This window comes from Mesorhizobium loti (assembly GCF_013170705.1).
Taxonomy (GTDB): domain Bacteria; phylum Pseudomonadota; class Alphaproteobacteria; order Rhizobiales; family Rhizobiaceae; genus Mesorhizobium; species Mesorhizobium loti_D.
This window is the reverse complement of the sequence record NZ_CP033334.1, coordinates 4,210,617-4,437,585: the sequence shown is the minus strand read 5'-3', so window position 1 is coordinate 4,437,585 and position 226,969 is coordinate 4,210,617. Positions and strand designations below refer to the sequence as shown.

The following is a 226,969-nucleotide window of genomic DNA, read 5'->3' as shown; positions in this document are numbered from 1 at the left end:
TAGTCGGCCTGGCGGATCGCCAGCGACACGATGGTCAAGGTCGGGTTCTCCGCGGCACCCGTCGTGAACTGGCTGCCGTCCGACACGAACAGGTTCTTGATGTCGTGCGTTTGGCCGTGCTTGTTGACGACACCATCGGCCGCCTTCTCGCTCATCCGGTTGGTGCCAAGATTATGCGTCGAGGGATAGGGCGGTGTCGGGAAGGTGCGCGTTGCGCCGACCGCCGCGTAGAGCGCCGAGGCCTGCTTGTAGGCGTGGTCGCGCATCGCCGTGTCGTTGGGATGGTCATCGAAATGCACGTCGGCGATCGGCATGCCATGCTCGTCTTTTTCGTCGGCATGCAGCGTGATGCGGTTTTCCTCGCGCGGCATGTCTTCGCCGACGATCCACAAGCCGGCCATGTGGTCATAATGGTCGAGCGCCGTGGTGAAGGAGCGTCCCCAGCCGCCTGGGTTGAGGAACGCCGCCATGAACGGCAGGCCGAGCGACAGCGTCTCGAACTCATAGCCGCCGACGAAGCCACGTGACGGATCATGCCGCGCCTCGTCGCGGATGATGCCGGCCATGGTGGTGCCGCGATACATGTGCACCGGTTTGTCGAAGATCGCGTAGACCGAGCCCGTGGTGTGGCGCATGTAGTTCTTGCCCACCTGCCCCGAGGAGTTGGCCAGGCCATGCGGGAATTTGCTCGATTCGGAATTGAGCAGCAGGCGCGGGCTTTCGATCGAGTTACCGGCCACCGCGACGATGCGGGCCTTCTGCTCCTGCAGCTTGCCGTCCTTGTCGGCGTAGACGACGCCGGTCACCTTTCCCGAAGCATCATGGTTGATCTTGATCACCATGGCGTTCGGCCGGACTTCGAGGTGGCCTGTCGCCTCGCCCTTGGGGATTTCGGTGTAGAGCGTCGACCATTTGGCGCCCCATTTGCAGCCCTGGAAGCAGAAGCCGGTCTGCTGGCAGGAATTGCGGTCGTCGCGCTCGACGGAGTTGATCGCCATGTTGCCGGTATGGCATTCCTTGTAGCCGAGCTTGTCGGCGCCCGCCTTGAGAACCTTGAAGTTGTTGTTGCCCGGCAGGCGCGGCCAGTCATTGGTGCCCGTGACGCCCATCTTGGCTTCCGCCTTGGCGTAGTACGGCTCCATTTCGGCCAGCGTCACCGGCCAATCGAGGAGGTTCGCGCCCTTCACCTTGCCGTAGGTGGTCGCCGTCTTGAACTCGTGCTCCTGGAAACGCAGCGAGGCTCCGGCCCAGTGCGTCGTCGAGCCGCCGACCGATTTGACGATCCAGGCCGGCAGGTTGGGAAAATCCTTCGCCACACGCCAGTCGCCCGATGTGGTGCGCTTGTCCTTCCAGGCCAGTTGGGCGAACGAATCCCATTCGTCGTTGATGAAGTCCTCATACTCGTGACGGGCGCCCGCCTCGAGGATGACGACGTCTATGCCCTTCTGGGCCAGTTCGTTGCCGAGCGTGCCGCCCCCGGCGCCAGAGCCGATGATGACGACCACGCCGTCGTTCTTGAGATCAAATTGTGCTGCCATGGTTTCCTCCCATGAGATCGGTCAAAAAGCGGTTGCGGACAGAGTGGCTCAGAGCCACTCGATGTCGTTGAAACCGCGCGCGATGTAGCCGCCCTTGGAGTAGGACTCGCCCTCATAGCCGAAGATCGGCCACACCTCTTTCTGGTTGTAGAGACTGACGACGAGGCCGCCGCGCACCGCCTGGAAGAAAGGCGTCTTCTCTATTTCGGTGAGCAGCGCCACACGCTGCTCTTCCCAGCCGAGCCCACGATAACCGCCCTTGCCGGCCTTCTGGTCGAGTTCGGCAATGCCTTTCTCGATCAGTTCCTTGTGAGCGGGATCCTTGGCGGCTGTCTCGTCATGGCCCTTGACGGCGATGGCGTAATATTTGTCCGGCACCTGGTCGTGCGGATAGATGTCGCGAGCGACCTGGATCAGCGTCGCCATCGTCTCGGGCTTCAGCGCCGAGGTTTCCAGGCCCCAGGCGTGCTCCGGGCTGATGATGGCGCTGCCTGAAATGACAAGCAGCGCACCGACGCCGCCGCGCTTGAGAAGCTCGCGCCGTGACAGGCCGGGCTTCCTCTCATAAATCGTGACCATAGTTTCCTCCCTGCTTGCTGTTCGCACCCCTTGAGGGTGCCGTTGCTGGCGCCGAGCGGTGCGCGCGGCTGGTTGTCCCCCTATTGGAAGCGCCCTCCACGCTGCAGGACCTCGATCTTGTAACCGTCGGGATCCTCGATGAAGAAGAACCGGGCGATGCGCGACCCGTCATGGTTGAACTCGACGATCTTCTTCGGATTGAGGCCGAGCGCGCCGAGCCGATCGTGTTCGCCGTCGAGATCGGCGACCGACACCGCGAGGTGACCATAGCCGTCGCCAAGCGCATAAGGCTCCTGCCGCCCCTTGTTGACGGTCAATTCCACTTCGAAGGGGGTATCGGCATTGCTGAGATAGATCAGCGTGAACGTCTCAAAATCCAGTCGCTGGGCGACCTCAAGGCTGAAGGCCTTGGTGTAGAAATCGATGGACCGGGCCTCGTCGAGAACCCGGATCATGGTGTGGATCGCCTTCGCCAAATCAGACTCCGCAGCTTTCATGCTTTAGAAGTGATTATGCGCGCCGGCGAAGAAAGGTGGTGGCAGCCGATTACCACGTGTAGGATAGGAAAAACGGTAATGTCGCTTCATCTAAGGACGAAAGTCCGATTGCCGTTGTCGGCCGTCCGGTCGAAGATGAAACCGCAGGCAGTGTCAAAAAAGGCGTCGGCCACCGAGTCGGCACCCAAGACCAACAAAAACGGGAGGTAACGATGTGCAGAGTCTTTGCCGCACAGGATCCGGAAGGCTATCGCCAGATCAACCGGTCGATCCGCATTGATGGACATTCGACCAGCATCCAGCTCGAGGCGACGTTCTGGGCCCTGCTTGACGAAATCGCCGAAAGCCAGAACCTGACGACGCCCAAATTCATCTCGAAGTTGTACGACGAAGCCATCGAGATCAACGGCGAAATCCCCAATTTCGCGTCCATGCTGCGCACCACCTGCGCGCTCTATCTGCGCGGCCACCGGCCCGACCTGGACGAGCGGATGGCGCCTAATCGAGAAGCGGCCTAGAGCAATTCCAGGAAACGGTTCTCCGTCCGGAATTGCGCGAAAACAAATAGTTGGAGCAGTTCGCCGTTTCCGTGAAATGGTGAATTGCTTTAGCGGCCCTCCCCAGCGATTTCGAGCGCCAGCCGGGTCATGTCCGTAAAAAGCTGCTGACGTTCTGAATAGTCGGTCAGCTCACCGGTCTCGATATTGTCGACCACCGTGCAGATCGACAGTGCACTGGCCCCGAAATGCCTGGCTATTCGGTAAAGCGCGCTGGTTTCCATATCCACCGCCAGCGCTCCTGCCGCCTGGGCCTCCGCAAATCGGGTGCGCCCGTCCGGGTGGTGGAAGATGTCGCTGCAAAGTGTCAGGCCGGCGTGATGTTCGATGCCGAGTTCGGCCGCCTTGGCCAAGGCACGGGCCAGCAGCGTCGGATCCGGACCGGCAGCGGTTCCGTAAAGGCCGAAGACTTGACCGCTTTGAGCGCTTTCGGGCCGAACCGATTGCGAAATGACAAGACTGCGCAGCTTTGCCTTGGCGCTCAGGCTACCGCAGGTGCCGGTGCGGATCAGCGTTCTGGCGCCATAATAGTCAAGTAATTCCTGAGCATAAATCAGGAATGATGAAACACCGATACCCGTCGCCTGAATGCTGATGGGCTGGCCGCGAAACAGGCCGGTAAAGCCGAGAGCACCCCGCCTGCTATTGACGCAGCGTGGTGCTTCCAGAAATGTCCGCGCCATCCATTCGGCGCGCTGCGGATCACCCGGTAACAGCACCATATCGGCGTAATCGCCTCTGTGTGCTTCGATGTGTGGCGTCAACAGTTGCTCCCCCAAGCCCGCTCGCTCCTTCACCCGCAATCATGGCGTTGTGAGGGCGTCGCACAAGGGCAGAGAAGCGGAAGCGCCTGATGCATGCCGCCTAAAAGCGACCTCCGTTCGGGCGAACGCCATGCACAAAAGCAAAGACCCGAAGCGCGGCGCACGGATCCCTTACAGACGCGTTCTAGGACTCAAGCATGTCCTTGACGATCGTTGCCAGTTGCTTGAGCGAGAACGGCTTCGGCAGGAAGCCGAAATGCGCCTCGGCCGGCAGGTTCCTGGCGAATGCGTCCTCGGCATATCCCGACACGAAGACGAACTTGATGTCGGGCTGGCGCTTGCGCAATTCACCAAGCAGGGTCGGCCCGTCCATTTCGGGCATCACCACGTCCGAGACGACGATGTCGACCTTGCCGCCCAGCGCTTCGAACACTTCCAGCGCCTCGACGCCGGATGATGCCTCGTGCACGGTATAGCCGCGCGAGGTCAGGGCCCGCACGCCGCCCATGCGCACGGCGTCCTCGTCCTCGACCAGCAGCACCGTGGCCGACCCGGACAGGTCCTTGGTGCTGTCGACCGGCTTGACCGGCGCGGCGCTCGGCGCCTCCCCGGGCTCGGCTGCTTTTTTTGCCTCCGCGATGTGACGCGGCAGGAAGATGCGGAAGGTCGACCCCTTGCCGACTTCGGAATCGCAGAAAATGAAGCCGCCGGTCTGCTTGATGATGCCGTAGACCATGGACAAGCCAAGGCCCGTGCCCTTGCCGACCTCCTTGGTGGTGAAGAACGGCTCGAAGATCTTCTTCAGCACATCAGGCGCGATGCCGCTGCCGGTATCCTCGACTTCGACCACGACGTAGTCGGCCGCGGCGAGTTCGCGGTAGGAGAAGGTCTTGCACTCCTCGGCGGTCACGTTGCGGGTGCGCACGGTGAGATCGCCGCCGGCCGGCATCGCGTCGCGCGCATTGACCGCCAAATTGACCACCACCTGCTCGAACTGGCCGATATCGACCTTGACCGGCCACAGGTCGCGGCCGTGGTCGACCTTCAGCTTGATGTCATTGCCGACGAGGCGGGCAAGCAGCATCCTGAGATCGGCAAGCACGTCAGTCAGGTTCAGCACCTCCGGCCGCAGCGTCTGCTTGCGCGAGAAGGCCAGCAACTGCCTGACCAGCGAAGCGGCCCGGTTGGCGTTCTGCTTGATGTTCATGATGTCGGGGAAGGACGGATCCGACGGCCGGTGATTGGTCAGGAGCAGGTCCGACGCCATGATGATGGCGGTCAGCACATTGTTGAAATCGTGGGCGATACCGCCGGCGAGCTGGCCAACCGCCTGCATTTTCTGGCTCTGCGCCATCTGCCCTTCGAGTGCCTTCTGCTCGGTCGTCTCGACGGCGTAGACGATGGCCGATTCCTCAGCGCCCTCGCCACCGGTGCCGTCGGCGACGGCGTTGACGTAAAACCGGATATGCCGCTCTTCGTTGCCGGGCAGCACGGTGTCGATCGGCTCGATGTCGGCCTGCCGCTGGCGGGCTTTCTCGAATGCGGCGGCAAAGGCCGGCCGGTCGCGCTCATGGATCACCGTATCGAGCCGCACGCGGCGATCCACGGCGTCCCGGTCGACGACCGAGGAAAACAGCGACAGGAAGGGCGCATTGGTGCGCAGGATGCGCCCGCTGGCATCGACACCCGCGATGGCCATCGGCGTAGAATTGAAGAAGCGGGTGAAGCGCACTTCCGAAGCGCGCAGATCGGCCGACGCATCCTCGCCTTGCGTGCGGTTAAGCACGATCGTGCGCGTCGGGCCGCCGACACCTTCGCGGCTGGCCGAAACGCGATGCATGAAACGCACCGGGAGCGCCTCTCCCGTCATCGTTGTCAGGTCGAGATCGATGACCGCGTTGCGCGTCGTGCCGGGATCGGCCTTGACCGAGCGCACCAGCGCCATGCCATCACCGGCAACGATATCCGGCAAGGTCACGGCGCCCGGCGTGAAACTGGCGAGATCAATGCCGAGCCACTCCGCGAGCGTGGCGTTGATATAGGTGACGCGGCCGTCCTGGTCGGCGGAAAAGAAGCCGGCCGGGGCATGATCGAGATGGTCGATGGCCTTCTGCAGGTCGAGGAAGAAACGCTCCTGCTCGGCCCGTTCCTGCGAAATATCGGCGAGTTGCCAGGCCAGCATCGGCAGCCGCTGGCCCGGAACGCTGAAGGTTCGGGCGCGCGCCCTGTACCAGCGGGCACCCGGTTCGGCGCCGGGCCGGATCGATTGCGCGAGCCGGAACTCGCCGTCGCCGGGCTGGCCGTCACGCAGGCCGGAGGCCAGCCGGTAAATGGTCACCGAAGCCTCGGGAACATCCGAAAGCAGCCCTTCGACCGTCTTCAGGTCGGCGGCCGAGGAGGCTCCGGTCATGTCGGCATAGGCCCGGTTGGCGTAGACGACGCGGCCCTTGGTGTCCGTCACCAGCAGGCCTTGCGACATGGAATCGACGAAAGCCTTGGACAGCTCATCGCCGGTCGAGCGCGGCGTGACCTGTACGAAGCCGATCGCCGTCGCGAACAGGAAGCCGACGCCGATCATTGCCAGCACGCCCAGCATGCCGAGCAGGAACGGATCGCCTAGGCGCTCGCGGAACAGCCCGAAGACGATCGCCGCCCCCGTCAGAACGACGATGAAGATGATGAGCCGGGTGACCGCGCCCGGTCGCGTGTTCTGGTCGACGATCGGTACCGGATAGAAATCGCCGCGCGCTTCCTTGGCCATATGCCCCCTGCTCGTGAAGTCCGCTGTTCCGACACCCGCCCCTAATGCATGTCGCCCAAAAATGACTTCGGTTTTGGGAAAACGACACGCATGAAACACAAGGACCTGAAGCGCGTCGCATGAATCCGTTTCAGCGCGACGCGCTTTAGCCGGTTGAATCACATTCTCCTAGTCCGGAAAAGGCCCGGGCGGCAAATGTCAGATAAAAATGATGCCTGCCGGCCGTAGAGTGTTTCAAGCTGTTCACGATGCGTGAAAGGCAACTTGCGGTGGCCAGCCGCAACGGTCTAGTGTCGCGTCACTTTCCAAACCGATCAGGGGAAACCAATGCAGTGGCTGGATAGCGTGGCGGGCCCTGGTTATGCGGCGGCACTCCTATGGACTTTCGCGGCGCTCATCCTGCTGGTCATCGTACTCGTCATCATCAGGCTCGTGCGCAACCTGACCTTCGGTACGTTTGTCGCCGGTGGACGGAACCGCAAGACCCGGCTTGCCGTCATGGACGCCACGGCTGTCGACAGCCATCGACGGCTGGTGCTGGTGCGCCGCGACGACATCGAGCATCTGCTGCTGATCGGCGGCCCGACCGATGTCGTCGTCGAACGCGACATCCGCCTGGCTGCGCCTCGCCGCCCGGCGCTGACCGGAGATGGCGGTCTGCAGCCCGTCCCGGCCGCCACGGCCCCGGCAACAAAATCGCATCCGCCTAAGCCGGCTCCCGCACCGGCACGTCCCACACCGCCTCCGCCGCCGATGACTGCCGCACCGCCTGCCCGCCAGCGCCCGGCGGCGCCACCGCCAGCCCAGACGCCCGCACCGAAGCCGGCGGCGCAAACCTATCAGTCGGCCAACGTCACGCCACTGCCTGCCTACGGCTCCGCCAACGCCGTCAGGCACGTGCCACCGCCGCCGCCGCCGCCGCCAAGGCAGGACAGCATCGATGACACGCTGATGAAGGAACTCGAGGTTTCGCTGGACCAGCCCCGCTCCGGCGGCCCGGTGGGCAAACCGGCAGCCAAGGCGCCGCAATCGCTCGACGATGAAATGACCAAGCTTCTGGGCGAACTTTCAAGCCAGAAGAGATGACAAGCGCCTGAGCCGGCCGGCCACCTGGCCGAGTTCGAGTACGCTGTCGCCCGGTTTTGGCCCAGCCAAGCACCAACGAAAAATGGCCGGGAAACCCGGCCATTTTGATTTTCAACTTCGTTGTAACTGCCCGGAACCGCAGCCCCGAAGCAATATGTCAGTCGTCGCGATAGACTTTTTCGCGGCGCTCATGTCGTTCCTGCGCCTCGATCGACAAGGTGGCGATCGGACGCGCATCAAGCCGCTTCAGCGCGATAGGCTCGCCGGTTTCCTCGCAATAGCCGTAAGTGCCTTCATCGATGCGCTGCAGCGCCGAATCGATCTTCGAGATCAACTTGCGCTGGCGATCGCGGGCCCTGAGCTCGATGGCGCGGTCGGTTTCCGAAGAGGCGCGGTCGGCGAGGTCAGGGTGGTTGGCGTTTTCTTGCTGAAGGATTTCGAGAGTTTCGCGCGCTTCGCGCAGTATGTCATTTTTCCAGGTGACGAGCTTTAGGCGGAAGTAGGATTTCTGCCGTTCGTTCATGAACGGCTCGTCTTCGGAGGGTACGTAATCGGCGGTAACGATGTCGTTCATTCGACTCACCCAAACTGCCCCAAATTTGGCGCCTATATATTCGCCGGTCGACGCCTGCACAAGCGCAATCGCCCACCGACTCACGCAATTGTTAAAGTACGCCGGCGGCCTCCGCTGAAGCGAGCCGCAGCCGATTCCATAGCCAAGGCGAACCACCCCTGTGATCCCATCCCATGCAATTCATTGGCGGGAGAACGCGGGACCATTGTGCGAACCGCCCTTCTCGTGGCTAATCGCGATGCGGCTTCGGCTTTCGGCATCATTGGAGGTTGGGTGAGCAGGCTCTATCTGTTGCGACACGCCAAGGCCGGCTGGGCGCTGCCCGGAATGCGCGATTTCGATCGCCCGCTCGACGCATCGGGCCGCGCCGATGCCGAGATCGTAGGCACGGCCATGCGATCACGTGGCTATGTCCCCGACCTGACATTGTGCTCCAACGCCAGGCGCGCCAGGGAAACGCTCGAAGGACTGGCCGGTCAGACAGATACCGGCAAGGTGCTGTTTTTCGACACGCTCTACAGCGAAGACGCGGCCGGCTATCTCCGCCTTATCCGGGAGCATGGCGGGCCGGGTTCCCTGCTGGTCATCGGTCACAACCCGATGATGGAGGATCTTGCCATGGCGGTCTCGGGCGACGGCGAGGAGACGGCACGGGCAATGCTCAATCATGGTTTCCCGACTTCGGGCCTGGCGGTCGTGCGTTTCCTTGACGCTCTGAAGAACGCAGCCCAGGAAGCGGGTTATCTCGAAGCGTTTCTGACACCGGCCGATCTCTAGTGTCGCCTTCCGGCGCCATTTCAAAGCCGGGTTCCAAGGCCTATATCGCAGGGACCGAAGCCCGAGAGAGCACATTTTGGCATCATCGCTAACCACTATCACCGACGAGGCAAGAATTGCCCTCGATACGCTGTCGGGACGCGCCACAGGGCTTTTTTCTCCGTCGTTGAGACTGGGCGTCACAGGCCTTTCCCGCGCGGGCAAGACGGTGTTCATCTCCGCGCTGGTCCACAATCTGATCCACGGCGGGCGCCTGCCATTGTTCGAGGCACAGAAATCCGGGCGCATCGCGCGCGCCTTCCTCGAAGAACAACCTGACGACGCCGTGCCGCGCTTCCAATACGAGGACCACATCGCCGCATTGGTCAACGACCGCGTCTGGCCCGATTCGACACGGGCCATTTCTGAACTGCGGCTGACCATCGAATACGAATCGGCCTCCGGCTGGAGCCGCATGTTCTCTTCCGGCAAATTGTCGGTCGACATCGTCGACTACCCCGGCGAATGGCTGCTCGACCTGCCGCTGCTTGGCAAATCCTTCACCGATTTTTCACGCGAGGCCATAGAGATGGCCGCTTTGCCGGTGCGGGAGGATCTGTCGCGGGCCTGGCGGGCGATCTCGGCGCGGATCGACCCGAATGCCGACGCCGACGAAATGACGGCACGCCGCCTGGCCGAAAGCTTCGCCGCCTATCTCAAGGCCTGCAAACTCGACGAGCGGGCGCTTTCAACCCTGCCGCCTGGCCGTTTCCTGATGCCCGGAGATCTCGAAGGCTCCCCCGCTCTGACTTTCGCCCCGCTGGCAGGCCTCGGCGACAGGCGTCCACCCCCGGGGTCACTGCACGCCATGATGGACAGGCGCTACGAGGCTTACAAGACGCATGTCGTCAAACCTTTCTTCCGCGAACACATTACGCGGCTGGACCGCCAGATCGTGCTGATCGATGCCATGCAGGCGCTGAATGCCGGCCCTGGCGCCATGGCCGATCTCGAGCGCGCGGTGACCGAGATTCTCAGCTGTTTTCGTCCCGGCCGGAGCAACTTCCTCACCGACTTCTTTTCGCGGCGCATCGACCGCATCCTGGTCGCCGCGACGAAGGCCGACCACCTGCACCATGAAAGCCATGACCGGTTGCAGGCAATCGTACGGCGGTTGGCCGACCGCGCCGTGGCACGGGCGAACTTCACCGGCGCCGACGTCGACGTGGCGGCCATGGCGGCGGTGCGTGCGACCCGAGAAGGCACGGTCAAGCAAGGCCGCGAGACGTTGCCGGTCATTATCGGCACGCCGATCGCCGGCGAGAGGATCAACGGCGAGACGTTCGACGGCAAGACCGAAACCGCTATATTTCCCGGTGACTTACCGGAAAAAATTGATGCGCTTTTCGACATCTCCGGGCCCGACCACAGGCAGGATTCCGAGGATCCGGCAATCCGCTTTGTCCGGTTCCGTCCGCCAAAGCTGGAGCGCACGGCCGAGGGCGTCACGCTTTCCTTGCCGCATATCAGGCTCGACCGTGCCTTGCAGTTCCTGATCGGAGACCATCTGGCATGACCGCGCCCCGCAAGCCGGCGGCCTTCCGCATCGAACCGGAAGCCGCGCCAAGACAGGATGCGCCCGAAGCGCGCCAGGCCGAGCCTTCGCGCAAAGCCCGTGCGCTCAAGACAGATGTCGCGCTGGTTATACCGGCGGAGATCGACGTTTTCGACGAGCCAGACATCGTTGCCGCCGAGCCGCCACCGGCGATCGCCCCCAGAAAACGCTCGCTGCTGGGCAGCATCTTCTTCGGCGCCACGGGCGTGCTGGTTTCACTGGCGGTCGGCCTGTGGACCGACCAGCTGATACGCGACCTGTTCGCCCGTGCCGAATGGCTGGGCTGGCTGGCCGCCGGCATGGCTGTTGTTGCCGTGCTCGCGCTCCTGGTGATCCTGATCCGCGAGTTCCTGGCGATCGCCCGCCTTGCCGAGGTCGAAAAACTGCAAAAGCGCGCGCTCGACGCCATCGCGCGCGACGATCCAAAGGCTGCACGATCGGTGGTCGACGAGCTTTCGGCTTTCGTCGCGGCCAAGCCGGAAACCGCGGCCGGCCGGCGCGCGCTGGCCGAACTGCGCGGCGAAATCATCGATGGCGCCAATCTGGTGCGCCTGGCCGAAGCGGAAATTCTCGGCCCCCTCGATGCCCGGGCAAAGGTGATGATCCTCGAGGCCGCCAAACGCGTCTCGCTGGTGACGGCGGTCAGCCCGCGTGCGCTCGTCGATGTCGCCTATGTCGTGTTCGAGGCAGGCCGCCTCATTCGCCGGCTTTCGGAACTCTATGGCGGGCGGCCGGGAACGCTGGGGTTCTTCCGCCTGGCGCGCAGTGTTCTGGCGCATCTGGCGGTTACCGGCTCGATCGCCGTCGGCGACAGTTTCGTCCAGCAGATCGTCGGCCACGGCCTGGCGGCGCGCCTTTCGGCAAAGCTTGGCGAGGGCGTCGTCAACGGCATGATGACGGCACGCATCGGCATCGCGGCCATGGAGACGGCGCGCCCCCTGCCCTTCAGCGCGGCCAAACGTCCAGGACTGGGCGATTTCCTCTCTGCATTGACATCGTTCGCCGCGAAGAAGGACACCGAAACGACGGGCTCCCGCAAATAGCGCCCTGCTCTTCCCGACGACGAGCCGATTGCGGTTTCGACACCCCGCAGTGACGAAGCATTAACCAATTTTCTTCATGGTCAAACCGGTTCCAAACAGCCTCTTTGTTGCCGGGTGTCGTCGATGAAAAGCGTAATTCTGTCCAGCATCTTGCCCCTGGCCGTCGCGATCACAGCAGTCGTCGGTGTCGCCTCGGGGGCTTCCGCCGCGGAGCCGGACAAGCAGTTCTTTCAGTCGGCCGAAGGCAAATGGGTCGGTCCGGGCGAAATCATCGCCGGCAAGTACAAGGGCACGAAGTTCAACTGCAGCTTCACCGGCTCCACGCCCGACGGCAAGATGGGCATGACGCTGGACGGCGGCTGCCGTGTCGGCGTGTTCACCCAGCCAATGTCGGCCAAGATCGAGCGCAAGGGCCGCGACTACAAGGGTTCCTTCATGGGCGGCTCGGCCGGTGCAGGCCTCGATATCATCGGCGGCAATGTTGTCGATGCCCGCAAGGTGGTCTTCACCATCAACCGTAATCAGTTGCGCGGCGTCATGCAGGCTCGCATCCCCGACGACAATTCGATGACCGTGACGGTTGCCGTGCGTGTCCAGGACCAGCTGGTGCCGGTCATCGGCATGAGCCTGAAGCGCGTCGATGCCGTCGAAGTCGGCTCCATCGCACCTAACTGAGCGCGCATCGCGCCGTAATACACCTCAAAAACAAAGAGGCGGCGGCCCATCGCCACCGCCTCCTTTGAAACAGTCGAACCGGGCGTCAGCCCTTGATCGCTGCCGTCACCTCGTCATAGGCCTTGCAGGCGTCGGCAAGTGTCGTGGTGCCCTGGTACTTGGTTGTCACCGCCTGGACCTTGGCGGTCAGGTCAGCTGCCTTGGACGGGTCCTTGGTGATCGCTTCCTGCAGTGCGGCAGCCATGTCCTGCGCCTTCTTGGTGGCAATCTCGGCCGTGCATTCCGGTGCCTTCGAACAGGCCGAACCGGCAAGCACCGCCAGGCCGACGGCAACAAGCAAAAACTTCTTCATGTCAGTCATCTCCTCAAAAGGGCGCGACTTGATCGTCGCTCACCCTCCAATGGCCGAAGCCGAGCGTGCTCTAACCCTCGATTGTGGCAAGATGCAACTCGGCCTCGGCCTCAACTTGTGTAACGCGCCTGCAATATCGTCCGGGCTGGATTCAGGCTGTTCGATCCGCACCGGAACCCCTATCTTTCCGGCCAGGCGCGAGACCTGAAAATCGGAATCGATTTTCGGATCGGATCATGCGCAAAATCAAAGTGCTACGGCGTCCCAGCGCATCCTTCGATCCGCGCGCCGCCAGGGTTTTGACCGCATCGGCTGCGGTCCTTGAACAAACGGAACGGTGGGAATGGCGGTAGAAACATCAGGCAGCGATCTCATTCAGGTGGTGGCGCTGCTTGCCGCGGGGGTCGTCGCCGTCCCGATCTTCAAGCGCATGGGCCTCGGCTCGATCCTTGGCTATCTGGCAGCCGGGGTGGTGATCGGCCCGTTCGGCATCGGCGTCTTTTCCGAATCGGGCGCCATCCTCCACGTCGCCGAACTCGGCGTCGTGATGTTCCTGTTCATCATCGGACTGGAAATGCAGCCGTCACGGCTATGGGGCCTGCGGCGCGAAATCTTCGGCCTCGGCGCGCTCCAGGTCGGGATCTGCGCGGTCCTTTTGACCGGCGTGGGAATGGCCGGAGGTTTTTCGATCGCGCAATCCTTCGTGGCCGGAGCCGGTTTCGTGCTGACCTCGACGGCGATCGTCATGCAGCTTCTGGAGGAACGCGGGGAAATCGCCTCGCCGAAAGGCCAGCGCATCGTCTCCATCCTGCTGCTGGAAGATCTGGCCATCGTGCCGCTGCTGGCCCTGATCGCGTTCCTTGCGCCCGGCGGCGCCGACACCAGCCTGTCGGAAAGACTGACCGAGGTCGGCATCGGCCTTGCGGCGATCGTCGGACTGGTGCTGGCCGGACGCTATCTGCTCAATCCCTTCTTCCGCATCCTGGCGGACGCCCGTGCTCGCGAGGTGATGACGGCGGCCGCCCTTCTGGTCGTGCTCGGATCGGCACTCGCCATGCAGCTCAGCGGCCTGTCGATGGCGATGGGAGCGTTCCTGGCCGGCGTTCTTCTGTCCGAATCGACCTTCCGCCATCAGCTCGAGGCCGACATCGAACCGTTCCGCGGCATCCTGCTCGGCCTGTTCTTCCTTGCCGTCGGCATGTCGCTCGACCTTCATGTCGTGGCCGCGAACTGGAAGCTGATTGCCGTCTACGTCGTCGCCTACATGGTGATGAAGGCGCTTGGCATCTACATCGTCGCCCGCATCCTCAAAACCGGCCATCGCGAAGCGCTCGAACGCGCCGTCTTCATGGCGCAAGGTGGTGAATTCGCTTTCGTCCTCTACTCAGCCGCCGCTGCCGTTGGCATCATCGACGGCCAGGCCAACGCGACCCTGACGGCGATCGTCATCATCTCCATGGTGCTGACGCCGCTGGCGATCATCGCCTTGCGGTATGTCACCCCGCGCGACGAGCAATCGCTCGACGGGGTCGATATCGCCGACGGCCTGACTGGCAGCGTGCTGATCATCGGCTTCGGCCGCTTCGGCCAGATCGCCAGCCAGCCGCTGCTGTTGCGCGGCATAGACGTCTCGATCATCGACAATGACGTCGAGATGATCCAGGCGGCGGCCGACTTCGGCTTCAAGGTCTATTATGGCGACGGCACGCGGCTGGATATCCTGCATGCGGCTGGCGCAGGCCGGGCACGCGCGGTGATGATCTGCGTCGACAAGGCCGATGCGGCTGTTCGCATTGCCGAGCTGATCAAGGCCGAATTTCCGCTGCTCACAGTACTGGCCCGGGCTTTCGACCGCGGCACCGCGCTGCAGCTCATTCGTGCCGGCGTCGACTATCAGCTGCGTGAGACCTTCGAATCGGCCCTGGTTTTCGGTGGCTCGGCCCTGGAATCGCTTGGTGTTGATCCCGAAGACGTGGCTGAAACGATCGAAGACGTCAGGCGCCGCGACAACGACCGCTTCGAAACCCAGCTCGCCGAAGGCATCCGCGCCGGACAACGCTTCTTGCGGGGCAATATCGGCACGCCGATTCCGACGCCGCTCTCCACGCCGCGCCGCGCCGGTCAGGCACTCAATGAAGAGACGGCCGGCGTTCTGCACAAATCCGAAACCGCCGATTGAACAGGGAAGCATGCATGGAATTGGACAGCGGGGCCCTGTCGGTCACCAAATTCTGGCGTGACGCCGGCGAGGATGCATGGTTCGAGAAGAACGATGCCTTCGATGCCGGTTTCCGCGACCGCTTTCTTGATCTGCACTACGCCGCCGCGCGGCGCGAATGCGACGACTGGGCAGAACACGCCGAAGGCTCTCTGGCACTGATGATCCTGCTCGACCAGTTTCCGCGCAATTGTTTTCGCGGTACCGGCCACATGTACGCCACCGACTCGCTGGCCAAGCATTTTGCTCGGAAGGCGGTCGCCGCCGGGCATGATCTGGCGCTGGACCCTGAAGTCCGCGTGTTCCTGTACTTGCCGTTCGAACATGCTGAAAACCTTGCCGACCAGGACATTTCGGTCGAACTGCACACCGCCAGGGCCGAACTCAACCTGAAATACGCGCTGGAGCACCGCGACATCATCCAGCGCTTCGGCCGCTTTCCGCACCGCAACAGGTTGCTTGGCCGCGAAACCACGGCGGAGGAAAAGGCATTCCTGGACGCAGGCGGTTTCTCAGGCTGACGCCCGTCCCCCAGGGAAAGCCGTCTCACACTTCCTGGAATTGTTTCAGGCTAGCCACCAGTCACGGCCGGACGGCAATCGCTCGATGCCGGCGGCGTCCACGGCGCCCAAGCGCTCCGACACGCTTCGCCCGCCTACGGCAAGATCCGGAGCGATCTCGGCCAGCGGGGCCAGCACGAAGGCGCGCTCCAGCATGCGCGGATGTGGCACTTCCAGGCCCGTCTCGTGGATGATGCGGTCGCCGAACACCAAGATGTCGATATCGATCAGGCGCGGCCCCCAGCGCTCCTCACGTACCCGCTTCAGCTTTCGCTCGGCATCGAGGCAGAGATCGAGCAGCGCCCGCGGCGAGAGCCGGGTCGACAGTTCGGCGGCGGCGTTTAGGAAATCCGGCTGATCGAGCTTGCCCCAGGGCGGCGTGCGGTAGAGCGAGGAAACAGCGGCGACGCGCGTGTCCGTATCGGCATCGAGAATACGCAACGCCGCTGCCATCGAGGCAGCAGGGTCGCCCAGATTGCCGCCGAGGCTGAGGTATACGGTGTTACTCCGGCCAGACAACGGTCACCTCGACATAATCGAGCACGCCAGGCACCGGCGCGTTCGGCTTGCGCACGGTGATTTCGGCTCTCTTGATCTGCGGAAACCGCTCCGTCAGCGCCTTTGCCACTTCCATTGCCAGGGCCTCGATCAGGAAGCGCCGCTCGCCGGTGATGATCTTCTCGATCACAGTGAAGGCAATGCCATAGTTGACGGTTTCCCCGATGGCATCGTCGACAAGCGCGCGGCCGGGTTCGACCGACAGCACCGCGTCGACATAAAAACGCTGGCCGAGCGCCTCCTCCTCGTCGAGCACGCCATGCCGGGCAAAGAAGGCGCAATTCTTCAAGCGGATGACATACATGGCTCAGCGTCCCGATCTAGAGCGACGTGCGTCTACTTGGACGAACAAAATACGCTCTAACACTTTTGAATCTACGCATCGTGCTTTCCGAAAATCGATTCCGATTTTCGGGCCGATGCGGCGGTTTCACGCGCCAGCATAGCATCCGCCACGGCGAGCGCGTCCACGTTGATTGCGACATCATGGACGCGAAACAGATGTGCGCCCCTGAGCCTGAGAATGACGCTGGTCGCCGCCGTCCCGGCGGCACGGTCGGCCGCATCGCGGCCGGTGACGGTGCCGATGAAGCGTTTTCGCGAGGTGCCGGCCATCAACGGAAAGCCAAGAGCATGAAGCTCGGCAAAGCGCGCCATCAGGTCGAGATTTTCCTCGGCCGTCTCCTTGGCGAAGCCGAAGCCGGGGTCAAGCACGATGCGCTCGTCCGCAACGCCGTTCCGACGGGCGATTTCCAGCGATTTCTCCAGGAAGGCGAATTGGTCGGCGATCACGTCGGGCAGCTTTTCGCGATCCCGGCCCGTGTGCATGATGATGAGCCCGGCGCCGGTTTCGGCGGCGACCCGCGCAATGTCGGGCTCGCGCTGCAAACCCCAGACATCGTTGACGACATGCGCGCCGGCAGCCACCGCAAGCCGAGCGGTCTCGGCACGATAGGTGTCGACCGAAATCAGCACCTCGCCGGAACGTGCCAGCGCCTCGATCACCGGCAGGACACGCGCCTGTTCCTCGCTGGCCGATATCGCGGCAGCGCCCGGCCGGGTCGATTCTCCACCAACATCGATGATCCGGGCCCCTTCGTCGACCATGCGACGTGCCCGGGCCAGTGCCGCCTCGGGAGCATCAAACAGGCCACCGTCGGAAAAGCTGTCGGGAGTGACGTTGAGGATCCCGACGACCACGGCCTTGCTGTCAAGGTCGAGATGGCGCCCATGGGCCAGCTGCCATCGCCCCGCCGTCATTGCTCATCAACCATGGGTTCATCAATGATGTGTGATCCGCAAAGGATCAATTCCGTTGCGTTGGCAACGGCCGTAAAGCAAGGTGGTCGAAGAGGCAATATGATGAAACGAACCCTGCTCTGCGCGCTGCTGCTTGCTGTGACAACCGCCATCCCGGCGGGCGCGGCAAATGTGGTGAAAACATACAGCTATTTTTCCATTGGCGGCAGCACGCTCGAGGATATCGAGAAGCAGCTCTCCAAACACGGGCCGCAGGTCAAAAGCACGGGCTCGCGCCATCCCGGCGCCACCCAGATGGCCTTCACCACCCGTATCAGCTACGCCCGGCAGGCTGGCTCCTGCCGGATCGCCGACGCGGTCGTGACCCTCAAGGTCAAGGTAATCCTTCCGGAATGGCGCCGCCCGCGCAACGCGGATGCCGATGTCAAGCTGTTCTGGGATACGCTGGCTGCCGACATCAAGCGCCACGAAGAACGCCATGTCGAGATCGCCAAGAATCATGCCCGCGAGCTGGAAGACGCGTTGAAGGCGACCTATCCCCGGAAGGATTGCGATGCGGCCAAGGCCAAGGCGGCCGAGATCACCGCCGCCGTCCTCGCCAGGCACGACCGCGCCCAGGTGCAGTTCGATCGCGTCGAAAGCGTCAATTTCGAAAGCCGTATCCTGCGGCTCATGCGCTATCGCATCGAGCGCATCCAGAATGGCCAGTTGCCGCCGGCCTGAATTTCGCGGGCGCACCGAGTGGCGCCGACGCAGGCCAATCGGGCCGAAGCGTAATGCCAGCTTCGAAAAATTTTCGAACGGCAGTCGAAATCGGCCTATACGGAACGACATATCACGGGTTGGCAGGGCACAACCCTCCAAGCACGGGCATCACGGCCGATCGCGCGGCGCACCCACCAGACAAGCCCAATCGGTGATCCGGACAGCGCGCGAGCACATGGACAAAAGACTATGGACCAGGCTGTCGAAAAGCAGACCATCGCGGCTGCCGCAACACCGCTGACCGAGGCCGAAAAGAACGCCATCATCGGCGGCGTGCTCTTGTCGATGCTGCTGGCGGCGCTCGACCAGACCATCGTCGCGCCGGCAATGCCGACCATCGGGCATGCGCTTGGCCATGCGCAATATCTGCCCTGGATCGTCACCGGCTACCTGCTGACCGCGACCGCCATGGCGCCGCTCTACGGCAAGATCTCGGACGTCCATGGCCGTCGCCCAACGGTCTATGCCGCGATCCTGATCTTTCTTCTGGGATCGCTTGTCAGCGCGATGGCTCCCAACATGTTCGTGCTGGTGGTCGGGCGCGCCATCCAGGGCGCCGGCGGCGGCGGCCTGTTCGCCCTGGCGCAGACCGTGATCGGAGACCTTGTGCCGCCCAGAGAGCGGGCACGGTACGCGGCCTGGATTTCGGGCACCTGGGCGGTCGCCAGCATCGCCGGGCCACTGTTGGGCGGCACCTTCGCCGAACACCTGCACTGGTCGCTGATCTTCTGGATCAACATCCCCCTCGGCATCGCCGCGATGGCCATCATCAACAAGCCGCTGAGGAAGCTGCCGGTCGCGGCAAAGCGGCATCGCATCGACGGACTTGGCGCGCTGCTTCTGATCGCGGCCACCGCCCTGCTGCTTCTTGCCTTGAACTGGGGCGGCAGCGAGTATCCGTGGCTGTCGCGCGAAATCCTCGGGCTGGTGGTAAGTTCGGCCATCATCTGGTGCGCGTTCGCGCTGCGGCTGTTGCGCGCTTCCGAGCCGCTGATCTCGCTCGAAGTGCTCTCCAACCCGATCGTTCTCGGCGGCACGCTTTCCCTGTTCCTCCTGCAGGCCTCCAATATCGGGCTGTCGGTCTATCTGCCGGTCTACCTGCAATCGGTCATCGGCTTGTCTGCAAGCGAATCCGGCACCGCCCTGCTGGGGCTGATGCTGGGCACGGTTGCCGGCGCGACATTCAGCGGGCGCACCATCCCACGCTTCGCCCACTACAAGCGGATCGCCATGATCGGGTTGGCCTTCGCCGCCGTGTGTCTCGCCATCCTCACGCTTGTGGCCGGGCAGGCCTCGCTGCTGGTCGTCGAGATCCTGACGACATGCATCGGCATTGGCAGCGGCACCACCTTTCCGGTCGCCACGGTGTCGGTCCAGAACGCGGTCGACCCCAAGCATCTCGGCGTCGCCACCGGCGTGATGACGTTCCTGCGCTCGCTGGGCAGCGCGCTCGGCGTGGCGATCCTAGGTGCCGTCGCGCTGGGTAACGGCCTGCCGCTGGCTGGCGAAGGCGCCCAGGCGGGCGGAGCCGTGGCTGGGACTTCGGCTTTCTGGGTGATCTTCGCAGCCGCCGTGGTGATGCTGATACTGGCGCTTCTGACGCTCAGCCTGATGCCGGAAAAGCCGCTGCGCGGCCGGCCCGAAGCCCCTGTACTGGCGGACTAGACTGGAGCAATTCCACGAAAGTGCGACACGCCTTCCCTTGCGAATTGCGTTAAATCAAGGAGATAGGGCGTCTTTCTCGTTTCCGCGAAACAGTGAAACGCCCTAGGAAGCGTCCACCACGCCGAGCTTCTTCTGCAGGCTCGTGGACGAGGTCGTGTACTGGAACACGATGCGTTCGCCGGGACTGATGATGCGCTTGGCGGCCTGCGCCATCAGCGCCACTTCATGGAAGCCCGACAGGATCAGCTTCAGCTTGCCCGGATACCAGTTGATGTCGCCGACCGCGAAAATGCCGGGCACCGATGTCTGGAACTTCTCGGTGTCGACCGGAATCAGGTTCTCGTGGAGATTGAGCCCCCATTCCGCGATCGGGCCAAGCTTCATGGTCAAGCCGAAGAAGGGCAGCATGCGCGTGCATGGCACTTCGATATCGCCGTCCGGACCGCCCTTGATGGTGGCCGACGACAGTTGGCCGTCGGCGCCGGCCAGGCCAGTCACCTGGCCGACCCTGAATTCCAGCTGCTTCATCTCCTGCATGGCGTACATCTTGTTGACGCTGTCGGGCGCGGCGCGGAATTCAGGGCGCCGATGGACCAGCGTCACGCTTTTCGCCACGGGCTGCAGGTTCAGTGTCCAGTCCAGCGCCGAATCGCCGCCACCGACGATGACGAGGTCGTGACCGCGAAAATCCTCCATCCGGCGCACCGAATAGAAGACGCTCTTGCCCTCATAGGGCTCGATGCCGGGAATCGGCGGGCGCTTCGGCTGGAACGAGCCGCCGCCAGCGGCGATGACCACCACCTTGGCCTCGAACACCTCGTCCTCGTCCGTGGTCACGCGAAAGCTGCCGTCCTCCAGCTTCTCCAGGCTGGAGACCATGCGATTGTAGGTGAAGTCAGGCTTGAACGGATGGATCTGCTCGAGCAGCTTGTCGACCAGCCCTTGCGCCGAGATCGAAGGCCAGCCGGGGATGTCGTAGATCGGCTTTTCCGGATAAAGCTCAGCGCATTGGCCCCCTGGCTTGTCGAGAATGTCGATCAGGTGGCATTTCATGTCGAACAGGCCGAGCTCGAACACGGCAAACAGCCCGACGGGCCCCGCTCCGACAATGAGGACGTCTGTGCTGATGATCCCGGTCATGCGCTATGCCTCGCTGCTGGATTGGCGTGAGACTGCATGACCACCGCCCCGCTGCCAAGCGGCAGCTGGAAAAATCGGCTTCAGCCCTGCCGTTCAGGCACCCGCACCACCAGACCGTCGAGCGCGTCGCGCACCTTGATCTGGCAGGACAGCCGCGAATTCGGCTGGACGTCATAGGCGAAGTCCAGCATATCCTCCTCCATCGCCTCGGGCTCGCCGACCTCCGCCGTCCATGCCTCGTCGACATAGACATGGCAGGTGGCGCAGGCGCAGGCGCCACCGCACTCGGCCTCGATCCCGGGTACGGCGTTGCGGATGGCGTTTTCCATCACCGTCGAGCCGTTATCGGCATCCACGTCAAAATGTGTGCCGTCATGGGCGATGAAGGTCAGTTTGGTCATTTGTCACCTGAAGGGAGTTTCAGCCGAGATAATCACTCCGGCAAACAAGTCAACTGCCGCGCGAAAGCGGCGCTCGGTGACGTTTTTCCACAAACCGGGTCAGCGATTGATCGCGGCGATGAAATCGCGCACTTCGTCGATCAGCGTGCCGAGCCGCTTGAGCGTCTGGCTGTCTTCCGGCCGCCGCTCGATCTCGGTAGCGCAATCGGCAATGGCGAAGGCGCCGACGCCGCGAGCCGAGCCCTTCAACCCGTGAGCAAGCAAAAGCCGGTCCTTGAGATCGGCGTCGACTATTTTGTCGCGCACGGACAGCGCCTGCTGTACAAACAGCGCCAGCACCTCCTGCTCAAGAGCGCGATCGCCCATCGTCTGCCGGGCAAGGTGTGCCAAATCGACCGGTCGGGACTGCCTGGTTCCCGATACGTCGCCCCCGGGCATTGAGAAGGCAATGCCGCTTTCGCCACGCATGAACTCGAACTCCGTTTTCTTCGGCCGCCTGAAAAACTAGGCGAATCCAATGGACAACGGGTTAATGAATGGCCCGGAAAAATGTTGCGAAAACGGCGCCCAAATCACGCTTCCGTTAACCTTATATTTAAAGTTTTACGTATCCCGCGGAATGCATGTTTTCTTTACCCCCCTGTGTCATTACGATACGAGGGGTCCATTTTCAGCCTCCTGCGCGGGGGTAAGACAAACACAATCATATAAGCCCGCGGCAGCTAGTACAGGGTAGCGAAGGCATGGCGAAGAAACCAACGACGAACACGAGAACTCTCGACAACGACGTAGCCAGGGAACTGGAAAAAGCGCTCGATCTCGACCTCAGCGGCGACATCGGTAGCGGCGATCTCGATATCGCGGCTTCGATGGAAGATCTGGAAGCGCAGATATCCCAGGCCGCCGACGAGCTGGCTCGCGAAGGACGCAACCAGAATCCGGCCCCCGCCGCCCCTCAGGCGCCCGTGGCCAGCCAGCCCCCCGCGACCAATCAGGCCGCGAAGCCCGCGCCAAAGGCCAAGCCCGCTGAACTGCGCCCCGTGGAGACACGCAATGGCAATGGCACGCAGCCCGCGGGCTTTGCGCCGGCCAACGACGATCGTCAGAAGGATTACAAGACCCTCCTGCACAGCCTCAACAGGCGGGCTTCCAACACCGTCTACTGGATCATCGCGTTTGTCTCGCTTGCCTGGATCGCGGGTGCCGGTGCGCTCGCCAACCTGCTGTTCGGACCGAGCATCTGGCGTATCGGCACGCTCGACCAGTTCCTTGCCCGCCCCGAACTGATTGGCCTCGCCGTCGCGGCGATCGTGCCGATCATCCTGTTCTGGGCCTTCGCGGCCATGATTCGCCGCGCCCAGGACATGCGCATTGCCGCACAGTCGATGACGGAAGTCGCCTTCCGCCTGACCGAGCCGGAAAACATGGCGCAGGATCGCGTGATGATGATCGGCCAGGCTGTTCGCCGCGAAGTGGCGGCCATGGGCGAAGGCATCGAACGCACGCTTGCCCGCGCCGTTGAACTGGAAACGCTGGTCCACAGCGAAGTCAACCAGATCGAGCGCTCCTATTCGGAAAACGAAACCCGCATCCGTTCGCTGGTGGACGGGCTCGGCAGCGAGCGCGAGGCGGTCGTCACTCATGCCGAGCGGGTCCGCGCCTCCATTTCGGGTGCGCATGAGACGCTCAGGGATGAAATCGGCGCTGCCAGCGACATCATCCGCGACTCGATCCTCAACGCCTCGACCAAGCTGTCGATGACGATCACCAATTCCGGCGACACGCTGATCGACCGCATCAATGAAAGCTCGATGTCGATTTTCGATTCGGTGGAAGGCCGGCTCGACAGCATCACCGACAGGCTTACGACCTCCGGCGAGGCCTTCGCCAGCCTGCTCGACACGCGCATTGCCAAACTGACGGACACGACGGACGGCCTGACCCGGTCGCTGACCGATCTGCTCGACGATCGAACCACCGGCATGGTGTCGCTGCTTGGCGGCGCCGCGCGCACCCTCAATTCGGAGTTCGAAGCCAGCCTCAACGGCATCGAGCGCACGCTGGCCGAACGCGGCCAGGCGCTGATCAGCGAATTCCAGACCCGCGCCGAAGCACTGGACACGGGCACGCAGAAGCTCAATGCCGCGCTTGAGGCGCGAGCCCGCCAGATCAACGAGACGCTGGTCGAGCGCGCCCGCGAAATCGCCCACACTTTCGCCGAGAGCAGGGATACGCTGAGCGCGATGATCGATCAGGGCAAGACCCAGATCGGCGCCGACATGGCCGACATCGTCACCTCGACATCGAGCATGCTGGAGGCCCGCGCCAGCGACTTCGCCGGGCGCATGGAAGCGGCGCGCCACGTCGTCTCGCGCTCCTTCGACAGCGACATCCAGCGGCTCGCCGATGCTCGCGTCGGCATCGAGGAAGCCGTCGAAAACCACAGCCGCAAGCTTTCCGAAAGCCGCGAACGCATGGCGGCCGCCATGGAGGCGGATCTCGCGAAATTCGCCGAGGGCCGCGCCGGCATCGATGCCGCCGTGACCAACCAGGTGCAGAAGCTGGCCGAAGGCCGCGCCCTCATCGCACGCGCCCTCGAGGAGGACCTGCGCAAGGTCAACGAATCGCGCGCCGCCATCGATGCATCGCTCGGTAGCCACCTCGAGAGGCTGGAAGAAGGCCGCAACCGGCTTTCACTGGCCCTCAACGAAGACTCCGGGAAACTCGTTCAAGCCCGTACGATCATTGATGAAATGGTCGCCGGGCATGTTGGAAAACTGGCTGAAGGCCGCAACATCCTCTCGCGCGCCCTGGAAGCAGATCTCGGCAAGCTGTCTGACAGCCGCGCCAGCATTGACGGGCTGGTCGCCGGCCAGGTCGAGAAGATCGCCGAAGGCCGTGCGGTGCTCGCCAAGGCGCTGGAAAACGACATTCTCGGAATCAAGAACCTGATCGAGACCCATTCGGCAAAGATGGTGGAAGACCGCACCCAGCTCGGTCGTTCGCTCGAAAACGACCTCTCGGGCATCAGGGGCCTGCTTGACGATCATTCCGGAAGGCTTGCCAACGATCGCAGCCTGCTCTCGCAAACGCTCGAAGCCGACCTTGCCAAGCTGGCCGAAAGCCGCTCGAGCATCGACGGCTTGGTCGCCGGCCAGGTCGAGAAGCTGGCCGAAGGCCGCGACATTCTCAAGCGCGCGCTGGAATCGGACCTCAACACCATCAAGGGTGTCATATCCAGCCAGTCGGAAAAGCTGGCGGAGGATCGCGGGCAGCTTTCGCGGGTCCTGGAGGCCGACCTGCAGAATGTGAACAGTGTCATCGCCGACCACATGAACAGGCTGGTTCAGGATCGTTCGACCTTGTCGAAGGCCCTCGAGGACGACCTCGCCAAGCTTGCCGACAGCCGCTCCAGCATCGATGGTCTGGTCGCAGGCCAGGTGGAGAAACTGGCCGAAGGCCGCGACATTCTCAAACGCGCGCTCGAGGCCGACCTCAACACGATCAAGAACACCGTTGCCGACCAGTCGCAGAAACTGGTCGACGACCGCGCCCAGTTCGCCAAGGCGCTCGAAGCCGATCTCGAAAGCGTCAACAGCCTCGTCAACAGCCATTCCGAGCGGCTTGTCCAGGATCGCTCAACCCTGTCGAAGGCGCTGGAAGTCGACCTCGAAAGCGTCAACAGCCTCGTCAACAGCCATGCCGAGCGTCTGGTCCAGGAGCGCTCGACCCTGTCGAAGGCGCTGGAGGCCGATCTCGACAGCGTCAGCGGCCTGGTCGCTGGCCACGCCGACAGGCTTGTCCAGGAGCGCTCCACCCTGTCGAGAGCGCTCGAGGACGATCTTGCCAAGCTGGCCGAAAGCCGCTCCAGCATCGACGGGCTGGTCGCCGGCCAGGTTGAGAAGCTGGCCGAAGGCCGCGACATTCTCAAGCGCGCCCTTGAAGCTGATCTCGCCAAGCTGGCCGAAAGCCGCTCCAGCATCGACGGGCTGGTCGCCGGCCAGGTCGAGAAGCTGGCCGAAGGCCGCGACATTCTCAAGCGCGCGCTGGAATCGGATCTCAACACCATCAAGGGTGTCATATCCAGCCAGTCGGAAAAGCTGGCGGAGGATCGCGGGCAGCTTTCGCGGGTCCTGGAGGCCGACCTGCAGAAGCTGACCGAAAGCCGCGGTGAGATCGATAACATCATCGCCGGCCATGTCGGCAAGCTGGCCGAAGGCCGCGACATGTTGAGCCGCGCGTTGGAAGACGATCTCGGCAAGCTCGCCCAGACCCGCAAGGACGTCGACCGCTCGCTGTCGGGCCATATCGACCAGATCGCGGCCCGGAGCACCGACATTTCGGCCGCGATCGCCGCCGATGTCGACAAGATCGAGCAGGCGTTCAGCCGTCAGACCGGCGTAATCGAGGAACGCGCCGGAACCATGGAGCGTGCGCTTTCGACAGGCGTCGACAACGTCCGCAACGTGCTTGAGAAGAGTGCGGTCTTCGTCGCCGGCGCATTGCGCGAAAAGGTCCTGGAAGTCACCAGCACGCTGCATGAGCAGGCCGGTGCTGCCTTCAGTGACGCCGACCGCAAGATCGCCGAGCGCGCTGAGCAGACATCAGCCGCCCTTTTGGCGCGGGCCGAGGACATCGCCCGCACCTTCGAGGAGGCTGATCGTCGCCTCCACGCCCGTGCGGAAGATACTTCGAACGCACTGCTTGCCCGTGCGGACGACACCTCCAGCACGCTGCTGGCGCGTGCCCATGAAACCGCCGATCAGCTGGCTGCCCGCGCCGGCGAGATCGCCGGCACCTTCGACCTGGCGGACCAGAAGCTCGCCGCTCGCGCCCAGGCAACCACCGACCAGTTGGCCGCCCGGGCACAGGACACCGCGGATCATCTGGCGGCCCGTGCAAGCGAGATCGCCGGCACGTTCGACGCGGCCGACCAGAAACTGGTTGCCCGCGCCGTCGAGACGGCACAGTCGCTGGCCGCCCGCGCCGGCGACATCCTGCGCAACTTCGAAAGCGCCGACCAGCGGCTCGGCATGCGCATTGGCGAATCGGCCGAGGCGCTGGCCGCCCGCGCTTCGGACCTCGGCCGCATCTTCGATGCCGCCGACCAGCAACTGGTCTCGCGCATCGCGGAAGGCTCGGACGCCCTGTCCAGCCGTGCGTCGGAAATCGGCCGCATCTTCGATGAGGCAGACCAGCGCCTGGTCTCGCGTATCGCCGACAGCTCGTCGACGATCGGCGAACATGCGCAGACCATCGTCGGTGCTTTCGCCAACACCGAGCAGAGGGTCGCCGACCGTGCCCGCCAGACCGGCCAGGAACTGGCCGTGCATGCCCGCGAAATCGAGCAGGCGCTTGCCGGCGCCGACGAGCGTCTTGCATCGAGCGCGGCGGCCGCGGCCGCTCGAGTCGAGGAACAGATCGCGAGCGTCGAGAACCGGCTCGCCTTCACCGCCGAGACGATGGGGCAGAGGCTCAACGAACAGGTTTCGACCGCCGAGGCGCAACTCGTTTCGCGCGCCAATGTGATCGCCGAGACCTTCACCGCGGTTGGCCAGCATATCGGCCAGAGCACCAACGACGCCGCCAAGACGATCGGCGCCAACACCCGCGAACTCAACACCATGCTCGCGGCCCGCTCCGCCGAAATGTCGAGGATCCTCGACGAAACCGCCCGGCCGTTGGTCGAGCGCTTCGCCCAGGGTGGCTCGGAACTGCAGAAGAGCATGGAAGAGGTCACCGAACGCGCGACCGAGAAGCTGCGCAGCGAAAATGCCGCCCTTGTCAACGCGCTCGCCAGCCGCACCGCCGAGACCTTGTCGGCGGTCGAAGGCGCTCGCTCGTCGCTGTCAGACAGCGTTGCCGATCTTATCGGCCGCATGACCAACTCCAGCTCGCAGCTCGGTCAGCTGATCGAGCAGGCGGCGGTCAACCTCGGCCAGGTCGACGAACGCCTGACCGGCAGCACACAGAGCTTCGCGGCGACCACCGAAAAGGCGGCACAGACCTTCGCCAGCTCGGCGCGCCTGGTCGATTCGAACACCACAAGGCTGACGGAACTGTCGTCGTCGACCTTGCGCGAAGTGGCCTCGATCGCCACCAAATTCGATGAACACAGCCGTCTGCTGGCCAGTGCCTCGGACCTCTTGAGCTCTGCCCAGAGCAACCTCGAGCACACGCTGGAAAGGCAGTCGTCGCTCGAGGATCTCGCCGTCGGCCTGGTCAAGAAGTCGGAAGATCTCGAAAGGGTCATGCGCTCGTTCGAAAACCTCGTCGGCCAGACGCTGCAGAACGCCGAAGGCAAGACGCTGGAATCGGCCGACAAGATCCGCAACGCCATCACCGATGTCGTGGATTCGGCCACCAAGCGCTTCGCCGATGCGACCGAGGAGATGCGGCGCACCGCGGGCTCGATCAAGAGCGAACTCGACCTCACCCGCGCCGAGCTCAAGAAAGGCGTCATCGAGATGCCGGAAGAGGCAAAGGAATCGACCTCCGCCATCCGCCGCGCCGTTTCAGAGCAGATCAACGCCTTGAAGGAGCTTTCCGACATCGTTGCGAAGTCCGGCCGCGGCGGCGACACCTCGGAGCCGCGCACCTTGCGTCCGGCGCCGCAAGCGCCGGCCACCCGCGCTGCCGAGCCGCGTCGCGCGCCGGCGCCGCAGCAGCCCGAGCTTCGCACGCCTCAGGCGCCGCTGGGCGGCGCCGCACTGCGCGGCACGCTCGACCTCGAGCGTCCGGCTGAGGCGGCACCGCGTCAGCAACGTCCCGACGCCAACACCCGCACGCCGCAGGGCGGCTGGGTTCGTGACCTCCTGACCGCGGCGTCGAACGACGCGGATCTCAGGCCGGCGGCTGCACCCTCGGCGCCCGCGGAAGCGCCGCGCGCGGCCCCTGCGCAGCGCTCGCCACTGCATGTGGTGGAATCGCTGAACTCTCTCTCTGTCGACATTGCACGGGCCATCGACCACGACGCTTCGATCGAGCTGTGGAACCGCTATCGGCGCGGCGAGCGGGACGTGTTCACGCGCCGGCTCTACACGCTGAAGGGTCAGCAGACGTTCGACGAGATCCGCCGCAAATATCAGGGAGAGGCCGAGTTCCGCGCCGCGGTCGACCGCTACTGCGACGACTTCGAGAAACTGCTGAAGGATGTCTCGCGCAACGACCGCGACAACATCATGGCGCAGACCTATCTGACGTCGGACACCGGCAAGGTCTACACCATGCTGGCCCATGCCAGCGGCCGCTTGCACTGAGCCGGAATTGCAGGCGGGCCCCGCCCCGCCTGTAACCGCCTCAAAGCTCCGTCGCTGAAACCGTCTCGCAGCTGCGAGCCGACGCATGCGTTCGATACGCGCGCGGCGCAAAGTCCGGTTTCCCGACGGCGCGAAGAACACGGGCGAAATCCGCTGCCCTGATCCTCGATAAAAGGGGCCGACCGTGAAGACGGCAATCATATTCGACTGCGAGTTTCTCTGCCTTGAGGGTTCGCAACGCAGATTCTGGTGTGCTGCCCACGATCCCGACCCGGTCATCGCGCAGATCGGCGCCGTCAGGCTTGGGCTCGAAGACGATTTTCCGCTGCTCGGTACACACAAGGCCTATATCAGACCGATCGACCGGTTTGGCCGGGAATATGCGCTCGACCCGTTCTTCACCAAACTGACCGGCATCACCGAGGAAAACATCGAGACCGAAGGGGTCGCGCTGGGAGAAGCCCTTGCCGATATCGATCGTTTTTCCGGGGGCGCGCGATTCTGGTCCTGGGGCAAGGACGAACTGAACATGATCGCCATCAGCTGCTATGTCGCAGGCATTCAGTCTTCCATCCCGGCAACCCGGTTTGACAATGCCGTGAAGCTGCTGATCGCGGCCGGGATGCCGATCGAGGATCTGGCAAGGACGCCGAGCAACAAGCTTGCGGATTATTATGGTGTCGAACACCCGCCGTTACAGGGTCACGACGCGCTCGACGATGCGCTGTCGGTAACCTACGCCTTGCAGCACCTGATGAAGACCGGAAAACTGCGGCCGGACGTCTTCGACCGCCTGTAACATGCAGGCGTCGGTCTATCCGGCGCGCCGGGCGCTCAGATCACCGAATCGGTCCAGCGGACGATCTGCTTGGCGGCATCGCCAAACGCGGCGTCCAGCCCACTGACATAGGCGGAATTGCCACTGCCCGAAACCGGTGCGGTCGCGGTGAAGCTCTTGGACGCACGCACCTCGCCGTTGCGGTCGTTGAGGATGCGCACGAACAGGTCGACTTCGGCGTGCTCGCCACCGTCGACGCGCACCTCGAAGGATCGGATCTCTACGATGATCTGATAATCGATCGCCAGGCCCTCGCCCGGTTTGCCGACACCGGCAAAGCTGCCCGAGCGCTGGAATGTCTCGGCGAGCCGCGCCTGCACGATCAGCGGCAGGCGGTCGGCCCATTGCGCGCCCTTCAGATACTGGATCGAGCGGTCGGAGGGCTTGATGACGATGTTCTGGCTGTCCAGCGCCTTGAGTGCCGAGGGCTGGGCGATCAGGATTTGCTTGCGGCTGTGGCCATGCGCGTCGACCGAAGGCGCCGACAACTCAAACGTGTCGAGCGGCGCGGGTCCGCCACCGGGCAACGCCGCGCAGTTGGCGAGGACCAAGGCAAGCAATGCCAGGCCCGATCTGGACACAATCGACTTCACGCGCGACCCCTGCTGTCCCCGTTATGTATCGACCTCAAAATAACCTGCACCCGCAATGACTGTTTCTGAGGCGAGCAGACGTCGAAGTCAACGCCGTGCCCTGCCATCGAATTGCCGAACCTCGCCGTCGCCACCCGAAAGAATGCGCTGCGGATTGCGGCTGAGATCCGTGACCGCTTCCTCGATGCGCGTGATCGATCGGCGGCTGTCCTGCACCAGCGCCTCGACATTCGACAGGCCCTGGCCCGAGAAGCGCGCCAGATTGTCGGTAATGACGCCCAGCCGCGCATTCAGCGTATCGGCAACCTGCTTGAACGACTTCAGCGTATCCCTGGCGTCGGCCATTACGCCGTCGGCCTGCCCCGATCCAAGCAAGGTGTCGACCCTGGCAAGGATGCCGTCGACGCGCACCGAGGCATCGTTGAGCCGCTGTGCCAGTTGCTTGGCGTCCTTGATCGTCTGGTCGATATCGTCGGCGCGGTTGGCGAACTTGTCGGTCACCACGGCAATGTCGGCGGCGGCCTTGTTGGCGTTTTCGCTGGCCTTCTGGATGTTGGCCAGGGCCGCACGCACCTGCGCCGGATCGACACCGTCCAGCACGCCGTCGACCTTGGCCAGCGTTCCCTGCGTCTGCTTGGCGAAGTCATTGACGGATCCGACCGCCGTGTCGACATTCTTGATCACACCGTCGAGCTGCTGCGATGTCTGTTTGAGGTTCGCGGTCACCGTATCGACATTGGCGACGATGCTCTTGATCTTGTCCCTGTCGACGGCATTGAGCAGGCCTTCCGCCGCCTTCAGCGTGCCGTCGAGCTTGCCGGACACGCCCTTGAGTTCGTCGGACAGCGCGCTGACGCTGGACAGGAACTTGTCGATGCCGTCGGAATTCTTGGCCAGCGCATCGGAGAACGTCTGCACGTTCTGGACAGTCTGCGTCAGCGGCCCGCGAACATCCTTGGTGAAGCCCTCGAGTTCGGTCAACACCTTGTCGGCGCGGGTGAAGATGTTCTGCGCCGTCTGCAGCAGATTGGTCACGGCGGACGGATTGGCGACGATCTCGGCGACCTTGCCTTCCTTTTCGGCCTGATCGAGGAGTTTCACTTCCTTGGGGTCGGCGCCCTTGAGCTCGATGTTGGCCTGCCCGGTGAGGCCGGCAAGGCCGATATCGGCCTGCGTCGACTTGGTGATCGGCGTCAGCCGGTCGATCTCGGTGTCGGCGATGGCGACGGTCGGGTTGTCCACGTCGATATAGACGCGCTTGACGTCACCGACCTTGACGCCGTTGAACAGCACGAAGCTGCCGCGGCCGAGGCCGGAGGCCGAACCTGGAATGCGCACCCGCAACAGCGTCGTCTCGCCCCTGTCACCGATCGCCGCCGTCCAGTAGACGAAGGCGAACGCCGCCAGGATCGCAACCAGCGTGAAAATGCCGACAATGACGTAGTTGGCTCTGGTTTCCATTGCTTCACTTATGGCTATGCACGTGCGGCAAGATCAAGCTGGCGGGCGCGTTTTCCGCGGAAATAGGATTTCACCCACGGTTCTTCGCTCTTCAGCATGTCGTCGATAGTGCCTTCGACCAATACTTTCTTCTTGCCGAGCACCGCCACGTGGTCGCAAGCGGTAAACAGCGTGTCGAGGTCGTGCGTGACCATATAGACGGTCAGGTCCATGGTGTCGCGCAGCTTGACGACGAGTTCGTCGAATTCGGCGGCACTGATCGGATCGAGGCCGGACGTCGGCTCGTCGAGAAAGACGATGTCCGGATCGAGCGCCAAGGCGCGCGCAAGGGCCGCGCGCTTGATCATGCCGCCGGAGAGTTCGGAGGGAAATTTCTGCGCCGCGTCCGGCGGCAGCCCGACCAGCTCGATCTTGAGCAGCGCCAGTTCGTCCATCAGCTTCCTTGGCAGGTCTAGATATTCGCGCATCGGCACCTGCACGTTCTCCTGCACGGTCAATGCCGAAAACAGCGCGCCATGCTGGAACAGCACGCCAAGACGCATGTCGATGCGCAGGCGCTCGATATCGCTTGCCTTGTCGACATCGACGCCAAACAGCTTGATCGTTCCCGACTGCTTGGGCATCAAGCCGAGAATGGTTCGCAAAAGGACGGACTTGCCGGCGCCCGAAGCACCGACGAACCCCAGGATCTCGCCGCGCTTGATGTCGAGCGAAAGCTTGTCGAGGATCAGCTTGTCCTCGATGGCAACGGTGACGTCGCGCACCGACAAGACGATTTCACTGTCGTCCGCTTCCTCGACCTCGATGCCATTGCCCTTCGCCATCTCTCAGAACTCGATCGCTGCGTAGAACATGGCGAAAAGGCCATCGAGGATGATGACGACGAAGATCGACTTCACCACCGACGCGGTCACGTGCTGGCCGAGCGATTCGGCACTGCCGCCGACCTTCATGCCTTCGACCGAGGCGATTGTGCCGATGATCATGGCCATGAACGGCGCCTTGATCAGGCCGGCGAAAATCGTGCTGAGATCGATGGCGACACGCAGCCGGTCGATGAATGCGGCGGGGGGGATATCGGAGTAGAGCCAGGCCGCGACGATGCCGCCGCCGAGTGCCGCGAAATTGGCGATGATCGTCAGGCACGGCAACGCAATCACCAGCGCAACCAGACGCGGAAAGACCAGGACGCCGATCGGGTTGAGACCGATGACCTTCAGCGCGTCGACCTCCTCGCGCATCTTCATCGAGCCGATCTCCGCGGTGATCGCGCTGCCGGAGCGGCCGGCGATCATGATTGCCGTCATCAGCACGCCGAGTTCGCGCAGGATGAGCACGCCGACGAGGTCGACGACGAAGATGTCAGCGCCGAAATAGCTGAGCTGGTAGGCGCCTTGCTGGGCAACGATCGCGCCGACGATCGCCGACATCAGCACCACCACCGGGATGGCGCCGACGCCCATGCGGTCGATCTGGTTGAAGATCGCAGCCGGGTTGACGGCGTGGCCGCGGCCAAGCTTCATCTGCGCGCCGCGGATGGTGGCGCCAAGAATATTCATCGAAGCAAAGAAATCGTCCCGCATCTCGTAGACGCGCCGGCCAACCGCCTCAAGCGCCCGGATGACGATGTTGGGCGGCCGCGCCGGCCCGGATTCGGGCTCGCGCCGAACAGCCTCGCCGACCGCGTCGAGCAGGATGGAAGCGATCTCGCTCTGGCCTTGCAGCCGGACCTCGACGTTCTTCTTCTCGAAGACACTGACCAGGCGGTCGATCAGCCAGGCGCCGGCGGTATCGATCTTCTCGATTTTCGAAAGATCCAGCGCCAAAGTCTTGAAACCGTTTCGTTTCTCGATCTTGCGCATGTCGGCGTCGATTGACGCTACCGTTCGTGTCGTCCAGATTCCGGAGAACGCGCAACCCAGAACGCCACCCTCCTCGCCGACCGCCACACGCGGTTGGTGGTCAGCCTCCGAGGCGGTCGTGCCGCTTGCGTCGCGCTTGCCGATGGTCAACATGGCGTCCTGTTTAGCCTGATGGGTCCGACCTTGTCGATTTGCCGACAACCCTTCTGGCACAGCTGGAGCAGAAAAATATGGCGCGTGTCATTTCGGTCGAGGCGGAGCGCTTTCCGATCGCCGGAACCTTCACCATTTCGCGCGGCTCCAAGACCGAGGCCGAGGTCATCACATGCACGATCAGCCAGGACGGTCATAGCGGTCGCGGCGAATGCGTTCCCTACAAGCGCTATGGTGAAACCATGGACGGCGTGCACGCCGCGATAGAGGCGATGCGCGAGCGGATAGCCGGTGGCATCGACCGGACCGCCCTGCTCGACGCAATGCCGGCGGGAGCCGCCCGCAACGCGGTCGACTGCGCCCTCTGGGACCTTGAGGCCAAGATGGGTGACAGCCCGGTTGCACACGCAATCTGGCCAGCTCCGCCGCGTCCATTGGAAACTGCCTACACGCTATCGCTCGGCGAACCCGAGGCGATGGCGGCACAGGCCCGTGCCAACGTCGGGCGGCCGCTGCTGAAGGTCAAGATCGGCGGCGACAACGACATCGCCCGGATCGAGGCAGTGAGACAGGCGGCACCCGGGAGCCGAATCATCCTTGATGCGAATGAAGGCTGGACCGACGACAACATCGTCGCGAACCTCGCCTTTGCCGCAGAGCAGGGCATTGCGCTCATCGAACAGCCCCTGCCCGCCGGCCGGGATGAAATCCTGCGCCACATCGCGCATCCGGTGCCGATCTGCGCCGATGAAAGCGTGCATGAGGCGAATAATTTGGAAGCGCTTGTCGGCCTCTACGACGCCGTCAACATCAAGCTCGACAAGTCCGGCGGGCTGACGGCGGCGCTCGTGCTGCGTGACCGCGCCCGCGAGCTGGGTTTTGGCATCATGGTCGGCTGCATGGTCGGCACATCGCTTGCCATGGCGCCGGCGGTCCTGCTCGCCCAGAACGCCGATTTCGTTGACCTCGATGGTCCGCTGCTGCTCGCGCGCGACCGTGTGCCGGGTCTCGTCTACCAGGGTTCGCTCGTCTCACCCCCGGACCGGGCGCTGTGGGGCTGAGCGCGCGGCAAGCCCGATAAGCACGAGGCCAATGATCGCGATCGGGATCATCACCAGGAAACCATCGACGCCGAGACGATCATAAAGCGGACCGGACGCAAGCGTGACGGCGGCCATGAAGAAGCCGTTGAAGAAATAGGCGATGCCTTGCGCGGCGCCCGTGCGCTCCTCGGAGACCGTCTCGGCGATCATCTTCTGCAGGCCGATCAGCACCATCGCGACGGACACCGAATGCAGTGACTGCACGGCGAAGAAGCCGGCGACGCCGAGGCCGAACGGCCATACCAGTGGGAAGATGATCCAGCGCACGATCGACCCGATGCCGGCGATCACCATCACCCTGACGACGGATATGGAGGCGAAAATGCGATTGAAAAACAAAAACATGCAGACTTCGGACACCACGCCCCAAGCCCACAGCAGGCCGACGACGGAATCGCTTATGCCGATCGATTTCCAGTAGATGGAAACGAAGCCGTAAAGGAAGGCGTGGCTGGCGGTGATGATGCCGACGCCAAAGGTGAAAAAGAGGAAATAGGCATTGAACAGGCTCGGCGCCGCGTGCTGGATTTCCGCGGCCGACAGCGGCGAGGCCTTGCGCGGCCGCCCCATGCGCGGCGCCAGCAGCCCTGCGACGAGTGCCGCGCCAAGGGCAAGGAAAATGATCACCGGAACGGCTTGCGGACCGGTGGCCGCCAGGATGAAGCCGCCCGCGACATTGGCGCAGAGATAGCAGATCGAGCCCCATTTGCGCATGCTTGCGTAGTTCGAACCGAAGCGGCGCACGCCCGAAAGCGCCAGCGAATCGGCGATCGGCGAATGCGGCGTCCAGACAATGGTCAGGGCAAGCGACACCGCCAGCACCATGGCGTAGGTCGGTGTCAGGAAATAACCCGCCGAGAGCAGCAGGGAGGCTGCCACCAGCGCGACATAAACATCGGCGCGGTCCCGCGCCCGGTCGGCGAGCGTCGTCAGCAGCGGCGTCGTCACCACGCGCAGGAACATGGGCGCCGCCAGGATGACGGCGATCTGCTCGGCGTGAAAGCCCTTGGCCTGCAGCCAGAGCGGGAAATAGGGCAGATGGGTACCGAGCGATATGAACAGCGTGCCGAAAATGAGGCTCATGCGCAGTTCGAAATGGCGCGGCTTGACGAGCTGTTCTGGCGAAAGCGGCGGCAGGGACATGAATCGATCCAATTACGCCGCACTTGGCCGGCCGGCCAGCAACGCAGATCGATCCCTTAACATGGCGGAAAACCCGGGGAAACCGGCTGGACTAATCGATTGGCCCGAAAATCGGCGAGAATTCGGCTCAGGCCGCCTGCCCCACCCGATCCTCGATGAGCATGGGGATGAAGGGCTCGTCCGGCGCTTCCGGCAGGATTTGCGCCCAGGTCAGGATTTCCATCCGGCCGTCGAAGTGCTCGACCACGGCCGTGCAGCTTTCCACCCAGTCGCCGGTGTTGATGTAGCGCACATCGTCGAAATTCTCGATCGCGGCATGATGGATATGGCCGCAGATGACGCCGTCGACATGCGAGCGGCGGGCTTCCTCGGTCAGCACGGTCTGGAACGAGCCGATGAAATTGACCGCTTTCTTGACCTTGACCTTGGCCCAGGATGAGAACGACCAGTAAGGCAGGCCGAGCAATTGGCGCAAGCGCGTCACCACGCGGTTGACGATCATCGCCGCGTCATAGGCATGATCGCCGAGATAGGCGAGCCAGCGCTGATTGTGAACGACAGTGTCGAACTGATCGCCATGGATGACAAGAAGGCGCTTGCCGTCGGCTGTTTCATGGATCGCGCGGTCGGCGACGACGATGCCGCCGAAATGCACGCCCTGGAATTGGCGGGCGAACTCGTCGTGATTGCCGGCTATATAGGTGATGCTGGCGCCCTTGCGCGCCTTGCGCAGCAATTTCTGCACGACGTCATTGTGGCTTTGCGGCCAGTGCCAGCTCCGCCGCAGCCGCCAGCCATCGACGATATCGCCAACCAGATAGATGATGTCGGCGTCATGGTATCGAAGGAAATCGATCAGGAACTCGGCCTTGGCCGCCTTCGAGCCGAGATGGACGTCGGAAATGAACATGCTGCGGAAAGTGCGGGGCTCTTGGCCTGACATCGCGATTTCACCCTTGCTTTCGAGCAGCCTATGCCTCGATTCATGCAACAACCGTATGACGGTTGCGATTGGTCCAGTCTAAGGACTAGCTTGCCCGCCAAATCACAGGAGAAATCGTCATGGATCTCGGTATCCGCGGAAAGAAGGCAATCGTCTGCGCTTCGAGCAAGGGACTTGGAAAAGGCTGCGCCATGGCGCTGGCCGAGGCCGGTTGCGACATCGTCGTCAATGGGCGCAATGCCGAACTGGTGGCCAAAACCGCCGCCGAACTGCGCGAGCGCCATGGCGTGACGGTGACGGAGGTCGTCGGCGACGTCTCCAAGCCCGAGGTACAGAAGGCACTGCTTGCAGCCTGCCCCGAGCCCGACATTCTCGTCAACAACAATGGCGGCCCGCCGCTGCGCGATTTCCGCGAGCTCGATCGCGCGAAAATCCTCGAAGGCGTCACCCAGAACATGGTGACCCCGATCGAGCTGGTGCAGGCAGTCCTCGACGGCATGGCGAAGCGCGGCTTCGGCCGCATCGTCAACATCACCTCGCTATCGGTCTATGTCCCCATTCCCGGCCTCGACCTCTCGTCGGGCGCGCGCGCTGGTCTCACCTCTTTCCTAGCCGGCGTGGCGCGAACGGTCATCGATCGCAACGTCACCATCAACAGCCTTCTGCCGGGCAAACTCGACACCGACCGGCTGCGCGGCCCGCACGAGGCCGGCACCGTCGAGGATCCCGCCGCCGCCGCCGCGCGCAAGACTCGCATCAGCGCCGACGTGCCAGCCAAGCGGCTCGGCACGCCGGAGGAATTCGGCCAGATCTGCGCCTTCCTCTGCTCGGTTCATGCCGGCTATCTGACCGGGCAGAACATACCGGTCGACGGCGGTCTCTATGTCAGCGCCTTCTGATCGAAAGGTCGACGACGTGGCCGGATTCATCTGGCATGAAACAGTCGTAAGAATCTGACATCTAATGATTTTTTACGCGCCGCGGTTTAAAGCCGGCGGCGCGTCAATTAGCGTCGCGAAAAACCTTGGCCGCATGCTAAAAGGGGCCTCGGAGCAGGTTTCGAGGGAGCGGCCGCATGGAAGGCGAGAACAAGAAAACGGCACGTTCGGACCTCGACGAAGCCGCCCTTTACTTCCACAAGCACCCGAGACCGGGAAAGCTCGAAATCCAGGCAACCAAGCCGCTTGGCAATCAGCGCGACCTGGCGCTCGCCTACTCGCCCGGCGTCGCCGCCCCTTGCCTGGAGATCCGCGACAATCCGGCAACCGCCGCCGACTATACGGCGCGCGCCAACCTGGTCGGCGTCGTCTCCAACGGTTCGGCCGTGCTTGGTCTCGGCAATATCGGCCCGCTGGCCTCCAAACCCGTGATGGAAGGCAAGGCGGTCCTGTTCAAGAAATTCGCCGGCATCGACGTCTTCGACATCGAGATCGACGCGCCCGAGATCGAGCGCATGGTGGAGACCATCGCCGCTCTAGAACCCACTTTCGGCGGCATCAACCTCGAGGACATCAAGGCGCCGGAATGTTTTGAGGTCGAGGAGCGGCTGAAAGCCCGCATGAGCATACCGGTGTTCCACGATGACCAGCACGGCACCGCCATCATCGTCGCCGCCGCCGTGCTCAACGGGCTGGAATTCGCCGGCAAGACCATTTCGGACATCAAGGTCGTCACCTCCGGCGCGGGCGCGGCCGCCCTTGCCTGCCTCAATCTCCTGGTCTCGCTCGGAGTACGGATCGAAAACATCTGGGTCACCGACCGTTTCGGCGTCGCCTACAAGGGCCGCACCGACGAGATGGACCGCTGGAAAGACCCTTATGTGAAGGACACCGGGGCGCGCACGCTGGCCGATGTCATCCCGGGCGCCGACGTTTTCCTCGGCCTCTCCGCGGCCGGCGTATTGAAGCCTGAACTGCTGCAGCACATGGCGCCGAAGCCGCTGATCCTGGCGCTGGCCAACCCCAATCCCGAGATCATGCCGGAAGTGGCGCGCGCTGCGCGACCCGATGCCATGATCTGCACGGGCCGGTCCGATTTTCCCAATCAAGTCAACAACGTCCTGTGCTTCCCCTATATCTTCCGCGGCGCGCTCGACTGCGGTGCCAGCGCGATCAATGAAGAGATGAAGATGGCCGCGGTGCGGGCCATTGCCGCCCTTGCCCGCGAAGAGCCTTCGGACGTCGCCGCGCGCGCCTATTCGGGCGAGACACCGATCTTCGGGCCTGATTTCCTGATCCCCTCGCCCTTCGATCCCAGGCTCATCCTGCGCATCGCGCCGGCCGTTGCCAAAGCGGCCTGCGACACCGGTGTGGCGACACGGCCGATCACCGACTTCACCGCCTATATCGACAAGCTCAACCGTTTCGTCTTCCGCTCCGGCCTGGTGATGAAGCCGGTGTTCTCATCCGCCAAGGCATCGAGCGCCAAGCGCGTCATCTATGCCGATGGCGAGGATGAGCGCGTGCTGCGCGCCGCCCAGGTGGTGCTGGAGGAAGGCATTGCCGAGCCGATCCTGATCGGCCGTCCGCACGTCATCGAGGTCAGGCTGAAGCGCTACGGGCTGCGCATCAAGCCGGGCGTCGATTTCGGCCTGATCAACCCGGAAGACGATCCGCGCTACCGCAACTATGTCGACCTCCTGATCGAACTTGCCGGCCGGCGCGGCGTGACGACGGAAGCCGCACGTACCATGGTGCGCACCGACAATACGGTGATCGCGGCGCTCGCCCTGAAGCGCGGCGATGCCGACGCCATGGTCTGCGGCCTCGAAGGACGCTTCGAGCGGCACCTGCGCAACGTGACCCTCATCATTGGCCCTCGCGCCGGCATCAGGGACTATGACCTGTCGACCCTGTCCATGCTGATCTCGCAGCGCGGCATCATCTTCCTCACCGATACGCACGTTTCCGTCGACCCGACGGCCGAGGAAATCGCCGAAATGACCGTGCTGGCGGCCGAGGAAATCCAGCGCTTCGGCATCGAGCCGAAGGCGGCGCTGCTGTCGCACTCCGACTTCGGCTCGCGCGATTCGCCAAGCGCTCTGAAAATGCGCCAGGCGGCGGCGATCCTGGCGCGCATCGCGCCGGAACTTCAATGCGACGGCGAAATGCATGCCGATTCAGCCTTGTCGGAGCATCTGCGCCAGCGCGTCTATCCGCATTCGCGACTGAAGGGCGAAGCCAATCTGCTGGTGTTCCCGAACCTCGATTCGGCCAACATCACGCTGACGGCGCTACGCGCCATGATGGATGCTCTGCATGTCGGGCCGATCCTGCTTGGCACCGATATGCCGGCGCACATCCTGACGCCCTCGGTGACATCGCGCGGCGTCGTCAACATGACGGCGCTAGCCGTGGTTGAGGCCGCGCACAAGGCGCAGGCTATCGCGAATCTGGACTAAGCCGCCTCCAGCGGTTCGGCTTGGCCTGGGGACGGCTTCCTTCATGGCTGGCTCGTCGCAAAGCCGGGGTGTTGCCGGTCGGCAACTTGCGATTGCGGAAAGTCCGTGTTGGCGGAGAGCGGATTTCGCAGGGGAAGCCTACCTGATATGGTTTCGCATCTGGTTTGACGGTGAGGACGTCATGAAGGGTTTGATGCTTGCATCCGCATTGCTGTCCCTGATCAGCGGGCAAGCTCTGGCCGCGGACGCTATCAGTGCCGAGCCCGCAACCGTCCACGACTGGTCCGGCGTCTATGTCGGCGGGCAGATTGGCTACGGTTTCGGAAGGACCGATGCGGCTTACAATTTGCCGAACACACCGACAATCCGTGGTTCTCAGAACTACGATACCGATGGTTTCCTGGGCGGCATCCAACTCGGCTACAACTACCAGATCAATTCCACCGTCCTCGGCGTGGAGGCCGATTTTTCCGGGGCCGACATCAAGGGCCACTCCGACGAGATCAATGTCGGCGGAGGCGATACTTACGACACCAAGGTGGATTGGTTTGGAACGCTTCGCGCCAGGGCGGGCTATGCGTTCGATCGTACCCTGATCTACGGGACCGGTGGCCTGGCTTTTGGCAGTGTCGAAAACCAATATCTCAACGGTCCCTTGAGCGGCTTTTCCGAGAAGAACACCAAGGTCGGCTGGACCATTGGCGCCGGACTGGAGCAGGCGATCACGGACCATTGGTCGGCAAAATTCGAATATCAATATATCGATCTGCGGGACCAGACCATCGATTATGGCGCCAACTCCAACACCACCTTCGACAACACGTTCAATACGGTCAGGATCGGCATGAACTACAAGTTCTGACCGGCCGGAGCGGTCTGCCGCTTACCGTTGTTGCCTGGCCGGCTGAACCCGCCTGCTGTCCCGACTTAATGGCTTTCGGCCAACCAGCGAACCGCATCCGAAATAGACGATTAACCGCGAACGGGGTAGCTTGGCGACCATAGGCAAGCGGGATTTGAGGCGGATGACAAGCGCAAGGTTGAAGCGGGCGCATGCTGCCATGCTGCTTGGCCTGCTGCTGTCCGGCGCCACCATCACCGAGCCACAGGCCGCTTCGCGGGTCTGCCGTCAGTTGGAGGCCGATCTTGCCGCGGCTTCGCGTGGCGGCGGCGGCCCGGCAATGATCCGGAAATACGATGCCGCGATCGACCGCCAGCGCGAACAGATTTCCAAGGCCCGTGGCCAGGCGGACAACGCAGGCTGCGGATTTTCTCTGTTTTCCCGCAACGTCAATCAATGTGCCGGGCTCAACGCCACCATCGACCGCATGAACGCCAATCTCGACAGTCTCCAGGCCAAGCGTGCCCAGCTCGCCGGCGGCGGATCGCGTCGCGACAGTGGCCGCATCCTGGCCGCGCTCGACGCCAATGGTTGCCGCGACGAAACGGTTGCGCCGCGCCACGCTCCGCTGCGGGAAGCTGACCGTGGAGAAGACGGCACCGCGAACCTGTTCGACCAGCTTTTCGGCAACGATGGCCAGCGGGGCGACACGCTTGACCAGCCTGACGATCCCGATGGGGAGCGCACTATCCGCAGGGTCTTGAACCAGCCCGAAGCGCCCGATTTCCCGAGCGCCGGCGGCGAGTTCCGCACGATGTGCGTACGCACCTGCGACGGCTACTTCTTCCCGATGTCGAACGCGGCCTCGGTCAGCGATTTCGAGCGCGACCAGAAGAATTGCGAATCGAGCTGCCCCGGCACCGAGATGCAGGTCTTCTATTCGCGCGGCATGGACGACGATTCCGCCGCGATGACGTCATCGGTCACCGGCAGGCCCTATAGCGAACTGCCGACCGCCTATCTCTACAAGCAGTCCAACATGCCACGCCCACCGGCTTGCGGCTGCAATGCCGCGCAGAACTTCCAGATCATTGGCGGCAACCCGCCAAATCCGCGACAGTCGCAGCCCGAAACGGACGCGGCACCGTTCATTCCGGTCCCTGCCTCCAAGCCAGACCCGGGCGCCGACCCGGAAACCCTGGCCAATATGGAAGGCGGGCTCGACCGCGAAGCCATCAAGCGGCTTTCCGCCAAGCCGGTGACATCGCCGGTGTCCGCCTTGCCGCCGGAACAGCGCAAGGTCAGGGTCGTCGGGCCAACGTTCCTTCCCGACCCATCAGCGGCAATAAATCTGCAAGCTCCGGCCCCGAAGACAGTCCGGTAAGCGCAAGTCTGAGCGGCATGAACAGCCCCTTGCCCTTGCGTCCGGTCGCTTCCCTGATCTTGCCGGTCCAATCCTTCCAGACTGTCCCGTTCCATGGCTCTTCCGGCAGGACATCGAAAGCCTGATGAAGAAAATCGCGGTCGTCGGCGGAAAAATCGGGCCGCTCCTGCGGCCCCTCGCGCAGGATGCGCCACCAGCCCGCCGCATCGGCGAGCCGGTCGAGATTGCCGCGCACCGCCAACCAGAAAGGTTCGGCCTGGTCGCCCGAGATGCCGAGCACCATCAGCCTGTCTCGGGCCTCGTCGAAGGGCATGTGGTGCAGCAGCACGCGGTTCAGCACGAACAGCTCTTCCGGATCGAACTTGGCCGATGATTTCGAGGTGGTGGCCGGGTCGAAATGGCCGGCGAGTTCGGCCAGGTCATGCGCGGCCGCGACATTCTCCGAGGTGCCGACCAGCACGGCCAGCGAAGCGACGGCCATCGGCTCGATGCCGTCCTCGCGCAGGCTTTCAATGGAGAGGGCCCCGGTGCGCTTCGACAGTCCCTCGCCCGAGACGGTGGTCAAAAGATTGTGGTGGCCGAAAACCGGCGGCTCGGCGCCCAGCGCCTTGAACAGGGCAATCTGCACGCCGGTATTGGTGACATGGTCGTCACCACGGATGACGTGGCTGATGCCCATCTCGATATCGTCGACGACCGACGGCAACGTGTAGAGATAGGTGCCGTCCTCACGCACCAGCACTGGATCCGAGAGCGAAGCGAGATCGACCGTTTCCTCGCCGCGCACCAGGTCGTTCCAGTGGATGTCGGTGCGTTCGGGCTGCTGCGGATCGTCTGAGAAATTGGGCAGCAGGAAACGCCAGTGCGGCCGGCGCCCGTCGGCCTGGTATTCGGCCACCTGCTCCCTGGTCAGCGCCAGGGCCTCGCGGCCATAGACCGGCGGCAGGCCGCGCGTGCGGCGCACTTTTCGCCGCAGATCGAGTTCCTCCGGCGTTTCGTAGCAGGCATAGAGAACGCCCGCCGCCTTGAGCCGCTCGACGGCCGCGTCGTAGGTCTCGAAGCGCCGCGACTGATATTCGGTGGCGTCCGGGAAAATGCCCAGCCAATGCAGGTCGTAAAGGATGGCGTCGGCGAATTCCTGCTTCGAGCGGGCGATGTCGGTGTCGTCGAAGCGCTGGATGAAGCGGCCCTTGTTGTTCAGGGCAAACAGCCAGTTGAAGAGAGCGGTGCGCGCATTGCCGATATGGATGCGGCCGGTCGGTGACGGAGCGAAACGAACGGTAACTGTCATGGATGGGGCGTACCGGATGCCTTTGTGATTGACAAGATGCGCCCCCGCGCTGTGCCGCAGACATAGAACATGGCGCGCGCAATGAAAAGACCGGGCGGCGCTTGCCACGTTCGAGCGCGGCGGGCGAAGCCGACGCGGTCGAGATAATGATGCCGCTGGGCCTTGCCGCCTTAGGTCGGCTCTTGGTGGGCCGAGACATCCGAACCGCTCGCCGAGGCTGATCAGCGGCCGAAATCATCGGAACTGAGGCGGGTCCAGCGGTCGCCCATCAAGCCACCGATGAAGATGTCGCCGGAGCGGACCGCTTCCGTGACCTCGGCGATCCGCGAGCGGACCATAGTCCCCCCGGCATAGCGGAGGAAGACGTTCTTGTAGCCGAAGAGCTGAGGCAGGAACCTGCCTTGCGTCTGCCCGGCGATGCCCACGCAACCCATATTCCGCGCGTCGGCGATCAGGCCATCCAGCGTCGCGCCCCAGTGAGACCCGGAGGCCTGGATTTGCAGCAGGCTCGCGATGCCGCCGGCTTGACCGTAGAAGGCGTAGCAGCCGAGTATCTTACCTGTTTCGTCGTATGTCCCGCCGAAATGAAGGGGACCGTCGGCCCGCTTCTCGGCCGCCAGAGCGAGCAGCCGTGGCAGCTCGCCATCCAGCCAACGCGGCCGAAGCGAGTAATCGGACATCAGGGTCGGCAAGCGCTCTGCAAATTGCGCGGCATCCATCGCTTCGCGATGGACCCGGTGCGACGCGGAATGCTGGGCGGGCGGCTCGAACCTTTTTCTCGTAAGGGTGTCGAATGCTCTGGCGCAAGGATCAAGTGCGAAGCGAGGCAAGCCCGGCCATTTGCCGCGCGCCATGGCGGCGGCCATCGCGGCCGGCCGGAAAATGCAGGTCCATCCCAGACAATGCACCGGCAGCAGCTGATATTTCATCGGGCGCGCGAAGGCCAGGGATACCCGGTTGGCCGAATCGGTCAGGTGCAGATCGAACGCGCCTTGATGCACGGCGCGCAGCAACTGCGGTCCGGCCGAGCCGTGATCGGTGCCGGGGTCGGCCATGAGCGGCCCGATGATCGCCGCATTCAATGCCGCTCCGTTGAACTCGTAGTGGGCTTTCAGGACCCCGAGGAAGCCACCCAGGCGGCCCTGCGGGTTGATCTGGACAAGAGCGTTGCTGTCACCAGTCTGGCCGGCAGGCCCAAGATAGATCTTTCTCATATACTCGGCCGTCTCCGCGATCGCGCGATCGAGGAGGTGACGTCGCCGCCGAAATTTCGTCAGGAAGAGTGCGGCGACACGCTCGAGATCTCCGGCTGCGAGCGGCCGAACCGAGCCGTGCTGCGTCTCCAGCACCGACGGCGCAGCCACGTTTTTCACACCGATACTCGCGGAAACAGGATGCATCGTGAGGCCTACGGAGGTCGCCTGCCGAAGGGCGAGACCTACATTGATCAATCGAATCCCAGGAGATGCGAACAAGCCCCTCTGGGTTGCTTGAGCAAAGCTATAGCAATCAATGGTTGAGACAAGGTATCTCGATCGACATCACAAACAAATGCTCAAACTCAGGATCCGCAAGACGATCTGGATATCGCTTCGCGTCACGGATTGGCTCGGCCGGCACGGGCTGGGTGACGGGGAGCCCCCGCCGAGTTCTGCCCCGCCCTGCGGTTGCGTGCACCGCTACTCCCGACCGGCCCACAGCGCCTGATAGAGCTGGCCTCCGAACGAAGCCGAAGGCCACCCAGGTCAGATGGCAAGTCCCTTGGTCAGCTCGAGCGCCTGGCGCTCGAACAGGCGTCGGTAGATGCCGCCCTGCAGCCGGATCAGTTCGTCATGCGAGCCTTCCTCGACGATATTGCCGCGATCGAAGACCAGCAGCCTGTCGAGCGCCCGCACCGTCGAAAGCCGGTGCGCGATGACCAGCGTGGTGCGGCCGACCATCAGCCGCTCCATCGCCTGCTGGATCAGCACCTCCGATTCCGAATCGAGGCTCGATGTCGCCTCGTCCAGGATCAGGATGCGCGCATCGGCAAGGAAGGCGCGCGCGATCGCCACGCGCTGCCGCTCGCCGCCCGACAATTTCACGCCGCGCTCGCCGACCAGCGTGCCGTAGCCCTTCGGCAGGTTGGTTATGAAGTCGTGCGCGCTCGCCAGCCTGGCGGCATGTTCGATCTCCGCCTGCGTCGCGCTCGGCCTGCTATAGGCGATGTTTTCGGCGAGCGACCGGTGGAACAGGATCGGCTCCTGCTGGACGATGGCGATCTGCCCGCGCAGCGACGCTTGCGCCACCTGCGAGATATCCTGGCCGTCGATCAGGATCTTGCCCGCATTCACGTCATAGAGCCGCTGGATGAGCTTGACGAACGTCGTCTTGCCCGACCCAGAGTGACCGACGAGCCCGACGCGTTCACCCGGTTCGATATCGACCGAAAAGTCGCGATAGAGCGGTGTCCGGTGATTGCCGTAGTGAAAGGTGACGTTGTCGAAGCTTATGGCCCCTTGCGTGATCTGGATCGCCCCGGCGCCGGGCCGGTCTTCGATGCCGAGCGGTTCGGACTGGAAATCGACCAATTCCTCCATGTCATTGATCGAACGCTGCAAATTCCGGATATGCGTGCCGATATCGCGCAAATAGCCCTGCAGCACGAAGAACGAGGTCAGCACGAAGGCGACGTCGCCGGCGCTCGCCTGCCCCCATGACCACAGCATCAGTGCCAGACCGATCACCGCGGCCCGCATGGCCAGCAGCAGCACTCCTTGGGTGGTGCCGTTGACGGTGCCGCGCACCCAGGTGCGGCGCGTGCGTCCCCGCCATTTGGCGATAACCCTGGCCAGGCGGCGCTCTTCGCGCTCCTCGGCGCCAAAGCCCTTGACCACGGCGTTGCAGCTCACCGCGTCGGCCAGCGAGCCGCCGAGGCGTGTATCCCACGTGTTGGCGAGCCTCGCCGCCGGCGCGACATAGCCAAGCGACAGCATTGCGGTCACCATGATGAACAGCAGCGAGCCGGCGGCAACGACCGCCCCCATCAGCGGCCAGAACCAGCCGAGCAGCAGCGTCGAGCCGACAAGCATGACGACCGACGGCAGCAGCGCGATGAGGATGGTGTCGTTGAGCAGGTCGAGCGCCCACATGCCGCGCGTCACCTTGCGCACGGTCGAGCCGGCGAAGCTGTTGGCGTGCCAGTCGGTGGAAAACCGCTGGACGCGATGGAAGGCGTCGGCGGCGATGTCGGCCATCATCTTGAGCGTCAGTTCGACGATGCCCATGAACGCGAGGTTGCGCAGCACGACGCCGGTCAGCGCCAACGCCATCAGAATCGAGAACGCCGTCATCGCAGCATTCCAGGCAATGGCGTCCGCGCCGGCGCTGCTGGCGACGGCGTCGACCAGCCGGCCGGAATAAAGCGGCGTCAGGACGTCGGCCAGCGTCGACAGCAGGAAACCACCCATGATCAGCGAAAGCCGCCAGGGCTGGCGCCGCCAGTGGGTGAGCGAAAAACCAAGAACGCTGCGAAACGCGCTCGCGCGCAAATCGATCTTAAGACGAGCCATGATGTCATTCGGGCGCGAACGAGCCCGATCCCATAAAGTCGAAAATTGAAGAAGCCGCGCAAAGGGCAGTAATTGCCCGGAAGCGGACTGGCATATTTTGGCGTCACGCCCTTGTCGGGGCGGCGACCGGCATCGGCATAAGCCTGTGCCCGATCCGGCTTCGGCGCGAAGGACAGACCTTCGCGGAGCGCCAGCTGGGACCTAGGCTTCGCGGCCCCGCATTACCATGTGAAATACTGCCATTCGGACCTCCCGCAAATGAATCGCGGAACGGTCTTTATAGAGACGGCCCGATGCATCGCCAAGACCAGCTCCGGACCAAAGTGTATCTGGTCCAAGCACTGAGATTATTTTGCAACAATGGCGGATGGAAGCTTTCGCCGCGTGCCCGTCATTGGGGCGAGCGATCGAGGCGCATGTATCGGCCGTCCGTGGAGGGTTTGAAACCCAGTTTTTCATAGACGCCATGCGCGTCGCTGGTCGACAGGCTCCAGTGCGAGACGGTGCCGAGTTCGGGATGATCGATGAGCCCCCGCACCAGCCGCGAGCCTATGCCCTGCCCCCGATGCCGCGGCCAGACGATGATGTCGGCGAGATAGGCGAACACCGTGCGATCGGTGATCGCCCTGCCGAAGCCGACTTGTTTGCCATCGATGTAAGCAGCGGCGCAGAACGAATTGGCAAAGGCCCGGCGATGAAATTCATCGCTGCGTCCGGCCCCCCAGTAGCTCGTCATCAACAGGTCCGAGGTCGCTCGGAAGTCGATGCGCGCGAGGTCGAAACTGATCTCACAGTCTTGCATGGCCGTGTCCCCGTCTCGCGGCATCGCGTATTTTCGCCCAGTGGGCGAACCGCGGCTTATCCACGATCCCTGAAACGGTTGGTGATGGGATAACGGCGGTCGCGGCCGAAATTCTTCCTGGTGATCTTCACGCCAGGTGCGGCCTGCCGGCGCTTGTATTCGGCGATATAGAGCAGATGCTCGATGCGCGTCACCGTCGCCCGGTCATGGCCGCGCGCCACAATGTCGTCAACGCCCATCTCGTTTTCGACCAGGCATTCGAGAATGTCGTCCAGCACCGGATAGGGCGGCAGCGAATCCTGGTCGGTCTGGTTTTCCCGCAATTCCGCCGACGGCGCCTTGTCGATGATGTTCTTCGGGATGACCTCGCCCGACGGCCCGAGCGCGCCAGGCGGCACATGGCTGTTGCGCCAGCGCGACAGCGCATAGACCTGCATCTTGTAGAGATCCTTGATCGGGTTGAAGCCGCCATTCATGTCGCCATAGAGCGTGGCATAGCCAACCGACATCTCGCTCTTGTTGCCGGTGGTGACCACCATCGAGCCGAATTTGTTGGAGATCGCCATCAGGATGGTGCCGCGCGCGCGGCTCTGCAGGTTCTCCTCGGTGATGCCTTCCTTGGTGCCTTCGAAAAGCTGCGTCAGCGCGTGCATGAAGCCTTCGACGGGCTCGAAGATCGGTACGATATCATAGCGGCAGCCGAGCGCGCGGGCGCAGTCCTCGGCATCCTTCAGCGAATCCTTCGACGTATAGCGGTAAGGCATCATCACCGCGCGCAGCCGCTCCTCGCCGAGCGCATCGACGGCAAGCGCAGCGCAGATCGCCGAATCGATGCCGCCCGACAGGCCCAGCACCACATTCTTGAAGCCATTCTTGTTGACGTAGTCGCGCAGGCCCAGCATGCAGGCGCGATAGTCGGCCTCCTCCCTCTCGGGGATCTTCGACATCGGCCCTTCCGAGCAGACCCAGCCGTCCTCCGTGCGCTTCCACGTGGTGACGTCGACGGCGTCCTCGAACTGGCTCATCTGGAAAGCCAATGTCTTGTCGGCGCCGATGGCGAAGGACGCACCGTCGAAGATCAGTTCGTCCTGGCCGCCGAGCTGGTTGGCATAGATCAACGGCAGGCCGCATTCGATGACCTGCTTGATGACAACCTGATGGCGTACGTCGATCTTGGCGCGATAATAAGGCGAGCCGTTCGGCACCAGCAGGATTTCAGCGCCGCTCTCGGCCAGCGTCTCGCACACCGCGACGTCGCCCCAGATGTCCTCGCAGATCGGGATGCCCAGCCGTACGCCGCGGAAATTGACGGGGCCTTGCAGGTCCGGCCCGGCCTGGAAGACCCGCTTTTCGTCGAACTCGCCATAGTTCGGCAGATCGAGTTTGTAGCGTTCGGCCAGGATCTTGCCGCCATCGGCGACAATGATCGAATTGTGCGTACCGCTCTTGCGTTTCAGCGGTGTGCCGATGATGACGCCGGGGCCGCCATCCAATGTATCGGCGGCGAACTCTTGCGCCGCCTTTTCGCAGGCCTTGAGGAAGGCCGGCTTCAGCACCAGATCCTCCGGCGGATAACCGGCGAGGAAAAGCTCGGTATAGAGCACGAGATCGGCGCCCTGGCGCGCGGCATCCGCCCTTGCCTCGCGGGCTTTGGCGAGGTTGCCGGCGACATCGCCGACTGTCGGGTTGAGCTGGGCGATCGCGATGCGCAGTATGTCGGGCTTCTTGGTCATGCTGCTGACTTAGCGCGGCGGAATTGCCCGAGCAATGGCGTTCGTTTGGACCACCCCGGACCGCGCCGATCCGAACGACCTGAGGCCATTCGCGCCCAGACCGGCGATCAGTCGTCGCCCATGTATTCACGCAACGACTGCGGCGAATGGTTGTCGCCGATCGACATCGCCAGGATGCGCGAAATGTGCCGGCGCGGCAGGCCTGTGTCCGCCACCCATTGATTGATCTGGGCCTGGATCTTGTCGAGGTCCCTCTTCGAAGTCGGGCTTTCGGCGATATCGAGACCTGCGTCGCGAAGGGCCGCCGCCATGTCGGCCGAAATGACGAAGGCGTCCCAGCCCAGCCAGCGCAGGAAATACTGGCCGGTATTGCCGCCGAGCCGGCTGCCGTGCTTGCCGAGATAGGCCAACAGCCCGACCTGATCATCCGCTGGCCAGTCGGCGAGGAAATGGCCGAAGAAGCCGCCATGTTCCTTGGACACGCGTTCGACGAAGGCTGCGTTGTCGCGCACGGATTTGATCTTCTGCGGATTGCGCACGATTCGCTGGTCGGAAGCCAGATCGTGCCAGAAATCGTCAGGCTGGAACAAAAGCCGCTTCGGCTCGAAACGCAGAAACGCCTCCTCGAAACCCGGCCATTTCTGTTCGATGACGCGCCAGACAAAACCGGCGGCAAAGATCCGCTCGGCCATGATCGACAGGATGCGATCGTCCGGGATGTCGGCAACGGCGGCATTGTCGGGCACCGGCCCCAGCAACGACGAAAGCTCCGCCTCGCCACCCTTGCGTTTTGCCGCGCGCAGACGAATTTTCTTGAAATCTGCCATGGGTCCCTCCCTGTTGGCCTGAATGTAACACTTCCCGCGAGGGCCGGCAGCCTCTACGTCTATCTCCACTGACGACGGAGACTGCCATGTACAAGACGATCGACGACCTGGCGAACCGCTGGCTCAAGCGGCGCCCGGATGGCCTCAGCCTATTGGAAAGCCGGGTGCTGCAATCGACGCTCGAACGCACCACGATCTCCAGGGACACCAACAAGGCGGTCGCTTTCCACCAGACCTTTGGCGACCGACTAGCCGACACGATCGCCCGCATCGGTGGTTCCTGGTCCTTCATCCTCGCCTTTCTCGCTTTCCTGATTCTCTGGACCGGCGGCAATGTCTGGCTGTTGACGCGCGATGCCTTCGACCCCTACCCGTTCATCTTCCTCAACCTGGTGTTGTCGATGGTCGCCGCCTTGCAGGCGCCGGTGATCATGATGGCGCAGAACCGCCAGACCGAACGTGACCGCATCGATGCCGCCCACGACTACGAGGTCAATCTGAAGGCCGAAATCGAGATCATGGCGCTCCACGAAAAACTCGATGAACTGCGCCACAGCCAGATCATCGGCATGCGCGACGAGATCGTGCGGCTGGCGGAAGTGGTCAAACGGATCGACGAGAGGCTGGCGCAGCAGCAGTCGGCCTCATGACCGACGCGATCCATCATTTCATCGAACAGTACGGGCTGCTCGCCGTCTTCGTCGGCTGTGTCGCCGAGGGGGAAAGTGCCGCCATCCTCGGCGGCTTCTTCGCCCATCAGCATGTTTTCGTGCTGTGGCATGCCTTTGTAGCGGCCGCCCTTGGCGCTTTCCTCGGCGATACGTGCTTCTTCATCCTCGGCAGAAGTTTCGCCGATCATCGTTATGTCGTCAGATTGCGCAGGCGGCCCGGCTTCCGCCGCGCCTATCGCCTGCTCAACACCCATCCCAATATCTTCGTGCTGTCGAACCGCTATGTCTACGGCATGCGCCTGGTCGGCGGCATCGCCGCGGGTCTTTCGACCATAGCGATGCCGCGCTTCATCATCCTCAATGCCATCTCATCGGTGATCTGGGCGATGCTGTTCAGTTCAATAGGCTACGTTTTCGGCTTGGGCGCCGAGCATTTCGTCGGTCAGGCGTTGCTTCGCCACGAAAGGCTGCTGATCGGGCTTTGCATTGGCCTGACGGTGGCGATCCTTGCCTGGCTCATCGCACGACACATCGCCAAGCGGGAGCGCGCCAAGGACTTTTGACCCGTCAGGCTATACCGAGCGCCCGATCACCTCGATCGAGGATCAAGGGGATGATCAGGTCTTCCTCATCGGCAAGATGCTGGGTCAGCATGGCGATCAGCCTGCTGTTTTCGTCGGCATAGGCATCCGCCGCGAAGCGCTGTTTGTCCTCGCTCTCCTGAAGCGTCTTGATGAAGGCATTGGCCGCCTCGACATTGCGCTCCAATCCTTCATGGATGGTCTGGTGATCTGTATCGAGAATCTCAAAACCGCGCTTCAGCCGCGCCTCCACCTTGGCGAAGACCGGAAAATAATGATGATCCTCGACATTGTGGTGACCGTCGAGATTGCCGAGAAAATGGTTGAGGCGCGGCGCGAACCAGCGCGCGAAATCAGGCGCCGTCAGCCTGCCCTCGCGATAATCGCCAATACCGTTGGTCAGCATGCCGCCGAGTTCGCGGAACATGTCGTGCCGCTGCAGCCACATGTTGGCGATGCCGTGGATGTTGGCGTGGCCCTGCCAGTTTTCACGCGGGTATTTGTCGACCAGCCAGCGCAAATCGTCCGGCAGGGCTTTGCGTTCGAGAAGCAGAAGATTCGCGGCTTCGGACATGACGGTTTCCTTTAGTTACCGTCATATAAGAATGGCAACGCTAGATCGGTAGTCCGGTGATCCGCTCGATGAGCGCGATGCCCCAGACGCCGGCGACGATGAACACCGAGATCAGCACAGCCAGCGAACCGCAATCCTTGGCCAGCTGGATGTCGACGTTGAACTCGCGGCTGAACGCATCGCAGGCGGCCTCGATCCCGGTGTTCAGCACCTCGACCATGATCAGGAGCAGCACCGCCCCGATCAGCAAGGCGTAGCCACGCCACGAGACGGAAACGAACCACCCGGCCGGCAAGGCGAGCAGCAACAGCAGCAATTCCTGCTGGAAAGCCTTCTCGCTGGCGGCCAGCTTGCGAAACGCCCGCACCGAATTGAAAAAAGCGTCGATCAGCCGCTGCATGCCCAAACCTCTTTCCGAATTACCGGCACGAGATAAAGCAACGGCCCGATCAAGGGAATAAGGCGTCTCGTCCAAAATTCATTCGGCGACCGCTATCGAAGGCGTCGACTTTTCAAACTGCGGCAGTCCGTCGTCGATCGAATAATAGTCGCCCTTGTCCCCAACGAAGATATGACAGTCGCCCTTGAGGCCTGTCGGCTTGTCGAACGATCCCGCCATGACCGAAATGTAGCCCTGATCCCTCGGCTTCCAGAAAAGCACCGACCCGCATGTCTTGCAGAAGCCGCGCCTGGCGAAAGCGGATGCTTCATACCAGGTGATGCTTTCGGCGCCTTCGATCACGATGTCTGCGTCGGCAACATTGGTCGCGGCATAGAAATGCCCGCTCTGCTTCCTGCATTGCGAGCAATGGCAGTAGACGACACCACGCAATGCTCCGTGCGTCCGGAAGCGGACCGCTCCGCACAGGCATGATCCCCGGTTACTGTCGCTCATTTTGGCCCCCCTTGAAGAAACCTCGTCCAGCATCATTGCCAGGATTCCAGCTTTGCGGGGATTGCGCGCAAGCAAATACGACATCGATTGGCGTGGCGAATCCGAAACTCAGTTTCATTTCCAGCAGCGCGCCGCACGGATTTCGAATTCAACGCGCCAAATTGGGTCTTGTCTCGCGACAGTGATGCGAAAGTTTATGCTTCTGCAGCCACAGGTAGAGAAAACTTGTGGGAATCGTGCAAATTAAGGAAACTTTAGCGCTACCGCATTTATGGTTACGCCAAGCGAAGGTCATGGGTGGGGACAGATCTCTTCGCAAGATGTTCTGGGCTATCGGTTAGCGCTCCCCAAGGCGGCGATCAATGGAACCCGCAAATTCCGCGCCGGGATCCGAGGGGACGAGTGAATCAGACATGCAGCCGGCATCCGCCCCAACCGAACAAGGCACCGATATCGTATCCGCCGTTGTCGCCACGATGCGCCAGCTCGGCGTGCTTGGCCTGCCGCGCAACTACGAGATCTTCTACGAGGCCCTGAGCGGCACCAATCGCGAGCTCAGCCTTGCCGTGCTCTCGCTGAGCAACCGGCCGACACAGGACGAATTGGACAAGATCGGCCGTTCTTTCTTTGCCCACAGTCACGGCCCAGACATTGTCGAGCATGCGCGGGACGTCATCGCCAGGGAGCTCGAGGAAGTCGCATCGCTGTTGCGGAGCGAGCGCGGCCACATCGAAAAATACGGCAGGATTCTCGATGAGACATCGAGCGGCCTGAGTAACCGAAGCCTGCTTTCGCAGGATCTCCTGCACAAGATCGCCAACGCCATGTCGGTCGCCACCAACTCGACCATTGATCATGGCCGGCAGGTCGCCTCGGCGCTCAACGACAAGACGATCGAACTCGAGAGCGTCAAGTCGAAGCTCGAAGAGTACAAGCGGCTCGCCGACACCGATCCGTTGACCCATATCTGGAACCGGCGCGCCTTCGACAAGGAAATCACCCGGATCTACAACAGCAACAAGGGCATTCTGTTCAATGCCCTGATCCTTGCCGACATCGACCGGTTCAAGGATATTAATGATCGCTATGGTCACCCGGTCGGCGACAAGATCATTCAGATCATCGCCGACATTTTCCAGACCAGCATCCGCGGCGATATGTTCGTTGCCCGCACCGGTGGCGAGGAGTTCGCGCTGATCATCGAGGGCGCCAGCGAAGACGCCACCTACGAGATCGCCGAGCGCATTCGCGCCCTGATCGAACAGACGCCGTTCACCAGCAGCCAGACCGGTATGAATTACGGCGCCGTGACGGTGTCGATGGGCATCTGCATGGCGTCGGAGGCCGAAGGCCCCGAGGACCTTTATACGAAAGCCGACCGTGCGCTCTACCGCTCGAAGGTAAGTGGCCGCAACCGCGTCACCAAACATTCCACCATGGCCGGGCGCGCCGGCAAGAGTTGGCTGCTCTACAAGAAGGATTGATCCCGGCCGGCCCTGCGCCCGCGACGAATGCCCTTGGGCCATGTCGGACCAAAGCGCCAGCGCAATCAAATATAGGCGAAGCCGGCGGCGATCGCGCCCAGGGCTCCAAGAGCCAGCGAGCCGATCCACGGCCAGCGCTTGCCACGGGTGATGATGGAAAGTGTCGCGACGGCGATCGAGATGTGCAGCAACGTCACGGCAAACGTCAGAACATGGTGCCGGTATTCCCGCAGATCGCTGTCACGCAGCTTTTCATCGACCTGCTTTTCAAATTCTGTCGCCTTGGCCTCTATCTCCGCGCCATCGGCTTCATTGCGCTTCGCGTTGGCCTGGAATTGATCGGTGGCCGGGCCACCCATCGCCGCCGCGATCTCATAACTGTTCTTCTTGATGCTCTTTGCCTGGAAGAAGCTCCATTGATCGCTGGCCTTGTTCTGGAGGTAGGCCGCCTCGCTCTTGTCGTTGATCGCCTCAGCGGTTTCGAGCGACTCGAAGCTGCCGACCGTCGCGGCAAGAACCGCCAGCACCGCAATGGTCACAGAGACCGTGGTCAGAAAGGGATTGCCCTCATGCGCGGCATGTTCGGCATGCTCGGCGTTCTCAAGGTGCTCCTGGGTGGAGTCTTCCATTGCCATTCGCCGATTCCTAGCCGGATAACATGATCTCGGCGGCGAACATTCACCTCAATCTTGGTTTTGCAGTGATCGCGCCAGCATAAATTTTCGTAAGGTTTGGCACATCTATCAAATCGACGGCATGGCCCAGCACGAAAAAAGGGCGCCGGATTTCTCCGGCGCCCTCGTGTTTCGATCTGTTGCGGTCTGCCGGATCAGCCGTTCACAGCCTGCTTGTGCTGCACCGGATGGCTTTTCTTCAGGAGGTCCGAGACCAGGAAGGCCAGTTCGATCGCCTGGTCAGCATTGAGGCGCGGATCGCAATGGGTGTGGTAGCGGTCCTGCAATTCCTCGGCCGTTATGGCGCGCGCGCCACCGGTGCATTCGGTGACGTTCTTGCCGGTCATTTCGACATGGATGCCGCCCGGATGCGTGCCTTCCGCGCGGTGCACCTCGAAGAAGGTCTGCACCTCCTTCAGGATGCGGTCGAACGGCCGCGTCTTGTAGCCGGCGGCCTCGATGGTGTTGCCGTGCATCGGGTCGGACGACCAGACCACGCTGCGGCCTTCCTTCTGCACCGCGCGCACAAGTTTCGGCAGATGATCAGCGACCTTGTCCGAACCAAAGCGCGCGATCAGCGTCAACCGGCCGGGCTCGTTCTCGGGGTTGAGCAGGTCGATCAGTTCCAGCAAGCCGTCAGCGGTCAGCGACGGACCGCATTTCAGGCCGAGCGGGTTCTTGATGCCGCGGCAATATTCAACATGGGCATGGTCGGGCTGGCGCGTGCGGTCGCCGATCCAGATCATATGGCCCGACGTGGCGTACCAGTCGCCGGAGGTCGAATCGACGCGGGTCAGCGCCTCTTCGTAGCCGAGCAGCAAAGCCTCGTGGCTGGTGTAGAAATCGGTCTCGCGCAGCGCGTAATTGGTCTCCGAGGTGATGCCGACGGCCTTCATGAAGTCCATCGTCTCGGTGATGCGGTTGGCGAGCGACTCGTACTTCTCGCCCTGCGGGCTGTCGGACACGAAGCCGAGCATCCAGCGATGCACGTTCTCCAGGCTGGCATAGCCGCCCTGCGCGAAGGCGCGCAGAAGGTTGAGCGTCGCCGCCGACTGGCGGTAGGCCATTTCCTGGCGCGCGGGATCGGGAATGCGCGATTTCTGGTCGAATTCGATACCGTTGATGATGTCGCCGCGATAGCTCGGCAACGTCACCTCGCCCTTGGTCTCATTGTCGGACGAACGCGGCTTGGCGAACTGGCCGGCAACGCGGCCGACCTTCACCACAGGCTGCGCGCCGGCGAAGGTGAGCACCACCGACATCTGCAGGAAGACGCGGAAGAAGTCGCGGATGTTGTCGGCGCCATGTTCGGCAAAGCTCTCGGCGCAATCGCCACCCTGGAGCAGGAAGGCTTCGCCGGCTGCGACCGCGGCGAGTTGCTTCTTCAGCTTGCGTGCCTCACCGGCAAAAACCAGAGGCGGAAAGGTCGCGAGCTGGGCTTCCGTGTTTTTCAGCGCGGCAAGATCCGGATAGGCAGGAACCTGCTTGATCGGCTTTGCTCTCCACGAATTCGGCGACCATTTCGTCATCGCTGCACCCAACGCTCTTTCCGGCGAACACCCTCGCCCGCATTTCCACCCCTATATGGGTTGGCGGCTCCATACACGAAGCCGATTTCCTATTCTAGACCGGAATTTCAGCGCTGGCGAATGGGCAGGGTAGGCTATGCCGCCTTCTCCACCAGCCTTGCCAGTTGCGTCATGACCACCGCCGAGCCCGCCAGACGCTTCTCGGCCGTTGGCCAGTCGCGGGTGAAGACGACGCTGTGGTCCGGCCGGATCTTGGCCAGTGAACCCTGCTCGCCGATGAACTTGACGAGGCCGACCGGGTTGGAGAATTCGCGCTTGCGGAAATGGATGACGACGCCCTTCGGCCCGGCATCGAGCTTTTCGACATTGGCCTTGCGGCAAAGTGCCTTGATGAAGACGATCTTCAGGAGATGCTTCACCTCGTCCGGCAGCGGGCCGAACCGGTCGATGAGTTCGGCGCCAAAGGCATCGATCTCCTCGGTGTTTTCGAGGTCGCCGAGACGGCGGTAGAGCGCCAGCCTGAGCTGCAGGTCCGGCACGTAGCTTTCCGGGATCATCACCGCCGTGCCGACGGCGATCTGCGGCGACCAGCCGCCATCCTGCACCTCGCCGGAATCCTTCACCTCGGCGACGGCCTCCTCCAGCATCTGCTGGTAGAGTTCGAAACCGACCTCCTTGATGTGGCCGGACTGTTCTTCACCCAGAAGATTGCCGGCGCCCCTGATATCGAGATCGTGGCTGGCGAGCTGGAAGCCGGCGCCGAGCGTGTCGAGCGACTGCAGCACTTTCAGCCGGCGTTCGGCCGTGTCGGTCAGCTTGCGGTTGGCCGGCAGCGTGAACAGCGCATAGGCGCGCACCTTGGAGCGGCCCACGCGGCCGCGCAACTGGTAGAGCTGCGACAGGCCGAACATGTCGGCGCGGTGGATGATCAGCGTGTTGGCGGTCGGGATGTCGAGACCGGACTCGACGATCGTGGTCGACAAAAGCACATCATATTGCCCGTCGTAGAAGGCATTCATGATGTCGTCGAGTTCGCCCGGCGGCATCTGGCCATGGGCAACCGCCACCTTCAGTTCAGGAACAGATTCCTTCAGGAAATCATGGATTTCCGCGAGATCGCTGATGCGCGGAACGACATAGAAGGAATGCCCGCCACGATAGCGCTCGCGCAGCAGCGTCTCGCGAATGACCAGCGGATCGAAGGGCGAGATGAAAGTGCGCACCGCCATGCGGTCGACCGGCGGCGTGGCGATCAGCGACAGTTCGCGCACGCCCGTCAGCGCGAGTTGCAGCGTACGCGGGATCGGCGTCGCCGACAGCGTCAGCACATGGACATCGGTCTTCAGGTCCTTCAGCCGTTCCTTGTGCTTGACGCCGAAGTGCTGCTCCTCGTCGATGATCAGCAGGCCGAGATTCTTGAACGAGATCGAGGATCCGAGCAGCGCATGGGTGCCGACAACGATGTCGACCTGGCCCTCGGCCAGCGCCTTCTTCGTTTCGGCGAGTTCCTTGGCGCCGACCAGCCGTGAGGCCTGGGCGACACGGATCGGCAGGCCGGAAAACCGCTGCGAAAACGTCTTGAAATGCTGGCGCGACAACAGCGTCGTCGGCACCACCACGGCGACCTGGAACCCTTCCATGGCCGCGATGAAGGCCGCGCGCAGCGCCACTTCGGTCTTGCCGAAGCCGACATCGCCGCAGATCAGCCGGTCCATCGGCTTGCCGGCGCCAAGATCGTCGCGCACCGAATCGATCGCCGTCTGCTGGTCGTCGGTCTCCTCATAGGGGAAACGGGCTGAGAATTCGTCATAGAGGCCTTCAGCCGGCACCAACGCCGGTGCGGCGCGCATCTGCCGCTCGGCGGCGATGCGGATCAGTTGCCCGGCCATGTCGAGCAGGCGCCGCTTCAGCTTTGCCTTGCGCGACTGCCAGGCGCCGCCGCCAAGCTTGTCCAGCGTCGCTTCGGCCGAGTCCGAACCGTAACGCGACAGAAGCTCGATGTTCTCCACCGGCAGGAACAGCCGGTCGTCGCCGGCATAGTGGATTTCCAGGCAATCATGCGGCGCACCGACCGCTTCGATGGTGCGCAAGCCGATGAAACGGCCAATACCGTGGTCGGCGTGGACGACGATATCGCCGGCCGACAAGGCCGAGGCCTCGGCAATGAAGTCGGAGGCGCGCTTCTTTCGCTTCGAACGCCGGATCAGCCGGTCGCCCAGAATGTCCTGTTCGGCGACGACGACCAGTTTTTCGGTCTCGAAGCCGGATTCGAGCGGCAGCACCGCAAGAGCCGCCTGCCCCGGCTCGAGCTGTTCGGCTTCCGCCAGCGTCTCGACCTGCTTGAGATTGCCGAGATGGTGCTCGGCCAGGATCTGCCCAAGCCGGTCGAGCGAGCCCTCGGTCCAGCCGGCGATGACGACACGGCGGCGCGCGGCGCGCTCGTCGGCGATGTGCCTGACGACCACATCGAACACGTTGACGTTCGGCTCGGCGCGCTCCTCGACGAAGCTGCGGCCGTGGCGCGAACCTGCGTGATAGACCTTTTTCGCACCGGCATCCGGAGCATCAAAGGGCGTGAAATCGATCGCTTCACGCGGCCCGAGCGAGGCGATCAGGTTTTCCGGCGACAGGTAGAGCAGATCGGGCGCCACCGGCTTGTAGGGCACCGCATCTTTCAGCGCGGCGTCGGCCTGCTTTTTACGCGCCTCATAGTGGTCGAGGATCAGCGTGTGGCGTTCGGCCAACGCCTCACGCGCCAGATGGTCGAAGACAACCGGCGTGTCCGGCAGATAGTCGAACACGGTCTCCAGCCGCTCGTAGAAGAACGGCAGCCAGTGCTCCATGCCGGCAAACCGCCGCCCTTCGCTGACCGCCGCGTAAAGCCCGTCGTCGCGCTGCGGTGCGCCAAAGGCCTCGATATAGGAGCGGCGGAAGCGGCTGATGGTTTCGGGCGTCAGCGCCACTTCGCTCATCGCCTGCAATGCCATCGACTTGCGCTGGCCGGTAGTGCGCTGCGTGGCGGCGTCGAAGACGCGGATCGATTCCAGCGTGTCGCCGAAGAAGTCGAGCCTCAGCGCCTCGGTCCAACCCGGAGCGAACAGGTCGAGAATGCCGCCGCGCACCGCGAATTCGCCGATGCCGCGCACCGTCGGCACGCGCTCGAAGCCTGACGTCTCCAGCCGCGATACCAGCGCGTTCATGTCGATCTGGTTGCCGGGCCTGGCGTGAAACGTCTGCGCCTCGACAAGATCGGCCGGCGGAATGCGCTGCAGCAGCGCATTGGCGGTGGTGAGGATGACGGCGCGATGCGGCTTCTTGGCCAGCGCGATCATGGCGGTCAGCGCATCGAGGCGCTTGGCGGCGGCATCCGAACCGGGCGAGACTCGGTCGTAGGGCAGGCAATCCCAGGCCGGCAGTTCCAGCACCGGCAGGCCGGGTGCGGCGAAGGCCAGCGCCTCGATGATCGCCGGCAGGCGCTGGCCATCGCGCGCCACGAACAGCACCGGCTTGTCGGGCGCGATTTCCAGGGCCGCCTGCACCAGCGCGAAGGCTTCATAGCCGTCGGCGACGCCATCGACGATGAACTGGCCGGCGCGGCCTTTCGGCAGACCAATGGTGGGAATGAGGCTCATCAAATCACGGTCTTGTTTATCGCAATTCCCATGGGAAAACCGTTTCGCGCTTTTCCTGGAATTGCTTGTTTTCAGTTTGTCGCAATTCCGGACGGAAAACCGCTTCGCACTTTTCCTGGAATTGCTTTTGTTCAGAATGTCATGGTCCGGCGGGACGCCAGGATCTTTTGCAGGACGGCGCAATCGATATCCGCCGGGATCGGCCGTTCGCCGGTGATCAACGGCAGGAATTCGGTGTCGGGAATGTCGAGGAGCCTCTCATATTGGTCGATTTCCTCGTCGGTCAAGGCACCGATCTCCGCGTCGGCGAACGTGCCGAGGATCAGATCCATCTCGCGCATGCCGCGATGCCAGGAACGGAACAAGAGCTTGCGGCGGTGGGCGTCCAGCCCCTCGCTTGATCGTTTCGTTCCGGTCATTGTGCCGCATCCTCGCTTGCTGCGGCGCATATAGCGTGGATAGAAGGTGCTGTCAGCCTTGCGCTGAGGCCGTCGCGACATAAGCTGACATTATGCGTCCTTCCATACTCGATCCGCTGTTCGTCCCGATCACTTCGCTTGCCGGCGTCGGGCCGAAGGTTGGCGCGTTGATCGAGAAGGTCGTCGCCGCTGATCTTGGCGATCGCGCGGCCCGCGCGGGCGACCTTCTGTTCGTGCTGCCGCATACCGTCATCGACCGCCGGAGCCGGCCGGGCATCGCAGGTTCCGCGGAAGGCCAGATCGTCACGCTCGACCTGCGCATCGACCGTCACCAGCCTCCGCCGCGCGGCAACAGGTCCGTGCCCTACAGGGTCTACGCCCATGACGATACCGGCGAAATCGGCCTGACCTTTTTCCATGCGCACGCCGCCTACCTCGAAAAGACGATGCCTATCGGCGAGCATGTCGTGGTCTCGGGCCGCATGGAATGGTTCAACGGCCGCCCGACCATGGTCCACCCCGATCATATCGCGCTGGCCAGCGAGGCGGAAAACCTGCCGCTGGTCGAACCGGTCTATCCGCTGACCGCAGGGCTCTCGGGCAAGGTGCTGCGCCGGGCGATCGGCCAGGCGCTGGCACGCTTGCCCGAATTACCGGAATGGCAGGACGGCGCCTTCATGCGCCGGCATACCTTTCCCACCTTTGCCGACGCGCTCACCCGTATCCACAATCCGGCGGACCCGATCGACGTTTCCATCGACGGCGCTGCCTGGCGGCGTCTTGCCTATGACGAGTTGCTCGCGGGCCAGGTCTCGCTGGCGCTGGTGCGGGCAAAGATCCGCCGTCTGTCCGGCCGTCCCTTGGTCGGCGACGGCCGCATCGTCGAGAAACTGCGTGCGGCCCTTCCCTATTCGCTCACCGCAAGCCAGGAATTCGCCCTCGCCGAAATCAATGCGGACCTAGCCGATCCCGAACGCATGCTGCGGCTTCTGCAAGGCGATGTCGGTTCGGGTAAGACGGTGGTCGCCCTGCTGGCCATGGCGCGCGCCGTCGAGGCGGGCGGCCAGGCGGCACTGATGGCGCCGACCGAAATCCTGGCGCGCCAGCATCTGGCGACGATCGCGCCGCTTGCCGCCAAGGTCGGGCTGCGCATCGCCATCCTCACCGGCCGCGAGAAGGGCCGCGAACGCACCGAAACGCTGGCTGGTCTGGCGAGCGGCGAGATCGATATCGTCGTCGGCACCCACGCCCTGTTCCAGGAGACGGTCACCTTCCACGACCTGGTCCTGGCCGTGATCGACGAACAGCATCGCTTCGGCGTTCACCAACGGCTCGCCATCACCGCCAAGGGCGATGCGCCCGACATGCTGGTGATGACCGCGACGCCTATCCCACGCACGCTGGTGCTGACCGCCTTCGGCGACATGGATGTCTCGAAGCTGACGGAAAAGCCGGCCGGCCGCCAGCCGATCCGCACCGTCACGCTGCCGCTCGAGCGTCTCGACGAACTGGTTGGCCGCATGGAGGACGCGGTCGCCGGAGGCCAGAAGATCTACTGGATCTGCCCGCTGGTGGAAGAATCGGAAGAGATCAAGCTGATGTCGGCCGAGGACCGATTCGCTTCGCTGAAGCCGCTGTTCGGCGACCGCATCGGCCTCGTCCATGGCCGCATGAAGGGCGCCGAGAAGGACGAGGCCATGCGCGCCTTCAAGGAGGGCGAGACCCGCATCCTGATCGCCACCACGGTCATCGAGGTCGGTGTCGACGTACCGGACGCCACCGTCATGGTCATCGAGCATGCCGAACGCTTTGGCCTTGCGCAGTTGCACCAGCTGCGTGGCCGCGTTGGGCGCGGCGACAAGCCCTCCTCCTGCGTGCTGCTCTACAAGGATCCGCTCGGCGAGACAGCAAAACGCCGGCTGTCGGTGATGCGTGAGACCGAGGACGGCTTTTTGATCGCCGAGGAAGACCTCAAACTGCGCGGCGAAGGCGAGCTCTTGGGGACCCGCCAGTCCGGCACGCCGGGGTTCCAGGTCGCGCGCATCGAGGCGCATGCCGATCTGCTGGAAGCCGCCCGCGACGATGCGAGGCTGATCCTGTCGCGCGACCCCGAGCTGCAGTCCGATCGCGGCGAGGCGCTGCGCCTGCTGCTCTACTTGTTCGGCCGCGACGAGGCGGTGCGGCTCTTGCGCGCCGGATGAGGCCCTAGCGGCGGATTGGCGACCGTTCCGTTGATCGGCTCGCCGTTCAGCGTCACCAATTTCGTCTTCACCTCGGGCGCCACCAGCCCGGCCGAGACGATCAGCTTGGCGCCGTCCTCGATCGTCATGTCGAGCAGCACGATGTCCGACTTCGGCACGTACATCAGGAATCCGGTTGTCGGATTCGGCGTGCAAGGCATGAACACGGCGATCAGCGGATCGCCTTCCTGGTCGAGCTTCTCATTGATCTCGGTTTCTTTTTCGCTGGCGACAAAGACCAGCGACCACACGCCCTTGCGCGGATATTCGACCAGCCCGACCTGGCGGAACATGTCGCCCTTGTTCGACAGCACGGTCTCGAAGATCTGCTTCAGCGAGCCATAGATACCGCGCACCAGCGGCATGCGGCCGAGCAGGCGCTCGCCGAAACCGACAATGGCGCGGCCGACAATGTTGGCGGCGAGGAAACCGATCAGCGTGATCAGGATCAGCGCGACGATCAGCCCAAACCCCGGCACCGGAAACGGCAGATAGGTGTCGGGGCTGTAGCGCGCCGGAATATAGGGCTTTACCCAGGAATCGACCCAGCCGATGAACGACCAGGCGATATAGGCGGTGATCGCCAGCGGCGCACAGACGATGAAACCCGTGAGGAAATAGTTCCTCAGCCGGGTCATGCCGGAGGTCTTCGGAGCATCGGACATGGTTCACCGGGGCGCGGGTTGCAGCGCAACATTAGTGAACCGGACGGCCGTTTGGAACTGCGAAGTTTTTAAAGAGCGCCTGTTGCGGCCCCTATTCCACGGTGACCGATTTCGCCAGGTTGCGGGGCTGGTCGACGTCGGTGCCCATGAAGACGGCGGTGAAATAGGCCAGCATCTGGATCGGCAGCGCATAGATGATCGGCGAGATGATTTCGGGAACGTCCGGCAGGATGATGGTCTCCATCGTCTTCACGCTCGCTTGCGCCGCTCCCTTGCCGTCGGTGATCAGGATGATCTTGCCGCCGCGCGCCGCCACTTCCTGCATGTTGGACACGGTCTTCTCGAAGATGCGGTCATGCGGCGCGATCACGATGACCGGCATGTTCTCGTCGATCAGCGCGATCGGCCCGTGCTTCAGTTCGCCCGCCGCATAGCCTTCGGCATGGATGTAGGAGATTTCCTTGAGCTTCAGCGCGCCTTCCATGGCCAGCGGGAAATTGGTGTCGCGGCCGAGATAGAGCACATCGGAATAGCGCGACAGGTCCCGCGCGATGCGCTCGATCTGCTCTTCGAGCTTGAGCACCTGGTTGGCATAGCGCGGCGCTTCCGAAAGCGCCCGCACCAGGGTTTTCTCCTCATCCTTCGAGATCGTGCCGCGCGCCACGCCGGCGCGCACCGCGAGCGAGGCCAGCACCGAGAGCTGGCAGGTGAAGGCCTTGGTCGAGGCGACGCCGATCTCGGGTCCGGCCAGCGTCGGCAGCACGACATCGGATTCGCGCGCCATGGTCGATTCCCGCACATTGACGACGGCGCCGATCTTCATGCCGGCCTTGCGGCAGTAGCGCAGCGAGGCCAGCGTGTCGGCGGTCTCGCCCGACTGCGAGATGAAGAAGGCGGCATCGTTGGCCGACAGCGGCATCTCGCGGTAGCGGAACTCCGAGGCGACATCGATGTCGACCGGCAGCCGCGCATAGCGCTCGAACCAGTATTTGCCGATCAGGCCGGCGAGATAGGCGGTGCCGCAGGCCGAGATCGCCAGCCGGTTGATCCCTGCGAAGTCGAACGGCAGGTCGAGCGGCTTGGAAACGCCGGAGACGAAGTCGACATAATGCGCCAGCGTGTGCGAGATCACCTCGGGCTGCTCATGGATCTCCTTCTCCATGAAATGGCGGCGGTTGCCCTTGTCGACCATGAAGGAGGTCGACAGCGACTGCTGGCGCTTGCGCTCGACTTGTCCGCCGTCGATGTCGAAGATGGCGACGCTGTCGCGGCGCACCACCGCCCAGTCGCCGTCCTCCAGATAGGTGATCGAATTGGTGAAGGGCGCCAGCGCGATGGCGTCGGAGCCCAGAAACATCTCGCCGTCGCCATGGCCGACGGCCAGCGGCGGGCCGTTGCGGGCGCCGACGATCAGGTCTTCGTCACCCTTGAACATGATGGCCAGCGCAAAGGCGCCTTCGAGCCGCTTCAGCGCCTGGTGCGCCGCCTCGACCGGCTTCAGCCCCCTGGCCAGTTCGCGCGCCACCAGATGGGCGACGACCTCGGTGTCGGTCTGCGAGGAGAAGGAATAGCCGTCGCGGGTCAGTTCATCGCGCAGCTCGGCGAAATTCTCGATGATGCCGTTGTGGACGATGGCGACACCGTCGGAAAAATGCGGATGCGCATTGGTCTCGTTGGGCACGCCATGGGTTGCCCAGCGCGTGTGGCCGATGCCGATCGTGCCACCGAGCGGCTCGTCCTTGAGCCGGCGTTCGAGGTTGATCAGCTTGCCCTCGGCGCGCCGGCGGCCAAGCTCGCCCTTCTCGATGGTGGCCACGCCGGCCGAGTCATAGCCGCGATATTCGAGCCGCTTCAGCGCGTCGACGATGAGCGGCGCAACCTGCGAATGGCCGACGATTCCAACGATACCGCACATGCAGACAGTCCCCGATTCCCCATGGAAAACCAGCGCTATTTAGGGATGGCCGGCCTGCCGTGAAAGTCACATTGCATTTCGCCCGGTGTAACGGACGCTTGCGTACGCATGCACCATGCCAGACTGCCCTTGCAATCCGGTTACTGCAATTGTTCGGCTTTTCGATTGCTTCGGGAAGCAACCTACCGACCGACCGCTAATGATCGGCGCCGGCGGCCTTCTTCTTCGCCGCCGCGGCCGAGGCGAAACGCTCGCGCAACTCCTTGCCCTTGCCGGGAATGGTCTTCTGGCGGGCGCGGCCGAAGGCCAGCGCGTCGTCGGGCACGCTTTCAGTGATGACGCTGCCCGACGCAATGTAGCCGCCCTTGCCGATCGACACCGGCGCCACCAGCGAGGAGTTCGAGCCGACAAAGGCGCCCTCGCCGATGTCGGTGAAGAATTTCGAATAGCCATCATAATTGCAGGTGATGGTGCCGGCGCCGATATTGGCGCCCGCGCCGACGCGGGCATCGCCGATATAGGTCAAATGGTTGACCTTGGCGCCCTCCTCGACAACAGCCTGCTTGACCTCGCAGAAATTGCCGACCTTGGCCTTCTGCCTGAGATCGGCGCCCGGCCGCAGCCGAGCGAATGGCCCGACATCGCAATTGGCCGCGATGGTGGCGCCTTCGATATGGCTGAAGGCATGGATCCTGGCGCCGCCGGCGATCTTCACGCCCGGGCCAAACCAGACATTGGGTTCGACCAGCGTGTCGGCGCCGATCTCGGTATCGTGCGAGAAATAGACCGTTTCCGGCGCGATCAGCGTCACGCCCGACAGCATCGCCTCCTGGCGTCGACGCTGCTGCCAGATGCCCTCGGCCTGCGCCAGTTCGGCGCGGTTGTTGATGCCGAGCGCATTCTCGAAACTGGCTTCGGTGGCGACGACATCGAGACCTTGCGCGCCCGCGATCTCGACAATGTCGGTCAGATAATACTCGCCCTTGGCATTCTTGTTGCCGACCGCGTCGAGCAGCTTCAGCGCATGGGCGCCGGCGACCGCCATCATGCCGGCATTGCAGAAGGTGATTTTCTTCTCCGCTTCGGAGCAGTCCTTCTCTTCGCGGATGGCGATCAGCTTGCCGCCTTTTTCGACCAGCCTGCCATAGCCGTTTGGATTGGGCGTTCGGAAGCCGATCACCGCGACGGCCGCGCCTTCGGCGAGCTTCATCCGCGCCAGGGTCAAGGCCTCCGCATCGATCAGCGGCGTGTCGCCGAACATCACCAGGATGTCGTCATAACCCCTTGATATCGCTTCGCGGGCTGCAAGAACGGCATGCGCCGTACCCAAGCGCTCTTCCTGCACGAAGGTCTCGGCCTTGGGTGCGAACTTCGCAACCGCTTTGCGCATCTCTTCCGCGCCATGGCCAATCACGATCGTATCGCTGCTGGCACCGGCGGCGTCGGCCGCCTTCACCACATGGGCGACCATCGGCAGGCCAGCGATCGGATGCAGCACCTTTGGCAGCGCGCTCTTCATGCGCGTGCCTTCGCCGGCGGCGAGGATAACGGACAGGCAGGATCTCTGGCTCATGGATTAGGCAACCATCTGAAAAGGGTTTGGAATCAAACCTATGCTAGCAGCGGCGCCATGCTGCACCAATGCGGTTAAATTCCGGTGAGATAGTCGAGCAACTGACTTTTAACCAGTCGCTCCGCTGTCCGATATTCTACAGCAAATGCCGCAGTTGCGGCCTTACCCCAGCCGCCCCAGCACCGGGAAATTCTCAAGCAGCCAATACGACACCGTCTGCACGCCGCCAGTGAGGAAAAACACCCCGGCGACCACCAGCAGCGCGCCGATGGCCTTTTCGACGCGGCCGAGATGGACGCGGAATTTACCGAGGAAGCGCATGAAGGCGCCGGAAAACAGCGCGGCGATCAGGAAAGGTATGCCGAGCCCCAGCGAATAGGCGGCAAGCAGGAGAGCACCCTCGCCCACTGTTTCTCGCCCGCCGGCCAGCGTCAGGATCGGCCCCAGCACTGGGCCGATGCAGGGCGTCCAGCCAAAGGCGAAGGCCAGCCCCATGACATAGGCGGCGACGGCACTGGCCGGCTTGCCCTGCGACTGGAAACGCGCCTCGCGCGACAGCAGCGGAATGCGCAGGATGCCGAGGAAATTCAAGCCCATCAGGATGATCAGCACGCCGGCGGCCATCGCCAGCGGCTCCTGCCAGACGCGCAGCAGCCGGCCGATGGTCGAGGCGCCGGCGCCGAGCGCCACGAACACGGTCGAGAAGCCGAGCACGAAGGCGATCGAGGAATAAAGCAGCGCGCCGCGCGCGCCCTGCCTTGCCGTCACGCCAGCGTTGCCGCGAAAATCCTCGACCGACACGCCGGCCATGTAGCAGAGATAGGGCGGCACCAGCGGCAGCACGCATGGCGACAGGAACGAGATGGCCCCTGCCCCGACCGCGCTGACATAGCCGATGTCCAATGCCATTCCCTGAGCTCCGACTGTTTGGCGACGATATAGCGACACGCGGGTTTGTCCGCCAATCACCATCATGTGGCAAGTCATCGCGGGGCCGGGAAGAAAGCACCCGCGCACGGCGTTGACACAAGGAGACCGCAATTTCCCGCGCGTCTCCAGATATCAGCCAGGGAGAATTCCATGAAAACCATAACCATAGGACTGGCCGCGCTCCTATTCAGCACTGCCGCATCCTTCGCCGCCGATGCCTGGAAGGAAGCCAACGTCGGAGGCACGAAAATCTACACCGATGCCAAGGGCATGACGCTTTACACCTATGACAAGGACGAGAAGGGCAAGTCGAACTGCTACGACAAATGCGCCGCCAACTGGCCGCCGTTGAAGGCCAAGGCCGGTGCGAAGGCTTCCAAAGGATGGACGATCGTCGACCGTACCGACGGCACCAAGATGTGGGCCTATGATGGCAAGCCGCTCTACACATTCATCAAGGACAAGAAAGCTGGAGATGTGAGCGGCGATGGTGTCGCCGGCGTCTGGCATATCGCCAAAGCCGACTGAGCCTCTATTCCCGTTCCCGCTCGCTGGCGGGACATGGAGCTGGCCGCCGGCGTCCCCCGATGCATCTGGCGGCCAGCTTCTTCTTGCGCAACGTGAGCCAGGCTCCTCGCGCAACGCAATTCGTCGACTCATCGGAAGCGCGCAGTCGTTTTCGCCGACTTGCGGCCCCCAACTCTCCTGATCGAAATTCTGTGATTTTCTCCATACACTCTTAGAGTGTATTGCTGCCGGCGGCCTCGCAATTTGGGCGCTTCCCCTTGACCGGATGCAAAAGCGCGGCCATGTGAGCGACAAACAGAAACGAGATTTCGTCGCGCGCAGCGGAATTCTTCTGGCGCATCACAGCAGATAAGAGACCTCATGGACGTCGTCGTCGTCGAATCGCCGGCCAAGGCTAAGACAATCAACAAATATCTGGGCAGGAACTACAAGGTTCTGGCCTCGTTCGGCCATGTCCGCGATTTGCCGGCCAAGGACGGCTCGGTGCGCCCGGATGAAGATTTCGCCATGTCCTGGGCGGTCGATACGGCGTCGGCCAAGCGGCTCGCCGACATCGCCAAGGCGGTCAAGGACGCAGACGGCCTGATCCTCGCCACCGACCCTGATCGCGAAGGCGAGGCCATCTCCTGGCATGTGCTGGAAGTGCTGAAGCAGAAGCGAGCGCTGAAGGACAAGCCCGTCAGCCGCGTCGTCTTCAACGCCATCACCAAATCATCGGTGCTGGAAGCCATGGCCAATCCGCGCCAGATCGATGGCCCGCTGGTCGATGCCTATCTCGCCCGCCGTGCGCTCGACTATCTCGTCGGCTTCACTCTGTCGCCGGTTCTATGGCGCAAACTGCCTGGCGCCCGTTCCGCCGGCCGCGTCCAGTCGGTCGCGCTGCGTCTGGTCTGCGACCGCGAATCCGAGATCGAACGCTTCATCCGCGAGGAATATTGGCAGATCGCCGCGATCCTCGGCACACCGCGCAACGAGAATTTCGAAGCACGGCTGACCGCCTTCGAACGCAAGAAGCTGCAAAAACTCGACATCGCCAACAAGGCGCAGGCCGACGACATCAAGGCGATGCTCGAGGGCGCGACCTTCAAGGCGCTGTCCGTCGAAGCCAAGCCGACAAAGCGCAATCCCGGCCCGCCCTTCACCACCTCGACGCTGCAGCAGGCCGCCTCGTCGGGCCTCGGTTTCTCGGCCACGCGCACCATGCAGGTGGCACAGCGCCTCTATGAAGGCATGGAGATCGGCGGCGAGACCACCGGCCTGATCACCTATATGCGAACCGACGGTGTGCAGATGGCACCCGAGGCGATCTCTGGTGCCCGGGACGCCATCGCCAAGGAATTCGGCCCAAAGTACCTGCCGGAGAAGCCGCGCCAGTACACCGCCAAGGCCAAGAACGCCCAGGAGGCGCACGAAGCGATCCGCCCGACCGACTTCATGCGCACCCCGGCATCCGTCAGGCAGTATCTCGATTCCGACCAGTTGCGGCTTTATGAGCTGATCTGGAAGCGCGCCATCGCCAGCCAGATGCAGCCGGCCGAGATCGAGCGCACCACCGTCGAGATCGAGGCCGTCAACGGCGCCCGTACCGCCGAGCTTCGCGCCGTCGGTTCGGTCGTCCGCTTCGACGGCTTCATTGCCGCCTACACCGACCAGAAGGACGACGACGCGGAAGACGAGGAAAACCGTCGTCTGCCGGAGATCCGCGCCGGCGAGCAGCTTGCCCGCCAGGCGATCAACGCCACCCAGCACACGACCGAGCCGCCGCCGCGCTATTCCGAGGCCTCGCTCATCAAGAAGCTGGAAGAGCTCGGCATCGGCCGGCCGTCGACCTACACGGCAATTCTCAAGACACTCGAGGACCGCGACTACGTCACGATCGACAAGCGTCGGCTGGTGCCGCAGGCCAAGGGCCGTCTGTTGTCCGCCTTCCTCGAAAGTTTCTTCGAGCGCTATGTCGAATACGACTTCACCGCCTCGCTCGAGGAAAAGCTCGACGAGATCTCCGACGGCAAGCTCGCCTGGAAAGACGTGCTGCGCGATTTCTGGAAGGATTTTTCGGGCGCCGTCGCCGACATCAAGGAACTGCGCGTCACCGACGTGCTCGACGCGCTCAACGAGGAACTGGCGCCGCTGGTGTTTCCCGCCCGCGAGGACGGCTCGAACCCGCGCATTTGCCCGAAATGCGGCACTGGCAATCTGTCGCTGAAGCTCGGCAAGTTCGGCGCCTTCGTCGGCTGCTCGAACTATCCCGAATGCTCATTCACCCGCCAGCTCGGCGACGCCGCCAATCCGAACGGCGAGAATGGCGGCGGCGAGGACGGCACCAAGGTGCTCGGCAAGGATCCTTACACGGCCGAGGAAATCACCCTTCGCTCCGGCCGCTTCGGCCCCTATATCCAGCGCGGCGACGGCAAGGAAGCCAAGCGTTCGAGCCTGCCCAAGGGGTGGACGCCCGACTCCATCGACCATGAGAAGGCGCTCGCGCTTCTGGGTCTGCCGCGCGACGTGGGAAAACATCCCGAGAGCGGCAAGATGATCTCGGCGGGGCTCGGCCGTTACGGCCCGTTCGTCCTTCATGATGGCACCTACGCCAATCTCGACAGCATCGAGGACGTGTTCTCCATCGGCCTCAACCGCGCCGTCACGGTGATTGCCGAGAAGCAATCCAAGGGCAAGGGCGGCCGCAATGGCGGCACGGCCGCGGCCCTGAAGGAACTTGGCGACCATCCGGACGGCGGCGGCAAGATCGTCGTGCGCGACGGCAAGTACGGGCCTTACGTCAATTTCGGCAAGGTTAATGCCACGCTGCCCAAGGGCAAGGATCCGCAATCGGTCACCATTGAAGACGCGCTGGCGCTGATTGCCGAGAAGGAAGCCAAGGGCGGCGGCGGCAAGAAGCCGTTCCGCAAGGCGGCAGCGGCCAAGGCACCGGCGGCCAAGAAGACAGCGGCCCAAAAGCCGGCTGCGAAGAAGCCGGCCGCGAAGAAAAAAGGGTAGGACAGCGTGGCGCGCAGGATCACCGGAAGAAGCCACGGCGATCCGCGCACCGCCGACACGAGGGCCAAGGTCAAGGACGACTACAAGCCATCGCGCGACGAGATCCTGCGCTACATCGCCGAAAATCCCGACCGGGCTGGAAAACGCGACATCGCCAAGGCGTTCGCGCTGCGCGGCGACGACCGCATCTGGCTGAAGGATCTTCTGCGCGACATGCAGGATGAAGGCGTGCTCACCAAGGAGCGCAAGCGGCTGGCCCGCGTCGGCGCGCTGCCCCATGTCGCCGTCCTCGACATTTTTGGCCGCGACGGCGACGGCGTCCTGCTGGCGCATCCGGCCGAGTCCGTGGGCACGGGCGAACCGCCCGTCGTATCGATCCGCGTGTCTCGCGGCGGCAACGGACCGGCACCGGGCATCGGCGACCGCGTCCTGGCCAAGACCTTCCCGACCGATGACCCGTCAGGCCCCGCCTATACCGGACGGGTGATGAAGATCTTCGAGAAGCGCAACGATGCCGTTCTCGGCGTCTTCCGCGTACTGCAGGATGGTACCTTCCGCATCGAACCGGTGGAACGGCGCCAGCCGGAGCTGATCGTCGACAAGGAATTCCAGAACGGCGCCAGGAACGGCGACCTGGTCGAGGTCGAGCCCGCGCGGGCCTCCCGCTACGGGTTGCCCCGTGCCAAGGTGCTCAACGTGCTGGGCTCGCTGACCAGCGAAAAGGCGGTCTCGATGATCGCCATTCATGCCCACGACATTCCGCACATCTTCCCGGCCGACGTCATCGCCGAGGCCGAGGCGGTGAAGCCCGCGACGATGGCCAATCGCGAGGACTGGCGCGACCTGCCGCTGGTCACCATCGATCCGGCGGACGCCAAGGACCATGATGATGCGGTCTTCGCGACGCCTGACCTGGACGAAAAGAATCCGGGCGGCGTGATCGCCACCGTCGCGATCGCCGACGTTGCCGCCTATGTCCGCTACGGCACGGCACTCGACCGCGAGGCGCTGAAGCGTGGCAATTCGGTGTATTTTCCCGATCGTGTCGTGCCGATGCTGCCCGAGCGCATTTCCAACGACCTCTGTTCGCTGCGCGAAGGCCAGGACCGGCCGGCGCTGGCGGTGCGCATGACCTTCTCCGCCGACGGCCACAAGATCAGGCACTCCTTTCACCGCGTGATGATGAAGTCCGCGGCAAAGCTCGCCTACCCCCAGGCCCAGGCGGCGATCGACGGCGCGCCGGACGACAAGACCGGCCCGATCCTCGACACGGTGCTGAAGCCGCTATGGGATGCCTATGCGATCCTCAAGCGAGGTCGCGACGGCCGCCAGCCGCTCGAACTCGACCTGCCGGAACGCAAGATCCTGCTCAAGCCGGATGGCACGGTCGATCGCGTCATCGTGCCGGAACGGCTCGATGCTCACAAGCTGATCGAAGAATTCATGATCCAGGCCAATGTCGCCGCCGCCGAGACGCTGGAGGCGAAGAAGCAGGCGCTGGTCTACCGTGTCCACGACGCGCCTTCGCTCGCCAAGCAGGAATCGCTACGCGAATTCTTGGCAACGCTTGGCCTGTCGCTGGCGCGCGGGGCGCAGATGCGGCCCAGCCAGTTCAACGGCATTCTCGAGCGCGTGCATGGCGCCGACAACGAGGCGCTGGTCAACGAGGTGGTGTTGCGCTCGCAGAGCCAGGCTGAATATTCACCTGGAAATATCGGCCATTTCGGCCTCAACCTCAGGCGCTACGCACATTTCACCTCGCCGATCCGCCGCTACGCCGACCTGATCGTGCATCGCGGACTCATTGCCGCACTCGGCCTCGGCCTTGGCGGGCTGACGCAAGACGAGGAGGCGCGGCTCGAGGATGTCGCTGTGCTGATCTCCGGCACGGAACGGCGCGCCATGGCGGCCGAGCGTGACACGGTCGACCGGCTGATATCGGCCTATCTCGCCGAGCGCATTGACGAGCGCTTCGACGCCCGCATCTCCGGCGTCACCAAATCAGGACTATTTGTCCAATTGCCGCAATATGGCGCCGATGGTTTCATCCCTGTCTCAACCCTGGGCGGCGATTACTATATATACGACGAAACGGCCCGCTCCCTGTTCGGAGAACGCTCGGGAAAAGGCTACCAGCTCGCGGACCGCGTCGAGGTTCGGCTGGTCGAGGTGGCACCCATGGCCGGCGCGATGCGTTTCGAGATGTTGACCGACCCGAAGCCCCTGCCAGGCTCCACCAGGTCGTTTCACAAGGCTAAGGGCCGCGCCCGTGCGTCGCAATCGCGACCGGGGTCGCGCGGCAGGAGACGATGATGGAACAACAGGTTTTCGGCGGCCAACATCAGTCGGGCCGGGTTGCCCGTCCATTGTGGACGGCGATGAAGCGTGGCTTTTTGGGGCGCTGCCCGAACTGCGGCGAAGGCAAGCTGTTTCGCGGCTTCACCAAGACCGTCGAGACCTGCGGCGTCTGCGGCGAGGAGATCCATCACCATCGCGCCGACGACCTGCCGGCCTATCTGGTCATCGTCATCGTCGGCCACATTGTTCTCGGTGCCTTCATGGGCGTGGAAGCGACGTCGACCTTGTCGACCTGGCAGCACATCCTCATCTGGGTGCCCCTGACCATCTTGCTGTCGGTGGCGCTGCTGCAGCCTGTCAAAGGCGCCGTCATCGGATTGCAATGGGCGTTCTATATGCACGGCTTCGGCGGCGAAAAGGATGGGATTGAGCCTCATCCGGGAGCCTAGAGCTCTGGCTGGCGCAACATACCGACCGTGAAAGGCCACTTTCGCTTGCCAGAAGTTTCCGCTAGGTCCCTGCGCATGGAAGCAATGACCAAGGTGGACGTCGACAAGCTCGACAAGGGTCTTGCCGCACATAGCGGCAGGCCCCTGCGCCCGCGTGACGCCGCGACGCTGATCCTGCTCGACCGCAAGGGCGATGAGGTGCTGGTGCTCATGGGCCGGCGTCACGCCGGCCACGCGTTTATGCCCGGCAAGTTCGTGTTTCCCGGCGGCCGCACCGATCCGGCGGACAGCCGCGTCGCCACCGCCACCGCATTGCACCGCGATGAGGAAGCAAAGCTGCTTGCTGGCCCCGGCCGCACCAGTGCCGCGCGAGCCCGGGCTGTCGCATTGTCCGCGATCCGCGAAACCTATGAGGAAGCCGGACTGCTGATAGGCCAGAAGGCCGCCTTTGCCACCGACAAGCGTGACTGGCAGGGTTTTGTCGAACACGGCGTAAGACCGTCACTGGAAACGCTGCGTTTCATCGCTCGCGCCATCACCCCACCCAACCGGATACGCCGCTTCGACACCCGTTTCTTCAGCGCCTGGCGCAACGATGTCGCCGTCGAATTGCCCGGCGGAGGGCCGACCAACGAACTCGAGGAACTGGTCTGGCTGCCGCTCGCCAAGGCCCGGGAAGCCGACATACCCGACATCACCCGAATGATCCTGGACGAGCTGGAAAAGCGCCTCGCCCATGATCCGCTGCTGCGACCGGGCGGTCCCGTCCCCTTCTACCGGCTTGTGCGCAACCGCTTCACCCGCGAACTTCTGTAGGGCAATTCCAGGAAAAGTGAGACGCGGTTTTCCGCCCGGAATTGCGTAAGATCAAAGAGACAGAGTATTCAGCATCCCATGACGGTCGATACCCAACCCAAGGGCGACGAACGCGTACACTGGCTGCCGATGGTGGCGGCGATCTCGTCGATCAGCGTCGTCGGCATAGCCATCGGCCTCGGCATGCCCCTGCTCAGCGTCATCCTGGAAACGCGGGGCCACTCGGCTTCGATGATCGGCCTCAACACCGCCGTCGCCGGCCTGGCCTCGATCGCCGGTGCGCCGTTGGCCACACCGCTCGCCATGCGCTTCGGCGTCGCCTGGACCATGATCGGGATGATTGCCGCCGGCGCCCTCGCCTTCGTCGGCTTCCATTTCGCGCCCGACTTCTGGATGTGGTTTCCGCTGCGTATCGTGCTGCATATCGCATTGACGGTGCTGTTCATCCTGTCGGAATTCTGGATCAGCACGTCGGCACCGCCGCACCGGCGCGGCCTCGTGCTTGGCATCTACGCCACCGTCCTGTCGCTCGGCTTTGCCGCCGGACCGTGGCTGTTCGCGCATCTTGGGAGCTCCGGCTTCAGGCCGTTCGGCGTCATCATCGTACTGGTCACGCTGGCCTCGATACCGGTGCTGGCCGCGCGCAATGAAAGCCCCTCCATCGTTGCCGATGGCGAAACCAGCAACTTCCTTCGCTACATCTGGCTGGTGCCATCGGCGACCGCCGCCGTACTGGTGTTCGGCGCGGTCGAAACCGGCGGCTTCGCGCTGTTTCCGATCTACGGCAACCGCATCGGCTATTCGGAAGCCGACGCAGCATTGCTGCTGACCATGATCGGTCTCGGCAATGTGCTGCTGCAGATCCCGATCGGCATGATCAGCGACCGGGTCAGCGACCGCCGCTATCTGCTGCTCGCCTGCGCCACCGTCGGCCTTGCCGGCACGGTCTTCATGCCCTTCTTCGCCCAGAATTGGCACCTGATGGCCGCCCTTCTCTTCGTCTGGGGCGGCGTTGTCGCCGCCATGTACACGATCGGCCTTGCCCACCTCGGCTCGCAGCTTTCCGGCCATGAACTGGCATCCGCCAACGCCGCCTTCGTGCTCTGCTATGGTGTCGGCATGGTGCTTGGCCCGCAGGCGATCGGCATCGGCATGGACGCGTTCGGTCCGTCCGGTTTCGGCTGGTCGCTCGGCCTGTTCTTTGGCGCCTACATGGCGCTGGTTGGCGTCAGGCTCGTCCGCAAGATTCTCCTTTGACCCTTTGAGACGGCGACCGCTGCTGACAGAACCGTGTCAGCAGCGTCGGGTTAAAAGAGTGTCCCCCAAAAACGGAAGTTGAGGACACTCCCATGATCGACAGCGGCTTTGAAACCACATCATTGCGAATGACGCTCCTGCTGCTTGTGACCTTCCAGGCGCCTGCCGCGGATGTCGACCGCATCATGGACGCGGTCGTGGCGATCGCACCGCTGGCCATGGGCAAATACGACCGCAACGCCTATCAGTCGGGACACGGCATCGAGCACTACAGGCCGCTTGAAGGGGCCGCGGCCGGCGCCGAAATCGAATTGCGCCGCCGCCCGGGCACGGTCGAGGTTTCATTCGAACTGCCTGATGACCAGGCGCTGGCAAGCCGCGTCGTCGAGGCGATTTTCCAGGCCCATTCCTATCAGGAGCCGGTGATCCGCCTCCAGCCGATCCTCGCCAGCCGGTCCAAGGGGCTGGATGACCGCGCCAATCCGAATCGTTGGTGGAACACGACCGGAGACTGGAAGAAGGTTGGCGTGCCGGAGACGGAAAACGTCTGATTTACGCGTAATGGGCTACCCGGACGAGCCACATCAGGTCCGCCGGGCTTGACTTTCCAGGCACGTTCTTTATGTGTCGCGCCAAGTTTCCCGCGTCCGGGTGTTTTCCCCGTGCTCCAGCGGCCAAAACTCCACGAACAAACGGACTGATACCATGGCCAAAGCCGCAAACATCAAGATCAAGCTTCTGTCGACCGCCGACACCGGTTTCTTCTACGTGACCAGCAAGAACAGCCGTACCAAGACCGACAAGCTGTCGTTCCGCAAGTACGATCCGGTCGCCAAGAAGCACGTCGAATTCAAGGAAACCAAGATCAAGTAATCTGGGTTTTCCCCTTGCAAACAAAAACGCCGCCCATCGGGCGGCGTTTTTGTTTGCGAAGGCAGAGGCTCGGGCTCGCTCCCTCAACCCCGCTGAATTTCCTTCAGCCGATGCGGTCGCCGCTTTTCGGATCGAACACATGCAGCGACGCCGGATCGGCCGCCAACCGCACCGTGTCGCCGGGCTTGACGCCGGCGCGGCCCATGGCAAAGACGCAAAGCTGCTGGCCGGCCAGCGCGACGTAGAACTGTGTCGAGAGGCCGAGCGGCTCCACGACCCCCACCTCGCCCTGTAGCGCGCCGTCATCGGCCAACCGGATATGCTCGGGCCGCAGGCCGACGGTAATGGCATCGCCGTCGCCGAGCGGCAGGCCATCCGGCAGTTTCAGCGCCTGGCCATCGGCCAGCACCGCTTCCGATGCCTCGCCCTTGCGCACCGTCGCCGGCAGGAAATTCATGCCTGGCGAGCCGATGAAACCGGCAACGAACATGTTGGCCGGATGGTCATAGAGATCGAGCGGCGCGCCAACCTGCTGGATCAGCCCGTCATGCATGACGACGATACGGTCGGCCATGGTCATGGCCTCGATCTGGTCGTGCGTGACATAGACCGAGGTGGTCTTCAATTGCTGGTGCAGCGCCTTGATCTCGGCCCGCATATGGACGCGCAGCTTGGCATCGAGGTTGGACAGCGGCTCATCGAACAGGAAGACCTTGGGATCACGCACGATGGCGCGGCCCATGGCGACGCGCTGGCGCTGGCCGCCGGACAACTGCCGCGGCAGGCGCTGAAGGTAGGCGTCCAGGCCCAGCCGCTTGGCCGCGCCATCCACCCTGGCATCGATCGCCGGCTTCTCGGCCTTGCGCAGCATCAGGCTGAAGCCCATGTTCTTCGCCACATCCATGTGCGGATAAAGCGCATAGGACTGGAAGACCATGGCGATGTCGCGGTCCTTGGGCGCCACGTCGTTGACCAAACGCTCGCCGATGCGGATCTCGCCACCGGAGGCTTCCTCCAGCCCGGCGATCATGCGCAGCAGCGTCGATTTCCCGCAGCCGGACGGACCGACCAGGACGACGAATTCGCCGTCGGCGATTTGAAGGTCGACCGCATGCAGGACACGGACGGCGCCGTAATCCTTGCGAACCTTTTCGAGCGTGACAGAGGCCATCGGTCTATCCTTTGACGGCGCCGGCGGTCAGGCCGGTGACGAGATAGCGTTGCAGGAAAGCGAAGAAGATGCAGACCGGGATCAGGGCCAGGATCGACGCCGCCATCATCTGCCCCCAGTCGACGGCGAATTTGCCGATGAAGGTGAGCAGGCCGACGGCGAAGGTCTTCTGGTCGTCGCTGGAGATCAGCATGAGCGCGAACAGGAGCTCGCTCCAGGCGGCGGTGAAGACAAAGCCGAGCGTGGCGCCCATGCCGGGCAGCGTCAGCGGCACGATCACCCGGCGCATTGCCTGGGCACGCGTACAACCATCGATCATCGCCGCCTCTTCCAGATCCTTCGGGATGCCGTCGAAGAAGGATTGCATCAGGAAGGTGGCGAAGGCGGTGTTGAAGGCGGTGTAGATGATTATCAGCCCGGTCAGGCTGTTGATCAGGCCGATCTGGCCCATGACGCGGTAGATCGGCGGAATGACCATCACCAGCGGAAAAGTCTGGGTCAAAAGCAGCATCAGCGCCAGCACCGCCTTGCCGCGAAAGGTGAAACGCGACATGGCGTAACCGGCGAGCGTGGCGATCACCGTCACCAATGCCGCCGTCGACACGGAGACGATGACGCTGTTGAGGAAATAGCGCGGGAAATCGGTGGCCTCGAGCACGGTGACGAAATTCTGCAACGTCGTGCGCGACGGCCAGAAGGTGATGCCTTCGGAATAGAGCAGCCGCTCCGGCGTCACCGAGATCTTCAGCGTCCAGTAGATTGGGAACAGGGCGAAGATCACATAGGCGGCGATCGCCGCGTAGAGGCCGATACCGCCTAGGAACCGTTGTGAAGCAGAGCGTCCCGCGATCATCAGACGTGCCTCACAAGGGAGCGGCGGATGGCGATCAGCGCGATCGCATAGGCGATCAACAGCACGAGCAGCAACACGGCCACCGCCGAGGCATAGCCCTTGTCCAGTGACTTGAAGGCGCTGACATAGATATAGACCGGCACCGTATTGGTCGAACCAGCAGGCCCGCCCTCGGTCATGACGAAGATCAGGTCGGCGAAGGTGGCGATCCAGAGGGTGCGCAGCATCACCGTGATGGCGATGGTCGGTGCGAGGAATGGCAGTGTCACCTTGGTGAAGCGCTGCCAGGGCGAAGCGCCGTCGATCGCCGCCGCCTCGTGCATTTCGGACGGGATAGACTTCAGCGCCGCCAGAAGCGTGATGGCGAAGAACGGAATGCCGAACCAGACATTGGCGACGATCGGTCCCCACATCGCCGTGGCGGGATCGGAGAGCACATTGGTCGGCTCAGCCTTTAACCCGAGCGCGTACAACCAGTGCGGCAGCGGCCCGATGATGGGGTTGAACAGCCAGGCCCAGGTCAACCCGGACAGGAAGGACGGAACCGCCCAGGGCAGGAACACCAGAGCCTGCACCACCTTGCGGCCCCAGAACGGTTTGTCGAGCAGCAGCGCCAGGCCAAGGCCGAGGAAGAATTGGAAGAACAGGCTGGCGACCGTCCACCACAGCGTGTTGATCAGGGCTTGCCCCAGAACATGATCCGACAGCATCGCCTGGTACTGGCCGAGCCCGACATATACCGACTTGAAGGCCGAGAATTTGCGGAAGGAGTAGCTGATGCCGATGATCAGCGGCACCAACAGCACCACGACCAGCAGGATGATCGCCGGGCTGAGATAGAGCCATGGCTCGACATTTGCGTAGGTAAGCCGCTTCTTTCGCGACTGGCCCGCGGGTCGCATTTCGGACACGGCATAGGTCATGGGTTGAGGAACGGCTCCCTGGAGCGGCGTTGGTATAGCGTCCTTCTCCCCGTCGCTATACGGGGAGAAGATACCGGCAGGCGGATGAGGTGCAGCGTGAGCCTGTCGAGACAAGGCGCCGCCCCTCATCCGGCCCTTTCGGGCCACCTTCTCCCCGTAAACGGGGAGAAGGAAAGAAGCGCTGCGCTTACTTCTTGTTCTTCGCCAGCCAGTCCTGCTGCTCCTTGGTCAGGAAGGCAGCCCATTGGTCCGCGACGTCCTTGGCGGTCTTCTGGCCAAGCAGCACTTCCTGAAAATTCTTGATCGCGACCTGATCGACGAAGTTGCCGAGATTTTCCAGATGAGTCGGCGGCGTCACCATTTCATATTTGGAGCTGTCGCTCAGTTCCGTGAACCAGCCCTTGAACTGCTCGGTCTTGAAATGGGGATCCTGGTCGGCGCCGTTGTGGATCGGGACGACGCCGACTTCCTTGGCCCATGCCAGATTGTCCTTGGGCGAAAGCAGTGTTGCCATCAGCTTCCAGGCGTCGTCCTTGTGCTGCGAGTTGGCGAACATCGCCCAACCGGCATAGCCGAGCGTCGGATACGACTTGCCGCTCGGGCCGGTCGGCAGGGGCGCGACGGCGAAGTCATCGGCGCTCATCTTGTCGGCGATGCCGAGCAGCGCGTCCGGGTCCTGGTTCAACATGGCGCAGGTGCCGGAATAGAAGCCGGTGACGGTTTCGTTGAAGCCCCAGCTCACCGCATCCTTGGGCGCCAGCCCGTCCTTGTACATGTCGGCCAGCATCTGCAAGCCCTTGACCGAGCCCTCCTCATTGATGGTCGAGGTGCCGTCCTCGTTGAAGTAGCCGCCCTTGCCGGCGGCGATGTTCATGAACATGTGCATGCCGTTGAAGGCGCCCGGCCCGCCGCGCAGGCAGTAGCCATACTTGCCCGGGATGGCGGAGATTTTCTTGGAATCGGCGACGAACTCGTCGAGCGTGGCCGGCGGACCGTCGAGGCCGGCTTCCTTGAACAGCTTCTTGTTCCAGAACAGCGCGTTCACATAGTAGCCGTAGGGGATCATGAACTGCGTGTTGTTGACCGTCGAGCCGAACTGCTTGGCGCGGTCGCCGAGCGTCTTGGCGTCGTCCCATTTGGCCATGTAGGGGCCGAGGTCCTCGAGCTGGGCATTGTTGGCATAGAGACCCATCCAGCGTTCCGGCATCTCGACCACGTCGGGCGTATCGCCGGCCTGCACCATGGTCAGGAATTTTTCGAAGGCCTGCCCCCAGGGCAGCGAGATCAGCTCGACCTTGATGCCGGAATTGGCCGCTTCGAACTCGGCGATCTGCTTTTTCAGGAATTCGGTGCGCGGCGGGCTGGTGATGACTTCGACCATCTTCAGGGTCGAATCGGCCAGCGCGCTCCCGGCGGAAATCGCCAACCCTGCAACGGTGGCAAGCATGATGGTCAGTTTTTTCATGTTCAAGACTCCCATTTTGAACCCGCTTGTTATTTTCTGGCTTTTTCGAAGGCCTGGGCGACGTCGGCCCAGAGGTCTTCGACACTTTCCAATCCGACATTGAAGCGGATGGTTCGGGGGCTGACGCCGAAGCGCGCCATCGAATTCAGTCCCGGCGTCTGCTCCAGCGACGCCTTGGCCGGCACGACAAGGCTTTCATGCCCGCCCCAGCTGACGCCGATGCGGAAAAATTTCAGCGCATCGACGAAGACCGGGATGTCGATATCGTCCGTCACCTCGAAGGAGAACAGACCGGCATAGCCTGCCAGCGTCGCCTTGCCCGGATGGTTCGAATAGACGGGATGGTTGACGCGCTCGACATTGGCATGCGCCTTCAGCCGCTCGGCGATGGTGAGCCCGCTCTTCATATGGTGCGGGAGGCGCAGCGGCAGCGTGCGCAGGCCGCGCAGCAGCAGCCATGCTTCGAACGGCTACAGCTTGCCGCCGAGATAGGAATAGGTCTGTTCGTTGATGTGCTTGATATGCGCCGCGGAACCGGCCACCACGCCGGCAACGGTGTCGCTGTGGCCGCCGAGATATTTCGACGCTGAATGCAGCACCAGGTCGACGCCATGTGTGATCGGCTTCTGGAAAACCGGCGTCGCCCAGGAGTTGTCGATGGTGGTGATTATGCCCTGCTCCTTTGCCAGCCGGGTCAGATGCGGCAGGTCCTGCAGCTCGAACATCATCGAGGTCGGGCTTTCCAGATAGAGCAGCTTGGCGCCGGGAAGTGCCGCCGCCACCGCATCGGGATCGGAGCCGTCGACATAATCGACCTTGATGTTGAGCCGCGGCAAAAGCCGCTCGAACAGCCGATAGGCATCGCCGTAGCAGTTCCGCACGGCCACGATGCGCTCGCCCGCCCCGACAAAGGCAAGCACCGTGGCGCTGATCGCCGCCATGCCGCTGGAAAAGCCGCGCGCGGCCTCGGCGCCCTCGAGGGCAGCGACGCGCGCCTCGAATTCCATTACCGTCGGATTGTCGCCGCGCGAATAGATCGGCTGCCTTCGCTTGCCGGCAAAGGTGTCGGCCATCTCGGCATAATTGGCGAAGGTGAACAGCGAGGTCTGGTAGATCGGCGGCACCACCGCGCCGCCGGGGAACGGTTCGTCATGCGCCAGCAGCGTCGCCGCCTCGGCAAGATAATCGTGGTCGAAACCGCTCGGATGCTCGTTCATGTCTGGCTCGGAAGTTTGAGTTTGGCTGCACCGCGCTTGAGATCGTCCTCGACGGTGGCGATCAGCTTGAGTGCCTCGGCGCGGGCACCCTGCGGGTCGCGCGCGGCGATGCACTCATAGATGGTGCGGTGGTAGGGAAAGCTGGCATGGCCGAAATCGCGCACGCCCAGCGGATGCTCCCAGAAGCGGTGGAACAGCTCGTGCATGGCGGCGATGATCTGTTCGAACAGCGGATTGCCGGAGACGCGGTAGACCGCCTGGTGGAACTCCCAGTCCTCTTCCGACGACATGCCGTCGCGGGTACGGAATGCCTGCTCCATAATATCGAGCTTGCGCTCGATCTCGGCGATGTCGGCCGGGCTCGCCCGCTCGGCACAAAGAGCCGCGGCCTCCGCCTCCAGCGCGCGGCGGATTTCCAGCGTCTGCATCAGGCTGGTGAAATCATTGCCACCCGCCAGCGTCAGTGGCATATGCAACATGTCGGGCGACACAGCCGCCTTGAGATAAGTGCCGCTGCCTTGCCGGCGCTCGACGAGACCGAGCCCTTCCCACCGCGTCAGCGCCTCGCGCACCGTGTTGCGGCTGACCTTCAGCCGCTCGGCCAGGATACGCTCGGTCGGAAGCCGCTCGCCGGGCTGCAAGGCTTCGGCGCGAACAAAGCCCACCAATGCCTTCAGCACGGCGTCATCACGCGCCGTCGTCTGAATGGGTGGCAGGCTGTTCTGGTCCACACATCCTCCCCGAAGCGCAAGTGGTCCAATGGTCCAACCAATTTCTGCACAGACGGAGAGGCGTGTCAACAGCCGAAACGAGAACGGGCCGAACGGCGCCATGGCGCCGTTCGGCCCGTCGGTTCAAGCGTGGCTTCGCGCCGGCGTGGCGGCCTTGGCGCGCCAGCGCGCGAACATGTCCTCGCGAAACCGCCTCGAACCCGCGAGCCTCTCCTTTGCTTCCGCCAGAACGGAAGGCGAAGCCTGTGCGGGCGTGCCCGATTGGAACGGAGGAGCCGGGGCATATTCGAGCGAGAGCTGCACCGTCTCGGCCTCGGCCTGACCGAGGAGCCTGGCGACCAGTACGAGACCGAAGTCGATCCCCGAGGTGACGCCGCCGGCGGTTATCAGCTTTCCATCCTCGACAATTCGCTCGTCGACTGGAATGGCCCCGAACTCGGCGAGGAAATCATGCGCGTACCAATGCGTCGTCGCCCGCTTGCCTTCGAGCAGGCCGGCGGCACCCAGCACCAGGGCACCGCTGCATACCGAGGTGATGTAGCGCGCCTGAGCCGCGCGCTCCCGCACGAAATCGAGCACTGCCTGATCCTCCAGCAGCGTGTTGACGCCGCCTCCACCCGGTATGCACAGCACATCGAGAGGCGGGCAATCGTCGAAGGTCGCCGTCGGGTTGAGCGACAGTCGCGTCGACGACATCACCGGATTGCGATCCTTCCAGATCAATTCCACCTCGGCGCCCTTTGCCGATGCCAGGACTTCATAAGGGCCGGTGAGGTCGAGCTGCTGGACATTGGGGAAGACGAGGATGCCGAAACGAAGGGTCATGGAACTCTCCATAGGTTGACTCCAGCCAATCTAAGGCACCATGCTTTGGCACGATCGCCAATCACCCCTCGTTTCAAGCCAAAGCGTCATGCGCCGTATCGAAATCCTTGCCTATCCCGACGTCCAGCTCCTCGATGTCAGCGGACCGCTTCAGGTCTTCGCCAGCGCCAACGACTTCAGGACGCAGGCCGGCGAACCCGCGCCTTACGAGGTTACGGTGGTCGCCGCCTCGCCGCGGATAAGGACATCGGCCGGTCTCGTGCTGGAGGCAGCGGCGCTGCCGGCGCACGGGCCAGGGATCGACACGCTGATCGTGCCTGGCGGATGGGGCGTCAACGCGGCCTGCGAGGACCCCGAGCTGATCGATTGGGTGACCGGCCGCTCGCGCGACGCCACGCGAACGGCCTCCGTCTGCAGTGGCGCGATGCTGCTGGCGACGGCAGGCCTGCTCGACGGCAGGCGTGTCGTTACCCACTGGGGACGCTGCGCCGAGTTCGCGCGGCGCTTTCCGGCGGTCCGCCTCGAACCCGATCCGATTTTCATCCGTGACGGCGATGTCTGGACTTCGGCGGGCGTGACGGCGGGCATAGATCTCGCCCTCTCCTTCGTCGAGGCCGACCTTGGCCGGCGCGTGGCGCTTGCGGTGGCGCGCGAGCTGGTGGTCTTCCTGAAGCGCCCCGGTGGCCAGGCGCAGTTCAGCCAGACGCTCAAGCTGCAGCTAGGCGACGAGCGCTTCGACCGGCTGCATGGCTGGATCCAGGACAATCTGGACGGCGACCTTTCGCTGCCGAACCTGGCCGAGCGCGCCAATATGAGCCCGCGCAGTTTCTCCAGGCACTATCGGGAGGCAACCGGCCGCACACCTGCGCGCGCGATCGAGGAGATCCGGATCGAGGCGGCGCGACGGATGCTGGAACGGGGCCAGGCCGTTAACCAGACGGCCCGCCGCTGCGGCTTCGGATCGGAAGAGACGATGCGGCGCGGCTTTCTCCGTGTCCTCGGCACAAACCCGCGCGACTATCGCGAACGCTTCTGACGCAGAGGCCTTTGTCGCCGCGATCAGGTGGCCGCCCGCTTTGATCGTGTCGCTAACGCGTGGCAGGCGGCCCGAACCAAGCGGTCAGCGCATCGACCAGCCCCATTTGCGTTCCAGCCCCGACCCAAGCCACATATCCGTCCGGCCGGATCAAGACGGCTTCGGGCGCGGCGACCGTCCCGAGGGCCGGTAGCTCCCAGACGCCTTCATATCCAGCCTCGATCTGGCGGACCCGATCCGCCCAGGGCCTAATGTCCGGCCAGCCTCGTTCGCCGAGGTTGAGGAGCACCGGCCGGGCATCGTGCAGCAGGCTGAAGACCCGTGCCGGACCGCGGGCTGTGACAAGGTCGAGGTCGGGCATCCGCCGCCCAAGCAACGGGTGGCCCTCGCCGAGATCGTAACGGATACCCAGGCCGGACATCTCCGCGGCGATCCGTTTGCGCGGCTCTTCCATGCCGAGCAACTCGGTCATCGTATCGCCCAGGGCCTTGGTGCGGTCGTCCGTGCGGCGAAGCGCGACCTGCGCCATCGTGTTGCGCAACACGCGGGCGGCGACCGGATGGCGCTCGGCGTGATAGCTGTCGAGCAGGCCTTCCGGTGAGATCCGCCTGACCACCTGGGCCAGCTTCCATCCCAGATTGACCGCGTCCTGCACACCGATATTGAGCCCCTGCCCGCCCATCGGAGGATGAATGTGCGCGGCGTCGCCGGCCAGAAGGACACGCCTGTCACGATAAGCGGCAGCCTGACGTGTCATGTCGGTGAAGCGAGAGAGCCAGGTCGGACCGTGGACTCCGAAATCGGTGCCGTAGACAGCCACAAGCGCCTCGCTGAGATCGTTCAGTGTCGGCTCGCCGCCGATGGTCAACTGCCTCTCGGTCAGCACGACACCCACCCTGTCGCCATCCTCGATCTTGCCTATCGCATGAATGCCGTAGGCGTCGTTGCGAAAGCCCAATGCCGGTTCCTCGGCCATCTCGACCTCGGCGATCATCCAGCTCATCGTCGGATCCCCTCCGGCGAACTCAATGCCCGCCGCCTTGCGGATCGTGCTGCGTCCTCCGTCGCAGCCGACGAGGTATTGCGCCCTCAAGAGTTGGCCACCGGACAAATCCAGGTCGACACCGTCATCGTCCTGCGCGAAGTCATTGACTTCCTGCCCGCGATAGATTGGCACTCCCAACTCGTCGATCCAGTCGGCCAATATCCGTTCGATATGGTTTTGGCGCAGCGCCAGCAGATAGTTGTGCCCGCTGGGAAAGTCGCTGATGTCCAAACGGATCATGTGGAAGCCGACGGTCGGGAAGCGCTGCCCCTGTGAAAGAAACCGGTCGGCAATTCCGCGCTGATCGAGAACCTCGATGGTGCGTGCGTGAAGACCACCCCCGCGCAAGCCGGCCAGCTGCTGGGTCGGACGCCGCTCCACAATGGCGACGTCGATGCCTGCCAAAGCGAGTTCGCCGGCCAGCATCAGCCCGGTCGGACCGCCTCCTGCGATCACCACCGCATGATCTCGACGCAAACCGTCCATAGGCGACACAATACCCATTCTCGTTACTCCCGTTTTCCGCTGGTCAATGCATGCCGCCCAAAAGTGACTTCGGTTTCTGGAGAACGGCACGCATGAAAACAGAGACCCCAAGGCGCATCGCATGAATCCGTTTCAACGCGACGCGCTTCAGGCAGCGGTTTACGGGAACAGGCGGGTCTTGCCGCAAGCCCCTTGTGCGCCATATGTACAAAGTGAAGAGAGGTGCTTTCCTTGCTTGGATGACCGCCAAAAGCGGCAGCTAAGGGTCATGGCCGCGCGATTGAAGCTGGTCCCGGTCAGCAAGCGTTCCTCAGATTTTTCCGCACAAGAAAAAAGCCCCTTTCGGGGCTGCTACAGAGGTCTTGGAACAAAGGGGGCCGGTCGGCGGTTGGCAGCGGTACGAGGAGGCCACTATGTGCCAGCGCCGGCCGGCCGACCCCACGGACCCAGGAGATGCGGCGGACCTGAGCATCATGGGGTATTTCAGGATCGAGCCGGCTATCTACCCTCGCGCCGGCTTCGTCTTCCCCTGCACATTTGCGCACGGGCTTAGGAAAATCAACAGTTTCTTAACCAAGGCTCGGGAATCGCTTGGATTAAGGTAAATAGCTAACCTTATTGGATTGACCGGGGAATCGGCCGCGGACGCTTACGCTGCCTTGGCAACGACGCGGTTGCGGCCGCCGCTCTTGGCTTCATAGAGCGCGAGATCGGCGCGCTTCATCAACGCGGCCACCGTATCCACGCCCTTCAGAACCGACGACACGCCGACGCTGACGGTGACCTCGATCGTCTTGCCGTCGGCACCGATGGCGAAAGGTTTCTGGGCGATCTCGGCGCGGATGCGTTCGGCCACTTTCTCGGCCACGGCGCCGTCGGTGTCCGGCATCACCACCACGAACTCCTCGCCACCAAAACGGCAGGCAAGGTCGATACCCCTGACATTCTTGCGCAGCCGCCGAGCGAATTCCCGCAGCACCTCGTCGCCGCCATCATGGCCGTGCGTGTCATTGATCGACTTGAAGCGGTCGAGGTCGGTGATCATCACCGACAGCGGCCGGCGCCGCGTCACGGCGCGGTCGAACAGCGTCTGCAGATGGCTGTCGAGGTAGCGGCGGTTGTGCAGCCCGGTCAGGCCGTCCGTCACCGCCATTTCGATGGTCTGGGTGACGCTGGCGCGCAATTGGTCGTTGTAGCGCTTGCGACGCACCTGGGTACGCAGCCGCGCCGTCAGTTCCTGCTGGTCGATCGGCCGCATCAGATAGTCGTTGATGCCGAGTTCGAGGCCGCGGATGATGCGCTCCTCCTCGCCCTCCTCCGCCAGAAGGATGATCGGGACGAAACGGGTGCGGTCGAGCGAGCGCAATTGCGAGCAGAGCCGAAGCGGATCGAAATCGGCAAAGGCCGTCGAGATCATCACGCATTCATAGGGGGTTTCGGCCGCCTGGAAGAACCCTGCATGCGGATCACTGGTGACGTCGAGATCGGCGCGGTCGCGCAGCATCTTCTGGATGCGCTCGACCGACGATTTGCGTTCGTCGATCAGCAGCACTTTCGGCGTCGTGTCCTCGGACGCGAAATTGCGGCTGAGCAGCTCCTCGATGCCGATATTACGCGTCGTCGAGGCCCGCAGCCTGAGCTCGTCGGTCAGCGATTTCAACCGGACCAGGCTCTTCACTCGTGTCATCAGCTGCAGGTCGTTGACCGGTTTGGTCAGGAAATCGTCCGCGCCGGCCTCGAGCCCGCGCACGCGGTCGGACACCTGGTCGAGCGCGGTGATCATCACGACCGGAATATGCGACGTCGCAGGATCGCTCTTGAGCCTGCGGCAGACTTCGAACCCGTCCATGTCAGGCATCATCACGTCTAGCAGCACGACATCGACCTTGCCGTTCTCGCAGGTCTCGATCGCGTCGGGCCCGTTGGTGGCGGTCAGCACCTCGAAATATTCGGCCAGCAGCCGGACCTCCAGCAGCCTCACATTGGCAGGGATGTCGTCGACGACGAGGATCCGCGCGGTCATTTCACAAGGCTCCGGCTCGGCTGGAATGGCACATCAGGCATCGCCCAGATAGGATTTGATGGTCTCGATGAAACGCGGCACCGAGATCGGTTTCGAAATATAGGCCTCGCAGCCACCCTGGCGGATGCGTTCCTCGTCGCCTTTCATGGCGAAGGCAGTCACGGCGATGACCGGAATGACGTGCAGATCGTCGTCTTCCTTCAGCCATTTGGTCACTTCCAGCCCTGACACTTCGGGCAGCTGGATGTCCATCAGGATGAGATCGGGCCGGTGCTTGCGCGCCAGGTCAAGCGCCTCCAGACCATTGCGGGTGCGCACCGTCTCGTAGCCGCTCGCTTCGATGAGGTCCCGAAAGAGCTTCATATTCAGCTCATTGTCCTCGACGATCATGACCTTCTTAGGCATCGACATCCCGTCCCGGCCGTCCTTCCGCTCGAAGGTGACCGTCATGCGCCCTGGTTGAACGCACCAAACCCTGCTTCACTATACGGCAATATGATTGACGAAACGGAAACCCTCGGGCTGCAAAGCAGCGCGAATTCCACATCGCCTCCCGACGCGTCCAAAAGGCGCGCCACGCTGTAAAGGCTTGCCGCAAGCAACTCTTGCCATTACTGCGGAAGAGACTCATTCCACATGCCGAAGGTAGTGATGGCAAACGCGGCGTCAATGCGCGAAGAGGCGGAAACCATTGCCGTGAAGGCGCTGGGCTTCGTTGCCTCCGATCCGGAGCTGTTGCCGCGTTTTCTTGCGATCACCGGAATAGAGGCGCATTCGATCCGCAAGGCCGCCGGCGAGCCGGGTTTCCTGGCCGGCGTGTTGCAGTTCATTCTCGCCCACGAGCCGACGCTGATGCGCTTTGCCGAGGAAACCGGCACGCCGCCGGCGGCCGTCGGCAAGGCGTTGCGCGCATTGCCGCTCGGCGACGACAACCATGAGCATTCCATATGAGCGATGATCCGGAGACCGCCCGCCAGATCGAGGAACTGGCGGCCGACGACCGGCCGCTGCTGGTGCTCGACGTCGACGACGTCGTGCTTGAATTCATCCGCCCCTTCCCGCATTTCCTGAAGTCGCGCGGCTATGGCCTGACACTGGCGTCCTTCCGGCTGACCGGCAACATAGCCGAAACGGCGAGCGGCCGGCTGATCGAACAACCCGAGGTCACGGCACTTCTGGGCGATTTTTTCGACGCGCAAGCCGATTGGCAGAGCATTACCGACGGCGCCGCACAAGCCTTGACGGGGCTTGGCAAGCGCGCGGAAATCATACTGCTGACGGCCATGCCGCACAGGCATCGCGCGGTGCGTCGCATCCATCTCGATGCCCTGGGCCTGGACTATCCGCTGCTGACCACCGAGATGGCCAAGGGACCGGCGGTGGCCAGGCTGCGCGGCAAGAACGGCCGGCCGGTGGTCTTCGTCGACGATCAGCCGCACAATCTGGCGTCGGTGCGGGAATCGGTCGCCGACGCAAATCTTTTCCACCTGATGGCCGACAATTCGCTGCGTGCGTTCCTGCCGCCGGTCCCAGACGATGTCATCGTCGTTCAGGACTGGCATGAAGCCGCGCCGAAGATCGCGGGCGCGCTGGGGCTGTAGAGCAATCCCAGGAAAAGTGTGAAACGGTTTTCCCGAGAAAAGGCGCGTAGCGCTTTCCCTCGAGAATTGCGTCAAAACAAGGGGCTAGAGCCGAACCCTCAAGGGTTCAGCTTCGCGCCGGCCCCGCCATTATCGCCGCCGCCATTATCGCCACCGCTGCTATCGTCCGCACCGTTACCATCGTCGACGCTGTCGTCCACCGCCGGATCGGCGGGCTTCAGCATGACGCCGTTGACCGTGACCGAGCCGTCGGCCTTGGTGCTGACAGCCCATTCCAGCCGGCCGTCCGGCAGCGTCTTGGCAAAACCCTTGGCCATGAGAGCGACAGGCACGTACTGCCCCAGCTCCGGCTCCGCCTTCGCTGCGTCCTGCAGATGGGCCATGATCTTGTCGAAGCCGGCGACATCGACCGTAAGATTGGCGTCGGGCTTTTCACCGAAGCTCGTCATCTCGCCTTCCAGCGCGATCTCCATGTCCTTGTTCTTCACGATGCTGTGGCCGATGACGACCTTCGGCGCCTTGGCCAGGAAATCCGCCTTGAGCTGGTCGCCGAACTCGGCCGACAGCGGTGGATCCTGATTGAGATCAAAGGCTTCGATCGCCTTCTTCGCCATGCTGTCGAGATCGATATTGGCACCGCCGAAGTTCAGGTCGATATCAGTGGGCAGCAGCGCCACGCTCCAGCTCGGCAAAAGCTGCTGCGGAACGGTTAGCCCCGCCACCTTGATGCCGTAGGTGACCTTGCCGTTCTGGGCAACGCCATCGGCACCGAAGACGGTGCTGAGTTGCGTCGCCCCAAAAGTGCCGATCGGGCTGTCGACGGCGAAATCCTTGAAACCATAGGTGCCGTCGATGCGCTCCCACACCGGAAGCGCGGCGAGCAGAAGCGACTTCAGCTGCGCCTGGTTCGCCTTCAGCGTCTTCTCGTCCTCATTGGCCACGGCAAATGCCAGGAGGTCGAGCAGCGGCTTGGTCTGCACGCCCTTGCCGCTGGCCTCGACCGACAATTCCGGCGACTTCACGGTGACCGGAAAATTCAGCCCGCTCTCGGAATCGTTGAATTTTATCGCCTCGACGAAATTCGAAATTTTCTGCGACGTCGTGAAATCGACGCCGCCATTGGCGGCCTTTGTGGCGGCGATGGTCGCGGTGCCGGCACCGGCACTTACGTCGATCTGCTGCTTGGCATCCTTCGATGCCATCGTCATGCTCGCGATCGAACTGGTGCCGCTGACGAAAGCCGCTAGATTGGGGTCGTAGACGCCGGCACCCTTGCCGTCCTTGATCGAAAACTGCGTGCTCTGCGGCCCCTCGGGCCCCTTGAACTCGAAGGACGCGCTTTGCGAGAAATCCATCGAGACGTCCCAGGTCCCGTCGCTGCGCGGCTTGACCAGGAGGGCGTAGGGGGCAAAGTCGAGTTTCACCTGTTCCTGCTTGGGCAGGACCCCGGCCAGTGTCTTGAAATCAAACACGATCTTGTAGGCATCGCCTTCGACCGAAACCTTCAGGATGCCCGTGTCGAGCGCCTGCTTGCCAACATAGCGGGACAGGTCATCGGACAATTGCTTCGCGCCCTGACTGTCCACGGTCTGGCCGAAAGCGGGCGCGCTGAGCACAAGCGCGGTAAAGGCAACTGGCAACACACGGTTCACGGGAATTCTCCGTTTGGTCGAAAGGCGGAAATCGTTTCGTACGTCTGGTAGGGAAATACCGTCACAACTGCAAGATGATGGTGATCAGGTGCCAGGCTGCAGCACCAGCCGCATCAGCGGCCGCCCCGCCTTACGCTCGACCAGTCTCTCGAACCCGGCCTTCTCGAACACCCCCGACGAGCCGACGAACAAGCCGATCGAACGCGAATCGCGAGACAGGTCGATCGGGCAGGCCTCGACAAGCCGTGCACCGTTCCTGCGAGCGAAATCGATGCCACCTTCAACGAGGCGATGCGTGATACCCCTGCCGCGCGCCTTGGCTCGAATGAAAAAGCAGGAGATCGCCCAAACGGCTGGATCTGAAGCGTCGGCGGGGTCGATCGGCGCCGAGCCCCTGCCCTTGTTGTTCCATTCGGGCACGTCGGCGCGCGGCCCGATCTGCATCCAGCCAACCGCCTTGCCGTCCTCGAAGGCCAGAAGGCCGGGCGGCGGGCCGGCTTCGATGCGCGCCTTGATATGGTCCTTGTTGCGTTCGCGGCTGCTTTCGCGCCGCGTCGCCGGCGCCAGCCTGAAATGTGTGCACCAGCAGCCGTAACAGGCGCCCTGCTTGCCAAAAAGATCCTCGAAATCAGGCCAGAGCTCAGGCGCCAGCGGCACTATGGTCGTGCTCATGCGGTTCTCCCAGGCCAAGCTTGTCGCTGGCCCTGCACTGTCGTACCATTGCCTCTGTTCTCTTTATGTTCGCAGCGATGGCGGCCCCTGTCAACAATCCCGATCACGGTTTTTGCCGTGACTGCCTGACGTTTCAGCGCAGTGAGACGCGCCGCTGCGAGCGCTGCGGCAGCCCTCGCCTTGCCCGCCATCCCGAGCTTTACCGGCTGCATCTGGCCCATATCGATTGCGACGCCTTCTACGCGGCGATCGAAAAGCGTGACAACCCGGCGCTCAAGGACAAGCCGCTGATCGTCGGCGGTGGCAAGCGCGGGGTCGTCTCCACCGCATGCTACATCGCCCGCATCCGCGGCGTGCGCTCCGCCATGCCGATGTTCAAGGCGCTCGAGGCCTGCCCCGACGCGGTCGTGATCGCGCCCAACATGGAAAAATACGTGCGTGTCGGCCGTGAGGTGCGCGCCATGATGCAGGCGCTGACACCGCTGGTCGAGCCGCTGTCGATCGACGAGGCGTTTCTCGACCTCGCCGGCACCGAACGGTTGCACGGCCTGCCACCGGCCGTGGTGCTGGCGCGCTTCGCGCTGGCCGTCGAGAAGGAGATCGGCATCACGGTTTCGGCCGGCCTGTCCTACTGCAAATTCCTCGCCAAGATCGCGTCGGATTTCCGCAAGCCGCGGGGCTTTTCGGTCATCGGCGAGGCCGAGGCGGTCGGCTTCCTGGCGACACAGCCGGTTACGATGATCTGGGGCGTCGGCAAGGCGTTCAACGCCACGCTCGAGCGCGACGGGATCCGCACCATTGGCCAGCTCCAGAAGATGGAGCGTGGCGACCTGATGCGCCGCTATGGCGCGATGGGTGACCGGCTCTACCGGCTTTCGCGCGGCGAGGACGTCCGCCGCGTCGATCCCGACCAGGACGCCAAGAGCGTGTCGGCCGAAACCACCTTCGACACCGACATCGCTTCGCTGGAAGAGCTGGTCTCGGTGCTGCGCGGCCTTTCGGAAAAGGTCTCGGCGCGGCTGAAAAAGTCGGGCATTGCCGGACGCACCGTGGTGCTGAAGCTGAAGACCCAGGATTTCAGGCTGCGCACGCGCAACCGCCAGCTCGGCGACCCGACCCGGCTCGCGGATCGCATCTTCTCGACCGGCGTGGAGCTTCTGCGCAAGGAAACGGACGGAACGAAATTTCGATTGCTCGGCATTGGCGTCAGCGATCTGTCCGATGACGACAAGGCCGACCCGCCGGATCTGGTCGACGTTCAGTCGCGCAAGCGCGCCATGGCCGAAGGCGCGATCGACGCGTTGCGCGACAAGTTCGGCCGCAAGGCGGTGGAGACCGGCTATACATTCGGCAGGGGCCGTGACGCCCATCCGCCGGAGCCGCTCGAGGAATGAGCTGTCAGGTGCGCTTCAGATCGATGCGACTCGTCACCACGTTCTTGCCGGTTTTGGGATCGCGGTCGATGACGGTGAGCAGAATGCCATTGGCGCCTTTTTTCTGCACAGTCAGCTGCGCGCTGCGGTCACCATTGACCAGCTTGGCCCAGCGGATGGCGAGATTGATCGCGTTGCCGGAGCGGCTGCCGTTGAGCTGCGCCGGACCGGTGCGCGATCCGACATAGACGCCGCTGTAACTGGCACCACTGGTTTTCAGATGGGCGCTGATGGCGCGCGAGACCACAACGAGGCCGCGGCAGTTGCCGTCGAGCGACAGCGAGGACGCTGTGGCATCCGATTTGAAGGTGCAGGAAACGCTGACGGTCGGCGCCTGTGTCGTCACCTGGACAGTCCCCTTGCCGGCAAAATTCCCCTGGAAGGATTGGAGAAACTTGCTCTCATCGGCATGTGCCGCATTGGCCGCGACCAGCAGGCAGCCGGCAAGTGCGAACCGCGCAGGTGATGTCATCGAAGTTCTCCTCGTCGGGCAGACATGTAATACCAAGGCTTGTGGTGGATACAGCGACTCAACGCCCCTTGGCGTATCAGGTTCCGCGGGCAACGCGACCGTTTGCAACGTCGCCACGACTGGTCCAGAAGAATCAAGCGGCTAGCGATTGCGGCAAAGGCTCCCGCCTGCGAGATAGCGGCCATGAAACCCACCCCTTCGATCCCCAAGGCTGCGTTCTGGATGGCGCTGTCGGTTACCTCGTTCCTGGGGATGTCGGTCGCCGGCCGCGCCACGACAGCGGAGCTCAATGTCTTCCAGGTGCTGGAATTGCGCTCGGTGTTCGGCTTCCTAATTCTCCTGCCGCTGGTGCTGACGAGCGGTGGCTTTGCGGCGATGCGCACGCAACGTCCCCTCGCCCACATCGCCCGCAATGTCGTTCACTATAGCGGCCAGGCGGCATGGCTCTACGCGCTAACGCTGATTCCGCTGGCGGTGCTGATATCGATCGAATTCACCACCCCGATCTGGACGGCGATCCTGGCGGTGACTTTTCTGGGCGAACGGCTGAGCCGGCCGAAACTGGCGGCGGTCGTGCTCGGGCTGATCGGCGTGGTGGTCATCGTGCGCCCGGGCGTCGGCTCTGTCGATCCTGGACACCTGGTCGTGCTGGGTGCCGCGGTCTGTTTCGGCATATCGCTGGTCATGGTCAAATCACTGACCCGCACCGACAGCGTCGTGCGCATCATTTTCTGGATGCTGATCATCCAGTCGGTGCTCGGCCTCATCCCGGCGCTCTACGTATGGCGCACCCCTTCACTCGAACTCTGGCCATGGGTCGTGCTGATCGCCTTCACCGGCATGTCATCACATTTCTGCATGGCCCGCGCGCTCACCTATGCCGACGCCACCGTCATTTCGCCGATGGATTTCCTGCGGGTGCCCTTGTCCGCGCTGGTCGGCTGGCTGCTTTATCACGAGCAGATCGACGCCTTCACCGCCGGTGGCGCGCTGCTCATCCTGATGGGCAATCTGCTCAATCTGCAGCGCAAGCCGGCCGAGCCGGCTGAAGTGGCGGCGTCATAGCCGTCATCCCCTGAATGTTCATGCGCTAGTCGCCTGCGTCTGGTATGTTGAGAACATGCCCGCAGGCCTTGCAGTGCACCGCGTCCGGTTCGTGCCGTTGCAGTCCGCATCGCGGACACGGGAAGAACACCTTGGCCGGCCGGAAGATCGCCTGCGCCAGCCTGACGAACAGCGATATTCCGATGATCATGGTGACGATCGCGGTCAGCTTGCCGGCCATGCCCGGCAGCACGATGTCGCCGAAACCGGTCGTGGTCACCGTGGCCACGGTGAAATAAAGCGCGTCGATGTAGTTTTCCAGCCCGGCTCCATTGCGGAAGAAGAAAGTGTAGACGAAGCCGGTGATGACAAAGAGAAAGGTCAAAAGGTTGATGACCGCGTGGCTCGCCTCGCGCCAGGGGCGCAAGCCACGCATCTCGAAATGCCGCCAGATCGAACCGCTGCGCGACAATGACCACAGCCGCAGGATGCGCAGGAAACCGAGATTGGCGAGCGCCGTCGGCATCAGCAGCGTCAAAAGGATGAAGACATCCACCCAGGAGGTTGGCTGCTTCATCAGGCGCAGCATGTCGTTGGAGGCCAGCAACCTGACGATCAGGTCGACGCCGACGAGCACCGCCACCGCATAATCCAGCCACAGGAACGAAGCCGATTGCTGGATGACGGGTGTCGCGATGAAGAAGGCGATGATTGCCAGATCGATGACGATTGCCGCCAGTTGGAACCGGAAAGCCGCCGGCGTGCGCCCGTGGTAGAGCCTGCGCAGCGTGTCGCGCAGGCGCGCAATTGCTGAAATATCCTGGGATGAAGCCTTGTCGGAGGTCTTCATGCGGGCCGCGATTGCGCAAGCGGCGGATGCCGCCCGCAGGATCGCCACCGCCTGCCGAGGATGGCGGTCACACCAATTCCACTTCGACCACGCCGGGCACGGCGCGCATCGCCGACGCGATCTGCGGCGAGACGCGGTAGCCGCCCTGCAAGGCGATCTCGACCTCGCCCTGCGCCTCTTCCTTGATCACGATAATGCTCACCTGGCTCTCGCCACGCTGGGTGAGTTGGGATTGGATCATCGAGGCGGGTCCGTCGTTCCTGACGAAAATGCGCAGCGCCTTCTGGATGCGGCTTGCTTCATCCTCCAGGGACTGGACCGAGTTGATGCGCAGGTTTACGCCCTCGGGCCTGTCCTCCGCCGCCACGGTGATGACGACGGAGCGGCCGGCTTCCAGGAGGTCGCGATACTGTGCCAATCCTTCCGAAAAAAGCACGGCCTCGTACTGGCCGGAAGTGTCGGAAAAGGCCACCACGCCCATCTTGTTGCCGGTGCGTGTCTTGCGTTCCTGCTTGCTGGTCACCGTGCCGGCCAGGCGGCCGGCAGAAGCGCCGCGCTTGACGGCGGCTGAGAACTCCGCCCAGTTCTGCACCCGCATCTTTTGCAGCGCCGCCTTGTATTCGTCGAGCGGGTGGGCCGAGAGATAGAAGCCGACAACCTGGAATTCGCGGTGCAACCGATCGGCGGCGAGCCACGGATCCGTCGCCGGCAGGTTGAGCGCCTGCGACTGGCTCCCTAGCGAGGCGCCGAAAATATCGGCCTGGCCGGAAACGGCATTCTGCTGCGCCAGCGATGCCAACCCCATCATCCGTTCGACGCCAGCCATCATCTGTGCCCGGTCATGCCCGAAACAGTCGAGCGCGCCGGCCATGATCAGGCTTTCGAAGACACGTTTGCCAACGATCTTGGGATCGATCCGCTCGCAGAAATCGGCGAGGTTCTTGAACGGCTTCTCGCCACGGACAGCGACGATGTGCTCGACCGCCGCGTCGCCGACGCCCTTGAGCGCGGCCATCGAATAGTAGATGCGGTTCTCACCGACCTCGAAAGGCCGAAAACTCGTCATGACCGACGGCGCCAGAACCTCGATGCCGAGGCGCAGGGCATCCTGGCGGAAATCGGCGAGCTTGTCGGTGTTGCCCATGTCGAGCGTCATCGACGCCGCCAGGAACTCGACCGGATAGTGCGCCTTGAGATAGGCGGTCTGATACGAGACCACGGCGTAGGCGGCGGCGTGCGATTTGTTGAAACCATAGTCGGCGAACTTGGCCAAAAGGTCGAAAATGAAGTCGGCTTGCGGTTTGCTGACGCCACGCTCGACAGCGCCGGTGACGAAGCGCTCGCGCTGCTTGTCCATCTCGGCGCGGATCTTCTTGCCCATGGCGCGGCGCAGAAGGTCGGCTTCGCCGAGCGAATAGCCGGACAGCTCCTGCGCGATCTGCATGACCTGTTCCTGATAGACGATGACGCCTTGCGTCTCCTTCACCAGATGGTCGATCTTCGGGTGGATCGAGGCCATCTCCTCCTCGCCATGCTTTCTGGCGTTGTAGGTCGGGATGTTCTCCATCGGGCCCGGACGATAGAGCGCGACCAGCGCGATGATGTCCTCGATGCAGTCGGGCCGCATGCCGATCAGCGCCTTGCGCATGCCGGCACTTTCCACCTGGAACACGCCGACCACCTCGCCGCGCGACAGCATGGCATAGGTGTCGGGATCGTCGAGCGGTATCGTCGCCAGGTCGATGTCGATGCCGCGCCGGCGGATCAGTTTGACCGCCGTATCCAGAACGGTCAGCGTCTTCAGGCCGAGAAAGTCGAACTTCACCAGCCCGGCCTGCTCGACATATTTCATGTTGAACTGGGTAACCGGCATGTCCGAGCGCGGATCGCGGTACATCGGCACCAGTTCCGACAAAGGCCGATCGCCGATGACGATGCCGGCGGCGTGCGTGGAGGCGTGGCGGTAAAGGCCCTCCAGCTTCTGTGCCATGTCGAGCAGCGTCTGGACGATCGGTTCCCTCTCGGCCTCTTCGGCAAAGCGCGGCTCATTGGCGATGGCGTCGGCGAGCTTGACCGGATTGGCCGGATTCTGTGGCACCATCTTCGACAGCTTGTCGACCTGGCCATAGGGCATCTGCAGCACGCGGCCGACGTCGCGCAGCACGGCGCGGGCCTGCAGCGTACCGAAGGTGATGATCTGGCCGACCTGGTCGCGCCCATATTTCTGCTGGACGTAGCGGATCACCTCTTCGCGGCGATCCTGGCAGAAGTCGATGTCGAAGTCGGGCATCGACACGCGGTCCGGATTGAGGAAGCGCTCGAACAGCAGCGAGAAGCGCAGCGGATCGATGTCGGTGATGGTCGTCGAATAGGCGACCAGCGAGCCGGCGCCCGAACCACGGCCCGGGCCGACCGGAATGCCTTGCGCCTTGGCCCATTTGATGAAGTCGGCAACGATCAGGAAGTAGCCGGGGAATTTCATCTTCTCGATGATGCCGAGTTCGAATTCGAGCCGCTCGCGATATTGCTCGACCGTATAGCCCGGGGTTGGTCCGTGCAGCGCAAGCCGCGCATCGAGCCCCTCGCGCGCCTGACGGGCGAGTTCGGCCGCCTCCGCCTTTTCCGCGGCGTCCTTGTCGGCACTATCGCCGCCGGTGAAACGCGGCAGGATCGGGCTGCGGTTTTTTGGATAGTAGGAGCAGCGCAGCGCGATCTCGACGGTGTTGTCGATCGCCTCGGGCAGGTCGGCGAACAGCTTTGCCATGTCGGCCTGGCTGCGCAGGAAATTGTCCGGCGACAGCCGGCGGCGTGTGTCGACGGCGACGACCGAGCCCTCGGCGATGGCGATCAGCGCGTCATGCGCCTCATAATCATCGCGCGACGAGAAAAAGGCCTCGTTGGTGGCGACCAGGGGCAGTTCATGCGTATAGGCGAGATCGATTGTTGAGTGCTCGATGGCCCGGTCGTAACCCGCGACCCGGTCCAATTCGACATAGAGCCGGTCGCCGAACAGCGCCTTGAGCGCCAAAAGCCTCACCTCTGCCAGATCGCGGCGATCCTCCTTCAAGGCGTTGCCGATCGGGCCGCGTGGGCCGCCGCTGAGGCAGATCAGCCCGTCGGCGTTTCCCTCCAGCATCTCGGTCGTCAGGTGCACCGCCTCGCCGGGCGGCGTTTCCAGATAGACCCGACTGACCAGCCTGACCAGGTTGGAATAGCCGGCCTCGGTCGCGGCGAGCAGGACGACCGGCCGCATCTCCGGCCCTTGCCGCCGGCGGTCGCGCTGACCGTCGCTGTTCTCGCCGGAAAAAGCGAGTGCGATCTGGCAGCCGATGATCGGCTGGATACCGTCCTTGACCGCCTTCTGTGCAAACTCCAGCGCACCGAACAGGTTGTTGGTGTCGGTGACGGCGATGGCCGGTGCCTCGTCCTTCACGGCGTGGCCAACGATCTTGCCAAGCTGAAGCGCACCCTCGAGCAGCGAATAGGCCGAATGCACGCGCAGATGGACGAACGGCCGCGCCGGCACCTCCGGCCGCGCTGCCGCAATCGCGGCTTCGCGCTTCAGGGGGTCGCGTGGAAGTCTGTCGTCCGCCATGGTTTCTCGCGCTGTCGAAGGCTTTGAGTCGGTGGAGATGTATTGTCCGGGACCGGGCGATACCAGTCCAGCACAAACGACCGACAACCACAGGCTTCCGCGACCCTGCGCGACTTGCTCAAGCGAATTCCATGATCACCGCGTCAACGGCTAGGCTGTCGCCCGGCTTGGCATTGAGCTTGGACACAACGAGATCGCGTTCAGCGCGCAGCACGTTTTCCATCTTCATCGCCTCGACCACGGCAAGCGTTTCGCCGGCCTTGACCTCCTGTCCCTCCGCGACGGCGATCGACACGACGAGGCCGGGCATCGGGCAGAGCAGCAGCTTCGACGTGTCCGGCGCCACCTTCTCCGGCATCAGTCTTTCAAGCTCGGCGGTACGCGGCAGCATCGCGCGCGCCGTCAGCGACATGCCCTTCCAGGCAATGCGAAAACCGTTGGCGACAGGCCGGATCTGGGCGACAACGGAGCGCTTGCCGACCGTGCCGCGCCAGATCAGATCGCCCGGCCGCCAATCGGATGAAACGGTCAGCGCCTTGCCGCCTTCGATCGACAGGTCGACCTCCATTGGAATGGAAATCATGCCTTCGAGGATCGACGCCTGGAGATAATCCTCGCCAATCTTCACCACCCAGTCGCGCTTCAGCGCCCCCGAATGCGGCGCCAGCCGCCCGCCCAGCCGGTCGAGCCTGTCGCGGCGCAACAATTCCGTGGCGGTGGCGATTGAAGCCAGCACGGCCTTTTCCTCGCTGTTCGGTACGACAGGGGCAAAACCGTCGGGATATTCCTCGGCTATGAAGCCGGTCGAAATCGCCCCTTCCCGCCAACGCGGATGCTGCATCAGCGCCGCCAGGAACGGGATATTGTGCTCGATCCCGTCGACCACAAAACTGTCCAGCGCTTCCGACATGGCATCGATTGCCTGGAGCCGGGTCGGTGCCCAGGTACAAAGCTTGGCAAGCATCGGGTCGTAGAACATCGAAATCTCCGAGCCTTCGGTGACGCCGGTGTCGTTGCGGATGATGACATCGCCAAATTGGCCCTCTTCCGGCGGCCGATAGCGGTTTAGGCGGCCGATCGACGGCAGGAAATTGCGATAGGGATCCTCTGCATAGAGCCGGCTTTCCACCGCCCAGCCATTCAGCTTGATGTCGTCTTGCTTCAAGGCGAGTTTCTCGCCGGCGGCGACACGGATCATCTGCTCGACCAGGTCGATGCCCGTGACAAGCTCGGTCACCGGATGCTCGACCTGCAATCGTGTATTCATTTCAAGGAAATAGAAGTTCTTGTCCTTGTCGACAATGAACTCGACCGTACCGGCGCTCTGATAATCGACGGCCTTGGCCAGCGCCACCGACTGCTCGCCCATGGCCTTGCGCGTCTTGGCATCGAGGAATGGTGACGGCGCCTCTTCGGCCACCTTCTGGTTGCGGCGCTGGATCGAGCATTCGCGCTCGCCGAGATAGAGCGCGTTGCCATGCGCGTCGGCCAGCACCTGCATCTCGATATGGCGCGGATCGACGACGAATCTTTCGATGAACACGCGGTCGTCGCCGAACGAACTCTTGGCTTCCGATCGCGCGCGATCGAACCCGTCGCGCACTTCCGACTGGTTCCAGGCAATGCGCATGCCCTTGCCGCCGCCGCCGGCCGAAGCCTTGATCATCACCGGATAGCCGATCTCGCCGGCGATCTTTTCGGCGTGGTCGGCATTCTCGATGACGCCGAGCCAACCCGGGACCGTCGACACCTTGGCGGCGTTGGCGAACTTCTTCGATTCGATCTTGTCACCCATCGCCTTGATGGCTTTGGGTTTCGGGCCGATGAAGACGATGCCTTCCGCTTCGAGAGCTTCGCAGAAGGCGGCCCGTTCCGACAGGAAGCCGTAGCCTGGATGCACGGCCTGCGCGCCCGTTTCCTTGCAGGCCGCGATGATTTTTTCAGGCACGAGATAACTCTGCGCGGCGGGCGATGGCCCGATATGCACCGCCTCGTCGGCCATTTCGACGTGAACCGCATCGCGATCGGCATCGGAATAGACGGCAACCGTGGCAATGCCCATCTTGCGCGCCGTCTTGATGACGCGACAGGCGATCTCGCCACGATTGGCGATCAGGATTTTCGTGAACATGCTGAGGTCATTCCCCTCCGGTCGGTCGTTCCTTTTATGGCCTGTGCTTGCAGGGTCAAGCCGAGCGTGCAAATCACTGCCTTTCAATCGATTTGCGATTCCAATTCTTCGCTGTGGCCCAGTCACGGCACCAGCTTCCAGTTGATCGTGTCGATAAAACCTGAAACCTTGGAAAAAATTCGCATTGGAGGACGCCTGATGAAAACCCGCGCCGCTGTCGCTGTCGCCGCCGGAAAGCCGCTGGAGATCATGGAGGTCGACCTCGACGGTCCGCGCGAGGGCGAGGTGCTGGTCGAGATCAAGGCGACCGGCATCTGCCACACCGACGAGTTCACCTTATCCGGGGCCGATCCGGAGGGCATCTTCCCGGCGATCCTCGGCCATGAGGGTGCCGGTGTCGTGGTCGACGTCGGCAAGGGCGTCACCTCGGTCAAGAAGGGCGACCATGTCATCCCGCTCTATACGCCGGAATGCCGGCAGTGCCCGTCCTGCCTGTCGCGCAAGACCAATCTGTGCACGGCGATCCGCGCCACGCAGGGGCAAGGCCTGATGCCCGACGGCTCGTCGCGCTTCTCGATCGGCAAGGACAAGATCTTCCACTATATGGGCTGCTCCACCTTCTCGAACTTCACCGTGCTGCCCGAGATCGCGGTGGCCAAGGTCAATCCGGACGCGCCCTTCGACAAGATCTGCTACATCGGGTGCGGCGTCACCACCGGCATCGGCGCCGTCATCAACACCGCCAAGGTCGAACAAGGCGCCACCGCTGTCGTCTTCGGCCTCGGCGGCATCGGCTTGAACGTCATCCAGGGACTGAAGCTGGCCGGCGCCGACATGATCATCGGCGTCGATTTGAACAACGACAAGAAGGAATGGGGCGAGCGGTTCGGCATGACGCATTTCGTCAATCCGAAGGAGATCGACGGCGATATCGTCCCTTACCTCGTCAACATGACCAAGCGCGGTGCCGACCAGATCGGCGGCGCCGACTACACGTTCGACTGCACCGGCAACACCAAGGTGATGCGCCAGGCCCTGGAAGCCTCGCATCGCGGCTGGGGCAAGTCGGTCATCATCGGTGTGGCGGGCGCCGGCCAGGAGATTTCGACCCGGCCGTTCCAGCTTGTCACCGGCCGCACCTGGATGGGCACCGCCTTCGGTGGCGCGCGCGGCCGCACCGACGTGCCGCGCATCGTCGACTGGTACATGGACGGCAAGATCCAGATCGATCCGATGATCACCCACACGCTGAAGCTCGAGGATATCAACAAGGGGTTCGACCTCATGCATGAGGGCAAGTCGATCCGAAGCGTCGTCGTTTATTAAAGCAAAGCCACACGCCGCCGACCACCGGCCAGCGACCTCTGTGGTTCACAACTGGGAGGAGAATGGAATGGCGGAGAAACTGCACCCGAAAATCGACAATGGCCTGCCCAAGGAAAGCGCAAGCTTTGCCGGCGGCACGCTGGTCTGCGCCTGCACCAGCAAGCCGGTCAAGGTGAAGGTCAAGGGGCAGATCGCCCACAATCACGCCTGCGGCTGCACCAAATGCTGGAAGCCGGAAGGTGCTGTATTCTCGGTGGTTGCCGTCGCCGGCACCGGCGACGTCACCGTCACCGAGAACGGCGACAAGCTCAAGGTGGTCGATCCCTCGGCGCTGATCCAGCGTCATGCCTGCACCGGCTGCGGCGTCCACATGCACGGCCCGGTCGAGCGTGACCATCCGTTCAAGGGGCTGTCCTTCATCCATCCCGAGCGTTTCGTCGAGGATGGCTGGTCGCCTCCGGGCTTCACCGCCTTCGTCTCGTCGATCATCGAATCCGGCGTCGATCCGAAGCGAATGGACGGCATCCGGGCCCAGTTGAAGACGATCGGGCTGGAGCCCTATGACTGCCTCAACCCCGGCTTGATGGACTATATCGCCACCTGGACGGCTAAGAAGTCCGGCGCGCTGCCGGCCTGAACGCTGTAAGATTTCAGGCAGGGGCCGGACATGTACCGGCCCCTGCCCGTTTCGGAGAGGCAATGCCCGCACCCGCCATTTACGTCGACGCCGACGCCTGCCCGGTCAAGGCCGAGGTCGAGAAAGTCGCCGAGCGCCTTGGCGTCGTCGTCACCTACGTCTCCAATGGCGGCCTGCGGCCATCGCGCGATCCGATGATCCGCAACGTCGTGGTCTCCAAGGGAGCTGACGCCGCCGATGACTGGATCGTCGAGAACGCCAAATCCAACGATGTCGTGGTGACCGCGGATATTCCGCTCGCGGCGCGCGCCGTGGCTCTCGGCGCGCACGTGCTTGGCCCCACCGGACGCCCGTTCACACCCGAAACCATCGGCATGGCGGTGGCCATGCGCGACCTCAAGCAGCATCTGCGCGAGACCGGCGAGAGCAAGGGCTACAACGCCTCCTTCGCGCCGCAGGACCGCTCGCGGTTCCTCGGCGAACTCGACCGTATCTTGCGGCGCGCCCTGAAATCCGCCACACCGAGCTAGAACAGAGCGCCATCCAGGGTCGGAACCACCATGGCCGCCGAAATCCCCGTGCAAAAACCCATGCAGCGCCACATGCTGTTCGCCATGTCCGCGTGTTTCGGCGCGCTTGCGCTGCTTGTGGCGTTGCTGCTGCACGCCCCACTCGCCTACTCGATCGGCGCCAACGCCTTTTTTGCCGCCTACGTCATTCTTGTCGTCAGCCAGATGCCCAAATTCACCGGCAAATATCTGAGCAAGAATGCGCGGGCCACCGACCAGCCGGTGCTGGTCATCTTCGCCGTCACGCTTGTCGTTGTCGGCGTTGCCCTTGTCTCCTTGTTCCTGCTGATCAACCAGAAGGACAGAGGCCACCCGGTCGAACTCATCTTCGCGCTGCTGTCGATCCCGCTCGGCTGGTTCACCATCCATGCCATGGCGGCACTTCATTATGCGCATGTCTACTGGATGGACGGCGACGAGGTCGACACCAAGACCAAGACAAAAATCCCGGTCGGCGGATTGCTGTTTCCGGGTGACAAGCGTCCGGAAGGCTGGGATTTCCTCTATTTCTCGACGGTCATCGGCATGACGGCGCAGACCGCCGACACCAACATCTCGACGACGCATATGCGTCGTGTCGTGCTTGTCCATTCCATCCTGTCGTTCTTTTTCAACACGGTCATCGTCGCCGCGGCCGTCAATCTCGCCGTCAGCCTGGGCGGTCCGTAATAAATCCGTGATCGGATGAAACATCGGTTTGGATCGCGACGTATCAGGAGGACAATGAACGCACAGGCCACGCCGCGAGGCCGGGAGAAGAGACAAGATGGAAACGGTTGCCAGAAGCCAATCCGCCACCGGACCGGATGCTCCCGCGTCGAGTGACAGCACACTGGTCTACCGCCAGTCGCGCTGGACACGGCTGACGCACTGGATCTGGGCCATCTCGCTGTTCTTCATGCTGCTTTCCGGCCTGCAGATCTTCAACGCCCGGCCGCAGCTCTACATCGGCAAGCAGTCCGGCTTCGAATACAACAACACCATCTTCGAAATCGGCGCCGAGAACACCGATGCCGGTCCTCGCGGCTATACCGAAATTTTCGGGCACCGCTTCAACACGACGGGCGTGCTCGGCTGGTCGGGTCCGCCGGGCAACGAGACGGCGCGCGGCTTCCCGTCCTGGGCGACCATTCCTTCCTACTATGATCTCGGCACCGCCCGCGTCGTGCATTTCTTCTTCGCCTGGATCCTGACGACGACCTTGATCGTCTGGCTGGTCGCCAGCCTGATCAACGGCCATATCAGGCGCGATCTCGCCCCGCGGCTCGACGATCTCAAGCGGCTGCCACGGGATATCGTCGACCACGCCAGGCTGAAATTCCACCACACGCGCGAATACAACACGCTGCAGAAGATGGCTTATGGCGGCGTGCTGTTCGTGCTGTTGCCGCTGATGATCATCAGCGGCCTTGCCATGTCGCCCAGCATGAATTCGGTACTGCCCTTCCTCAACGAGATACTTGGCGGCCGGCAGACGGCGCGCACCATCCATTTCACCGTCATGCTGCTGCTTGTCGGCTTCTTCATCATTCACATCCTGATGATCCTTGCCGCCGGCCCGATCAACGAACTGCGCTCGATCATCACCGGCTGGTACCGCACGGATCCTCCCGCGCATGACGACAAGACGACCGAAAGGAGTGCCTGAGATGGCGAAGTTCCAGATCAGCCGCAGAAAATTCCTGACCGCCGCCAGCCTTGGCGCCTCCGGTATCATGCTGTCGGGATGCGACGCTTTCGACAGCCAGCTGAGCATCGGCAGCGGCCTGCGCAGCTTCCTCGAAAACGCCAATGGCCTGACATATCGCGCGCAGCGCTGGCTTGCCGGGCGTGACGCGCTGGCGCCGGAATTCACCGAGGCCGATATCCGTCAGCCGCAACGGCCGAACGGCGTCACCGCTCCTGACGATGACACCTACAAGGGCCTGCTCGCCAACAATTTCGCCGACTGGCGGCTGGAAGTCTCGGGACTGGTTGAAAAGCCGCTGTCGCTCAGCCGCGAGCAGCTTCAGAACATGCCGAGCCGCACCCAGATCACCCGTCACGACTGCGTCGAAGGCTGGAGTTGCATCGCCAAATGGACCGGCACGCCGCTGTCGCTGGTGCTCGACCAGGCCGTGGTCAAGCCGCAAGCGCGCTACGTCATGTTCCACTGCCTCGATACGATCGACCGCAGCCTGTCCGGGGACATCAAATACTATGGCACGATCGACCTCATCGACGCCCGCCACCCGCAGACGATCCTGGCCTATGGCCTGAACGGCAAGCCGTTGCCGGTCGAGAACGGCGCGCCGCTGCGCGTCCGGGTCGAGCGCCAGCTCGGCTACAAGATGCCGAAATATCTCTACAAGATCGAACTGGTCGACGGTTTCGCCAATGTCGGCGGCGGCCGCGGCGGCTATTGGGAAGACAATGGCTATGACTGGTACGGCGGGATTTGATGACCGCCTTCATAAGCGCCGAGCACGACCTGTCGCCCGTCGAACTGAGTGTGCTGGAAGAGCACCTGCACAGCGAAAACCGGCGACTCACAGGCTGCGGCGATGATCGAGGGCTGGCCTTTGTGATCCGCGACGGAGCCGGACGGGCAATTGCTGTGGCGGCCGGCTACTCGTGGGCAGGCACGTCGGAACTTCAATTGATGTGGGTCGACCAGGCCTATCGAGGCCTTGGGTATGCAAGGCAGCTGCTCGATGCCTTTGTTGCCGAGGCTGCCAGCCGTGGGGCTCGGCGAATATGGGTGTCGAGCCACGACTTCCAAGCGCCGGGCCTATACGAGAAAGCCGGTTTCCAGCGCGTCGCCGAGTTCGCAGGATGGCCCGAAGGGCATTCCAACATTGTCCTGCGCAAGATAATCGCCGCGGACGGCTGTGCTTAGGCGACCTTGTCGAGCAGCGGCCTCAGCGCCGGATGGATCAACGGCGAGGCATGCTTGATGAGGGTCAGCAGCGCGCGCTCGTTGTCGTAGAGGGGACGGTCCGCCGCGATGTGCTCCACCAACCATTTGGCTTCGCCGGCATCGATCGTTTCGGCGCGGCGGGCCAAAGCCTCCGCCGCCCTGTTCTTGGCTTCCCACTCGGCCTCGATGTCATCCGGGGACCGATAGGCTTCGATGATGCCGGCCATGCCACCGGAGACCATCCGGCTGAAGAAACCGCCGATTTCCGGATCGGCGTGCTCGAGGAAGGTTTCCTGGCGTAGCGCCACATCGCGGGTCGGGGCTTCATAGCCGGCTGAGCACATGACGAAATTGGCGATCGCCTTGACGAACAGGTCGTTCCAGGACGGATCGTTCTTGGCCTGGGCGGTCTGTTCGTTGATCCTGAACAGCACCTCGGCCTCGATGCGGGTGATGGCGATGTTGCCGTCGCCGCCATGGGCGTGGAGGATGCGGCGCAGCAGCTCGACTTCCGCCCTGGCGATCAGGCCTGGCACCAGCGCACCACCCAGCATCAGCGGCCCCTTGCCATCGATAACGGCATGGGCGACCTGCTCCAGCGCATAGACGCAAAGCTCGTCTGGCGACGATCTTGCCTCTTCCAACACATGGACCAGCAATTCGAGTTCGGTTCTGCTGTCGACCATGCCGTCCCGCGAGATGGTGCGGATCAGCCAGTCGGCATTGTCCTGCGAGATGTAGCCGGACGGTTTTTCCTGGTGGACGATGTAATCGGTCACCGCTTCGACGAAGAACGGTGCCCAGTCCGCGCATTTGTCCCGCGCCGTCTGGTCGAGCGCGAACAACGCCTCCGCCTCGCCTCGCGTCACCACGCCATCGGCGAACACATCGCGGCGCAGCATCACCACGTCCTCCTGGGCGATGCGGTTCTTCGAGGTCAGCCCCGCCACCGGCGCGCTCATGATCAATTCGCCCATTGTCGTCCCCGTCGCCCCAAAGCGCTACATCGGCCTTCCATATCAGGAGTGTCTTGAAAAACCGGCAAACGGCGTGGTTAGCGAAGACTTGTCGGCGCAACGCACCTTTGATGTCGCGGGGAGGTGACAAGGTGTCGCCGTCGGGCTATGGATGGCGCGTCGAGGACTTGAGGTTTTGAGTCCTACCTGTTTGCGGGAGAGAGCAGCGAGAGCTGCCGCCGAAGGGGAAATCGCCCGAAATCTCTCAGGCAAAAAGAACCGTAGACGGGAAAGACACTCTGGAAAGTCGGGGCTTGCCCCCGCGCCGAAGGTGTAAGCGCCGCTGACAGAGTTCCGGCTGCGCGAGTCTCTCAGGCTTCAGACAGAGGGGCACGGACTGGTCGCCATTCGCGGCCGATTGCGTGCGACTCTGGAGACGACATGACGGGCGACGACTCAAGACACCTTCCTCTCGAAGATATCCACACAGCCGCCGGTGCGCGCTTCGGCGCCTTCGCCGGCTGGTCGATGCCGCTGACCTACCCGGCCGGCGTCATGAAGGAACATCTGCATGCCCGCGAACTTGCGGGGCTCTTCGACATCTCGCACATGAAACTGTTCGAGGTCAGCGGACCGCAAGCGGTTGCGCTGCTCAACCGTGCCTGCCCGCTGGATGCCGGCGCGCTCGAAATCTCGCAATCCAAATTGACGTTCTTCCTCAATGAGGCAGGCGGCATCCTCGATGACCTGATCGTCACCCGCCTCGGCGCCGACCGCTTCATGGTCGTCGCCAATGCTGGCAACGCCGTCGCCGACGAAAAGCATCTGCGCGAGCTGGCCGCGAATTTTGACGTGAAGGTCGAGCCGCTCGACCGCGTCTTCCTGGCCATACAGGGACCCGAAGCCTGGGCTGTGCTGTCCCGCGCCGGCATCGAGACCGGTTCGCTGCTGTTCATGCACGGTGTCGAGCCGCGAAAGAACTGGTTCATGAGCCGGTCCGGCTATACCGGCGAGGACGGTTTCGAGATCGGCCTGCCCGAGGCCGATGCGCGCGACCTTGTGGCGAAGCTGCTCGAGGATGAACGCGTGCTGTGGATCGGCCTTGCCGCGCGCGACAGCCTGCGGCTGGAAGCGGGGCTTTGCCTGCATGGCCAGGACATCACGCCGGAGACCGACCCGGCCGCCGCCGCGCTGATGTGGGCGATCCCCAAGGACATCCGCGCGTCTGGCGCCTTCATCGGCGCCGACGCCCTGCGCGCCGCCGTGGAACGCGGCCCGGCGCAAAAGCGTGTCGGTCTGAAGCCGGAAGGCCGCCAGCCGGTGCGCGCCGGTGCTGCCCTGTTCGACGCCGACGGCAATCCCGCAGGCCATGTCACATCGGGCGGCTTTGGCCCCTCTGCTGGCCATCCGGTCGCCATGGGCTATGTCGCCGCATCGCTGGCAAAGCCCGGCACACGGGTCTTCGCCGACGTGCGCGGCACGAAAATCCCTGTCGATATCAGTTCCCTGCCCTTCACCCCTCATCGCTACCGCAAAGGATAGACCGCATGGCAAAGACCTATTTCACATCGGATCACGAATGGCTCCGCGTCGAAGGCGGCATCGCCACCGTCGGCATCACCGACTACGCGCAGGAACAGCTGGGCGACCTCGTCTTCGTCGAACTGCCGGAAACGGGAAAGAAGCTGAGCAAGGGCGATACCGCAGTCGTGGTCGAATCCGTCAAGGCGGCCTCTGACGTTTACGCGCCGGTCGACGGCGAGATCACCGAGGCCAACGGTACGCTGTCTTCCGACCCCTCGCTGGTCAACTCGGCGGCAACCGGTGCCGGCTGGCTGTGGAAGATGAAGCTTGCCGACGAAAGCCAGCTCGCCAGCCTCATGGATGAGGCCGCCTACAAAGCCCATATCGGCTGATAACAGGACTTAAAAACGATGAGCGCAGCACTTACCCCCTTCTCGGCCCGCCATATCGGTCCTGATGTCAGCGATGTCAGAGCCATGCTTGCGGTGATCGGCGTCCCCTCGGTCGAGACACTGATCAGCCAGGCCGTGCCGCAATCGATTCGCCTCGACCTGCCGCTGGCCCTGCCGGCGCCGGCGAGTGAAGCCGAAGCACTGGCCGAATTGTCGGCGACAATGGCTGGGAATACCGTGCTGAAGAGCTTCATCGGCGCAGGCTATCACGGCGTCCACGTCCCGCCGGTCATCCAGCGCAATCTGTTCGAGAATCCGGCCTGGTATACGGCCTATACCCCCTATCAGGCCGAGATCAGCCAGGGCCGTCTGGAAATGCTGTTCAATTTCCAGACGCTGGTCACCGAACTGACCGGCCTGCCGGTGGCGTCGGCCTCGCTGCTGGATGAGGCAACCGCTGTCGCCGAAGCGGTCGGCATAGCGCTGCGCCACCATCGCGACAAACGCACCAAGGTGGCACTTGCCGGCACGCCGCATCCGCAGACACTGGATGTGGTACGCACCCGCGCCGAACCGCTCGGCATCGAGATCGACGGCGAGACGATCGACGACAACACGGCTGCCCTGCTCGTCTCCTGGCCCGATACATCAGGCGTCTATGGCGACCACAAGGCGGCGATCGACAAGGCCCGCGCCACCGGCGCGCTGGTCGTCTTCATCGCCGACCCGCTCGGCCTGACGCTGACCGACGCCCCGGCGAAACTCGGCGCCGACATTGCCGTCGGGCCGATGCAGCGCTTTGGCGTGCCGATGGGCTTTGGCGGCCCGCACGCCGCCTATTGCGCCGTCTCCGACAGGCTGACGCGGCTGATGCCCGGCCGCCTGGTCGGCCAGTCGACCGACAGCAAGGGCCGGCCCGGATACCGCCTCGCCTTGCAGACGCGCGAACAGCATATCCGCCGCGACAAGGCGACCTCCAACATCTGCACGGCGCAGGCGCTGCTCGCCAACATGGCGACGGCCTATGCCATCTGGCACGGTCCCGCCGGGCTGCAGGCGATTGCTGGGCGCATCCACGCGCTGGCCAACCGTCTGGCAAGCGGTCTCCAAGCGGCAGGCGTGCCGGTGCTCGGCGCCAGCCGTTTCGACACGGTGACGGTGGAGGTAAAGGGCAAGGCCGCGGAGATTGCCGAAGCCGCCGAAAAAACCGGCCGGCTGCTGCGCGTGCTTGATGCCGACCATGTCGGCATAGCCTTCGACGAGACCTCGACCGACGCTGATCTCGACGCGATCGCGGCCCTGTTCGGCGCCAAGGCCGGGCTTTCGGCCGGCAGCACGGTGCCCGGCAAGCCGCGGGGAAAAGAGTTCCTGACCCAGCCGGTCTTCAACGAGAACAAGTCGGAAACCGACATGATGCGCCTTCTGCGCCGGCTGGCCGACAAGGACCTGGCGCTCGACCGCTCCATGATCCCGCTCGGATCCTGCACCATGAAGCTCAACGCCGCGGCCGAAATGATGCCGGTGAGTTGGCCAAGCATCGCCAATCTGCATCCCTTCGCGCCGGCCAGCCATTCGGCCGGCTATCGCGCCATGATCGGTGAGTTGGAAGGTTGGCTGTCCGAAATCACCGGTTTCGACGCGGTCAGCCTGCAGCCCAATGCCGGCAGCCAGGGCGAATATGCCGGCCTGCTCGCCATCCGCGCCTATCACCGCTCGCGCGGCGAAGGCCACCGCACCGTCTGCCTGATCCCCTCTTCCGCCCACGGCACCAATCCGGCAAGTGCCGCGATGGCGGGCATGAGCGTCGTCGTCGTGCGCTGCCTGGAGGACGGCAATATCGACATGGATGATATGCGGGCCAAGGCCAACGAGCATTCCAAAAACCTCGCGGCGCTGATGTTCACCTATCCTTCGACGCACGGCGTGTACGAAGAAGGCGCCCGTCACCTCTGTGCCCTCATTCACGAGCATGGCGGCCAGGTCTATTTCGACGGCGCCAACCTCAACGCGCTCGTCGCCCTCGCACGTCCTGCCGACATCGGCGCCGATGTCTGCCATATGAACCTGCACAAGACCTTCTGCATCCCGCATGGCGGCGGCGGCCCCGGCATCGGCCCGATCGGCGTCAAGGCGCATCTGAAGCCCTATCTGCCGGGCCATGTCACCGAAGGCTCGGCGCATGCCGTGTCGGCAGCACCGTTCGGCAGCGCTTCCATCCTGCCGATCACCTGGATGTATATCCGCATGATGGGCGCTGCGGGCCTGAAGCAGGCAACGGAGACTGCCATCATCTCGGCCAACTACGTGGCGACACGGCTCGCGCCGCATTTCCCCCTGCTCTACAAGGGCCGGCACGATCGCATCGCGCATGAATGCATCCTCGACACGCGTGTGCTCAAGGAGAGCGCCGGCATCAGCGTCGATGACATCGCCAAACGCCTGATCGACTACGGCTTCCACGCGCCGACCATGTCGTTTCCGGTCGCCGGCACGCTGATGGTCGAGCCGACGGAGTCGGAGCCCAAGCGCGAGCTCGACCGCTTCTGCGAGGCGATGATCGCGATCGCCGGCGAGGCAGCCAAGGTGGCGAAGGGCGAATGGCCACTGACCGACAACCCGCTGGTCAACGCGCCGCACACCGCGGCCGAGACGCTGGCCGGACAGTGGACCCACCCCTACTCACGCCTGGAAGCGGCTTACCCCGCCGGCGACGCCGACACAGCGGCAAAGTACTGGCCGCCGGTGTCGCGCATCGACAATGTCGCCGGCGATCGCAACCTGGTCTGCTCCTGCCCGCCGCTGTCGGATTATCTGGGAGCGGCCGAATAGCGGTCTCTCGGCCTAAGCTGAGCGCAAGGCCGGCTCGACCGGTTCGGCCTTGCCCATCCTCTTGCGGCTGATGACGCAATTTCGGCCGGCGCGCTTGGCCGCGTAGAGCGCGGCGTCCGCCTCGGCCAGCACTTCGTCGAGGCTGCTGCCGTCGGTGCCGCCAAAGCCGATTCCGCCGCTGACCGTGCTACGCAATGGACCGAGCGGACTGGCAACGATTTCGGTGCCGAAGGCCACGCCAATCTTGCTGGCGAGATCATAGGCCCGCTCTTCCGTCATCCGCGACATGACGACGGCGAACTCCTCGCCGCCAAGTCGAAAGGCGTCGACGCCGGTCCTGGCATATTTCCGGATGACGGCGGCGAAGCGGCACAGGACCTGATCCCCTATGGGATGACCGTATATGTCGTTCGTCCTCTTGAAGTGATCGAGGTCGAACATGACGATCGCCGTGAAGGGACCGAAGGACCGCTCGCCGTGGAGCGACGTCAACCCACGACGGTTCATCAGCCCGGTCAATGGATCGGTCATCGTCTCGGCCTTCAGCTCGATCTGTGCCTGCAGATGATGCAGCGAGAGCGTCAAGGCGCCGAGGCCGGTCATGCAGGCCACCGCCACGACGGAATTCAGACGTTCGGCCCAATTGTCGGGGGCAACGCCGAGCGTCCATTGCGCCTTGGCCAGCAGAACCATGCCGCAAAGGGCAAACGACAGCGCACAGGTGCCGCTCAGGAACGAGACCACCAGCAGGATGCGGCGATCATGACTGCCATTGACCCAGAACATGGCCCCGATCGTCGACAGCAGTACGGTCACCGTCGCGTAGGTGACGATGAAGCCGACACCGTCAAGGCCGAGGAAGGTCAAGGCCGCGCAGATTGCCATGGCGGCAAGGGTCGGCACGACCGCACGCCTGTGGTCCGGCACGCCAAGATACTGCATGGCAGAAATGCAGAGGATCAGGAAGCCCAGGCTGAGCAGCGCCAGCGCGATCTGGCAAAGCAACGGATCCGGCTCCTTGGTGTATCGCCAGAACAGGATCACATGCGCGACGAGGACGAGAATGCCGCACGCCACCGTCAGCACGAAACGCGCCCGCGGCGCGGTGAACCAGATTGCAAACATGGTAACGGCCAGACAGGTGCCCGACAGCGCGGCCGCGAGCAGGAGCGAACTGAAATCCAGCATTTCGGGCGGGGGCCTCTCGAGCGTCGGCGGTTAGCCGCATTCTAGGTCAGCGGCAGCCCTCGATCATGGCTTTAAGCCGATCTTTCGACCGAAGCTGCGGTTAGGGTTTACAAAGCGTCGATGCCACCTGTCCCGAAACCGTACCCTTGGCCGGCACGAGGACGGCATCAACCCTTGTTGAGCAGCGCCAGATTGGCGTTGACGACCGTGGGGTCGGCCATGCCGGCCTTCGCCTCCAGCAGCAGTGCCCTGGCCTTCTTCTTGTTGCCGCGCAGCAGTTGCGAATAACCCATATTGTTGACGATCTGCGGTTTGCGGCCGGCGACCTTCAGGAGCTGGCCGTAGGCGCGGTCGGCAAAATCGAAGCGGCCGAGTTCGTCATAGGAGGCGGCGAGCCCCATCCAGGCCTCCGCATTGTCGGCCTTCAGCTCGACGGCCTTGCGGAAATGCTGTTCGGCGAGGCCGTAATTCGCATCGCGAAACTGCGCCTTGCCTTGCGCCAGATCGGACGTATCGACATCCCTGGCGGCCGGCTGGATCGCGGTGGTCTTGGTCGTGTCGACGTTGTTGTTCGTCGTGCACCCGGTGATCATCAAGACGGCCGCCATCGTGGCCACCGCCGCAAATTTTGTCTGACGCATGCCCTGCCCCGTCGCCCGATTTGTCGGGTCGTTCTTCAGGGAAAGACACTACAGCACAGCGATTAAGCTTCGGTGCCGAAATGCCCCTAAGATTTGGTTTCCGCAATACCGACCATTAACCACTGGCCGCAACGCCGCGAGCAGGTGCGAACCCCCTTCTTACGGCGGGTCCATTGCCTTGAGCGCCGCCGGAACCGGATAACGGCTGCCGTCATAGCGCAGCCGGTGGGTCCGGCTCACCGACTTGCCGGGATGCGACTGGCACTCGCCATCCTTGTCGGGGAACGGTTCGTCGGTATCCTGCCGCTCGACCGCGATGATGTCGTGGTAGCCGCGATGGATCTTCGGGCTCATCGCCAGGCTCACCTGGCTCGAATGAAACGATCCCGCGCAATTGGTGTCGCCTTCGCCGCCAAAGCCGGCCACTACGAGCCCATCGAGCACCGCGCGCAGCGCGTTGCCGGCGATGGCGTAGAGCCGCAGGTCGGTTTCGTTGAACGGATTGGGCTGCGAATGGTTGGCCATGTCGATGCGCAGGCCGAAGGCGGTGACACCGGGCGCCAGCCCATAGCGGCCGGTGTCGAATTCGATGCCGCGGATGGCGACGGCATCGTCGTTCATCAGCCTGGGCTGGAGCAGGCGCTGGCGAACCTGCAGGGTCTTCCTGTCGACGACCAGAAGTTCGATGTCGCCAACATGCTGGCCGTCGACGGATTGGACGCTGTCGATCAGCGGCACCGCGACCAGCAGCAGATCGTTATGCGCTGGCCAGACCTTGCAGACCAGGCCCGGCATACCGTCCTGCGGGACCGCGAGAGGGATGCTGGTATGCGGTTCGAGCGTGAACGAGCGGCCGTCGGCGCTTTTCTGGACCTTGGGATAAGCCTGCCGCAAAAGCGAGGCGGCATCGCCGCAATCGTCGGCCGCGGCCTGCGCCGGCCACAGGCTGGCGGCGGCGAGAGCGAGGGCACACAACACTATTCGCATGGGGTTCTCACGTCGCAAGGCCGCGTTCGGGCCGGATGATGCGTAGCCGGCCCAGGATCCAGGGTATCAATATTGGCTAGTGGCTACCCGTCATCTTCACGATGATGGGGATGACCGCGATCATCAGGACCACCGGCAGGATGCACACCGTCACCGGTATCGACATCTTGGCCGGCAGAGCGTGCGCTTTTTCCTCGGCCAGCGACATGCGCTTGTGGCGCATTTCGTCGGAGAAGACGCGCAGTGCGCCCGACAGGCTGGTGCCGAGTTCCTTCGACTGCTGCAGGAGCGTGGCGAAGGAGCGGACCTCGTCCAGGCTGAGGCGGTCGGCGAGCGCCTTCAGCGCATCGTCGAGGCTGCGCCCTGCCCGCAGTTCCAGCGACACCAGCTGCAGGTTCTGGCTGAGCGCGGGATAGGTCTTGGCGAGTTCCTTGGAGACACGCTCGATGCCGGCTTCCATGCTCATGCCGGCATCCGAGCAGACGATCATCAGGTCCATGAAGTCGGGAAAGCCGTTGCGATATTCGCGCATCTTCTCCCGCACCTTCTGGGTCAGCACAAGGCCAGGAAGGAAATAGCCGGCCACGCCCGACAGGATCACGAACGCCCAACGGCTGGCCATCGTCGCGTCGGCATTGGCCAACCATTGGTTCAGGACAAACGCTCCGATCGCGGCGCCGACCAGCGCCGAGAAGCGTATGATGAAGAACGTGCCGACGGCGCGCGGCTCCATATAGCCGGCCTGGATCAGCTTCATGCGCAACCGGGCGACATTTTCGGGATCGCTCTTGGCGTAGAATTCCTGTGCCCGCCTCACCGCCTTCTCGCGCACGACATTGGCGTTCTTCTTCTGCAGCGGCTCGGGTTTCGCGGCCGCGGGACCATGGTCGACCTTGAGCCGGCGCTTCACTTCGTTGCGATCGCCCTTCGCCGCCACCATCGGCCAGGCCACCGCACCGGTGCCCAGGGCCAGCAACAGGACGGCCACCGGCATCAACGAGGTCGGAGCAAGCGAGGCGAGGAACTCGATGAGGCCCTGCATGTCAGAACCTGAAATTCGACATCTTGAACATCATCAGATTGCCCAGCATCAGCCACGTCACCGAGCCGCCGATCAGGTACCAGGTTTTCGGCTCGTCCCAGACATCGCGGTAGAAGCCCGGCATCAGCGCCATGATGGCGGCAAACAAAAGTGCCGGTATCGCCGTCAGGATATAGGCCGACATGCGGCCTTCGGTCGAGATGGCGCGCACCTTGCGGCGCAGCTTGCCGCGCTCGCGGATCGTCAACGCCAGACCGTCGAGGATCTCGCGCAGATTGCCGCCCGAACTGGACTGGATCGAGACGGCGGTGATGAACAGCGGCAGATCCTCATGGCCGACCCTGTCGAACAGCGAATTCAGCGCCGAGACCAGGTCGGAACCATAGGTGACCTCATCGGCGATGACGCCGAATTCGGTGCCGATCGGATCGGGCATCTCGCGCGACACCATGGCAATGGCCACCGGCACGGGATGACCGGCCTTGAGGCCGCGTGTTATCAGCTCCAGCGCCTCCGGCAGTTGCATGCCGAAGCGCTTGAGCCGGCGCTTGCGCTTGAAGCGCATCACCACCACCGGCAACAGCGGCACCAGCACCACGAACAGGACAATCCCCATCAAAAGCGGCAAGCCATGCCAGATGGCGACCAGGGCCATGGCCAGCGCCACGCCCGAGGTGATCATCAGGAATCTCGACAGCGGCATGATCATGCCCGACTGCGTGCGCAGGGCACGGAACCGGTCCGGCGAGAACAACGAGGTGCCTGCATCGAGACCCCGTTCCTTGCGCAGCTGGATCAGCACCTGCTCCTGGCTGATCTTGTTCTCCTGCAGCTTCATGCGCCGGTTGATGGCGGTGCGCTTGTCGCTGCGGCCAGCGTAGAGGAGATAGCAGGCCTCGGCGATCATGATGCCGGTGACTGCTGCCCCGGCATAGACGACATAGATCGCGCTCAGCCCGTCGAACACCCTGGTTACTCCTGCGGTCGGCCGGGTTCGAAATAGCGTCCGGGAAACTCGATGCCCATGGCGCGCAGATCTTCCAGGAAACGCGGCCGGATGCCGGTCGCCTCGTAATAGCCGAGAATCCCGCCATCGGCGTCCATGCCGGTGCGCACGAAGCGGAAAATCTCCTGCATCTGGATGACGTCGCCTTCCATGCCGGTTACCTCGGCGACGCTCGTCACCTTGCGCTTGCCGTCGGAAAGCCGGGTCAGTTGGACGATGATATCGATGGCGCTGGCGATCTGGCTGCGGATCGACTGCACCGTCATCGGCATACCGGTCATGCCCAGCATCTGTTCGAGGCGCGAAATGGCATCGCGCGGCGTGTTGGCATGGATGGTCGCCATCGACCCCTCATGGCCGGTGTTCATCGCTTGCAGCATGTCGAAGGCCTCCTCGCCGCGGCACTCGCCGAGGATGACGCGGTCTGGGCGCATGCGCAGCGCGTTCTTGACGAGATCGCGCTGCTTCAGTTCGCCATGGCCCTCGATGTTGGCGGGACGTGTCTCCATGCGCGCGACATGCGGCTGCTGCAGCTGAAGTTCGGCCGCGTCCTCGATGGTGATCAACCGCTCGTCCTCGGGGATGAAGGCCGACAGCGCGTTCAGCATCGTCGTCTTGCCGGTACCGGTGCCGCCCGAAATGATCGTCGTCTTGCGGGCGTGAACCGCCGCCGCCAGCACTTCAGCCATGTTCTGCGTGATGGCGCCGAATTCGACCAGCTTGTGAAGGCCGAGCTTGTTCTTGGAGAATTTGCGGATCGACACCAGCGGCCCGTCGACGCCGACCGGGCGGATGGCCGCGTTGAAGCGCGAGCCGTCAAGCATGCGCGCATCGACCATCGGCTGCGATTCATCGACGCGGCGGCCGACCGCGGCGACGATCTTGTTAATGATTCTAAGCAGATGCGCCTCATCCTTGAACGGGATATGGACCTGCTGCAGCTTGCCCTTCTTTTCGATGAAGCAGTTCTGGTGACCGTTGATCAGGATGTCGTTGATGTCCGGATCCTTGAGCAGCGGCTCGAGCGGACCGAGGCCGACCATCTCGTCGACGATATCGTCGACCAGCGCCTCTAATTCGACGGTGTTGATCGCCATCCGCTCCTGGCGGGTCTTTTCAGAAACGAAATCATGCACCTGCCGGCGCATCTCCTCCTTGGGCAAACGCTCCAGCGCCACGAGGTTGATCTCCTCGAGCAGCATGCGGTGAATGCGGACGCGCGCATCGAGCACCTTGTTGGCGTTCTTTGCCGGTGCGATATCAGGCTTTGCCGGCAAGGCCTTTCGGCTGGTCGGGATGACGACAGCATGATGCGCGACCGGGGCTGATTCTGCCGGACGCTGCGGCCGTGCGTCACGGTTCTGCAGGGTTGAAAAACGGCTGGTCATCCGGCCTTCCTCCTCAAGAAGTCCTTCCCGAGACCGAATAGCGACTTCGACTTGGCTCCGGTCGCGGCTGCCTCCTCCGGAAGAATGATCCTCTTCAGGTCGTTGACGACATTGGCATTGGGGTCGATTTCGTGCAGCGGCACGCCGCGGTCGACCGCCTCGCGCACCAGCCGGTAGTTGTTGGCGATGCCGCCGACGAAATGCTCGCCAAGGATCTCCTGGACGTCGGCCTGCTTGATGCCGTTGTCGAACATCTTCTGCTCGAAGCGGTTGACGATGACGTTCGGCTTCACTTCCTTGCCGGCGGTCTCATAGACAGCCTGGATCAGCCTTTGCGTGTGGCGCAGGCACGGCACGGTCATCTCGGCGACGATATAGAGCTTGTTGGAGCCGAGCAGCACGGTCTCCGTCCAGGGAAACCAGGTGCGCGGCATGTCGATGACCACATTGTCGAAATAGGCCGAGACGAGGTCCAGCATGCGTACCACGACATCGGTCTTGAACGAGCGCATCTCCGCCGGGTGGGTCGGCGCGGCCAGCACGCACAGACCGCTGGCGTGCTTTGACAGCATCACGTCGAGCAACTGCCGGTCGAGGCGTTCGGGCTGGTTTTCGATCTCGGTGATGTCGAAACGTGGTTCGAGGTCGAGATATTCGGCACAGGCGCCCTGCTGGAAATTGAGATCGACCACGCAGGTCGAGGCGCCACGCGTCACCGAATGATGCAGCTGGAAGGCGGTCTGCAGCGCCAGCGTCGTTGTACCGACGCCGCCGGCGGCAGGCATGAAGGTGTAGATCTGCGACTCGGTGTTTTCCTCCCGTCCCGGCCCCTGCAACGCCCGCACCACCGAGCGCACCAGGTCTGCCGTTGTGATTGGCTTGACCAGGAAATCGGCGACCTTGAGCTGCACCAGGATGCGCACCGCGGCTGCGTTGAACTCCTGGGTGACGACGACAACCGGTGTCTTGCCCTCCAGCCGGCGCATGATGCGCTGCAGCGACTCGACCTCCTCCAGCCTGGCCGCGTCCATGTCGACGATGATGGCGCCGAAATCGGCCTCCTGGATCTCGCCACGCAACTCGGTGACACTCTTCTCCACCGCCGAGAGCTGGATGATCTCGGAGGCGGCGAATGCCGTCCGCGTGTCCTGCACGAAGGTCCTGTCCGTCGATACGAGCAGGATTTTCCGGGTCTTGATGCCGTTTGCCATTTTTATCAGCCTGTGGGCTCGATCGCCCTTTGGGGTCAGTTGCCCGTGGTCGTCTGCGACGCCTTCGACGCGGCGGCCTGATCGGGGGTGACGGGTCCGGCATCGCCACGCTTGGCAGGCACGAGAAGCCTGGTGTTCTGGACACCGTACTTCCAAGGATCGACCATCTGCATGACGGTATTGGCGGCCTGGGCGTTACCGGCCCCGGTCGTCAGCCCTTCACTGCGCACATAGTCGTCGCTGGTGCAGCCGGCGGCGAAGCCGGCCAAAAGCAAGGCGATGCTCGATCTCAGGATCAGACGCATGGCACTTCAGTCCTTCGGCAGGTCGAGGAAATGCCCGACCGTGGTGGCGGGAGTGGCTCGTGCGGCACTGCCATCAGCCAGCGCCAGCGCGCGACCGGTGTCCGATGCCTTCACTTCCTCGGTGTTGTTGAGGAAATAGTCGACGTTGCTGGCCGGCTGCGTGCCGTCGGTCGGCTCGGCCATCTTCTTCGATGGGTCGACCGGCTTGACCAGATAGGGCGTGACGATGATGACCAGATCGGTCTCGCGGCGCTGGTAGGACTTCGACGAGAACAGCGGTCCAAGCACGGGCATCTTGCCGAGGCCGGGAATGCGCGATGTGGTGATGTCGTTCTGCGACTGCAGCAGCCCCGCGATCATGAAGCTCTGGCCGTTCTTCAGGTCGACAGAGGTCTTGGCGCGGCGCACGATGAAACCGGGCACGGAGATGGTGCCGATGTTGTAGGATGCCGACGCGTCGATCGAGGACACTTCCGGCGCGATGTCGAGGCTGACCAGCCCATCCTTGAGCACAGTCGGCGTGAAGTCGAGGCTGACGCCGTACTTCTTGTAGCTGACGGAGATCTTGCCGTTGTCCTCGGAAACCGGGATCGGAAATTCGCCGCCGGCGAGGAAGCTCGCCGTCTCGCCGGAACGGGCAATCAGGTTCGGCTCGGCCAGCCGGCGGGCGAGGCCGCGCTCTTCCAGCGCCTTGATCGCGACATCGATCGACACGCCGTTCGACAACAGCCGGCCGATGATCTCTCCGGTTCCAGCCGGCGGCACGGTTCCCGGAGCGATGGTGACGTCGCGTCCACCAATGCCGTAGGCGAAATTGGCGCTGTATTTGGCGCCGAGATCCTGGCTTGCCTGGCGATTGATCTCGACAAAACGGACGTTGAGCTGGACCTGCTGCGAGGACGAGATGTTGACGGAGTTGATCACTTCTTCATTGCCGGAAAAGCGGCTGGCGATCTTGCTTGCCTTGTCCGCGGCGACAGCGTCATCCGCCTCGCCCGACAGCACGACACGGCCATTGGCCGAACCGACCTTGATCTTGGCGTCCGGCACGCTGGCGCGTATTGTGCTGGCCAGTTGATCCGTGTCGAGCGTCACCTCGATGTCGACGGTGCCGACAAGCTGCTTGTTCTCGTCGAACAAAGCGATGCCGGTCGTACCGAGATTGTTGCCCAGCACATAGAAGGATTTGTCGGTCAGCGGATTGACGTTGGCGATCTCCGGATCGCCGATGACGATCTGGTAGAAAGCGGCGCTCGTCACGATCGTCCTGGGCTTCCCCTTGGCGACCTTGATCGACGCATTCTTGGTCGCCGAGACATAGACGACGTCATTGCCTGCCCTGGCCGCGCCGGGCAAGCCAAGCATCCCGCTTGCAGCCAGGGCAACCGCCATCCCCAGGGTGCGCACGAAGCGCAACCGGCCTGCCATTCGATATAGGGTACGCATCAACATTGCCCCGTCCCGACCGGTCCCCACCGGCCTTTACTTCTGGTCCCGCGCAGGAACCTGATATTCCTCGGCCTTCGTGCCGCGCGTCACGATGACCGTCTTGAATTTCGGCTTCTCCGGCTCCTTGGTCACTGCATCGAACAAGGAGCCGGCCGCGGCCTGAGCCTTGGCCGCTACCGATCCGCCGAAGGAAGAGATGGTGGTGACGCCATTCTTGCCGTCGCCGCCTTCGCTGGCTGAGCGCAGCGACAGCGACAGCGTGCCGACGGTGCGGGCAAGCGCCACTTTCTGCGCGCCCTCGGTCGTCACCTCGATGGTCACGGAATTGGCCACCTGCGGCGCGGTCTGGCGCTCGTCGGCGCCCTGCCCGACGCTCAGCACCTTGGCGTCCGCAACCACGATCTCGGACGTGATGGTCGAACCGGCCGCCCCTTGCGCATTCTTGGCGACCTCCTGGATTTCGCCGGCATCGCGCGTCAGCACGACATCGACGCGGTCGCCCGGCGTGACGAAGCCGCCGACACCGGCAATCTCGTCGGTGCGGATGGTGACCGCGCGCATGCCCGGCGTCAGCATGTTGGAGAGCGTCGCGCGGCCGTTTGGCCCCGACAACTTGGTCAGCAACACGGGTTCGTTGACCTCGATCGGCGACAGCACGACGCGGCTGCCTTCGCCAAGCAACCCGTCGATGGTGGCAAAAGCACCCTGCGGCAGGGAATCCTGCGGCCACGGGATTTCGATCAGCTTTGCACGGTCGATTTCCATGCCGTAGCGCAACGGCGCGCTCGCCACCACGATGGTCTTGAACTCGATCCTTGGCGGAGCCGGAGCAGCGATCGACGCCGTCTTCTCCTCGGCGTCGGCCCTGGCCTGGCTTTTGACCCAGAAATCCGCGGCAAAGATCGATATCGCGCCGAAAACGGCGGCGATGCCGATCATCGTTATGGCCTTGCCCCTCACGCCGAAACCCCTGATGCCCGTCGTTTCTTGTTATGTTGGGCTCACGCTAGGCCGCTTTGTTAAAGAAACAGGAATCCCGGCCAGCGGTATCGGACCTATTTCCGCCCGCTTGGTTATCGAATGGTTTTAAGGTAAGAGGGGTCAATCCCCGAACGTAACAGGAACCTCCGTCGCTTGGCGCTGAAAAGCGTGGCAGTATCGGCGGGTGATTCGCAGCACCGGACCCTATGGCAGGCATGGACGACAACAACGATCTCTTCGGCAACATGGACAAGCAGCCGCAGCCGGTTCGCACACCGGCGCGCCCGGCGGATCCCCTTGTGCAGGCTGCGGCCAAGCGCACGCCAGCGACCAAGGATGGCAGCGAGGGTTACAGCGCCGCCGATATCGAGGTGCTCGAGGGCCTGGAGCCGGTGCGTCGCCGGCCAGGCATGTATATTGGCGGTACCGACGACAAGGCGATGCACCATCTGTTCGCCGAGGTCATCGACAATTCGATGGACGAGGCGGTTGCCGGCCATGCCACCTTCATCGATGTCGAGCTTTCGGCCGACGGGTTTCTGACCGTTACCGACAATGGCCGCGGCATCCCGGTCGACCCGCATCCGAAATTCAAGAAGCCGGCGCTCGAAGTCATCATGACGACGCTGCATTCGGGCGGCAAATTCGACTCAAAGGTCTATGAAACCTCCGGCGGTCTGCATGGCGTCGGCGTTTCCGTGGTCAACGCGCTGTCGGATCATCTCGAGGTCGAGGTCGCGCGTGGCCGCCAGCTCTACCGCCAGCGCTTTTCGCGCGGCATTCCGGTAAGTGGCCTGGAGCAGCTTGGCGAGATCCACAACCGGCGCGGAACGAAAATCCGCTTCCATCCCGACGAGCAGATCTTCGGCAAGGGCGCGGCGTTCGAACCGGCGCGGCTCTATCGCATGACGCGCTCGAAAGCCTATCTGTTCGGTGGCGTGGAAATCCGCTGGACCTGCGATCCCTCGCTGATCAAGGAAAAGGACCAGACGCCGCCCAAGGCGGAGTTCCATTTTCCTGGCGGCCTGAAGGACTATCTAAAGGCATCGCTCGGCGACGACTTTCAGGTCACCCGCGAAATCTTCGCGGGAAAAAGCGAAAAGCAAGGCGGCCATGGCTCGCTCGAATGGGCGGTGACGTGGTTCGGCGGCGACGGCTTCATCAATTCCTACTGCAACACCATCCCGACCGGCGAAGGCGGCACCCACGAGGCCGGCTTCCGCAACGTGCTGACCCGGGGCTTGCGCGCCTATGCCGATCTTGTCGGCAACAAGCGCGCCTCGATCGTCACCTCCGAAGACGTCATGATCTCGGCGGCGGGCATGCTGTCGGTGTTCATCCGCGAGCCTGAGTTCGTCGGCCAGACCAAGGACAGGCTGGCGACGATCGAGGCGATCCGCATTGTCGAGACCGCGATCCGCGATCCGTTCGACCATTGGCTGGCCGACAATCCACAGGAAGCCTCGAAGCTCTTGGAATGGGTGATCGCGCGTGCCGACGAGCGGGTGCGCCGGCGCCAGGAAAAGGAAGTGTCGCGCAAGAGCGCGGTGCGCAAATTGCGCCTGCCGGGCAAGCTCGCCGACTGCACGCAGAACGCGGCCGCGGGTGCCGAACTGTTCATCGTCGAAGGCGACTCGGCTGGCGGCTCGGCCAAACAGGCGCGCGACCGTGCCAGCCAGGCCGTATTGCCGCTGCGTGGCAAGATCCTCAACGTGGCCAGCGCCGGCAACGACAAGCTCGCCGCCAATCAGCAGATATCGGACCTGATCCAGGCGCTTGGCTGCGGCACACGCTCGAAGTACCGCGACGAGGATTTGCGCTATGACCGCGTCATCATCATGACCGACGCCGACGTCGACGGTGCCCACATCGCCTCGCTGCTGATCACCTTCTTCTACCAGGAAATGCCGGCGCTGGTGCGTGGCGGCCACCTCTATCTGGCGGTGCCGCCGCTTTACTCGATCAGGCAAGGCGGCAAGGTCGCCTATGCCCGCGACGACGCGCACAAGGACGAGCTCCTGCGCACCGAATTCACCGGACGCGGCAAGGTGGAGCTTGGCCGCTTCAAGGGCTTGGGCGAAATGATGGCCTCGCAGCTCAAGGAGACCACCATGGACCCGAGGAAGCGCACGCTGCTCAGGGTCGACGTGATCGACGCCGAGGCCGCGACCAAGGACGCGGTCGACGCGCTGATGGGCACCAAGCCGGAAGCCCGCTTCCGCTTCATCCAGGAGCGTGCCGAATTCGCGGAGACGGAAGTGCTGGATATCTGAGCGCCACCCGGTCCATAACACGGGCTCCAGTTGCGGAGACGAGCATGTGACCCGGGCACGGCTGAAAGCTTATTTCGAGACAAGCTTGGCCGGGCTGACACAGCCGACGCGCTCGGACTGGATTTTCGCCCTGCGCACCGTTTCGGCCGGCCTTATCGCGCTCCTCGCCGCCTATGCGCTGCGGCTCGATCACCCGCAATGGGCGATGATGACGGTATTCATCGTCGCCCAGCCGGTTGCCGGCATGGTGCTGGCGAAGGGTTTTTATCGCCTGCTCGGCACGCTCGCCGGCGGCGTCGCCGCGATTGGCATCACCACGATCTTTGGTACCGGCCCCTGGGTGCTGGTGACGGTGCTGGCCGTCTGGATCGGCATCTGCACCTTCGTCTCCTCGCTGCTGCGCAACCCGGAAGCCTATGGCGCGGCCCTGGCTGGCTACACGGCCATGATCATCGGCCTGCCCGCCTTCGGGCAACCGCACCTTGTCGTCGATCTTGCAGTCGCGCGCTGCGCCGAGATCATACTCGGTATCGTCTGCGCCGGCCTGACCAGCCGGCTGATCCTGCCGAAACTGGCTAGTGACGCCATCATCTCGCGGCTGAAACGCTGCATTCTCGACCTCGCCATCTATGCCGGCGGTGCGTTCTCCGGCGGCGATCGGGCAACGCTCATCGGACTGCACCGCAAGCTTGTCGCCGACACCCAGACGCTTGGCGAGATGCGCGCCTATGCCAGGCTCGAGGCGCCGAGCTTCGCGCCCCGCGCCCATCCGGTCCGGCGCACCATAGGACAACTGCTCTCGGCGCTCTCGGCCGCACGTGCGCTGCATTCACACGCTGCTCCAAAGAACGCCGCGCTCATTCCGGTACGCTCGGAATTGCAAGTGCTTGTCGGTGAACTGGCGGCCAAACCCGGCGCCTTGGATGATACCGCGCCCTGGGTGGCACGGCTCGACGCGATCTCGGCCAAGGCCAGGCAAATGCCCGATGCCCCGGTCGACCAGGGTGACGACAGGGTCGGCACCATCACCCGCCTCACCATCGCCGCCGATTTCGCCGAGGCGCTGAAGCAGGTGCTGCGTGGTCTGGACGCGCTGCGCTCGCCAGCCGCGCGCCGTCAAGGCCGCGCCAGCCGGCAACCCGCCCTTGTGGTGCATCGCGACTATCCCGGCGCCGCGCGTAACGCCGTCCGCGCGGCCCTTGCCACATTGCTGGTCGCCGCATTCTGGCTGACGACGAAATGGTCGGAAGCGGCCGGCACCGTCATTCTGGTTGCCGTCGTATCGAGCCTGTTTGCCGCCCGCCCCGACCCCGTGCAGGTATCCTGGGGCTTCTTCAAGGGCACCTTGCTCGCGTTGCCGTTTGCCTTTCTCGTCGGCCAGATCGCGCTCCCCGCGCTGCCCGGTTTCGGCTGGTTCACGCTTTTTGTCGTTCCCATATTGGTGCCGGCGGCGCTCGCCATGGCCAATCCGCGCTATGTCGGCGTGGCGACCGCCTTCGCCATCAATTTTCTCGCCTTCCTCAGTCCGCATCAGGCGATGACCTATGCCCCTGGCCCCTTCCTTGCCGGCTCGGCATCGATCCTGGTCGGCATCCTGCTGGCGATCGGGGTCTTCATCGTCGTGCTCCCCGCCGACCCGTGGCTCGCGGCCAACCGCATCGTGCGGGCCATGCGCGAGGATCTGGCCCGGCTTTGCCTGCACGAGCGCGTGCCGAGGCGATCGGCCTTCGAGAGTCTCGCCTATGACCGGGTCAACCAGTTGATGCCGCTGGTGCAGAATTCCGGCAGGAAGGGCGAAGCAGTTCTGGGTGGCGGCGTCGCCGCGGTCACGGTCGGTCTGGAAATCCTGCGGTTGCGCAGCGCAAGCCAGAACCACGCCATCCCACCCGACGCCGCGCTTTCGGTCGCCAACTTCCTGAGAGGGCTGGCGCGCGAGCTGCTTTTCCGCGCGCCAGGTGACCCGCAGACAGCGACTGTCGCCGTGGTCCGGCAATATGCGGCGGGCATAGCCCAGCGGAACGCCAACAGCGACGCGCTGCAGATCGCGGCATCACTGCGCATTATCGCCGCGGCGATGGAGGATTTCCCGGATTTCTTCGCCAGGGATAAAGGCTAGGCCGCGGCGATCGCCAGCGCATGGCCGCGTGCATTCTCGCGCAGGGCGTCAAGATGGATCGACTTGACCAAAGCGGCGAGATCGCCTTCCGCCGATTGCCCACCCAATTCCTTGAGCATCAGCCAGCTGACTTCCTGCACGCCGGCAACGCGCTTGCCATTGGCGACTTCCCGCCAGATTTTCAGCGCGCGCAGGATGATCGCATGCGTGGCGGCGGCAAGGCCGGCGCTGCGAAACAAGGCTTGCAAGGCGACATCGTGCCCGCCCGCCAACAGCGCTCTCACGCGCTGTTCAGACTGCTGGCCGAGTGCCACCAGAGTCGAGCCGAAGAAATCGACCTTGCCATGCGCGATGGTGCGGATGAGGAAGCTTGCGGTGAGATCGCCGCGCAGCCTGAGATGCTCGATCAACGCCGCGTGTTCTTCCTGGCGCGTGCCCTCGATCAGCGTCACCGATGCTTTGACGCAGGCATCCCGCATGACGCGGTCGGCACGCGCGGCGCCCATCAATGCCATGACCAGTGGCGATGTCTTCAATGTTTCGCCAAGCTTGATCAGCAGCATATGCCGGCAGTCGGCAGGCAGGCGTGCATCCGATATCAGCGCCTCGCGCACCAGAGGCAGATGCCCGTGGCGTTCCGCCATGCGGCGGAAACTGAGGGAAGCAATGTGGGCGCCACTGTTGGCCAGCAGCACCGCGCAGGCTTCCGCCTCGCCAATCTCGGCAATGGCCGCCGACAGTGCCATCGAGACGAGCGGACGGTCCGCGATCAGCTTCTGCGTTGCCTTCTGGCTCGCCGCCACGCGGTTGATCAGATCGGCGTCGGTGAGCAGCGGCGAGCGCGCCAGCACGACACCGGCGACCTCGGGCTGGTCGGAAGCCAGCGCGCTGATGATCTGCAGCGGCGCGTGGTGGCTCATGGAAAGCGCTTCGGCCATTGCCAGCCGCACTTTCGACGATGCATCGTCGAGCAGCAGCGTCAGCGCGGCCTCCGCGGCGCAGCGATCCTCGAACGGCAATTCGGAATTGACATAAGCCCGGGCCAGCGCGTTGGCCGCGGCGGCACGCTCGGACACCCTGGCCGTGTAGATCCACTTCAGGAAATGCGAAACAACAACCATGCCCGCCTGCTAATGCCCCTTGCCAGAAGATTTCCGGCCCCGGTGAGACGGTAGGCAGAAATGGTTTACGAACGGTTCACCATGTTCATTAACTGGCTTGCGACTGCCGAATGCAGCGCTTATCAACCGTCGGACAGCGGAGGAGACAGCAAATGGCCGGGCTATATCTCGAGGAATTCGTCGTCGGCCACGTCTTCCAGCACACGCTGCGCAAGACCGTCACCGAGAGCGACAACATGCTGTTTTCGGTGATGACGCTGAATCCGCAGCCGCTGCATATCGATTTCGACTTCGCCGCCAAGAGCGAATGGGGCAAGCCGCTGGTCAACTCGCTGTTCACGCTCGGCCTGATGATCGGCATTTCAGTCAATGACATCACGGTCGGCACGACGGTCGCCAATCTCGGCATGAAGGAAACCGTGTTTCCGCATCCGGTCTTTCACGGCGACACCATCCGTGTCGAAACCTCGGTCGTCTCGGTGCGCGAGTCCAAGTCGAAACCCGATCGCGGCATCGTCGAATTCGAGCACCGCGCCTACAATCAGCATGGCGACCTCGTCGCCAAATGCACCAGGCAAGCGATGATGCTGAAGAAGGCCGCCTGATGCGTTCGCTGCTGTTCGTTCCCGGCGATTCCGAACGCAAGCTGGAAAAGGGTTTCGGCGCCGGCGCCGACGTGGTGATCGTCGATCTCGAGGATTCCGTGGCGCCGCAGAACAAGGCTACGGCGCGCGCGGTCGCCGCACGCTTTATCGTCGAACGCAGGGGGCAAACCACCTCGGCCATCTATGTCAGGGTCAACGACCTTTCGACCGGATTGACCGACGACGATCTCGCCGCGCTCGTTGCGGCAAAGCCGGACGGCATCATGCTGCCCAAATCCAACAGCGGCCAGGATGTGCAGCACCTCTCGGCAAAGCTCAGGGTTCGGGAGGCGGAGAACGGCCTGCCCGACGGCTCGATCAGGATCCTGCCGATCATCACCGAAACCCCGACAGGAATACTCGCCGCGGCGACCTATGCCGGCGCAAGCGCGCGGCTCGCCGGTCTGACCTGGGGCGCGGAAGACCTGTCGGCGGCGATCGGCGCGCGCTCCACCCGCGACGAGCAGGGCCGTTACACCGACGTGTTCCGCCACGCCCGCCTGACGACTATCCTGGCGGCCGGAGCCGCAGAGGTCGCCGCGATCGACACAGTGTTCCCGAATTTTCGCGACATGGCGGCATTCGCCACGGAATGCGCCGAGGCCGAGCGAGACGGCTTCACCGGCAAGATGGCGATCCATCCCGACCAGGTACCGGTCATCAATGCGGCCTTCACGCCCTCCGCCGAGGCGGTCGAGCAATCGGCGGCAATCGTCGCGGCGTTCGAGGCGGTCGGCAATCCCGGCGTCGTCGGTATCGACGGCAAGATGTACGACCGCCCGCATCTGCGGCTGGCCGAAAGGCTGCTTGCACGCGCGAGGGCGGCAGGCATTTCCGCCTGACCTCGCCGGCAACGACGACGGCGCTGGTTGGCGTTCCGTCCAACGCCCTTGGGCGGAAGACTTCCGTCACCCGGCATTCCAGCGCGGCGGGCGCTGCCGCCACACGGGGCGGCTTGACGAGACGCGAAGGCGCCATGGCGAGATCGGCATAGACGAACTCGTTGACGCCAGGCGGCGCGTTGACGGACGTGTAGTTCATCTTCTCCGCGAGATCGCGGCTGACCAGGTTGGCGACGAACTCGCCGGTCTCCTGGGCAAAGGAGGCGCTGTCCTTCTCTCCTTCCGACGAGAACCAGACGATGAAAGGCCGTGTCGAAACCGCATTGAAGAAAGAGTATGGCGCGAGATTGATCTCGCCCGCCTTGTTCAGCGTCGATATCCAGCCGACCGGGCGCGGCGCCACGATCGCCTTCGACGGATCGTGGGCAACCCGTGTCCCATGGACGGCTCATAGAACATTCAGCCCGCCCGGGGTCCTGAGTAATCGGCGAAGAGCTTGGCCGGATCGGGCCGTGGCCGCTCCGGCGCCTGGCCGGCATAAGAGCCGATGTGGATGAAGCCGACGACGCGCTCCCGCGGCGCCAGTCCGAGGATTGCCCTGCCCTCCGGCACGTCGGAATACCAGTTGCTGATCATGTTGGTGCCATAGCCCAGTGCATTGGCAGCAATCATCAGGTTCATTGCCGCCATGCCGCCGGACAGGAACATTTCCCATTGCGGGATCTTGGGATTCTCTTTCGGCACCGACACCACGCCGATCACCAGCGGCGCACGGGAAAAGCGCGCCAGCTCCTGGTTGCGGCGGCCCTCGGGCAACGGCCCTTCCCGCTGTTCGGCGAGCTCCGCGAGCTTCTTGCCGATCTCGACGCGGACATCGCCGCGATAGAGGATGAAGCGCCAGGGCTCGAGCCGGCCATGGTCGGGCACGCGCGTGGCGGCGGCGATCATCGTCGCGATATCGGCATCGCTGGGTGCCGGCTCCTTGAGGTCCGGAATCGGTGCTGAATTTCGGGTCAGCAGGAAGTCGATGATCGGCGACGCCATGGGCGCAAGTCTCCTAGACACTCTGTTTTGAGCTGAAGCGCACCATTGGGAATTCGGGCGGCTCGGGCAAAGGCGCGCGAGCGCCGGGCTGAAGAGTCGTGGATCGGACTCTTAAGCCTTGAAATTGCCACCGCCATGGGCTTCAACGCAAGGCATGTTTGAGGGGCGACTGCGTCTTTTCCTGGTTTGGCTCTGCGCCGCGCTGTTCCTGCTGCCGGTCTCCTTCGCTGCTGCGCAGGAAAAGGACGGCGTCAGCGACCTGAAACTTCCCGGGATTTCGAGCTATGCGACGCCCAGGACAGAAGCCCCGCTGGCGCTTGGCGGCGGTGGCGCCATCACTTTGTCGGCCCAACTGACCGACAAGGGCACCGACATCACCCGTGGCCTTGTCTGGCGTGTCTTCAAGCCCGAACCCGTCAACGGCAAATTGCCGATGGTGGCCTCCGCGCATGGCGGCAGTGCCGTCTTCCAGCTCGAGCCTGGCAGCTATCTGGTCCATGCCTCCTATGGCCGCGCCGGCGCCACCAAGCGCATCACTGTCGGCAAGGAAGCCAAGCGGGAAAGCCTGGTGCTCGACGCCGGAGGCCTGAAGCTCGACGCGGTTCTGTCCGGCGGCGTGCGCATTCCCCCGAAAAAACTGCGCTTCTCGATCTATGAGGGCACCGCCGAGGCCAATGGCGACCGCGCGCTGATCATTCCCGACGTCGAACCCAACAGCGTCGTGCGGCTCAATGCCGGCATCTACCACGTCGTCTCGACCTATGGCGCGGTCAACGCGGTGATCCGCTCCGACATCCGCGTCGAGGCCGGCAAGCTGACCGAGGCCACCGTCGAGCATCACGCCGCCGAGATCACGATGAAGCTGGTGCGCGAAACCGGCGGCGAGGCGATTGCCGACACGTCCTGGTCGCTGCTCAACGAATCCGGCGATCCGATCAAGGAAACCGTCGGCGCTTTCGCCTCGATGGTGCTTGCCGAGGGCGACTACACCATCATCGCCAAGAACCGCGACCGCATCTACCAGAAGGATTTCACGGTCGTGGCCGGTCAGAACCAGGAGATCGAGGTTCTGGCCACCGAAGCGGCGGCGATGGACCCGGAAGAAGGCGCGGATTAGCCTTCTACGGCCCATTCCCCGATTTCAGGCTGCCAGCTTTAGCTTTGTCCGTGCCGGCAGGAAGGGAATCCGGCGGCGTGGCAGCTGTGGCGCCAGGTCGAACACGCCGCGGTAAAGCCGCTCGAGCAATGCCTTGCGGTCGCGCAGCGGCTCCAGCTCACTCCAGCTCAGCACATCGCCGACGCGCACGTCGATCGCCTTGCCGGACAGCCGTGCGAATTCGCGGATGAGCAGCGACGTGCGCAATGTCAACGAGGCCTTGCCGACGAATTTGGCCACCCGGCCGTCGCGCTCGGCCATGTTCATCGGCCCGCTGACCAAGTGGAACAGCCTGCCGTTCTGCCCGGAAAAATGCATGGGAACGACCGACGCCTTCGCTTCCTGGACGAGGCGGGCGGGAAACATCTTCCATGGCAGGTCGCGCGCCCTGCCGAACCCTTTCGGCGCGGTGGCAACACCGCCGGCCGGGAACACCACGATGGTGACACCTTCCTTCAGCAGCCGCACCGCTTCATGGCGCACCGCCATATTGTTCTTCAGCGCGTCCTTGGTCTCGGAAAAGTCGATCGGCAGCGAATAGGGTTCCATTTCGCGAATCCTGAGCAGATCCTTGTGGATCATCACCCGGAAAGGCCGCCCGAGCTGCTCCGCCAGCGAGAGCACCGCAATGCCGTCGCCAATGCCGAAGGGATGGTTGGCAACGATCACCAGCGGCGTATCGGGCAATTGTGCGGGCGGCCATTGATCGGCGGTTCGCACGCCGACATCGATCAGGTCGAGCATGCGGCTGAACACGCGCTCACCGGTCGGTACGACCTCACGGCGCCAGAAATCGTAGAGTGCCGCAAAACGATCGCGGCCCGAAAGGCCTTCGACGGAATGAATGAACCACCGCGCCAGCACCGGCTGGTGCGGATTGGCGTAGGAAAGTTCGGGAAAGGACCGTTCGCGCAATTTCAGCTTGAGCATGGGGGCTCGTTACAAGATCGGCGTGACAGGGATATGAAAATGGCGGTGGATCGCTCCACCGCCACCATCAAAGGTGCTGCTCAAATCAGGCGGCGCGCTTGCGCCGGCGATCGGGCGTGACCGCTTCTTCGGTCAGCCGATCGATTGCCTGGGCAAGGCCCAGCGACTCCTGGTCACGCGATCCAAGCCGGCGCATGTTGACCGTCTGCTCTTCCGCCTCGCGCTTGCCGCAGACGAGGATGACCGGAACCTTGGCCAGGCTGTGTTCGCGGACCTTGTAGTTGATCTTCTCGTTGCGCAGATCGGCCTCGGCCGACAAGCCCGCGGCCTTGAGTTTTGCCACCACTTCGGTCGCATAGCCGTCGGCGTCGGACGTGATCGTCGCGACCACGACCTGCAGCGGCGCGAACCACAGCGGGAAGTGACCGGAATAGTTCTCGATCAGGATGCCGAGGAAACGCTCCATCGAGCCGCAGATGGCACGGTGCACCATGACCGGCTGCTTCTTCTCCGAATCGGAGCCGATGTAGAAGGCTCCAAAGCGTTCCGGCAGGTTGAAGTCGACCTGCGTCGTGCCGCACTGCCATTCGCGGCCGATGGCATCCTTCAGCACATATTCGAACTTCGGCCCGTAGAAGGCGCCCTCGCCCGGATTGATCGAAGTCTTGATCCGATTGCCGGATCTCGTCCTGATCGTCTCCAGCACGCTGCCCATGATCGCCTCGGCGTGATCCCACGCCTCGTCGGTGCCGACACGCTTGTCCGGCCGCGTCGACAGCTTCACGCTGATCTCGTCAAAGCCGAAATCGGCATAGGTCGACAAGATCAAATCATTGATGCGCAGGCATTCCGACGCCAGCTGCTCCTCTGTGCAGAAGATGTGCGCATCGTCCTGCGTGAAGCCGCGCACGCGCATCAGCCCGTGCAGCGCGCCCGATGGTTCGTAGCGATGCACATTGCCGAATTCGGCAAGTTTTACGGGCAGATCGCGATAGGACTTCAACCCATGCTTGAAAATCTGCACATGGCCCGGACAGTTCATCGGCTTCAACGCGAAAACGCGATCGTCGTCGGTGTCGTCGCCGGCAACCGTCACCTTGAACATGGCGTCACGATACCAGCCCCAGTGGCCTGACGTTTCCCACAGGCTCTTGTCGAGCACCTGCGGAGCGTTGACCTCCTGGTAGCCCTGCTCGTCGAGCCGGCGGCGCATGTAGTTGACCAGGTTCTGGAACATCTTCCAGCCCTTGGCATGCCAGAAGACGACGCCCGGTCCCTCTTCCTGGAAATGGAAAAGGTCCATCTCGCGGCCAAGCTTGCGATGGTCGCGCTTCTCGGCCTCCTCCAGCATCGTCTGGTAGGCATCAAGCTGCGCCTGGTCGGCCCAGGCCGTGCCGTAGATGCGCGTCAGCATCGGGTTGTTCGAATCGCCACGCCAATAGGCGCCGGCCACCTTCATCAACTTGAAGGCATTGCCGATCTGGCCGGTCGAAGCCATGTGCGGACCGCGGCAGAGATCGAACCAGTCGCCCTGGGCGTAGATCTTGAGATCCTGATCCTCGGGAATGGCGTCGATCAGTTCAAGTTTGTAGCGCTCGCCCTTGTCGGCGAACACCTTCTTGGCCCTGTCGCGCGACCAGACCTCCTTGGTGAACGGCTTGTTGCGCGCGATGATCTCGCGCATCTTCTTCTCGATCACCGGAAAATCATCCGGCGTGAACGGCTCGTTGCGGGCGAAGTCGTAATAGAATCCGTTCTCGATCACCGGCCCGATGGTCACCTGCGTTCCCGGCCACAATTCCTGCACGGCTTCCGCCAGCACGTGGGCGGTGTCGTGACGGATAAGCTCAAGCGCGCGCGCATCGTCGCGAGTGATGATTTCGACCTTTCCGGACTTGCCGAGCGGGTCACTGAGGTCGCGCACGGTGCCATCAATGGCATAGGCGACGGCCTTCTTGGCCAGCGACTTCGAGATCGATTCGGCCAGGCCGGCACCGGTCATCGCCGCGTCGTAGTCGCGGACGGAGCCATCGGGGAATGTCAGGGAAACGGAATTCAGCATCATGTATCTCCTATCCAGTCCCGCAAACGAGCGCGGGTGGTAAAATGCAGGTCACCGGCGGCTTGCGGCCGCGACCTGCATCAGGTTGGCCGGAGGCGTCCGGCGGCGGCAGTCTTTTATGAGCAGATGCCGCCGCCGTAAAGCCCAGCCTACTTGATCAGTTGCGGCAGATCCCTCAGGAACGCGGCCCGCGTCGCCAACCCTTTCGGCATATCAGTCCGATTGGCATCGACAACCAGCCGGGCGAACACGATCTGGCGTCCGTCTTTCCGGGCCCAGCCGACAAACCAACCGAGCGAGCGCTTGTCCTTGCCGCCCTCGCCGAGCCTCGTGCTGCCGGTCTTGCCCTGAACGGCCCAATCACCGGCCTTGAAGCTTGGTATGATTGCGCGTGTCATCTCATGCGCCTTCGCCGACACCGGCATCTTGCCAGCGAGCAGCTGGCGCAGGAAGGCAACTTGTTCGACCGGCGTGATCTTGAGCGAGGAGTTGACCCAGGAACGCGTGAGCCCGTCATCCTTGCCGGGATTGCCTGAAACGTCGCCATTGCCATAGTTGAGCCTCGATACATAGCCGGCAAATTTCTCGCCGCCCAGCCGGCGGGTGATCTCCCGGGAATACCAGATAATCGAATCGCGTTCCCAGATCACCGGGTCGACAGTCTTCTGGTCACGCTTCACCGCATTGAATTCGGGTTTGTAATCCCAGGTCGGCGTGTGCTCATCGTTCAGGATACGGGCGTCGTAGCCGATCAGCGAAAGCGGTACCTTGAACGTCGAGGCCGGGCTGAAACGCTGATCGCAGGTCCCGTCCTGGTAAAGCGTCTTGCCGGTCGCCGCGTCGGCGATCAGCGTGCAGTGCACATCCCCAAGCGGCGCCGATTGCGCGCGCATCGGGAACCCCAGCAGCCAGGCGAGCAGGAACAGGACTCCAGCCAGGATAAAGGGAAGACGGTCGATGTTACGCATTGATGCTCGCTCCAGAAGGGTGTTCGCGAGCGGGCTTAGCGAGGTCTCTTGTCTCGATTTTGTCTCAAATGCGCAGTCTTTGTGCAGGCTTGCGTTAACCCTACCGGATCGTAAACGCCCAGAGGATGAACGGCCTTCAGCACTATCCTCAGTTGTTGGCTTTGCCGCCCTTTCTGCCTATCCACCAATAGCGCCAAGGCATGAACCAGACATAACGGTCCGCCAGCACTTCCGGAACCAAATCGACGCCGTGCGTGCCGAATGGACCGCAGCGCAGCACGCGAAAAAGGCCCATCCAGCCACCGGCCCACAGGCCGTGGCGGGCGATCGCCTCATGCGCGTATTCGGAGCAGGTCGGCAGATGCCGGCAGGAATTGCCGACAAAGCCGGATAGCGTCAGTTGGTAGAGGCGCACGAGCGACGTGCCGAAGAGACGGCCAGGCGTCTTGCGCCATGGGCCGGGCCAGTTGCGGCCGCGTCCCGGCGGCCTGGCAGTGTGGGCATGCCCATGCGGGTCGTGCACCGCAATCTCCGTATCGCGTTCTTCCCGCGATAGATGTGAGCTTCGCCGGGAGAACGCAATCCCCACCCCTTGTGCGTCATGGGCGGAAGCGGCGAAACGGCTGCCGGTCAACCGGAGGCACCCAGCGGTCGGGGCGGATCGGCTCCTGGCCACACTTTGTATGCAGCCTTTCGTCACGCCATTGGAACGTCGCGATCCGCATCACATCGCCGAAGATGTTCAGGAACTGGTTCATGGTCGGTCTCCTTTGACGCGATTAGACCGCCGCTGGCCTTGGCCTTCAAACGAGTATAATTTCCATTTCGGATAACCCTGGATTATGCGAATGAAGCGCGGGCGCCTGCCGTTGACGGCATTGAGGAGTTTCGAGGCGGCGGGGCGGCATCTGAGTTTCAGCCGGGCCGCCGAGGAACTTTTCGTCTCCCAGGCTGCGATCAGCCGGCAGATCCGCGAGCTCGAAACCTTCCTGCGCCAGCCTCTGTTCGAACGTCATCATCGCCGTGTCGGACTGACCGATACCGGTCGCCGGCTGCTTGCCCAACTGGTCAGAAGCTTCGACGATATCGACCGGCTGCTGTCGGAACTGGCAGCGGTCCCCGCGCAGTCCCTGGTCCGCGTCAGTGTAGAGCCGTCGCTTGCATCCGTATGGCTGGTGCCCCGGCTCAACCGATTCCGCCAATTGCGGCCCGATATCGACGTGTCCCTGGAAGTTGATCCAAGGCTGATCGATTTCCGCGGCGACCAGCCCGAACTTGCCTTGCGCTTCAGCGCCCATGCCACCTCGTGGCCTCGCAGCCAGGCCGAGCGGCTTGCCTCGACGGTCGATTCCCCGGTTCTGTCGCCGGTGCTGCTCGCCTCGGGCCCTGCCCTCGAGAAGCCGATCGACCTCGCCCGCTACACGCTCTTGCACGAGGAAAACCGCCAGGGCTGGGCGCGCTGGTTCGAGGCGGCCGGCGTGCCCGCCGACGCCGTGCCGGCGCGAGGTCCGATGCTGGCGGATGCCTCGCTGTCGAAGCAGGCCGCGCTGCTCGGACATGGCGTGGCGCTGGGTGATCTCTTGCAGATCGGCGGGGAAGTCGCGTCCGGAGCGCTGATCAAGCCGTTCGACATCGACGTTGCGTCTGGCGCCTACTGGCTGGTGGCCAGGAATCTGAAGGACCTTTCGGAACCGGCCGCCGCGTTCGCCGACTGGCTAAGAGCCGAGTTTGCCGAAAGCAGACACAAGCTGGAGCAAGCCTAAGCCGCTTCTTCGGCGCGCTTCTTCTCGATCTGGCCGATGGCGTCGACCACGGCGTCGAAGGTCAGCATGGTCGAGGCATGGCGCGCCTTGTAGTCGCGCACCGGTTCCAGATACCTCAGGTCGGCAAAGCGTCCTTGCGGTGGCTCGCCATTTTCCTTCAGCATCTTCAGCATGGTGTCGCGCACAGCGCGCAATTCCTCGGCACTCGCGCCGACAACGTGGCGCGCCATGATCGAGGACGACGCTTGGCCGAGCGCGCAGGCCTTCACGTCATGGGCGAAGTCGGTTACCACGCCGTCTTCCATCTTGAGGTCGACGGTAACGGTCGAACCGCACAGTTTGGAGTGCGCCTTGGCGGTCGCGTCCGGATGGTCGAGCCGGCCGATGCGTTCAATGTTTCCGGCAAAGCCGAGAATTTTCGCGTTATAGACGTCGTTGATCATTATTTTCCAATCCGTCGCCGCCAAGCGAACAGCGATTGCCGCTGCTGCGTCTTCCTTTCGCTCGCTACGACCTTATATAATGCTGGCAGTCCGGTAACGACAAGGCGATGAGCGCCGCGGTCCTGGCCGGGAAGTTCACGCCGCTTACGGGGCTGGAAACGGGGCGAGTTTCCGACACCGAAAGGTCGTGGTCCGTTCAACTCGTTCCTCCTTGGAGAGGAACTACGGGAGACGCCTTTTATGGATGCCGTCATCAAGAAATTCATGCCCCAGTCCGCTTACATGGAAAAGCCGGTCACCGACCGGCCGAGCGAAGCCGAGGTCGAGGCCGCGGTGCGCACGCTGCTGCGCTGGACCGGCGACAATCCGGACCGCGAAGGGCTGATCGACACACCCAAGCGCGTAGCCAAGGCCTACCGCGAGATGTTCGGTGGCTACGACATGTGCCCGGCAGAGGAACTCGGCCGCACCTTCGAGGAGGTCGCAGGCTATGACGACCTCGTCATCGTCAAGGACATCCAGTTTCATTCGCATTGCGAACACCACATGGTGCCGATCATCGGCAAGGCGCATGTTGGTTACCTGCCGGACGGCAAGGTCGTCGGCCTGTCCAAGATCGCACGAGTCGTCGATATCTTCGCCCATCGGCTGCAGACGCAGGAAGCGCTGACCGCGCAGATCGCCGGCGTCATCCAGGACGTGCTCAACCCTCGCGGCGTCGCCGTGATGATCGAGGCCGAGCATATGTGCATGGCCATGCGCGGCATCCGCAAGCAGGGTTCCACCACGCTCACCTCCACCTTCACCGGCGTCTTCAAGGATACCCCCGAAGAGCAGGTTCGTTTTGTCACCATGGTGCGCGGCGGCGGGGCGTAAGCCCCGCACCGGCGTCGCCCAACCATGATCCCGGAAAACCGGTTTTCGCGGACAAGCGAAAACGTTTGTCCAGGGATCATGGTCAAACAGGAAAATGCACCGGCGATGTCGGCACTGGAATTTCCCGAAGCTCCGTCAGACAAGAAGGCTCTGGAAGAAGGCGCGGTGTTCTCGCCGCGCTTCGACGCGGCCGGTCTTGTCACGGTGGTCGTCACCGATGCCGAAGACGGCATGCTGCTGATGGTCGCCCATATGAATGCGCAAGCGCTCGCGCTGACATTGGAAACTGGGATCGCCCACTACTGGTCGCGCTCGCGTAACGCACTTTGGAAGAAGGGGGAAACCTCGGGCAATTTCCAGCATGTCGTCGAGATGCGCACCGACTGCGATCAGGATGCATTGTGGCTGCACGTGAAAGTGTTGGGCCACGACGCAACTTGTCACACCGGCCGGCGTTCATGCTTTTATCGGACGGTGGGGCTGGTCGACGGCAAGGGGACGCTTGTCGACGACGGCAGCAAACCGCTGTTCGATGCGGAAAAGACGTATCGGAAGCCTGTGTGAACCATTCCATATTCACAAACCACTCATGTTCACTATTCTCAAACATCCTTCTGATACAAAGGATGCGGGACAAGGGAGATCATGATGCTCGAGTGGGCGTCATTGCGTAACAGATCAGACGTTCGAGAAGCCAACGGCCTCTCCTCGTCCGGCGGCGCACCCCAACCAAGACCCGAAAAGAAGACAGGCATCTCACTGGCATTGGGTGGCGGCTGCGCCCGTGGCTGGGCCCATATCGGCGTGCTGCGTGCACTCGACGAAGCCGGCATCGAAGTGTCGATGATAGCCGGCACCTCCATCGGCGCGCTGGTTGGCGGCTGTTATCTCGCCGGCAAACTGGACGAACTGGAAGAGTTTGCACGCAGCCTGACCAAGCGTCGCATCTTTGGGCTGCTCGATCTCAATCTGCGCGGCAGCGGCCTGTTCGGCGGCATGAAGCTCGACGCCCGCCTGCGTGAGCATGTGGCAGGCGTTCGTTTCGAGGATCTGCCCAAGCCATTTGTCTGTGTCGCGTCGGAAATCCGCACCGGCCACGAAATCTGGGTGTCGAGCGGCTCGCTGATCACAGCCATGCGCGCGTCCTACGCACTGCCCGGCGTGTTCGAGCCGGTGAATTGCAACGGCCGGGTGCTGGTCGACGGCGCGCTGGTCAACCCGGTGCCGGTGTCGGTCTGCCGCGCCTACGAACAGCCCCTCGTCGTGGCGGTCAACCTTCACTACGACCTGTTCGGCCGCGCCGCGGTGATAAAGCACAGCGCCGGCGAACTGGTTGTCGAAAAGGACGCGCCGCGCGCCGGTCACCCGGACCCCGACCACCAGTCGCATCAGACCCGCCTCGGCATCACCGGCGTCATGGTCGAAGCCTTCAACATCATCCAGGACCGCATCTCGCGCGCCAGGCTTGCCGGCGATCCGCCCGACATGTCGCTCCAGCCCAAGCTCAGCCATATCGGCCTGACCGAGTTCCACCGTGCCGACGAGGCGATCCAGCTCGGCTACCAGGCGACGATGGCGCAGATCGGCGAACTGAGCCGGCTGCAGACGGTTTTGGCTTAGCCAGCCACCCTCACGCCCGCGCCGCGTCGATAATGCGAAACTGGACGGTGCGGTTGCCGTTCCAGTAGTTCCCCGACAGCGAGCCGGCGACATGCACCGTCTTGCCCCGGTTCTTGAACAGGAATTCGCCAAGTGCGGTGTCGACGGCGCGAAAGGCGATCCCCTGGATGCGGCCGCCGCTCTCCGACTGCAATTCGGCGCGGATATGGTTGGTGCCGACCGGGCGGGCGTCGGCCAGCCGATGGCGAGGCAGCGCGAAAACCGGTGCGACGTGGCCGGCGCCGAAGGGGCCGGCCCTTTCCAGCGCGTCGAGCAGGCTGAGCGTCGCGCCTTCGGCGGCAAGCGCACCGTCGATTGCCAGGCTTTCCTCGTCCTGCAGCCGAAATACGTCGGCGGCCGCGCGCTCCTCGAAAAACGCCCTGAGTTCGCCGAGCCTGGCGCGCTCCACGGTGATGCCGGCCGCCATGCCATGGCCGCCGCCCTTGACGATCAACCCGGCGTCGGCGGCTTCACGCACCAGCCGTCCGAGGTCGAAGCCCGACACCGAACGGCCCGAACCGGTACCGATGCCCACGGCGTTGAAGGCGATGGCGAAAGCCGGCCGCCGCGCATGATCCTTCAGTCGTGAAGCGAGCAAGCCGACAATGCCGGGATGCCAGTTGTTGCTGGCGGTGACGACGATGGCCGGGCCATTGCCGCCGGCAAGCTCGGCATCGGCTTCGGCGCGCGCTGCCGCAAGCATCTCCTGCTCCATCAGCTGCCGCTCCTGGTTCAACCGGTCCAGCGTCTCCGCGATGGTTCGCGCCTCGACCGGATCGTCTGTCGCAAGCAGCCGGCTGCCAAGGGCCGCATCGCCAATGCGCCCGCCGGCGTTGATGCGCGGCCCTATCAGATAGGCAAGATGAAAGGTGCCGATCGGTTCGCCGATGCGGGAAACCCGCGCCAATGCGGCAAGCCCTTCATTCTTCTGCTGGCGCGCCACTTGCAACCCCTTGACGACGAAGGCACGGTTGACGCCGGTCAGCGGCACCACGTCGCACACGGTGGCCAATGCGACGAGATCGAGCATGGAAAGCAGATCCGGTGGCGTGGTCTCGGTCAAGCCACGCAGGACCTTTGCGGTCTGCACCAGGGCAAGGAACACAACGCCGGCGGCGCAGAGGTGACCCTGGCCCGAAAGATCGTCGTCGCGGTTTGGATTGACGACGGCAATCGCGGCCGGCAAGGCGCCACCGACCTGATGGTGGTCGAGCACCACGACATCGGCGCCGGCGGCATTGGCTGCATCGACGGAAATGGCACTGTTGGTGCCGCAATCGACGGTGACGATCAGCGTCGCGCCGCGCGAGACGAGTTCGCGCATGGCATCGGGATTGGGGCCGTAACCCTCGAAAATACGGTCCGGAATATAGATTTCCGATGGCACCGAGAAATGCGTCAGAAACCGCTTCAGCAAGGCTGACGAGGCCGCACCGTCGACATCGTAGTCGCCGAAGATCGCCACTTTTTCCCTCGCCATCACCGCCGCCGCGATGCGGGTGGCGGCCTTGTCCATGTCGGTCAGCGAGGCGGGATTCGGCAACAGGTCGCGGATCGTCGGATCGAGGAACCGCTCGGTCTGCTCGGCGGTAACACCGCGTCCGGCAAGAACGCGTGCGACAATGTCGGGCACGCCATGGCCTTGCGCGATGGCAAGCGCGATCATGTCCTGTCGTTCGGTCAGCCGATGCTCCCAGGAGAGACCGGTAGCCGACTGCCTGACATCGAGGAAGAGGCGCCTGTCGCCCATCATGCGCTTTGCCAACTCATAATTGGCCGCAGGATTATGCATGCCGCCCAAAAGTGCGCAGCGGTTTTGGGATGACGACATGCACAAACAACGGCCCAAAAAAGCGTCGCGTGAACACGACGGGCTTTAAGGCCAAAGGCGGGCAAAGCCAAGCGGTTCGCGGCGGTAGGCGTCGCAGGAGAATTCAAGAATAACTACGCTTTCCGCTTTTCAGCCTGGCGCCGGACCCATTCCTCGGCTGCATCCCCCATTGTCTTTTCCCAATCGTTCTTGAGCCAGGCCATGAAAGGCCGATCGAACCTGAACGTATCGCCGCATTCGCGGATGAAAAAGCGGCGCACATTCTGGGTGTTGCGATAGGACTTCGTGATGGGCGTGGCACGCGAAACCGGATCCGCGTGCCAGTCGAACGCTTTCATCCTCGGTCCTTGCGCGGCCAGGGTTCAGATGCAGCCAATGGCTAACAACTGCGGCGAGGCTTCGCAAGCAGGCTTAAAGCAATTCCAGGAAAAGTATGAAACCGTCCGGAATTGCGTCAAAACAAAGAACTCTAGAACTTATCCAGATCCTGGTGCCGGGCCTTGATCTCCCGCACGGTTCGCGACGACGACCGCAAGACGATCGTATGCGTGGTGATGTATGTGCCGCCGAACTTGACGCCGGCCAGCATATTGCCGTCGGTCACGCCGGTGGCCGCGAACAGCACATCACCGCGCGCCATGTCTTCGGCATGGTAGATCCGCTTCGGATCGGAGATGCCCATCTTCGCGGCGCGGGCGACCTTCTCCGGCGTATCGAGGATCAGCCGGCCCTGCATCTGGCCGCCGGTGCAGCGCAGTGCGGCCGCTGCCAGCACGCCCTCGGGCGCTCCGCCCGTGCCGAGATAGATATCGATACCGGTTTCGTCCGGATCCGTGGTGTGGATGACGCCGGCGACATCGCCGTCACCGATCAGCCGGATCGCGGCACCCGTGGCGCGCACGGCATCGATCAGCTTGGCGTGGCGCGGCCGGTCGAGGATGCAGGTGGTGATGTCGGACACCGCGACGCCCTTGGCCCGGGCCAGGCTGGCGATGTTTTCGGCCGGCGAAGCGTCGAGGTTGATGACGCCTTCGGCATAACCCGGACCAATGGCGATCTTGTCCATATAGACGTCGGGCGCGAACAGCAGACTGCCCTTCTCGGCGATCGCGATGACGGCAAGCGCGTTCGGGAGGTTCTTGGCACAGATCGTCGTTCCCTCGAGCGGATCAAGGGCGATATCGACGGCCGGGCCTTTGCCGGTGCCGACCTCCTCGCCAATATAGAGCATCGGCGCCTCGTCCCGTTCGCCCTCGCCGATCACCACCGTGCCCTTGATGGCAAGGCGGTTGAGCTCCTGGCGCATGGCGTCGACAGCGACCTGGTCAGCCGCCTTCTCGTCGCCGCGCCCACGCAGCCTGGCTGCCGCGACCGCGGCCCTTTCGGTGACGCGCACCAGTTCCATGGTGAGTATCCGGTCAAGGCCGGCGACAATGTTCTGGGCCACATTCATTTCGGCAAATCCTCGTTTGCATGCCACCTCCCGCCGGAGGCGGGCTTGTTTTGTCAAACGAGCATGACAACGGCAAGACCTGCCGCGAGTTTTATCGAAAGATAAGCAATATCAATCGATTGAACCTTATTGCGAACAAGATTGCGGCCCGGCTGTTCCCAGCCGGGCCGCACTTGAAGACGCATGAAGATAACGCCGGGATCTAGAAAACCGCCAGGTATTTGAGCAACGAAATGATGCCGATGATGATGACGATAATCTGCACGATCTGCCGCATCCGGGCATCGAGAGGCAGGCGCTGCACAAGATAAAGAACAAGGATGATGACGAGGAATGTGATCAGAATGCCGATCAGCACGGATGAAGCCATGGTGCCCTCCTAAAATGATTACCTGAGGAACCGCGAAACGAACCGGCAGCGCCGGCTCGATGCCGGCGCGGTCAATACCAGCGGCGCGGGGTGTCGTTGTTCAACGACTGGCCGACGGCGATCCCGGCCAGAAAGCCGAGCAGGCCGATCACGCCGATCACGGCAGTCGTGGTGCCGGGATTTTCGCGCGCCACGTCCGAAACCGCCTGGGCCTGGCTGCGCAATTGCTGTGCTGTCCGCGAAGCACGCGCCGCGGCCGTCTCATACAAATCCGAAGCTTGCTCGCTGGCATCGTCGAGCATTTCCGCGCCCCGCGCTGAAATGCTCTTGTTGATCTTGGTGATCTCCTTGCGCAGTTCGGCGATCTGCTTTTCCAGCGTTTTCTGGATGTCGTCGATCTGAGGGGTATCGGATTTGTTGGTATCGGCCATGGAGTGGCTCCCTTGGTTGCTGACCAAGAGAACGGGGCCGGCACGGATTCGTTCCGGTTGATCGCGGCTGCGCGACGGTGGGGGCGGAGCTACCCTGCCCGCTCGATGCGGAGGACCTGCGGCTTGTCGGTCAGGTGACCGTCCTTGGTGATGCCGTCGACGGCCTTGCGCACGGCGGCCTCGGTGGTCTCGTGGGTGACGAGGATCACCGTCTTCTGTGCCGCCGCCTCGCCGCTGACCGCATGCTGGACGATCGATTCCAGCGAAATATCGTTGTCGGCCATGCGCTTGGCGATCGCGGCGAACACGCCGATGCGGTCATGCACGGTCAGCCGGATGAAATAGCCGCCGGCATGGCTGCGCATCTGCGCCTTCTTGTAAGGCCTCAACTCCTTTGCCGGCCGACCAAAGACCGGCCCATGCTGGAAGCCCGGCCGGCTCTTGGCGATGTCGGCGATGTCGCCGATGACGGCCGAGGCGGTGGCGTTGCCGCCAGCGCCGGGGCCCGAAAGCAGCAGTTCGCCGAGGATGTCGGTCTCGATCGCCACCGCGTTGGTGACGCCATGCACCTGCGCGATGACGGAGGCGGTCGGCACCATGGTCGGATGTACGCGCTGCTCGATGCCGCTTTCGGTGCGCTGGGCAACGCCCAGCAGCTTGATCCTGTAGCCGAGGTCGCCGGCGGCACGGATGTCAGCCTGGGTGATGTTGGAAATGCCTTCCATGTAGATGTCGTTGGCGGCGATCTTGGTGCCGAAGGCAAGGCTGGTCAGGATCGACAGCTTGTGCGCGGTGTCATGGCCTTCGATGTCGAAGGTCGGATCGGCCTCGGCGTAACCCAGCCGCTGCGCGTCCTTCAGGCAGGCATCAAACGAGATGCCCTCGGCCTCCATGCGGGTCAGGATGTAGTTGCACGTGCCGTTGAGAATGCCGAACACACGGGTGACCGAGTTGCCGGCCATCGCCTCGCGCATCGTCTTGATGACGGGAATGCCGCCCGCCACCGCCGCTTCGTAGTTGAGCAGCACGCCCTTCTTCTCGGCGATCTCGGCCAGCGCCACGCCATGCTTGGCGAGCAGGGCCTTGTTGGCGGTGACGACATGGCGGCCGGCTTCGAGCGCCGCCTTCACCGACAGGCGCGCCGGCCCTTCATCGCCGCCGATCAGTTCGATGAACACGTCGATCTCGGCGGTCTGCGCCATCTTGACCGGGTCGTCGAACCATCTTGCGGAACTGACATCGACGCCACGGTCGCGCTTCGGATCGCGCGCCGAAACCGCTGCGACGATGATGTCGCGCCCGCATTGCCGGGTCAGTTCCGCCGCCTTGTCGCGCAGCACACGTGCCACCGATGCACCGACCGTGCCGAGGCCGGCAATTCCAACACGCAGTGCTTCAGCCATGGAAGGCGACGTCCCTCAAATCAGATCGAATTTTGCTTACCGGTGAGCGGAGAGCGGCACCACATTGTTGGGCTGCTTGGCGCTGGTCGACAGGAAGCGCTTGATGTTGCGCGCCGCCTGGCGGATCCGGTGCTCGTTCTCCACCAGCGCCACGCGCACGAAATCGTCGCCATGTTCGCCGAAGCCGACACCGGGTGCCACCGCCACGTCGGCGTGCTCGATGAGCAGCTTGGAGAATTCGAGCGAGCCGAGATGCTTGAACGGCTCAGGGATCGGCGCCCAGGCGAACATCGAGGCAGCAGGGGCCGGAATGGTCCAGCCGGCACGGCCGAAGGCATCGACCATCACGTCACGGCGCCTGTGGTAGATGTCGCGCACCTCGGCGATATCAGCGCCGTCGCCATTGAGCGCATGGGCCGCCGCCACCTGGATCGGCGTGAAGGCGCCGTAGTCGAGATAGGACTTCACCCGCGTCAGCGCCGAGATCAGCCGTTCGTTGCCGACGGCAAAGCCCATGCGCCAGCCGGGCATGGAGAAGGTCTTCGACATCGAGGTGAATTCGACGCAGATGTCGATGGCACCCGGAACCTGCAGCACCGAAGGCGGCGGATTGCCGTCGAAATAGATCTCCGAATAGGCAAGGTCGGACAGGATGATGATGTCGTTCTTCTTCGCGAACGCCACCACGTCCTTGTAGAAATCGAGCGAAGCGACCAGCGCCGTCGGGTTCGACGGATAGTTGAGGATCAATGCCAGCGGCTTCGGGATCGAATGGCGAATGCCCCGCTCGACCGCCGGAATGAAGCCGTCATCGGGCTCGACCTGCAGCGAACGGATGACACCGCCCGACATGATGAAGCCGAAAGCGTGAATCGGATAGGTCGGATTGGGGCACAGGATGACGTCGCCGGGCGCGGTGATTGCCTGCGCCATGTTGGCGAAGCCTTCCTTCGAGCCGAGCGTGGCAACCACTTGCGTGTCGGGATTGAGCTTCACGCCGAAGCGGCGTTGATAATAGGCGGCCTGGGCGCGGCGCAGCCCCGGAATGCCGCGCGAGGAGGAATAGCGATGCGTGCGCGGATCGCGCACGACTTCGCACAATTTGTCGACGATGGCCTTCGGCGTCGGCAGGTCCGGATTGCCCATGCCAAGGTCGATGATGTCGGCGCCGCGCGAGCGCGCGCTGGCCTTGAGCCGGTTGACCTGCTCGAAAACGTAGGGCGGAAGGCGACGGACCTTGTGAAACTCTTCCATGGCGGTTCCAGACAGCAAAGGGGTATTGGGCGCGCGCTATATACTCATTTGCAGGTAGGGTCGAGGGTGGGATCGCATTTGCCTTCGATCTGCTTCAGCGTCTGGGGGCCGTGCTTCTTGGCCAGATCCGTCAGCGCCGCCTGATCGGTGACGGAGCCGCCGCCCCTTTTGGCACCCTGCCCGCTCTTGTCGGCCTTGAGTTCGGCGAGCTTGGCGTTCCGCTCGGCCTCGGTGAACTGCTTGTTCGCCACTTGCGGCGGGATGTTCAGGTTCGGAAAGGTGCCCGTGTCCTTCGGCCCCGCATTCTCGGCCATCGGCACCGGTCCGCTGGTATTCGTGCTCGAACATCCGGCGATCCCCACGAGGACGATCGCCACGCCGATGCGGCAAAAGCGTGCGGCACCAAAAAAAACAGTCTCGCCAATATTAATCGTCATATTGTTTCCTTGGCAGCCGAGGTAGAGCGAGATTGGACCCTGTCGGATGTCCCATGTTAATATGTCAAGAAAACGCTTCGGGAGGAACCCCGCGAACCATGTCCAAAACACCCGATTCGGGCAAAACGGAAGATGACGAGCCTTCGACCGTCGAGCAATATCTGGTGAAGGATCCGGAACGCTTCGCGTTGAACATGGCGCGCATGCTCGAACAGGCCGGCAAGGCGGCGTCCGCCTGGGCCGAGCCGCGCGAAAAAGGCGAAGTGCGCGACCACGTCGCCGAACCGGTCGTCGACATGGTCAAGACCTTCTCCAAGCTCAGCGAATACTGGCTTGCCGATCCGCAGCGGGCGCTCGAAGCGCAGACGCGGCTGTTCGCCGGCTATATGACCGTGTGGGCGAACGCCATTCAGCGTGTCAGCCCCAGCGCCGAGGGTGCCGACGATGCCGTCAAGCCGGAGCGCGGCGACAAGCGCTTCCAGGATCCGGAATGGGGCCGCAACGCCTTCTTCGATTTTCTCAAGCAGGCCTATCTCGTCACCTCGCGCTGGGCGTCCGAACTGGTCGAGCACGCCGAAGGTCTGGACGAGCACACCCGCCACAAGGCGAGCTTCTACGTCAAGCAGGTGTCCAACGCCATCTCGCCGTCGAATTTCATCCTGACCAATCCGGAACTGTTTCGCGAAACCGTCGCCTCCAACGGCGAGAACCTGGTGCGCGGCATGAAGATGCTGGCCGAGGACATCGCCGCCGGCAAGGGCGACCTGAAACTGCGCCAGGCCGACTATTCGCCCTTCGAGATCGGCCGCAACATCGCCACCACGCCCGGCAAGGTGGTTGGCCGCAGCGACGTCGCGGAGATCATCCAGTATGATCCATCCACCGAGACGGTGCTGAAACGGCCGCTGCTGATCTGCCCGCCCTGGATCAACAAGTTCTACATACTCGACCTCAACCCGCAGAAATCCTTCATCCGCTGGGCGATCGAGCAGGGCCATACCGTCTTCGTCATCTCCTGGATCAATCCCGACGAGCGCCACGGCGCCAAGAACTGGGAAGCCTATATAAGGGAAGGCCTGCAATACGGCCTCGACACGATCGAAAAGGCCACGGGCGAGCGCGACGTCAACGCGATCGGCTACTGCGTTGGTGGCACGCTGCTGGCGGCGGCATTGGCGCTGATGGCCAGCGAAGGCGACGACCGCGTCAAGTCGGCGACCTTCTTCACCACGCAGGTCGACTTCACCCATGCCGGCGACCTGAAAGTGTTCGTCGACGAGGAACAGGTCGCGGCGGTGGAAAAGTCGATGAACGAAAAGGGCTACCTCGACGGAACCAAGATGGCGACCGCCTTCAACATGCTGCGATCCGGTGACCTGATCTGGCCTTATGTCGTCAACAACTACATGCGCGGCAAGGATCCCCTGCCCTTCGACCTGCTCTACTGGAATGCCGATTCGACCCGCATGGCGGCGGCCAACCACTCCTTCTACCTGCGCAACTGCTATCTCGAGAACAACCTCTCGCGCGGCACGATGGAGTTGGCGGGCCGCACCGTCTCGCTCGGCGATGTCACCATCCCGATCTACAACCTCGCCTCGAAGGAAGATCACATCGCGCCGGCGCTGTCCGTCTTCGTCGGTTCGAAGTATTTCGGCGGCAAGGTCGACTATGTGATGGCCGGATCCGGCCACATAGCGGGTGTCGTCAATCCGCCCGCATCCAACAAGTACCAGTACTGGACCGGCGGCGCGCCGATCGGCGATTTCAACCAGTGGATAGCCACGGCTACCGAGCATCCCGGATCCTGGTGGCCGCACTGGCAAAGCTGGATAGAAGCCAAGGACAACACCCGCGTGCCTGCCCGCAAACCCGGCAAGCATATGAAAACCTTGGGGGATGCTCCGGGTACCTATGTCAAGGTGCGTGTGTAACGGACTGTAATGTCTGGTGAGTTGACGGCCTGCCAAAAGCGGGCGAAATGGTGTCGTCAACCGTCGAGCGGCCGTAATTCGGCAATCGCTGCAAAGATACTTTCGAGCTTGCGGATTTGACACAGGTCTCGTTTCCGGATCGGAGACAAAGGTCACCCTGGACTGCGGCGGCCAATGCTGCGCCAAGGAGTTACCGGCCGGGTATCGAGGGGGAATTTGACTTTGAAATCAGCAGGATGGAGCCTCGCAAAGGGAGAACGCCGCGCCATCGTGGCAGCGTTCTGCTCCGTGCTACTGGCCTCCTGCACCTCGGCTGGCGACCCGACAATGTCGGTCGGAATGCCTGGCTACAATGCCTCTTCCTCGAACATCAATGCGGCCGCCACCGGCACGCCCATGGCCACCGCCGATTCGACATCGCAGACCACGACCACCCAGACGACCGTGATGAGCGAAGGTGACACGGCGCTTCCCGAAACGGTCGCTTACGTACCGATCGCCAAGCCCGAGATTGCCTTTCCACTGACAACGCCGGCCGGGGCTGAAACGATCGCGGGACAAACGCCACAGGCCCTGCAGCAGCCGGCCCAGACGGCGCAACAGACCGACGCGGTCGCCCAGAAGATCGCCGCCGCCGATGCCGAGGTGACGGCGCCGAAGCCTGCCGCGGCACCGGCGATGAACAATCCGGTCTATGTGACTGCGGGTGAGATGCCACAAGCCGAAGCACCGAAGAAACGGGGCTTCCTGGCCTCGATGTTCGGCGCCACGCCGGCTTCCGCGACCCCTGCTCCGCTCGTCAAAACACGCACGGGCGAACAGCCGGCCGTGCAGGCCAAGTCCGCGTCGGCACCGGCAAAGCCCATCATCACACTGGCCTCGGCCGACTCCACCGCAAAGCCGATACAGCTGGCTTCGACCGGCGACGAAGCCGGCCACATCACGGGTGGCGATGCGTTGCCCGGCGTGCGCCAGACGGCGCTGTTCGAGATCAAGCGCAAATCCGGCCTCGACGACGAAAGCGACGTCGACCTCAATGAGGACGAAGGCGGCAGTTATCAGGTAGCGTCCGCCGCCGGCATGGCCCGGCTCGCGCCCAACGGGCTGCTGAAGCAGAACGAAAGCGTTGATGTCGCCTGCCTGAAGCCGTCGCTGGTGCGCGTGCTGAAGACGATCGAAGGCCATTACGGCCGCAAGATGATGGTGACGTCAGGCTACCGCGACCCCGCCCGCAACCGCCGCGCCAACGGCGCCAAGAATTCGTTGCACATGTACTGCGCCGCCGCCGACATCCAGGTGCCCGGCGTCTCCAAATGGGAACTGGCGAACTACATCAGGACCATGCCCGGCCGTGGCGGCGTCGGCACCTACTGCCACACCGAATCGGTCCACGTCGACGTCGGCCCCGAGCGCGACTGGAACTGGCGCTGCCGCCGGCGCAGCGGTGGCGGCGACGGCTGAAGGGCGCGATTTCACGGGCCGGAGCGGCCAGGTCGTGCCGCAAATATCGTTTCAGCGGACAATTCTAGACTTTCGATATTGGCCTGAGCATTCCCAACCTCGCCAACCATGGGCTGAGCAGCAGCGAAGCTCCGTCGCGAAGACCCGGGGATCCATTCCGTGACTTGGTTGAAGCGTAGGGGCAGAATTCCGCACTGTTGCAACGCCTTGAAGTCGCGGCATGGATCCCAAGGGCTAGGCCGCGTCGCCTCGCTCCTCGCTCGGCCCTGGAATGACGAAGCGATGGGCGTTTCCGCTAGTCACCAAGCCGTGCAGCCGTGATGAAGCCCTGTGTTTCCAAAGGTCGGAAAAAAGTTGTCCAGGGCTGCACTTGACGGGTTGCCGGTTGCGCGCAACGCCAGTATAAGCCGCTTCGTCTGAGCGCGCCCATCGTCTAGCGGTTAGGACACCGCCCTTTCACGGCGGTAACAGGGGTTCGATTCCCCTTGGGCGTACCAGCGACTTCAAGCACTTAGCCGAAAACCTCCGTTCCCCGTCCAAAGTTTGGCCAATATCCGCGCCGAATCGCAGACCTGAAGCCGAGCGGCCACCGTCGGCGGCAGTCATGATCCAAAAGCGTGGCCATCAGGTGTCAGTCTCGTCAGGCATCGCGGCGTGGATGAAGTCCACCCCGGAAATGGCCCAACCTGGCTGCAGGGCCGCCCCTTGGCTTTCAACGCCCTGACGGGCCTGTGGATATACGCGATCAAGATATCGGGCGAGCAATACCTCACCACCTCTGATGCCGCCGGACAACCCGGCACTGCCATTCACCGGAGGAACCTCCGCGGCAGGCATGTTGCTTGGGTTCTGGCTATTCGGCGACATCATCCTCGGGTTGCTGGTTCGCCCTCTCCGCAGCGGCGCGGTCGCGTTCCAAAAGAACACGGAGGCTGACTGGAAGTAGGCGTTCCGCGCTACATCGCCCCGATCACTGCCTCGATGCTCGCTGGCGCCTGGCGCCGTGCCGCGTCCTTCGTTCGCATGTTTCACCCACATCAGACAGAAGTGCATATTTTGCATGCGGCGCCTAAAGCGGAGGCCCAAATGGGCGGCTATAAGCCCTGGTGTGATGCTATTCACGACCATCAGGTCGAATGTTTCGCTTCGGAGAACGGTTTGACCGCGGACCTGGTCTGGGAGTTGATCCTCAAACACGGCAACAGCCGCAAGGCCGTGATCAAAGCTGCGCGGGGTTTGGAAGGTGATGTCAGACAACACGGCGGATCAGCACCCTGCTCCCCTGTGGAGCCGACGCCCCTCCTGGCGATACGTGGGCCGGCAAAAGCAATAGCCGGCTTGCCCATAAGGAAGCCCCAAGTCAGCTAGGCCACAAGTCAGCTAGGCCACAAGTCGGCTAGGCCCCAAGTCGGCTAGGTCATGCGCCAGCAGTCCGTGATCGCACCATATCGCAGGCTTCTTGAATCGGTCATGCCGTTCATGCGGCGGACCTGATTGTCCGCTTGGCCGGCGTCCACCCCCACCCCAACGGTCCCCAACCGACGGGCGCCGGCCATTTTATCCCCTCCTTGGGTAGGCTCGCCGAGAAACCCCAACGAAATCTCAGCGAGCCAGCCGCCCTGGCATGAGGGACATAAACAGAGCGACCAATTGCTCTACGAGTCCGCTGTCCACAAAGTTGCTGGAAATCGTCATACCCTGGCAAGTTGAAGCCCGCGCCCCTCTGGCGGCGAAGGCGCGGGCCCGATCGGAGGCCCGATCTTCGGCAGGACGATGGAGGGCACCTACCTGCCGCACGGATCAACTTTTAGAGACGGCTAATGTTCCGCGTAAGGTGCGGTTGCAGGACCGCGCCGGCCCCGTGGTGTGCCACTGGAAAAACGCGACTTCCGTCGCTGTCGTGCATGGGGATTTCCTACGGCTCCGGCTTACGCTCGCCCGTTAACGCCTTGTTTGCCTGACGTCTGTTAGCTTCGGCGAATGGAAACAACCTTCGACGATCTCGGCAAGGCTCTGGAACGCAACCAGCACACGCCTGGAGCCAGCGTCGCTGTGGTCGCCGTGGCCGTCGCGATAGGCCTGGGTATTATCGTCGCTCTGGTCGGCGCTTCAACATCCGCTCCGCAAGTTCCTCACAATGTCGGCTTGTGGGGTGAGCAGCACGCCATAGGTTAGGGGCCGCACCAGCAACCGTCGTGGGTTGGTGAATGTTCTTGTTTCGAGGTTCGACCAGGCGAAAAGCGTCCCGTTTTGGGTCAGCTTGAGCTGGCATTGCAATTGCAACAGCGCAATGGCATGGCCTATAACAAACCGTCTTCCCCAGCTGTAGAAATCAGCCCGTCCTTAGGCGAGTGGGTTGTTAGGATCGTAGGAAGGGACGGCAACACCTATTCCAGAGCCTTCGAACGTGAGCCAGATGCCGTCGTCTTCGCTGAAGATCAGCGTTTGCGTCTGGGATTGAAATCTCTAACGCCCGACTAGCCTGCCGAACTGGAGCCTTGCTTCAGGACTTTGTCCTCGCGGATTTGGCCGGGGTCAGAAAACCATCCCTTATCAGATCCAAGGCGTCGAGCGCGTCTTCATCCAACAAGTTTGTCAAAGGCACTCCGCCCACGCGCACAACCTTGTTGTTGTCTATGTCGTAGACCTCCCAGAGCCCATCCCTGACTCTCCGTATTGCGTGCCGTCGCTCCATAAGAGGTCTCTAATAAGCGACACATCGAAGCTCGTGCAAGAAAACTCGATCCACAGGCTGGAGTTAACGGTGGAAAACTGCTTGCCGCGACGACAAGGCTGAACGAAGCCCGCCCCAGACAGTCTTGCCCCCGTCCGAGGCGGGCTCGCTGGAGGCTGATAGAGGCAGCTTCCTGGCCTTGGCCCACGGGGATCAAAACCAAGGCAGATTCAGAACTTCACCAGGCGAAGAATGTTCCGGCGGCAGGATCGATCCCATGCCCCTCGTTAACCGCTCGAAACCATCTTCTTGCGTCGGTGGTCGGCAGATGGGTTGAATCAATGGTGCCTTTTGGGGGTTCGCTTGTTCTGCTCATTGACCGATAGCGCCCAGGAACCCGAGCATGCCTGCGTCACTTGACTGCCAAAAACCTGCCAGCTGACACGCCTAGCCGCCAACCAGCGGCACGGTAACGGTGGTCGCGTAATTGATCGGGAAGGCGCTGAGGTAAGGGAAGTCGACGACGAAGGCATAGGTGGCGGTCAGATGCGCCATGCGGAAGCCGCCGCTCGCCGGGTCGATGGCTATCGTCACATTCACATCCTTCAAACCCAGGGCCTGCAATTTCTGCGTGGCGATCGATTGGATGTCGGCCTGGGTCAATGTGTTCTGAAGCTGCAGCGAGCGCGACGATGTCTCAAGCGTATAGCGAACGCTGGAAACCGAGTTCATCGACCAGCCGAAGGCGAAGATTCCGAACAGCAATATGATGAGGAATGGCGCGATCAGCGCGAACTCCAATGCCGCTCCACCCGATCGATCCCACTTGAAGGCGCTTGCCTTAACGGACACGGATCACCTCCAGGTGGCCGATAACGCTGGAAGTGGAAAAAACGCCGAAGGTGAAGGGCGGCGTCCAGGTGGCCGATGCCTGGATCTGAACATAGACCGATGGAACCTTCGGCCCACTGCACAGGGCGGAAGCGTCGACCACGGTCGTCCCGCACATATAGATTCGGCTTAGCGTGACCTGGCCGTCCGCCGGCCGCTTCTCCCAGCTCGAAATCGCAACGGCCTGCGTCGCCGTGTCATTGGTCGAGCCTTCCATGATCAGGTTCGCGGCGGTCTTCACGCCGGCGCGCATCGACAGCGAACTCGTCACATAGGACCAGCCGTCGATGATGCCGAGCAGCGCCGCGCACAGGAAGGGCAGGATCATGGCGAACTCGACCGCCGCGACACCCGAACGGTCGCCAAGAATCGGCTTTGATCGGCGTTCCACGGGAGGCTACTCGACCAATGCCACGGACTGCGCGGCCGGAATGTCGCGCATCCCGAGGCTGGTGCAATCCTGATTGATGGTTGAATTGCCTGACCATTGTATCGTATCGGCGACGACTTGGGTGCAGCCGCCGTTGCCCGAGAAATTGCCGAGATAGCTGACCTGCTGTCTTGGGAAGTAGATGGCCCCAGTCAGCAGCGAGTCGGCTGTGCCGTTGAATGTGCTGGATGCACTGCTGCCGGCCCTGTCGCCATAGAACAGAACACCTGAATAGGCGCCCGAAGTCGGCGCGCTGAGCTGCACGGAGGCGTTGCCATTCATGCTGACCGTCGAGCTGCCTGACATGAAGATGGTCACCCCGCTGCCGGTGACGGAAGCGTTGGCGTTTATCTTGAGATTGCCCTGGACGACATAGACGCCCGGCTGGAGGGTAACGCTGCCGCTAAGGCTGAGTCCGCCGCAGTAGGTGCCGGGTTTCAGCGTCGATTTGTTGGTGTTCTGGCAGGGATTTGAAGCCGCCGGGGTCGGCAGGTCGGCGAATGGATCGGCGGCAGGCAGCGCCTGGGTGATCGGGGCTGGGCAAACGGTGGTGACCGGATTGTTCAGTGAAACGCCGCCCGCCGATATCAGGCAATCGACCTGCAGTGCCGCCGAGCCCTGGAGCTTTATGGCGTCCGAAGCATTCGAATTGGACATCACCACGCAGCCGGTGACCTTCACGCTGGTACTGCCGGAAAACAGTACAGCCTGCGAGGCGGTCGGATCCAGCGCGGTCATGCAGGACTTCGAGGCATTGGTTATAAGGGCCACCGCCCTCGCCTGTTCAGGCACCTGGCCCTGCGTGAAGATCGAGGTGAACATCCGGTCGAGCTTCTGGCTCACGATGACCTCGACCGCTTTCTTCGCCGTATTTGGTCCGGACACTGGCGGCGTATTGACGACGATCGTGCCCGAGCCCAACCCATTCGACGCGGCCGATTGTGTCGCGGCCGCGACGATCGTCGGGTTGTCGGACCCTGAGATCTGTTCAAGCGCGCCGGCATAGGCGGCGGCATCGGCCGTCGCCTGCAGTCTCAAGCTGTTGTAGTACCAGTAGGAGGTCTCAACGCCAAAGCCGGCGGCGCCGACAACGATCGGCAGGCTGAGGGCGAAGATGGTGGCAACATTTGCCCTGGTACTCCGGCGTATACCGGTCGCCATGAGCCTAATTCGAGTGAAGCAGTTGGAAGCCATAGTTTAATTAGAAAGCACGCATGTATGAACGAACGGCTAAGAAGTTCGGTTCATTTTTGATCACGGCTCCGATCGGCTTCAAGCAGCCGGCCGGCGCTGATCGGTGCGCGGACGACGGCGATTGCCGTTCCTGACGGCACGGGAGCGCTCCAGCGACAAATGACGCCGCCGATTGCAGGATACGCTGGGCAGTTCCGGCGAATGAAAGCGATCCAACTCAATTGGATGCGGTCAAATCCAGCGCGCCGGCAGTCTTGGCTTCAGGCGGAAAGGACGGGCACCGGCTCTGAGGCCACTCCAGCCGACAACTCTTTCTGTACGGCCAGAAAAAATCTGCGGACTTCGTCACCGGCGGTGGCTCTGTCCCTGCCCGATCCGACAACGAGGTCAAGCAGTTCTGCTGCCTTGGCCCTCCAGAACGAGGCCGCGGTCTCGCCATGCAGATTGTCGAGCTTGGCCGCAACTTCTCTGACCAGGAATAACTGACGATCGATCGGGAACGCACGGATTTTTTCTGCAGACATCTTCCGAACCATGAGACTGACGCAACGAATCAACATTGCTGAACAGGCAATGGCGTAGCCGCGAAGGTGGAAACGGAAGCTTAACGACGCTATTGATGGATATCCGCGGCACGAGACAGTGCACTCGAGCCGAGCCGGCTATCGAGGCAAGCGCATCTGCCCTCAGGCCTGCAGCGCCCTCGCCTCGCCGCCGCGCTTGCGCGGCGCCATCATGTCGCTGGCCATCAGTCCGGTAACGCGGCAGAACGCCATGAATGCCCGGCAGGCATCCTCAGTCTTGACCACGTCCACCGTGGCGCCAAAGCAGGCGTTGAAGGCTTTCTGATACACCGGTCCCTGCCGGCGCGCCGGCCAGTCCTGGAGAAAATCCAACGCCTGCTCGACGCTGTAAATCTCCTCGACCGGCAAGCCAGGCCCTGGCGCGATGCGCACCGGCACCTCGAACTGCAATCTGTCCATCTGAAATCTCCCGAACTGGCGTCGCCCAGCAACGCCGTCCGTCGTCAAAAGTTGCTTTGACCGGTCTGTGTCACGGAAATGTGTCGTCACTGCGGAAGCGGCGCCTTTGCTGCAAAGGCGAGGAAAGTTCTGCCGGCACCAGGATGCCCGGCAGAACGTTCCGATCCGACGGCGCAATTCACTGGTTGGCCGGGTCCGTCTCGGCGTCGAAGGCGATGCGCACAACCATCACCAGAATATAGGCCGACGGCAAGGCGAACAGGGCACCGAGCACGAGTGCTCCGGTTCCCGACAGATAGAGCGTCTCGGCGATCGCCCAGTAAACGGTTCCGATACAGATGAACGCCTGAACGGACAAAAATGAAGCAGCCGAGGCCGCACGCGACAGGCTTTTGAATGTCTTGATACGTTGTTGCATTGCGATGATCCGGAAATGACGCACCGCGCCACCAGTGCGCGGCTATGGCCGGCGCACGGATCGCGGACGCGAATGGCTTGGTATGATGGCGAACGCGGTCTTGGACCGCTCAGGCTTGCGCGAACGGCGGCGCGCGCGGCTGATTGGTGCTGGTGCACGGAGCCGAGACGGTCCCATGGCCGGCGACGACCACTGCCGGCGACGTCGGGGCGAGCCAAAGGAAAACAGTTTCTGGAGCTGGTAACGCCGGATGGCCGCCCGCGAACTTGGCCAGCACCGGCCTGGCGGCGCGAACCTCAACGGCCTGTGCCTTGTTGGTGACGCGCAGCAGCGCGGCGGCTTCGCCCGACCGTTCGACGCCAACGCTGGCGCTGCCCTGGGCGGGGTCGGCGAAAGTTGGGACATCCGGCCGGCCGAGGCACAGCATCGCCAGCAGCACAAGGCCCATCAGACATGAGCAGGCTGCCGTCAGCGGCGCTTCAAGCGATCGGGCGCGCTTCAGGGCTGGTCGCGATCTCCAAAACATCGTTCCGCCCTAGCGCACGATGACCGGAAAGGAAAGCAAACCGTGAAAAACCGGCAAAAGACCGCGCCGACACGACGAATATCCCGCCGGTTCGGATTGCATCAGGCAGTTCTTCCTTGAACCTTTTGCCCCCAAGTGCCAAATCTGGTGTGATTTTCACGCTGGCACACCTGCAGCGCCCCACCTTCCACACGGACAAAATGGTCACCTATCTCGACGCCGCCACCGCCCCCCTCAGAAACACCGGCCAGATCCGCCTCTATGGCGAGGACGGTTTTGCCGGCATGCGCAAGGCATGCGACCTCACCGCGCGTTGCCTCGACGAGCTGGTGCCCATGGTCGCGCCCGGCGTCACCACCGATGCCATCGACCGTTTCGTCTTCGAGTTCGGCATGGATCACGGCGCGCTGCCGGCGACGCTCAACTATCGCGGCTACACGAAGTCGTCCTGCACCTCGATCAACCATGTCGTCTGCCATGGCATTCCCGACAACAAGCCTTTGAAGGACGGCGACATCGTCAACATCGACGTCACCTACATTCTCGATGGCTGGCATGGCGATTCCTCGCGTATGTATCCGGTCGGCACCATCAAGCGCGCCGCCGAACGGCTGCTCGAAGTCACCCATGAATGCCTGATGCGCGGCATCGCCGCGGTCAGACCCGGGGCTCGCACCGGCGCCATCGGCGCCGCCATCCAGACCTACGCCGAGGCGGAGCGCTGCTCGGTGGTGCGCGACTTCTGCGGCCACGGCGTCGGCCAGCTGTTCCACGACGCCCCGAACATCCTGCACTATGGCAACGTCAATGAAGGCGTGGAAATGCGGCCCGGCATGATCTTCACCATCGAGCCGATGATCAATCTCGGCCGGCCGCATGTGAAGGTGCTGTCGGACGGTTGGACGGCGGTAACCCGCGACCGCTCTCTGTCGGCGCAGTACGAGCACACGATCGGCGTGACCGACGCCGGCTGCGAGATTTTCACGCTCTCGCCCAACAAGCTCGACCGCCCCGGCCTGCCGGCCTGATTTTTTGACCGTCGGGCAACTGCTGCGCCCGATCGATTGCCGGATGCGGGGGCGGATGGGGAAAGCCAACGACGAAGACGACGAGCGGAGTTTCTTCTCCGAGGTACCGGTCCGGCGTGCGGCGAAGGCCAAGCCGGCCTCAGCCGAGAAACCTGGATATCTCGGCCATCGCGACCGCTTGCGCGAGCGCTTCGTCTCAGCCGGTCCGGACGCCCTGCCCGACTATGAACTTCTGGAGCTCCTGCTCTTCCGGCTGATCCCGCGCGCAGACACCAAGCCGGCCGCCAAGGCGTTGCTCGCGCGGTTCGGGACGTTGGCCGAGGTGCTTGGCGCGCCCGTCAACTTGTTGCAGGAGGTCAAGGGCATCGGCCCGGCGGTGGCGCTCGACCTGAAAGTCGTCGCGGCGACGGCGCAGCGCATGGCGCATGGCGAGGTGCATGGCCGCGAAGTCCTGTCGTCCTGGACGCAGCTTCTCGCCTATTGCCGCTCTGCCATGGCCTTCGAGGCACGCGAACAGTTCCGTATCCTGTTCCTCGACAAGAAGAACGCGCTGATTGCCGACGAGGTGCAGCAGACCGGCACTGTCGACCATACGCCCGTCTATCCCAGGGAAGTGGTCAAGCGCGCGCTCGAACTGTCGGCCACCGCGATTATCCTGGTCCACAACCACCCCACTACCCCTTCGATGATCACGCTGGATCACGCTGAATACCGCTGAATCATCAATGGAATAGCCACTTTTTGTCCATTGCGTACAGGGGGCGGCTATGGCAAATTGGGAGCGGTTAGAGGGGTTGAAAGCGGCTTTCCGATCCCAGCAAACGATCCCCGTTTTCCTCGACCGATCCCAGTTGCGGAACAGGAGGAAACGCTATGCCAAGCCTGACGGACACCGCGATCCGACATGCGTTGAAGCGGGTTGAGCTAAGTCAGAAACAGGAGAATCTTGCCGACGGCGAAGGGCGCGGCACCGGTCGCCTCGTGCTTGTCCTCAAGCCTATGCCGAAACGCGTCACCGCTGACTGGATGGCGCAGCAATGGCGCGACGGGAAGCGGACCAAGAAGAAGCTTGGCGCTTACCCCTCCATGTCGCTCGCCCAGGCGCGAGAAATCTTCAAGCGCGACTTTGCTGACGTGATCCAAAAGGGCCGAAGCATCAAGATCGCGACCGACACCCGCCCTGGCACAGTGGCCGATCTTTTCGAAGGTTATGTCGCGTCGCTCAAGGATGCGGGCAAGCCATCCTGGAAGGAAACGGAAAAAGGCCTCAACAAGATCGCCGATACGCTCGGGCGCAACCGCCTCGCCCGCGAAATTGAGGCCGAGGAAATCGTAGAGCTGATCCGTCCGATTTACGAGCGCGGTGCCAAATCAATGGCCGACCATGTGCGGTCCTATCTCCATGCCGCTTTTAGCTGGGGCATGAAGTCCGACAACGACTATCGGCAGCAGTCTTCTCGACGCTTCCGCCTCCCCTTCAATCCGGCAACCGGCATTCCGACCGAGCCGAAGGTCCAGGGTACGCGCTGGCTCGACGAAGACGAATTTGTGCAACTCTATCGCTGGCTGGACCACCCCGACGCGCCGGTCCACCCCTCCTATCCCCGCGCGGTGCAACTCATCATGCTGACCGGCCAGCGCGTCGAGGAGATAGCGCGGCTTCATGTCGATCAATGGGACGCCAAGGAGCGGATCATCGACTGGTCAAAGACCAAGAACCTCCAGCCGCACGCCGTCCCTGTGCCATTGCTCGCCGCCGAACTGATCGAATCGATCAAGCCGAATGAGTACGGCTGGTTCTTCCCCTCCGCCAAGGACCCATCCAAACCTGTCAGCCACGGCACTCTGTATAGCTTCGTCTGGCGGCAGCGAGATCGCGGCGTGATTCCATATGCGACGAACCGCGACCTCCGACGTACATTCAAGACGCTCGCCGGAAAGGCAGGCGTCCCGAAAGAAATCCGCGATCGCCTTCAGAACCACGCGCTACAAGATGTCAGCTCCAAGCACTACGACCGCTGGCACTACATGGTCGAGAAACGCGCTGGCATGGCGAAATGGGACAAGTTCGTCCGCGCCATGATCGCAAAGAAGCGCCTGAAGCAGGCCGCATGACATCTCGTCCGCCCAAACGCACACCTCGCAGCGCCAAGCCCGCCGCGGGCATCGATCCACAAAGCTACGCGACCTTCGTCATCGATCTAAAACTGAAGATCGTTGAGGCGCGACATCGCGCCAGCCTGTCCGTCAACCGCGAACTGATCCTACTCTCCTAGACGATCGGCCGCGACATTCTCGCCCGGCAGGAGCGTGAGGGCTGGGGAACGAAGGTCATCGACCGGCTCGCCGATGACCTTCGCCAAGGCTAGTAGCAGATGCCTGCTGCTAATTAAGCGCGCGCGGGGGCGGTTCACCGTGTGACTTTGCTACCCCCATGACCTGATACTGAGAACGACCCTGACCTAGTCATCTTTCACGCCACTCCAAATGTCCCTAAAGTTCAAACGCACACCATGCCGCTCCAAGACGTAAGGCAATGGGGTCCGCTCCACCTCGTGTGCCGCCTCTTGAGATACTGCCTCGACAAGAAGATCAAAAAAATTCTTGCCTGACCCTATCTCCAGTCGAAGGCGCAGCAGCTGGGACCATGGAAGGACCAGTACGTCTGACTCGATGTTGTATCCATAGCTGCGAAATCTAGCATTGGTGCGCCCGATCGCCACCAGAAGCACACGTCGCGGCGGTGGGTTGGAAGAAAGCTTAAGCGCGCGGCAAAGAGCGGGTACCCCGTGCTCATCAATCCAGGATCTGGTCTTCTGCGCCCATACCCGGACTTGATCGCGGAAGTTCTTAGCCTTACTTCGCTGGACTTTCACACTGCTGCTGGTGAAATCCTGCCATTTCAGTTGAAAAAGTACCAAGTCGCCCGTCGCCCGATCAAGGATCGCAGCGTCTAGATCTGTGACAACTTGGCCCTTACTTCGCAGCTTAACCGGCTTGCCGATGCGATCATACCGTGGACCTTCAAATAGCGCGCAAAGGTCCTCTACCATCCACTCTTCACGATGCTCACGGAAAGCATTCTGAATTGCAGTGGAACTCGACTCGCGGAGCATGCGGATGCCATTAAACGGATTGCGGAAGACGCCACTGACCGGCGTCAGAAGGTAACCACCACAAAGCTCAATGACCAAGGGAATGCCAGGAGCCTGTTCAGTTAGGAAATAATCAGCATCGCCAGCCTTGACCACAATGAGATTAAGTGCGGCGTCCAGTTCCTCCTCGGGCGCGCCAATCGCGTGCGAGAGTGACGTCAAAAGCTCGGGGCGCGTCTTCCAGATAGTCAGGCTCATATGTTGATTGACGCCTGGATGAAGCTTCATCCCCTCCTCGACGAACATGATGTGCTTCATGCTGAAACTCATCAGGACATGAACCACAGCTGTGAGCGTTTCACCGGAGCAGCCGGGGAGGCGCGCCTGGGGATGGATGCCTGCGTCTGCTTGCCATTGAACCGCGTCTTGGGTCACCGCCCGAAGGAAATAGGAGTCGATTTCCGGATCAGCCTTATAGCCGATCATAATGCCTTGCGATGTCTTCCATTGGAAGGTGAGGTTCGCCATCACATCACGGAGCCTCAGCGTCGTCCCAGGATTGACATCACTGGCGTAGTCCTGGTGGAGTTTGGCGTTTAAGTCCGCCAACTTTTGGTGATCGACCTGATCGTGAAAGTGGTCCGTGAGAGCCCTGTGGCTTAGCTTCAGCTCAATCTCAGATCCGTCCAGGGTCGCGGATACCATCCCGTGACGCACCATCTCCGCAGTGCGATTGAGGATCACGTACCGGCCGGCAAAGTGCATCATGCCCATAACTGTTTGGCGGAGCTCAGGAGTGCTCGTTCGGAGAGGGACGCCACTGAACTCCCCTTTACGCTTCAGCAGCTTTCCGAGCAGGACGTTCCAGCCACGAATGAGAATGTCAAAGTCCTGAACCGAGAGCTTGCTCTTCTCATTGGCCGACAGGCGCTGGACGACGTGCATGTGGTCCACACAGCGACATGCTTCAATCAGGAGAACAGTACATTCCATCGGCTGAAGCGTTGAAAGAAAGTCGTCGACGTCTGCGATTTCTTTCTGAGCCAACTCGTCAAGCCTCGCAGCCACCACAAAGGCCTCGGGAGAGGTGCGTTCATCTGCGTCCACTAAAATCTCCCGCAATTGCGTGGACACCGCGCGCGAGATTATCTTTGCGCGCGACCGCTCGTCATCGGTTCGGCCAAAGCTCTCTGCTCAACGCTTTCCATCGTCAGCCTGTGTCTCTGCAGCGAGGCTCCTACGAGCTGTGTTCTCCGAAATGGATTGAATCTCTTTGTTTAGTTCGTCCAGACGCGCGCGCATCGTCGCTCTATCGCCAGGGAAGCTCGCGCCTCCTGGCGTCCCAGACAGCGCGCTGACAAGCTGATCCCGCTCATCCTCCAGGGAGCGAAGTGTGGCGTCACGTTCCTGCGCCGCCGCCGCATCGTCCTGCCTCCGGCGAGCCTCCTCGTCGGCGAGGATGCTTTCCTCGACCTTGGCGACATTGGGCTTAATGTCGGGAAAGCGGTCCGCCGCGAACCGCAGGAACTGGCTGAACTCGTAAATGTGGAAATCCTGTCCTGCCTCGCCGCGAAACTCCTCAATGAGCTCTGGGCGAGGCCCCATCTTCCGCCCGCGATGTATCCACCACCAATCTTCCTTCACGTCGTCAGAGATGAAAATCACGGGCCGCTTGTCGGCCTTTGCCTTGCTTATCATGTCCTTCCAGATAATCAGGTCACCGAACTTGTCGTACTCCCCGGCCTCCTTCTTCTGGTCCTTATAGCCAGGTGGGATTTTCTTTGAGTAGCGATCCTCACCCTCTTTTTTCAGGGCGACTAGCTTATCGGCCGGCCATTTATCCCCGATACGGTTCTCGAGGAGCTTGGTGAGCTTCTCCAGGAGCCCGTCGATCTCAGCGGAGGGGTGCGTCCCGCGAGCGGCCTCCATACGTCCCTTGAAGTCCGACAAGAACATGTCGAGCGCCGCGAGCTCCTTTTGCACATCAATCGTCGGATGCGCGCGGAGTTGACGGAGGCGATCGCGCGCCTTGTCGATGTTCGCCTCCTGATCTTTGATCAGCGTGTCATACGCGTCGAGGGCCCCGAACTCGACGTCGAGGCGGTTGCGCTGGAATTCCAGGCCGACCTGGTAGGGGATCCACAGCGCGTCGCCCAGCGCCTCGAAAAGCCGCAGTAACTCATCACGCACCACGGTCGTGTGCCGCAAGCAGTGCAACAGTACATTAGCATCGGGGACAAAGATTGCGGTGTCCCAGAGCTTCGCGATTTGCTCTGGCCTCTTGGGATACCATCCGGGGAATTTCTCACGCATCCGATTCAACCCAACCACGCGAGTTTCTCAACGCCGAGGCGCGTGGCGGCATCCCTGACAAGATTGCGGGCTGCTTCGTTCGGCGTCTTTCCTGTTTCCAGAAGCACGGCCCCAAACGGACGGCCCTCGTGCCGCGATTTTCCCCGCTCGTAGACCGCCATAATGACGAGCTTCCAATCGCGACTCTTGCCCCAACAGATCACGCGGCCATCCTCAAGTCGGCAGCCATGCGGCTTGATGAAGGTTTCGGCTGCCTCCGTCGGAGCCGTCATGTTGAGCGCGCGCCAAATCTCGGGCTCGCTGGCGAGCAGGCGCGCCCGCTCATAGGGCTTGATCAGCGAGTCCTTGATGTAAACCCGTACCTTTCGTGGATCCATGAAGTGCGCAATCCGCCCCCCAATTGCGGGATCCTTGGTCCACTTCTCGTAATGCCGCGAGCGCTCGGAATCGTTCAGCGAAGCCCAGCCCAGATCATCGGCCGCGTTCCATAGCTTATCACGAAGACCGTCTCGAATGTCCTCCGGCATCATCATTGAACGGTCCCCCCATTGTGTGGCTTGGGGAAATCGAACGCGGGCAGCTCCAGCGTGGGATCGCCCTCGCGCATAAATAGGTCAGCCTGGTCGCGCATCCAATCCAGCATGAAGCTACCTGCGCCCTCGTCACGGAAGTGCACCATGCCGGGAAGACGAAGCCGCTCAAGGTCGCCGCGAGCGGCCTTTTCTAGCTCGACGACCTCGGCGATGCGGCGAAGATCGCTTACAAAATCGAGAACAACGACCTTCGTCTTTTTGGGGCTGATCCTCAAACCACGTCCGAGTTGCTGGACGAAAATGCGACGGCTGTGGGTCACACGCATGAACGCGATCATGTCGACGTCCGGCACGTCTACTCCCTCATTGAAGAGGTCGCGCGTCGTGACGACATCGAGGCTCCCCTTGCGAAAGGCTGCCATCACTTTGTCGCGCTCGCGCGCGGTCATTTCTCCGGTTATCGGCTCGGCCCGGAAACCGAATAGACGCAGCGTCGCGGCGAAGCTGTTGGCGTGATGTACCGACGAGCAAAAAACGATCGCTGAACGCCGTCGCTCCTTGTCAAAGGTTTCGCGGATCGCGCGGGCCGCTTCCTCATCTCGCGTCGGGAGCAGCAACAGCCGATTGAGCTGGCTAAGCGAATAACGGTTGCGCGAATGCGTCCGAACGAGCTCCCAGTCGATGTTGTCGGCCAGGAGGCGATAATCAGCCTCGCAGAGAAATCCTCGCTTAAGGCCCTCAGCGATACCGATTTTCATGACTGGAGGCCCAAGCAGCTCATCAATATCGTAACCGTCTCCGCGCCACGGAGTGGCTGTGACGCCTCCAATCATGGCCCCGGCGAGATGATCTGTGACGCGGCGGAAAGTCTCCGAGCCGACATGGTGAGCCTCATCAATGAGCACGAGGCCGAAGTCCGGGAGCTCCTCAAGCCGTGACACGGCGGATTGGATGGTCGCGAAGGTGATGCCGTCCCAATGGCTCGGACTCTCGCCACCCATGAGGCGGTGAGTGGGGATCCATTTTGGAAGCTGATCCCAGAACGACCGTTGCAGCTGATCGACGAGCTCACGCGTGCCCGCCAAGACCAATGCTCGTCCACCGGGTATCGCCTCATCCCGAAAGAGCTGGGCCACACTTTCCGCCAAGACGACGGTCTTTCCCAACCCTGTCGCCAAGACGACTTGCCCACGGGCGGTCTCGCGCAGCGAGGCAACAAATTTCTCGGCAGCCTCGTCCTGATAGTCACGCAGCTCCCTTCGATGCACCGAATACTCTGGGCTTTTCCGAGCGAGCTCAAGAAGCATAGCCGGTTCCAGCACCCCGATCTCGATCCCAAGGGCCTTCCAGCGCTTGATGGCCTCGTGGGTTGCTGGGCCCGCTTTCCGACTTGAGGCGACGTAAATGCGGTCCGCCTTATAGAAGCGGGCCGCTTCCCCAACTTCATTCACCGCGCTCGCCGATGGATATCCACCCGTCGTGAACTTGCACTGGATTACCCAAAGCTCACCGTTCTTGACCCCCAGCACGTCCGCGCCGTGGTCACCCGATCCGGCGACAAGCCTCACATCCTCGAACCCGTTACAGACGAGCAGCCGGGCGACGTCGCGCTCGAAGGCCTGCCAAGGCCCTTTCAACAACCGCTCGGCGTCGAGGAAAGGCGCGCGCATCAGTCGGACACGTCAGATTTCAGCAGCCGCACGGAACAGCTGGCTCGTATCACCGCATCCCGGCTCGCCCGCTCGACATCGGAGGGCGTTTGGTTCGCGAGCCATACCGCATCGCTCAGGTACGCGTCGTATCTGGACCGCACCGCCGTGCGAGCTTGCTCAGAGATCGCCTCGCTGCCGAAATCGAGGCTGGCATAGGGATCGTTCCAGTAGTTGCCGTCGAGGAAAATTTCAGGATGCCTGCCGAAAAGTCCTCTCAGGGATTCTGGATCGGCGTAATCCCAGAAGCGCCCATCCGCGATTAACGCCTTGTGGTCAGGCACGCCTCGGTTCGCCATGCGGCGCGCAACTGAGTCACGCTCACTGACGTGGAGTTCCGCGAACATTGCCTCGCCCTGGCCGTCCTCAATGAGCGTGGGCACTGCCCGCGCCATGTCTCCGAGGACAGACGTCGCGAGCGTGATAATCTCCTGCGGGTCAAGCCTGCTATCGAGGCAATACTGTTTGCGGAAGTCCGCCAGCACGCCTGCGACCGACGGGTCCTGCGCCTGGCCCTGCAAGAATTCAACGGTTCGATGGGTGAGCTCGGTTAGCAGCCCGTCGAGGGGCGTCATAGTGGTAGACCGAAAGACGTCGTGACTCACATCGACGAGGAAGCCGTATGTCCTCGTCGCGACGTCATCGAGCTTAAGCACCCAGGGGAGACCCGCGGGAAGGTCCGGGTCATTGCCAGCCACGCCGTAGGCCTGGATCTCGTACTCCACCCGGAATGTCGGATGGACGTACTTCCGTGACAGGTCGTGAATTTGTCGTCGGGGTGATGGCTCCGGCTGCGGCGGCGGTGTTGTCGTTGTTGTTGTCGTCGTAGGGGTTGTGTCGCCGGTGCCGCTTGTCCCTGGCTCGTCGACAAAGCCAGCTGGCAGCGGCGTTTCTCCTCCCTCCCCAGGCTTCTCGCCGAGGACCTCCTTGTCCTGCTCGACGACAAGCTGCCACCAGCGCTCATCCGTCAGATAATCAGGGTCATCCTCATCGAACAGGTTAGCCATCTGCTGAGCTCGGTCATTGTCCTTGACCACCAGAACGCGCGACCACAGGCCATTCTTGCCCTGCGGACTGGATCTCCGGAATGTCTGGTAGAGCCGGTAGAGTGGGCTGTCGTTGCCAGCGTATCCTCTCTGCTTCGCCACGATCGGACGAAGCGGCCCCTCGCCACGAACGACGCGCACCATCTCGCTCCATGCCGGATCGTCTCGCTCGAAACGATCCTTGGTATAGCTTACCCGGCAATGATCGACATGAATCTCGCCAACGAAACGGCCGCGCCCGCGCTGATCGTCCGTAGGATACTCCACCTCCGCGGTGTCGCCATCGCTCCACTCGAACAAGTCCTTGTTCGCGATCTCGATTTTCCGCCCGTTTCGGATGAAATCCAGACCGAACTCCGTGTTATGCAGATAGCGTTGGAGACCAATCCATCCGTGTATCCGACGCTCCGCCTCAACTACCTCGCAGCTCGGGCTGCCGGTCGGGCAGGTTTCTTCCGCCGCAGCAAGCGTTCGCATGCAATGAGTGCAATAGCGGCGGGGCGCGAGCTTAACGTCGATATGCTCAACCGCCCGGGCGACGGTGCCGTCGGGAAATGATACGGTGCGGTCCTCGCCCCAAACGCAGTGGCGCCTCGGCGCCAGACGCGTGCCGCCCACCATCAGCCGAATCTTGCCGGCCTCCGATTGGCCGAGCAGCGCGGAATAGGCGCGGGCGAGATGCTTCCGCATCGTTTTCTGATTGTTGCCTCGCGCGAGATAGCCTCGCTGGTCCCCTTTCAGTCGGCTGATCACGATTGTGGTCCCGTGAGTATTGTGGTGCGGCTTAGGGCGCGTCTGCCGTGGGACCTTGAAGCTCCGCGTGGTGCGTAGCTCATCAAGGTCGATGCGCACGCCGACCTCCTCCGGGTCGCCGGCGCGGCTAGTCCAAACCTCTGTTACCAATCCCAAGCGAGCGGTGGCGATATTGAAGCCCATGCCGAACAGGCCGAGGTTGGACAGTGGATCGTTTCCGGACCAGCCGGCTCGGACGGCGTTTTCTAGGGACTCAAAGGACATGCCGGGACCGTTGTCCCTGACCATGACGCGCGCGTTCTCATTATCCGCACTGGGCAGCGTGACGCTGATCTCGGGTGCCTCGATCGGCGCGCCGGAACGCACCGCGTGCACAAAGCCGTCGATCGAGTTGTCGATCAGTTCCGCGAGGCAACGCCACTGTGGGAGATTGATCTCACCCAGCATCTGCAGGACGCGGGGATCTGGTGTCAGGTCGAATTCCTGGCTCATTTTCTAGAGTTCCCTCTTCCTGACTGCGGCGCGATTGGCGCTCTCTGTATGCTAATCGCGAGAGCATCCAACTCGTCGCGGCTGGTTTGGCATTCCCATACCTCGAACACTGACCACCCTCGCTGCTCAAGCTCACTGCGGGTCCTTAGGTCCCGCTGGCGATTGCCCTCTAATTTCGGCCGCCAGAACTCGAGCTTTGATTTCGGCATTCGCGCTAGCTTGCAGGCGGGATCCGGGTGCTGGTGCCAAAAGCACCCATGTACGAAAACCGCGATGCGCCGCGAGCGAAAGACCAGATCGGGCCGTCCGGGCAAGTCCTTGGCGTGGAGACGATAACGTAAGCCAGCCGCGTACATCGCCCGCCGAACTTTTAGCTCCGGCTTTGTGTCGCGCGCCTTGATGAGCGCCATCTGGGCGCTTCTGGCCCTATCCACCTCACGTGTCGTCCGCACCACCAGCCTCATCAGGCGCCGGTCCCGCCGCATCCTCTCCGACCGGAGGTTCATCTCTTTCCTGACTGACCGCATCATCCTGGCGGAAGCCGGCCAGCATCTCCTCAAGAAGCGCTGCATGGTCGAGCCGCGCCGGCACGCGCTCCAAGGTGCTCTTGATACGGCCCTCGATCTCGGTGGGGCTGAGTGAGTCTACCAATCGCCCGTCGAGCGCCCAGGCACGCCCAGGGTGCACGACATCCCATGGAGAGCGCTTGTTGGCGCGGGTAGAAGCCGCGTCACCATGCTTGCTCATGCCCCAGCACGCTTTAGTCTCGGCATTCCAGATCGGCCAGAAGGTACGGATCAAGTGCTTCTCGGCCACAAGCTGCGCGTTGGTTGCGCACACTAGCCGCCGGCACTGAAAATCCGCCAACCTGATCGGCGAGAGATGAGCTGACAGCTGATCCGCATAGCCCTCCGCCGTCCCAATCGTGCCAGCATGCTCCAGCAACCGCGCGGTTAGCTTTGCGCCCTGTTCTCGCGTCGTGCTCGCATCGTCGTTGGCGGGATCGGCCTTGCCGACATAGATCGGCGTCTCCGACCCTGAGATGCCCGCATAGAGCGGATGATCGCCGCGATAGTAGATCGCGTATACGCCGGAGCCATAGGCGGGGCGGACGTCGGCGAGCGGGATCAAGGGTTGAGCGAGAAGAGCGATTGAAACCATCCGACCGATGGCCTTCGGGTCGGCCGGATCAAACGTCGCGCGCGGCATTCGGATCGGGTCGGTGGCCGACCTTGCCGCCTCAAGGGCGGCCGCATGCGAGGCTAGGCCCTCCCGAATACGCCTGACCACGACCTGGGGCGGGTTTCCCCCGGCCGCGGCAAGCACAGCATTCAGCGCGTCCTCAAGTGCCTTGATCGCAGCGCGATCGGGTCCGAGTGCCATCCATTAACCCCCTTCGGTAGGCCGACACGAGGTGTTTGGTCGCGACTCGTCCTCCCGGCTCCAGCAATATTTAAATCTTACGCTGCCCGACGCTTCGGCACTAGCGACGGTTGCACTCCCTTGGCCGCGAGGCTCGCCAACCAGCCTCCAGCGGCCGCGCCGAGCTGGGCGGGAACCGCGTTACCCAGTTGACGCATGCTCTCTGTCCAGGACCGGGGAAATTCATAGTCGTCCGGAAGCCCGACGAGCCGGGCGGCCTCCCGCGTGGTGAAGTAGCGCACCGTCCCGTCGTCACGGACCATCATATTCTCGCCCCCGGGAACGCCATGATCGCCGGCCTTCAATGCCTTCGAGGGTAAATCGAGGGGGCTACCGGTGTGTCCGGGATAGACCCGGGCGCCAGGCTGCAGAACGTGGTTGCGCTTTCCATTGGGCTCGCCAAGGCCGCGCAACGCATCGCGTACGGTCAACCAGGGCTGTGTCGCGGGAGCGACATCAAGCTTCCTCAGCTCAGCAACGCGGCGTCGGTCCTGCGCTAGAAGCGCTTCCCTGCGCGGCTTCAATCCATGACGAGCCCAGTACTCGCCCGTGACAAACTGGTCCCATAGCAATCGATCCCGGGAGTGTGTCGGAATCATTCGCGCGGGAGCAACGCCGACTTCGGCATTAATTCCGAAAATCAGGACCCGGTGACGGATTTGTGCGGCGCCATAATCAGCGGCGTTCACCAGCTGCCACACAACCCGATATTCGCGCTTGGATCGTGAGACGCTCAAACGCGCGAGATGCGCCTCATGGCTTTCGTCTAGGCGTCGGAGCATTGACGGACGCTCCAGGCTAGCGACGATCCAGTTGAGGTAGGGTTGGAAACGTGGGCCAGCGAGATTGCGAACGTTCTCGAACAGGAACATGCGCGGCTTGGCCTCGCGAATGGCACGGATAGCCTCCGGCCACATATCGCGATGATCATCCTGCCCGAGCTTCTTCCCGCCTATCCCAAATGGCTGACAGGGTGGCCCGCCGGAGATCAGGTCAAGCGTCGAGATATTCTTCCAGTCGATCTCACGAACGTCCTTTAGCCCCATGGGCCAGTCGCAAACGTGCTCGACGCCCTTCGACTTGTTGTGGAGCACCGTCTCGACCGCATCATGATCGAATTCAGCCATGTAGGCGTGTTTGAAGCCTGCCCGGGACATCCCGAGAGCGAGCCCGCCACAACCGGCGAAGAGTTCAGCGCTTAACATCCTCGCCCCCTTCCAATTCGAGCGGCAGCATCGGTCCGCCTGCCGCGTCATCCAAATATCTCTCGACCGCGCGTCGTATGAGCCACGCCACCTTGACACCCTGCGCCTTGGCGAGTCGGTCAAGCTCCGCTTTCTGACGCTTAGTCAGGGTTGTTGTGACACGCTCTGCATCGCGACCGTCCTTGCCCAATTCCTGACTCCGCGGCGATCCGCGGCATTCCGCGGCGATGCACTACCTTGGCTGAGAATCGTTAAAGATTCAATCTCCATCTCGCCTCAGCACAGCATTGCCTCAACTATTTTATATAAGAACAAATTGAGAACATGTCTAGGAGGCGAATGCGTCAGAACGCTTCGCGCAGACGCACGAAGGCCGGGCGCTTGAGGATATTGTCGGGCCCTGGCGGGCGGAGCCGCCACAGGTCAGCCATCGCATCGAGCATTGCGGCGCTCGGGCCGATCACCGCCTCGCTCATCAGGTTATCCGAAACCACCGCAGCACCTTGGCGTGATGTTCATCACCCGGGAAGATGAGACTGGCATCGCCAATCTCGTGGTCCGGGCAAGGTGTTCGAGGTGAACCGCCGCGCAATCCTATCGGCCAGCATGATGGCGGTGCGCGGCCGCATCCAAGGTGAGGGCGACATCGTTCACCTTATTGCCCAGCGCATCACCGATTTCTCGGCCGATCTCGCCAGCGTCGGCAGCCGCGACGCTCCGTTGCCGCTCGGACTCTCCGTTTAATACTGCCGAGCAAGATGAAGCTGTCCCCATTCGGCCAGCACTTTCATCACTTGCCCAAGCGATTTCCCATGTTCGCTAAGCGCATATTCAACGCGTGGCGGCACTTCCGCGAATACAGTTCGAGTCAAAATCCCTTCGCTCTCTAGCTCGCGAAGGTGCATCGTCAGCATGTGTTGGCTGACTCCATCGATGGCGCGCCGCAGCTCGTTGAACCGACAGGGCCTCCCGAGCAGTTGCCAAAGGATCAGAACCTTCCACTTGCCGCCAAGCACCGACAACGTCGCGGCGATCTCGGGCGGGGGCTCGATCAGCGCGCTCTTCGAAGGGCAGGTTTCTCCATTAGTCAGATTTTCCATACTACACCATAAAATCCATCCTTCTTGTGGAATCCATACAGCATCGATCATCCTTCCGTCGTCAATTGGCAAAAGGAAACAAAAATCGATGACGTCATCTCCATCTACTCCCTCCTCAAATCCGCGCGCGACCATGTCGTGGGCTCTTCGAATAATCCTCGCGATCGCTTTCATTGGCGCGGGAATATTCAAGCTTTCTGGACATCCCGCCGCGATCGAAGAATTCAACCAGGTCGGGCTTGGCCAATGGTTTCGCTACGTCACCGCCGTTACCGAGATTCTCGGGGCCGTGCTTCTGCTCTGGCCGCGGACCATCTTCTACGGCGCCGTCCTGATGGGAGCTGTTTGCGTTGGAGCATTCGTGGCGCAGCTCACCGCGCTGCACGGCGACATCATCCACACGATCGTTCTTGCCGTGATCTTTGCGATCATTGCCTGGAAGTGGCGCGCGCAACTGGCCGCCTCCCCGCTGCTTGACTCACGTCGATAGATGGGAGCCGCCACGTGGAGCTTGGAATTGATCGCTTCGTCTTCGCGCCGCGCGAGGAAACGCTTGAGGAGTTGCCGACGCAGATCGTCAGCGATGTCCTGGAGGAGATACAGCTCGCCGATGAGCTTGGCATCTATATCTACGGGGTTGGCGAACACCACACCGATGAGTTTCTCGACTCGGCTCCCGCGATACTGCTCGGAGCCGCCGCTGCGCGCACGCGGCAAATACGTCTCACGAGCGCAATCACCATTCTGGGCGCCGCCGACCCGGTCCGCGTCTTCGAGGAATATGCGTCGCTCGACCTAGTGTCGGGCGGCCGCACCGAGATTATCGCCGGAAGAGGAGCCTATGCCGAGGCCTTCTCTTTGTTCGGCCTCAGCCTCGGAGATTATGACCAGCTATTCGAGGAAAAGCTCGGCCTGTTGCTGCGGCTCCGCCGTGGCGGTTCAATCAACTGGAGCGGTCGACACCGCCCGCCTCTGAGCGGACAGAGGATCACACCCCCGACAGCACAGCCGACGCTTCCGATCTGGCTTGGCGCGACCGGATCGCCTGCGTCATTCATCCGAGCAGGCGAACTGGGTCTGCCCCTCGCGGTCGGCATCATAGGAGGAGAATTCGCGGCTTACCGCCCCTTGATCGATCTCTATCGCGACCGAGGCCTGCGCGCAGGCCATAAACGTGAGGATCTCACGGTAGGTGTTCACGCGATCGGCTATATCGCTGACACGAGAGCGCAGGCGCTCGAAGAATTCTTCCCACCCTATCGGGCCATCTTCGGCGAGCTCGCACGCAAGATTGGCCGGCCAGAGCCGACCCAACTCTCATTCGCTCAGCTCACGAGCTCCTCCTCCGCGCTAATTGTTGGCAGTCCCGAAGATGTTGCAGACAAGCTGCGCCATATCGACGATGTGCTTGGCGGCGTCTCACGGGTCAGCCTACAAATGAGCGTGGGGCCTCTGGCCAAACCACAGCGGCTCCGATCCTTCGAACTGCTCGCAGGCAAGGTGGCCGAACTCATAACCAGGTGAGCTTCGATCAACGCGCTACCCTCCAAACCTTACATCGCTGCTTCGATTTCCAATGCACGACGCCTAGTGCTTCGGTCCCTAGGGTGTTATGCGACGTCTATGAACGGTCGCATGCTCACTTTTTGCTGGTGGTGCTCCTTCCCGTAAGGAGCGGCCCGTCGTTCATGCCTTCGATCAAACGCGGCGCCGCCGGACCTCCGGCCCGAGCGCTTTGCGATGCGTGTTAATCCGGCCCGTCTGGCGGCGTCCCTCACCAGGAAACCTGCCATGTCCCCCATTAAAGTTCCTCCAGTCGTGCTGACCGGCGATCGTACAACCGGTCCGCTTCATCTCGGTCACTATGTCGGCTCGTTGAAGAGTCGGCTCACGCTCCAGGAAAATCACCGTCAGTACCTGCTGCTCGCCGACGCCCAGGCACTCACCGACAACGCGGACGATCCCGGTCGCGTCGCACGAAATGTTATCGAGGTCTCGCTGGACTACCTTGCAGTGGGGCTCGATCCGGAGAAGTCGGTCATCTGTGTACAGTCGCACCTACCGGCGCTCGCGGAGCTCACCATACTCTATATGAATTACGTCACGGTGAGCCGGCTCGAGCGCAACCCGACGGTGAAGCAGGAGATTGGACAGCGCGGCTTCCAGCGGGACATTCCAGCCGGCTTCCTCTGCTACCCGGTCGCACAGGCTGCGGACATCACCGCCTTTAAGGCCGAGTTGGTCCCGGTTGGAGAAGATCAGCTCCCGATGATCGAGCAATCGAACGAGATCGTCCGGCGCATCAACCGTCAGGCAGGTCGGGAGGTGCTGCCGGAAGCGCAAGCGCTCGTGTCGTCCGTAGGTCGGCTGCCCGGGACCGACGGGAGATCCAAGATGAGCAAGAGCGCCGGCAACGCCGTGCCGCTGTCCGCTTCTCCCCAGGAGATCAGATCGGCGGTCCATGCCATGTTTACGGATCCAGCCCACTTGCGAATGACCGACCCAGGGAGCGTCGAGGGCAATGTCGTCTTCACTTACCTCGACGCCTTCGACGAGAATCGCGATGAGCTGGAGGAACTGAAGGCACATTACCGGCGCGGCGGACTCGGGGACGTGGTCCTCAAGAGGCGTCTGGACGCACGCCTACAGGCCCTGCTTGCGCCGATACGCGACAGGCGAGCTGACTTCGCGAAACGGCCTGATTTCGTGATGGACTTGGTCCGAGCCGGAACAGAACGTGCGGCGGCCCTCACTCAAGAAACACTGGACGAGGTCAGAGCCGCATTGGGGCTGTTCCGCTTTAACAGGGGGTGACGGCCATACGGAGGGCGGCCTCCACGTCTTGCGTCCAAGTTTTCGCACACCCTGCCCCGCAACGCGCGGGAGAGCGAGAGTGCGGACGGATTTCCGTGACGGGTCGAGGGCTGGGAGAGAGGCTCCCGGCGCCCGTCGGGGAGATGACCCATGACCCTAGTCGATACTCTCAGCGGACCGCGCGACCGCATCGGCGGCTACAAAGTGGATGTGACCCGCGGCGAACGCGTCGGCCGCGTGTCCTCGGAATGGTTCTCGCGGCCGGCGGACGAGCGCTACCTGTCGCTGTCGGACCTCTATGCCGCTGTCCGTGGCCGGGCTGAGCGGAGCCACACCCGAACAGTCCGGAGCACGGCGATCCGGGTCGAGGCGAGCCGCGACGATGGCGAGCGCCTGTCGCTGATGCTGCCCGGGTCCGACACGCCGGTTGCGCCCACGCATTGGAGCTTCGGCCAGCTCGCCGTTTTGGTCGGCGCGCCCGCAGCCTATCTGCGTCAGCTTCCCGCGCCGCTGGCTGGGATCAACCTGCAATACGGGCTGACCTCCCATCGGGCCGAGCAGGTGAAGACGCTGGAGATCGAAGATGGCCGCGTCGAGCTGCGCGCCGTCACTGGGCCCGACTATGGCCGCATCTTCGACTATGAGCTCGTCGCGGCCGTGCAGCGCATCGCCGGCAATGGCACGGGCGACACTCGCTGGAAGGTGCCGGGCGTCCTCGACTGGTCGACCGGCATCTACAACCCGCGCGTCGACATCACCCAGGACACCACGACGCTCTACGCGTCCGATCGCGACGTCTTCCTCTTCCTGGTCGACGATCTGAACCCGATCGAGGCCGGCCGGCTGCCCGACGGTTCGCCCGACCTCTACTTCCGCGGTTTCTATTGCTGGAATTCCGAGGTGGGCGCGAAGACGCTCGGCATGGCGAGCTTCTATCTCAGGGCAGTCTGCCAGAATCGGAATCTGTGGGGCGTCGAGGATTTCGAGGAGATCACCATCCGCCACTCGAAATACGCCGCATCGCGCTTCGCGCATGAGGCGGCGCCGGCACTGACCCGCTTCGCCAATTCCTCGCCGCTCCCCTTCGTCAACGGCATCAAGGCGGCGCGCGAGAAGATCGTGGCGCGTAGCGACGAGGACCGCAGCGACTTCCTCCGCAAGCGCGGCTTCTCCAGGGCCGAGACGGCGAAGATCATCGAGGCCGTCTTGGCCGAGGAAGGCCGCAAGCCCGAGAGCGTCTTCGACTTCGTGCAGGGCATCACTGCGGTCGCGCGGGACAAGACCCAGCAGGACGCTCGACTCGACCTAGAGGCGCGCGCCAAGAAGCTGCTCGACCGGGCGGCCTGACTCCCTGAAAGCCGGGGATGCGGCTTTGCGCGTCTCCGGCTCGGTGTCTTTCTTTCTGTCTTTCCTGATCGTCGGTTCTGCGGCGCTGCCCTCCAGAGTGAGAGGGCGGCGCTGCGCTTCGTGACGGGTTGATGCCGAGAGAGAGGCTTTCGGCGCTCGTCGTGGAGTTCATCCCGATGCCTTCCACCGTTCACAAGATCACCCTCTCGCCCTCGCGCGATATCCCCTTCAATAAGCTCTTACTCTCCCAGTCGAACGTCCGGCGCGTGAAGGCCGGCGTCTCGGTCGAGGAGTTGGCCGACGATATTGCCCGCCGCGGCCTCTTGCAGGGCCTTAGCGTGCGGGCTGTCGTCGACCAGGCCGGCGTCGAGACCGGCATGTTCGAGATCCCGGCCGGCGGCCGGCGCTACCGGGCGCTGGAGCTGCTCGTGAAACAGAAGCGCCTCGCCAAGACCGCGCCGGTGCCGTGCATCGTCCGCGACAGCGGCATCGCCGAGGAGGACTCGCTCGCCGAGAACGTCCAGCGAGCGCCGCTGCATCCACTGGACCAATTCCGCGCTTTCCTCGCGTTGCGCGAGAAGGGCCAGTCCGAGGAGGAGATCGCCGCCGCCTTCTTCGTCTCGGTCAACGTGGTGAAGCAGCGCCTCAAGCTCGCGTCGGTCTCGCCGGCGTTGCTCGAAATCTACGCCGAGGACGGCATGACGCTCGACCAGCTCATGGCCTTCACCGTCTCGGGCGACCATGAGCGCCAGGAGCAGGTCTTCGAGCGCCTGAAGGCCTCTTACGACAAGCATCCCTACATCATCCGCCGAATGCTGACCGAGGGCGCGGTCCGGGCCTCCGACAAGCGGGCGCAGTTCATCGGCCTCGATGCCTATGTTGCGGCGGGCGGCACGGTGCTGCGCGACCTGTTCCAGGGCGACGACGGCGGCTGGCTGCAGGATGTCCAACTGGTCGACCAGATGGTCGCCGACAAGCTCGAGTTGGAATCCGAGGCGATCGCCGCCGAAGGCTGGAAGTGGATCGAAGTTGCGCCCGACTTCGCTTACGGCCATGCTTTCGGTTTGCGCCAGGTTCGCGGTGAGACCGTGCCGCTGACCGCCGAGGAGGAAGCGAGCCGCGATGCGCTCCAGGCCGAGTTCGACCGGCTGTCCGATGAGTACCAGGACGCCGACGAGCTGCCGGACGAGGTCAACGAGCGCCTGTCGGAGCTGGAGACGGCGATCGAGGTCTTCGACAACCGGTCCATCGTGTTCGATGCGACCGAGATCACGCGCGCCGGCGCCTTCGTCAGCATCGGCGCCGACGGTCGGCTCCGGATTGAGCGGGGCTACGTCCGACCGGAAGACGAAGTGCCGGCCGAACCGGACTCCCAGTTATCCCCGGATAGTGCCGAGGCGCCCGCCATGGCAGCCGCCTATGACGGCCACGAAGCCGTCGTCACCGCAGAGGCCAGCGTTGAGGAAGAGGACGAAGGCCTCTCCCCTATCTCCGACCGGCTGATGACCGAGCTGACGTCGCATCGGACCTTGGGCCTTCGCCATGCCCTCGGCGAGCGGCCTGACATCGCCTTCCGAGCCGCCCTGCACGTCCTGACCCTGAAGACCTTCTACCACTACGGGACGGAGAGCTGTCTGGAACTCGACCTGAAAAGCGTCAGCTTCGGCACGCAGGCGCCCGGACTGAACGACAGCGCATCGGCCGAGGCGATCCATGCGCGGCACGAAAGCTGGGCGAAAGCGCTTCCGAAGGAATCGGCCGACCTGTGGGATGCCCTTCTGGAATGGGATGACGACAGCCGGGCCGCCCTGTTCGCCCATATCGTCAGTCTCTCGGTCAACGCGGTTTACGAGCCTTGGAACCGGCGCCCGAAGGCCGTTGCCCATGCTGATCGGCTGGCGCAGGCCGTCGATCTCGACATGGCGGCAGCCGGTTGGAAGCCGACTGTGGATAACTTCCTCGGTCGGGTGACAAAGGCTCACATCCTTCAGGCCGTTGCCGAGGCGAAGGGGCAACGCGCGGCCGATCGGATCGAGCATCTGAAGAAGGGCGACATGGCGGCGGAAGCGCAGACACTGCTCGCCGATACCGACTGGTTGCCCGAACCGCTTCGCACCGCCGATCGGAGCCCGTCGCATGTTGAATCCGCCGTGACCAACGAAACTAGCGCGGCGATCGAACAATCGACGGCAATCGGCTGCGAAACGGCCATGGTCGAAGACGAGCCGTTCACAGAAAATGGAATAGCTGACGACGTTCCCCACACGGTCGCGGCTGAATAACCGTCACCGACTTGCGAGACTGGCCCGCCGGCGACGGCGGGCCTTTTCATTGAAGGAGGTCCTCATGGCGGAAGCTCTGCACGAGTTGGCCCGTCGTCTCGCCAATCAAGCCGAGGCGGTGTGCAGACAATACCTCTCCAGCGGCCGCCGCGAGGGCGGCTATTGGCTGGTCGGCGATGTGCGCAACACACCGGGCCGCTCGATGTACGTCCGGCTCAAGGACACGCCCAAAGGTCCTGCCGGCAAATGGACCGACGCGGCGACGGGCCAGCACGGCGATCTCCTCGACGTTATCCGCGAAAGCTGTAGCCTCATCGACTTCAAGGACGTCGCCGACGAGGCGCGAACCTTCCTCTCAATGCCGGCACCCGAGCCCGAACCTGGTCTGCACCACCGGCAGAGTCCGGCGCCGCATGGCTCGCCCGAAGCGGCGCGCAGGCTAGTTCGGATGTCCAAGCCAATCTACGGCACACTCGTACAGGCGTATTTACGCGAACGCGGCATTACGGATTTACGCGGAACCGGAAGCCTGCATTTCCACCCGCACTGCTACTATCGACCCGACGACCACTCGTCGACCGAGACCTGGCCGGCGATGATCGCCGCCGTCACCGACCTCGACGGCAAGACCACCGGGGCGCATCGCACCTGGCTCGATCCTCATCGCCGCGACAAAGCGCCGATCGACACGCCGAGGCGGGCGATGGGCGATCTTCTTGGCAACGCTGTACGCTTCGGCATCGGCGGCGAGGTGATGGCGGCCGGCGAAGGCATCGAGACCGTCCTGTCGCTCCGGCAGGTCCTTCCCGACATGCCGATGCTGGCAGCGCTCTCGGCGGCGCATCTTGCCGCGATCCTGTTCCCCGACATGCTGCGGCGGCTCTACATCGTCCGCGACAACGATCCTGCCGGTGACGGTGCGCGCGACACCCTGATCGAACGGGCGAACGCGGCCGGGATCGAAGCAATCGTCATCTCACCAGAACTGGACGACTTCAACGAGGATCTGCGCACCCTCGGCCTTGACGCACTGCGCATGGAAGCCCGCTTGCAGGTCGCACCGCAGGACGTCGCCCGCTTCATGGCGCTGGCGGCATAGCCGGCAGGAGAACGATCCTGCAGTTCGCCGCCGTGCTCGGCGGATGCGTCAATCCGTCGGAGGCGGACCGCGGCCCGGCCTTCGAGAGGGCGATCGGCCCACAAGCCGGCCAGCAGGGCAATGGCGGCGGCCGACTATTTTCCGGCGCGGCCTGAAGGCCGCTTTCCATCGCGAGGCAAAATAGCCGGCCTTAGCCATCAAGCCCTGCGCTTGCGCTCCGGGTGCCCGGCCGTCCGGCCCGCGGGCTTCGTCGCCATGAAGGCCGCGACGGTCGCGGTCCAACCAACGGAGCATCCCATGCGCGATCACTACGACTACGAACCGCACCACGAATCCTCACCAACCGATCATGTCCTCAACGAGCTTCAGCTCCACGGCTACCGCCCCTTCTCTGACGAACCCGACCAGCGGCTTCTGCCTGACGGCAACCAGGTCGCCGGTGCCGTCGCCGATATCTTCGACGCGCTGATCGGCACTCTGGAGGACACGCGCCTCGAACCCGACCTCGACGACCTCCTCTGGTCGGCCGTCAATGTCTTCCACCGCGCCACCGACCGGATCGGGCGGGAACTGGACGACAATGAGCAGGCCCAGAAACGGGTGCAGCGCGACCAGGACGGCAGCGAGGTGAAGTCGGTCGAACTGGAGCGCCTGATCGCCGAGGGCATGACGCTGATCGAGCGGCAGAACGCTTTCGAGCTGATGCGCGACCAAGCCGCCGAGCACTACGAACGCCATGTCGGCAAGGCTTGGCTCCCCCGCAGCGGATCGAAGGTCAACCATCGCAATCTGACTTCGGCGATGATCGACAGCCGCGATTTCCTGATGGCGAAGAAGCGCGCCGACCAGGAGGTGCTCCTGCCGCCGGGCCCGAAGATCGTCGTCACCGGCGGAATCGACTATGACGACCATCGGCTAATCTGGGCCAAGCTCGACCAAGTCTACGAAAAACATCCCAACATGGTACTAATCCACGGCAAGTCCCCGAAGGGTGCGGAGATGATCGCCTCGCTCTGGGCGAAGAACCGCAACGTGCCGCAGATCGGCTTCGCACCCGACTGGACCAAGCACGGCCGTGCGGCGCCGTTCAAGCGCAACGACGAGATCCTAGAGATCGTGCCCAAGGGCGTGATGCACTTCCCGGGCACCGGCATTCACGAGAACCTCGCTGACAAGGCCAAAAAGCTCGGCATCCCGGTTTGGAAGTTCGGCGGCGCGTAGCGCCGCCTGCCAACAGACACTCATTGACTGAAGAACTCACTCAACTCGCGGGCGAGTTCCTGTGGTAACTCCTCCGCCATATGATGCGCGCAATCGAGGCTCCGGCCTGTTACCTGTGGCGCCCATTTCCTCCAAATCGCTAGAATATCGCCGTGGAGATCCTCTAGATCGTCTCGCGCGGACCATAGAACCCGCAAAGGACAGGCCAGGGTGCGACCCGCCTTCCGATCTGCCTCGTCATGCTCACGATCAATCCCAAGGCCAGCGCGGTAATCCTCCACCATGCCGTGGACTGTCTTCGGATCGTGGATTGCGTTTAGAAAATCCTCGTAAGCCTCTTGTCCCATGGCGTCGGCGCTACCGCCGTACCAAGCGTCGGGGTCAGCAAGAATAGCGCGCTCGGGCTTTTCGGGCTGCCCGAAGAAGAACCAATGCCACCACGCTGCGGCAAAACGTGCATCACACCGCGCCAAGGCATCCGCGATAGGAATCGCGTCCAAAATCGCGAGTTTATCGACCGCTTCGGGATGGTCCATTGCCGTACGAAAAGCGGTGTAAGCTCCGCGGTCATGACCCGCGAGACCGAACCTCGCGAACCCCAGCTGTTGCATGAGCGCTAAGCAGTCGCGCGCTTTAGCCCTCTTTGACGAGCCGGAATGATCAGGTGTGTCTGCAGGCTTGGATGATTGTCCAAAACCGCGGAGATCGGGGCAAACGACCGTGAATTTCTCGCCCAACAACGGCGCCACTCGATGCCATGTGGCATGCGTCCTCGGATGACCATGTAGCAGAAGAAGAGGTTTGCCCTTTCCGCCAACCCGCACACGCAAGGTGGCTTCGGGTAAGGCGATCGTCTCCAAAGAGAAGCCCTCAAACACCTATCTTCCTCCGTCTCTAGCAGACACACGCAAGGCTATCGGAACGCCAAACCTCTAGCCGCCTCGCAAAGAAGCAGGTTGGCCCCGGCAAGATCGAGCGCCGCTATTGCGGCGAGCGCGGCGAAGCCGGCGGAACAAGCCGATCAGCTGATCAGCATCAAACGGCTCCCTCTCACGCGAGGGATCGGACCTCATCATTGATCGCCGCCGAAATTGAATATATAGAACTATATCTAATGTTCAAGCAGATGGAAACCACGCAATGCGCTGCCACAGAGAACGCCATGTCGCAGGCTGAGGTTCGCCGTATCTCCCAGTACTTCGAAGAGATGGTCGCATCTCGCCCGGGCGGCTGCAGGCTACCGCCATTCAACTTAATCTTCGACGAGGCCGATCCCGGCCGGTTTAGAAACTACGCGATCCCCAGCGCGGGCACGGACGCGACGGCCGAAGACCTTTCAAAATTGATAGCTGAGTTCCGACGTCGCGATCGAACTCCTCGCTTTGAATTTATTCCGGAGCTGGCACCGCAATTGGGCGTCCTTCTGAGAAGGGGCGGCTTCGTCGAGGAGGGAGTTCTGCCTCTCATGGCATATCGCGGAGGTGCTTTCGATTTCACTTCGAGCGAAATAAGCACCTGCTTTGCTACTTCGCGCTCTGCTCTGAGCGAAGCGGCACAAATACAGCATGCGGCGTTTGGCGATGGAGCAATCGTCCAGGCGGATGTCGATCGCCTCCTACGTTTGGTTGACGAAGGCGGCCTAGTCGCTCTTGCGCGAGCGAAGAGTGGCAAGGCCGTCGGGTCCGGATTAGTGACCAGGCCTTTCGCCGGCGTAGCGGAGCTGGCGGGCCTCGGTGTGTCACAAGAACATCGTCGCAGGGGTGTTGGTCGCCAGGTAGCGAACTTCCTCGCGCGCACGTCACAAGCTCAGGACGTCAGCCTCCTCTTTCTGACCGCTGCAGGAGATGACGAAGCCAGAATGTATGAAGCGATCGGTTTCGAGACGATTGGCGCCTGCCTGCACGCGCATCTTCCGCCCTTGCCAAGTCCTCGGCGGCAACAAAATGCAACTAGATGTTCCGGCCACCCAGACAATGCTTCTGACGAGCACTCAATGTTGAGTGCATCTCAAGCTGATTTGATGGGGATGGATCAATGAGCCGAATGCCCGAACGCTTCAAGTTCAACGCGAACCCCGCCGCGCTCGCGGACCTCAGGCAACGTCTTGAGAAGACGATTTGGCCAGATGAAGTGGCTGCTGAGCCATGGCGTTACGGGCCGCCGGTGAGCTATATGAAGTCGTTCACGAACTATTGGCTAAACCAGTATGATTGGGCGGCGCAGGAACGCCAACTGAACGACCTGCCTCAGTTCCAAGTCGACATTGGCAAGCATAGGATTCACTTCGTCCACCAGATCGGCCAAGGACCGAACCCGATCCCGCTGGTCGTCACTCACGGCTGGCCGGGCAGTTTTGTCGAACTCGTCAAAATCATACCGATGCTGACCGATCCAGCCGCGCATGGAGGCGACGCCGCCGACGCCTTTACGATCATAGCGCCCTCCATCCCCGGATATGGTTTTTCAAGTCGCCCACTGGAGCGGGGCACAAGCGTATTCGCAGTCGCGGACATCTGGTTGGAGCTGATGACTCGCCTCGGATATGAGCGGTTTGGCGTCCAAGGGGGAGACTGGGGGTCGTGGATCAGCGCGGCCACCGCCCTTCGCCATCCTGATAGAGTTCTCGGCCTTCACCTTAACTATGTGTCGACGCGCTTCCGTCCCGCGCTCAGTGCGGACGATCCCCCTCTCTCTGCGGAAGAAGAGGACCATCTAACGCGAGTTTCCCGGTGGGCAGAATCTGAGGGCGGATACATCGCAATACAGGCCACCAAGCCGTTGACGCAATCCTACGGCATTACCGACTCTCCCATCGGACTTGCCTCCTTGTATGTGGAGAAATTCCGAAGTTGGAGTGATTGTCAGTCCGAACCAGATGAGATCATTTCTAAGGACGAGATGATTACCAATATTATGGTCCATTGGCTAACGGGCACAGCGCATTCCGCAATGCGGCTATACAGCGAGTCCCGAGAGCATCCACTTCATCTCGCCGCTGGCCAACGGATCCTACCTCCGTGCGGCATAGTGAATCTGCCACGGGAATTGCCAATGCCACCGCGCAGCTGGGCAGAGCGCGCCTTCAACGTCGTCCATTGGACGAAACTTCCCCGTGGCGGACACTTCGCAGCCTGGGAGGTTCCAGAGCTTCTCGCTGCTGATATTCGCACGTTCTTTCGCCCACTGCGTGCAAAATGAATGGCCCACTCTTGATTTGTCGGCAGTTGGGCCAAAGAATTTGAGGTCACCGCCATGATCGTCCTCGCAATTATTGTATCCCTCGCGGCGATAGGTCTGCTTTGCTGGCTGCTGTTCACGCTGGCCGTCTTCGCGCTGCCGACATTCGTCGGCTTGGCCGCAGGCGCCTGGGCGCACGGCACTGGCGCTGGAATCCCAGGAGCCGTTCTGGTCGGCGCCGTCGCGGCGGCGATCACGCTCGCGGCCGGCCATCTGCTCATCGCCTTCGTTCGGCCAATGTGGCTGAAGCTGATCGTGGCCGCCGCCTTCGTCGCGCCGGCGGCGATCGCCGGTTTCCATGCCACCCATGGCATTGTGAAGCACCTCATGCCGTCGGACGCGTGGCAGATCACGTTCTCCCTCATCGGCGCGGTCGCTATCAGCCTCACCGCCTTCGCGCGGGTAGCTTGGATACAGGCGGTTCCGTCTCCGTTCGACCGGGACATTACGCGAGCTTGACCGTTACATTGCGATTGGGAGGATAAGGAGCGGCGACCGTCGTCGCTTTCGCCGTCTCGTGTCGGAGCGATCGGCGTGTGCGACGCGGATCGAGCTGGCCCCGAAAGGCGGTCCTCGCTGGAGCGGTGCGGGCGCTGAGCCGTGTCTTGGCGGGCACCGGGCATCGGGCGCAGCGGTTTCCGTGGTGGCCGTGGGAGCCAGGATGCAGCAGCTCGGCCTGTCGGGAGAGACGAAGCCGGTGGCGTGCGGTGACGCCGCGTTGCCGATGCAGGCCGCCGCCGTCTGCTCCGTTATCTGACCGTACCTCGACCGCTCCAAACGGCCTCTTCAATGGCCTGATCTGGCCGAACGCCTGCTGCGCCTCGATCGCCTATGACGCAACAGCCGCGTCACACTTTCTTCCCCTGCCGGCTGCGCCGCCATTCCTCGCGCAACAAGAAAGTCCTCCTTAGCTGTCAGGCCCCTTCGGGGTGCGCCGTCGATCGCCTCCGGCCTGCCGATCGCCATCGAGGCCGCAATGGTGCGGGCTCGGGAACGGAAAACGGAGATTTACAATGGCGACCATCGGCACTTTCAAGAAAACCGGCTCGAACGAGTTCACCGGCGAGATCGTCACCCTCAGTGTCCAGGCCAAGAATGTGCGCATCGTCCCCGACCAGCGCGCCACCGGCGATAACGCCCCCAGCCATCGGATCCTCGTTGGCCGCGCCGAGATCGGTGCTGCCTGGACGAAACGCTCCAACGAGGGCCGCGACTATCTCGGCCTCAAGCTCGACGATCCGAGCTTCAACGCCCCGATCTACGCCAACCTTTTCGACGACGAGGGTGAAGACACCTTCTCGCTGATCTGGTCCCGCCCGAACGGGCGGCGCGGCGACTGAAGCGCACGCGAGGCCCCGGCCGAACGGCCGGGGCTTTCGGCGCCCAGGGCGACCGAATCAGCTACCCTCCCCTCCACGCTCGGTTCGACCGAAAGACGCGCTTTTGGCTCGCCAACCAGCACGAGGGCGACTATTATAGTCGTTTTCGTGGCGTGCGGAGTCAGAGCTGTAGGAGGTGGTCATGCATGATCACCGCCCGACAGTCACGGGCCGCCCGCGCGTTGCTTGGTTGGAATCAGGAGACGCTCGCTGACAAGGCCCTTGTATCGCTGACCGCTCTAAAGCGCGTGGAGTCCGAGAACCGGCTCCCCGTGCACGAGTCGACGCGTGATCAGGTCCGCCGAGCCCTTGAGGAGAACGGCATCGTCTTCCTCAGCTCCGATCAGGGCGAAGGAGTGATGATTGTCCGGCAGGACCGCCAACGCGTTAGCCACCGCCGCTAAGCGCGCTGCGGCAAAGTACGGTGCAGGCTCCACCATCGTGCAAATTCGATCCAATTTGGATAAGAATTGGTGTGGAGACTCTTAACCATGAGCGCGCAATCCGACTTTCTGGATGCTCCGCCAGCCGGCGCGCGCTTGACCGATTACGATCGCGCTCACCTCACGATCTATCTGCGTCTGCTCGACGCGGAAAGCGAGGGTGCGCCTTGGGAGGAAGTCACGAAGATCCTTTTTGGTATCGACCCGACGACCGATCCGGCGCGCGCAGAAGCCGTCTATCTGAATCATTTGGCAAGAGCGCACTGGATGACCAACAACGGTTTCCGCGACCTCATCCGGTCCAGTTTTCATTGATTTATGAGGAAGCGGTGATGCGCAACCTGCATCACCTACCTGTGCCTTCGCGCTTCCCAGCGCACCGCTCAACCGGGAATCGTTTCGGCTTTCAGTTCTCGCGTTCCGCGGGGCACGGGAGGCCGTACGATGCCGGAGCAAGGCACATGGCGGAACTCAACCGCCTATGACTATGTGAATGAACTTGATCCTGAGGATTTGGCTTGGGAATTCTTGAGGCGCAACGCCGAGTACAAGCAAGACTACGTGAATCTGGAGCGTAGGGGAGAAGCTCGGTCGGCTTCGCTTTTCTCGGCTAAATGGGGGTTGTCCTTTCGCTGCCGATCCCGAGGTCCCCGCCCCCGACGCGAACGCCACGTGGACGCCCAAAGCCGACCCCTGGATGCTGATCCTGCAGTCCAGCCCGACATGGATCGCATCCGCCTCTGAGGGAGGCCTCGGCCCAACTTCTCACGATGTCGCCGACGCGCGCCTTCGTGTCGGCGGCGACTTGGTGCGCGCACGGCGTATTGGTCTGAATGGCGCCGAAGCGCCGATCGCCGCTACGATCCTGTTGGACGACGCAACGCCGGACCGCCTGGAGGCGCTTGCGCGCTTCTGGCGCGGCTTGCACGCGCCGCCGGCACCGCCAGATCCGCGCGTGACGCCGCAGCGGCGGCAACGCCTGCGCCAGATGCTGCGCGCCGTTGATGCCCGGCTCGAAGGGGAGAGCTATCGCGCCATCGCGACCGCGCTTTATCCAAAACACCGCATTGAGGCGTCGTCCTGGGCCGGCGACGCACTCCGCGAAACGACCATCCGTCTCGCCCGCGACGGCATGAAACTCGTACAGGGCGGCTATCGCGATCTCCTCAAGCGGCCACGCAAAGCCTAGCCGCAGCGGCGCCCATCACGGGTGTCGATTATCACCGCAAATCTTCGACATCGCAGATCGTGCCCGGGCGACCCAACGTGCGCTGGACCCGCCGCCTGCATCCGGCGGCTCCCCCAGCACCACGCGGAGCTTAGATCATGGCCGAAAGTGCGACCGTTCCAGTCCCTCCTCGCTTCTTGCGCACGCCAGAGGCGGCGCGCTTTCTTGGTCTCTCGGGCCGTACGTTGGAAAAGCATCGCACCTACGGCACGGGGCCAGCATTTAAAAAACTCGGCGGCCGGGTCGTGTACGCGATCGCGGACCTGCAGTCCTGGGCCAATCGCGGCACCAAGAACTCAACCGCCGATAGCAACACCATTCTGCCCGCGAAGCGTCACGAGACGACCGGTGTGGCACGCCACCACACGCCGCAGCGCTGAGCGGTCAGCGGATGTCTACGGGCCATCACCGAAGTGAACGCGACCAGCTCGACCTATTTCGAGCTCTCCCCGGCGATCTCGCGCCGCGCGACGCACAAGACCTGATGGCGTACCCGTTCTTCGCGCTCGGAAAGTCGAAACGGCTGGCGCCAATCGACTTCAAGGCCGGCTCGATCGTCATCCGCGTAGAAGCCGTTCCCGAGCACGGCATGGCCACTATATGGGACGCCGACGTGCTGATCTGGGCCGCCTCCCAGATCGTCGAGGCGCGCGATCATGGTCTGCGCCCGTCGCGCCTGATGGCCACCACGCCCTACGAGATTCTGCAGTTCATCGGCCGCGGCGTCTCATTGCGCGACTACGAGCGATTGAAGGCCGCGCTCGACCGTCTCCAGTCGACGACGGTCGCGACGTCGATCCGCCAGCCGACCGAGCGGCGGATGCACCGCTTCTCCTGGATCAACGAATGGAAGGAAAGCGCCGACGCGAGAGGCCGGCCGCTCGGCCTAGAGTTGATCGTGCCGGACTGGTTCTACGCCGCCGTTCTCGACGATGCGCTCGTGCTGACCATCGACCGCGACTATTTCGGCCTTACGGGCGGACTTGAGCGGTGGCTCTATCGCCTGGTGCGCAAGCACGGCGGCCGCCAAGAGTTCGGCTGGAGCTTCGATTTTCCGCACCTTCACGCTAAGTCGGGCAGCCTCTCGCCACTCAAGCATTTCGCTTATGACTTGCGCGACATCGTCCGTCGCCAGCCGCTGCCCGGCTACCGCCTGACCATCGAGCAGTGCCTCGGCGGTCCCGAAATCCTCTCCTTCAAACCCATCGATCCCAACGCGCTTGGCATCCCCCGCCAGCGCCGCCGCTCGATCAAACGCGCTGGGGATAAGCTGTGAATCGTCTCGTGCTATCAGGGACCGGACCTATCGTGCCATCGAGGACCGGATCCTCGTGCTATCGGGGACCGGAATCGTCGAATCCGCTCTCTGAATCAGCAACTTACGAGCCCCGTAACTTCTCTAACCTAGATTCCTTCGGAATCTTTCTAACGCAGACCGCATTTTCGCGGCGTGTGGACGAGTCCCCGATCGCCGGGAGACCGTCATGATCGTCGCGCTGCTCAACCAGAAGGGCGGCGTCGGCAAGACGACGATCGCCCTCCATCTCGCCGGCGAATGGGCGAAGCGAGGTCAGCGCGTCACCGTCATCGATGCCGACCCGCAGGGCTCGGCGCTCGACTGGTCGCAGCAGCGGGCGCGCGAAAGCCTGCCTCGGCTTTTCGGTGTCGTCGGCCTGGCACGCGACACGCTGCATCGTGAAGCTCCGGAGATCGCCCGCGACGTCGACCACGTCATCATCGACGGGCCGCCACGCGTCGCCGGGCTGATGCGCTCGGCGCTGCTCGCCGCCGACATGGTGCTGATCCCTGTGCAGCCGTCGCCCTTCGATGGTTGGGCCTCGGCCGAGATGCTGTCGCTGCTCGGCGAAGCGCGCATCTACCGGCCGCAGCTCGTGGCGCGCTTCGTGCTCAATCGCTGCGCCGCGCGCACCGTCATCGCCCGTGAGACCGCCGAGACACTCGCCGACCATGACCCGCCGCTGCTCACTGCGAGGATCGGCCAGCGCGTCGCTTTTGCCGATACCGCGCAGACTGGCCGGCTTGTCGGCGAACTCGATAGCAACAGCGCCGCCGCCCGCGAGATCGCTGCATTGGTCACCGAGATCGGGAGGATCACGCCATGACCGCGACGCCTCCAAAGCGCGGCTTCGCCACTCGGCCAGGTGATGCGGAGACCTGGATCCGATCCGCCGACGCACCTGCGTCGCGTGCGCTCGACGCCGCAATCTACACGGCACGGCTGACGATCGACGTCACGCCTGACCAGCGGGCCCGGATCAAGATCGCCGCCTTCCAGCGCGGCGTCACAGTGGCCGAGATGCTGCGCGAGCTGCTCGCGCGCGAGTTTCCCCAAAACACTGGAGACGCGACATGACCCGCGCCGCTGCCATCCATGCGCGCTGCGAGCCGAGCTCGGCCGCGCCGCCGCCCCAGGACCTGACGGAGGTCGAACTCACCTGGATCGAGAAGCGCATCGAGAACTGGATCAGGTTCGGCCGCGAGGTGGGCGAACAGATTCTCGACCGCCGTCGGCGCGTGCTGCGCTTTGCGCCGGACAGCGTCTTCGGCTTCGTGCGCTGGGCCGCCAACGACTACGGCACCATCGCTTCGCATCTCGACGTGCTGCGCACCGTCCGCGCCGGCGAGCCGCTGCAGACCGTGCCCTTCGTACGACCCGGCGGCGACCTCCTGCTCAAGATCGAGGGCTGGCCGAAGGTCGAGCGCGTGCTACAGATGATCGAGGCGATCGAGGCGATCGGCATTGATCCGAGCGACGTCTCCCCCGATCATTGGCGGCACGTCCATAATCGGATGGCCGCTGGCGAACAGCCGCGCCTCTACACGGCCCAGCATCATAAGGCCTTCCTCCTGCGTCGGAGGGCCGGATCATGAGCCGCTTCGGCTACGTCATGGTCACCTACCTCCTCACCATGGGCATGGCGACCGCCGCCTTTGTCGATTTCCCTAAAAAGCTGATCTGGAACGCGTCAGCGAGCACACCGATCGGGCTCTACAACATCGCGCCAGCCTACCGCTTTGAGGTCAGCGATCTTGTCGCTGTCCGCGCGCCCGAACCGATCGCCACCTTCATGGTTGAGCGCGGCTATATCGGCCGCGGCGTGCCCTTGATGAAGCGGGTCGCGGGCGTTCCAGGCCAACGGGTCTGCCGCCGCAATCACGCCATAACGGTCGATGGCGCACCGATGGGCGATGCGCTCGATCGCGACCATCTCGGCCGCTCGCTGCCAGTCTGGCAGGGCTGCCGCCGCATCGCCGAGGGCGAGCTTTTCCTAATGAACTGGTCGGTCCGCGACAGTCTCGACGGCCGCTATTTTGGGCCGCTGCCGACCAGTGACGTGATCGGTCGGGCGACGCCGCTGTGGACCGATGAGCACGGCGACGGACGCTACATGTGGCGCGCTCCGACCAGTTGAACTGCCGCTCCCACCCCAACCGAAGGAGACGACCATGATCCAGATCGGCCGATTCACCCGCACCAAGACCGGTTATTCCGGGCGGCTCACCGCACTCGGTATCGACGTCGAACTCGCATTCGTTTCGGCCGAGCCGTCCGACGCGGAGAACGCGCCGAACTACCGCATCCTGCTCGCTGGCCACGACGGCATCGAAATCGGCGCTGGGTGGAAGCATGTTGGTGAACGCGCCGGCGACTACGTCACCGTGCAACTCGACAGCCCGCTATTCCCGCGTCCGCTGCGCGCCAATCTCTTCCGTTCCGGCGACGACGATTCCGCGTGGGGACTGCACTGGTCACGGCCCGCCAAGCCGCGCAAGGAACACTGATCGGTGCCCGCCCCGCATCGCTCGCAGTATCAGCACGGCGGCACGAGGAAGCGCCGTGCCGCCCACCGGCTGCTCCTCCTTCTCCTTTCCGGCCTGCCGCTCGCCGCTTCGCCAATGTCGCCGGTTCAGGCCCAGACCGTGTCGCCGGCGGTGGTGGAGGCAAGCGCGCCGTTCGCAGCCTTCGTGGCCGAGGCGTCGCAGCGGTTCGGCGTTCCGGTCGCCTGGATTCGAGCGCTGATGCGCGTTGAGAGCGCAAACAATCTGCGCGCCGTCTCGCCCAAGGGCGCGATGGGGCTGATGCAGATCATGCCCGATACCTGGGCCTATCTGCGCCCCCGGTATCGGCTCGGCAGCGACCCGTTCGATCCCCGCGACAACATCATCGCGGGTACGGCCTATGTGCGCGAACTATATGATCGCTACGGCGCGCCGGGCTTTCTCGCGGCCTACAATGCGGGCCCCGGTCGGTATGACGAATACCTTGCGAATGGCCGCCCGTTACCGGTCGAGACCCGCGCTTATGTCGCCCAACTCGCGCCCCTTGTCGGCGGTGAGGCGCCTCCGGCCGTCGTTACTGTGGCTGCAGCCGATCCGCTCGCTTGGACTCGCGCCCCGCTCTTCATCGGCGCCTCAGATCGCGGTCCGAGCGCAAATTCGGCGCACGCGGATGCGCAGTCGCGTAACGGCGACACTGCGGCGGACGCGAACTCGACCGGCGGCCTGTTCGTCTCCCGCCGCGAGCCTGCAGGCCCGCGATGACCGTCTCACCCGTCCATCGCAGCATGGCGAACCCCAGCGCAGATTGGAGGGCGTTGGGAGGGAGGACCACAAGCACAACCACACGATGGCAGGATAAAGGGACGCGATGTGCGCTTCGGTTCGGTTGTGCTTTTTCAAGGGGTTATGGCGCGATTTCGCGAGGTGCGCCCGATCGGCGCAGCCTGCGCATCAGCACATTCCTGAGGATAATCATTGCCTTGACGCGATGTACGGAGCGTCGGGCATGACCGACGAGCATGACTTCCGCATCCGGCCAGGCCGCATCCGTTCGACCAGCGCCCAGCGGGCGCGGCCTTTCATCGCCCAGGCGCTGGCGGCAGCCCAGCGCGCCGGCGGCAGCATCTCCCGACAAGGGAAGATCGGACCAGGCGCGCGGTCACGGTTCGGCCGCGGCCAGCGCGCCACGATCCAGGCAAACCGCCTGATCACCGCGCGCTCGCGCGGCGCGGTGATCAAGGCGCGCGTCGTTCGGCACGGCGGCCGAACCGCGCCGCTTTCGACACATCTCGATTACCTGCGGCGCGCCGGCGTCACGCGCGACGGAGAGAAGGCCCGCCTGGTCGGTCCCGGCGGCGATGACGTCGACGCCAAGACCTTCGCGGAGCGGTCTGAGGAGGACCGCCACCATTTTCGCTTCATCGTCTCGCCGGACGACGCGCTGGAAATGTCCGACCTCAAGGGCTTCACTCGCGAGCTGGTCGGCCAAATGGAGAAGGATCTCGGCACGCGGCTCGAATGGGTTGCGGTCGATCACTGGAACACCGAGCATCCGCATGTCCATCTGATCGTGCGCGGCGTGCGCGATGACGGCGAGAACCTGGTCATCTCGCGCGACTACATAAAAGAGGGCATGCGCGATCGGGCGCGTGACCTGATCACCCAGGAGCTCGGGCCGCGCACCGATCAGGAGATCCGGCAGACCCTGGAACGGCAGATCGAAGCCGACCGCTGGACCAATCTCGATCGCCAGCTCGCCCGGGATGCCTATCGTACCGGCGTCATCGATCTCGCACCGCACGCCGACCGGCAGCCCGACGAGTTTCATGCCCTGAAGATCGGTCGGCTGCGTAAGCTCGAAGGCCTTGGGCTTGCAGACGAGATCGGTCCGGGACAGTGGACCATCTCGGACAAGGCCGAGACGACCCTGCGCGAGCTCGGTGAGCGCGGCGACATCATCAAGCGCATCCATCATGGCCTGACCGAGCGTGGCATCGAACGCGGCGCGGCGAGTTATGTGCTGGCGTCGGAAAGCCTCAACGATCCGGTCATTGGCCGCCTGGTCACCCGCGGTCTCGACGACGAGTTGAAAGGTACTGCCTTCGCCGTCGTCGATGGGGTTGACGGCCGCACCCATCATATCAAGCTGCCCGACCTCGACGCGGCCGGCGACAGCGCGCCGGGTTCGATTGTCGAGCTTCGGAAATTCGACGACGCGCGCGGCCAGCGCCGCGTAGCGATCGCGGTGCGCTCCGACCTCGACATCTCCGCCCAAGTCACCGCGACCGGCGCCACCTGGCTCGACCGGCAGAATATCGCCCGCGAGCCGGCGGCGCTCGGCGGCGGCTTCGGCACCGAGGTACGCGAGGCGATGAACCGGCGGGCCGAGCACCTTGTCAGCCAGGGCCTCGCCGAGCGCCAGAAACGTGGCGTCAGCTTTCAGCCTGGTCTGGTCGACACATTGCGGCGTCGCGAGCTGGAGGTCGTTGCCGAACGCATCGCCGCCGAGACCGGACGGCCGCAGGTCAAGTCGGAGAGTGGCGAGTACGTCACCGGGACCTATCAACGCCGGCTCACGCTCGCGAGCGGCCGCTTCGCCATGATCGACGACGGGCTCGGCTTCAACCTCGTGCCATGGACGCCATCCCTCGAAAAGCAGCTCGGCCGTTATGTCTCCGGCGTCACGAGGAATGACGGCGGCGTCGACTGGAGCTTCGGCCGCAAGCGGGGGCTCGGCCTGTGATCGCCATCCCAAGCGAAAGGATCCCGCCATGTCCGCCACCAAGATCCTCTGGGGCCAGATCCTCACGGTCTTCACCATCGTCCTGCTGACGACCTGGGCCGCCACGCAATGGACCGCCTACAGACTCGGCTTCCAGCCCCAGCTCGGGCCGCCATGGTTCATGCTCGGCCACTGGCCGATCTACTATCCGTGGTCCTTCTTTCCATGGTGGTATTTCTTCGACGCCTATGCGCCGCCGATCTTCGTCGAAGGCGCTTATATCGCGGCGTCGGGCGGCTTCGTCTCGATCGCCGTCGCCATCGGCATGTCGGTGTGGCGGGCACGCGAAGCGAAGAACGCCGAAACGTTCGGCTCGGCCCGCTGGGCACGCCATGACGAGGTTCGCGGCGCCGGCCTGCTTGGCGAGGACGGCGTGGTGCTCGGCAAGTATGACCGCGCCTATCTCCGACACGACGGCCCCGAGCATGTCCTGTGCTTCGCGCCGACCCGCTCCGGCAAGGGCGTTGGCCTGGTCGTGCCGTCGCTGCTGACCTGGCCGGGCTCGGCGATCGTGCATGACATCAAGGGCGAGAACTGGACGCTCACCGCCGGATTTCGCGCCCGCCATGGTCGCGTGCTGCTGTTCGATCCGACCAACGCGAAGTCAGCCGCCTACAATCCATTGCTCGAGGTGCGCCGCGGCGAGTGGGAAGTCCGCGACGTGCAGAACATCGCCGACATCCTGGTCGACCCGGAAGGCAGCCTCGAAAAGCGAAACCATTGGGAGAAGACCAGCCACGCGCTCCTGGTCGGCGCGATCCTGCATGTCCTCTACGCCGAGGAGGACAAGACTCTTGCCGGTGTCGCCGCCTTGCTCAGCGATCCGAAGCGTCCGATCGAGTCCACATTGGCGGCGATGATGAAGACCGCCCATCTCGGGGAGAGCGGACCGCATCCGGTGATCGCGTCGGCCGCGCGCGAACTGCTCAACAAATCCGACAACGAACGCTCCGGCGTGCTCTCGACCGCCATGTCCTTCCTCGGCCTCTATCGCGACCCCGTCGTCGCCGAGGTGACACGCCGCTGCGACTGGCGCATCGCAGACATCGTTGGCGCCCGGCAGCCGACCAGCCTCTACCTTGTCGTGCCGCCCTCCGACATCGCCCGGACCAAGCCGCTCATCCGTCTGATCCTCAACCAGATCGGCCGGCGCCTGACCGAGGACCTGAAGGCCAAGGGCAACCGCCACCGGCTGCTTCTGATGCTCGACGAGTTCCCGGCGCTCGGCCGGCTCGACTTCTTCGAATCCGCACTCGCCTTCATGGCGGGCTATGGCCTGAAGGCGTTCCTGATCGCGCAGTCACTGAACCAGATCGAGAAGGCCTACGGGCCAAACAACTCGATCCTCGACAACTGCCACGTCCGCGTCAGCTTCGCGACCAACGACGAGCGCACCGCCAAGCGCGTCTCCGATGCGCTCGGCACCGCGACCGAGATGCGCGCCATGCGCAACTATGCCGGCCACCGTCTCTCCCCGTGGCTCGGTCACCTGATGGTGTCTCGCTCGGAAACCGCGAGGCCGCTGCTCACCCCGGGCGAGATCATGCAGCTTCCACCCGCCGACGAGATCGTCATGGTCGCGGGCACGCCGCCGATCCGCGCGAAGAAAGCCCGCTACTACGAGGATCGCCGCTTCAAGGATCGGATCATAGCGCCGCCGGCACTGACTCGGCCGACCCAGGCAGGCACGGACGACTGGAGCTGGCTGCCGCTTCCGGCCCGGCCGGCGAGCGTGGTGTCAGCCGGCGCGGCCATCCTCGATGCGAGCGACGAAGATCCGACCGGATCGGAACGGCGTCACCAGCCGGAGCTGGAACGCGCCGCGCCCGTCGAGAAGAAGGCGCCGATCGAGAACGAGTTCGACGGCGGTTTCGACGACGAAGCTGATGACGACACGGCCCGTATCAGCCGCGCCAATCAGATCATGCAGGGCGTGGCGCGTCAGGTCTCACTCGACCCGAACGACGGCATGGAGCTGTGAGGCGCCCATGGTCAACCCATCGAAGAAGCAGCGCCTGTCCGTCTATCTCGAACCCGAGGTGATGAAGGCGCTCGCAGCCTACGCGGCGCGGCGCGATCAGTCGCGCTCCCTGATTGCCGAAGCGGCGATCGCGTCCTTCCTGTCGCCGGACGCCGCCGAACGCCAGGAAGCGGCGACGACCAAGCGTCTCGACCAGCTCGACCGGCGTATGACGCGCATGGAGCGCGACGTCGGTATTTCGATCGAGATGCTCGCCGTCTTCGTGCGGTTCTGGCTGACCACAAACCCGCCGCTGCCCGAGCCTGCCCAGGCTGCGGCGCGCGCCCAGGCTGGCGAACGATATGACGCCTTCGTCGCGGCGCTCGGGCGCAGGCTCGCCAAGGGCCCGAAGCTGCGACAGGAGATTTCCGACGACATAAACTCGGATGGGTCCCCGGGGTATCAGCCGAACCGGCAAAGATGACCTCGAGCTTGACTTATGCTGGGGCCGAACGGACGCCGGTCTCCGCTGCTTTTTCGATCGCAGCAATGACGCGATGCAGAGCAACTGCGTCATCGAAACTCGGCGCTGTGCGAGTGCCATCGCGCAGATCCTGGGCCATCCTCGCGTAGACCCGCGCGACGTTTCCTGGCTCCACTTCGTGCGGCAAACCAGCACGATATGAAACAGGAGTCTCCAGAGGCTGGAACACTTTCTCGTCTCCCCGCGCGGCCGCGAGGACAAGCTGCTCCATTTGTGCATGGCCGGAGGACCCCGAGATCCGTATGTCGCCTTCGGTGCCGTTGATCTCCCACAGCAAGCCATTGTAATCCCGCGCCTTGCCCCCGCGGTAGTGGACCGAGACCGGAACGCCAGAGGTTAGCATACCGCTAACCAGTACCTGATCCGGAACGGATGCGGGCAGAACCTCACCGGAGTCTATTGCAATTGCCGTCGGGCGCCGCGTTGCCAGAATCGCAGAGACTTCCGCAACATTGCCGAGGACGCTCATGAGCGCCGCCAAGGTGTGCCCCACCGGGATCGTCAATATCGAGGCGCCATTGGCGCGGTCCAGCAGGTAGCCGTAAGTCTTTTTGTCCGGGATAGTTCCGCTGCCCTGCAAAGCTCCACCGCACGCGACCAGTGAGGTCGACAGCACGTCGCCGACATATCCGGTAGCGATTAGTTGCCTGAGATGCGCGATCTCCGGCGCAAAGGGCGCCTGGGTTCCGACGACCCCTAGAACGCCTTTGGCCCGAACGAGTGCCGCCATTTCTTCGGCCTCGGCCAAACCGTTGCCGAGCGGCCATTCGCAGTAAACATGCTTGCCGGCTTTGATCGCCGCTTTCACAATCTCAAAGTGGTGTGGGACCTTCACGGCAACCGTCACGATGTCGACCTCGGGCGCAGCGATCAACTCGGCGACATCGGAAAAGGCCTTCGCCAAACCGACTTCGGCCGCCGCCGCTTCGGCGCTGGCCTTGCTCGTGTTGGCGACACCGACGATCTCGAAGGATTCGGAGAGAGCGCGCAACGCGGGAACATGCGCTCGTGCGGCCCAGCTGCGGCCCGACTGCAATCCGACGATACCAACTCTAAAGCGCTGCACCATCATCATTTTCGGCCCTTGGTCATACCGCCATCGTTTCTCTCAGCTCAAAGATTACGCCGTCGCGCTCTATGCGGAAATTCGGTATAATTGCCACTGATCTCCGGGATTTTGCACAGATGGTCGATTGGGAAGACATCCGCCATTTTCTGGCAGTGGCGCAGCACGGGACGCTTTCGGGAGCCGCTCGAAGCTTGAGAGTGGACCATGCTACAATCAGCCGGAGGCTCGCCGCGCTAGAAGCCGCGCTGAATGTCCGGCTGGTGGACCGCCTCCCCCGGTCGAGCCGTCTCACTCCGGTTGGCCGACAAGTACTCGAGCGAGCAGTCGAGATGGAGGCGGGTGCGAACGGCATCCTCCGCCTTGCAAAGGCCGCTCATGCCCCCCTCAGTGGGCGAATTAAGCTTAGCGCACCGCCCGTACTGGTCGCGCATCTTCTGGCCGCGCAGCTGCCACGCTTCCGGGCCGCTTACCCCGATATCAGGCTTTCGCTTTCCGCAGAAGGACAGCAGGTCTCACTAAGCCGTCGTGAAGCCGATGTCGCCCTACGGCTCGTAAAGCCGAATGAGGCAAACAGCGTAGCAAGAAAGATCGGCACGATGCCTTACGGGCTCTACGCCCACCGCTCGTATCCCCAACTGACGGCACCCGAAAGGTGGCAATTCGTTGCCTTCGATCCGAGCTTCGCACACATGCCGCAACAGCAGTGGCTGCTTAGAATGGCGGGAGATCGCCCCGTGGTATGCGAGTTGAATCAGATCAGCGAACACCTGATCGCCGTGAGGGCCGGCGTAGGCGTAGCTGGTCTGCCCTGCTTTCTCGGCCAACAGGATCGCGATCTCATCCGGATCGACCACGATGTGCCATCGTTCTCGCGCGATATTTGGCTCGCGGTACACCGCGACCTGCGCAACACGCCGACAATTCGTGCCGTGATGGATTTCACTACGGCTGTCGTCTCGGAAAATCGAGACCTATCCGTTAGATAGGCTAGCTTAGAGTTGCACGAGCGTACCTGCGGATGGCAGCGGGGCGCCTGCCCGCAGCACACCGCGCTCTATGGTTTCGCGAATACGCCTGTAGATTTCGCGATATTTCGGCGAGGTCTGTGGCATCACAAAATCATGTTCGACGCCCGCGCCAGCTTCGCTTTCCAACGCGCGGGACTCCATCAAGAATGGTTCGGTTGGCTCTCACCGCCGACTTTAGCCGGCGACCAAATCGGAGTGATCTTTCACGCTCAGGCGCGAGGCCGTGATTAGCGAGATCGGAACGCCGATTACGATGATGTGGGTGATCAACTCCCGAGCTATCCTGACCGCGCCCACATAGATCGGGCGGCCGATCAATGAGAGCGGGACGATCACATAATTCATCGCCAGGAAGAAGAGCGTGCCGAATACGATTGCCGATACCAATCGATGTTTGAGAAGAAGCGGCTGGCGCACTGCGGCCAAGTAAAATATCGCCGCCGCGCTGATAGTGATGAGGAAGTGCAGCGCAGCCCCGACGCCAGCCATCGGCGTACCGACCTGAATGACAGCCTCCTTCCCGAACAATGCCGCAGCCACGCCCATCCAGGCCCGCATCGCGGGCTGCCCCGCCATCATCATCATGGTCGAGGCGTAGATGAAGTCGATCGCGCCGGCGGTTCCCCCGGCGATCAAGATCGTGGCCAGTGCCCGGCTGTGGGTTCCGTCTTTTACATTGCTGTCAGTCATCACCTTTCCAATCCTTGTCAGGTAGTAGCGCAGGCCGGGATCGTGCGTGAGGCAGATCCAGGACGTCTCATTCTCGATCTGAGTCTCTCAGGCAGTGGATCGCACCTCGATGGCATCCGCGCCGGCAGGCGCGTGGCCAGATTCCGATCGCCTGATCATGGGCCATATCGGCTGTAGACGTGGTCGGTCGGCGATTGCGCATGGCAGGCCGCGCATTGCGTTTCGCCTTGCGCCACCGTCACGTTTCGCTCGGAGCGGCTGTCGCCGGCAAATTCCCCGAAGCGCCACGATCCATCCGTTTTCACCATCAGGTCGATGAAGCGGCGCCGGCCGGGGAACTCGGCGCCCTGAGCGGCGAGCGTCTCGTGATTGTCGAACACGATCACCGATCCGTCGGGGAAGTGTCCCGATCGATAGCCGTCCATGGCAGCCGGGTTGGCATAGATGCTGTGCATCCCGCCGAAGCGCTTGAAGGCCCCGCTGGTCGGTCCCACGACGGCGCTCCGGATGTGCGTCCAGCCGCGATAGCCGTCGGGAAATGGGATTTCCTCGGCAGCTCCCGTCGCCGCCCCGACGAGCATGAGCGCCGCGGGAAGGATCAGAAATTTGAGCTTGGTCATGAGCTCCCCTGCCCCTGTCGAAAAGCACGGTCCGTCGGCCGAACCCGCAAGGAACCTGCTGCTCGTAGCGACAAAGGAGAGCCATCGGCATTCGGCCAAGGGCCGGATCCGTTCGGCGAAATCGCGTCACGATTGAGCCAATTGCCTACCATCGTCTTTGCGACCCCGCAGGAGCGCGGCAATCCAGTCCGGCAGGCCTGGATCGCCACGGCGCTTCGCGCCTCGCGATGACGTGAGCGGGGACGCGCGTTTTACGGAGGCATTCACCGCGCCAGGCGTCGCAATTCTCCGGCGCGATCGCGGCTCACCGAAATGGTCGCGCCGCTGGTCATCGTGACGCTCAGGCGTCCGTCGATCCCCCGCGCGACGCGCGCGACATGATCCAGATTAATGATGTGCGAACGATGCACGCGAATGAAGGGCGGGCTCGGCAACCGGTGTTCGAGCTCGCGCATGCGGATGCTGGCGAGATAATCGCGGTCCGCGCCGTGGAGCAGCACATAATCGTCCTGCGCCTCGATATTCATGATGGCCGCCAGGCTGACCGGTATCAGCGCGGTGCCGCTGCGAACGAGGATCCGTTCGAGCGGGCGTGCGGGATCGGGCCCGAAGATTTGCTGCGCGCGCGCGAGCATCGCCTCGGCCTGCCCCATTTCGATCGCCCGCCGGGCGCGCTGCAGCGCGGCCACGCACCGTTCGGCCACGATCGGCTTGAGCACATAATCGAGCGCCTGGAGCTCGAACGCACGCACGGCGAACTCGTCATGCGCGGTGGTCAGGATGACGGCCGGGACCCGGTCCAGCTCCCTCAGGCGCGCGAGCACGTCGAGTCCGGACACTTCCGGCATTCGGATGTCGAGCAGGACGATGTCGGGACGAAGGCGGACGATCCCGTCATAGGCCGCACCGCCATCTGCGGCCTCGCCCACGATGGTCAGCCAGTCCAGCTTGGCCGCGACCGATCGCAACCGCCTGCGCGCGAGCGCCTCGTCATCGGCAATGAACAAGCGCATCACCATGACGCGCCCGGTGCCTGTCGGTGTGCCGGAAGCGAGAGCCGAACGCATGTCCCGCCCTGCGGCGCGCGCCCAATCCGCAATTCGCTCTGTCCCGGGAAGCGGATTTCGAGCTGACGGCGGACGATATTCAGGCCCATGCCGGGTGATCGATTTAATGCCTCCGGATCGCAGCCGGGCCCGTCGTCCCGGATCTCGACGATCAGGCTCTGGCGATCGAGATGGGCCAGTAGCCGCACCGTCCCGCCGGACCTGCGTGGCGCGATCGCATGCAGGATCGCGTTCTCGATGATGGGTTGCAGGATGAGCGATGGCACGAGCCGGTCCAGCGTCTCCTCCTCTATCGCCTCGACGACCCGAAGCCGATCGCCAAGGCGCAGCTGCTCGAGCGCGAGATAGTTGCGGATGAAGCCGAGTTCGTCGCGCAACGTCACATCGATCCGCCCGCCGCCGCTGGTGCGCGTGGCATGGCGAAGAAGCTCCGACAGGCGCTCGAGCGCCGACTGCGTGGCGACGGTGTCTTCCTCCGCGAGCTGGATGATCGAGTTCAATGCGTTGAACAAGAAATGCGGATTGAGCTGGGCGCGCAGTGCGTGGAGTTGCGCCCTTGTGGTCGCGAGCCTTTGACGGTCGAGGCGCCGCCGCGTCCATATGGATTGCTCGATCCCGACCGCGGCGGCGTAGAGCAGGATGCCATCGAGCATCTGCCACGGCGCGAAGTTGCGCAGATAGTTGGCAGCGCTCTTTGCCTCGGCAGCGAGGAGCAGCAGGTAGATGGTGGCCGCCCAGGCGAACGCGAAGATCAGGGCCCCAGCCACATGCGCGGGAATGGCGAAGGAGGGCGCGGTGCGCCCGCGCATCCGCTTCGAGAAACGCAAGGCGATCCACACGAGCAGTGCACCCGGCATCGCGAGAATGAAGGCGGCCGTGAACGCCCGCCACCGGGGGACGCCCTCGAACATGTAGATCGGCGCGAGGAGGCCGGTCGCGGCGATGCCGCCCAGGACCGAAAGCGCGAGCGATCGGCTCCAATGCGGCGCGTCGAGGTCGCCATCGGCCCATTGATCGGCTTCGACCGCTTCCCCGTCTGGCGCGCCGGTGTCGTTCATGGGTTTATCCTCGCTGCAAATGCGCGCCGCACAACTCCAAAGTGAGTTCGCCGGCGGATGCGCGGGCAATTCGGCGAACGCGCGTCCTCGGTCGGTGAACAGCATCCTACGTGGTCGGCGCCGGGCTAGTGGGGCCTGGATTGTTCGACCAGTCATGGGTTGCCGGCCGCGCGAAGCCGGCGGTGGACAGCATCGGCGTGCTCGTCAACGGCCGGCTGGAGGTGCGCAACGCCCAGTCTGTGCGGCGGTTCACAGCGAGCGTTAGCGTCGACGACACCGCCACCGACAAGACCCATGCCGTGACCTTCGCCGTCCATAGCGACAGCATGCGGCGGGATCCTGGGTTTTCCAGGCCATGATTACAATCCCGGCACGACGTTGCCTCGCACGCGCGCGCGACGGCGCCGCCACGGCTTCGTCGCCCGCAACCATGGCTCCGGCTACCTCGCCGGCACCGAGACTCCCCTGCCGGTTTGGACGACCGGCTTCATCGTGCCGCCGGGAATATAGTCGAGGTGTTCGACGGTCACCGATTGGCGACCGAGCGCTCCCTTCTGATTGCCGATCGTCAGCGTGGCATTGTGCAGGAACATAAACCATTTGCCTTTGAACTCGGTGATGCCGGGATGGATGGTGAAGCTGCCCTTGGCCGCGCCGGTCAGTTCGCCGCGGACGCGCATGGAGCGCGACGTCGGCGCCCTAGATTAGTGAAACCGTTTATCGAGCGCCTGCGCGACGCGCGGTAAGCAGCGATTGTAGCAACTCAAGAATTCGTCGACTCCGCCAACCGCCTGTCTTTGCACGCTGGGCTACTACTACGCCCTCCTTACTGTTGCCGAGCGCCGGCATCCGGTTCTCTTAATCATCCCCGATCCAGGGACGGCCTGACGCGGTCCCGCAAAGAACGGGGACGAGGTGGCCAGTTCTTCCGAGAAATCTGAGGCGATACTTCGCGGAGCCCGCATGCTGCGGACCGCACTCGGCCCCGCCATCGCCGGCTTTCTTGGAGACGCCAATGTCGTCGAGGTGATGCTCAACCCCGACGGCCGCCTCTGGATCGACCGCCTCTCGGAAGGCCTGTTCGACACGGGCGAGCGGCTCTCGGCAGCCGACGGCGAGCGCATCGTCCGTCTGGTCGCCCACCATGTCGGCGCCGAGGTCCATGCCGGCAATCCGCGCGTCTCAGCCGAGCTGCCGGAGACGGGAGAGCGGTTCGAGGGTCTGCTGCCGCCCGTGGTGGCGGCGCCGGCTTTCGCGATCCGGAAGCCGGCCGTCGCGGTATTCACCCTCGATGACTACGTCTGGACGGGCGTCATGTCCGCCGCGCAGGCGGACATCTTGCGCCAGGCGGTCGCCGATCGCCGCAACATCCTCGTGGCTGGCGGCACCTCGACCGGCAAGACGACGCTGACCAACGCGCTGCTCGCCGAAGTATCGAAGACCTCCGACCGTGTGGTGTTGATCGAGGACACTCGCGAGCTGCAATGCGCCGCGCCGAACCTCGTCGCCATGCGCACGAAAGACGGCGTCGCGACGCTCTCCGACCTTATCCGCTCCTCGCTGCGCCTGCGCCCCGACCGCATTCCGATCGGCGAGGTGCGCGGCGCCGAAGCGCTCGACCTGCTCAAGGCCTGGGGCACCGGCCACCCCGGCGGGATCGGCACCATTCACGCCGGCACGGCGCTCGGCGCGCTGCGCCGCCTCGAGCAGCTCATCCAGGAAGCCGTCGTCACAGTCCCGCGCGCGCTGATCGCCGAGACGATCGATCTCGTCGCGGTCCTCTCGGGCCGCGGCTCGACCCGGCGCCTGGCCGAACTCGGTGGCGTCGAAGGGCTCAACCCCGATGGCGACTACCTCGTCCGCCCCGCAACCCAGCCCCCCGAAGGAGAACCTGCATGATCCGCCGTGCCCTGCATTTTCGTCGCCATGTGGCGACGACCGCATCCGTCATTCTGGCTAGTGTACTGCTGGCCCCTGCCGCCCACGCTTCCGGCTCCTCGATGCCGTGGGAAGCACCGCTGCAATCGATCCTCGAATCCATCGAAGGGCCGGTCGCCAAGATCATCGCGGTGATCATCATCATCGTCACCGGCCTGACGCTCGCCTTCGGCGACACGTCGGGCGGCTTCCGCCGCCTGATCCAGATCGTCTTCGGACTGTCGATCGCCTTCGCGGCGTCGAGCTTCTTCCTATCCTTCTTCTCGTTCGGCGGTGGGGCGCTCGTCTGATGGCGGGCCTGATCGAGAGCGGCGGCGACGTGCCGGGCTACACCGTCCCGGTCCACCGGGCGTTGACCGAGCACATCCTGCTCGGCGGGGCGCCTCGGGCGATCGCCATCCTTAACGGCACGTTGGCCGCCGCTCTCGGTCTCGGTCTTCGCCTCTGGCTGGTCGGCCTCGGTCTCTGGGCCATCGGCCATTTCGCAGCAGTTTGGGCGGCAAAGCGGGATCCGCAATTCGTCGACGTCGGCCGCCAGCATCTCCGCATCCCCGGTCACCTGAACGTCTGAGGCGGGCCCCCATGATGAACCTTGCCGAATATCGCCGCACCTCGACCCGCCTTGCAGACTTCTTGCCCTGGGCTGCGCTGGTCGCGCCCGGCGTCGTCCTCAACAAGGACGGCTCGTTCCAGCGTAGCGCGCGCTTCCGCGGACCCGATCTCGACTCCGCCGTGCAGGCCGAGCTCGTCGCCGTCGCGGGCCGCCTCAACAGCGCATTCCGCCGCCTTGGCAGCGGCTGGGCGATCTTCGTCGAGGCGCAGCGCCATGCCGTCGGCGCCTATCCAGCGAGCCGCTTTCCCGACGCCGCCTCGGCCATGGTCGATGCCGAGCGCAAGGCCGACTTCGAGGAGGATGCCGTGCACTACGAGTCGAGCTACTTCCTCACCTTCACCTTCCTGCCGCCGGCTGAGGAGGCCGCGCGCGCCGAGAGGTGGCTTTACGAAGGCAGGGCTGAGCGCGGCGTGGACGCCTGGGAAGCGCTACGCGGCTTCATCGACCGCACCGACCGCATCCTGCAACTCGTCGAAGCCTTCATGCCGGAATGCGCGTGGCTCGATGATGTCGAGACCCTGACCTATCTGCACTCGACCGTCTCCACGAAGCGCCACCGCGTGCGCGTTCCCGAGACGCCGATGTATCTCGACGCGCTGGTCGCCGATCAGCCGCTTACCGGCGGCTTGGAGCCGCGCCTTGCCGAGGCGCATCTGCGTATCCTGACAATCGTCGGATTCCCGACCGCGACGACGCCCGGCATCCTCGACGATCTCAACCGGCTCGCCTTTCCGTATCGCTGGTCGACGCGGGCGATCCTGCTCGACAAGACCGACGCCACCAAGCTGCTGACCAGGATCCGCCGACAGTGGTTCGCCAAGCGCAAGTCGATCGCTGCGATCCTCAAGGAGGTGATGACCAATGAGGCGAGCGCCCTGGTCGACACCGACGCCGCCAACAAGGCCGCTGATGCCGATCTGGCGTTGCAGGAACTCGGCGCCGACTATGCCGGTCAGGCCTATGTCACAGCCACGATTGCCGTTTGGGACAACGATCCCCGCGTCGCGTCGGAAAAGCTCCGTCTCGTCGAAAAGGTGATCCAGGGGCGCGACTTCACCGCGATGCCCGAGACGATCAACGCGGCCGACGCCTGGCTCGGATCGCTGCCGGGCCACGTCTATGCCAATGTCCGCCAGCCGCCGATCTCGACGCTCAATCTCGCCCACATGATCCCGCTTTCGGCGGTGTGGGCGGGGCCGGAACGGGATGAGCACTTTGGTGCGCCCCCCTTGCTTTACGGCAAGACCGAAGGGTCCACCCCGTTCCGGTTCTCCATTCACGTCGGCGACGTCGGTCACACCTTGGTGGTCGGTCCAACCGGCGCGGGCAAGTCGGTGCTGCTGGCGCTGATGGCGCTGCAGTTTCGCCGTTACGCCGGTGCGCAGGTCTTCGCCTTCGACTTCGGCGGCTCGATCCGCGCTTCCGCGATCGCCATGGGTGGCGACTGGCACGATCTGGGCGGTGGGTTGACTGAGGGCTCGGCCGATAGCGTCGCGCTTCAGCCGCTCTCCCGGATCGACGAGGCAGCCGAACGTGCCTGGGCCGCCGACTGGATCGTCGCGATCCTGATGCGCGAGAGCATTCCTGTGACTCCCGAGGTCAAGGAACTGATCTGGACCGCGTTGTCGTCGCTGGCCAGCGCGCCCACGGCCGAACGCACGATGACCGGCCTGTCAGTGCTGCTGCAGTCGAACGATCTCAAACAGGCGCTGCGCCCATATTGCGTCGGCGGGCCCTATGGCCGTCTGCTCGACGCGGAGAGCGAGCATCTCGGCATCGCCACCGTCCAGGCCTTCGAAACGGATGGCTTGATCGGAGCGGCTGCGGCCCCGGCGGTTCTCTCCTATCTGTTTCACCGCATCGAGGACCGGCTGAACGGCGAGCCGACCCTGATCATTGTCGACGAAGGTTGGCTTGCCCTCGACGACGAGGGCTTCGCCGGCCAGCTCCGCGAGTGGCTGAAGACGCTGCGCAAGAAGAACGCCAGCGTCGTCTTCGCTACACAGTCGCTCTCCGACATCGACGGCTCGGCGATCGCACCGGCCATTATCGAGAGCTGCCAGACCCGGCTCCTGCTCCCGAACGAGCGCGCAATCGAACCGCAGATCACGACGATCTATCGGCGCTTTGGCTTGAACGATCGACAGATCGAGATCTTGGCGAGGGCCATGCCCAAGCGGGACTATTACTGCCAGAGCCGCCGCGGCAACCGGCTCTTCGAGCTAGGGCTCTCGGACGTCGCGCTGGCGCTCTGCGCGGCATCCTCCAAGACCGACCAGGCGGCCATCGCCCGTATCGTCACCGAACACGGGCGCGAGGGCTTCCTCGCCGCGTGGCTGCGCCATCGCGGCGTCAATTGGGCTGCGGATCTCATCCCCAACCTCACTAACCTGGAGAAAACGTCATGAAACTGCGTCATCCCCGCGGAGCAAGGCTGGCATTGTCGCTGCTTGTCGCTCCCGCAGCACTTGCGCCCGTGTTCGCGACGCCTGCCCAAGCCATCATCGTCTACGACCCCACCAACTATGCGCAAAACGTGCTGCAAGCGGCTCGCGCGTTGCAGCAGATCAACAACCAGATCACTTCTCTGCAGAACGAAGCGCAGTCCCTAATCAACCAGGCGCGAAACCTCGCCAGCCTACCATTTTCGTCGCTCCAACAGCTCCAGCAGTCCGTGCAGCGGACCCAGCAACTCCTTCAGCAAGCGCAGGGCATTGCGTACAACGTCCAGAATATCGACCGGGCGTTCCAGACCAACTACGGGTCCGGAAGCGCGTCGATGAGCGCCTCCGACCAACAGCTCGTCGCCCAGGCAAAGGAACGCTGGAACAACACGGTCACCAGCTTGCAGGACGCGATGCGCGTTCAGGCCGGCGTCGTCAGCAACATCGACACCAACCGCACGCAAATGTCGGCGCTTGTCGGTCAGAGCCAAGGCGCAACCGGCGCCTTGCAGGCAACCCAGGCCGGCAACCAGCTCCTCGCGCTGCAGGCTCAGCAACTTGCCGATCTCACCGCAGTCGTCTCCGCCAATGGCCGGGCTCAGGCACTCGCGGAGGCCGAGCGATCTGCCGCAGCCGAACAGGGCCGCGAGCAGCGCCGTCGTTTCCTCACGCCGGGCGTCGGCTACCAGCCCGGCAATGCGCAAATGTTCCCCGGCAGCAACTGAGGGCGCGGCGATGGACGGAAAGATCCTTGCACGTCTCGGCGCTATCGGCTTCGTGACCTTCGCAATCACGGCGACGGCCATCGAACTGTCCCGCAAGGACGAACCGCCACTTTATCGCAACGTCGCCGCAGCGACCGAAACGGGCACGGACCCGCTCAAGATTGAGCTGCGGCGCTGCCAGCAGCTCGGCGAGGCCGGCACCCACGATCCTGCCTGTCTCCAAGCGTGGGCAGACAACCGCGACCGCTTCCTGAAGCCGTCGCAAGCCCTGCAACCGCAGCCGGCGCCGCAGACGCCCGGCCAGCAAGGGCAACCACAGAATCCTCCACCTGCCCCCAACCCGGCCGTCGACAAGACCGCGCCGGCGATCGACTCCCACACGAACGAGGCGCGCTGAGATCATGGGCGGCACAGGCGTTATCGACCACTTCCTGGAGGTCTTCACCCGCTACATCGATAGCGGTTTCGGCCTCCTCAGCGGCGAAGTGGCCTTCATCGCCACCACGCTGATCGTGATCGACGTTACCCTCGCCGCGCTGTTCTGGAGTTGGGGCGCCGACGACGACATCATGGCGCGCCTCGTCAAGAAGACTCTGTTCGTCGGAGTGTTCGCTTACCTGATCGGCAATTGGAACAACCTGGCCCGCATCATTTTCGAGAGCTTCGCGGGCCTCGGCCTCAAGGCGTCCGGGACCGGCTTCACGATCGCCGACATGATGAGGCCCGGAAAGGTTGCACAGACCGGACTTGATGCTGGGCGGCCGCTGCTCGACTCCATTTCCGACCTGATGGGCTACTGGAGTTTCTTCGAAAACTTCATCCAGATCGCGGTGATGCTGCTCGCCTGGGCGCTCGTGCTGCTCGCATTCTTCATCCTCGCCATCCAGCTCTTCGTCACGCTGATCGAGTTCAAGCTGACCACCCTCGCCGGCTTCGTGCTTATCCCGTTCGGCCTCTTCGGCAAGAGCGCCTTCATGGCCGAGCGCGTGCTCGGCAACGTCATCAGCTCCGGCATCAAAGTACTGGTTCTCGGCGTGATCATCGGTATCGGATCGAGCCTCTTCTCCGAATTCACTGTCGGCTTCGGCGGTCGCACGCCGACGATCGACGAAGCGATGGCGATCGTGCTCGCGGCATTGACGCTGCTCGGTCTCGGCATCTTCGGCCCTGGTATCGCTAATGGCCTCGTCTCCGGCGGACCGCAGCTCGGCGCAGGTGCCGCAGTCGGCACCGGGCTTGCCGCTGGCGGCATGGTGGCCGCCGGGGCCGCTACGGTTGGCGCTGTCGCGTCCGGCGGCGCGGCGCTAGCGGGCGGTGCAGCCGCGGCAGCCCGTGGTAGCGCGGCCTTCGCAGGCGGCGCATCAACCGCATACAGCCTGGGCGCCGCAGGCCAGACGGGCGCCTCGGGCGTGGCCGGCGGCTTGGGCGGCGTAGCGCGGGGCGCCGGGTCCGCGGCCATATCACCTCTGCGTCGTGCCGCCGAGCGCGCGTCGTCGAGCATGCGTTCCAGCTTCGCCGATGGAGCCCGATCCGCCTTCGAGGCAACCGGGGGCTCCTCGACCATGGGCACCGTCGGCGAAGCGGCCAACGACGCCGCTCCAAGCCCTGGGGGCGGCGCCGATCAGCCGCCCGCCTGGGCCCGCCGCATGAAGCGCTCCCAACAGATGAGCCACGCCGTCTCGACCACCGTCCATGCTGTGCGCAGCGGCGATAGCCACGGCGGCGGCTCATCCATCAATCTCTCCGAAGGTGACCGCTGATGTTCCGACGACCCTCGACGCACTATGGAAAAGCTCCTGAGCCTGAAACACCGTATCAGCGCGCCGCGCAGGTCTGGGATGACCGCATCGGCTCGGCACGCGTCCAGGCGCGCAACTGGCGCTACATGGCGTTCGGCTCGCTCTTCCTCTCGGCGGAATTCGCGGCTGCACTGGTCTGGCAATCGGCCCGTGGCACGGTCGTTCCCTGGGTGGTTCAGACCGATCGGCTCGGTCAGGCGCAGGCGATCGCACCGGCGACGGCCGATTACCAGCCGACGGATCCGCAGATCGCCTTTCACCTCGCGCGCTTCATCGAGCAAGTCCGCTCGATCCCGGCGGACGCGATTATCGTGCGCCAGAACTGGTTGCGCGCCTATGACTTCACGACAGACCGAGGAGCAGCGGCGCTCAACGACTATGCGCGCTCGAACGATCCCTTTGCCAAGGTCGGACGCGAGCAGATCGCCGTCGACGTCTCGAGCGTCATCCGCGCGTCTCCCGACAGCTTCCGTGTCGCATGGATCGAGCGCCGTTATGAGAACGGCCAGCTCGCCGAAACAACCCGCTGGACGGCGATCCTTACCATCGTCGTCCAAGTCCCCCGCAACGCCGATCGGCTGCGCGCCAACCCGCTGGGGATTTACGTCAACGCAATTTCTTGGTCACGGGAGCTTGGACAATGACGATGCCGATTTTCCGTAAAGCCGGAGAACCGGCTTTCCGTACACACACATTGGCGGCTTTACTGCTTTCCGCGACAGCGCTTGCCGGCTGCGCGACGGTGCAAAAGCCGCCCGAGATCAGCTACGACGACGCCCCCGTCGCCGTACAGACGACCGACCCGCCGGCACCGGTCCAGGTCGTGGAGCTGCCGAAGCCGCTTCCGTTGCCGGGCCAGATGAAGCCGGTTGAGGAATCTAGGCGTGGGGCCGAGCCGGTCGATCCCACGGCCCGCGTCAACCAGGCCAACGCCGCCGCCCGCATCCAGCCAGTGCGCGACGGCTTCATCAACTCCATGCAGGTCTATCCGTTCACGCAAGGGGCGCTCTATCAAGTCTACACCGCCGTCGGACAGATCACCGACATCGCTCTCCAGCCTGGCGAGCAGCTGGTGGGATCAGGACCGGTGGCCGCGGGCGACACGGTCCGATGGATCATCGGGGACACGCAGAGCGGTTCCGGCGCGGCGCTTCAGGTCCATATCTTGGTGAAGCCCACCCGCGCCGAGCTGATGACCAATCTGGTCATCAACACCAATTTGCGCACGTACCACATGGAGCTGCGCTCGACCGAGCGCACTTATATGGCCTCGGTCTCCTGGCAATATCCGCAAGACCAGCTCATCGCGCTCCGCCGTCAAAACGCCGAGGCGACGGCGACCCAGCCGGTGGCGACAGGCGTCGATCTCTCGCGCATCAACTTCCGCTACGAGGTAAGCGGCGACCGCGCGGCATGGCGGCCGCTGCGCGCATACGATGATGGCCGGCAGGTCTTCATCGAGTTTCCGCGGGGTATCGGTCAGGGCGAGATGCCGCCGCTTTTCGTTGTCGGCGCCGATGGCAACACGTCCGAACTCGTCAACTACCGGGTCCGCAACAACTACATGGTCGTCGATCGGCTGTTCGCGGCGGCCGAGCTGCGCTTCGGCTCGGGCGACTCCCAGAAGCGCGTCCGGATAACCCGCACCGACGGGAGGCCAGCGTCGTGAACGGTGAGCCGAACGAAGAAGAGGAAGCCGGTACGCCGCTGACCGGATCAGCGCCGGCGGCGGCCGCGCCGATGCGGTTGCGCGCCGAAGCGCCGCGCGTCACGCGACTATCGCGCAAGGTGCTCGCCGGTCTCGGCCTGGTGGCGAGCCTCGGCCTCGGCGGCGCGCTGGTCTATGCGCTGCAGACGCGTAATGGCGGCCGTCCGCCCGAGGAGCTCTATTCGACCGACAACCGCTCGACGGCGGACGGCCTTCAAGGCCTGCCGCGCGACTATACCGGCGTGCCCCAGCTCGGGCCGCCATTACCCGGCGATCTCGGCCGGCCGATCGTCAGCGCTCAGAACCGCGGCCAGCCCATGCCGACGCCCGGCGTGGCACCGGCGCAACCGGGCATGAGCCCGGAGGAGCAGCGCCGTTTGCAGGAGATCGAGACGGCGCGCACCAGCCGGCTGTTTGCAGCGTCCGAAGCCCGCAACGCCGTGCCAGTCGCGACCAATACTCCGCCCCTGGCGCAGCCCGACCTCACGAGCCTGGGCCTCGCGCCGCCGGCGGCGACGCCTACGACGCAAGAACGACAGCAGGCCTTCCTCAACGCCCCGGTCGACCGGCGTACTGTTGCGGCCGACCGGATCGCTGCGCCAGCATCGCCTAACATCCTGCAGGCGGGCGCAGTCATCTCGGCGGCGCTGATAACCGGCATTCGGTCCGACCTGCCAGGTCAGATCACGGCTCAGGTCACTGAAAACATTTACGACAGCCCGACTGGCCGCATCCTGCTCATCCCGCAAGGAACGCGCGTCATCGGCCAGTACGACAATAACGTCCAGTTCGGGCAAAGCCGCGTGCTGCTGGTCTGGAACCGCCTGATCTTCCCGAACGGCCGCAGCATCGTGCTCGAGCGTCAACCCGGCGCCGACGCCGAGGGCTATGCCGGCTTGCAGGACGGCGTCGACTATCACTGGTGGGATCTCGCCAAGGCGGCCGGCCTTTCGACGCTGCTCAGCGTCGGCGCCGAACTGGCCACCAATGACGACGACCGGCTGATCCAGGCGATCCGCAATGGTGGCCAGGACACGATCAACGACGCTGGCCAGCAGATCGTCCGACGCCAGCTCAACATTGCCCCAACGCTCACGATCCGGCCCGGCTTCCCGGTTCGCGTGATCGTCACCCGCGATCTGGTACTCGAGCCTTACGGAGCCTAACATGGTAAAGCTCAAGCTTGGTCCAATTCCGGACGAAAAGCCCGTGAAGGTGACCTTGGAAGTACCGGCATCCCTTTACCGGAACTTAGTCGCCTACGGTGAAGCACTCGGGCGGGAAAACGGCAGCTCGCCGATTGATCCGAACCGGCTGATAGTTCCGATGCTCGAAAGGTTCATCGCAACAGATCGCGCGTTTGCCAGATCTAAGCACAGCGCAAGCCCATCGGGTTGAAGCAAGGGCATGCAGTGGGGCTTTTTGCAAACCCCTATGGCTAGCAGCCGCCGGCCTTGAGACTGTCGGGGGCAAAGGCTTGACGGACATCTAGAGCACTAGCTGTCGCTGCTCGGCGACGCGGGCGCAACGGAGCAGGCAATTTCTACTTCGCATTATCGATAGGCTCTGATGATACCGCCCGTCTCACCACCCTCCACGCAATTGGCATACGCTCGGATGAGCCGCTCCATCGCTACTGGTTCCATGCCTGGGAAAAGGTGGCCGAAATCTTCCACGGAGTCGGCGACCATTGTAGGACTTACCGCATTGATGCGCAGCCCGCGCGGCAACTCGATTGCCGCTGACAGAACAAAGCTATGCAGCCCCCCGCTTATGACGGCGCCGCCGGTAACGCCTGGCCAAGCTTCGTCTGCGAATATGCCAGTCGTTAGCGTGAAGGACCCGTTGTCGGCGAGGTAACGTTGCCCGATCAATACCAGATTAATTTGGCCGAAGAACTTCCCACGCATGTTCTCAAGTAATTCTGATTCAGTTAGGTCGGCAAAGCGATCTAGAGCGCCCGAGGCGGCGACGCAGACGCAAGCGTCAACACGTCCGATCTTCTGATACATCTGTTCGATACTTTTCGCCGAAGTGATGTCGACCGACACATCGCCGCCTGAACGAGCGGCAGTAATAAGCTCGTGCCTCTTCGAGAGTTCAGCGCATAGCGGGCGCCCGATTGTCCCAGATGCCCCAACCACAACGATTCTCATCGCAATCGTCCTCCTGCTTTCGACGGTTTGAAAGCAAAATTGCGCGCTTGGTTTGAAAAGATAATACGCTATTATCTGATAGCACCTTTAAGGAAATGATGCATAATGAGAGGGAGCGAGTTTGCCGATCTCAAGGCGTTCGCCGCAATTGCCGAGTACGGAAGTTTTTCTAGCGCCGCGAGGACACTGGGAATTTCTCCATCGGCGTTGAGCCAGCGCATGCGCGAGTTCGAGGCCCGTTTAGATGTGCGGCTTCTCAACCGCACGACGCGAAGCGTCGCACTAACGAAACAAGGCCAAGCACTTCTCGATAGTATCGTACCGCTCTTCGCCGGATTTGATCAGGCCATAGCCGAACTGACCAGCACTTCGGGCGAAGTTGGTGGTTTGCTGCGGCTTAACATCTCGCGTGTTGCTGCGATGTACCTACTGGGGCCACATCTGAAACGGTTTCACGACGCTCATCCAGCCGTGACGCTCGACATCACCATTGAAGACGTCCTTTCTGATATCGTCGCGGGCCGATTTGATGCTGGTATTCGTCTCGGCGAGACCCTCGAAAAAGACATGGTGGCAGTTCGTATCGGCGGCCGACGCGAATCTATGGTAGTCGCGAGCCCAGACCTTATTAAGCGGTTGGGCGGTCCGGAAAGTCCCCGCGACCTACACCGATTCCCATGCATCCGCTTCCGCTGGCCAGGAGCCATGAACGTATATCGCTGGGAGTTCGAACGGGCCGGTGAGACCCTGGAGGTCGACGTTGAAGGCCCCCTTATCTCAAACGATACGGCCATGATGCTGACGGGAGCGGAGCAAGGGCTTGGTCTCGCCTATCTGCTCGACGTGGAGGCAAGAGAACGGGTTGAGGAAGGCCGGCTCGTGCGCCTTCTTGCCGACTGGACGCCACCGTTCGACGGTTTTTACCTATATCACCCAAGCGCAAGACAAATGCCGAAGCAGCTCCGGGCGTTCATCGACTTTTTAACGGTTCGCGTCGGACGTTAGCTGGCTGGGACACAGTCGGGGCCCGGCGGCTGCAGCGCTATTCTCAGCCTTTGTGAAGGTCGGCTCAGCACGCGAAGGCGATAAAATTGGTTCCCATGTCACATTCGGGCGGTCTGCATCGTCTTGGTAGCGCATCCAGACAGAGGGAGACCACATGACCACTCGCATCAGTCCTTTCGTCGCTGCGCCGCAACTCGTGCAGCAACTCATGGATTATGGCCGCACGCTCCTCGACAATGGCCTTGAACAGGACCTGGTCCGGCTAGTCGCGATCCGCACGTCTCAAATTAATGGCTCGGCAGCTGGGCTTCAGCTCTACTATTCAGAGGCCCGTAAGGAGGGACCGCTCGACCCCCGGCTGGATCTTGTGGTTGCTTGGCGTGACACCGATGTGTTCACCCCACGAGAGCGAGCCGCCTTGGGTTGGGCCGAAGCCCTGACTCGTGTCGCTGAAGCGCGAGTTACGGATGAGGCATATCAGCTCGTGAAGGCTCAGTTCACCGACGAAGAACATGTGCGCCTCACTTTGGTGATTGGCGTACTTAACACCTTCAACCGGCTGGCAGCCGGACATGGCCTCAGAGCAACAGCGGACGCACGCCCGCAAGCGGCCTGACGCCCGTCGAGCAATCCCGCACCCGACCCGCTCCGCTACGCCGGTGCGGGTCGCCTGCGGGTCCAGAGTCCCCCAGCCTTCAGTGCAGAAACCGGCATGAAGAGAATCGCAGTTTACGGCTGTTACGGCCTGACAGGGTCGCTTGTGGTCAGAGAACTCGTAACGCGGGGATATGAACCCGTGCTGTGCGGCCGGGATGCTGATGCTCTGTCACTGCTTAGCCGAAACCTTGGGTCGAGGAACTATACCGCCACCGCGCACATCGACGACCCCTCGTCTCTCGATCGCATGCTGGACAACGTTGATGCGGTGCTGAACTGTGCTGGTCCCTACAGCAACACCAGCCTACCGATAGCGACGGCCGCAATACGTAATAGGGTCCACTATCTTGACCCAAACGCCGTCGAGCAGCTGGCGGCCAAGAGGCTTTTTGATGAGCTAAACACGGCGGCCAAGCAAGCCGGCGTTTCCGTGGTGCCTGTTATGGGCATTTTCGGCGGGCTTGGCGATGCCTTGGCCGACGTTGCCTCAAAAGGTAAGCCAAACATTGAAGAGGTGATTATCGCCTACAAGGTGGATGGCTGGATCCCGACGCGAGGCTCACAACTTACGTCAAGCTTGCTCCAATCTACGAAGCGGTTGGCATTTGAATCGGGTGCGTTTCGGGAGGTGGCCGCAAGCCGCGCTGTCGAAGAGTTCAACTTCGGCCCTGAAGCCGGCAAGGCGCTGGTTCTCAGCGATTACCCTGGCTCTGAAATTGCGACCGTGCCGCGACATCTCCCGACGAAACGAGTCGCTGTGAAGATGACGCTCAGCACCATCCAGGATTTGGCGTCAGTTGACCCCGCGCAGGCCTCCTCGGTGGATTCCGAGACGCGCTCGAAGAGCACCTTTTCGGTGGTGGTCGATGTGCGAGACCCGCGAGGCACGACACGGGTGACTGCCGCGGGAAACGACATCTACGGAATCACGGCGCCATTCATGGTCAACGCCCTTGAACTGCTTCCGTCGGCCAAGACGGGCGTGTGTAGCCCGAGTGAAGCTTTCGGAGGCAGACGGCTAGTCGAGGCGGTTCGTTCTCACGGTTTCGTTCACGAGCTCACACACGTGTCGGGCGACTCATGACCATGGCGCTTTCCGAAACGGCGCAGCAACTTCTCGAAATCGCCAATGAGCTGGAGGCTGCAGCCAAACACGTCATCACCGCTCACGTTCACTTCTCAGGCGGGGAAGTTCCCCGCGGTTGTGCACATGTGCTCGCGTTGGAGGGGCACATCCTAAGGGTACGTCATCTGCTCGATGACATCCAGTTGAGGCACGCCGAACACGCTCGACCATAGTGCCAAACGTCCGACCGGCATGACCGCTTAGTCCTGTCGTACCCACTTACCGTCGACCAAGCGCATTCCATTTTTGCCGTACAAAGAACTCTTCGTTACCTCGTTCGCCCCTGCCTGGATCTCAAGTTTGAGAGTGTTTTTCTGGCCTTCACTTAGATTGACGAAATCGGCTTCGGTAAGATTATATTTTTTAAGGACGGCAGCTCTTGCGGATCCGTTCAGAACTTCCGCAAAGGCTTTTTCAAAGTCGGCGCTAACTGGCCCACCCCCTTCGCTCATTGGGCGCAAGTATCGATAGTTCGAAGCCTGTGTTGGCGAGATGGTAGTTTCTGGAATTTTGTTCGTATCGGCCATGGAATATTCCTCCTGCTAGTGGTGTGGCGCACGGCCATGTATTTGGCTTGTCAATGAGCGGCTTATGCTCTGCAGCTAGCCGAATCCGTCAGCCATCCCCTGACAAGGCGTCGGATAAGATCGGCTGAGCTGTCGGTCAGATGAACCCTATCGGAGTGCACCTTTAGCCCGGCTCTCCTGCCTATCTCGTCAAAGCTTCGCTGTAGGATGTAGTGCTGAGCTGCGGACCAGAAGAGCCCGCCCAGAGGGAATTTAAACGCACGACCAGGTACGCCATCGCGCTCACGGTGCGCCGATTTGATCTGCGCAGACAAAGCTTCGCCAATAGGAAGATAATCTACACCGGTACGCTCAGCTACTTCTTCGATTGCGCGATTGCAGCCCGCGATGCAGAGATTGGTTTCATCCGTCAAATTCTCGCCGAGCGGCGGAATAGAGAGCAGCGCGATGCGCGATGCACCGCCATCCTTCAGCCGAGTAATAATCGCAGCGAGATTTTCCCCCAATGCGCCAGAGTTGCCTTGGAGCACGTCGTTCACCCCAATCATGATGGTTGCGAACGTCGGCTGCAGCCGGGCAATCTTGTCGACACGTTTAAGGACTGCCTCCGACGTGTCCCCGTTTTGGCCGAGGTTCAGCACCTGTATCCCCCCACCGGAGAGATCTTCGCGTAGGGAGGCGACATAATCGCCGCTCAACGTTGCGTGTGTAAGGCTGTCACCCACACAGACGAGGACGAGATCGCCGGTCGATAAGCGCCCGGCCCCACGAATGGGGGCCCGAACGAACGCCATGTAGACGAGCCAGATAAAGACACAAAGGAAGCCCGCGCCTGCGATCAGGAGCGTCGCAAGAATGCCGGACATGCGATCGCCTCCGTACCCCGTTTATCGATTTCACGATTCGATATAGTTATATATATCGAAATCGTCAACGAGGTCCTAATGCTGGCGCCCTCCTTCCCACGCGCTGTCCAATTGGCACGCTTTTTTTATTGTCCGAAGCCGTTCAACCGCCGGTCCGCCCTGACCACATCCGCCCTTTTTGTGGATGTGATGTCACGTTTCGCCAACCTCGATCGTCATGAGCGTGGACCAACGAAAGGAGTCCGCCCATGACCGTCCGACTTGACCCTCTTGCCGCCGCCCCTTCCCTCATGAGGGAGTGGCACCGCAGTTCCGTCGCCCTCATCTCAGGCTTCGACCCCCAACTATCTGAGCTCGTCAAGATTCGCGCATCGCAGCTGAACGGCTGCGCGAACTGCATCAACATTCACACCTACATGGCCCGCAGCAACGGTGAGTCCGAACAACGAATCGATCTTGTTGCCGCCTGGCGCGACGCCCCGTGCTACAGCGATCGGGAACGTGCCGCGTTCGCTTGGACTGAAGCACTTACCCGGCTGTCTCACGAGCACACGCATGAGAGCGCCTACGACGAGCTAAAGGCTCACTTCAGGGACGAAGAAATCGTGGCGCTGACGATGACTATTATCGTCATCAACGGCTGGAATCGGATTGCTGTGGGCTTCGGCGGTTGGGCCGATCCGGCTGCGATCAAGGCACAAGCGGCTTGATCGCGCCCGGCGCCCCAGAGGACCCAGCCGCGATATTCGAGCGGCTGCATCCCAAACTCCTGCGCGTGGCGTACCGGATGATAGGTTCGGTCCACGATGCACAAGATGTGGTGCAGGACGCCTTCGTCCGATGGATGGGGGCAGACCGGTCTGAGGTACGCGAGCCCGAGGCGTTTATCCAACGAACCGTCACGCGCCTTTGCCTTGACCTGCTGAAGTCTGCGAAACGCCAACGTGAGACCTATCTGGGTCCTTGGCTTCCCGATCCAATCGTCGACGATGACGGAGACGACGACGTCACGCTTCCGCTCATGTTGGCGTTAGAGAGACTGACGCCGCTCGAACGTGCGGCATTCCTGCTTCATGATGTCTTTGGGTTGTCATTCGACGAGATCGCCAAGACGATCGATCGTGATGTCGCAGCCTGCCGCCAGCTGGCGGCACGGGCCCGCAGCCACGTTCGAGAAGCAAGGCCACGATTTCAGATCGAGAAGGAACGAGGGCTCGAAATTGCCCGCGCATTTTACGTCGCGTCCCGCAGCGGCGATATGGCTGCACTCGGCAAGATGCTTGCCGCTGATGTCAGCGTTCACGCGGATGGCGGAGGCAAGCGTCCCGCGGCATTGGAGCCTGTCGTCGGCTTAGCGGAAGTCATGAAGCTCCAAGCACGCCTAGCGACTATGTTCGCCGCAACCGTGTCGAAACTGGTTCGAGTTGGCTTCATCAACGGTCTTCCCGGCTTCGTCAGCCAAGAAGCTGACGGCGAATACTCAACGACCGCCCTCGACATTGAAGAAGGTAAAATTGCCGCGATTTACGTCGTACGCAACCCAGACAAACTCAAACACCTACACTAGGCCGAGATGCAAAAAGTCCAGAGACCGAATGATCTACATTCCAGCCAACGCGAGGAACGATGCAGCTATTAGTCATCGGAGCGAGCGGCAGAACCGGCCGACATTTCATTGAGGCGGCGCTCGCCCACAAACACCGCGTGACAGCGCTCATACGAAAGAGCAGCGACCTGGCTCCCCGGACCGGATTGGACAACGTTTATGGAGATCCGCGCGACCCCCAAGCATTAGCAGTTTTGCTCGCGCAGAAAGACGGGGTGGTTTCGTGCCTGGGACAAACATCCAGTAAGGACGACCATCTTCTCCGTGACAGTAGCGCCGCGCTGATCGGCGCTGCAAAGGGCCGCGAAGCACTGCGTTATATTGTTGTCTCACAAGGCCTCCAGTTTCCCACACGAAACCCGATGCTCGTCTTCCTTCGGTGGATTTTGGCGAAGTATGTTGCGGACACTGCAGATATGGAAACCCTGCTCCAGCAAAGCGCACTGGACTGGACCATCGTCCGGCCTCCGCGACTCTTGGAGGGCGGCCCGCCCAGCGGATTCCGCACGAACCTCGGCGCCATGCCGCCGGGCCGGCGGTCCATGCAGCGCGCGGACCTCGCGGCGCTCCTTCTCGAATTGGTGGAGACCGGCGCGCATCGTCGACAGATCGTTGCCGTCACCGCCCGGTGATTACCCAGCCTGGCGGCTGCTAACACCCTCTAAGCAACGCTGGCAAATCTCTAGGTAGGAATATCGAGGGTTTGAGAGAGGATTATCCTATGCCTTCTAGAGTCGTGCGAGTGTTGACCTTCAATGTCTGGAACAATCAAGGGGACGCACGTCGAACCGAAATGATCAATCGCGAGATCATTCGATTGCAGCCAGACCTTATTTCATTGCAGGAAGTGATCCGCACCCACGAAGACAATCAGCTTGGCAGGCTTTTAGCGGGGCTAGATTTTTCGGTCACGCACCAGACAGACTTGCAGCGGTACACGCCTCCCTTCCTGGAAAAATATGGTGGCGCGGCAATAGCAAGCCGGTGGCCTCACAAATGTCTCGAAGTAATCGATGGACGAACTTCAGGCGTTAACGATGTGCCCTGGGCGACTCTAGCCGCATCCGTGGCGATCCCAGATCTTGGAGATCTTCTGTTCATCGGAACGACCTCCGCTTGGCGCCTGAATGCTGAGATTGCCCGCGAGCGGCAAGCGCTGGGCGTTACGGACCTCGACGCCCGCCATCGAACGACACTGCCGAGCGTCATCGCTGGCGATTTCAATTCTTCGCCGGATGCGGCGAGCATTCGGTATCTAACCGGTCTCCAGTCGCTGGAAGGCAGGAGCGCGCACTATCACGACGCCTGGGCGACCGCTGGCGAGGGGGAAGGTCTGACTTGGACCACCCTAAATCCAAATGCTGCTGACGTTATCGAGCAAATTGTCGGACAACTTCGGCATGGCCGGCGGATCGACTACATTTTTCTCGGCGGCTGGGACGCTCATCCACGAGCAAAGGCAAAGGTAGTCGATATCAAACTCGCGTTCGACAAGCCAATCGACGGTCTCTGGCTAAGCGATCACTTCGGCGTGCTCGCAGATATCGAAATCTCCGCCGCTTAGGTCTCAGTGACCGCGTCCCGATGCGGCAACTTGGTTTATTGGCCGCAGAGTTCGCTTCGCAGGGCAGCTGCCAGCCAGGCCTCGTAAGCGGCGGGCTGCCAGTGGCGCTCACGCACCAAAAGTCTGAAGACTTCCCGACTCGTCAGTGTCCACATGATATCGGCTGCGCGATCGACGTCCAAATCGCGACGCAAAGATCCCTGAGTCTGCAGTTCACGCACTAGCGGGAGTTGCGTGTCGCGCCTGCGCGCTTCGTGATCCCCCACCAACGCGGCGAGTTCTGGTGAAACCGCCGCCGCGCCACGGACGAGGTCCAAAAGATTGGCTTCGGCTTCGTATATTTGCCGGGCGATCCGGGCCGATACGTCGAGCCGTTTTCGTGGGTCCGCGACGCTCTTAGCCTCGGAAATAAGTCCCTGATAGGATTGGCCAAAGCGCGCTCTGTCGAGGAGAGCTAGGAAGATGCCACGCTTCGATTTGAAGCCGGCGTAGATCGTCGGGGCGGCGACCCCGGCATCTGTCGCAATTGCCTCGATTGTGGTGCGATCAAATCCCCTCTCTCGGAAGAGCCGTTCCGCAGAAGCAAGGATCCGCGCCTGGGTATCCGCGGCCTGCATTGCACGAGACGGAGAGCGATAAGACCGGGATTTTTCCTTTGACATCGCACACCCATATTGGATATAGTTTGCTATATTGATTATAGCTCCATGCTACAGGAGCGATGGGAAAGATGGAACTAGGAGAACCAATATGAGTGCGGACAGTGAAGATACCTCCGAGAACAAGCAGGTCGTTCGCAAATTGTACGACTGCATTCAACGGAACGATGCGGCCGGCTTCGCTCAAATAGTGGCAGAGTCGCACACGGATCATTCGAACGGCCGCAACGGCCCCGCGGGCTTCGCGGCAGCCGCGGAGAATATCCATAGAGCCTATTCAGATTTTCATATCGAATTGCGTACGCTCGTCGCCAGCGACGATCTGGTTGTAGCCCAGTGGCACGAGACGGGCGTACATACGGGTCAGTTCTTCAACCTGAAGCCCACAAACAAGCCCTTTGAGTCGACGGGCCTCAATATGTATCGCGTATCGGGCGGGAAAATCCTCGATTCCTGGATCTCAGTTGACCCGCGCACCATCCGAGCACAGCAAGCGGCGCAAGCCGCCCTGGAGAATGGCTAAAAGCGGCCGCCGCGTGTAGCCGCGCCGACCCGTGGACGGAGCGATAGGCGAGGGCTCATCGCAGACATAGTGATGAATGCCCGGTCGCCGTCAAAGCACGTGCGGCAAGCCGCTCGAGCGCCGCTCGGCCGCGACCGAGAGCCCCAGTCCAATCGCGGTTCAGGCAGATGCCGTGAAGGTCGCGGAACTCCCGCTAATATTAGGAAGACAGCACCAGTCTTGAGAAGGATGGATTTTCGACAGCCCGCGATCGACCTCGTGCTTGACCTGAGATATCTCCGCTGCGCTCTGTCGGCGGCGGAACAAGGTAGCATTCGTCGCGCCGCTCAAACGCTCGATCTGTCGCAATCCACGGTAACGCGACGCATCCAATTGCTTGAGCGGAGGCTGGGATTTCAACTTTTCGACCGCGATCGACGCGGAGTTAAACCAACCGTCGCCGGCGCCGGTTTCCTGAAGGACGCGATCGCCGGTGCCGTGCGGCTCGATAGAGCTGTCCGCCTCGCAGCTGCCGCGCACCGCGGCGAGCAAGGAGATCTTCGAGTTGGCATTTTGATGTCGTCGATAAGCGATCCCCTCCATCGCGCTTTCAGGAGCTTTAGAGACCAGCATTCGTCTGTGCGTATCCTTCTCAAAGAGGCAGCTTCAATCGAGCTTCTTCACGCTCTCTCGATGGGCGAGCTCGACGTTGCCTTCCTCACCGGAAACGTCAACCTAAAGGGCTATAACGAGAAGCTCTTGTGGAATGAGACAGTTTTCGTCGCGCTGTCCACCAGCCATAAGCTGGCTGCCAAAGCCGACGTCTCGTGGAGCGAACTCAAGGAGGAAACGTTCTTGCTCACTCGAGCAGGCCTGCAGCTTGAAGACTATTTAACAAAAAAGCTCGGGCGGCACGGCGGTCAACTAAGAGCTGACGTCCACGACGTCTCTCGCACGAGCTTGTTTGATCTTATAGCGATGGGTTACGGGATAACTCTCGTCACAGGCCCCTGCGCTCCAGCCGATCTCTCGGGCACTGTTTTCCGGCCTCTGGCTGGAGAGAACAAGGTCATGCCAACTCGCGCGGTGTGGATGCAGGCCCATCCGGCAGCTAGACGGTTGGTCGACCTCACAGAGATCATCGCCAGAGATGTACGACGTAGGCAAAACGGTTCATACCTGAGAGAGCAGCATTCTCGGCCGCCTGATCTCCAGCGCCGCCCCTCGGATGAATACTACTCAGACGTACCGCAAGTTGGCGTTGAGAGCGTTGTCTGGCCGGCTGTTGAAGCAAATAGCGGCGGAACGACCCCGCCTATGAATAATGTTTCATGATTTTCTCGAATAGAAGAGTGTGTTCTGGCAGACCGCGAAGCCCTGCCGCGTGAGGGTGATATCGAACTCTCGCCGTGACGGGGGTTCGGTAAGAGATTTCTCATCATCGCTCGGAGCAATCAGCCAGGCACTTCATGGCCACCGCCGAACTGAACGTCAGCAAAGCGGGTCGAGGCAATACCGGCACGATCTGAAATGACTTGGATGCCATCAATTATCTTGAATCGTTCGTTGAGATCGCGCTGCTGATATCGACACGCGCCAAACATTGTTGTTGCTGTTGTCCCACCGCTCTATCGCAGAGAGGTCCCGCAGAGCGGCAGCCCTGCCGCGCTCCTTCCGGCCGGCCACGGTCCTTGCGCTCGTGAAATAAAGCCATTGCCCGTCTGGGCTCACGGAAGCCTCTCCATCGTCCCAAGGGCCCTCGCCTTCGTAGTGTAGTTGCTCAGCTGCCGACCAGCCGTCGCTTTGGCGGCGAACGATGTAAAGATGCTCGTGTCCGTCGGGCCGATCGCCCCGATGATTGCTACTGAAAATCACGAAGGACTGGTCGCGGGCGATGTAGGGATCGACATCGCCGTCGTTCTCCCCGCTAAACTCAAGCGCCTCTGCGGCCGCATATCCCGCCCCACCACGTCGCGATCGAAACAATCTCCATTTCGTTCCGGATGCACCGATATCGGCCATGAAATAGAGATCGCCGTTCGCAGCCACGCTTGGTTTGAAGATGCGATCCCTGAAATTAACCTCCGGAGGAAGTTCGTGCGGCGCGGTCCAACCTGTGGGCGTCCGATCGACCCGGTACAGGTGACTTACGTCTTTCGGGCAACCGACACACTCGCTCTCACGCGGGCGGGTCGAAACAAATATGAGATACTTGCCGTCAGGGGAGAAAGCAGGCTGCTGATCTGAAAAATGGCCGGAAAACTCGGCCAACTTCGGCCTGCCCCATCCTGAGCCTTTCTTCCTTGCGACTAGAATAGCTGCCCAGCGACCGTTGGTCCGCTCAAAGTAGAGAGTGCTGCCATCAGGCGAGAAGGTAGGTGCTCCGTCGTTCGCGCCTCCCGAAATGATACCGGGCATAAAGATTTCCGCTTGGGGCGGCGAGACGTTCGGCATGGCGACCGCTGCAGATCCGCAGGCGAGTGTCGACGTGAGAAGCATAAGCTTGCGAGCGAAGGCGCATATCCAGTGCGGTATCCGCGCCGCCCTCAGGGAGTCGGCTTCGCCGGCGGCAACACTGGAACGGCCAGGCACATCAAGTCTCGTCAGCAAACTGGATCTTCCCCTGAGTGAGCTTGGTGCTTTGGCCATCGTAGGCTTGTCCCTGCGGGTTCCAAGCCAAGACGATCGGCAACGCGCTAACGTGACATGGGCTCAAAGATTTTTTCGGTGGCAGATGACCAAGCCGGCCTATTCGCCGCCGATACTATCCAAAAACCGCAGCGCCAATACGTGGGCCTTTTCATCGAACCAGTCGCTGTGCATTTACCTCCATGCGACAGCGTGAGCCACGATAACTCTGAGGTCTCGTCGGGGATCCAGCGAACCGAACGGCCGAGGTCTCGCGAGTCGCTAAGCATCCAAATTTCGAAACGGCCATGTTGGCTCGGCCAAGGAGGCGGAATGACAAACAGCAAATTTCTAACGCCAGACGAAGTCGCTGAGCGCTACCGTGGAGGTA

At 63.0% G+C, this 226,969-nt stretch carries 220 protein-coding genes, 1 tRNA gene, 2 pseudogenes and 1 riboswitch (2 of these 224 only partly in view); of the genes and pseudogenes, 111 read left to right on the top strand and 112 right to left on the bottom strand.

The features are described 5' to 3' along the window. The 3 genes from EB815_RS21565 to EB815_RS21555 form a co-directional block, all read right to left on the bottom strand. Window positions 1-1,538 carry the 5' portion of a GMC family oxidoreductase gene (locus EB815_RS21565; protein ID WP_056576753.1) on the bottom strand. Its footprint begins 34 nt before the window's first position, so only the first 1,538 of its 1,572 coding nucleotides appear in the window; its start codon is at window positions 1,536-1,538; the stop codon falls past the left edge of the window. A 48-nt stretch (window positions 1,539-1,586) separates the two neighbouring features. Then, window positions 1,587-2,117 (bottom strand): twin-arginine translocation pathway signal, encoded by a 531-nt coding sequence (locus EB815_RS21560; RefSeq protein ID WP_056576750.1) that lies wholly within the window; start codon window positions 2,115-2,117, stop codon window positions 1,587-1,589. An 80-nt stretch (window positions 2,118-2,197) separates the two neighbouring features. Further along, window positions 2,198-2,593, bottom strand: coding sequence for a VOC family protein (locus tag EB815_RS21555; RefSeq protein ID WP_056576747.1), 396 nt, complete (start codon window positions 2,591-2,593; stop codon window positions 2,198-2,200). 233 nt (window positions 2,594-2,826) lie between these two features. Between EB815_RS21555 and EB815_RS21550 the strand changes: the two genes are divergently transcribed. After that, window positions 2,827-3,132: a ribbon-helix-helix domain-containing protein gene (locus tag EB815_RS21550; RefSeq protein WP_056576742.1), complete on the top strand. Its 306-nt coding sequence runs from the start codon at window positions 2,827-2,829 to the stop codon at window positions 3,130-3,132. Window positions 3,133-3,221: 89 nt separating this feature from the next. Here the strand turns inward: EB815_RS21550 and EB815_RS21545 are convergent, their stop codons facing one another. Together EB815_RS21545 and cckA are read right to left on the bottom strand one after the other, a co-directional pair. After that, a complete protein-coding gene (locus EB815_RS21545) occupies window positions 3,222-3,935 on the bottom strand; it encodes a DeoD-type purine-nucleoside phosphorylase (RefSeq protein ID WP_056576738.1) in 714 nt (237 codons plus the stop codon). A gap of 184 nt (window positions 3,936-4,119) precedes the next feature. Further along, on the bottom strand, window positions 4,120-6,696 hold the full coding sequence (gene cckA / locus EB815_RS21540; RefSeq protein WP_056576735.1) for a cell cycle histidine kinase CckA: 2,577 nt from the start codon (window positions 6,694-6,696) through the stop codon (window positions 4,120-4,122). A 327-nt stretch (window positions 6,697-7,023) separates the two neighbouring features. Here cckA and EB815_RS21535 point away from each other — a divergent pair, with 327 nt between their 5' ends. Continuing rightward, window positions 7,024-7,782: a flagellar biosynthetic protein FliO gene (locus tag EB815_RS21535; protein WP_056576732.1), complete on the top strand. Its 759-nt coding sequence runs from the start codon at window positions 7,024-7,026 to the stop codon at window positions 7,780-7,782. A gap of 157 nt (window positions 7,783-7,939) precedes the next feature. Here the strand turns inward: EB815_RS21535 and dksA are convergent, their stop codons facing one another. Continuing rightward, window positions 7,940-8,356 (bottom strand): RNA polymerase-binding protein DksA, encoded by a 417-nt coding sequence (dksA, locus tag EB815_RS21530; protein WP_006202025.1) that lies wholly within the window; start codon window positions 8,354-8,356, stop codon window positions 7,940-7,942. 273 nt (window positions 8,357-8,629) lie between these two features. Here dksA and EB815_RS21525 point away from each other — a divergent pair, with 273 nt between their 5' ends. From EB815_RS21525 to EB815_RS21510, 4 genes are all read left to right on the top strand, one after another. After that, complete coding sequence (locus tag EB815_RS21525) at window positions 8,630-9,133, top strand: SixA phosphatase family protein (protein WP_056577409.1); 504 nt, start codon at window positions 8,630-8,632, stop codon at window positions 9,131-9,133. Between the two features lie 76 nt (window positions 9,134-9,209). Then, the gene (locus EB815_RS21520; protein ID WP_056576729.1) at window positions 9,210-10,688 is read left to right on the top strand and encodes a YcjX family protein; all 1,479 of its coding nucleotides are present in this window, start codon (window positions 9,210-9,212) and stop codon (window positions 10,686-10,688) included. After that, window positions 10,685-11,770, top strand: a complete 1,086-nt coding sequence (locus tag EB815_RS21515; protein WP_056576725.1) for a YcjF family protein — start codon at window positions 10,685-10,687, stop codon at window positions 11,768-11,770. The genes EB815_RS21520 and EB815_RS21515 overlap by 4 nt, the downstream gene beginning before the upstream one ends. 123 nt (window positions 11,771-11,893) lie before the next feature. Continuing rightward, window positions 11,894-12,445: a hypothetical protein gene (locus EB815_RS21510; protein ID WP_056576721.1), complete on the top strand. Its 552-nt coding sequence runs from the start codon at window positions 11,894-11,896 to the stop codon at window positions 12,443-12,445. An 85-nt stretch (window positions 12,446-12,530) separates the two neighbouring features. On the opposite strand, the gene EB815_RS21505 is transcribed toward EB815_RS21510, so the two are convergent. Further along, window positions 12,531-12,797 carry a hypothetical protein gene (locus EB815_RS21505; RefSeq protein WP_019858327.1) on the bottom strand — a complete coding sequence of 89 codons (267 nt, stop codon included), beginning with the start codon at window positions 12,795-12,797 and terminating at the stop codon, window positions 12,531-12,533. Between the two features lie 343 nt (window positions 12,798-13,140). Between EB815_RS21505 and EB815_RS21500 the strand changes: the two genes are divergently transcribed. Together EB815_RS21500 and EB815_RS21495 are read left to right on the top strand one after the other, a co-directional pair. After that, window positions 13,141-14,976, top strand: coding sequence for a monovalent cation:proton antiporter-2 (CPA2) family protein (locus tag EB815_RS21500; protein WP_056576718.1), 1,836 nt, complete (start codon window positions 13,141-13,143; stop codon window positions 14,974-14,976). 14 nt (window positions 14,977-14,990) lie between these two features. Next, complete coding sequence (locus EB815_RS21495; RefSeq protein ID WP_056576715.1) at window positions 14,991-15,536, top strand: DUF924 family protein; 546 nt, start codon at window positions 14,991-14,993, stop codon at window positions 15,534-15,536. A 45-nt stretch (window positions 15,537-15,581) separates the two neighbouring features. On the opposite strand, the gene folK is transcribed toward EB815_RS21495, so the two are convergent. From folK to folP, 3 genes are all read right to left on the bottom strand, one after another. Beyond that, window positions 15,582-16,094, bottom strand: a complete 513-nt coding sequence (folK, locus tag EB815_RS21490) for a 2-amino-4-hydroxy-6-hydroxymethyldihydropteridine diphosphokinase (RefSeq protein ID WP_056576712.1) — start codon at window positions 16,092-16,094, stop codon at window positions 15,582-15,584. Further along, the gene (gene folB, locus EB815_RS21485) at window positions 16,078-16,437 is read right to left on the bottom strand and encodes a dihydroneopterin aldolase (RefSeq protein ID WP_056576709.1); all 360 of its coding nucleotides are present in this window, start codon (window positions 16,435-16,437) and stop codon (window positions 16,078-16,080) included. Before folB ends, folK begins: the two co-directional genes overlap by 17 nt. Window positions 16,438-16,508: 71 nt before the next feature. Continuing rightward, window positions 16,509-17,393, bottom strand: a complete 885-nt coding sequence (folP, locus tag EB815_RS21480) for a dihydropteroate synthase (protein WP_056576706.1) — start codon at window positions 17,391-17,393, stop codon at window positions 16,509-16,511. Between the two features lie 99 nt (window positions 17,394-17,492). Here folP and EB815_RS21475 point away from each other — a divergent pair, with 99 nt between their 5' ends. Together EB815_RS21475 and EB815_RS21470 are read left to right on the top strand one after the other, a co-directional pair. After that, the gene (locus tag EB815_RS21475) at window positions 17,493-18,116 is read left to right on the top strand and encodes a DUF922 domain-containing Zn-dependent protease (protein ID WP_056576702.1); all 624 of its coding nucleotides are present in this window, start codon (window positions 17,493-17,495) and stop codon (window positions 18,114-18,116) included. 231 nt (window positions 18,117-18,347) lie between these two features. Beyond that, a complete protein-coding gene (locus EB815_RS21470) occupies window positions 18,348-19,823 on the top strand; it encodes an MDR family MFS transporter (RefSeq protein WP_056576699.1) in 1,476 nt (491 codons plus the stop codon). 102 nt (window positions 19,824-19,925) lie between these two features. On the opposite strand, the gene EB815_RS21465 is transcribed toward EB815_RS21470, so the two are convergent. From EB815_RS21465 to EB815_RS21455, 3 genes are all read right to left on the bottom strand, one after another. Beyond that, window positions 19,926-20,963: an NAD(P)/FAD-dependent oxidoreductase gene (locus tag EB815_RS21465; RefSeq protein ID WP_056576698.1), complete on the bottom strand. Its 1,038-nt coding sequence runs from the start codon at window positions 20,961-20,963 to the stop codon at window positions 19,926-19,928. Window positions 20,964-21,043: 80 nt separating this feature from the next. Beyond that, window positions 21,044-21,364, bottom strand: coding sequence for a 2Fe-2S iron-sulfur cluster-binding protein (locus EB815_RS21460; protein ID WP_056576695.1), 321 nt, complete (start codon window positions 21,362-21,364; stop codon window positions 21,044-21,046). 99 nt (window positions 21,365-21,463) lie between these two features. After that, window positions 21,464-21,832 carry an Hpt domain-containing protein gene (locus tag EB815_RS21455; protein WP_056576692.1) on the bottom strand — a complete coding sequence of 123 codons (369 nt, stop codon included), beginning with the start codon at window positions 21,830-21,832 and terminating at the stop codon, window positions 21,464-21,466. A gap of 275 nt (window positions 21,833-22,107) precedes the next feature. Between EB815_RS21455 and EB815_RS21450 the strand changes: the two genes are divergently transcribed. Beyond that, window positions 22,108-28,623, top strand: coding sequence for a kinesin (locus tag EB815_RS21450; protein ID WP_056576688.1), 6,516 nt, complete (start codon window positions 22,108-22,110; stop codon window positions 28,621-28,623). Window positions 28,624-28,807: 184 nt separating this feature from the next. Further along, window positions 28,808-29,422, top strand: a complete 615-nt coding sequence (locus EB815_RS21445; protein ID WP_056576684.1) for a 3'-5' exonuclease — start codon at window positions 28,808-28,810, stop codon at window positions 29,420-29,422. Window positions 29,423-29,457: 35 nt separating this feature from the next. On the opposite strand, the gene EB815_RS21440 is transcribed toward EB815_RS21445, so the two are convergent. From EB815_RS21440 to EB815_RS21425, 4 genes are all read right to left on the bottom strand, one after another. Next, complete coding sequence (locus EB815_RS21440) at window positions 29,458-30,054, bottom strand: ABC-type transport auxiliary lipoprotein family protein (protein ID WP_056576680.1); 597 nt, start codon at window positions 30,052-30,054, stop codon at window positions 29,458-29,460. 87 nt (window positions 30,055-30,141) lie between these two features. Beyond that, window positions 30,142-31,515: an MCE family protein gene (locus EB815_RS21435; RefSeq protein WP_056576676.1), complete on the bottom strand. Its 1,374-nt coding sequence runs from the start codon at window positions 31,513-31,515 to the stop codon at window positions 30,142-30,144. A 14-nt stretch (window positions 31,516-31,529) separates the two neighbouring features. Further along, complete coding sequence (locus EB815_RS21430) at window positions 31,530-32,339, bottom strand: ABC transporter ATP-binding protein (RefSeq protein WP_056576674.1); 810 nt, start codon at window positions 32,337-32,339, stop codon at window positions 31,530-31,532. 3 nt (window positions 32,340-32,342) lie between these two features. Continuing rightward, complete coding sequence (locus EB815_RS21425; RefSeq protein ID WP_056576672.1) at window positions 32,343-33,530, bottom strand: ABC transporter permease; 1,188 nt, start codon at window positions 33,528-33,530, stop codon at window positions 32,343-32,345. 77 nt (window positions 33,531-33,607) lie between these two features. Here EB815_RS21425 and dgcA point away from each other — a divergent pair, with 77 nt between their 5' ends. Further along, window positions 33,608-34,591: an N-acetyl-D-Glu racemase DgcA gene (dgcA, locus tag EB815_RS21420; RefSeq protein WP_056576669.1), complete on the top strand. Its 984-nt coding sequence runs from the start codon at window positions 33,608-33,610 to the stop codon at window positions 34,589-34,591. On the opposite strand, the gene EB815_RS21415 is transcribed toward dgcA, so the two are convergent. Next, window positions 34,562-35,776 (bottom strand): MFS transporter, encoded by a 1,215-nt coding sequence (locus EB815_RS21415; RefSeq protein ID WP_056576666.1) that lies wholly within the window; start codon window positions 35,774-35,776, stop codon window positions 34,562-34,564. The two genes, dgcA and EB815_RS21415, sit on opposite strands and share 30 nt — an antisense overlap. A 127-nt stretch (window positions 35,777-35,903) precedes the next feature. Next, on the bottom strand, window positions 35,904-36,686 hold the full coding sequence (locus EB815_RS21410) for a UDP-2,3-diacylglucosamine diphosphatase (RefSeq protein ID WP_056577406.1): 783 nt from the start codon (window positions 36,684-36,686) through the stop codon (window positions 35,904-35,906). Between the two features lie 152 nt (window positions 36,687-36,838). Between EB815_RS21410 and EB815_RS21405 the strand changes: the two genes are divergently transcribed. The 4 genes from EB815_RS21405 to EB815_RS21390 all read left to right on the top strand — a co-directional run bounded on the left by EB815_RS21405 (window position 36,839) and on the right by EB815_RS21390 (window position 42,344). Further along, entirely contained in the window at window positions 36,839-37,618 is a 780-nt protein-coding gene (locus EB815_RS21405; protein WP_056576663.1) for an SDR family oxidoreductase, read from the top strand. Window positions 37,619-37,794: 176 nt separating this feature from the next. Then, the gene (locus tag EB815_RS21400) at window positions 37,795-40,119 is read left to right on the top strand and encodes an NADP-dependent malic enzyme (protein WP_056576660.1); all 2,325 of its coding nucleotides are present in this window, start codon (window positions 37,795-37,797) and stop codon (window positions 40,117-40,119) included. A gap of 193 nt (window positions 40,120-40,312) precedes the next feature. After that, complete coding sequence (locus EB815_RS21395; RefSeq protein WP_245303323.1) at window positions 40,313-40,981, top strand: outer membrane protein; 669 nt, start codon at window positions 40,313-40,315, stop codon at window positions 40,979-40,981. Between the two features lie 163 nt (window positions 40,982-41,144). Next, complete coding sequence (locus EB815_RS21390) at window positions 41,145-42,344, top strand: DUF2865 domain-containing protein (RefSeq protein WP_056576655.1); 1,200 nt, start codon at window positions 41,145-41,147, stop codon at window positions 42,342-42,344. Here EB815_RS21390 and gltX read toward each other — a convergent pair. From gltX to EB815_RS21360, 6 genes are all read right to left on the bottom strand, one after another. Further along, window positions 42,262-43,635 (bottom strand): glutamate--tRNA ligase, encoded by a 1,374-nt coding sequence (gltX, locus tag EB815_RS21385; RefSeq protein WP_056576652.1) that lies wholly within the window; start codon window positions 43,633-43,635, stop codon window positions 42,262-42,264. The two genes, EB815_RS21390 and gltX, sit on opposite strands and share 83 nt — an antisense overlap. A gap of 221 nt (window positions 43,636-43,856) precedes the next feature. After that, the gene (locus EB815_RS21380) at window positions 43,857-45,035 is read right to left on the bottom strand and encodes a hypothetical protein (RefSeq protein ID WP_056576649.1); all 1,179 of its coding nucleotides are present in this window, start codon (window positions 45,033-45,035) and stop codon (window positions 43,857-43,859) included. A 345-nt stretch (window positions 45,036-45,380) separates the two neighbouring features. Further along, entirely contained in the window at window positions 45,381-47,186 is a 1,806-nt protein-coding gene (locus EB815_RS21375; protein ID WP_056576645.1) for an ABC transporter ATP-binding protein, read from the bottom strand. Window positions 47,187-47,577: 391 nt separating this feature from the next. Then, the gene (locus EB815_RS21370) at window positions 47,578-47,988 is read right to left on the bottom strand and encodes a GNAT family N-acetyltransferase (RefSeq protein ID WP_056576642.1); all 411 of its coding nucleotides are present in this window, start codon (window positions 47,986-47,988) and stop codon (window positions 47,578-47,580) included. A 56-nt stretch (window positions 47,989-48,044) separates the two neighbouring features. Beyond that, window positions 48,045-49,721: an NAD+ synthase gene (locus tag EB815_RS21365; RefSeq protein ID WP_056576640.1), complete on the bottom strand. Its 1,677-nt coding sequence runs from the start codon at window positions 49,719-49,721 to the stop codon at window positions 48,045-48,047. Window positions 49,722-49,828: 107 nt separating this feature from the next. Next, window positions 49,829-50,548: a DNA-3-methyladenine glycosylase I gene (locus EB815_RS21360; RefSeq protein WP_056576637.1), complete on the bottom strand. Its 720-nt coding sequence runs from the start codon at window positions 50,546-50,548 to the stop codon at window positions 49,829-49,831. Window positions 50,549-50,634: 86 nt separating this feature from the next. Between EB815_RS21360 and EB815_RS21355 the strand changes: the two genes are divergently transcribed. Both EB815_RS21355 and EB815_RS21350 read left to right on the top strand, forming a co-directional pair. Then, window positions 50,635-51,198, top strand: a complete 564-nt coding sequence (locus tag EB815_RS21355; RefSeq protein ID WP_056576634.1) for a DUF1003 domain-containing protein — start codon at window positions 50,635-50,637, stop codon at window positions 51,196-51,198. Continuing rightward, entirely contained in the window at window positions 51,195-51,782 is a 588-nt protein-coding gene (locus tag EB815_RS21350) for a DedA family protein (RefSeq protein WP_056576631.1), read from the top strand. The genes EB815_RS21355 and EB815_RS21350 overlap by 4 nt, the downstream gene beginning before the upstream one ends. A 4-nt stretch (window positions 51,783-51,786) precedes the next feature. Here EB815_RS21350 and EB815_RS21345 read toward each other — a convergent pair whose 3' ends face one another. The 3 genes from EB815_RS21345 to EB815_RS21335 form a co-directional block, all read right to left on the bottom strand. Further along, window positions 51,787-52,374, bottom strand: a complete 588-nt coding sequence (locus EB815_RS21345) for a hemerythrin domain-containing protein (RefSeq protein WP_056576627.1) — start codon at window positions 52,372-52,374, stop codon at window positions 51,787-51,789. A gap of 40 nt (window positions 52,375-52,414) precedes the next feature. Beyond that, on the bottom strand, window positions 52,415-52,774 hold the full coding sequence (locus EB815_RS21340; RefSeq protein ID WP_056576624.1) for a diacylglycerol kinase: 360 nt from the start codon (window positions 52,772-52,774) through the stop codon (window positions 52,415-52,417). 78 nt (window positions 52,775-52,852) lie between these two features. Continuing rightward, window positions 52,853-53,269 carry a GFA family protein gene (locus EB815_RS21335; RefSeq protein WP_056577403.1) on the bottom strand — a complete coding sequence of 139 codons (417 nt, stop codon included), beginning with the start codon at window positions 53,267-53,269 and terminating at the stop codon, window positions 52,853-52,855. A gap of 413 nt (window positions 53,270-53,682) precedes the next feature. Here EB815_RS21335 and EB815_RS21330 point away from each other — a divergent pair, with 413 nt between their 5' ends. Next, the gene (locus EB815_RS21330; protein ID WP_056576621.1) at window positions 53,683-54,753 is read left to right on the top strand and encodes a GGDEF domain-containing protein; all 1,071 of its coding nucleotides are present in this window, start codon (window positions 53,683-53,685) and stop codon (window positions 54,751-54,753) included. A gap of 65 nt (window positions 54,754-54,818) precedes the next feature. Here EB815_RS21330 and EB815_RS21325 read toward each other — a convergent pair whose 3' ends face one another. The 4 genes from EB815_RS21325 to EB815_RS21310 form a co-directional block, all read right to left on the bottom strand. Further along, complete coding sequence (locus EB815_RS21325; protein WP_245303324.1) at window positions 54,819-55,292, bottom strand: DUF4337 family protein; 474 nt, start codon at window positions 55,290-55,292, stop codon at window positions 54,819-54,821. Window positions 55,293-55,582: 290 nt separating this feature from the next. After that, window positions 55,583-56,956 carry a class II 3-deoxy-7-phosphoheptulonate synthase gene (locus tag EB815_RS21320; RefSeq protein WP_056576615.1) on the bottom strand — a complete coding sequence of 458 codons (1,374 nt, stop codon included), beginning with the start codon at window positions 56,954-56,956 and terminating at the stop codon, window positions 55,583-55,585. A gap of 134 nt (window positions 56,957-57,090) precedes the next feature. Next, the gene (mfd, locus tag EB815_RS21315; RefSeq protein WP_065005095.1) at window positions 57,091-60,588 is read right to left on the bottom strand and encodes a transcription-repair coupling factor; all 3,498 of its coding nucleotides are present in this window, start codon (window positions 60,586-60,588) and stop codon (window positions 57,091-57,093) included. 131 nt (window positions 60,589-60,719) lie between these two features. Then, the gene (locus EB815_RS21310) at window positions 60,720-61,007 is read right to left on the bottom strand and encodes a succinate dehydrogenase assembly factor 2 (RefSeq protein ID WP_056577400.1); all 288 of its coding nucleotides are present in this window, start codon (window positions 61,005-61,007) and stop codon (window positions 60,720-60,722) included. Between the two features lie 92 nt (window positions 61,008-61,099). Between EB815_RS21310 and recG the strand changes: the two genes are divergently transcribed. Next, on the top strand, window positions 61,100-63,208 hold the full coding sequence (recG, locus tag EB815_RS21305; RefSeq protein ID WP_056576609.1) for an ATP-dependent DNA helicase RecG: 2,109 nt from the start codon (window positions 61,100-61,102) through the stop codon (window positions 63,206-63,208). Here recG and EB815_RS21300 read toward each other — a convergent pair. The 4 genes from EB815_RS21300 to EB815_RS21285 form a co-directional block, all read right to left on the bottom strand. Continuing rightward, window positions 63,160-63,912 (bottom strand): DUF502 domain-containing protein, encoded by a 753-nt coding sequence (locus tag EB815_RS21300; RefSeq protein WP_056576606.1) that lies wholly within the window; start codon window positions 63,910-63,912, stop codon window positions 63,160-63,162. The two genes, recG and EB815_RS21300, sit on opposite strands and share 49 nt — an antisense overlap. Before the next feature lie 91 nt (window positions 63,913-64,003). After that, entirely contained in the window at window positions 64,004-65,827 is a 1,824-nt protein-coding gene (gene glmS / locus EB815_RS21295) for a glutamine--fructose-6-phosphate transaminase (isomerizing) (protein WP_171883291.1), read from the bottom strand. Window positions 65,828-66,023: 196 nt separating this feature from the next. Then, complete coding sequence (gene glmU / locus EB815_RS21290; RefSeq protein WP_056572169.1) at window positions 66,024-67,400, bottom strand: bifunctional UDP-N-acetylglucosamine diphosphorylase/glucosamine-1-phosphate N-acetyltransferase GlmU; 1,377 nt, start codon at window positions 67,398-67,400, stop codon at window positions 66,024-66,026. A 162-nt stretch (window positions 67,401-67,562) separates the two neighbouring features. Then, window positions 67,563-68,309 carry a cytochrome c biogenesis CcdA family protein gene (locus tag EB815_RS21285; RefSeq protein WP_056572171.1) on the bottom strand — a complete coding sequence of 249 codons (747 nt, stop codon included), beginning with the start codon at window positions 68,307-68,309 and terminating at the stop codon, window positions 67,563-67,565. 171 nt (window positions 68,310-68,480) lie between these two features. Between EB815_RS21285 and EB815_RS21280 the strand changes: the two genes are divergently transcribed. The 8 genes from EB815_RS21280 (at window position 68,481) to rpmG (ending at window position 77,548) form a co-directional block, all read left to right on the top strand. Beyond that, window positions 68,481-68,858 (top strand): COG4315 family predicted lipoprotein, encoded by a 378-nt coding sequence (locus tag EB815_RS21280; RefSeq protein WP_056572173.1) that lies wholly within the window; start codon window positions 68,481-68,483, stop codon window positions 68,856-68,858. Window positions 68,859-69,218: 360 nt separating this feature from the next. Further along, window positions 69,219-71,855, top strand: a complete 2,637-nt coding sequence (gene topA / locus EB815_RS21275) for a type I DNA topoisomerase (RefSeq protein ID WP_056572174.1) — start codon at window positions 69,219-69,221, stop codon at window positions 71,853-71,855. A gap of 6 nt (window positions 71,856-71,861) precedes the next feature. Further along, window positions 71,862-74,168: a ribonuclease R gene (gene rnr, locus EB815_RS21270; protein ID WP_065005644.1), complete on the top strand. Its 2,307-nt coding sequence runs from the start codon at window positions 71,862-71,864 to the stop codon at window positions 74,166-74,168. Then, window positions 74,168-74,602, top strand: a complete 435-nt coding sequence (locus EB815_RS21265) for a DUF983 domain-containing protein (RefSeq protein ID WP_056572178.1) — start codon at window positions 74,168-74,170, stop codon at window positions 74,600-74,602. Before rnr ends, EB815_RS21265 begins: the two co-directional genes overlap by 1 nt. A 75-nt stretch (window positions 74,603-74,677) precedes the next feature. Beyond that, complete coding sequence (locus EB815_RS21260) at window positions 74,678-75,418, top strand: NUDIX hydrolase (RefSeq protein ID WP_056572180.1); 741 nt, start codon at window positions 74,678-74,680, stop codon at window positions 75,416-75,418. Between the two features lie 78 nt (window positions 75,419-75,496). Next, entirely contained in the window at window positions 75,497-76,675 is a 1,179-nt protein-coding gene (locus EB815_RS21255; protein WP_056572182.1) for an MFS transporter, read from the top strand. 92 nt (window positions 76,676-76,767) lie between these two features. Further along, the gene (locus tag EB815_RS21250) at window positions 76,768-77,226 is read left to right on the top strand and encodes a hypothetical protein (protein ID WP_056572184.1); all 459 of its coding nucleotides are present in this window, start codon (window positions 76,768-76,770) and stop codon (window positions 77,224-77,226) included. 154 nt (window positions 77,227-77,380) lie between these two features. Next, on the top strand, window positions 77,381-77,548 hold the full coding sequence (gene rpmG, locus EB815_RS21245; protein ID WP_006201775.1) for a 50S ribosomal protein L33: 168 nt from the start codon (window positions 77,381-77,383) through the stop codon (window positions 77,546-77,548). 103 nt (window positions 77,549-77,651) lie between these two features. On the opposite strand, the gene EB815_RS21240 is transcribed toward rpmG, so the two are convergent. The 7 genes and pseudogenes from EB815_RS21240 to EB815_RS21210 form a co-directional block, all read right to left on the bottom strand. Then, window positions 77,652-78,719: an ABC transporter ATP-binding protein gene (locus EB815_RS21240; protein ID WP_056572186.1), complete on the bottom strand. Its 1,068-nt coding sequence runs from the start codon at window positions 78,717-78,719 to the stop codon at window positions 77,652-77,654. A 4-nt stretch (window positions 78,720-78,723) separates the two neighbouring features. Beyond that, the gene (locus tag EB815_RS21235) at window positions 78,724-79,572 is read right to left on the bottom strand and encodes a carbohydrate ABC transporter permease (RefSeq protein ID WP_056572187.1); all 849 of its coding nucleotides are present in this window, start codon (window positions 79,570-79,572) and stop codon (window positions 78,724-78,726) included. Continuing rightward, complete coding sequence (locus tag EB815_RS21230) at window positions 79,572-80,495, bottom strand: carbohydrate ABC transporter permease (protein ID WP_065005643.1); 924 nt, start codon at window positions 80,493-80,495, stop codon at window positions 79,572-79,574. Before EB815_RS21230 ends, EB815_RS21235 begins: the two co-directional genes overlap by 1 nt. A 187-nt stretch (window positions 80,496-80,682) precedes the next feature. Next, complete coding sequence (locus EB815_RS21225; protein WP_056573375.1) at window positions 80,683-81,960, bottom strand: ABC transporter substrate-binding protein; 1,278 nt, start codon at window positions 81,958-81,960, stop codon at window positions 80,683-80,685. Between the two features lie 29 nt (window positions 81,961-81,989). After that, a pseudogene (locus EB815_RS21220) lies at window positions 81,990-83,177 on the bottom strand (PLP-dependent transferase). After that, complete coding sequence (locus EB815_RS21215) at window positions 83,174-83,908, bottom strand: FadR/GntR family transcriptional regulator (RefSeq protein ID WP_056572194.1); 735 nt, start codon at window positions 83,906-83,908, stop codon at window positions 83,174-83,176. The pseudogene EB815_RS21220 and the gene EB815_RS21215 overlap by 4 nt, the downstream one beginning before the upstream one ends. Window positions 83,909-84,031: 123 nt before the next feature. Next, complete coding sequence (locus EB815_RS21210; RefSeq protein WP_056572195.1) at window positions 84,032-84,733, bottom strand: DJ-1/PfpI family protein; 702 nt, start codon at window positions 84,731-84,733, stop codon at window positions 84,032-84,034. Between the two features lie 88 nt (window positions 84,734-84,821). On the opposite strand from EB815_RS21210, the gene EB815_RS21205 reads away from it, so the two are divergent. Then, window positions 84,822-85,769, top strand: coding sequence for a GlxA family transcriptional regulator (locus EB815_RS21205; protein WP_056572197.1), 948 nt, complete (start codon window positions 84,822-84,824; stop codon window positions 85,767-85,769). Window positions 85,770-85,821: 52 nt separating this feature from the next. Here EB815_RS21205 and EB815_RS21200 read toward each other — a convergent pair whose 3' ends face one another. The 3 genes from EB815_RS21200 to EB815_RS21190 form a co-directional block, all read right to left on the bottom strand. Continuing rightward, window positions 85,822-87,318 carry an FAD-dependent monooxygenase gene (locus EB815_RS21200; protein WP_065005642.1) on the bottom strand — a complete coding sequence of 499 codons (1,497 nt, stop codon included), beginning with the start codon at window positions 87,316-87,318 and terminating at the stop codon, window positions 85,822-85,824. 631 nt (window positions 87,319-87,949) lie between these two features. After that, on the bottom strand, window positions 87,950-89,323 hold the full coding sequence (locus EB815_RS21195; RefSeq protein WP_056572201.1) for a PleD family two-component system response regulator: 1,374 nt from the start codon (window positions 89,321-89,323) through the stop codon (window positions 87,950-87,952). 33 nt (window positions 89,324-89,356) lie between these two features. Continuing rightward, on the bottom strand, window positions 89,357-89,773 hold the full coding sequence (locus EB815_RS21190; protein WP_274534579.1) for a response regulator: 417 nt from the start codon (window positions 89,771-89,773) through the stop codon (window positions 89,357-89,359). 201 nt (window positions 89,774-89,974) lie between these two features. Here EB815_RS21190 and EB815_RS21185 point away from each other — a divergent pair, with 201 nt between their 5' ends. Both EB815_RS21185 and EB815_RS21180 read left to right on the top strand, forming a co-directional pair. Beyond that, window positions 89,975-90,274 carry a DUF3572 domain-containing protein gene (locus EB815_RS21185; protein ID WP_027052046.1) on the top strand — a complete coding sequence of 100 codons (300 nt, stop codon included), beginning with the start codon at window positions 89,975-89,977 and terminating at the stop codon, window positions 90,272-90,274. Then, the gene (locus tag EB815_RS21180) at window positions 90,271-90,924 is read left to right on the top strand and encodes a hypothetical protein (RefSeq protein ID WP_056572203.1); all 654 of its coding nucleotides are present in this window, start codon (window positions 90,271-90,273) and stop codon (window positions 90,922-90,924) included. Before EB815_RS21185 ends, EB815_RS21180 begins: the two co-directional genes overlap by 4 nt. A 98-nt stretch (window positions 90,925-91,022) precedes the next feature. On the opposite strand, the gene EB815_RS21175 is transcribed toward EB815_RS21180, so the two are convergent. Continuing rightward, window positions 91,023-92,576, bottom strand: a complete 1,554-nt coding sequence (locus EB815_RS21175; RefSeq protein WP_056572205.1) for a hypothetical protein — start codon at window positions 92,574-92,576, stop codon at window positions 91,023-91,025. Between the two features lie 84 nt (window positions 92,577-92,660). Next, window positions 92,661-93,248: a GNAT family N-acetyltransferase gene (locus EB815_RS21170; RefSeq protein ID WP_056573381.1), complete on the bottom strand. Its 588-nt coding sequence runs from the start codon at window positions 93,246-93,248 to the stop codon at window positions 92,661-92,663. A gap of 65 nt (window positions 93,249-93,313) precedes the next feature. Between EB815_RS21170 and EB815_RS21165 the strand changes: the two genes are divergently transcribed. Then, on the top strand, window positions 93,314-94,642 hold the full coding sequence (locus tag EB815_RS21165) for a DNA polymerase IV (protein WP_056572207.1): 1,329 nt from the start codon (window positions 93,314-93,316) through the stop codon (window positions 94,640-94,642). Window positions 94,643-94,646: 4 nt separating this feature from the next. Here EB815_RS21165 and EB815_RS21160 read toward each other — a convergent pair whose 3' ends face one another. Continuing rightward, window positions 94,647-95,153: a hypothetical protein gene (locus EB815_RS21160; protein ID WP_056572209.1), complete on the bottom strand. Its 507-nt coding sequence runs from the start codon at window positions 95,151-95,153 to the stop codon at window positions 94,647-94,649. A 183-nt stretch (window positions 95,154-95,336) separates the two neighbouring features. Here EB815_RS21160 and EB815_RS21155 point away from each other — a divergent pair, with 183 nt between their 5' ends. Further along, window positions 95,337-96,218 carry a DMT family transporter gene (locus EB815_RS21155; RefSeq protein ID WP_056572211.1) on the top strand — a complete coding sequence of 294 codons (882 nt, stop codon included), beginning with the start codon at window positions 95,337-95,339 and terminating at the stop codon, window positions 96,216-96,218. A 25-nt stretch (window positions 96,219-96,243) separates the two neighbouring features. Here the strand turns inward: EB815_RS21155 and EB815_RS21150 are convergent, their stop codons facing one another. From EB815_RS21150 to EB815_RS21140, 3 genes are all read right to left on the bottom strand, one after another. Then, window positions 96,244-97,047 (bottom strand): potassium channel family protein, encoded by an 804-nt coding sequence (locus EB815_RS21150; protein ID WP_056573384.1) that lies wholly within the window; start codon window positions 97,045-97,047, stop codon window positions 96,244-96,246. A gap of 67 nt (window positions 97,048-97,114) precedes the next feature. Next, complete coding sequence (gene dnaE, locus EB815_RS21145; RefSeq protein WP_056572213.1) at window positions 97,115-100,642, bottom strand: DNA polymerase III subunit alpha; 3,528 nt, start codon at window positions 100,640-100,642, stop codon at window positions 97,115-97,117. A 118-nt stretch (window positions 100,643-100,760) separates the two neighbouring features. Then, window positions 100,761-102,773 carry an acetyl-CoA carboxylase biotin carboxylase subunit gene (locus tag EB815_RS21140; protein ID WP_065005641.1) on the bottom strand — a complete coding sequence of 671 codons (2,013 nt, stop codon included), beginning with the start codon at window positions 102,771-102,773 and terminating at the stop codon, window positions 100,761-100,763. A gap of 198 nt (window positions 102,774-102,971) precedes the next feature. Here EB815_RS21140 and EB815_RS21135 point away from each other — a divergent pair, with 198 nt between their 5' ends. The 7 genes from EB815_RS21135 to EB815_RS21105 all read left to right on the top strand — a co-directional run bounded on the left by EB815_RS21135 (window position 102,972) and on the right by EB815_RS21105 (window position 108,183). Then, window positions 102,972-104,099: an S-(hydroxymethyl)glutathione dehydrogenase/class III alcohol dehydrogenase gene (locus tag EB815_RS21135; protein ID WP_056572217.1), complete on the top strand. Its 1,128-nt coding sequence runs from the start codon at window positions 102,972-102,974 to the stop codon at window positions 104,097-104,099. 67 nt (window positions 104,100-104,166) lie between these two features. After that, a complete protein-coding gene (gene gfa, locus EB815_RS21130; RefSeq protein ID WP_056572223.1) occupies window positions 104,167-104,736 on the top strand; it encodes an S-(hydroxymethyl)glutathione synthase in 570 nt (189 codons plus the stop codon). Between the two features lie 62 nt (window positions 104,737-104,798). After that, a complete protein-coding gene (locus EB815_RS21125; RefSeq protein WP_056572226.1) occupies window positions 104,799-105,266 on the top strand; it encodes a YaiI/YqxD family protein in 468 nt (155 codons plus the stop codon). Between the two features lie 30 nt (window positions 105,267-105,296). Next, the gene (locus EB815_RS21120; RefSeq protein WP_056572228.1) at window positions 105,297-105,974 is read left to right on the top strand and encodes a DUF1345 domain-containing protein; all 678 of its coding nucleotides are present in this window, start codon (window positions 105,297-105,299) and stop codon (window positions 105,972-105,974) included. 97 nt (window positions 105,975-106,071) lie between these two features. Next, window positions 106,072-106,953, top strand: a complete 882-nt coding sequence (locus EB815_RS21115) for a cytochrome b/b6 domain-containing protein (RefSeq protein ID WP_056572230.1) — start codon at window positions 106,072-106,074, stop codon at window positions 106,951-106,953. A 1-nt stretch (window position 106,954) separates the two neighbouring features. After that, entirely contained in the window at window positions 106,955-107,746 is a 792-nt protein-coding gene (locus EB815_RS21110) for a molybdopterin-binding protein (RefSeq protein WP_056572231.1), read from the top strand. After that, window positions 107,746-108,183, top strand: a complete 438-nt coding sequence (locus EB815_RS21105; RefSeq protein WP_056572233.1) for a GNAT family N-acetyltransferase — start codon at window positions 107,746-107,748, stop codon at window positions 108,181-108,183. Before EB815_RS21110 ends, EB815_RS21105 begins: the two co-directional genes overlap by 1 nt. Here EB815_RS21105 and EB815_RS21100 read toward each other — a convergent pair. Next, window positions 108,180-109,181: a hypothetical protein gene (locus EB815_RS21100; RefSeq protein ID WP_056572235.1), complete on the bottom strand. Its 1,002-nt coding sequence runs from the start codon at window positions 109,179-109,181 to the stop codon at window positions 108,180-108,182. The two genes, EB815_RS21105 and EB815_RS21100, sit on opposite strands and share 4 nt — an antisense overlap. A 183-nt stretch (window positions 109,182-109,364) precedes the next feature. Then, window positions 109,365-109,452, top strand: a riboswitch (glycine riboswitch). A gap of 149 nt (window positions 109,453-109,601) precedes the next feature. Between EB815_RS21100 and gcvT the strand changes: the two genes are divergently transcribed. From gcvT to gcvP, 3 genes are read left to right on the top strand one after another with little or no spacing between them, the layout of a single operon-like run. Beyond that, window positions 109,602-110,702 carry a glycine cleavage system aminomethyltransferase GcvT gene (gcvT, locus tag EB815_RS21095; RefSeq protein WP_056572237.1) on the top strand — a complete coding sequence of 367 codons (1,101 nt, stop codon included), beginning with the start codon at window positions 109,602-109,604 and terminating at the stop codon, window positions 110,700-110,702. Window positions 110,703-110,707: 5 nt separating this feature from the next. Next, window positions 110,708-111,076 (top strand): glycine cleavage system protein GcvH, encoded by a 369-nt coding sequence (gcvH, locus tag EB815_RS21090; protein WP_056572239.1) that lies wholly within the window; start codon window positions 110,708-110,710, stop codon window positions 111,074-111,076. A gap of 18 nt (window positions 111,077-111,094) precedes the next feature. Further along, window positions 111,095-113,905 carry an aminomethyl-transferring glycine dehydrogenase gene (gene gcvP, locus EB815_RS21085; RefSeq protein WP_056572241.1) on the top strand — a complete coding sequence of 937 codons (2,811 nt, stop codon included), beginning with the start codon at window positions 111,095-111,097 and terminating at the stop codon, window positions 113,903-113,905. A gap of 12 nt (window positions 113,906-113,917) precedes the next feature. Here the strand turns inward: gcvP and EB815_RS21080 are convergent, their stop codons facing one another. The 10 genes from EB815_RS21080 to cpaB form a co-directional block, all read right to left on the bottom strand. Beyond that, window positions 113,918-115,093: a GGDEF domain-containing protein gene (locus EB815_RS21080; protein ID WP_056572243.1), complete on the bottom strand. Its 1,176-nt coding sequence runs from the start codon at window positions 115,091-115,093 to the stop codon at window positions 113,918-113,920. Window positions 115,094-115,260: 167 nt separating this feature from the next. Beyond that, entirely contained in the window at window positions 115,261-115,734 is a 474-nt protein-coding gene (locus EB815_RS21075; RefSeq protein ID WP_056572245.1) for a tetratricopeptide repeat protein, read from the bottom strand. 159 nt (window positions 115,735-115,893) lie between these two features. Further along, the gene (locus EB815_RS21070; RefSeq protein WP_056572247.1) at window positions 115,894-116,721 is read right to left on the bottom strand and encodes a hypothetical protein; all 828 of its coding nucleotides are present in this window, start codon (window positions 116,719-116,721) and stop codon (window positions 115,894-115,896) included. Window positions 116,722-116,797: 76 nt separating this feature from the next. Continuing rightward, on the bottom strand, window positions 116,798-117,763 hold the full coding sequence (locus EB815_RS21065) for a type II secretion system F family protein (RefSeq protein ID WP_056572249.1): 966 nt from the start codon (window positions 117,761-117,763) through the stop codon (window positions 116,798-116,800). Window position 117,764: 1 nt separating this feature from the next. Next, complete coding sequence (locus EB815_RS21060) at window positions 117,765-118,730, bottom strand: type II secretion system F family protein (RefSeq protein WP_056572251.1); 966 nt, start codon at window positions 118,728-118,730, stop codon at window positions 117,765-117,767. Between the two features lie 5 nt (window positions 118,731-118,735). Continuing rightward, a complete protein-coding gene (locus tag EB815_RS21055; RefSeq protein WP_056572253.1) occupies window positions 118,736-120,157 on the bottom strand; it encodes a CpaF family protein in 1,422 nt (473 codons plus the stop codon). Further along, the gene (locus EB815_RS21050; RefSeq protein ID WP_056572255.1) at window positions 120,154-121,368 is read right to left on the bottom strand and encodes an AAA family ATPase; all 1,215 of its coding nucleotides are present in this window, start codon (window positions 121,366-121,368) and stop codon (window positions 120,154-120,156) included. Before EB815_RS21050 ends, EB815_RS21055 begins: the two co-directional genes overlap by 4 nt. A gap of 35 nt (window positions 121,369-121,403) precedes the next feature. Then, on the bottom strand, window positions 121,404-121,673 hold the full coding sequence (locus EB815_RS21045) for a hypothetical protein (RefSeq protein ID WP_056572257.1): 270 nt from the start codon (window positions 121,671-121,673) through the stop codon (window positions 121,404-121,406). Between the two features lie 6 nt (window positions 121,674-121,679). Next, a complete protein-coding gene (locus tag EB815_RS21040) occupies window positions 121,680-123,119 on the bottom strand; it encodes a type II and III secretion system protein family protein (RefSeq protein WP_413814135.1) in 1,440 nt (479 codons plus the stop codon). Between the two features lie 36 nt (window positions 123,120-123,155). Further along, the gene (gene cpaB, locus EB815_RS21035; protein WP_244494094.1) at window positions 123,156-124,082 is read right to left on the bottom strand and encodes a Flp pilus assembly protein CpaB; all 927 of its coding nucleotides are present in this window, start codon (window positions 124,080-124,082) and stop codon (window positions 123,156-123,158) included. 236 nt (window positions 124,083-124,318) lie between these two features. On the opposite strand from cpaB, the gene parE reads away from it, so the two are divergent. After that, complete coding sequence (parE, locus tag EB815_RS21030) at window positions 124,319-126,376, top strand: DNA topoisomerase IV subunit B (RefSeq protein ID WP_056573387.1); 2,058 nt, start codon at window positions 124,319-124,321, stop codon at window positions 126,374-126,376. A gap of 46 nt (window positions 126,377-126,422) precedes the next feature. Next, a complete protein-coding gene (locus EB815_RS21025) occupies window positions 126,423-128,492 on the top strand; it encodes an FUSC family protein (RefSeq protein ID WP_056572263.1) in 2,070 nt (689 codons plus the stop codon). On the opposite strand, the gene EB815_RS21020 is transcribed toward EB815_RS21025, so the two are convergent. Beyond that, window positions 128,489-129,613, bottom strand: coding sequence for a DUF2336 domain-containing protein (locus EB815_RS21020; protein ID WP_056572265.1), 1,125 nt, complete (start codon window positions 129,611-129,613; stop codon window positions 128,489-128,491). The two genes, EB815_RS21025 and EB815_RS21020, sit on opposite strands and share 4 nt — an antisense overlap. A 152-nt stretch (window positions 129,614-129,765) precedes the next feature. Between EB815_RS21020 and EB815_RS21015 the strand changes: the two genes are divergently transcribed. Beyond that, window positions 129,766-130,218 carry a MaoC family dehydratase gene (locus EB815_RS21015; protein WP_056572267.1) on the top strand — a complete coding sequence of 151 codons (453 nt, stop codon included), beginning with the start codon at window positions 129,766-129,768 and terminating at the stop codon, window positions 130,216-130,218. After that, the gene (locus EB815_RS21010; protein ID WP_056572268.1) at window positions 130,218-131,099 is read left to right on the top strand and encodes an HpcH/HpaI aldolase/citrate lyase family protein; all 882 of its coding nucleotides are present in this window, start codon (window positions 130,218-130,220) and stop codon (window positions 131,097-131,099) included. Before EB815_RS21015 ends, EB815_RS21010 begins: the two co-directional genes overlap by 1 nt. Here EB815_RS21010 and EB815_RS21005 read toward each other — a convergent pair. Both EB815_RS21005 and EB815_RS21000 read right to left on the bottom strand, forming a co-directional pair. Continuing rightward, a pseudogene (locus EB815_RS21005) lies at window positions 131,098-131,558 on the bottom strand (flavin reductase family protein); the annotation flags it as partial. The gene EB815_RS21010 and the pseudogene EB815_RS21005 overlap by 2 nt on opposite strands. Next, window positions 131,559-132,143, bottom strand: coding sequence for a nitroreductase family protein (locus EB815_RS21000; protein ID WP_056572271.1), 585 nt, complete (start codon window positions 132,141-132,143; stop codon window positions 131,559-131,561). It lies immediately after the preceding pseudogene. 154 nt (window positions 132,144-132,297) lie between these two features. Between EB815_RS21000 and EB815_RS20995 the strand changes: the two genes are divergently transcribed. Next, entirely contained in the window at window positions 132,298-133,260 is a 963-nt protein-coding gene (locus EB815_RS20995) for a hypothetical protein (protein WP_056572273.1), read from the top strand. 24 nt (window positions 133,261-133,284) lie between these two features. On the opposite strand, the gene EB815_RS20990 is transcribed toward EB815_RS20995, so the two are convergent. The 5 genes from EB815_RS20990 to EB815_RS20970 form a co-directional block, all read right to left on the bottom strand. After that, on the bottom strand, window positions 133,285-134,229 hold the full coding sequence (locus tag EB815_RS20990; RefSeq protein ID WP_056572275.1) for a lysophospholipid acyltransferase family protein: 945 nt from the start codon (window positions 134,227-134,229) through the stop codon (window positions 133,285-133,287). 85 nt (window positions 134,230-134,314) lie between these two features. Then, the gene (thrS, locus tag EB815_RS20985; protein WP_056573390.1) at window positions 134,315-136,291 is read right to left on the bottom strand and encodes a threonine--tRNA ligase; all 1,977 of its coding nucleotides are present in this window, start codon (window positions 136,289-136,291) and stop codon (window positions 134,315-134,317) included. Window positions 136,292-136,440: 149 nt separating this feature from the next. After that, window positions 136,441-137,259, bottom strand: coding sequence for a class D beta-lactamase (blaOXA, locus tag EB815_RS20980; RefSeq protein ID WP_056572277.1), 819 nt, complete (start codon window positions 137,257-137,259; stop codon window positions 136,441-136,443). Window positions 137,260-137,407: 148 nt separating this feature from the next. Then, window positions 137,408-137,782 (bottom strand): membrane protein insertion efficiency factor YidD, encoded by a 375-nt coding sequence (gene yidD / locus EB815_RS20975; protein ID WP_056572280.1) that lies wholly within the window; start codon window positions 137,780-137,782, stop codon window positions 137,408-137,410. 76 nt (window positions 137,783-137,858) lie between these two features. Beyond that, window positions 137,859-138,017 carry a hypothetical protein gene (locus tag EB815_RS20970; RefSeq protein ID WP_081295123.1) on the bottom strand — a complete coding sequence of 53 codons (159 nt, stop codon included), beginning with the start codon at window positions 138,015-138,017 and terminating at the stop codon, window positions 137,859-137,861. 90 nt (window positions 138,018-138,107) lie between these two features. Between EB815_RS20970 and EB815_RS20965 the strand changes: the two genes are divergently transcribed. Then, window positions 138,108-139,022: a LysR substrate-binding domain-containing protein gene (locus EB815_RS20965; RefSeq protein ID WP_056572282.1), complete on the top strand. Its 915-nt coding sequence runs from the start codon at window positions 138,108-138,110 to the stop codon at window positions 139,020-139,022. Here EB815_RS20965 and EB815_RS20960 read toward each other — a convergent pair. After that, a complete protein-coding gene (locus EB815_RS20960; RefSeq protein ID WP_056572283.1) occupies window positions 139,019-139,465 on the bottom strand; it encodes an iron-sulfur cluster assembly scaffold protein in 447 nt (148 codons plus the stop codon). The two genes, EB815_RS20965 and EB815_RS20960, sit on opposite strands and share 4 nt — an antisense overlap. A gap of 240 nt (window positions 139,466-139,705) precedes the next feature. Between EB815_RS20960 and folE the strand changes: the two genes are divergently transcribed. From folE to EB815_RS20945, 3 genes are all read left to right on the top strand, one after another. Then, window positions 139,706-140,341, top strand: coding sequence for a GTP cyclohydrolase I FolE (gene folE / locus EB815_RS20955; RefSeq protein ID WP_056572284.1), 636 nt, complete (start codon window positions 139,706-139,708; stop codon window positions 140,339-140,341). 105 nt (window positions 140,342-140,446) lie between these two features. Then, entirely contained in the window at window positions 140,447-140,905 is a 459-nt protein-coding gene (gene hisI, locus EB815_RS20950) for a phosphoribosyl-AMP cyclohydrolase (RefSeq protein WP_056573393.1), read from the top strand. Between the two features lie 84 nt (window positions 140,906-140,989). Next, window positions 140,990-141,961 carry a patatin family protein gene (locus EB815_RS20945; RefSeq protein ID WP_056573396.1) on the top strand — a complete coding sequence of 324 codons (972 nt, stop codon included), beginning with the start codon at window positions 140,990-140,992 and terminating at the stop codon, window positions 141,959-141,961. Window positions 141,962-141,971: 10 nt separating this feature from the next. Here the strand turns inward: EB815_RS20945 and recJ are convergent, their stop codons facing one another. The 8 genes from recJ to EB815_RS20905 form a co-directional block, all read right to left on the bottom strand. Next, window positions 141,972-143,753 carry a single-stranded-DNA-specific exonuclease RecJ gene (recJ, locus tag EB815_RS20940; RefSeq protein WP_056573399.1) on the bottom strand — a complete coding sequence of 594 codons (1,782 nt, stop codon included), beginning with the start codon at window positions 143,751-143,753 and terminating at the stop codon, window positions 141,972-141,974. A 191-nt stretch (window positions 143,754-143,944) separates the two neighbouring features. Continuing rightward, a complete protein-coding gene (locus EB815_RS20935; RefSeq protein ID WP_056572285.1) occupies window positions 143,945-144,169 on the bottom strand; it encodes a DUF6434 domain-containing protein in 225 nt (74 codons plus the stop codon). A 131-nt stretch (window positions 144,170-144,300) separates the two neighbouring features. Further along, entirely contained in the window at window positions 144,301-145,284 is a 984-nt protein-coding gene (gene glpX / locus EB815_RS20930; protein WP_056572286.1) for a class II fructose-bisphosphatase, read from the bottom strand. A gap of 202 nt (window positions 145,285-145,486) precedes the next feature. Beyond that, window positions 145,487-145,654 (bottom strand): Thivi_2564 family membrane protein, encoded by a 168-nt coding sequence (locus tag EB815_RS20925; protein ID WP_081295122.1) that lies wholly within the window; start codon window positions 145,652-145,654, stop codon window positions 145,487-145,489. A 71-nt stretch (window positions 145,655-145,725) separates the two neighbouring features. Further along, the gene (locus tag EB815_RS20920) at window positions 145,726-146,085 is read right to left on the bottom strand and encodes a hypothetical protein (RefSeq protein WP_056572288.1); all 360 of its coding nucleotides are present in this window, start codon (window positions 146,083-146,085) and stop codon (window positions 145,726-145,728) included. Between the two features lie 89 nt (window positions 146,086-146,174). Beyond that, window positions 146,175-147,488: a homoserine dehydrogenase gene (locus EB815_RS20915; protein ID WP_056572290.1), complete on the bottom strand. Its 1,314-nt coding sequence runs from the start codon at window positions 147,486-147,488 to the stop codon at window positions 146,175-146,177. 36 nt (window positions 147,489-147,524) lie between these two features. Beyond that, window positions 147,525-148,742: an LL-diaminopimelate aminotransferase gene (locus EB815_RS20910; protein WP_056572292.1), complete on the bottom strand. Its 1,218-nt coding sequence runs from the start codon at window positions 148,740-148,742 to the stop codon at window positions 147,525-147,527. 44 nt (window positions 148,743-148,786) lie between these two features. Beyond that, on the bottom strand, window positions 148,787-149,179 hold the full coding sequence (locus EB815_RS20905) for a hypothetical protein (RefSeq protein ID WP_081295121.1): 393 nt from the start codon (window positions 149,177-149,179) through the stop codon (window positions 148,787-148,789). 98 nt (window positions 149,180-149,277) lie between these two features. On the opposite strand from EB815_RS20905, the gene phaC reads away from it, so the two are divergent. The 3 genes from phaC to EB815_RS20890 all read left to right on the top strand — a co-directional run bounded on the left by phaC (window position 149,278) and on the right by EB815_RS20890 (window position 153,071). Next, complete coding sequence (gene phaC, locus EB815_RS20900) at window positions 149,278-151,113, top strand: class I poly(R)-hydroxyalkanoic acid synthase (RefSeq protein WP_056572294.1); 1,836 nt, start codon at window positions 149,278-149,280, stop codon at window positions 151,111-151,113. 174 nt (window positions 151,114-151,287) lie between these two features. Beyond that, window positions 151,288-152,574, top strand: coding sequence for a YcbK family protein (locus EB815_RS20895; RefSeq protein ID WP_056572296.1), 1,287 nt, complete (start codon window positions 151,288-151,290; stop codon window positions 152,572-152,574). A 422-nt stretch (window positions 152,575-152,996) separates the two neighbouring features. Further along, window positions 152,997-153,071: transfer RNA gene (locus EB815_RS20890), tRNA-Glu, on the top strand. 127 nt (window positions 153,072-153,198) lie between these two features. Here EB815_RS20890 and EB815_RS20885 read toward each other — a convergent pair. Continuing rightward, window positions 153,199-153,831, bottom strand: a complete 633-nt coding sequence (locus EB815_RS20885; RefSeq protein ID WP_155772534.1) for a hypothetical protein — start codon at window positions 153,829-153,831, stop codon at window positions 153,199-153,201. Window positions 153,832-154,554: 723 nt separating this feature from the next. Here EB815_RS20885 and EB815_RS20880 point away from each other — a divergent pair. After that, window positions 154,555-154,749 (top strand): hypothetical protein, encoded by a 195-nt coding sequence (locus tag EB815_RS20880; protein ID WP_056572302.1) that lies wholly within the window; start codon window positions 154,555-154,557, stop codon window positions 154,747-154,749. 946 nt (window positions 154,750-155,695) lie between these two features. Here the strand turns inward: EB815_RS20880 and EB815_RS20875 are convergent. From EB815_RS20875 to EB815_RS20845, 7 genes are all read right to left on the bottom strand, one after another. Then, window positions 155,696-156,100 carry a TadE/TadG family type IV pilus assembly protein gene (locus EB815_RS20875; protein ID WP_056572310.1) on the bottom strand — a complete coding sequence of 135 codons (405 nt, stop codon included), beginning with the start codon at window positions 156,098-156,100 and terminating at the stop codon, window positions 155,696-155,698. Beyond that, window positions 156,090-156,530, bottom strand: a complete 441-nt coding sequence (locus tag EB815_RS20870; protein WP_056572312.1) for a TadE/TadG family type IV pilus assembly protein — start codon at window positions 156,528-156,530, stop codon at window positions 156,090-156,092. Before EB815_RS20870 ends, EB815_RS20875 begins: the two co-directional genes overlap by 11 nt. Window positions 156,531-156,536: 6 nt before the next feature. After that, entirely contained in the window at window positions 156,537-157,763 is a 1,227-nt protein-coding gene (locus EB815_RS20865) for a pilus assembly protein TadG-related protein (protein WP_056572314.1), read from the bottom strand. 260 nt (window positions 157,764-158,023) lie between these two features. Then, window positions 158,024-158,287, bottom strand: coding sequence for a DUF6074 family protein (locus EB815_RS20860; protein WP_056573404.1), 264 nt, complete (start codon window positions 158,285-158,287; stop codon window positions 158,024-158,026). Between the two features lie 162 nt (window positions 158,288-158,449). Beyond that, window positions 158,450-158,746 carry a DUF982 domain-containing protein gene (locus EB815_RS20855; RefSeq protein WP_056572315.1) on the bottom strand — a complete coding sequence of 99 codons (297 nt, stop codon included), beginning with the start codon at window positions 158,744-158,746 and terminating at the stop codon, window positions 158,450-158,452. A gap of 178 nt (window positions 158,747-158,924) precedes the next feature. Then, a complete protein-coding gene (locus EB815_RS20850) occupies window positions 158,925-159,164 on the bottom strand; it encodes a hypothetical protein (protein WP_056572317.1) in 240 nt (79 codons plus the stop codon). A 109-nt stretch (window positions 159,165-159,273) separates the two neighbouring features. Continuing rightward, the gene (locus EB815_RS20845; protein WP_155772533.1) at window positions 159,274-159,690 is read right to left on the bottom strand and encodes a hypothetical protein; all 417 of its coding nucleotides are present in this window, start codon (window positions 159,688-159,690) and stop codon (window positions 159,274-159,276) included. Between the two features lie 200 nt (window positions 159,691-159,890). Here EB815_RS20845 and map point away from each other — a divergent pair, with 200 nt between their 5' ends. The 4 genes from map to EB815_RS33660 all read left to right on the top strand — a co-directional run bounded on the left by map (window position 159,891) and on the right by EB815_RS33660 (window position 162,994). Next, on the top strand, window positions 159,891-160,718 hold the full coding sequence (gene map, locus EB815_RS20840; protein WP_056573408.1) for a type I methionyl aminopeptidase: 828 nt from the start codon (window positions 159,891-159,893) through the stop codon (window positions 160,716-160,718). Between the two features lie 55 nt (window positions 160,719-160,773). Continuing rightward, window positions 160,774-161,436, top strand: a complete 663-nt coding sequence (locus tag EB815_RS20835) for a JAB domain-containing protein (RefSeq protein ID WP_065005640.1) — start codon at window positions 160,774-160,776, stop codon at window positions 161,434-161,436. A 155-nt stretch (window positions 161,437-161,591) separates the two neighbouring features. Further along, window positions 161,592-162,833 (top strand): tyrosine-type recombinase/integrase, encoded by a 1,242-nt coding sequence (locus EB815_RS20830; protein WP_065005639.1) that lies wholly within the window; start codon window positions 161,592-161,594, stop codon window positions 162,831-162,833. Beyond that, window positions 162,830-162,994: a hypothetical protein gene (locus EB815_RS33660; protein ID WP_245303384.1), complete on the top strand. Its 165-nt coding sequence runs from the start codon at window positions 162,830-162,832 to the stop codon at window positions 162,992-162,994. The genes EB815_RS20830 and EB815_RS33660 overlap by 4 nt, the downstream gene beginning before the upstream one ends. Window positions 162,995-163,180: 186 nt before the next feature. On the opposite strand, the gene EB815_RS20820 is transcribed toward EB815_RS33660, so the two are convergent. The 10 genes from EB815_RS20820 to EB815_RS33995 form a co-directional block, all read right to left on the bottom strand. After that, the gene (locus EB815_RS20820; RefSeq protein WP_065005638.1) at window positions 163,181-164,920 is read right to left on the bottom strand and encodes a hypothetical protein; all 1,740 of its coding nucleotides are present in this window, start codon (window positions 164,918-164,920) and stop codon (window positions 163,181-163,183) included. A gap of 87 nt (window positions 164,921-165,007) precedes the next feature. Further along, window positions 165,008-166,126 carry a PIN-like domain-containing protein gene (locus tag EB815_RS20815; RefSeq protein WP_065005637.1) on the bottom strand — a complete coding sequence of 373 codons (1,119 nt, stop codon included), beginning with the start codon at window positions 166,124-166,126 and terminating at the stop codon, window positions 165,008-165,010. Between the two features lie 5 nt (window positions 166,127-166,131). Next, complete coding sequence (locus tag EB815_RS20810; protein WP_065005636.1) at window positions 166,132-166,659, bottom strand: hypothetical protein; 528 nt, start codon at window positions 166,657-166,659, stop codon at window positions 166,132-166,134. Then, a complete protein-coding gene (locus tag EB815_RS20805) occupies window positions 166,656-168,329 on the bottom strand; it encodes a DEAD/DEAH box helicase family protein (protein WP_065005635.1) in 1,674 nt (557 codons plus the stop codon). Before EB815_RS20805 ends, EB815_RS20810 begins: the two co-directional genes overlap by 4 nt. Continuing rightward, complete coding sequence (locus tag EB815_RS20800; protein WP_065005634.1) at window positions 168,329-170,659, bottom strand: ATP-binding protein; 2,331 nt, start codon at window positions 170,657-170,659, stop codon at window positions 168,329-168,331. The genes EB815_RS20805 and EB815_RS20800 overlap by 1 nt, the downstream gene beginning before the upstream one ends. Further along, a complete protein-coding gene (locus EB815_RS20795; protein ID WP_065005656.1) occupies window positions 170,656-171,069 on the bottom strand; it encodes a very short patch repair endonuclease in 414 nt (137 codons plus the stop codon). Before EB815_RS20795 ends, EB815_RS20800 begins: the two co-directional genes overlap by 4 nt. A gap of 25 nt (window positions 171,070-171,094) precedes the next feature. After that, window positions 171,095-172,042 carry an Eco29kI family restriction endonuclease gene (locus EB815_RS20790; protein WP_155772532.1) on the bottom strand — a complete coding sequence of 316 codons (948 nt, stop codon included), beginning with the start codon at window positions 172,040-172,042 and terminating at the stop codon, window positions 171,095-171,097. Window positions 172,043-172,119: 77 nt separating this feature from the next. Next, on the bottom strand, window positions 172,120-173,286 hold the full coding sequence (locus EB815_RS20785; RefSeq protein ID WP_065005633.1) for a DNA cytosine methyltransferase: 1,167 nt from the start codon (window positions 173,284-173,286) through the stop codon (window positions 172,120-172,122). After that, entirely contained in the window at window positions 173,273-173,476 is a 204-nt protein-coding gene (locus EB815_RS20780) for a CopG family transcriptional regulator (RefSeq protein ID WP_025560718.1), read from the bottom strand. Before EB815_RS20780 ends, EB815_RS20785 begins: the two co-directional genes overlap by 14 nt. A gap of 154 nt (window positions 173,477-173,630) precedes the next feature. Then, window positions 173,631-173,762, bottom strand: a complete 132-nt coding sequence (locus tag EB815_RS33995) for a hypothetical protein (protein WP_280940271.1) — start codon at window positions 173,760-173,762, stop codon at window positions 173,631-173,633. A 100-nt stretch (window positions 173,763-173,862) separates the two neighbouring features. Between EB815_RS33995 and EB815_RS20775 the strand changes: the two genes are divergently transcribed. Beyond that, a complete protein-coding gene (locus tag EB815_RS20775) occupies window positions 173,863-174,030 on the top strand; it encodes a hypothetical protein (RefSeq protein ID WP_196772394.1) in 168 nt (55 codons plus the stop codon). Here EB815_RS20775 and EB815_RS20770 read toward each other — a convergent pair. Continuing rightward, on the bottom strand, window positions 174,027-174,521 hold the full coding sequence (locus EB815_RS20770) for a winged helix-turn-helix transcriptional regulator (protein WP_245303383.1): 495 nt from the start codon (window positions 174,519-174,521) through the stop codon (window positions 174,027-174,029). The two genes, EB815_RS20775 and EB815_RS20770, sit on opposite strands and share 4 nt — an antisense overlap. Here EB815_RS20770 and EB815_RS20765 point away from each other — a divergent pair. The 7 genes from EB815_RS20765 to EB815_RS20735 all read left to right on the top strand — a co-directional run bounded on the left by EB815_RS20765 (window position 174,520) and on the right by EB815_RS20735 (window position 183,149). Beyond that, window positions 174,520-174,876 (top strand): DoxX family protein, encoded by a 357-nt coding sequence (locus tag EB815_RS20765; protein ID WP_171883308.1) that lies wholly within the window; start codon window positions 174,520-174,522, stop codon window positions 174,874-174,876. The genes EB815_RS20770 and EB815_RS20765 overlap by 2 nt on opposite strands. Window positions 174,877-174,890: 14 nt before the next feature. Further along, window positions 174,891-175,910, top strand: coding sequence for an LLM class flavin-dependent oxidoreductase (locus tag EB815_RS20760; protein WP_065005631.1), 1,020 nt, complete (start codon window positions 174,891-174,893; stop codon window positions 175,908-175,910). A 267-nt stretch (window positions 175,911-176,177) separates the two neighbouring features. Then, window positions 176,178-177,200 (top strand): tryptophan--tRNA ligase, encoded by a 1,023-nt coding sequence (gene trpS, locus EB815_RS20755; RefSeq protein WP_065005654.1) that lies wholly within the window; start codon window positions 176,178-176,180, stop codon window positions 177,198-177,200. Between the two features lie 150 nt (window positions 177,201-177,350). Next, window positions 177,351-178,547: a DUF932 domain-containing protein gene (locus EB815_RS20750; protein ID WP_065005630.1), complete on the top strand. Its 1,197-nt coding sequence runs from the start codon at window positions 177,351-177,353 to the stop codon at window positions 178,545-178,547. Window positions 178,548-178,723: 176 nt separating this feature from the next. Beyond that, window positions 178,724-180,829 carry a ParB/RepB/Spo0J family partition protein gene (locus EB815_RS20745; protein ID WP_065005653.1) on the top strand — a complete coding sequence of 702 codons (2,106 nt, stop codon included), beginning with the start codon at window positions 178,724-178,726 and terminating at the stop codon, window positions 180,827-180,829. 64 nt (window positions 180,830-180,893) lie between these two features. Then, entirely contained in the window at window positions 180,894-181,928 is a 1,035-nt protein-coding gene (locus EB815_RS20740; RefSeq protein ID WP_065005652.1) for a DUF7146 domain-containing protein, read from the top strand. A gap of 297 nt (window positions 181,929-182,225) precedes the next feature. After that, entirely contained in the window at window positions 182,226-183,149 is a 924-nt protein-coding gene (locus tag EB815_RS20735) for a DUF2493 domain-containing protein (protein ID WP_065005651.1), read from the top strand. Between the two features lie 20 nt (window positions 183,150-183,169). Here EB815_RS20735 and EB815_RS20730 read toward each other — a convergent pair whose 3' ends face one another. Then, window positions 183,170-184,027 (bottom strand): alpha/beta fold hydrolase, encoded by an 858-nt coding sequence (locus tag EB815_RS20730; RefSeq protein ID WP_065005629.1) that lies wholly within the window; start codon window positions 184,025-184,027, stop codon window positions 183,170-183,172. 197 nt (window positions 184,028-184,224) lie between these two features. Here EB815_RS20730 and EB815_RS20725 point away from each other — a divergent pair, with 197 nt between their 5' ends. From EB815_RS20725 to EB815_RS20640, 19 genes are all read left to right on the top strand, one after another. Next, window positions 184,225-185,187, top strand: coding sequence for a GNAT family N-acetyltransferase (locus tag EB815_RS20725; RefSeq protein WP_155772529.1), 963 nt, complete (start codon window positions 184,225-184,227; stop codon window positions 185,185-185,187). Continuing rightward, window positions 185,184-186,347, top strand: a complete 1,164-nt coding sequence (locus EB815_RS20720) for an epoxide hydrolase family protein (protein WP_245303382.1) — start codon at window positions 185,184-185,186, stop codon at window positions 186,345-186,347. The genes EB815_RS20725 and EB815_RS20720 overlap by 4 nt, the downstream gene beginning before the upstream one ends. A gap of 54 nt (window positions 186,348-186,401) precedes the next feature. Beyond that, window positions 186,402-186,845, top strand: a complete 444-nt coding sequence (locus EB815_RS20715; RefSeq protein WP_065005627.1) for a hypothetical protein — start codon at window positions 186,402-186,404, stop codon at window positions 186,843-186,845. A gap of 554 nt (window positions 186,846-187,399) precedes the next feature. Then, window positions 187,400-187,726 carry a DUF736 domain-containing protein gene (locus EB815_RS20710; RefSeq protein WP_065005626.1) on the top strand — a complete coding sequence of 109 codons (327 nt, stop codon included), beginning with the start codon at window positions 187,400-187,402 and terminating at the stop codon, window positions 187,724-187,726. Between the two features lie 185 nt (window positions 187,727-187,911). Next, a complete protein-coding gene (locus EB815_RS20705) occupies window positions 187,912-188,169 on the top strand; it encodes an XRE family transcriptional regulator (RefSeq protein WP_065005625.1) in 258 nt (85 codons plus the stop codon). A gap of 87 nt (window positions 188,170-188,256) precedes the next feature. Then, a complete protein-coding gene (locus EB815_RS20700; protein WP_065005624.1) occupies window positions 188,257-188,523 on the top strand; it encodes a DNA -binding domain-containing protein in 267 nt (88 codons plus the stop codon). 129 nt (window positions 188,524-188,652) lie between these two features. After that, window positions 188,653-188,952 carry a transcriptional regulator domain-containing protein gene (locus tag EB815_RS34275; protein ID WP_432430896.1) on the top strand — a complete coding sequence of 100 codons (300 nt, stop codon included), beginning with the start codon at window positions 188,653-188,655 and terminating at the stop codon, window positions 188,950-188,952. After that, window positions 188,906-189,397, top strand: a complete 492-nt coding sequence (locus tag EB815_RS20695) for a DUF2285 domain-containing protein (RefSeq protein WP_065005623.1) — start codon at window positions 188,906-188,908, stop codon at window positions 189,395-189,397. Before EB815_RS34275 ends, EB815_RS20695 begins: the two co-directional genes overlap by 47 nt. A gap of 137 nt (window positions 189,398-189,534) precedes the next feature. After that, entirely contained in the window at window positions 189,535-189,816 is a 282-nt protein-coding gene (locus EB815_RS20690; RefSeq protein ID WP_065005622.1) for a helix-turn-helix transcriptional regulator, read from the top strand. Between the two features lie 11 nt (window positions 189,817-189,827). After that, a complete protein-coding gene (locus EB815_RS20685) occupies window positions 189,828-190,712 on the top strand; it encodes a replication initiator protein A (RefSeq protein ID WP_065005621.1) in 885 nt (294 codons plus the stop codon). 208 nt (window positions 190,713-190,920) lie between these two features. Next, window positions 190,921-191,559, top strand: coding sequence for a ParA family partition ATPase (parA, locus tag EB815_RS20680; RefSeq protein WP_065005620.1), 639 nt, complete (start codon window positions 190,921-190,923; stop codon window positions 191,557-191,559). Then, window positions 191,556-191,810, top strand: a complete 255-nt coding sequence (locus tag EB815_RS20675) for a ribbon-helix-helix protein (protein ID WP_065005619.1) — start codon at window positions 191,556-191,558, stop codon at window positions 191,808-191,810. The genes parA and EB815_RS20675 overlap by 4 nt, the downstream gene beginning before the upstream one ends. After that, the gene (locus tag EB815_RS20670; RefSeq protein ID WP_065005618.1) at window positions 191,807-192,328 is read left to right on the top strand and encodes a DUF2840 domain-containing protein; all 522 of its coding nucleotides are present in this window, start codon (window positions 191,807-191,809) and stop codon (window positions 192,326-192,328) included. Before EB815_RS20675 ends, EB815_RS20670 begins: the two co-directional genes overlap by 4 nt. Further along, window positions 192,325-192,870, top strand: coding sequence for a S26 family signal peptidase (locus EB815_RS20665; protein WP_065005617.1), 546 nt, complete (start codon window positions 192,325-192,327; stop codon window positions 192,868-192,870). Before EB815_RS20670 ends, EB815_RS20665 begins: the two co-directional genes overlap by 4 nt. A 34-nt stretch (window positions 192,871-192,904) precedes the next feature. Beyond that, a complete protein-coding gene (locus EB815_RS20660) occupies window positions 192,905-193,240 on the top strand; it encodes a DUF736 domain-containing protein (protein ID WP_065005616.1) in 336 nt (111 codons plus the stop codon). Between the two features lie 3 nt (window positions 193,241-193,243). Then, window positions 193,244-193,999 (top strand): lytic transglycosylase domain-containing protein, encoded by a 756-nt coding sequence (locus EB815_RS20655; RefSeq protein ID WP_081295118.1) that lies wholly within the window; start codon window positions 193,244-193,246, stop codon window positions 193,997-193,999. Between the two features lie 244 nt (window positions 194,000-194,243). Next, on the top strand, window positions 194,244-195,980 hold the full coding sequence (locus EB815_RS20650; RefSeq protein WP_065005649.1) for a relaxase/mobilization nuclease domain-containing protein: 1,737 nt from the start codon (window positions 194,244-194,246) through the stop codon (window positions 195,978-195,980). Window positions 195,981-196,008: 28 nt separating this feature from the next. Beyond that, window positions 196,009-198,000: a conjugal transfer protein TraG gene (locus EB815_RS20645; RefSeq protein ID WP_065005614.1), complete on the top strand. Its 1,992-nt coding sequence runs from the start codon at window positions 196,009-196,011 to the stop codon at window positions 197,998-198,000. Window positions 198,001-198,007: 7 nt separating this feature from the next. Next, window positions 198,008-198,463, top strand: a complete 456-nt coding sequence (locus tag EB815_RS20640; protein WP_065005613.1) for a ribbon-helix-helix protein, CopG family — start codon at window positions 198,008-198,010, stop codon at window positions 198,461-198,463. A 13-nt stretch (window positions 198,464-198,476) separates the two neighbouring features. Here EB815_RS20640 and EB815_RS20635 read toward each other — a convergent pair whose 3' ends face one another. After that, entirely contained in the window at window positions 198,477-199,598 is a 1,122-nt protein-coding gene (locus EB815_RS20635; RefSeq protein ID WP_245303381.1) for a Gfo/Idh/MocA family protein, read from the bottom strand. A 110-nt stretch (window positions 199,599-199,708) separates the two neighbouring features. Here EB815_RS20635 and EB815_RS20630 point away from each other — a divergent pair, with 110 nt between their 5' ends. Beyond that, complete coding sequence (locus EB815_RS20630; RefSeq protein ID WP_065005647.1) at window positions 199,709-200,578, top strand: LysR family transcriptional regulator; 870 nt, start codon at window positions 199,709-199,711, stop codon at window positions 200,576-200,578. Window positions 200,579-200,584: 6 nt separating this feature from the next. Here EB815_RS20630 and EB815_RS20625 read toward each other — a convergent pair whose 3' ends face one another. The 5 genes from EB815_RS20625 to EB815_RS20605 form a co-directional block, all read right to left on the bottom strand. Next, window positions 200,585-200,746: a GntR family transcriptional regulator gene (locus tag EB815_RS20625; RefSeq protein WP_171883307.1), complete on the bottom strand. Its 162-nt coding sequence runs from the start codon at window positions 200,744-200,746 to the stop codon at window positions 200,585-200,587. A gap of 48 nt (window positions 200,747-200,794) precedes the next feature. Beyond that, entirely contained in the window at window positions 200,795-201,310 is a 516-nt protein-coding gene (locus EB815_RS20620) for a hypothetical protein (RefSeq protein ID WP_065005612.1), read from the bottom strand. 155 nt (window positions 201,311-201,465) lie between these two features. After that, window positions 201,466-201,930, bottom strand: coding sequence for a cytochrome P460 family protein (locus EB815_RS20615; RefSeq protein ID WP_065005611.1), 465 nt, complete (start codon window positions 201,928-201,930; stop codon window positions 201,466-201,468). A 263-nt stretch (window positions 201,931-202,193) separates the two neighbouring features. Then, the gene (locus tag EB815_RS20610; protein WP_171883306.1) at window positions 202,194-202,937 is read right to left on the bottom strand and encodes a LytR/AlgR family response regulator transcription factor; all 744 of its coding nucleotides are present in this window, start codon (window positions 202,935-202,937) and stop codon (window positions 202,194-202,196) included. Between the two features lie 5 nt (window positions 202,938-202,942). After that, window positions 202,943-204,055: a sensor histidine kinase gene (locus EB815_RS20605; RefSeq protein WP_065005610.1), complete on the bottom strand. Its 1,113-nt coding sequence runs from the start codon at window positions 204,053-204,055 to the stop codon at window positions 202,943-202,945. Window positions 204,056-204,195: 140 nt separating this feature from the next. Between EB815_RS20605 and EB815_RS20600 the strand changes: the two genes are divergently transcribed. Further along, a complete protein-coding gene (locus tag EB815_RS20600; protein WP_065005609.1) occupies window positions 204,196-204,414 on the top strand; it encodes a hypothetical protein in 219 nt (72 codons plus the stop codon). Between the two features lie 81 nt (window positions 204,415-204,495). Here the strand turns inward: EB815_RS20600 and EB815_RS20595 are convergent, their stop codons facing one another. Then, window positions 204,496-204,735 (bottom strand): hypothetical protein, encoded by a 240-nt coding sequence (locus EB815_RS20595; RefSeq protein ID WP_065005608.1) that lies wholly within the window; start codon window positions 204,733-204,735, stop codon window positions 204,496-204,498. A gap of 283 nt (window positions 204,736-205,018) precedes the next feature. Here EB815_RS20595 and trbB point away from each other — a divergent pair, with 283 nt between their 5' ends. The 11 genes from trbB (at window position 205,019) to EB815_RS20540 (ending at window position 214,680) form a co-directional block, all read left to right on the top strand. Further along, window positions 205,019-205,954 carry a P-type conjugative transfer ATPase TrbB gene (gene trbB, locus EB815_RS20590; protein ID WP_065005607.1) on the top strand — a complete coding sequence of 312 codons (936 nt, stop codon included), beginning with the start codon at window positions 205,019-205,021 and terminating at the stop codon, window positions 205,952-205,954. Then, on the top strand, window positions 205,951-206,283 hold the full coding sequence (locus EB815_RS20585; RefSeq protein WP_065005606.1) for a TrbC/VirB2 family protein: 333 nt from the start codon (window positions 205,951-205,953) through the stop codon (window positions 206,281-206,283). Before trbB ends, EB815_RS20585 begins: the two co-directional genes overlap by 4 nt. Next, window positions 206,283-206,564, top strand: coding sequence for a VirB3 family type IV secretion system protein (locus tag EB815_RS20580; protein WP_065005605.1), 282 nt, complete (start codon window positions 206,283-206,285; stop codon window positions 206,562-206,564). Before EB815_RS20585 ends, EB815_RS20580 begins: the two co-directional genes overlap by 1 nt. An 11-nt stretch (window positions 206,565-206,575) precedes the next feature. Continuing rightward, the gene (trbE, locus tag EB815_RS20575; protein WP_065005604.1) at window positions 206,576-209,014 is read left to right on the top strand and encodes a conjugal transfer protein TrbE; all 2,439 of its coding nucleotides are present in this window, start codon (window positions 206,576-206,578) and stop codon (window positions 209,012-209,014) included. Continuing rightward, window positions 209,011-209,775, top strand: a complete 765-nt coding sequence (gene trbJ / locus EB815_RS20570; RefSeq protein WP_065005603.1) for a P-type conjugative transfer protein TrbJ — start codon at window positions 209,011-209,013, stop codon at window positions 209,773-209,775. The genes trbE and trbJ overlap by 4 nt, the downstream gene beginning before the upstream one ends. Before the next feature lie 10 nt (window positions 209,776-209,785). Continuing rightward, the gene (trbK-alt, locus tag EB815_RS20565; RefSeq protein ID WP_065005602.1) at window positions 209,786-210,172 is read left to right on the top strand and encodes a putative entry exclusion protein TrbK-alt; all 387 of its coding nucleotides are present in this window, start codon (window positions 209,786-209,788) and stop codon (window positions 210,170-210,172) included. A gap of 4 nt (window positions 210,173-210,176) precedes the next feature. Continuing rightward, the gene (trbL, locus tag EB815_RS20560) at window positions 210,177-211,535 is read left to right on the top strand and encodes a P-type conjugative transfer protein TrbL (protein WP_065005601.1); all 1,359 of its coding nucleotides are present in this window, start codon (window positions 210,177-210,179) and stop codon (window positions 211,533-211,535) included. Continuing rightward, entirely contained in the window at window positions 211,535-212,218 is a 684-nt protein-coding gene (gene trbF, locus EB815_RS20555) for a conjugal transfer protein TrbF (protein ID WP_065005600.1), read from the top strand. Before trbL ends, trbF begins: the two co-directional genes overlap by 1 nt. A 2-nt stretch (window positions 212,219-212,220) precedes the next feature. Next, entirely contained in the window at window positions 212,221-213,243 is a 1,023-nt protein-coding gene (gene trbG, locus EB815_RS20550) for a P-type conjugative transfer protein TrbG (protein ID WP_245303385.1), read from the top strand. 71 nt (window positions 213,244-213,314) lie between these two features. Further along, window positions 213,315-214,448 carry a TrbI/VirB10 family protein gene (locus EB815_RS20545; RefSeq protein ID WP_432430897.1) on the top strand — a complete coding sequence of 378 codons (1,134 nt, stop codon included), beginning with the start codon at window positions 213,315-213,317 and terminating at the stop codon, window positions 214,446-214,448. A gap of 1 nt (window position 214,449) precedes the next feature. Then, complete coding sequence (locus tag EB815_RS20540; RefSeq protein ID WP_065005597.1) at window positions 214,450-214,680, top strand: DUF2274 domain-containing protein; 231 nt, start codon at window positions 214,450-214,452, stop codon at window positions 214,678-214,680. A gap of 155 nt (window positions 214,681-214,835) precedes the next feature. Here the strand turns inward: EB815_RS20540 and EB815_RS20535 are convergent, their stop codons facing one another. Continuing rightward, window positions 214,836-215,438, bottom strand: a complete 603-nt coding sequence (locus EB815_RS20535) for a short chain dehydrogenase (RefSeq protein WP_065005596.1) — start codon at window positions 215,436-215,438, stop codon at window positions 214,836-214,838. A gap of 105 nt (window positions 215,439-215,543) precedes the next feature. Between EB815_RS20535 and EB815_RS20530 the strand changes: the two genes are divergently transcribed. From EB815_RS20530 to EB815_RS20520, 3 genes are all read left to right on the top strand, one after another. Continuing rightward, window positions 215,544-216,443, top strand: coding sequence for a LysR family transcriptional regulator (locus EB815_RS20530; protein WP_065005595.1), 900 nt, complete (start codon window positions 215,544-215,546; stop codon window positions 216,441-216,443). Between the two features lie 154 nt (window positions 216,444-216,597). Beyond that, the gene (locus tag EB815_RS20525) at window positions 216,598-217,059 is read left to right on the top strand and encodes a carboxymuconolactone decarboxylase family protein (RefSeq protein ID WP_065005594.1); all 462 of its coding nucleotides are present in this window, start codon (window positions 216,598-216,600) and stop codon (window positions 217,057-217,059) included. A 96-nt stretch (window positions 217,060-217,155) separates the two neighbouring features. After that, window positions 217,156-218,184 (top strand): saccharopine dehydrogenase NADP-binding domain-containing protein, encoded by a 1,029-nt coding sequence (locus EB815_RS20520; protein ID WP_065005593.1) that lies wholly within the window; start codon window positions 217,156-217,158, stop codon window positions 218,182-218,184. A gap of 242 nt (window positions 218,185-218,426) precedes the next feature. Here EB815_RS20520 and EB815_RS20515 read toward each other — a convergent pair whose 3' ends face one another. Beyond that, window positions 218,427-218,753, bottom strand: a complete 327-nt coding sequence (locus EB815_RS20515) for a hypothetical protein (RefSeq protein WP_155772527.1) — start codon at window positions 218,751-218,753, stop codon at window positions 218,427-218,429. Window positions 218,754-218,815: 62 nt separating this feature from the next. After that, on the bottom strand, window positions 218,816-219,619 hold the full coding sequence (locus tag EB815_RS20510) for an SGNH/GDSL hydrolase family protein (protein WP_065005590.1): 804 nt from the start codon (window positions 219,617-219,619) through the stop codon (window positions 218,816-218,818). Between the two features lie 248 nt (window positions 219,620-219,867). Between EB815_RS20510 and EB815_RS20505 the strand changes: the two genes are divergently transcribed. The 4 genes from EB815_RS20505 (at window position 219,868) to EB815_RS20490 (ending at window position 222,789) form a co-directional block, all read left to right on the top strand. Continuing rightward, a complete protein-coding gene (locus tag EB815_RS20505; protein WP_065005589.1) occupies window positions 219,868-220,329 on the top strand; it encodes a carboxymuconolactone decarboxylase family protein in 462 nt (153 codons plus the stop codon). Then, window positions 220,329-221,186, top strand: coding sequence for a sigma-70 family RNA polymerase sigma factor (locus EB815_RS20500; RefSeq protein ID WP_065005645.1), 858 nt, complete (start codon window positions 220,329-220,331; stop codon window positions 221,184-221,186). The genes EB815_RS20505 and EB815_RS20500 overlap by 1 nt, the downstream gene beginning before the upstream one ends. 59 nt (window positions 221,187-221,245) lie before the next feature. Further along, window positions 221,246-221,857, top strand: a complete 612-nt coding sequence (locus EB815_RS20495) for an NAD(P)-dependent oxidoreductase (RefSeq protein WP_065005588.1) — start codon at window positions 221,246-221,248, stop codon at window positions 221,855-221,857. A 110-nt stretch (window positions 221,858-221,967) separates the two neighbouring features. Beyond that, window positions 221,968-222,789, top strand: a complete 822-nt coding sequence (locus EB815_RS20490) for an endonuclease/exonuclease/phosphatase family protein (protein WP_245303380.1) — start codon at window positions 221,968-221,970, stop codon at window positions 222,787-222,789. Window positions 222,790-222,824: 35 nt separating this feature from the next. Here EB815_RS20490 and EB815_RS20485 read toward each other — a convergent pair whose 3' ends face one another. Then, the gene (locus EB815_RS20485) at window positions 222,825-223,451 is read right to left on the bottom strand and encodes a TetR/AcrR family transcriptional regulator (RefSeq protein ID WP_065005586.1); all 627 of its coding nucleotides are present in this window, start codon (window positions 223,449-223,451) and stop codon (window positions 222,825-222,827) included. 88 nt (window positions 223,452-223,539) lie between these two features. On the opposite strand from EB815_RS20485, the gene EB815_RS20480 reads away from it, so the two are divergent. Further along, a complete protein-coding gene (locus tag EB815_RS20480) occupies window positions 223,540-223,971 on the top strand; it encodes an ester cyclase (RefSeq protein ID WP_065005585.1) in 432 nt (143 codons plus the stop codon). Between the two features lie 72 nt (window positions 223,972-224,043). Further along, window positions 224,044-225,285 (top strand): LysR family transcriptional regulator, encoded by a 1,242-nt coding sequence (locus tag EB815_RS34270; RefSeq protein ID WP_081295113.1) that lies wholly within the window; start codon window positions 224,044-224,046, stop codon window positions 225,283-225,285. Window positions 225,286-225,495: 210 nt separating this feature from the next. Here EB815_RS34270 and EB815_RS20470 read toward each other — a convergent pair whose 3' ends face one another. Further along, window positions 225,496-226,560 (bottom strand): PD40 domain-containing protein, encoded by a 1,065-nt coding sequence (locus EB815_RS20470; protein WP_171883305.1) that lies wholly within the window; start codon window positions 226,558-226,560, stop codon window positions 225,496-225,498. Between the two features lie 351 nt (window positions 226,561-226,911). Between EB815_RS20470 and EB815_RS20465 the strand changes: the two genes are divergently transcribed. Then, window positions 226,912-226,969, top strand: partial view of a helix-turn-helix transcriptional regulator gene (locus EB815_RS20465; protein ID WP_081295133.1) — the 5' portion only. 176 nt of this gene lie beyond the right edge of the window; the window shows 58 of its 234 coding nt (coding positions 1-58); its start codon is at window positions 226,912-226,914; its stop codon lies beyond the right edge, outside the window.

Coding starts and splice junctions, on each gene's coding strand:
- EB815_RS21560 (WP_056576750.1), bottom strand. CDS start 2,117: ATGGTCACGATTTATGAGAGGAAGCCCGGCCTGTCACGGCGCGAGCTT.
- EB815_RS21550 (WP_056576742.1), top strand. CDS start 2,827: ATGTGCAGAGTCTTTGCCGCACAGGATCCGGAAGGCTATCGCCAGATC.
- cckA (WP_056576735.1), bottom strand. CDS start 6,696: ATGGCCAAGGAAGCGCGCGGCGATTTCTATCCGGTACCGATCGTCGAC.
- EB815_RS21535 (WP_056576732.1), top strand. CDS start 7,024: ATGCAGTGGCTGGATAGCGTGGCGGGCCCTGGTTATGCGGCGGCACTC.
- dksA (WP_006202025.1), bottom strand. CDS start 8,356: ATGAACGACATCGTTACCGCCGATTACGTACCCTCCGAAGACGAGCCG.
- EB815_RS21515 (WP_056576725.1), top strand. CDS start 10,685: ATGACCGCGCCCCGCAAGCCGGCGGCCTTCCGCATCGAACCGGAAGCC.
- EB815_RS21510 (WP_056576721.1), top strand. CDS start 11,894: ATGAAAAGCGTAATTCTGTCCAGCATCTTGCCCCTGGCCGTCGCGATC.
- EB815_RS21505 (WP_019858327.1), bottom strand. CDS start 12,797: ATGAAGAAGTTTTTGCTTGTTGCCGTCGGCCTGGCGGTGCTTGCCGGT.
- EB815_RS21500 (WP_056576718.1), top strand. CDS start 13,141: ATGGCGGTAGAAACATCAGGCAGCGATCTCATTCAGGTGGTGGCGCTG.
- EB815_RS21495 (WP_056576715.1), top strand. CDS start 14,991: ATGGAATTGGACAGCGGGGCCCTGTCGGTCACCAAATTCTGGCGTGAC.
- folB (WP_056576709.1), bottom strand. CDS start 16,437: ATGTATGTCATCCGCTTGAAGAATTGCGCCTTCTTTGCCCGGCATGGC.
- folP (WP_056576706.1), bottom strand. CDS start 17,393: ATGACGGCGGGGCGATGGCAGCTGGCCCATGGGCGCCATCTCGACCTT.
- EB815_RS21475 (WP_056576702.1), top strand. CDS start 17,493: ATGATGAAACGAACCCTGCTCTGCGCGCTGCTGCTTGCTGTGACAACC.
- EB815_RS21470 (WP_056576699.1), top strand. CDS start 18,348: ATGGACCAGGCTGTCGAAAAGCAGACCATCGCGGCTGCCGCAACACCG.
- EB815_RS21465 (WP_056576698.1), bottom strand. CDS start 20,963: ATGACCGGGATCATCAGCACAGACGTCCTCATTGTCGGAGCGGGGCCC.
- EB815_RS21460 (WP_056576695.1), bottom strand. CDS start 21,364: ATGACCAAACTGACCTTCATCGCCCATGACGGCACACATTTTGACGTG.
- EB815_RS21455 (WP_056576692.1), bottom strand. CDS start 21,832: ATGCGTGGCGAAAGCGGCATTGCCTTCTCAATGCCCGGGGGCGACGTA.
- EB815_RS21450 (WP_056576688.1), top strand. CDS start 22,108: ATGGCGAAGAAACCAACGACGAACACGAGAACTCTCGACAACGACGTA.
- EB815_RS21435 (WP_056576676.1), bottom strand. CDS start 31,515: ATGGAAACCAGAGCCAACTACGTCATTGTCGGCATTTTCACGCTGGTT.
- EB815_RS21430 (WP_056576674.1), bottom strand. CDS start 32,339: ATGGCGAAGGGCAATGGCATCGAGGTCGAGGAAGCGGACGACAGTGAA.
- EB815_RS21425 (WP_056576672.1), bottom strand. CDS start 33,530: ATGTTGACCATCGGCAAGCGCGACGCAAGCGGCACGACCGCCTCGGAG.
- dgcA (WP_056576669.1), top strand. CDS start 33,608: ATGGCGCGTGTCATTTCGGTCGAGGCGGAGCGCTTTCCGATCGCCGGA.
- EB815_RS21415 (WP_056576666.1), bottom strand. CDS start 35,776: ATGTCCCTGCCGCCGCTTTCGCCAGAACAGCTCGTCAAGCCGCGCCAT.
- EB815_RS21410 (WP_056577406.1), bottom strand. CDS start 36,686: ATGTTCATTTCCGACGTCCATCTCGGCTCGAAGGCGGCCAAGGCCGAG.
- EB815_RS21405 (WP_056576663.1), top strand. CDS start 36,839: ATGGATCTCGGTATCCGCGGAAAGAAGGCAATCGTCTGCGCTTCGAGC.
- EB815_RS21400 (WP_056576660.1), top strand. CDS start 37,795: ATGGAAGGCGAGAACAAGAAAACGGCACGTTCGGACCTCGACGAAGCC.
- EB815_RS21395 (WP_245303323.1), top strand. CDS start 40,313: ATGCTTGCATCCGCATTGCTGTCCCTGATCAGCGGGCAAGCTCTGGCC.
- EB815_RS21390 (WP_056576655.1), top strand. CDS start 41,145: ATGACAAGCGCAAGGTTGAAGCGGGCGCATGCTGCCATGCTGCTTGGC.
- gltX (WP_056576652.1), bottom strand. CDS start 43,635: ATGACAGTTACCGTTCGTTTCGCTCCGTCACCGACCGGCCGCATCCAT.
- EB815_RS21380 (WP_056576649.1), bottom strand. CDS start 45,035: ATGCATCCTGTTTCCGCGAGTATCGGTGTGAAAAACGTGGCTGCGCCG.
- EB815_RS21375 (WP_056576645.1), bottom strand. CDS start 47,186: ATGGCTCGTCTTAAGATCGATTTGCGCGCGAGCGCGTTTCGCAGCGTT.
- EB815_RS21370 (WP_056576642.1), bottom strand. CDS start 47,988: ATGCAAGACTGTGAGATCAGTTTCGACCTCGCGCGCATCGACTTCCGA.
- EB815_RS21365 (WP_056576640.1), bottom strand. CDS start 49,721: ATGACCAAGAAGCCCGACATACTGCGCATCGCGATCGCCCAGCTCAAC.
- EB815_RS21360 (WP_056576637.1), bottom strand. CDS start 50,548: ATGGCAGATTTCAAGAAAATTCGTCTGCGCGCGGCAAAACGCAAGGGT.
- EB815_RS21355 (WP_056576634.1), top strand. CDS start 50,635: ATGTACAAGACGATCGACGACCTGGCGAACCGCTGGCTCAAGCGGCGC.
- EB815_RS21350 (WP_056576631.1), top strand. CDS start 51,195: ATGACCGACGCGATCCATCATTTCATCGAACAGTACGGGCTGCTCGCC.
- EB815_RS21345 (WP_056576627.1), bottom strand. CDS start 52,374: ATGTCCGAAGCCGCGAATCTTCTGCTTCTCGAACGCAAAGCCCTGCCG.
- EB815_RS21340 (WP_056576624.1), bottom strand. CDS start 52,774: ATGCAGCGGCTGATCGACGCTTTTTTCAATTCGGTGCGGGCGTTTCGC.
- EB815_RS21335 (WP_056577403.1), bottom strand. CDS start 53,269: ATGAGCGACAGTAACCGGGGATCATGCCTGTGCGGAGCGGTCCGCTTC.
- EB815_RS21330 (WP_056576621.1), top strand. CDS start 53,683: ATGCAGCCGGCATCCGCCCCAACCGAACAAGGCACCGATATCGTATCC.
- EB815_RS21320 (WP_056576615.1), bottom strand. CDS start 56,956: ATGACGAAATGGTCGCCGAATTCGTGGAGAGCAAAGCCGATCAAGCAG.
- mfd (WP_065005095.1), bottom strand. CDS start 60,588: ATGAGCCTCATTCCCACCATTGGTCTGCCGAAAGGCCGCGCCGGCCAG.
- EB815_RS21310 (WP_056577400.1), bottom strand. CDS start 61,007: ATGACCGGAACGAAACGATCAAGCGAGGGGCTGGACGCCCACCGCCGC.
- recG (WP_056576609.1), top strand. CDS start 61,100: ATGCGTCCTTCCATACTCGATCCGCTGTTCGTCCCGATCACTTCGCTT.
- EB815_RS21300 (WP_056576606.1), bottom strand. CDS start 63,912: ATGTCCGATGCTCCGAAGACCTCCGGCATGACCCGGCTGAGGAACTAT.
- glmS (WP_171883291.1), bottom strand. CDS start 65,827: ATGTGCGGTATCGTTGGAATCGTCGGCCATTCGCAGGTTGCGCCGCTC.
- glmU (WP_056572169.1), bottom strand. CDS start 67,400: ATGAGCCAGAGATCCTGCCTGTCCGTTATCCTCGCCGCCGGCGAAGGC.
- EB815_RS21285 (WP_056572171.1), bottom strand. CDS start 68,309: ATGGCATTGGACATCGGCTATGTCAGCGCGGTCGGGGCAGGGGCCATC.
- EB815_RS21280 (WP_056572173.1), top strand. CDS start 68,481: ATGAAAACCATAACCATAGGACTGGCCGCGCTCCTATTCAGCACTGCC.
- topA (WP_056572174.1), top strand. CDS start 69,219: ATGGACGTCGTCGTCGTCGAATCGCCGGCCAAGGCTAAGACAATCAAC.
- EB815_RS21265 (WP_056572178.1), top strand. CDS start 74,168: ATGGAACAACAGGTTTTCGGCGGCCAACATCAGTCGGGCCGGGTTGCC.
- EB815_RS21260 (WP_056572180.1), top strand. CDS start 74,678: ATGGAAGCAATGACCAAGGTGGACGTCGACAAGCTCGACAAGGGTCTT.
- EB815_RS21255 (WP_056572182.1), top strand. CDS start 75,497: ATGACGGTCGATACCCAACCCAAGGGCGACGAACGCGTACACTGGCTG.
- EB815_RS21250 (WP_056572184.1), top strand. CDS start 76,768: ATGATCGACAGCGGCTTTGAAACCACATCATTGCGAATGACGCTCCTG.
- rpmG (WP_006201775.1), top strand. CDS start 77,381: ATGGCCAAAGCCGCAAACATCAAGATCAAGCTTCTGTCGACCGCCGAC.
- EB815_RS21240 (WP_056572186.1), bottom strand. CDS start 78,719: ATGGCCTCTGTCACGCTCGAAAAGGTTCGCAAGGATTACGGCGCCGTC.
- EB815_RS21235 (WP_056572187.1), bottom strand. CDS start 79,572: ATGATCGCGGGACGCTCTGCTTCACAACGGTTCCTAGGCGGTATCGGC.
- EB815_RS21230 (WP_065005643.1), bottom strand. CDS start 80,495: ATGACCTATGCCGTGTCCGAAATGCGACCCGCGGGCCAGTCGCGAAAG.
- EB815_RS21225 (WP_056573375.1), bottom strand. CDS start 81,960: ATGAAAAAACTGACCATCATGCTTGCCACCGTTGCAGGGTTGGCGATT.
- EB815_RS21210 (WP_056572195.1), bottom strand. CDS start 84,733: ATGACCCTTCGTTTCGGCATCCTCGTCTTCCCCAATGTCCAGCAGCTC.
- EB815_RS21205 (WP_056572197.1), top strand. CDS start 84,822: ATGCGCCGTATCGAAATCCTTGCCTATCCCGACGTCCAGCTCCTCGAT.
- EB815_RS21200 (WP_065005642.1), bottom strand. CDS start 87,318: ATGGGTATTGTGTCGCCTATGGACGGTTTGCGTCGAGATCATGCGGTG.
- EB815_RS21195 (WP_056572201.1), bottom strand. CDS start 89,323: ATGACCGCGCGGATCCTCGTCGTCGACGACATCCCTGCCAATGTGAGG.
- EB815_RS21190 (WP_274534579.1), bottom strand. CDS start 89,773: ATGACGGTCACCTTCGAGCGGAAGGACGGCCGGGACGGGATGTCGATG.
- EB815_RS21185 (WP_027052046.1), top strand. CDS start 89,975: ATGGCAAACGCGGCGTCAATGCGCGAAGAGGCGGAAACCATTGCCGTG.
- EB815_RS21180 (WP_056572203.1), top strand. CDS start 90,271: ATGAGCGATGATCCGGAGACCGCCCGCCAGATCGAGGAACTGGCGGCC.
- EB815_RS21170 (WP_056573381.1), bottom strand. CDS start 93,248: ATGAGCACGACCATAGTGCCGCTGGCGCCTGAGCTCTGGCCTGATTTC.
- EB815_RS21165 (WP_056572207.1), top strand. CDS start 93,314: ATGTTCGCAGCGATGGCGGCCCCTGTCAACAATCCCGATCACGGTTTT.
- EB815_RS21160 (WP_056572209.1), bottom strand. CDS start 95,153: ATGACATCACCTGCGCGGTTCGCACTTGCCGGCTGCCTGCTGGTCGCG.
- EB815_RS21155 (WP_056572211.1), top strand. CDS start 95,337: ATGAAACCCACCCCTTCGATCCCCAAGGCTGCGTTCTGGATGGCGCTG.
- EB815_RS21150 (WP_056573384.1), bottom strand. CDS start 97,047: ATGAAGACCTCCGACAAGGCTTCATCCCAGGATATTTCAGCAATTGCG.
- dnaE (WP_056572213.1), bottom strand. CDS start 100,642: ATGGCGGACGACAGACTTCCACGCGACCCCCTGAAGCGCGAAGCCGCG.
- EB815_RS21140 (WP_065005641.1), bottom strand. CDS start 102,773: ATGTTCACGAAAATCCTGATCGCCAATCGTGGCGAGATCGCCTGTCGC.
- EB815_RS21135 (WP_056572217.1), top strand. CDS start 102,972: ATGAAAACCCGCGCCGCTGTCGCTGTCGCCGCCGGAAAGCCGCTGGAG.
- gfa (WP_056572223.1), top strand. CDS start 104,167: ATGGCGGAGAAACTGCACCCGAAAATCGACAATGGCCTGCCCAAGGAA.
- EB815_RS21125 (WP_056572226.1), top strand. CDS start 104,799: ATGCCCGCACCCGCCATTTACGTCGACGCCGACGCCTGCCCGGTCAAG.
- EB815_RS21120 (WP_056572228.1), top strand. CDS start 105,297: ATGGCCGCCGAAATCCCCGTGCAAAAACCCATGCAGCGCCACATGCTG.
- EB815_RS21115 (WP_056572230.1), top strand. CDS start 106,072: ATGGAAACGGTTGCCAGAAGCCAATCCGCCACCGGACCGGATGCTCCC.
- EB815_RS21110 (WP_056572231.1), top strand. CDS start 106,955: ATGGCGAAGTTCCAGATCAGCCGCAGAAAATTCCTGACCGCCGCCAGC.
- EB815_RS21105 (WP_056572233.1), top strand. CDS start 107,746: ATGACCGCCTTCATAAGCGCCGAGCACGACCTGTCGCCCGTCGAACTG.
- EB815_RS21100 (WP_056572235.1), bottom strand. CDS start 109,181: ATGGGCGAATTGATCATGAGCGCGCCGGTGGCGGGGCTGACCTCGAAG.
- gcvT (WP_056572237.1), top strand. CDS start 109,602: ATGACGGGCGACGACTCAAGACACCTTCCTCTCGAAGATATCCACACA.
- gcvH (WP_056572239.1), top strand. CDS start 110,708: ATGGCAAAGACCTATTTCACATCGGATCACGAATGGCTCCGCGTCGAA.
- gcvP (WP_056572241.1), top strand. CDS start 111,095: ATGAGCGCAGCACTTACCCCCTTCTCGGCCCGCCATATCGGTCCTGAT.
- EB815_RS21080 (WP_056572243.1), bottom strand. CDS start 115,093: ATGCTGGATTTCAGTTCGCTCCTGCTCGCGGCCGCGCTGTCGGGCACC.
- EB815_RS21075 (WP_056572245.1), bottom strand. CDS start 115,734: ATGCGTCAGACAAAATTTGCGGCGGTGGCCACGATGGCGGCCGTCTTG.
- EB815_RS21070 (WP_056572247.1), bottom strand. CDS start 116,721: ATGCGAATAGTGTTGTGTGCCCTCGCTCTCGCCGCCGCCAGCCTGTGG.
- EB815_RS21065 (WP_056572249.1), bottom strand. CDS start 117,763: ATGCAGGGCCTCATCGAGTTCCTCGCCTCGCTTGCTCCGACCTCGTTG.
- EB815_RS21055 (WP_056572253.1), bottom strand. CDS start 120,157: ATGACCAGCCGTTTTTCAACCCTGCAGAACCGTGACGCACGGCCGCAG.
- EB815_RS21050 (WP_056572255.1), bottom strand. CDS start 121,368: ATGGCAAACGGCATCAAGACCCGGAAAATCCTGCTCGTATCGACGGAC.
- EB815_RS21045 (WP_056572257.1), bottom strand. CDS start 121,673: ATGCGTCTGATCCTGAGATCGAGCATCGCCTTGCTTTTGGCCGGCTTC.
- EB815_RS21040 (WP_413814135.1), bottom strand. CDS start 123,119: ATGCGTACCCTATATCGAATGGCAGGCCGGTTGCGCTTCGTGCGCACC.
- parE (WP_056573387.1), top strand. CDS start 124,319: ATGGACGACAACAACGATCTCTTCGGCAACATGGACAAGCAGCCGCAG.
- EB815_RS21020 (WP_056572265.1), bottom strand. CDS start 129,613: ATGGTTGTTGTTTCGCATTTCCTGAAGTGGATCTACACGGCCAGGGTG.
- EB815_RS21015 (WP_056572267.1), top strand. CDS start 129,766: ATGGCCGGGCTATATCTCGAGGAATTCGTCGTCGGCCACGTCTTCCAG.
- EB815_RS21010 (WP_056572268.1), top strand. CDS start 130,218: ATGCGTTCGCTGCTGTTCGTTCCCGGCGATTCCGAACGCAAGCTGGAA.
- EB815_RS21000 (WP_056572271.1), bottom strand. CDS start 132,143: ATGGCGTCGCCGATCATCGACTTCCTGCTGACCCGAAATTCAGCACCG.
- EB815_RS20995 (WP_056572273.1), top strand. CDS start 132,298: ATGTTTGAGGGGCGACTGCGTCTTTTCCTGGTTTGGCTCTGCGCCGCG.
- EB815_RS20990 (WP_056572275.1), bottom strand. CDS start 134,229: ATGCTCAAGCTGAAATTGCGCGAACGGTCCTTTCCCGAACTTTCCTAC.
- thrS (WP_056573390.1), bottom strand. CDS start 136,291: ATGCTGAATTCCGTTTCCCTGACATTCCCCGATGGCTCCGTCCGCGAC.
- blaOXA (WP_056572277.1), bottom strand. CDS start 137,259: ATGCGTAACATCGACCGTCTTCCCTTTATCCTGGCTGGAGTCCTGTTC.
- EB815_RS20970 (WP_081295123.1), bottom strand. CDS start 138,017: ATGAACCAGTTCCTGAACATCTTCGGCGATGTGATGCGGATCGCGACG.
- EB815_RS20965 (WP_056572282.1), top strand. CDS start 138,108: ATGAAGCGCGGGCGCCTGCCGTTGACGGCATTGAGGAGTTTCGAGGCG.
- EB815_RS20960 (WP_056572283.1), bottom strand. CDS start 139,465: ATGATCAACGACGTCTATAACGCGAAAATTCTCGGCTTTGCCGGAAAC.
- folE (WP_056572284.1), top strand. CDS start 139,706: ATGGATGCCGTCATCAAGAAATTCATGCCCCAGTCCGCTTACATGGAA.
- hisI (WP_056573393.1), top strand. CDS start 140,447: ATGTCGGCACTGGAATTTCCCGAAGCTCCGTCAGACAAGAAGGCTCTG.
- EB815_RS20945 (WP_056573396.1), top strand. CDS start 140,990: ATGCTCGAGTGGGCGTCATTGCGTAACAGATCAGACGTTCGAGAAGCC.
- recJ (WP_056573399.1), bottom strand. CDS start 143,753: ATGATGGGCGACAGGCGCCTCTTCCTCGATGTCAGGCAGTCGGCTACC.
- EB815_RS20935 (WP_056572285.1), bottom strand. CDS start 144,169: ATGAAAGCGTTCGACTGGCACGCGGATCCGGTTTCGCGTGCCACGCCC.
- glpX (WP_056572286.1), bottom strand. CDS start 145,284: ATGAATGTGGCCCAGAACATTGTCGCCGGCCTTGACCGGATACTCACC.
- EB815_RS20925 (WP_081295122.1), bottom strand. CDS start 145,654: ATGGCTTCATCCGTGCTGATCGGCATTCTGATCACATTCCTCGTCATC.
- EB815_RS20920 (WP_056572288.1), bottom strand. CDS start 146,085: ATGGCCGATACCAACAAATCCGATACCCCTCAGATCGACGACATCCAG.
- EB815_RS20915 (WP_056572290.1), bottom strand. CDS start 147,488: ATGGCTGAAGCACTGCGTGTTGGAATTGCCGGCCTCGGCACGGTCGGT.
- EB815_RS20910 (WP_056572292.1), bottom strand. CDS start 148,742: ATGGAAGAGTTTCACAAGGTCCGTCGCCTTCCGCCCTACGTTTTCGAG.
- EB815_RS20905 (WP_081295121.1), bottom strand. CDS start 149,179: ATGACGATTAATATTGGCGAGACTGTTTTTTTTGGTGCCGCACGCTTT.
- phaC (WP_056572294.1), top strand. CDS start 149,278: ATGTCCAAAACACCCGATTCGGGCAAAACGGAAGATGACGAGCCTTCG.
- EB815_RS20895 (WP_056572296.1), top strand. CDS start 151,288: ATGCTGCGCCAAGGAGTTACCGGCCGGGTATCGAGGGGGAATTTGACT.
- EB815_RS20880 (WP_056572302.1), top strand. CDS start 154,555: ATGGAAACAACCTTCGACGATCTCGGCAAGGCTCTGGAACGCAACCAG.
- EB815_RS20865 (WP_056572314.1), bottom strand. CDS start 157,763: ATGGCTTCCAACTGCTTCACTCGAATTAGGCTCATGGCGACCGGTATA.
- EB815_RS20860 (WP_056573404.1), bottom strand. CDS start 158,287: ATGTCTGCAGAAAAAATCCGTGCGTTCCCGATCGATCGTCAGTTATTC.
- EB815_RS20855 (WP_056572315.1), bottom strand. CDS start 158,746: ATGGACAGATTGCAGTTCGAGGTGCCGGTGCGCATCGCGCCAGGGCCT.
- EB815_RS20850 (WP_056572317.1), bottom strand. CDS start 159,164: ATGCAACAACGTATCAAGACATTCAAAAGCCTGTCGCGTGCGGCCTCG.
- EB815_RS20845 (WP_155772533.1), bottom strand. CDS start 159,690: ATGTTTTGGAGATCGCGACCAGCCCTGAAGCGCGCCCGATCGCTTGAA.
- map (WP_056573408.1), top strand. CDS start 159,891: ATGGTCACCTATCTCGACGCCGCCACCGCCCCCCTCAGAAACACCGGC.
- EB815_RS20835 (WP_065005640.1), top strand. CDS start 160,774: ATGGGGAAAGCCAACGACGAAGACGACGAGCGGAGTTTCTTCTCCGAG.
- EB815_RS20830 (WP_065005639.1), top strand. CDS start 161,592: ATGCCAAGCCTGACGGACACCGCGATCCGACATGCGTTGAAGCGGGTT.
- EB815_RS33660 (WP_245303384.1), top strand. CDS start 162,830: ATGACATCTCGTCCGCCCAAACGCACACCTCGCAGCGCCAAGCCCGCC.
- EB815_RS20815 (WP_065005637.1), bottom strand. CDS start 166,126: ATGCGTGAGAAATTCCCCGGATGGTATCCCAAGAGGCCAGAGCAAATC.
- EB815_RS20810 (WP_065005636.1), bottom strand. CDS start 166,659: ATGATGATGCCGGAGGACATTCGAGACGGTCTTCGTGATAAGCTATGG.
- EB815_RS20805 (WP_065005635.1), bottom strand. CDS start 168,329: ATGCGCGCGCCTTTCCTCGACGCCGAGCGGTTGTTGAAAGGGCCTTGG.
- EB815_RS20800 (WP_065005634.1), bottom strand. CDS start 170,659: ATGAGCCAGGAATTCGACCTGACACCAGATCCCCGCGTCCTGCAGATG.
- EB815_RS20795 (WP_065005656.1), bottom strand. CDS start 171,069: ATGGCGCTCATCAAGGCGCGCGACACAAAGCCGGAGCTAAAAGTTCGG.
- EB815_RS20790 (WP_155772532.1), bottom strand. CDS start 172,042: ATGGCACTCGGACCCGATCGCGCTGCGATCAAGGCACTTGAGGACGCG.
- EB815_RS20785 (WP_065005633.1), bottom strand. CDS start 173,286: ATGTTAAGCGCTGAACTCTTCGCCGGTTGTGGCGGGCTCGCTCTCGGG.
- EB815_RS33995 (WP_280940271.1), bottom strand. CDS start 173,762: ATGAGCGAGGCGGTGATCGGCCCGAGCGCCGCAATGCTCGATGCGATG.
- EB815_RS20765 (WP_171883308.1), top strand. CDS start 174,520: ATGTCGTGGGCTCTTCGAATAATCCTCGCGATCGCTTTCATTGGCGCG.
- EB815_RS20770 (WP_245303383.1), bottom strand. CDS start 174,521: ATGGTCGCGCGCGGATTTGAGGAGGGAGTAGATGGAGATGACGTCATC.
- trpS (WP_065005654.1), top strand. CDS start 176,178: ATGTCCCCCATTAAAGTTCCTCCAGTCGTGCTGACCGGCGATCGTACA.
- EB815_RS20750 (WP_065005630.1), top strand. CDS start 177,351: ATGACCCTAGTCGATACTCTCAGCGGACCGCGCGACCGCATCGGCGGC.
- EB815_RS20745 (WP_065005653.1), top strand. CDS start 178,724: ATGCCTTCCACCGTTCACAAGATCACCCTCTCGCCCTCGCGCGATATC.
- EB815_RS20740 (WP_065005652.1), top strand. CDS start 180,894: ATGGCGGAAGCTCTGCACGAGTTGGCCCGTCGTCTCGCCAATCAAGCC.
- EB815_RS20735 (WP_065005651.1), top strand. CDS start 182,226: ATGCGCGATCACTACGACTACGAACCGCACCACGAATCCTCACCAACC.
- EB815_RS20720 (WP_245303382.1), top strand. CDS start 185,184: ATGAGCCGAATGCCCGAACGCTTCAAGTTCAACGCGAACCCCGCCGCG.
- EB815_RS20715 (WP_065005627.1), top strand. CDS start 186,402: ATGATCGTCCTCGCAATTATTGTATCCCTCGCGGCGATAGGTCTGCTT.
- EB815_RS20710 (WP_065005626.1), top strand. CDS start 187,400: ATGGCGACCATCGGCACTTTCAAGAAAACCGGCTCGAACGAGTTCACC.
- EB815_RS20705 (WP_065005625.1), top strand. CDS start 187,912: ATGATCACCGCCCGACAGTCACGGGCCGCCCGCGCGTTGCTTGGTTGG.
- EB815_RS20700 (WP_065005624.1), top strand. CDS start 188,257: ATGAGCGCGCAATCCGACTTTCTGGATGCTCCGCCAGCCGGCGCGCGC.
- EB815_RS34275 (WP_432430896.1), top strand. CDS start 188,653: ATGCCGGAGCAAGGCACATGGCGGAACTCAACCGCCTATGACTATGTG.
- EB815_RS20695 (WP_065005623.1), top strand. CDS start 188,906: ATGCTGATCCTGCAGTCCAGCCCGACATGGATCGCATCCGCCTCTGAG.
- EB815_RS20690 (WP_065005622.1), top strand. CDS start 189,535: ATGGCCGAAAGTGCGACCGTTCCAGTCCCTCCTCGCTTCTTGCGCACG.
- EB815_RS20685 (WP_065005621.1), top strand. CDS start 189,828: ATGTCTACGGGCCATCACCGAAGTGAACGCGACCAGCTCGACCTATTT.
- parA (WP_065005620.1), top strand. CDS start 190,921: ATGATCGTCGCGCTGCTCAACCAGAAGGGCGGCGTCGGCAAGACGACG.
- EB815_RS20675 (WP_065005619.1), top strand. CDS start 191,556: ATGACCGCGACGCCTCCAAAGCGCGGCTTCGCCACTCGGCCAGGTGAT.
- EB815_RS20670 (WP_065005618.1), top strand. CDS start 191,807: ATGACCCGCGCCGCTGCCATCCATGCGCGCTGCGAGCCGAGCTCGGCC.
- EB815_RS20665 (WP_065005617.1), top strand. CDS start 192,325: ATGAGCCGCTTCGGCTACGTCATGGTCACCTACCTCCTCACCATGGGC.
- EB815_RS20660 (WP_065005616.1), top strand. CDS start 192,905: ATGATCCAGATCGGCCGATTCACCCGCACCAAGACCGGTTATTCCGGG.
- EB815_RS20650 (WP_065005649.1), top strand. CDS start 194,244: ATGACCGACGAGCATGACTTCCGCATCCGGCCAGGCCGCATCCGTTCG.
- EB815_RS20645 (WP_065005614.1), top strand. CDS start 196,009: ATGTCCGCCACCAAGATCCTCTGGGGCCAGATCCTCACGGTCTTCACC.
- EB815_RS20640 (WP_065005613.1), top strand. CDS start 198,008: ATGGTCAACCCATCGAAGAAGCAGCGCCTGTCCGTCTATCTCGAACCC.
- EB815_RS20635 (WP_245303381.1), bottom strand. CDS start 199,598: ATGATGATGGTGCAGCGCTTTAGAGTTGGTATCGTCGGATTGCAGTCG.
- EB815_RS20630 (WP_065005647.1), top strand. CDS start 199,709: ATGGTCGATTGGGAAGACATCCGCCATTTTCTGGCAGTGGCGCAGCAC.
- EB815_RS20620 (WP_065005612.1), bottom strand. CDS start 201,310: ATGACTGACAGCAATGTAAAAGACGGAACCCACAGCCGGGCACTGGCC.
- EB815_RS20615 (WP_065005611.1), bottom strand. CDS start 201,930: ATGACCAAGCTCAAATTTCTGATCCTTCCCGCGGCGCTCATGCTCGTC.
- EB815_RS20605 (WP_065005610.1), bottom strand. CDS start 204,055: ATGAACGACACCGGCGCGCCAGACGGGGAAGCGGTCGAAGCCGATCAA.
- EB815_RS20595 (WP_065005608.1), bottom strand. CDS start 204,735: ATGCGCGTCCGCGGCGAACTGACCGGCGCGGCCAAGGGCAGCTTCACC.
- trbB (WP_065005607.1), top strand. CDS start 205,019: ATGCTGCGGACCGCACTCGGCCCCGCCATCGCCGGCTTTCTTGGAGAC.
- EB815_RS20585 (WP_065005606.1), top strand. CDS start 205,951: ATGATCCGCCGTGCCCTGCATTTTCGTCGCCATGTGGCGACGACCGCA.
- EB815_RS20580 (WP_065005605.1), top strand. CDS start 206,283: ATGGCGGGCCTGATCGAGAGCGGCGGCGACGTGCCGGGCTACACCGTC.
- trbE (WP_065005604.1), top strand. CDS start 206,576: ATGATGAACCTTGCCGAATATCGCCGCACCTCGACCCGCCTTGCAGAC.
- trbJ (WP_065005603.1), top strand. CDS start 209,011: ATGAAACTGCGTCATCCCCGCGGAGCAAGGCTGGCATTGTCGCTGCTT.
- trbK-alt (WP_065005602.1), top strand. CDS start 209,786: ATGGACGGAAAGATCCTTGCACGTCTCGGCGCTATCGGCTTCGTGACC.
- trbL (WP_065005601.1), top strand. CDS start 210,177: ATGGGCGGCACAGGCGTTATCGACCACTTCCTGGAGGTCTTCACCCGC.
- trbF (WP_065005600.1), top strand. CDS start 211,535: ATGTTCCGACGACCCTCGACGCACTATGGAAAAGCTCCTGAGCCTGAA.
- trbG (WP_245303385.1), top strand. CDS start 212,221: ATGCCGATTTTCCGTAAAGCCGGAGAACCGGCTTTCCGTACACACACA.
- EB815_RS20545 (WP_432430897.1), top strand. CDS start 213,315: ATGCGGTTGCGCGCCGAAGCGCCGCGCGTCACGCGACTATCGCGCAAG.
- EB815_RS20540 (WP_065005597.1), top strand. CDS start 214,450: ATGGTAAAGCTCAAGCTTGGTCCAATTCCGGACGAAAAGCCCGTGAAG.
- EB815_RS20535 (WP_065005596.1), bottom strand. CDS start 215,438: ATGAGAATCGTTGTGGTTGGGGCATCTGGGACAATCGGGCGCCCGCTA.
- EB815_RS20530 (WP_065005595.1), top strand. CDS start 215,544: ATGAGAGGGAGCGAGTTTGCCGATCTCAAGGCGTTCGCCGCAATTGCC.
- EB815_RS20525 (WP_065005594.1), top strand. CDS start 216,598: ATGACCACTCGCATCAGTCCTTTCGTCGCTGCGCCGCAACTCGTGCAG.
- EB815_RS20520 (WP_065005593.1), top strand. CDS start 217,156: ATGAAGAGAATCGCAGTTTACGGCTGTTACGGCCTGACAGGGTCGCTT.
- EB815_RS20515 (WP_155772527.1), bottom strand. CDS start 218,753: ATGGCCGATACGAACAAAATTCCAGAAACTACCATCTCGCCAACACAG.
- EB815_RS20510 (WP_065005590.1), bottom strand. CDS start 219,619: ATGTCCGGCATTCTTGCGACGCTCCTGATCGCAGGCGCGGGCTTCCTT.
- EB815_RS20505 (WP_065005589.1), top strand. CDS start 219,868: ATGACCGTCCGACTTGACCCTCTTGCCGCCGCCCCTTCCCTCATGAGG.
- EB815_RS20495 (WP_065005588.1), top strand. CDS start 221,246: ATGCAGCTATTAGTCATCGGAGCGAGCGGCAGAACCGGCCGACATTTC.
- EB815_RS20485 (WP_065005586.1), bottom strand. CDS start 223,451: ATGTCAAAGGAAAAATCCCGGTCTTATCGCTCTCCGTCTCGTGCAATG.
- EB815_RS20480 (WP_065005585.1), top strand. CDS start 223,540: ATGAGTGCGGACAGTGAAGATACCTCCGAGAACAAGCAGGTCGTTCGC.
- EB815_RS34270 (WP_081295113.1), top strand. CDS start 224,044: ATGAATGCCCGGTCGCCGTCAAAGCACGTGCGGCAAGCCGCTCGAGCG.